Genomic DNA, 220,733 nt, shown 5'->3' on the forward strand with positions numbered 1-220,733 from the left:
CGGCGTCATCACCGGCGATAATGGCGCCTTTGCCGTTTCCGATACCCAGAAGCGCGGCGAAGGCCTCTTCGTTCATATGGGCACCGTCTCCAAGGGCGGCCTGAAAGTCGGCGATGCCGTTCAGCTGACGGTCGATCATGACCGTCGCTCGCGTCTGCGCGCCAATCACTCCGCCACCCACCTCCTGCATGAGGCGTTGCGTGAAGTGCTGGGCACCCACGTCGCCCAGAAGGGTTCGTTGGTCGCGCCCGAGCGCCTGCGCTTTGACGTTTCACATCCGAAGCCGATGTCGGCCGAGGAGCTGAAGGTCGTTGAAGAAATGGCCAACGAAATCGTGTTGCAGAACTCGCCTGTCGTCACCCGCCTGATGAGCGTCGATGACGCCATTGCCGAGGGCGCGATGGCGCTGTTCGGCGAGAAATACGGTGACGAGGTTCGTGTCGTCTCCATGGGCACCGGCTTGCATGGCTCGAAAGCCAACCGTCCTTATTCCGTCGAGCTTTGTGGCGGTACGCATGTGGGCGCCACCGGCCAGATCGGTCTCATCCGCATCCTCGGTGAAAGCGCCGTCGGTGCCGGTGTGCGCCGTCTCGAGGCCGTAACTGGCCAGGGCGCGCTTGCCTATCTCGCCGAACAGGACGAGCGGGTAAAGGCGCTCGCCTCGTCGCTAAAGGTTCAGCCGGGCGATGTCCTGTCGCGCGTTGAAGGCCTGCTGGACGAGCGCAAGAAGCTGGAGCGTGAGCTCGCCGATGCCCGCCGGAAGCTCGCCATGGGCGGCGGTTCGACGGATGCCGGGGCAAGCGACGTCAAGCAGGTTGCGGGCGTCAACTTCCTGGCAAAATCCCTTGCTGGTATCGATGCCAAGGATCTCAAGGGGCTTGCCGATGAGGCCAAGGCCAACCTTGGCTCCGGTGTTGTATTGCTGATCGCCGTTTCCGAGGATGGCAAGGCAAGCGCTGTCGCCGCCGTGACGGAAGATCTGACGTCCCGTTTCAGCGCCGTCGATATCGTCCGCACTGCTTCCGCCGCACTTGGCGGCAAGGGCGGCGGCGGCCGACCGGACATGGCGCAGGCAGGTGGTCCTGATGGCGCCAAGGCGCAGGAGGCCATCGAAGCGGTGGCAGCGGCTCTGGCGGCCTGATCGACAGAAAAGAGAAGGCGGGATTTTGGCCCGCCTTTTTCTTGTGAATTTCCGTTTGTGGATGGTTCAGGGACTATTCTGCGCTGGGCAGCGCCAAGCCTGCTGAAGCATTTCCAGCCGAAGCGTGTTCGCTTCGGCGTCGGACAATGCGGTAAAAACAAACACTAGAGCATTTCCGGTGATCCTGTGATCACCGGAAATGCTCTAGTCCGTCGCTTTCATATCCTTCGCCGCTTCCTCATCGAGCTGCGCGGCCCGCTTGAAGGCCGGGCGCTCGGTCAGATGCGCCAGGTAGTCGATGAAGGCCGGGCGTTTTTCAATCGTGCCGAATTGCAGGCCCCAGCCAACATGGGCGCCGACATAGACATCGGCGGCGGTAAAGAGATCGCCGGCGATGAAGCGGTTTTCGCTGACGGCCCGTTCCAGCGTGTTCATCACATCCGCATAGCTGCCGCAGCCGGCCATACGCAATTTTTCCTTCGGCACTTCAAAACCCATTGCCTTCATGCTCGCCGCCATTTCCAGCGGGCCTGCGGCAAAGAACATCCAGCGGTAATAGAGCCCGCGTGACTTGGGTGTGGGCGCCAGGTTCGCACCGGGAAAGGCGTCAGCCAGATAGGCGCAGATCGCGGCGGCCTCGGTGACGATGGTATCGCCATGTTTGACGGCGGGCACCTTGGCCATCGGATTGATCAGCCGATAGGCGGGCGATTTCATCGAGGTTTCGAAACGAAGTATCTCGGTTCGATAGGGAACGCCCACTTCCTCGAGCATCCACCGCGCGATACGCCCGCGCGACATGGGGTTGGTGTAAAAGATCAGTTCACTCATGCTCTTTTGCCTCCCCAAGCAAAATCGTCGAAACATCAGGCGAACCCAAAGGGCTTTCGGCCTGCGTTTCATATTTTTAAAGTCCGCAACATCCCTAGCGTCTTTCCAAGATCGCGTGGATGCTACGATGAACGTTTGACTGTGTCGGGCAAGTTGTGTGCAAGTAGATGCTGTTTAATCTTAGTCTTATTGTCCTGCTGGCCCTGGACACGCAGAATCAAATTCTGCGCTTAGTGCAACCGCTAATCAAGATGCCGTGAACAAAAAGAAATCTGCGTTGTGTCAGAGTTTTTTCTCTTGGCTCAACCAGCCGGCACGTAACGATATTTGTTCGCTATCTGGTTGTCCATTTCGGTTCTATTGAACGAATGCCTCATCTATACCGAGCAAATAAAAAACCCGGCACTGAGGCCGGGTTTTGACGTCTTGGGAAAGCAGGCTTAGGCAGCCATCGCCTTCTTGAGGTTTTCGTCGATCTTGTCGAGGAAGGCTGTGGTGGAGAGCCAGGGCTGGTCCGGGCCGATGAGGAGCGCGAGGTCCTTTGTCATGTAGCCGCTTTCGACGGTGTCGACGCAGACGGTCTCGAGCGTTGCCGCGAACTTTGCGAGTTCCGCATTGTCGTCCAGCTTGGCGCGGTGGGCGAGGCCACGGGTCCAGGCGAAGATGGAGGCGATCGAGTTGGTCGAGGTTTCCTGACCCTTCTGGTGCTGACGGTAGTGGCGCGTGACCGTGCCGTGCGCCGCTTCCGCTTCGACCGTGCGGCCATCGGGGGACAGAAGAACCGAGGTCATCAGGCCGAGCGAGCCGAAGCCCTGAGCAACCGTGTCCGACTGAACGTCGCCGTCATAGTTCTTGCAGGCCCAGATGTAGCCGCCAGACCACTTCAGCGCGGAAGCGACCATGTCGTCGATGAGGCGGTGCTCATAGGTGATGCCGATTTCGTCGAACTGCTTCTTGAATTCGGTCTGGTAGACTTCTTCGAAGATATCCTTGAAGCGGCCGTCATAGGCCTTGAGGATGGTGTTCTTCGTGGAGAGGTAAACCGGCCACTTGCGCATCAGGCCATAGTTCATGGAGGCGCGGGCGAATTCGCGGATGGATTCGTCAAGGTTGTACATGGCAAGAGCCACGCCGGCGCTCGGAGCGTCGAAAACGTCCTTTTCGATAACCTGGCCGTCTTCACCGACGAACTTGATCGTCAGCTTGCCCTTGCCGGGGAATTTGAAATCGGTTGCCTTGTACTGGTCACCGAAAGCGTGGCGGCCAACAACGATCGGCTTCGTCCAGCCCGGAACGAGGCGCGGAACGTTCTTGCAGATGATCGGCTCGCGGAAGATGACGCCGCCCAGAATGTTGCGGATGGTGCCGTTCGGGCTCTTCCACATCTGCTTCAGGCCGAATTCCTCGACGCGCTGCTCATCCGGGGTGATGGTGGCGCACTTGATGCCGACGCCGTGCTTCTTGATGGCGTGGGCCGCGTCAACCGTGACCTGGTCGTTGGTGGCGTCGCGGTTTTCAACCGAGAGGTCGTAATATTCGATGTCGAGATCGAGGTATGGCAGGATCAGCTTGTCCTTGATGAGCTGCCAGATGATACGGGTCATTTCGTCGCCGTCGAGATCGACCACTGGATTGGCTACCTTGATCTTTGCCATGAATTCCTCACCTTCGAAGCTGTGGCGCCTGTTGACGCCCATAGTCGGAAAAATATCCGGTGGGGCTATAGCATCGCACGCGCCTGAGGCAAAGCCATGGGGGGCGCTTTTTTGGCGCAGCGCAATAACGCTTTGCGCATTGCCAAACCATAATGCCGGAATACAGTCAGGCGAATCGCTTCGCCCGTCTCTGGGCCTCTACCGGGATCACACCATGCGGAAAATTCTGCTTCTGACTGCCGCCGTTCTTTTTTCCCACGCCGCCCTCGCGGCCGGTCCCGCCGATCCCGTCCAGAAGGTGATGGATATCACCGTCAAGAACTGGTCCGGCGATGCGGAAAACTGGAAATACATCTTTGACGAGGACATGCTGACGAGCCTCTTCAGCAAGGAGTTCGTCGCGCAATACCGTGAAGCCTCCAAGAAGCCGGCTTACGAGGCCGAAAGCGGCGAGAAGGGCGATCCATTCGGTTATGATGTCGTGACCAACTCGCAGGATGGCTGCCCGCTGCAGGATGTGTCCGTGACGGCGGGCGCGGTGAAGGATGGCGTGACTGACGTGACGGCCAAATTCAAGCTCTGGGCCTGCATGGATGAGGCGGAGATGAAGGCGACCGTGGACGAGGTGCATTTCGATGTGATCGAGGAGGAGGGCCGCCCTGTCATCAGCGACATTCACCGGGTTGGCGACGAAGGCCGGGACTCGCTGCGTGAGGAGATGGCGAACATCATCAAGGGGGAGTAATGGGTACGTTTGAGCCGGTGGAGAGTGATGCGAGGTTTTCGCCACACTCCCCGTCATCCTCGAGCTTGGCCAGAGGATCCATTGATTTCAACGGGTTGTGGATCCTCGGTTCAAGCCCGAGGATGACGGGGTAGCGGTGTTGCTCTCATCTCCAGCAACGCCGAGCGGGTGTGCGCTCTCTCCGACTTTGATTTTAACGGCAATCTGTGCCAGTGAAGCGCGCTTTACGGTATCGGCGTCAAAGTCTATGCCGCGCTTTTAAAAACAACGGACAAACAACGATGGCAGGCACAAACAGCGAGCTTGAACTTCTGGCGGAAGGCCCGGCGATCATTCTGGTCGAACCGCAGCTCGGCGAAAATATCGGCATGGTGGCGCGAGCGATGGCCAATTTCGGGCTTGCCGAGCTGCGCCTCGTCAACCCGCGTGATGGCTGGCCAAGCGAAAAGGCGCGCTCCGCCGCTTCCAAGGCCGATCACGTCATCGACGCGACGACGGTGTTCGATACCCTGGAAGAGGCGATCAAGGATCTCAATTTCGTTTATGCCACGACCGCGCGCGAGCGTTATGGGTTCAAGCCGGTACGATCGCCAGTCACTGCGGCCGATACGCTCCGGGCAAAATTCAAGGCGGGCGAAAAGACAGGCATCCTGTTTGGTCGTGAACGCTGGGGCCTGACCAATGAGGAAGTGGCGTTGGCCGATGAGATCGTGACATTTCCGGTCAACCCCGCCTTTGCATCGCTCAATATTGCGCAGGCCGTGCTCCTGATGTCCTATGAGTGGATGAAGTCAGGCATGGACGATCTGGGCGAGACGCTTTTCCAGTCCGTCGAGCAGCGGCCTTCGACCAAGGAGCAGGTTTTTGGCCTGTTTGAACATCTCGAGGAAGCGCTGGATGCGCGCGGTTATTTCCATCCCGCTGAAAAAAAGCCGAAAATGGTCGACAATCTGCGTGCCGTGCTGTCGAGACGCGGTTTTTCCGAGCAGGAAATCAGTGTTTTCCGCGGCGTGATCAATTCGCTCGACCGTTTTCCCCGGCAGTGGCCGAAGCAGGCCGGTCGGGCAACGGGGCCATCGGCCGAGGGAGCAGGGGAGAATGCTGAAGACGAGTGAGGCGGCCACCGACGTGCTGAAGCCGGTGCTGGTGTTCGATTCCGGCATTGGCGGGCTGACTGTGCTGCGCGAAGCGCGCGTGCTGATGCCCGAGCGCGGTTTCATCTATGTGGCCGACGACGCCGGTTTTCCCTATGGCGGCTGGGAGGAGGAGGCGCTCAGGGCGCGCATTCTCTCGCTTTTTGAAAAACTGCTGCAGGATTTCAGCCCGGAAGTCTGCGTCATTGCCTGCAATACCGCCTTCACGCTTGCCGGTGCCGATCTGCGTGCCCGGTTTCCGCAGATGACCTTTGTCGGAACAGTACCCGCCATCAAACCGGCGGCGGAGCGCACCCGTTCCGGCCTCGTCTCCGTTCTGGCGACGCCCGGCACCGTCAAGCGTGCCTATACGCGCGATCTCATCCAGTCCTTCGCGACGCAATGCCATGTCCGCCTTGTCGGCTCGGAAAACCTTGCGCGCATGGCCGAAAGCTGGATCAGGGGGGAGCCGGTGTCGGAAGAGGCGGTGCTTGCCGAAATCGAACCCTGTTTTATCGAAAGCGATGGAAAACGCACAGATATCGTCGTTCTCGCCTGCACCCACTATCCTTTCATGGCCAACGTGTTTCGCCGTCTGGCGCCCTGGCCGGTAGACTGGCTCGATCCCGCCGAGGCAATTGCAAGACGTGCCCGTCATCTGGTGCCGATGCCCCAGGATGCCGAACACCCCGATGGATTCGACTTCGCCGTCTTCACATCTGGCAAGCCGGACTTTGCCACGCGGCGGCTGATGCAGGGTTTTGGCCTCAGCGTCTCCGTGTCCTGATTTCCCTTCCATGAGTCTGTTGCATTTTTGCATCTTTTTTGCGACTCTTTACAATTCGAGATTGCGACCTCTTGTCGCGCCGGATTTCCTGTGTAAGGTGTTTCTCGTCTGTAACCGCTATAAATGGAGGCGTGGAATGACCAATGACATGAATATGCGCCTTAACGGCATGTCTGGCCTTTCCGGCATGAATATCGGCGGTTATGGGATGCGAGGCATCTCCCTCCGATAAGGCTTAGGCCTGATTTCCCTGCCGTTTGGCGTTTTCATTTCGTTCGACATGTGACCTGCGCGTTTGTGCGGCATCTTTGCTGCGCCCGTCGTTTCGTCCTGTCGTTTTTCATCGATAAAGGACCTGGCCGCTTTGCCGCGCCGGGATGGATTTCCCATGCAAAAAAATCAACCACTGGTAGCATATGCGCTGCCGGATGCGGTGGACCGTCTGTTCGTCACATTCGGCGTCTGGAAAACTCTCAAAGCGGTTCTCATTGCCGCTGTCGTGCCCCGCGCGCCACCAACTGACCCTGCCGATCTGCCGGAGCGCCTTCTGGTCGATATCGGCCTCGACCCTTCGCGCGTGAAGCGGCGGCGAGACTGGGAAACGCCCTACTGGGCGCCGCGGTTTTGACAATGGTGGCCTCTTCCGCACGCACATGCGGGAGAGGCCGGTCCCAGTTTGACCGCGGAATACGGAGAAACTCGTACCGGGACGTTTCCGGGGGCATCGGGAGAGAGCTGCACAGCTCGTACAATCCGGCTTGAAGCAAAACATTTTCCGTGGCTTGCTCAAGACTCGGGATAGAGGAGATTCATCATGCCATTGGAAAACTGGCTGGCCTTCGTGGCCGCGTCCGCCATCATGCTTGCCATTCCAGGACCGACGATCCTGCTGGTCATTTCTTATGCGCTGGGCCATGGCCGTAAGGCCAGCACCGCAACGGTGACAGGCGTGGCGCTCGGCGATTTCACCGCCATGACGGCCTCGATGTTGGGGCTTGGGGCGTTGCTCGCCACATCCGCAGCGCTTTTTACCGGGCTGAAATGGATCGGTGCGGCTTACCTCATCTATCTCGGCATCAAGCTGTGGCGTTCGCCGGTTGGTGGCGAAGGTACCGATGGAACCGGCGTGACGGGCCGGGAAAGACCGCTCAAAATCTTCCTGCATGCCTATATCGTTACCGCGCTTAACCCGAAGAGCATCGTGTTCTTCGTGGCCTTTTTGCCGCAGTTTCTGGTGCCGACATTGCCGTTCTGGCCGCAGGTGCTGATTTTCGAGGCGACGTTCCTTGTGCTTGCCACTGTCAACGCGGCGCTTTATGGACTTCTGGCAAGTGCCGCCCGTAATACGATCCGCAAGCCGAAGGTTCAGCGGATTGTCAACCGCACGGGCGGTGGCCTCCTGATCGGCGCTGGTCTCGTTGCCTTTGGCTGGAAGAGGGCGGCCAGCGTATGACGCCCTCCATCGACTGACATTCGGACATAATAAAATGGCATTGCCGCATATACTTCTGGCCCTGGTTACCGTGTTTTTGTGGGGCTTCAACTTCGTTGTCATCAAGATCGGCGTCAACGATATGCCGCCGCTGTTTTTGACGGGGGTTCGTTATCTCTTTGCGGCAGTGCCACTGGTGTTTTTCCTGCCCAGGCCCAATGTGCCCTGGCGGCATATGATCGTTTACGGCATGGCCATGGGTTTTGTGCAGTTCGGCCTGCTTTATCCGGCCATCAAGCTTGGGCTGCCAGCGGGGCTTGCTTCGCTCGTCATGCAGTCGCAGGCCTTTTTCACGCTGGCGCTTGCCGTGGTGTTCCTCGGGGAACGGCCGTTGCCGTCGCAAATCCTCGGTGCAATCATCGCTTTTGGCGGGCTTGCGGTCATCGGCGTCGAGCGCATGACGGCGGCGGCGCTAGTGCCGCTTCTGATGGGCGTCGGTTCCGCCATTGCCTGGGCCTGCGGTAACATCGTCAATCGCCGCATCGGCCAGGTCAATGCGGTCTCCTTCGTTGCCTGGACGAGCCTTGTGCCTGTTCTGCCGTTGATCCTGCTTTCGCTCGTGGTGGAGGGTCCTCAGGCGATAGCCGATGGGGTGGTCAATGCGACGCCGACCATGGCGTTCGTGGTGATCTATATGGCCTATGGTGCGACAATTGTCGGCGCTGGTATCTGGAGTTATCTGCTTCTGCGGTATCCGGCTGGAACGGTGGCGCCGTTTTCTCTACTGGTGCCCGTCGTTGGCTTCATCAGCGCCTATCTCGCTTTTGCGGAACATATCACAGTCTTCGAAGTGGCCGGCGCAGCGCTCGTGATTCTCGGGCTGGCGCTCAATGTCTTCGGGCGGCGTATTGCCTTTGCCCGCGCCTGGCGCCGTCCTGCTTAGGCCGGAACGCAAATGCCTGTGCATTACCGGCATAGGCGAGACGCAATCGACGATTTTTTGGTAAAGAGCATGTTCGGCCGCCGCGAGGGGAATCGGCCGGATCTGAGGCAGTACGAGGAACGGAACATTGCAGGTCGGCATCGACATGGGAACTCTATCGGGCGGGCAGCAGGCCAAGCTCGATATTGAAGAATTGCTTGCGACGCGTTTGCTGGTGCAGGGCAATTCCGGTTCCGGCAAGTCGCATCTGCTGCGCCGGCTGCTCGAGCAATCGGCGCCATGGGTGCAGCAGGTCATCATCGATCCCGAGGGTGATTTCGTTACGCTGTCCGATAAATTCGGCCATGTGGTCGTGGATGGCGAGCGCACGGAAGCCGAGCTCGCGGGCATCGCCAACCGCATTCGCCAGCATCGTGTTTCCTGCGTGCTGACGCTGGAAGGTCTCGATATCGAACAGCAGATGCGGGCGGCCGCTGCTTTCCTCAACGGCCTGTTCGATGCCGATCGCGAATTCTGGTATCCGGTGCTTGTGGTGGTGGATGAAGCGCAGATGTTTGCGCCGTCGGTTGCCGGTGAAGTGACGGAAGATGCCCGCAAGGCCTCGCTTGGCGCCATGACCAATCTGATGTGCCGTGGCCGTAAACGTGGTCTTGCCGGCGTCATCGCCACGCAGCGACTGGCCAAGCTTGCCAAGAACGTGGCCGCGGAAGCCTCCAACTTCCTGATGGGCCGTACCTTCCTCGATATCGATATGGCGCGCGCTGCCGATCTGCTCGGCATGGACCGGCGGCAGGCGGAAATGTTCCGCGATCTTCAGCGCGGCAATTTCGTGGCGCTCGGCCCGGCGCTTTCGCGCCGTCCGCTGCCCATCGTCATCGGGGCGGTGGAAACCTCGGCGCGCTCCTCTTCACCGAAGCTGATGCCGCTGCCGGATGCGCCGCAGGATGTTGAAGACCTGATCTTTACGCCGGACCCGGAAGAATTCACGCGTCCCGCAATTCGTCGCACACCGCCGGCTCCGCGTCCAACAACGGATATTCTGGCTGAATTGTCCCGGTCTACTCCCGCGGCCGTCGGTCCAGCGCCGGAGCAGTCGCCACGTGCGGGCCAGCCGGAAATAACGCCGGAAGAGCGCGAGGAAAAGATTTCAGCGGTTCTCGTTGAAATTCTCGATGACCCTCAATCCGCCTATCGTACCGACGCCGTGCTTTATCAGGATTTCCTGGTGCGCGCCCGCATGCGCCGCATTCCCGGCACGCCGATGACGCTGGCGGAATTCCGCCGGCAGGTGGCGATTGCCCGTTCAGGCGTTGATGCGGCTATGGCGGCAAGCGAAGGCTGGGAGAAGGCGCTGGAATTGTCGATGTCGGTTTCCGATGACCTGCAGGGCGTTTTTCTGCTGCTCGTCAAGGCAGCGCTCGGCGAGGAACCTTGCCCGTCCGATGCCCGAATTGCCCGCGCCTACGGCACCCATTCCGCCCGCCGCGCACGGCGTCTCCTTAGTTATTTCGAGGAGAAGGAGCTTGTGGTGGTGCATGCCGATTTCTCCGGCAAGCGTATCGTGGCATTTCCCGATCTCGACGCAAAAACCGCGCCCGGCGATGCGGATGCGGCTGAGGATGATGCAAGGCTGGCGGCGGAGTGAGGGTGCTGCGGGTTTGTTTGCGTCGATTTATTCCCCCGTCATGCCAAACTTGATCCGGCATCCAGCCACGGCGCGTCTGCGTCGTGAGAAGAGTCTATTGCGATCAAGGACTTGACCGCACTGGACCCCGGATCAAGTCTGGGGTGACGGCGTGTGAGGAGGCATTTCCGCCTCCTCATTGCTTGACCTTACTCGATGGCCTTCGCTTCCTTGCGTGTCGCGATCAGCGAACCGACGACGCCGGTGACGAGAATGGCGACGGTGACACCCAGCGAAACGGCCGGCGGGATCTTGGCGATGCCGAGCATGTCGGCCACGAAAATCTTGGAACCGACAAAGACCAGAACCGCAGCCAATGCATATTTCAGGTAGGCGAAGCGATGGATCAGGGCGGCAAGCGCAAAATAGAGGGCGCGCAGGCCGAGGATCGCGAAGATGTTCGAGGTATAGACGATAAACGGATCGGTGGTGATCGCGAAGATTGCGGGGATCGAATCGACGGCAAAGATGAGGTCGGCGATTTCGACCATGATGAGCGCCAGGAAGAGCGGCGTCACGAAGGTCTTCAGTTTTCCGGTTGTCTCATCGGTTTCCTTGACGAAGAACTTTTCGCCATGCAGCCTGTTTGTCACCGGCAGGTGACTGCGCAGGAATTTCAGGATGCGGTTGTTGCCGATGTCGTTCTCGTCATGGTCGGAGGAAAACAGCATCTTGAGGCCGGTAAAGACGAGGAAGGCCGCAAAGAGGTAAAGCACCCAGTGGAAGTTTTCGACGATGGCCGCGCCGCCGGCAATCATGATGCCGCGCAGGACGATAACGCCGAGGATACCCCAGAGCAGCACGCGGTGCTGGTATTGGCGCGGAATGGCAAAATAGGAGAAGATCATGGCGATGATGAAGATATTGTCCATCGCCAGGCTTTTTTCGACCACGAAGCCCGTGACATATTCCATGGCGGACTGCTGGCCGGACTGATACCAGATCCAGCCGCCAAAGGCGAGGCCGATGGCAATATAGAAGCCTGACATCAGCAGGCTTTCACGAACGCCGATTTCCTTGGAATTCTTATGAAGTACGCCGAGATCGAGCGCGAGCAGGCCAAGGACAAGAGAAATGAAGACACCCCACATCCAGGTGGGTGTGCCGAGAAAATCCGATAGAAGAAAGTCCATCAGTCAACCTTTAGCCGGACGAGGTTGGCTTTGCGGATGGGGAACGCGTGTCAAGAATATACGTGGGCCCCAACCTTAACAAACTCGACATCACGTGTTGTCCGGTAACACGCCAGAGGGGCCCGAGTTCTGATCACGATGGAGAGATGGGTGGGCGCTTTTGCTTTTCAAGAGGAGACTTCAGAAAAAAGCGAAAAGCCTTGTTTGACAAAACCGTGAAAGCTCTGTAGAAGCCGCCCCAACGCCGGGCAGTGATGTCCGGTGTGTTTTGTTGACTGCCCTGCAGTTTAAGAACTGACGTTCGGCGGTCAATATCACCGACATGTCCCGTGGTTTCTCCATTCGCATGTGAGAAGCCTGTCAGAGGCCCTGCAACGGGCCTCAGAGGAGGGCGTGTTTCCTTAACCCGGTTTGGCAACAAGCCGGTATAAACCTTTGAGAAGGAAATACGATGAGCAAGCGCGAATCGGCTAAGTACAAAATCGACCGCCGCATGGGCGAAAACATCTGGGGCCGTCCGAAGTCCCCGGTTAACCGCCGCGAATACGGCCCGGGCCAGCACGGCCAGCGCCGCAAGGGCAAGATGAGCGACTTCGGCACGCAGCTGCGCGCCAAGCAGAAGCTCAAGGGCTACTACGGCGAACTGCGCGAAAAGCAGTTCCGCGCTACCTTCGACGAAGCAAACCGTCGCAAGGGCGATACCTCTGAAAACCTGATCGGCCTGCTCGAGTCGCGTCTGGACGCCATCGTCTACCGCGCCAAGTTCGTTCCGACCGTTTTCGCGTCGCGCCAGTTCATCAACCATGGCCACGTCACGGTTAACGGCGTTCGCGTCAACATCGGTTCTTACCGTTGCAAGCCGGGCGACGTTATCGAAGTTCGCCAGAAGTCCAAGCAGCTCGTAACCGTTCTGGAAGCCGTTCAGCTCGCTGAACGCGACGTTCCTGACTACATCGAAGTTGACCACAACAAGATGGTTGCGACCTACGCTCGCGTTCCGTCGCTCTCCGACGTTCCTTACCCGGTCGTCATGGAACCGCATCTGGTCGTCGAATTCTACTCGCGTTAATCGACGCGTTTCAGTATTCAGGAAGCCGCCCTTCGGGGCGGCTTTTTTGTTTGCTGGGGAAGGCTTTGCATGCAGGACATTCAGAGTATCGTCGATTCCATCCATGACAGCATGCTGCCGAGGCTGGGCGAGGGGAAGGTTGCGGATTACATTCCCGAACTCGCCAAGGTCGATCCCAACCAGTTCGGCATCGCCATCACCACGGTCGATGGAACGACTTATACGGCTGGCAATGCGCTGACGCCGTTTTCGATCCAGAGCATTTCCAAGGTCTTCATGCTGACGCTGGCGCTCGGCAAGGCCGGTGAGACGGTATGGAACCGGGTGGGTCGCGAACCGTCGGGATCGTCCTTCAACTCCATAGTCCAGCTGGAGCACGAGCACGGAATTCCCCGCAACCCCTTCGTGAATGCCGGGGCGATCGTGGTGACCGATATCGTTTTGTCCGGCCATCAGCCGCGCGAGGCGATCGGCGAGCTCCTGCGGTTCGTGCGGTATCTCGCTGATGATGACACGATCAGCATCGACGATACGGTGGCGAAATCCGAGCAGGCGACGGGTTTCCGTAATTTCGCGCTCGCCAATTTCATGCGCTCCTTCGGCAATCTGCATCACCCCGTGGAATATACGCTCGGGGTCTATTTCCATCAGTGCGCGCTTTCCATGACCTGCGCGCAGCTATCCCGGGCTGGCCTGTTTCTGGCCAATCGCGGCCGCAACCCGCTGACGGGGCATACCGTCGTATCGGACCGCCGCGCAAGGCGCATCAATGCGCTGATGCTGACCTGCGGTCATTATGACGGGTCGGGCGATTTCGCCTATCATGTCGGCCTGCCGGGCAAGAGCGGCGTCGGCGGCGGCATCATGGCGGTGGCACCCGGCAAGGCATCGATCGCGGTCTGGTCGCCGGGCCTCAACAAGGTCGGCAACTCGGCGCTCGGGTCACATGCGCTGGAAATGCTGGCAACGAAAACAGGTTGGTCGGTATTCGGGGCTTGATCTTCCGGGCGGATGGGAGCATTGCCTGCATGGATAACGGCAGTCGTGCCGGAGCGAGCGGATGATGAATATTCTCACCAGGGTCGATGACATCGCGGAAAAGATCGTGGCAGATCAGGAATCGCCGGAAGAAGCTGGCAGTTCGCATCCGCTATTTGACAATGCACCGCGCTCCGTCTCCTTCAACAAGCTGCGCAAGCGGCTGCTGCGCAATGTGCGTCAGGCCTTTGAAGATTTCGACATGCTGAAAGGCCAGAAGCGCTGGCTGGTCGGCCTTTCCGGTGGCAAGGACAGCTACGGGCTTTTGGCGCTGCTGCTCGATCTCAAATGGCGCGGCCTGCTGCCCGTTGAACTGATCGCCTGCAATCTGGATCAGGGCCAGCCTAATTTCCCCAAGCATGTCTTACCGGAGTATCTGGCGAAGATCGGCGTTGCCCATCGCATCGAATATCGCGACACCTATTCGGTGGTGAAGGAGAAGGTGCCCGCCGGCGGCACTTACTGTTCGCTCTGTTCGCGGCTCAGGCGCGGCAATCTTTACCGCATCGCGCGGGAGGAGGGCTGCGACGCGCTGCTGCTCGGCCATCACCGTGAGGATATTCTCGAGACCTTCTTCATGAACTTCTTCCATGGCGGACGTCTGGCCGGCATGCCGGCAAAGCTTTTGAATGACGAGGGTGACCTGATGGTCATGCGCCCGCTTGCCTATTGCGCCGAAGAAGACATGGCGAAATTTGCGGCCGCAATGGAGTTTCCGATCATCCCCTGCGACCTTTGCGGCTCGCAGGACGGACTTCAGCGCAACGCCATGAAGGAAATGCTGGCGGATATCGAGCGGCGTATGCCCGGTCGGAAGGATGTGATGCTGCGGGCGCTGGCGCATGTGAACCCTTCCCATCTCCTCGACCCCAGACTTTTTGATTTTTCGGCGCTTTCTGTCACGGGGGCGTCATCTGAAGAGCCTAGGGAGGCCCACCCTCCCTTATGAAGAAGTGCCCCGCGCGATGACCCTTTCCGATAAAGATATCGATTTCCTCGTTGCCACCGTTGCCGCTGCCGGTACGGATGAGATCATGCCCCGCTTCAGGAACCTGAGCGCTGGCGCCATCTCCGAAAAGACATCCGCCGTCGATCTCGTCACCGAGGCGGATGTTCTGGCCGAAAAGCTGATAACCGCAGCGCTGCTCGAGCGGTTTCCAAAAGCGCATATTGTTGGCGAAGAGGCCTATGACGCGGATCATTCCGTCATTCCCGCCCTTGCCGACGCGCCGCTTGCCTTCGTGATCGATCCCATCGACGGCACCTTCAATTACGCTTCCGGCTTTCCCGCCTTCGGTACGCTGCTCGCGGTCACCGTCAAGGGTGAGACCGTGGCTGGACTTATCCACGATCCCGTCATGGGGGACACCGTCATTGGTCTGAAAGGCGAGGGCGCTTATCTCAACCGCAAGAACGGATCGCAGGCAAAGCTGAAGGTTGCCGATCCCGCGCCACTGTCCGACATGGTCGGCCTCTTTTCTTGGGGTCACAGCCATCCGGATCGCCGGCCGGTGATCGCCGCCAATATGGCGAAGATAAAGATGGCATTGTCGCTTAACTGCTCCGCACATGAATATTGGCTCGCTTCCGCCGGCAATCTCCATTTCATCGGCCATGAAAAGCTGATGCCATGGGATCACCTTGCAGGCGTGCTCATCCATCAGGAAGCGGGTGGCTACACGGCGCGTTTCGACAACACGCCCTATTGGCCCGGCCAGACGACCGGGGGCATACTTTCTGCTCCCGACAAGGAAAGCTGGAAGATGCTGCGGCGGGAAATCGTCGCCTTATAAGATTTATGCTCAAATGGAAGGATCTCGCCCATGGCTCTCGAACTCGACATCGCCTCTCTTGCCAATGCGCTTCAGGAGGCTGCTGCGGTTGAAATCCTGCCGAGGTTCCGCAATCTGGGCGATGGCGACGTCAGGATCAAGACCGAAGCGATCGACCTGGTTACCGAGGCTGACGAGGCCGCAGAGCGGTTGATCCGCGCCCGCGTGCAGGAGATCATGCCGGATGCTCTGTTCATCGGCGAGGAGGCTGTGGCGGCCGATGCTTCGCTGCTTGGCAAGCTTGCCGATGCCGATCTGGCTGTCGTGGTCGATCCGATCGATGGCACCTATAATTTTGCGTCCGGCCTGCCGCTTTTCGGCGTGATGATGAGCGTCATCTCCAAGGGCGAGACTGTCGCCGGCCTGATCTTCGATCCCATGGGCAATGACTGGGCCATTGCCGAAAAGGGCTCCGGCGCATGGCTGTGCAGCGCCGATGGCGCGCAGACGCAGATGTCGGTCGTGCCGGCGCCGGAACTGTCGCAGATGGTGGGTATCGCCAATACCGGTTATTTCGACGTGGAGACGCGCCGCAAGATTCTGGTGAACCTGGCCGATGTGCGGCTCTTCACCAGCTATCGCTGCGCCGCGCATGAGTATCGCCTGTTTTGCGGCGGCCACATGCATTTCCTGATGTATAACAAGCTGATGCCCTGGGACCACTTGGCCGGCACATTGATCTCGCAGGAATCGGGCGCCTATGCCGCCCGCCTTGATGGCTCGCCTTATCTGCCACGCCATGTGGATGGCGGGCTGCTGCTGGCGCCTAATCAGGAGACGTGGGAATTGCTGCGCGAGAAGATTTTCACGGTCTGAGGCTCCGGATTTGTGGGGTGCACAACCTTCACCGTCATGCCGGACTTGATCCGGCATCCAGCTGCGGCGCGTCTGCGCGGCGGAAGGACCTTTTTCAGCCCAAGGACTTGGGCTGGCTGAACCCCGGATCAGCTCCGGGGTAACGGCCGTCGGCGAGACCCACCAGCAAACAAAAAAGGGCGCGGAACAGAATTCCGCGCCCTTTTATTTTTCCACGTCCCTTAGCGGATCGGCTTGTTGTGGGCATGAAATAACACACCCTTTTCGCCGATCAGTACAAAGATCAGGCCGATGATGGAGACGACGAAGAAACCTGCCACCATTGGCAGTGCGGTACCATCGAAAGCCTGGCCGATGGCGGCGCCGATCAGCGAACCGCCAATGGTTCCCATGAAGCCAATCACCGAGGAGGCCGTGCCGGCGACATGGCCAAGCGGTTCCATGGCCAGCGAGTTGAAGTTCGAGCCGATCCAGCCGAACTGGAACATGGCAAGTGCGAAGAACACGATGAAGATGGCGAAAGGCATCGGATCCGGTCCCAGCACCTGCACCACAAGCCAGATGAAGGTGATGGCGATGAAGCCGAGCAGCGACCCGTGCGACAGCTTGCGCATGCCGAACCTTCCGACAAGCCTCGCATTGATGAAGGACGAAAAGGCCATGAACAGGGCGACGCCGGCAAATGCCGCCGCGAACCATGGACCAAGGCCGTAAATGCCCTTGTAGACCTGTTCAGCGGAATTGATAAAGCCGAACAGCGCACCGAAGATGAAGGTGCTGGAGAGCGTGTAGCAAAGCGCAATGCGGTTGGTGAGCACGATCTTGAAACCGCCGAGCACCGAACGGGCGGTGAAAGGGCGGACATCGTCCGGATGCAGGGTCTCAGGCAGGCGGAAATACATCCAGGCCGTTACCACGGCAGCGATGCCGGCCATGAAGGCAAAGATAAGGTGCCAGTTTCCGAAGAAGAGAACGATCTGACCGGTGCCGGGCGCGATGACCGGAACGACCATGAAAACCATCATGATCAGCGACATGACTTCAGCCATCTGGCGGCCGCCATAGATGTCGCGGACGATCGAGATGGTGATGACGCGTGTTGCCGCAGAACCGATGCCCTGAATGAAACGCAGGAGCAGCAGGCCGGAGAAGGACGGCACAAAAACAACCGCAAGCGCTGAAACGATGTAGATCGCAAGACCAAAGAGCATCGGCTTGCGGCGACCGAAACGGTCCGAGATCGGCCCATAGAGAAGCTGGGCGACGCCGAAACCGAGAAGGTAGGCCGAAATGACATATTGGCGATGGTTTTCATTCTCGACGCCCAGCGAGGCGCCGATTTCCTGAAGCCCGGGCAGCATGATATCGATGGCGAGCGCGTTCAACGCCATCAGCATTGCGGCCAGCGCAATGAATTCCGTACGCCCCATCGAGCCTGCGCGCGAAGCGGTGGATTGTGAAAGATTTGTCACAGGATTGCCCCAAAAAGAACGGCAAAGGCGTTGCATGAAGCAACGCCTGGCATAAATTTCTGACAATCAGGGTGGGCCGGATGAACCGGCCGAAATCAGGCCGCGCCGCGGACGCTGATACCCTGTTCTTGGAAGTGGCTCTGCAATTCGCCGGACTGGAACATCTCTCTCACGATGTCACAGCCGCCAACGAACTCACCCTTGACGTAGAGCTGCGGGATCGTCGGCCAGTTGGAATAGTCCTTGATGCCCTGACGGATGTCGGCATCGGCAAGCACATTGATGCCCTTGTAGTCGACGCCGAGATAATCGAGGATCTGTACCACCTGGCCGGAAAAACCGCATTGCGGGAATTGCGGGGTGCCCTTCATGAAAAGAACGATGTCGTTGCTCTTCACTTCGCTGTCGATCATGTCGTGAATGCCGCTCATAGGCCTATTCCTTTCACATGCGGTTCAAGGCCGCTGCTTTCTGTTAGCCTCTAAATAACATGTCGTGGCGCGATTTCCACCCGTCGGAAGGAAAAAATGCGTGCCTCCTGCAACGCATAACGCGCCAAAAAACGGTCTTCCGACGCCTAGCGATATCTCTGCCGGCTGCGCGCGGCGGCGGTGCGTCTTTTGCTGACCTGTTTTTTGGCCGGCTTCGGTTTGACTGCGGCCTTGATTGCGGCTTCCAGAACGGAGCCGACAATACCGCCGGCGAGAGAACCGGTGCTTTTCGTCCGGCGTGCGCGGCGCGTCTTGCGGATGCCGGTCTTGGTGAGGACTTCCGACAAAGCGCCCTTGACGACGCCGTTTATCAGTTGATCGACGATGCCAGACAAATTTTCTCCGCCTTTAAATAAATCATATTTCCGTCGCGATTTTTACTATACGTGCATCGCCCACTGTATCAAGCGATCCTTTCGGGTGCCTCCAGCCCGAAGGTTTATGCATGCCGACCGTCACGTCACGACTTGTCCTTTATTTCCCGGGTTTCGATCCGCTTGATGCCGCTGCCCATCATCTGCGTTATCAGCGTGCCGCCGCGCTGGCAGGAAAAACATGGGCCGTCGATTATGCAGTGGGGCCGCTGGAGAACAGGCCGGGCGGCGAAACATTCACCGTGGGAGCCTCGTCAGGCGATTGGCGGACGCGTTCGGACATCATCGTCTATGATCATAATGCCGTCATCTCACAATTGCGGAATGCGCCGGTCTGGCGGCAGGTCTGGCAGGGCTTCAAGGCGGGAGCGGGCATTATCGGTGAGGGGGGCGCGGCGCGCTACTTCCGCCATGCATGGCGTTTTGGGCTGTTCTTTATTTTTCCGTTCCTGCTGATGCTTGCCGGTGGCGTGCTTGCGGCGGTGATTGGCCTGTCGCCCTGGCTTTTCGCCTTACCGCTGTGGCTGCTGGTGGTCAGCCTTCCGGCTGCGGCCCTGTTTTTCACCAAGGCTTTCCTGCCGTTTGCCGAGCGCTTTCACACCCTGCATCTTTATGCGGACTGGCGGTTCGCACTCGCAGTCGGCCGCGACGAGCCGATTGCCCGAGGCTGGATCGAAGAGAAGGCAGCGCTTGTCCTGACGGCGCTGGAGCAGTCTTCGGATGAGGTTCTGGTGGTCTCGCACAGCATGGGCGCCAGCTTGGCCCTCGCGGTCATCGGCCGCGTGCTGGAGCTGAAGCCGGAGGCGCTGGATGGACGGAAGTTGTCTTTCGCAACGCTGGGTGGGGCGGCCCTGCAATGCGCGTTTCTGTCGAGCGCCGTGCGGCTTCGTCAGAGCATTGGCGTCATCGCACGTCACCCTGAGGTGACATGGTTCGATATCCAGTGTCTCACAGATCCGATCCATCTATATCGTTGCAACACGGTGGCGCTGACCGGTCATGGCGATGCGCCGCAACCGAAAATCGTGCCGATCCGCTTCAAGCATTCGCTTTCACCGGAGCGTTACAAGAAGAACAAGCGGAATTTCCTCAGAATGCACCGGCAATATGTTCTCGGGCCTGATCGCAGGTCCGGTTACGACTTTACCCTGCTGACGGCCGGGCCTCTGCCAGCCGCCTCATTTGCCGACCTCGAGTCACAAACGCCGCCTGCTCTTTAGAGGTTTCGATAACGTCGAATATGAAAAGGCCCGCGTGGGACTATCACGCGGGCCTTTCTTTATTCTTCAGCCGTCAGGTCTTTCAGCCGATGGGACAGAGACCGGTGATCTCAGTCATCATTCGGGCGCCGAGGTCTGCAGGGCAAGGGCATGCAGGACGCCGCCCATATTGCCCTTCAGCGCGTCATAGACCATCTGGTGCTGCTGCACGCGGGTCTTGCCCTTGAATGCATCTGCCACGACTTCCGCCGCGTAATGATCACCATCACCGGCCAGATCGCGGATCGTGACCTTTGCCCCGGGAATTCCCGCCTTAATCATGTCTTCAATGTCGCCGGGTTTCATGGGCATGATGTTTCTCCTTAATTCATTCTGCGGCGACTAGAGTTTCGCCGTCCATGAACTGAGGGAACCACGATTCATAGGCCGAGTGCAATTCTTTAATCTCGACGGCGCGCGCCGTGCCCAGCTTTACGGTGGAACCACCGGTGACGCCGATGTTGGCGCAGGAAACGCCGGCTGCCTTGGCAGCCGCCAGCACCTTGTCGAGATCACTCTTCTTCACGGTCAGGACGTAACGACCCTGATCTTCGCCATAGAAGGTGAGGACCGGGTTGTGGCCTTCGACCGCATCGATGGTCGCGCCGATTCCGGAGGAAATCGCCATTTCGGCAACCGCGAGCGCCAGACCTCCTGAGGAGCAATCGTGAACGGCGGTGGCGAGGCCATCCGTGATGATGCCACGCACGAAATCGCCGTTCTTCTTTTCGGCGGCGAGATCGACATGCGGGGCAGGGCCGTCGATACGGCCATGGATATCACGCATGTACACCGACTGCGCGATGTGGGTGCCGAGGCCGGCAGGTGCGCCGACAAGCAGCACCGCTTCGTCAGCGGCGGCGAAGCGAATGCGCGCCATGCGGCCCCAATCCTTCAGCAAGCCGACGCCGCCAATGGTGGGGGTTGGCAGGATCGCCTGGCCATTGGTCTCGTTGTAGAGCGAGACGTTGCCAGAAACGATCGGGAATTCCAACACGCGGCAGGCTTCGCCGATGCCCTTGATGGCATGAACCAGCTGACTCATGATTTCGGGCTTTTCCGGGTTGCCGAAATTCAGGTTGTCGGTGGCCGCGAGCGGCAGGGCGCCGGTTGCGGTAATGTTGCGCCAGCATTCGGCCACGGCCTGCTTGCCGCCTTCGAAGGGGTCAGCCTCGACGTAACGCGGGGTGACGTCGGAGGAGAAGGCGAGCGCCTTTTTGTCGTGGCCTTCGACGCGAACGACGCCGGCATCGCCGCCCGGAAGCTGCAGGGAATTGCCCTGGATCAGCGTGTCATATTGCTCGTAGACCCAGCGGCGCGAAGAATTGTTCGCCGAACCGACGAGCGATACCAGCGCATCGGCGATATCGGCAGCGGGGACGTCGTTTTCCGCAAGCGGGGCGGGCACCTTCGCGGGCGTCCACGGGCGGTCATATTCCGGAGCCTGATCGCCCAGTTCCTTGATCGGCAAGTTGGCGACTTCCTCGCCGTTGTGAATGACGCGGAAACGCAGGTCGTCGGTGGTCTTGCCGACGATCGCGAAGTCCAAGCCCCATTTCACGAAAATCGCCTTGGCGACTTCTTCCTTGGAGGGCTCGAGAACCATGAGCATGCGCTCCTGGCTTTCGGACAGCATCATTTCATAGGCAGTCATGCGCTCTTCGCGCACCGGCACGGCATTGAGGTCAAGCTCGATGCCGAGGTCGCCCTTGGCGCCCATTTCCACGGCCGAGCAGGTGAGGCCGGCCGCACCCATGTCCTGAATGGCGATGACCGCGCCGGTTTTCATCAGTTCGAGGCAGGCTTCCAGCAGGCACTTTTCGGTGAAGGGGTCGCCGACCTGAACGGTCGGGCGCTTTTCTTCGATGGACTCATCGAATTCGGCAGAGGCCATGGTCGCGCCGCCAACGCCATCGCGGCCGGTCTTTGCGCCGAGATAAACCACCGGCAGGCCCACACCCTTGGCTTCCGAAAGGAAGATCGCGTCGGACTTGGCAAGACCGGCGGCAAAGGCGTTGACGAGGATGTTGCCGTTATAACGTGGATCGAACTCCACTTCGCCGCCAACCGTCGGCACGCCAAAGGAGTTGCCGTAGCCGCCAACACCGGCAACGACGCCAGCCACCAGGTGGCGGGTCTTCGGGTGGTCGGGCGCGCCGAAACGCAGGGCGTTCATGGCGGCAATCGGGCGGGCGCCCATGGTGAAGACGTCACGCAGGATACCGCCGACGCCGGTCGCCGCACCCTGATAGGGCTCGATATAGGACGGGTGGTTGTGGCTCTCCATCTTGAAGACGACGCAATCGCCATCGTCGATATCCACAACGCCGGCATTTTCACCGGGGCCCTGGATGACGCGTGGTCCCTTGGTGGGCAGGGTCTTCAGCCACTTCTTGGACGACTTGTAGGAGCAGTGCTCGTTCCACATGGCCGAGAAGATGCCGAGCTCGGTAAAGCTGGGCTCCCGTCCGATCAGGTCGAGGATACGCTGGTATTCGTCGGGCTTCAGCCCGTGGGATGCAACGAGTTCCGGGGTGATCTTGATGGAGTTTGGAATCGACATAGGTCTCACGCGGTTCGAGCCGAGGGAAGTTTCCGGTTCTTTAGCGCAAGAGGCTCAAAGGTGCGACAGGAAAATGCGCGGTTTTATCCGCAAAACGCTGCTTTCTTGGCTTCTTCAGAACCTGTAGCCGACCATGAGGCCGACGCGGGTCAGTCCGTCATTGGGCCCATCGCACAGATTGGCATGTGATGCATGCTCGATCTGGGTCGAAATATTCCAGTTATTATCGAAACGATAGCCGATCGCCGCATATTCGTGGAAAAGCACCCGGCAGCCGAATTCCGCACCGGTTTCGCCGGCACTGTTTCTCAGCTTGCCATCGTGCCAGAGGCCGCCAAAACCGAAATCGAGAAAAATCTTCGGGTTGAGATCGAAGGTCCAGTTGACGCCGCCGTAAATGGTATTCGCCGAGCCCTCAGTGCCGATCTCGCCACCGATATGCAGCCGTGGGCGGGAGAGTTTTTGGCCGAGCGTTACCGCAGATGCACTGGCGAAGGGATCAAAATAGGCGGTGAAGGCCGGAAAGACGCCATCCTCACCGCCATTGTCGTGATTGGAGATCGAGGTGGTTGCGCCGAAGCGCAATTCGTCGAAGACGCTGCCTTCCGCAGCAGTGGCGGGCATGATGCCGATCAAGACACACGCCGCAAGAAGGATCGCCAGCGCAAAACACGCCCTCACACCTGTGGAATTGAATGCTGCCATCGAATCATTCCCCACCTCGAATTGCGGAAAGGATGGCAGGTTTGTCGGTTTGGTAAATGATAAGTTACTGAATTAGGCCGGGTGTTGCAGGAAAGACTCTCCGCCCTCTAGGCAACGCTTTCGTAACCGGCCGAGCCGTTGTCGAGCAGGTGGCGCAGGATGCCGAGGGCATGGGTCAACTCTTGCTGGTTCGATGGACCAGAAAGGCTGACACGCACCCGATGGAAAACCTTGTCGGTGCGGCCGGCCTTGAACTCATCCTCGTCATCTATCAGCACGCCTTCTTTCATCGCCGCGTTTCGGAACGTGCCGGAAAGCCAGGGTTCGGGCAGTCTCAGCCACAGGAAGGCGATATCGGGCAACGAATTGAAATCCAGCCCGGCAAAGGCCCGCCGGGCAATCGCCTCGCGCTGATTGATCTCGGCGATACAATCCTTGCGAATGTCGTCGGCGTCACCGCTGTTGACGAGGCGGGCATTCACTTCGGCCAGCATGAAGGGCAGACCGCCTGTCAGCATCGAGTGGGAAATGCGGATGCGCGACGAATATTGCGCCGGGCAGGCGACCCAGCCGCCACGAACGCCAGCGGCAACGGATTTCGACAGGCCGCCGACGACGAAGGTAATGTCGGGCGCAAATTCTGCGATCAGCGGGATCGCCTCACGCGTCATCGCGCCATAAAGATTGTCCTCTACGACCCAGACACCATACCGGCGTGCGATATCGGCTATCGCACGGCGACGCTCTTCTGTCAGCGTGGCGCAGGTCGGGTTCTGGCCGGCGGACATCAGGAAGATCATCTTGGGATGCTGCTGGGCGCAGACGCGCTCAAAATCGTCAGGGACAATGCCCTTTTCATCCGCCTCAACCAGCGTCACCCGCCGTCCGGCAAGTGTGGCGCTGCGGCTGATATGGGAATAGGTCACGGGTTCGAAGACGATACGGTCTCCCGGGGCGGTCATGGCCGTCACCACACTCATCACCGCCGCATGGGCGCCAAGCGTCGAGACGATGTTTTCCGGTTTTGGCGACCAGCCGTTCTGGGAAAGCCAGCGAGCGCCCGCCATGCACCAGTTGTCAGGAAAGGAACGGGCGTAATTGGTGACGTCGTAAGCATGTTCGCGGGCGACAGCCTCGATATGTCTGGCGATCAGCACGCTCTGGCCGACATCGGGTGCCGCCGTGGTGTTGAGCCGGAATTCGGCGCTGCTATCGACGGCGTGGCGTGTGCTACCGAAGGCTGCCGCCACCGTCTCCATGGGCGCTGAGGGGGCCGGGGTCTTGCGCTCATTGACATAGGTGCCACGGCCGACCTCGCCGCTGACCAGGCCGCGCTCGTGGATAAGCGCGTAGGCCCGGCTGATTGTACCTATTGTCACGCCGAGGTCATAAGCGAGGTTGCGCTGCGGCGGCAATTTCGAGCCCGCCTGCAGGGTGCCATCGGAAATTGCACCCTCGATACTGTCGGCGAGGCGCAGATAGATCGGGCCGTCGCCCACAGTGAGATCAGGAAGCCAATTTGTCATGGTGACAATTTATGCATTGTATCTCTTCGCAAGTCAATTGTATTTATTGTCTGCATTCAATGAAGACAAACGCACGGAGACAATAGGTGCAATATGCGCAAGATGGATCAATACCTTTCGACAGCGGATACGCTCTATCCTGATGGTTACGAACGGGAACGCGTGTTCCGCGATGTCGGCGACATGGTCGCACCGGCGCCTTTTCCGGCCAAGATCGCCAGCACGCCAATTGGTCGCCTGATTGCGGGCATGTTCAACTGGCACCGGAAGCGGCAGGGACGGCTCGCTTTGCGGGAACTGTCTGATGATCTTCTGGAAGATATCGGCGTAACGCGCGATGAAGCCCTGAAGGAAGCGGCGAAATCCCAGCTTCTTTCATGGCCAACACGGCCGCTTTAATTTTTTGCCGGAGAGCGGCGCCTTCTTTCCCCGGCGCCATCAAGCCGTGCGGCAGCCCGCCACGCCATTCCCAACCGGCGTTGGCGGGTTTTTTTATTTAGGCCCCTTAGAGCAGCTTCGGCAAATTGATAAACGGTACGTGGCAAGAGCTTCTTGTGCCGGCGTCTGCCTTTTGCCGAGCGTTCCCCTTTCCTCATTCCTGTGACAAGCACAGGAATGAGCGACGCGATACGTCTCGCCCGATATGCAGGGCTAGAATACTACGATGAGATCAGCAGCCCTTGCCGCCATTCGCCCAGCGCTTGACGTCGGTTGCGATGCGGCTGGAAATGGCCTCGTTCATCACCGGGCCAAAAGCGTCGAGCTTTGCCGGGTTGCCTTCGGCCTGAACGACCAGCATGGGCCGCGATTCCGGACTGTTGCGCGGCACGAGCAGGATGCGCGGACGGCCTGAGAAGGAATTGAGTTCAGGGGCCAGACGATAGGCCTTGAAAGCCGCATCCCCCGATTTGAACCAGCAGGCATTCGCGCCAAGCGCTATCCGTTCCATTGTGGGGAGAGCGGCGCGGGAGACCGAGGCTGTCGGCTGTGGTTTCGGCTGACAAGCAGCCAGGGTCGCCGCAGCTAGAAACAATCCGGTCGCCTTGAGGGTATTCGATCGACGGGCAAAAGACATCAGGTCATCCAGAAGAGAGGGCCAAAACGACGCCGTCAGCCGGCATCAAAAAAGGCGGGCTCAAAGCCCGCCCGTCTGTCAGGCTGCGATGACGCCAAGCGCCGAAGCGAAGAGGCCGCGGCCGTCATTGCCGCCATGGGCGGCTTCGATCAGGTTTTCCGGATGCGGCATCATGCCGAGAACGTTGCCCTTGGCATTGATGACGCCGGCAATGTCGTTCAGCGAGCCGTTCGGGTTGGTGCCTTCGGCATAACGGAACACGACCTGGCCGTTGCCCTCGACCGATTTCAACTCATCCGCATCGAGGAAGTAGTTGCCATCGTGATGGGCGACGGGGCAGCGCAGGATCTGGCCCTTGTCGTAAGCGCGGGTGAAATCGGTGTCGTTATTGGCGACTTCGAGCTTTACTTCGCGGCAGACGAATTTCAGCGAGGCGTTGCGCATCAGGGCGCCCGGCAGCATACCGGCTTCGACCAGAATCTGGAAGCCGTTGCAGACGCCGAGAACCTTCACGCCCTTTTCCGCCTTCTCGCGGATGGCCTGCATGACAGGCATGCGGGCGGCGATCGCGCCGCAGCGCAGATAGTCGCCATAAGAGAAGCCGCCGGGAATGACGATCAGATCGACATCGGGAATATCCGTCTCCGTCTGCCAGATAGTGACAGGCGCCTGACCGGAAATTTTCGTCAGAGCCGCGATCATGTCGCGGTCGCGGTTGAGGCCGGGAAGTTGGACGACAGCGGATTTCATGGACGGCGGCTCCTGGAGCTTAGAGAATGGCGATGGCGTAGTTTTCGATGACCGTGTTGGCCAAGAGCTTTTCGCACATTGCCTTCAGATCGGTTTCGGCCTTCGCCTTGTCGGCGCCTTCCAGTTCCAGATCGAAAACCTTGCCCTGACGGACATGGCCGACGCCACCAAAACCGAGGCTGCCAAGCGCGCCTTCGATTGCCTTGCCCTGCGGATCGAGAACGCCGTTCTTCAGCGTAACAGTCACCCGTGCCTTGATCACCTGATCTTCTCCTGATTTTACCCTACGAGGCCAATATTATTTCACGAGCCGATATTACTTTACCAGAACAGGACCGGTGCCGCGGATCGGTTCGTTTTCATTGATGATGCCGAGACGGCGCGCCACTTCGGAATAAGCTTCCAGAAGACCGCCCAGATCGCGTCGGAAGAGGTCCTTGTCCATCTTCTTCTGGGTCTCGATGTCCCAGAGGCGGCAGCTGTCGGGCGAAATCTCGTCGGCGAGGATGATGCGCATCATATCGCCTTCGAAGAGGCGGCCACATTCGATCTTGAAATCGACGAGCTGAATGCCGACGCCGAGGAACAGGCCGGAGAGGAAGTCGTTGACGCGGATGGCGAGCGCCATGATGTCGTCAAGCTCGGCGGGGTTGGCCCAGCCGAAAGCCGTGATGTGCTCTTCGGAGACCATCGGGTCTTCGAGCTCATCCGACTTGTAATAAAACTCGATGATCGAGCGTGGCAGCACCACGCCTTCCTCGATGCCGAGGCGCTTGGAAAGCGAGCCGGCGGCGACATTGCGCACGACGACCTCGAGCGGGATCATCTCCACTTCCTTGATCAGCTGCTCGCGCATGTTGAGGCGGCGGATGAAGTGGGTGGGAATGCCGATCTTGTTCAGATGCGTGAAGACGTATTCGCAGATACGGTTGTTCAGCACGCCCTTGCCGTCGATGACTTCATGCTTCTTCTTGTTGAAGGCGGTCGCATCGTCCTTGAAGAACTGGATAAGCGTGCCTGGCTCCGGACCCTCGTAAAGGATCTTGGCCTTGCCTTCGTAAATACGGCGGCGACGGTTCATAATTGCAGGTCTCTTGGTTGACGCCGATTCTGGTGGCGTTGCGTTTGGTCTTTGAAGCGGTCCCATAAAGGAAAAGAGTGCATTCTACAATGCGGCTGGCATATTTCCCTTCAATTCTTGTGACAGGGCCGCCGAACTGTTTCATCCGCAAAACCGGGCCGCGGCAGGGGCGGGCGGCGATGCGGATTTCAGTTGGCGGCTCTCGTCATGGCTCGACGCCTTTGAGGCGGCTCAGGAATTGCGCGAAGACCATGCCGCCCTCCGGCCACGGGCCGTGCCCGGACTCGGCATTGATGTGGCCGGACATGCCGGCATCGATCAAAAGCGAACCCCAGGCAGCAGCGATGTCGTCGGCGTGTTCATAAGAGCCGAAGGGATCGTTGCGGCTGGCGATGGTGATCGCCGGAAAGGGCAGCGGATCGCGCGGGTAAGGCCCGAAGGTCATGAGATGCTTCGGCCTGATTTCGGGATTGGCGACATCAGGCGGCGCAACGAGAAGCGCGCCGGATACCTTCTTGCCGATTTCAGGCAATGCGTGGATCACCGTTGGAACGCCAAGCGAATGGGCAACGAGGACGACGGGCCTGGTGGAGGCGTTGACCTCCTCTACCAGCCTGGCGACCCAATCTTCCTTCACCGGTTTCGACCATTCCGCCTGCTCGACACGGCGGGCGGTGGAGAGCTTGCGCTCCCAGCGGCTCTGCCAGTGGTCCGGGCCGGAATTGGTATAACCGGGGACGATCAGGATATCTGCTTCTGAAACTTTCATGCGCCATATCTGTGTTGTGATGCCGCCGCGATCAAGGTCGCGGCGGCATTAACGTCAAGCTCTCGGGTTCAGCTCAAGTCTCAGGCGTTGCCGAAGACGCGGGCGAAGATCGTATCGACATGCTTGGTGTGGTAACCGAGGTCGAATTTTTCGCGGATGACCTCTTCGGGGAGCGCAGCGCGCACTTCCTCGTCGCCCAGCAGTTCCTCAAGGAAGTCCGCACCCTGTTCCCAGACCTTCATGGCATTGCGCTGGACCAGACGATAGGCGTCTTCGCGCGATACGCCAGCCTGCGTCAGCGCCAGGAGAACGCGCTGCGAATGCACGAGACCACGGAACTTGTTCATGTTCTTCAGCATGTTGTCCGGGTAGATCACCAGCTTTTCGATGACGCCTGCCAGACGGTTCAATGCGAAGTCCAGAGTGACTGTCGTGTCGGGGCCGATGGCGCGCTCCACGGAGGAGTGGCTGATGTCGCGCTCGTGCCAGAGGGCAACGTTTTCCATGGCCGGGACGACCGACATGCGCACCAGACGGGCGAGGCCGGTGAGGTTTTCAGTGAGAACCGGGTTGCGCTTGTGCGGCATGGCCGACGAGCCCTTCTGGCCGGGAGAGAAGAACTCTTCCGCTTCCAGAACTTCGGTGCGCTGCATGTGGCGGATTTCGATGGCGACGTTTTCAATCGACGAGGCGATGACGCCAAGGGTGGCGAAGAACATGGCGTGACGGTCACGCGGGATGACCTGCGTGGAAACCGGCTCGGGGATGAGCCCGAGCTTTTCGCAGACATGTTCTTCGACGCGGGGGTCGATATTGGCGAAGGTGCCGACAGCGCCGGAGATTGCGCCGGTGGCGATTTCCGCACGGGCATTCACAAGGCGCTCACGGTTGCGATGCATCTCGGCGTAGAAGCGGGCGAAGGTGAGGCCCATCGTCGTCGGTTCGGCATGGATGCCGTGGCTGCGGCCGATGCGCACCGTGTTCTTGTGTTCGAAGGCCCGGGTCTTGAGAGCCGCGAGCACCCGGTCCATGTCGGCGAGCAGCAGATCGGCGGCGCGCACGAGCTGGATGTTGAGCGTGGTGTCGAGAACGTCGGAAGAGGTCATGCCCTGATGCACGAAACGGCTGTCGGGACCGACGAATTCTGCGAGATGGGTGAGGAAGGCGATGACGTCATGCTTGGTGACGGCCTCGATCTCATCGATGCGGGCGACGTCGAAGGTGGCGCTGCCGCCCTTTTCCCAGATGGTCTGGGCTGCTGACTTCGGGATCACGCCGAGCTCGGCCAGCGCGTCACAGGCATGCGCCTCGATCTCGAACCAGATGCGGAATTTTGTTTCCGGCGACCAGATGGCGACCATTTCCGGCCGGGAGTAACGAGGGATCATGACAATGACTTTCTTAGTAGAGGAAATTTGCTGCCCGTTTAGCAAAGTGTTCCGCTAATCTCAATCTATCAAGCTGCATGCCTACGCCGCTTGCGGTGCACGCCGGCAGAGCATTGCCCCTGCGGGCACGAGCGGAAGTGCGGCGAAGGGAAAATAAAGACCAAGTCCCAGAACGACGAACTGGTAGACTGCACCGAGCGACGTGAAAAGCTGCTGAAAAAACCAGATGCGGGAAAACGTTGGCGCATGCCATTGCGCATAAAAGATGCGGTACTCGAACGCGAACAATGCTGCCGCCACGGCGAGCGTGAAGAAAGCGATTGCGAGACATGCTGTCGCAAGACGCAATTGTTGGGATTTTAAGGCAGGGAGAACGCGCAATGCTGCCAGCGCCAGCAGCCAGCCGAAAAATCCGCCCGTGAAGAAAAGCGTGATGATATCGGCGACGTGATCGGTTTCCAGCCTGTTACGGGCATAGAGGCCGATGGCGGCCGACGCCGCTGAACAAACGCTCCAGCCAAGCGCGCCAAGCAGAATGAACAATGTTGGAAGAGCCCTGTCGCGGAAATTCCGCATGCCGCTTTCCATGACATTCCCCCCGACGCCTCGTTGTGCCGCATCCGGCTTTCCGTATTCGGCGGTGACGGATTACGCCCGTCCGGCTTCCGCAGCCGTGCGCAGGAGGGCGATCGTCTTGCGATAATCCTCCACGCCATCGCCTTTGAAGACTGCGGAGCCCGCTACCAGTGCATTGGCGCCGGCGGCGATGATATCGCCTGCGGTCTGCGCCGTGACGCCGCCATCCACTTCCAGTTCGATCGGCCGCTGACCGATCATCGCCTTGGCTGCGCGGATCTTGTCGAGCATGGCGGGAATGAATTTCTGGCCGCCGAAGCCGGGATTGACGCTCATGATCAGCACGAGGTCGACATCATCGAGCACGTTTTCGATAACGGAAAGCGGCGTTGCCGGGTTGAGCGTGACGCCAGCCTTCAGGCCCAGTCCGCGAATGGTCTGGAGAGAGCGGTGCAGGTGGGGGCCGGCCTCCGCATGCACCGTGATGCTGTCACAGCCGGCCTTGGCAAAGGCTTCGAGATAGGGATCGACGGGGGCGATCATCAAATGGCAATCGAAGAAGGCATTGCTGTGCGGCCGAAGCGCCTTGATGACATCAGGCCCGAAGGAAATGTTCGGCACGAAATGCCCGTCCATGACATCGAGATGAATCCAGTCCGCGCCGGCCTCGGTGACATCGGCGACTTCCTGTCCGAGCTTGGCGAAATTGGAAGCCAGGATCGACGGTGCTATCCGGATGGGCAGGGACATGGGCAAACTCCTCTCGACGCGTTGCGTAAGTTTGCCTTTAACACCATGCATCGGGGTTTGAAACGGTCAGCAGTGAGGTTGCTGATGGTTTTCCGCTGCCGCTCCGCGAATTTGTCCCGGTGCCGGCTTCAGCTACTGCCTTTCGGCTTTGTCCGCCGGTTCGAAGCGCTGGCCGTTCCAGCGCTGCAGGCGGTAGGGATTGTCCGAAAGCTCATGCGACGGGTTGAATGCGAGATCGCCAATCACGGTTTTGAAGGCCGTGCCGGACGCCAGTATCTCCGGCGCCGGTTTCGACTGCGCCTGGGCCGCTTCCGCCAGCGCCGCCGTCAGTTCGGTGGCGGCATAGGCTGGAAGGACGTAACCTTCGGGTTCGATGCCTGCGGCGCGCAGTTCGCCGGCCGCCGCCTGCGCCGAAGGCAGTGTGTCATAGGCCGGGCGCGTGATGGCCATCACGTTCGCAGCCAGCGCGAGGGGGGTGTTGGCGGCGTTCAGCGTATCGCCGCCCAGAATGGTGAGCAGAAAATTCTCTGAAGCGGCGTCCCGTGCTACGACGGCGATATCGTTTCGTTCCGCGCCGATGAAGACATGGGTAATGCCGGTGCGCGCCAGCCGGCGCACAAGCGCGACCTGCTGTTCCTGATTGGGTCGCATCGTATCGGCAAAGGTGGGCTTCAGCCCGTTTTCCTCCAGCGTAGAGCGGATACGGTCCACCAATTCGCGGCTGTAGATCGTGCCGTCATCCACGAGCCCGATCGGGTGGCCTTTCCAGTCGCGAAGAATGACTTCCGCAGCCCTTGCCGATTCGGCCCGATCCGATGGGGCGAGTCGAAAAAGCGGCCAGCCATATTTCAGCGCGTCCTCCATCAGGATGGGTGCGCGGCTGGAAAGCGTGATGGCCGGAATGGCCGCGGCCTTGAGCGGTGGCAGAACGTCCTGAAGCGTTTCCGTGCACAGGAAGCCGATTGCGGCGCTTACTTTCGCCGCCACGAGGCCATCGGCAATCGCGCCGCCACTGCCGTCTTCGCAGCTCTCGTGAATCTCCACGACATCCAGGCCGAGTTTTGCGGCTGCCGCCTTGGCGCCCTGCCGGACCTGTTGCCCGAGAAGCTCGTAGGGGCCGCTCTGCGGGGCAACGATCCCGATCGATGCCGCGCTTGCTGAACCCGCAAAGGCAAAACCGGCGATGATCGTTAGCAGGCGAAGTGAAAGCATGACGTGATCGAAATCCTGTTGTCCCGATCTGATGTTTATCGGCACCAATCGGTTTTCCAAAGGAAAAATCGCCGGTCGTCCATCATAATCGCACGCCGGCGCCTGGACTGCGGCAGCTTGGCTTCGATGTCGGGCGATCCGAATGCCGAGATGGACGCGGCATCTTGTGGTTGTTGCCGTCGGCCGATAATGGTGCCTCGCGGCATACCGCAGCGCTGCTCTTTTTCGCCCCGCTATCTTCTTTCTGTACCGCTTTACTGAAGAAGTATTTCATAAATCCGCCACGTGCCGTTTTACTTCATAAAACTATTACAAGTGGCGCGTATAAGCACACTCCAGCGAAGGCCTTGTTGCTGATTATGCCTTTTGCAGTGCACGTTATAAATCTGCACATTTTATTTTCATATCTGTAATTCATTGATATCTAAGTTTAATATAGAAACCTTCTAATTCCCCACCTCTTTTTCGCCATGTTTTTTTCGCATTTGCGAGAAGATTTGCTTGACGGAAAGTAAATGATTAGCTTAGATGGAATTGTTTCAGGGGACGACTGAAATTGGCTGTAAAAAGCCTCGGAAAGTGTTCCGATTATAAGCACTGCCAGACTATATTCGCTTCTATATTCTATTTTTTTTATTACGTATAAACCGCTTCAGGAAACTGGGGCGGTTTTTTACATAGCTCTAATTTAAGCAATTTAAAATTGAATTTGGAGAACTTTACGCAAAGCCGTTCTCTCGCGATAAGCGTTCCAGAAATGAAATGGCGTGGATTAAGCGTGCCGTTGTCCGAAGTTCTGGCTTCGACCCAATCTGATCCGCCGTTTTCGATTTTGAAAATTCCGCATCCGACGTCATTATTCGACGCCCGGGGCTGCCCCAGCATTATTTCAGGGCGGCCAGAGCGTCCTTTGCAAAGGCGGAGATCGGCTCAGGAAGTTTGTCGAGATCGAACCAGTCGATGGCGGAGAGCTTATCCGGCTCCGTAAGCGAAGGCTGACCCGTTGTGTCGCGGGTGACGAAGATCAGGGAGACCCAGTGATGGCGGTCCACTGCGTCGATAAATTCGCTATGGCAGAGAAATTCGACGTGGCCGATCGTCAGCCCGGTCTCTTCTTCGGCTTCGCGCCGCGCCGCGGCTAGCGACATTTCGAGATGATCGACTTTGCCGCCAGGGATGCTCCAATACCCGGCTTCCGGCGCTTTCATGCGCCGGCATAAAAGGAGGCGGCCTTCACGCAAAATGACAAGGCCCACGCCGACGCCCGGAAAATCGAGGCCCGGCTTGATGGTCGACGTCATCGTGTCCATTGCTGTGGTCAGGCCTTGGCGTTGGCCACGATCAGCATGAAGGCGGGAATGTCATCGCCGAAGCCAACCGGTGTGGGGCCATCGTCATGGTCGCGATAGTGGCGGCGACGGTCGCGGTTGTCGTCATTGGCGTGCAGCGGATTGCGACTGTTGCGGTCGGAATTGCGCGGGGCCTTTTCCTGCTTGCGTTCTGCTTTCACCTTGTCGTCTCCATGAGCCGCGATATCTGCGTCCGCAGCGGATTGTGCGCCCTGATTGATGTTTTCGACCGGTGCGGCGTCCCGGCGGTTACGGTCGCGGCCTCTGCCGCCCCGTTCCTTGCCCCGACGGCCAGAATTGCTTTCAAAGCTTTCCATCGGCGCGGGGAGGGTGGAGAGATCACCGTTCAGCCACTCTATCTTTTCGCCGATCAGCTTTTCGATGGCGTCGAGATATTTGGTGTCGCTTCTGGTGACGATGGTGAAAGCCTTGCCCGAGCGGCCGGCACGGCCGGTGCGGCCGATGCGGTGAACATAGTCTTCCGAATGAATGGGAATATCGAAGTTGAAGACGTGGCTGACATCGGGGATATCAAGCCCGCGTGCGGCGACGTCCGAGGCGACGAGCAGCTTCAGATTGCCGTCCTTGAAGTTCTGCAGCATTGTCGTGCGCGAACGCTGGTCCATGTCGCCATGCAGCGCGCCGACGGAAAAGCCGTGGCGGTCGAGCGAACGGAAAAGATCGGCCACATCCTTCTTGCGGTTGCAGAAGATGATGGCGTTCTTGAGTTCAGCCTCTTCGGCACGGACGAGATCGCGCAGGACGGCGCGCTTTTCGTAGTCCTTGTTATGGGCGGCGACGATGCGCTGGGCAACGGTCTTTGCAGTAGAGGAGGGCTTGGCGACCTCGACACGGACGGGGTTCTGCAGGAAGCGATCAGCCAGCTTCTGGATTTCCGGCGGCATGGTGGCCGAGAAGAACAGCGTCTGGCGGGTGAAGGGGATCATCTTGGCGATGCGCTCGATGTCAGGAATGAAGCCCATGTCGAGCATGCGGTCGGCTTCGTCGATGACAAGGATTTCCACGCCGGTCATCAGCAGCTTGCCGCGTTCGCAATGGTCAAGAAGGCGGCCAGGGGTGCAGATCAGCACATCGGCGCCACGTTCCAGCTTGCGGTCCTGGTCTTCGAAGGAAACACCGCCGATCAGGAGGGCGACGTTCAGCTTGTGATTCTTGCCGTATTTCTCGAAATTCTCCGCCACCTGTGCCGCAAGCTCGCGCGTCGGCTCGAGGATCAGCGTGCGCGGCATTCTGGCGCGTGCGCGGCCCTTCTCAAGCAGGGTCAGCATCGGCAAAACGAATGACGCGGTTTTGCCCGTGCCGGTCTGTGCGATACCGCAGATATCACGCTTTTCCAGCGCCGGCGGAATGGCGCCAGCCTGAATGGGTGTCGGCGTCGTGTAGCCGGCATCTGCAATAGCGGAAAGAACTTTTTGGCTCAGGCCAAGATCAGAGAATGTTGTCAAAGGAAGAACTTTTTCCGTTCTGGTTCGGTAAGAACACCTGCGTGCCGCGACGGCACTTGCAAAGACTTGGCGCGGGGATATGCCCAAATTGCCGGAAAGTCAAGGAAACAACGGGAAAAGCGCGTTAAACGTGCCGCTTGCGGCTGGGCTTTTAAGCCTCAGGCGTGGTTTTTCGGGATTTATCGTTAAAAGAGCAAAAAAAGCGTTAAAACCGGGACGCTATTTCAAATAGGTTTTAAGCTCTGCCCCGGCGATCAGAAACCGCATCGGATCCACGGGCGTATCGTTGCGGCGCACTTCATAATGCACGTGCGGACCGGTGGAACGGCCGGTGCTGCCGGCGCGGCCGATTACGTCGCCGGCTTCGACCCGGTCGCCGGCCTTGACCAGAATGGCGGAGAGATGGCCGAATCGGGTGGAGACGCCCTGGCCGTGATCGATCTCGACCATATTGCCGTAACCGCCGGAATTTTCCGCCACCGTCACTTTCCCCGCGCCGGTGGATTTGACGTCGGCGCCGGTCTCGGCACGAAAATCGATGCCGGTATGTAGCGCCGGGCGGCCGAGAAACGGATCCATCCGATTGCCGAATCGACTGGTGATCGCCCTGCCGGGTGCCGGGTTGCCGAAGGGCAGGGTCGTCGCCGTTTCCCTGACGACGTCCAGCCGGTTGAGAGCGGTGTCGAGATTGGTCAGCGACAGGCTGAAGGGATCGGTTTCGCCGCGCTCTGGTTCCGCATAGGGTCCGCCAATGTCGGCGGTGCCGCTCTCATCGATCTTGAGCCCGGCCTGGCGGATAATGTCCTGCATCGCGCTCGCCTTGTCTTCGGCGTCGCTCGTCAGTTGCGCTATCCGCGATATCTGCTGGCGCTCGATGTCCTTCAGCGACAGAGTTACCTTCGAAAATACGCGATCGGCGCGGTCCGAGGGCGTCTCGCCGCCTTCCGGCTGGTAAGCAGCCCGTCTGTCGTTCGCGGTGGGTTGTTCCGGCTGTGGTGCGCGCGGTGTCATCAGCTTTTCGATCGCCGAGAGACCGCCCGACAGATCGGCGCGTTTTTCCGGCGCCATCGCGTTTGAAAGGGACGAGGGTGCTGTCGGCGACGTCGCGACGCCGGAGTTTTCCGCGCGTTCCAGCAGTTCGCTCATGCGGCCGTGCCGCGAGCTCAGCGCCGCCTGCTGTTGCAGAAGCTTTTCCACTTTCTTTTCAACGACCTGCTGATCCAGCAACTGCCTGGAGGTGACGCGGTCCACCTGGGCTCTCAGGGCTGCGATGCGGTCTTCGTAATCGTTCTGAATGCGGGTCTGGCGCGCCATTGTCGCGCCGATCAGGTCGTCCCGCAGGATAAGGTAGCCGGTGGCGCCGAGATAACCGAGCGAAAAAAGGCCGATCGTGCAGCCGGCAAGCGCCGCCATCCACGGCCGGATGGTCATGTGCCGCACCTTGTCGCCGCGCGCGAGAATGAGCACGTGCGGCTCACGCTTTTTGCCAAATACCCGGTTTTCCGCCGTATCAGTCACAATCTCTCTCCGGACTGGCCGATTTCTTGAAGGAAATCATAATTCGTTAAGGTTAACGAAGTTTTGCCGGAGTGGCGTTTCGGCAGCGTCGGCTACTGGCTGACGGATGTGAGCGAGCGGTAAAAGGATGGCGTCAGGCCGGCCTCGGCGCGGGCAAGGTCATTAAAGGGCGGTTTCAAAGGGCCGCGGAAATTGGCGCGCACCAGTAGCCTGAAGGTCGCGGCCGGATCCTTCTTCTCACGGGCACAGAGGAACCGGAACCATTTTGCACCGATGGCGACGTGGCCCTTTTCGTCATTATAGATGACGTCCAGAACGGCAGCGCTTTCCAGATCGCCGGTTTCGCGCATCTTCGCCTGCAGGGAAGGGGTGACGTCCAGTCCGCGCGCTTCGAGGATGAGCGGCACGACGGCAAGCCGTGCGGTGAGATCGTTGCGGGTGGAATGCGCCGCCTGCCACAGCCCGTCATGGGCGGGCAGATCGCCATAGTCGGCACCGAGGCTTCTCAGCCGGTCGCGCACCAGCTGGAAATGTTTTGCCTCCTCGAAGGCGACCTGCATCCAGCCATCGAAAAAGGAGTGCGGCACCGGCTCGCTGGCATAACGGGCGACAATGTCGAGCGCGAGATCGACGGCGTTGAGTTCGATATGGGCAATGGCGTGCAGCAGCGCGATACGGCCCTTGACGCTGTGAAGCGAGCGGCGTTCCACTGCGGTCGGCGGAACGAGTTCCGGCTTTTCCGGCCTGCCCGGGCGCTCTGGCAGGGGCGGGTCCAGCGGAGAGCGCAGCGACAGGCGGCGCTCAAACCACCGTGTCGCCGTCTCCTGTGCGAGCGCGGTCTTCCTGTCGAGATCGGCGCTTGCGATAGCATCCGTCGCACCACCGCGCAGCGACATGATTTTGAACGGGGGCATCACAACGGGTTGGTCCCTCAGAGTTTCTTCGCTGCGTCGAGAACGGCTTGGGCATGGCCGGCGACCTTCACTTTGTTCCAGATCTCCGCGATCTTGCCGTCCGGTCCAACGAGGAATGTGGTGCGTTCGACACCCATGTATTTTTTCCCATACATGCTTTTTTCCTTCCAGACGCCATAGGCTTCCAGAACCTTCCTCTCTTCGTCAGACGCGAGCATGACGGAAAGCGAATGTTTTGCCGCAAACTTGTCGTGGCTTTTGACGCTGTCGGGCGAGATGCCGATGACAACCGTGTTGGCCGCTTCGAATTCGCCGCCCAGCGCGCTGAAATCGATCGCTTCGGCGGTGCAGCCGGACGTGTCGTCCTTGGGGTAGAAATAAAGAACGACGGCCTTGCCTTGGAGTTTGGACAATGTCACCGTCCCTTCACCGTTGCGGGGCAAAGTGAAATCGGGAGCCGAGCCGCCAATCGTCAAGTCTGTCATAATCTACCTTTCTTTCGCCGGGATGTTGAGTGAAAGTTGCCACATTCGATATATAGCGAAACCGCGCGTCGTCCAGATCACGATTGGGATTTCAGATCGTTTCGACCTCAAATCCCAATCGTGATCCGGGCTAAGGAATTTGAGCGGGATTCCAGACGAGGACCGCTTACACTTTTCGCCATCCCGCTCCGGTGTTGCGGCGAAACAAGAGCTATTCAGGGGCAAATACGGGCGTATGGCTGAAGTCAGGGGTGAAAAGGTCAAGTTCGGCAGGCGCGATATCGTTGCGCTGCACGATCTGCCTTCGGCTCAGGCCGAGGATCCCATCATCGTGCATTGTCCGCCGCCGCGTTCCATGGCGCGTGCTTTCCTCAAGGTTTTCGCGGCTCTTTTCGTGCTCGCCTTCCTCTCCCTCGGCGGCATCATTCTTTCCGTCGAGACCGGTTCGATTGACAATGCGCTGTCCAGCCAGGCGCAGCAGGCGCTGGAACGGGCGCTCGGACCGCATTACAGCGCGCGAATCGGATCATCGGCGATCAGATTCTCCACCGGACTGCGCCTTGCGCTGGTGGCGGAGGATGTGGATATCGTCGAGAAGGAATCCGGCCAGCATCTGAGCAGGGCGCGAGCGATCGGCATGGCGCTCGATCCCCTCGCGCTTCTGGCGGGTCGCGTGTCGGTGGAGAGCCTAGAAGCCGACGGGATGGAGCTGGATACGGCGCTTTTGCCCAAGGGCAACGGGTTCGATCTTGCCAGCGTCAAGCTCGACGCCGTGCCGCTGCAATTGCAGGAAGCCTTCGGGCAGCTCGACAAGCTGGCACAGGCTTTCCTGAGCAGCGGAACCGAGGAAATCGATATTTCCAGCGTCTCCGTTCATCTGCCACCGGGCGAACTGGGAAAGCCGCGCACCATCGAAGTGCGGGAACTGTCGCTGACGCCAGACCAGCAGGGCGGCTATTCGCTTGACGGGGAAACGCTGTTCAACGGCGAAATCGCCAGCGTGTCACTCAAGACCTCAGGTGCGGGCGGCGTGATCGACGGTTTCCAGGCCCGTATCGATGGCTTCGACATTGGCCCGTTTCTGGAAAAATACGATCCGGACGGAAACCTCCATGAGGGGCTGAATGTCAAGACGGGCATCAACATCGTTGCCCGCCGGGCCAAGGAGGGGCAGGAGCCGCGTCTCGACATCTCTCTCGGCCTCGGTAACGGCACGCTTCGGATCGGCGGCGAGGCCCAGCCCTTCACGGCCGGCACTGTGAACGCGCGCTACGATTTCGCAAAAAGCACGCTTGTCATCGACAACTCGCGGGTGGAACTTGGACGTACGATCATTCCGGTCGCCGGCGTAATCAGCGATACGGAGGAGGGTTTTGGTCTGTCCCTCCGCATCGACGATGCGGTTGCTTCGTCCGAAGCCTCGGGCGAGGCCCCGGTTCCTTTCAGCCTGAAGGCGGACGGTCACTTCACGGCTGCGACGAAGCAACTCGACGTTTCATCGCTTTATGTCACGAGCCCACTCGGAGACATGGCGGGATCGCTGAAAATGCGGTTCGGCGAAGGGTCGCCCGAAATCAGCTTCGGCGGACAGATACCGAAGATGGAGGCCACGGCAGTCAAGCAGCTCTGGCCTTTCTGGATGGCGCACAAGCCGCGCGACTGGGTGGTTTCCAATCTTTATGGCGGCACGGTCACCAATGGCTCCATCGCAATCTTCATCCCGCAGGGCCGGATGTGCGGTCCCGGTTGCCCGCTGGTGCTCGGCGAGAGCGAAATGCAGATTCGTTTCGACATTGACGATACGCGCCTCAACACCACCGGCGACATTCCGCCCCTGCGTGATGTCGATGCGCATTTCGATCTCGTAGGCGGGAAGATGGCCGTCGAAATCAAGCGGGCGACGTCCTATTTCCCGTCCAACCGTTCGCTGGCGCTTGAGAACAGCCGGTTCGTGATTTCCTCGGTTTATGACAAGCCTCTGCTTGGAAATCTCGAACTCAGCGTATCGGGCTCCGCAGATGCCGTAGCGGAGCTTGCGACACTGAAGCCGATCAATGCGCTCAAGGACACGCAGTTCAAGCCGGAGGATTTCGCCGGCGATGTGCAAGCCAATGCGAAACTGACCATCGGCCTGCTTTCCAGCCAGAACCCGCCTCCGCCGGTGTGGACGGCCGATCTCGATCTGAAAAACCTGTCGCTGACGAAACCCTTCGCCGGCCACAAGGTGACGGCGCTGGACGGCTTCATGACGTTGAACGACCGTCAGCTCCTGCTTCAGGGCAAAGGCCGCGTCGATGACGTGCCGATGGATATCGAGATGACGGAGCCCGTGCGCAAGAACAGCGGTGTGGCTCCCACCCTGTCCCTGAAGGCCACATTGACCGAGACACAGGTTGCCAAACTCGCGCCGGAGCTGTCCTCGGTTCTCGGTGGCACAACCGTTTTGGAGATCGACGGTGCCGATCCCAAACGCCAGGACGTAAGGCTCGATCTGACCAAGGCGTCGATCATTCTTCCGGGGCTTGGCTGGAGCAAGGGCATCGGCATTCCGGCAAAAGCCGCCTTTACCATGGAAGTGGCGGACGGTCGTACCGCAATCACGGATTTTTCCCTCGATGGCGATGGTTTCGGCGCCGCCGGCGACATTGCCTTCAACAAGAGCGGTCTGATCTCGGCCGATCTCAGCCGCGTGCAGCTTTCGCCCTCCGATAATTATGCCGTTTCGTTGGCTGCTTCGAAAAACGGCTATATTATCAATGCTTCCGGAAAATCCGCGGATCTAAGGCCTTTCCTGTCGAAGCTGCGCAGTCCCGCCGGCGGTGGCGATGGTACGTCTCGTTCGCAGCCATCTCTTTCCATCAAGGCGCAGTTTGACAAGGTCTACGGGTTCAACGATGAGATCCTTGCCAATGTCAATTCCGATGTCAGCGTGCGTGACGGCAAGGTGCGCTCCATCGATTTTCGCGGCGTGACCGGCAACGGACAGGCGGTGGTCGCGCAGACCACCAATCGCGGCGCGACGGGGACTGTGACATTGACCAGCAGCGATGCGGGTTCGCTCGCGCGGTTTGCCAATATCTACAGCCGCATTCGTGGCGGCCTTCTCAACCTAGCACTGACGACCGCCAATGGCAGCGACTGGAGCGGCTCGCTGGATCTGCGCAATTTCTCGGTGGTCAACGAGGCCAAGTTGCAGGACATCGTCGCAACGCCGACGGGCGAGGATGGCAGGAGCCTCAACAATGCGGTCCGCCGCAATATCGATGTCAGTTCGGAGAAATTCCAGCGGGGTTTTGCCCGCGTCGTTTATGTCAACGGTTCGATCGCGGTGGAAAACGGGGTTGTGCGCGGTGAACAGATCGGCGCAACGTTTCAGGGGCTGCTGAAGGATCAGAATGGCCGCATGGACATGACCGGCACCTTCATGCCCGCCTACGGGCTGAACCGGCTGTTCGGCGAGTTGCCCTTTATCGGCATCTTCCTCGGCAACGGCCGCGACCGCGGCCTGCTCGGCATTACCTTCAAGCTTTCCGGCCAGACGGACCAGCCGAAGCTGACGATCAACCCGCTGTCGCTGATTGCGCCCGGTGTTTTCAGGCAGATTTTCGAGTTCCAGTAACAAGGGCCGCTTTCGCGGCCCTCAATGACAGGTTCGGTGTGGGCGTCAGACCGGGCGAACCAGCACGTGCTTCTTCTTGCCTACCGACAGCTTGATGACGCCGTCGCCGGTCACTTCGCCGGTGCCGATCATCTGGCGCTCGTCGGAAACGCCCTGATCATTGATCTTCACCGCACCGCCCTGAACATGGCGGCGGGCCTCGCCATTCGAACCGGCGAGACCTGCACGGACGATGAGCGAGAGGACGCCGACGCCAGCTTCAAGTTCGGAGGCCGGAACCTCGATGGAAGGCAGGTTTTCGGCCAGCGCGCCTTCCTCGAAGGTCTTGCGCGCCGTTTCCGCGGCTTCTTCCGCAGCGGCACGGCCGTGCAGGATCGCGGTTACCTCGGTCGCCAGGATTTTCTTGGCCTCGTTGATTTCCGATCCACCGAGCGTAGCCAGACGGGCGATCTCTTCCATCGGCAGGGTCGTGAAGAGCTTGGCGAAGCGAACGACGTCGGCATCTTCGGTGTTGCGCCAGTATTGCCAGAAATCATAGACCGGCAGCAGGTCCTTGTTCAGCCACACGGCGCCCGAGGCCGACTTGCCCATCTTCGCACCCGAGGAGGTGGTCAGAAGCGGAGAGGTCAGCGCGTAAAGCTGCGGTGTCCCCATGCGGTGACCCAGGTCGATGCCGTTGATGATGTTGCCCCACTGGTCAGAGCCGCCCATCTGCAGGCGGCACCCCGTGCGCTGGTTCAGTTCCACGAAATCGTAGGCCTGCAGGATCATGTAGTTGAATTCGAGGAAGGACAGCGACTGCTCGCGGTCGAGGCGCGTCTTCACGCTGTCGAAGGACAGCATGCGGTTGACCGAGAAGTGGCGGCCGACATCGCGCAGGAATTCGAGGTAATTCAGACCACGCAGCCAGTCGGCGTTGTTGATCATCAGCGCCGGGTTCTCGGCGCGATCGTAATCGAGGTAATTGGCGAAGACATGCTTGAGCGAGGTGATGTTGTCCTCGATCATGTCGACCGTCATCAGCTTGCGCGCCTCTTCCTTGAAGGAGGGGTCACCCACCATGCCGGTGCCGCCGCCCATCAGCGAGATTGGCTGGTGGCCGGTCTTCTGCATCCAGTGCAGCATCATGATCTGTGTGAGGTGGCCGACATGCAGACTGGAAGCCGTCGGGTCATAGCCGATATAGGCGGTCACGGTTTCCTTGGCGAACAGTTCGTCGAGACCTGCCTCATCGGAGATCTGGTGAATGAAGCCGCGCTCATCGAGCGTACGGAGGAAATCGGACTTGAACCTGGACATAACCTTTTACTTTCTGGTTTGATCTGTGCGGCCATCGAAAACCGATGACCGTGGCGGCTTTATCATTGTTTTTTGAAATGTGCACCCGTTTCGGCCATGAATGTCGGGATTCGAGGCAAGAATGATTCGAGATTGCAGGGGAGCGGAAGGTGGGCGAGGTCAAAACGGCAATCGGACTGATGAGCGGCACATCGATGGACGGCATCGATATCGCGCTTCTGCGCACCGATGGCGAGAGCGTGGTGCGGCATGGGCCGAGCGGTTATTTTCCCTACGATCCCGGCCTGCGGGCCATCTGGCAGAAGGCGCTGACGACAGCCAAATCCATTCGCGAGCGTCGCGAGCGCCCCGGCGATCTTGATGAGGCCGAGCGCAAGCTGACGCTTGCCCATGCGGCGGCGGTGAAATCCTTTCTCCACCGTCACCGGCTTCAGTCCGGCGACATCGATGTCATCGGTTTTCATGGCCAGACGGTATTGCACCGGCCGGATGAGGCGCTGACGGTCCAGATCGGTGACGGACCTTTGCTGGCTGAAGAAACCGGTATCGATGTTGTTTACGATATGCGCGCCAACGATATGGTGCATGGCGGGCAGGGAGCGCCGCTCATTCCCGCCTATCACATGGCGCTGTCTGCCAATCTGCCTGACGGGTTCGAAACGCCTGCCGTTTTCGTCAATATCGGCGGCATTTCCAACCTGACATATATCGGCGAGGGCGGACAGCTTGCTGCTTTCGATAGTGGCCCCGGCAATATGCTGATTGATCAGTGGATCGAGGCGCATACCGGCAAGGCTTTCGACAAGGGCGGCAAGACGGCGGCGGGCGGCAGCGTCGTCGCGTCGCTGGTGGCGCGTTATATGGAAAGCCCGTTCTTTTCCGGTAATATTCGCCGTTCGCTGGATCGTGGCGATTTTGCGCCCCCGGAAAAGGGTGAGGTCTCGCTGGCCGATGGTGCACGGACTTTGGCGCATCTAACGGGGGCCGCCATTCTGAAGTCGGCAAGCTATCTGCCGGAGGCGGCGAAGACCTATGTGGTCTGTGGTGGCGGTCGGCTCAATCCGGTGATCATGGCGGAGTTTGCAGAACTTGCCGCCAAGGTCGGTGCGCGGGTGATTGCGGCTGAAGAGGCGGGGTTCGATGGCGGCGCGATGGAGGCGGAGGCCTGGGCCTATCTGGCCGTTCGGTCGCTGAAGGGGCTGCCGCTGACCTATCCCGGTACGACGGGGGTGAAGGAGCCGGTGACGGGTGGGGTTTTGGTGCGCTCGTGAAAGCTGGCGGGTGGGGCTTACCCCCCTCTGCCCTGCCGGGCATCTCCCCCACAAGGAGGGAGATCAGCTAGACGCCTGCTCCTCGCCTGAAACTCTACCGTTGAATACGGCCGAAAGGTCGCCGCGATTCGATCTCCCCACCTGTGGGGGAGATGCCCGGCAGGGCAGAGGGGGGTAAACCCCATCCGCCGTCTATAACGATATGACGCGTAATTAAACGCCCCAAATCACCGAATACGCTTGGCAGCCGGTTCCGGCACAAGCTCGCCGTTCAGGCGACGGTCGAGATAGTCCTCGCATTCGCCCATCAGCTCATCCACCTTGCCGTTGAAGAAGTGGTTGGCGCCGGGGACGGTGCGGTGGGTGATGAGAATGCCCTTCTGCGTCTTCAGCTTTTCGACCAGGCCGTTGACGTCCTTTTCGGGCGCGACCTTGTCGGAATCGCCGTTGATGATGAGGCCAGAAGACGGGCAGGGCGCAAGGAAGGAGAAGTCGTAGGTGTTCGGCTGCGGGGCAATCGACATGAAACCTTCGATTTCCGGGCGGCGCATCAGAAGCTGCATGCCGATCCAGGCGCCGAAGGAGTAACCCGCCACCCAACAGCTCTTGGAATCCGGATGCAGGCTCTGCACCCAGTCGAGCGCCGAGGCGGCATCGGAGAGCTCGCCCGCACCGTGGTCAAACTCGCCCTGGCTGCGGCCGATGGAGCGGAAGTTGAACCGGAGCGTCGTGAAGCCGCGCTTCTGGAAAAGATAGAAGAGCTGATAGACGATCTGGTTGTTCATCGTGCCGCCGAACTGCGGGTGCGGATGAAGGATGATCGCGATCGGCGCGCTCTTTTCCTTGGAGGGTTGATAACGGCCTTCGAGGCGACCCGCAGGGCCGTTAAAGATGACTTCGGGCATTGGTACTCCGGTCGTGTTTTTTCATTCTCCAACCGCATTCTTCCGATGAGAAGACTTGACGAACTCTGTCATCTTTTCTAGAACGCAGTTTAGAATAATTCGAAACTTTGCGTGTGCTAAAGCACTCGGGTGGTGTCATAAGGCAAGCGCAACTGTAATTTCAAGAAAAATGCGTTTTCGCGCATTGAAGATTGGATGAAGCCTTTCGGCGATGACGGTTTTGACGCGCACATATATGGACTGGAACGCCACGGCGCCGCTTCTGCCGGCCGTGCGGGAGGTGCTTGTGTCTGCGCTTGATCTTGCCGGCAATCCGTCTTCCGTCCACCGGGAAGGGCGTGCCGCCCGCGCGGCCGTCGAGACGGCTCGCCGGGAGGTTGCGGCGCTTGGCGGCGCTGAGCCGGCGCATGTGACCTTTACCAGCGGTGCGACGGAAGCGGCCAATCTGGTGCTTGCGCCGGAATTCAGGATGGGACGCAGCCCGGTTCGGGTAAGCCGGCTCTATGTTTCCGCCATCGAGCATCCCGCATTCCGCGAAGGTGGCCGTTTCGAAAAGAGTGACGTAACGGAAGTTCCCGTTACGTCAGCGGGTGTCCTTGATCTTGCCGCGCTTGAAGCGTTGCTGTCTTCGCATGACAGGTCGTCCGGGCTGCCGATGGTCGCCTGCATGCTGGTGAATAACGAGACCGGCATCCTTCAGCATGTGGCGGAAGCGGCGCGGCTGGTTCATGCGGCGGGCGGCCTGATGGTTGTCGACGCTGTTCAGGCTGCCGGCCGCGTGCCGCTCGATATCAACGCGCTCGATGCGGATTTCCTTGTGATTTCGTCTCACAAGCTCGGTGGCCCGAAGGGTGCCGGCGCTCTTATCTCGCGCGGCGAGGTGATGATGCCGAAGCCGCTGATCCATGGTGGCGGCCAGGAAAAGGGTCATCGTTCGGGTACGGAAAATACCCTGTCGGTCATCGGTTTCGGTGCCGCTGCGGCTTTTGCCTCCCGGAATGTCGAGGTTGAGGCGACGCGTCTTTCCGCGCTGCGGGCGCGGCTGGAAAACGGTATGCGCGTGAACGCGCCTGATGTAATCATCCACGGTGACGATGTCACGCGCGTCGCCAATACCACGTTTTTCACGCTTCCGGGCCTGAAGGCCGAGACCGGGCAGATCGCCTTCGATATAGAAGGTATCGCACTGTCGGCAGGGTCGGCCTGCTCATCGGGCAAGGTGGGCGAAAGCCATGTCTTGACCGCGATGGGGCGCGATCCCAAGCTCGGCGCGCTCCGGATTTCGATTGGCCACGCGACTGACGAGGCGGACATTGAACGGACGCTCGCGGCGTTTGCGAAAATTGCCGGACGGCGCAAGCTTTCCGGTCAGGCCGCGTAAAATGCGGCAAAGAATTGCGGATTAGCAATTTTCCGCTTGCCGGGATGTGTGAAAAGCGCCATCCCGCACCTACATGGGTATAAGCTCTGCCCCGGCTGACGGCTCGGAGCGATTTGCCCGAAGATGAATAAGGCGGCTTTCCGCCTTGATACGTTGACAAGCCACCGGACCTTGGCTCCGGCGAGATTGGAGAACGACATGGCAGCGGTTCAGGAAACGATCGATCAGGTCCGCCAGATCGATGTGGACCAGTATAAATACGGCTTCGAAACCAATATCGAAGTCGACAAGGCCCCGAAGGGTCTTTCGGAAGAGGTGATCCGTTTCATCTCGGCCAAGAAGCAGGAGCCGGAATGGATGCTGGAATGGCGTCTTGAGGCTTACAAGCGCTGGCTGACGATGGAAGAGCCGACCTGGGCGCGCGTCAGCTACCCCAAGATCGACTTCAACGATCTCTATTATTATGCCGCGCCGAAAAGCACCCCCGGCCCGAAGTCGCTCGATGAAGTCGACCCGGAGCTGCTGAAGGTCTATGAAAAGCTCGGCATTCCGCTGAAAGAACAGGAAATCCTCGCCGGCGTCGAAAAGCGTCAGGTCGCTGTTGATGCCGTGTTCGACAGTGTTTCGGTCGTCACCACCTTCAAGGCGGAACTGGCTAAGGCCGGCGTGATCTTCATGTCGATCTCGGAAGCCGTGCGCGAGCATCCGGAGCTGGTGAAGAAATATCTCGGCTCGGTCGTTCCGACGACGGACAATTTTTATGCGACGCTGAACTCCGCCGTCTTTACTGACGGTTCCTTCGTATTCGTGCCGAAGGGCGTTCGTTGCCCGATGGAGCTTTCGACCTATTTCCGCATCAACGAGAAGAACACCGGCCAGTTCGAGCGCACGCTGATCATCGCCGAAGAGGGTGCCTACGTCTCCTATCTGGAAGGCTGCACCGCTCCCCAGCGCGACGAGAACCAGCTTCACGCCGCCGTTGTTGAACTCGTGGCGCTCGATGATGCCGAAATCAAATATTCCACCGTCCAGAACTGGTATCCGGGCGACAAGGAAGGCAAGGGCGGCATCTACAACTTCGTGACCAAGCGCGGCGATTGCCGTGGCAACCGCTCGAAGATCTCGTGGACGCAGGTGGAGACCGGTTCGGCCATCACCTGGAAATACCCGTCCTGCATCCTGCGCGGCGATGACAGCCGTGGCGAGTTCTATTCGATCGCGGTCTCCAATGGTCACCAGCAGATCGACAGTGGCACAAAGATGATCCATCTCGGCAAGAACACGTCGAGCCGCATCATCGCCAAGGGCATCGCCGCCGGTTTCTCGGAAAACGTCTATCGCGGCCAGGTCTCGGCCCACCGCAAGGCGACCAACACGCGTAACTTCACGCAGTGCGACTCCCTGCTGATCGGCGACAAGTGCGGCGCTCATACCGTGCCTTACATCGAGGCGAAGAACTCCTCCGCGCACTTCGAGCACGAGGCGACGACGTCGAAGATTTCCGAAGACCAGCTGTTCTATTGCCTGCAGCGCGGCATTCCCGAGGAAGCGGCGATCGCGCTGATCGTCAACGGCTTCGTGAAGGAAGTCATTCAGGAACTGCCGATGGAATTTGCCGTGGAAGCGCAGAAGCTGATCGGCATTTCGCTGGAAGGCTCGGTCGGTTAACTCCTTGCTCGACATCATCCTCGGGCCTAACCCGAGGATCTACGGCCTTGGCCTGAGCAGAGACAACCCACTTCCCGGATCCTCGGGTCAAGCCCGAGGATGACAGATGAGAGATTTGAGACAAGCCCTGATGGGGCGCACGAGGCGGTCCTTGAAACCGCACCATGAACAGGAACAATACCATGCTTGAAATCATCGACCTGCACGCGAAGATCGCCGATACCGAAACCGAGATCATCAAGGGTCTCAACCTGAAGGTTGCCGCTGGTGAAGTTGCGGCCATCATGGGCCCGAACGGTTCCGGCAAGTCGACGCTGTCCTACATCCTGTCGGGCCGTGAGGACTATGAAGTCACCTCCGGTGACATTCTCTATAACGGCGAAAGCATTCTGGAGCTGGACGCTGCCGAGCGTGCGGCCAAGGGCATTTTCCTTGCCTTCCAGTATCCGGTCGAAATTCCGGGCGTCGCTACCATGCAGTTCCTGAAGGTTGCGATGAACGAGCAGCGCAAGGCGCGCGGCGAGTCCGAGCTGACGACGCCTGATTTCATCCGCCGCGTCAAGGAAGCGGCCGGCGATCTGAAGATCGACATGGAGATGCTGAAGCGTCCGCTCAACGTCGGTTTCTCCGGCGGTGAGAAGAAGCGTGCCGAAATCCTGCAGATGGCGCTTCTGGAGCCGAAGCTCTGCGTTCTCGACGAAACCGATAGCGGTCTCGACATCGACGCGCTGAAGATCGTGGCTGACGGCGTCAATGCGCTGAAGTCGCCGGATCGCGCCACCGTCGTCATCACCCACTATCAGCGCCTGCTCGATTACATCGTGCCTGACAGCGTTCACGTTCTCTACAAGGGCAAGATCATCCGCTCGGGTGACAAGGCTCTCGCGCTGGAACTGGAAAACAACGGTTACGCCGACATCATCGGTGAAGCGGCCTGATCGAAGGCCAGGAGGTGATGTCCATGAACATTCAAGCTACCAACCGGCTGACGCCAGCGGAAACCGCGCTGGTCGATGCCTACACCGCCAAGTTCAGCGAGCTGCCCGGCGACGGCGCCGTGGTTGCCGCGCGTGACGTGCTGTTCGACGATCTGAAGACCGGTGGTCTTCCGACACGCCGCATCGAGGCCTGGCACTATACCGATCTGAAGAGCCTGCTGCGCACGGTTCCGGAAGACCGGCCCGCGCCTGTCATCGAGAAGGCTGCGTCGATTATTGCCGGTTCGCCTGTGGCTTACATGCTGCATGGCACGGCCGATATCGGCAAGGTCGATGGTGTCAGCGTATCGCGCTTTGCCGACAGCCTGCTCGACGGCTCTGCCGCGGCTGGCCTTGCGGAAGCCAGCAAGGATGACACGATTGGCCGCATCAATGGCAGCTTTGTGCGTGACGGCCTCGTGGTCGAAATTCCCGCCGATGCTGAGCTCGACAAGCCGATCGAACTGCAGGCTATCCATGGCGCAGGCCAGGTTCACAGCCGCTTCCCGGTGCGCTTCGGCAAGGGTTCGAAAGCGACCGTCATTGAGCGTCACCTTTCGGTGACGCCCGATGCGGCGCTGGTCTCCTCGGTCAGCGATATCGTCGTTGAGGATGGCGCGGAAGCAACCTGGATCCTTTTGCAACAGCAGGGTGCCGCCGATATTCACCTTGGCCAGCTGCGCATCAAGCTTGGCGCGGAAGCCAAGTTGCGTCTCTTCCTGATCAATGCCGGCGGCAAGCTGGTGCGTCAGGAACTGCGCATCGATGTGGAAGGCGAGGGCACCGATCTCATCGTTCGCGGCGTCAACCTTTTGGGTGGCGAAACCCATACGGACGTGACGATGGTTCTTGGCCACAACGTACCGAACACGACCTCGACGGAAGTTTTCCGCAACGTGGTGTTCGACCGCGCGAAGGGCATTTTCCAGGGCATGATCCGGGTCGCACCGGATGCCCAGAAGACCGACGCGAAGATGGCGTGCAACACGCTGCTCATGTCTGACGATGGCGAGTTCTCGGCAAAGCCGGAACTGGAAATCTTCGCCGACGACGTTCAGTGCGGCCATGGCGCGACGGTTGCCGATATCAGCGACAACCATCTCTACTACCTGATGGCACGCGGCGTTCCGCGGGCAAAGGCACGGGCGATGCTCGTCAACGCTTTCGTTGCCGAGATCGTCGAGGAACTGGAAGAAGAAAATCTGGTAGAGGCGCTGGAGACGATCATTTCCGGCTGGCTGGAGCATCACGCTTAGCAACCTCTCCGTCGTCATCCTCGGGACGAGCCCGAGGGTGACGTGAAGCAGCGGTAACGGCTGCAAAACCCGGAGCTCTCCAGAAGAGCACCATGAAAGGGCCCGAGAAATGGACCAGACCGCAATGGCGGCCCCTTATGACATCGAAGCCGTGCGCCGGGATTTCCCGATCCTGTCGCGCGAGGTCTATGGCAAGCCGCTGGTCTATCTCGACAACGGCGCGTCCGCTCAAAAGCCGCAGGTGGTGATCGACGCCGTTTCGCATGCTTATGCAAATGAGTACGCAAACGTGCATCGCGGCCTGCATTTCCTCTCCAATGCCGCAACCGACGCCTATGAGGCGGCGCGCGAAAAAGTGCGCCGGTTCCTCAATGCCGGTTCGGTGGACGAGATCGTCTTCACCAAATCCTCCACCGAGGCGATCAATACGGTCGCTTACGGTTATGGCATGCCCAAGATCGGCGAGGGCGACGAGATCGTCATCTCGATCATGGAGCATCACTCCAATATCGTGCCATGGCATTTCATCCGCGAACGGCAGGGCGCCAAGCTCGTCTGGGTGCCGGTTGATGATGACGGCGCATTTCATATCGAGGCTTTCGAACAGAGCCTGACGGAGCGCACCAAGCTCGTTGCCATCACCCATATGTCGAATGCGCTCGGCACCATCGTGCCGGTCAAGGAAATTTGCCGCATCGCGCATGAACGTGGCATTCCGGTGCTGATCGATGGATCACAGGGCGCTGTTCATATGCCTGTTGATGTGCGCGATATCGATTGCGACTGGTATGTGATGACGGGCCACAAGCTTTACGGTCCCTCGGGCATCGGCGTGCTCTATGGCAAGGCCGACCGGCTGCGCGAGATGCGGCCGTTCCAGGGCGGCGGCGAGATGATCCTCGACGTCTCCGAAGACAATGTCACCTATAACGAGCCGCCGCATCGTTTCGAAGCGGGTACGCCGCCCATCGTGCAGGCGATCAGCCTCGGTTATGCGCTCGATTACATGGACAATCTCGGCCGTTCCGCGATTGCAGCACACGAGGCCGATCTTGCCGCTTATGCCGCCGAGCGGCTGCGCGAGATCAATTCGCTTCGCATCATCGGTAATGCACCTGATAAGGGTGGTATCTTCTCCTTCGAGCTTGAGGGCATTCACGCCCATGACGTCTCGATGGTGATCGACCGGCGCGGCGTTGCCGTGCGGGCCGGCACCCATTGCGCCATGCCGCTCTTGAAACGCTTCGGCGTTACCTCCACATGCCGGGCATCGTTCGGCCTTTACAATACCCGCGCCGAAGTAGACTCTCTTGTCGAGGCGCTGGAATATGCGCGCAAATTTTTCGCCTGATATCGCAGCTTGAAATCAGGATTGAGGTTTAAGACCATGACTGCCGATGCCACTGCAAAGACCCAGGATGCGACCGAAGCTCAGGAAAAGGTATCCACCATTCCGCCGGATGAGCTTGCACGCCTCAGCGACGATGTGATCGCGGCGCTGAAGACCGTTTATGACCCGGAAATTCCGGCCGACATCTTCGAACTCGGGCTGGTCTACAAGATCGATATCGAAGACGACCGGATGGTCAAGATCGTCATGACGCTGACGGCCCCCGGTTGCCCCGTCGCTGGCGAAATGCCGGGCTGGGTGGAGAACGCCGTTGGCGCCGTCGAAGGTGTTTCCGGTGTCACCGTCGAAATGACGTTCGATCCGCCGTGGACGCCGGACCGCATGTCGGAAGAAGCGCAGGTTGCCGTCGGCTGGTACTGATTTGATTTTGCCTGGTGTCATCCCTTGATGACATCGTCAGGCGCACTTAAATTGAATTCCATAAGCATCGAGCCTTGAACTCGATTGTCGAAGGAGAATGGGCCCATGGGCTTTGCAATCATGACCATGACCGGGGCTGCTGCCTCGCGCGTTAAAGCGATCGTCGAAAATTCCGGACCGGACGCCAAGGGCGTGCGCGTCGGCATCAAGAAGGGCGGTTGCGCGGGCATGGAATATACCATCGACCTCGTGACTGAGCCGGATGCGAAGGACGATCTGGTTGAATTCGAAGGCGCGAAAGTCTGGGTTCAGCCTTCCGCCGTGCTTTATCTGCTCGGCACGCAGATGGATTTCGAAGTGACCAAGATGCGCTCCGGTTTCACCTTCAACAATCCGAACCAGACCTCTGCCTGCGGCTGCGGTGAATCGGTTGAGCTGAAGCCTGCGGATCTCGCCGCGCTTGCGAAGCAGCGTGAGGCAGAAGCCAGCGTTTGATTGGTTACGCTATCTCTGCGATGGAGAGGTAGACATTCTTATGCACACAGCGCTCCCACAATCGCGACGTCATCCTCGGGCTTGACCCGAGGGTTCCATCCCCGTCAAATCGCTTGAGACGTTTGTAGATCCTCGGGTCAAGCCCGAGGATGACGGATGACAAGTTTCAGGTTTTTTCCGCAGACTGCGTCTCACGCAAAATCAGCTTTCCAAGGATCATGACTGCTGTTTGAAGGCTTCGATGAAATCGGCCAGTGGATGGATTGATGGCGTGGTCATCAATAGCGGTTCGAGAGCCGCGGCGATCTCCCGGCAATCTTCTGCAGTGAGTGGCCGCAGGCTTGACGTGATCCTGTTATAGTCAGGCGTCCCGCGCGATGCGAGCGAGCGATGGATCACAAACACTTCCGTCTGCCCGTCCTGTCGCTCCACAAAAAGGGCAAGCGATCCGCCGTCTGCAGCCGCAGCGCTATCGGATACGGATTTGAACATCGAGACTCCATGCGGTAGGTGTCCGGAGAGCCTATCCGATTGACGTCATGAAGCAAGATTGAATGCGGATGGTTTCAGTGAGGGGGGTAGCGTGGGGAATAGCAGCAGCTCGATTGATGTTTGGACACTTGGCCTCGTTGCTGCCGGCATTCTGGTCGGCCTGACGTTGGTTGTCGGTATTCTTTTCCTCTCCTTTTCTTGGGAGGCTAAAGCACGCAGGCGCGTGTCATCAGCCACCACGGAAGGCGTTCAGTTCGAACGAACTGAAGGCGGCGAGTGGCCAACGGTGCGTGGAGACGGGGGCGGAGGGGGCCATCATTGAACGGGCGGTTCACGTGTTGAGACCGGCAGGGGAGAGCACGGCCACGGCAAGGGCGGCGGTAAATGCTGCTTTCGCGCACGTCACCCTAGGCGGCGGTGTGGGTCTTCGTGAGGCCGCCGCGATTGATGATTACGCGAGCCATGATGTGCTTGCCGCCCGCCGCGCCGAGGATGAAAAGGACGACTGGTCTGCGATCTCGGTGGAGGACGTGAACCTCCACTCCGCCAGTCCTGCGTTTTTTGATGCCGAAGCAATGCGGTTTCATCTGCCCGCCTACATGATCGCCGATCTCGACGGTTGTTACCGGCACGAGTTCGTGCCCCATCTGCGCGGTCGCCCGGAGAAATTTGCGCTGTTGAACGACGCTCAAAGGCGGGCCGTTGAATTATATTTGCACGCCCTCCTGCAGCGAAACAACCCGCCGTCTTACCAGTCCGATGTAGAACAGGCGCTTGAGGAATGGTGGCAAGCCGCAGATCGTTAGGCCGGATTGATCACTCGTGTCTCAGGGCTTCGATCGGGCTGAGACTCGCCGCCCGCCGCGCGGGAAAATAGCCGAAAATCACGCCGATGGCGGCTGAAAAGGCGAAGGCGAGGAAGATGATCGATGGGCTGGTGACGAAAGGCACGTTGAGGAAGCTGACGACCGCGTAGGCGAGGCCGAGGCCGGTGAGGATGCCGACGATGCCGCCGAAGGCCGAGAGCATCACCGCTTCCACCAGAAACTGTGTCAGCACCTGTTTTTCCAATGCGCCGATGGCAAGCCGAATGCCGATCTCACGCGTGCGCTCCGTGACCGAGACCAGCATGATGTTCATGATGCCGATGCCGCCCACGAGAAGGCTGACGGCGGCGACCGCGCCGAGAAGCCCGGTGAGAAGCGTCGTCGTGCCGGTCATGGCGGAAGCGATCTGCGTCATGTCGTTGACAGTAAAATCATCCTCGCGGCCGATGTTGATGCGGCGGCGCTCGCGCAGCAGGTTTTGCAGGTCGCTCTGCACCTTGGCGGTGGAAACGCCATCCTGCGCCGAAACCATGATCGAGGAAATGGTGGTGGTGCCGCCAATGCGCCGCTGGTGGATTTTGAGCGGCATGATGATCGTGTCGTCCTGATCGTCGCCGAGGCCGGACTGGCCTTTGCGGGCGAGAACGCCGATGACGGGGCAGGAGATGTTGCTGACGCGGATCGTCTGTCCCACAGGGTTTTCCGCCCCGAACAGTTCCTGTCGCACGGTTTCGCCGATGATGCAGCCGATCTGGCCGCCGCGATCTTCGGCGGGCTGGAAATCTCGACCAAGTGCGATGGTCCAGTCCTGCGCGATCAGATAGTCGTTCGTGGTGCCGATGACGCTCGTCTGGTGGTTCTTGCCGCCGAAAATGACGGTTGCGGCGGAACTGCGGTTCTGCGGTGCGACGGCGCGGATGCCCGATATCTGGTTGCGGATCGCCTCGACATCGCGGTCATCGAAGCGCTTGGCCTCGGTGCTGGCGCGGCCGGGGCCAAACTGGCCGGGGCGCACGAACAGCATGTTGGTGCCGAGCCGTGACAGTTCCGATTTTACCTGCTCGGTCGTACCGTTGCCGATGGTGACCATGGCAATGACGGCGGCCACACCAATGACGACGCCGAGCACCGTGAGAAAGGAGCGCAACAGGTTGCGGCTGATGGCGCGCAACGCAAGACGCGATGTTTCAAAGAACATCCAATGTCTCCTTATGATCCGCGGCGCTATCGGAGGCGAGGTGGCCGTCGACAAAACGCAGCAGGCGCCCGGCATAAGCGGCGATATCCTCCTCATGGGTTACCATGACGACGGTAATGCCCTTGTCGCGATTGAGCGAGGTTATCAGTTCCATGATTTCGACGCTCGTCTTCGTATCGAGATTGCCGGTCGGCTCGTCGGCCAGAAGCAGCGCGGGGCGGGTGACGATGGCGCGGGCAATGGCCACACGCTGCTGCTGGCCGCCTGAAAGCTCCTGCGTGGTGTGATCTTCGCGGCCTTTGAGGCCCACCTGCGCCAGCGCCTCCATGGCGCGCTCACGCCGTTCCGAGGCCTTCATGCCCCGATAGATCAGCGGCAGTTCGACATTTTCCACCGCAGAGGTGCGGGAGAGAAGGTTAAAGCCCTGAAACACGAAACCGAGCATGTGCCGGCGCAAGAGCGTCAGATGTTCGTTATCGAAGTCGCTGGTCGCCACGCCCTGGAAGAGATATTCGCCAGCCGATGGGACGTCCAGACAGCCGATGATGTTCATCGAGGTGGATTTGCCCGATCCCGACGGTCCCATGATGGCGACGAATTCCTTCTCGCGGATCGACAGGCTGACGCCGTCGAGCGCGCGGATCGTCGCTTCGCCGCGACCATATTGCTTCACGACATCACGGAACTCGATGAGCGGCGGCTGTTGCATGCGCTTGTCCTCCGTCAGCCGGCGTTACGGGCCGTTGCGTCGGTAATTATCTGGTCATCGGCTTTCAGTTCGCCAGATTTCACCACGGTATGCTGGCCGTCGGTGGAGCCAGTTTCGATTGCGACGGAAACCGGATTGTTGTTGCGCAGCACCCAGACCGTCCTTTTACCCTGGGCGGCCTGGCCGGCATCGCGGTTTTGCGGGCGGCCCATGCGGGGCGGGCGGAACAGGCTCATCAACCCGCCCCCACGCGAAGCGGATTCGCGCGGCGGTGTATAACGAAGCGCGGAATTGGGTACCAGCAGGGCGTCCTTGATCTCTTCAACGATGATATTGGCGGTTGCCGTCATGCCGGGGCGAAGCAGCAGTTCTGCGTTGTCGACCGTCAATATGCCCTTATAGGTCACCACGTTGGATACGGTTTCCGAGGCGAAGCGCACGGTCTCGATCTCGGCCGGGAAGCTGCGATCGGGATAGGCATCGACGTTGAATGTGGCCTTCTGCCCGGTTTCCACCTTGCCGACATCAGCCTCATCCACCGAGACCTGCAGCTCCATGTGGCGCAGATCGCCGGCGATGGTGAAGAGAACAGGGGCATTGAGCGAGGAGGCGACCGTGGCGCCGGGATCGACGCTGCGGGTGAGGATAACGCCATCGATGGGCGAAACGATCTTGGCCTTGCCCAGATTGACCTCAGCGAGCCGCAGATCCGCTTCCGCCGACAGCACGGTCGCCTCATTAACCTCAAGCGTTGCGGCCGCCGCATCATGGGTGAACTGCGCGGCGTCCAGATCCTGCTGGCTGGACACTCGGTTCTTAACCAGGGATCGCAGGCGCTCCATGGATGTCTTTGCCGAGCCAAGGTCCGCGCGGGCCTTCAGCACATTGGCCTTGGCGGAAGCGAGCTTGGCGCGGGCGCTCTGCACGTCGGCTTCCAGCTTGTTGGTATCCAGCTCCGCCAGAACGTCTCCGGCCTTGACCGGGGTATTATAGGTGACGTTGACCTTGCGCACCGTGCCGGACAGTTCGCTCGATATATCAACCTGATCCGTCGGCTGAACCGAGCCGGTGGAGGTGACGATGACCGAGAGATCGCCCTGACGCGCTGCTTCCGTGGTGTAGCTATAAGCCACACCGCCTGCGCGTGACTGGTAATAATAACCAAGACCGCCGCCAATCAGCACAATGGCTGCTGCCACATAGAGGAACCGACGCGACTTTTTCTTGCGGCCGTTTCTGGTCGTCCCCAAAATCTCGCGCAGATCGGGCTGGCTGTTTTTGGTATCGCTGCCACTGGTATTGGCGTCATTCATTCTCGTCACCCGCAAAGTTCAAAATACTACAGAGAGTTGCCGCCGCTCTCCGGTTTGTTCGTCCGTCTGTCGCCGTTATATTCCTCTGATTGTGGGAAGTGACATAGCTTGCCCCAAGGGTGAAGTGAAAACTTGGTAATATTTATGATAGTTCTGGTCTGCTAGAGATAGGTATTCGAAAAGCCGATGCCACAGATGCGGCAGAGGTTTCAGCAGCGACATTCAGGACGATGATGAAATGAACGACAATGTGGTGAAGTTCCGCAAACCGGTGCCGCCGAAGAAGCCGCGCGAACCGCTCGGGCCAAAAGCGAAGAGGGCATTGACGATTGTGGCTGTCATATTGTTTTTCGCGGCCGCATGGGGCTATTTCACGCTGATGGGGCAGGGGTAGAGCAAAGTGCTGGCATAGGCGTTCTGCTTGGGAGCAGGATGGAAGTATGCAAGTCGGCTAAAGCGGTGGGCCTCCGCCGCTCATTCTGATCACGGGGATTGGCCAAGGCGGTTGTCGGGCGACTACCGTGTCGCCCGACAAGTTGCCCTTAGCCGACTAGCCGCAAACGGGCATTTTCGAACGGATAACCTTCATCATCAATCGCGCGACGGGAAAGCTCCTGAAAGCCGAGCGATCTATAGAAGCCCATCGCCTGCACGTTTTCAGTATAGGCTTCAAGCGAAAGCTCGCCCTTCAAATTCAGCGCGTGCGAAACGAGTTTACGCCCGATACCGAGGCCTTGATGGCACGGGGAAACAAATAAGCCGCCGATGAAAGTGTCGAGCAGGCTGATAAAGCCCGCAGCTTGGCCGTTTAATGTTGCGACCCACGTTTGGGCGCCAGGCAAATATTGTTCCTCAATAAGTGCCTTTTGCTCCATCAAACGACGCTCGCCGATAAACGGATGAGCAAGCAACGAGGCTTCGAGCCAGATGTTGGAGAGATTTACTGTGTCCGAGGCCTCGAAAGGCCGGATGATAACGTCCTCGAATTTCATGAGAACTCCGCAGAAAAGATATGCAAAAAGGTCCGGCTACCGATACTGGTGCCAGGTGAAGCCGCAAATTGCGGTCGAAATCACAAGCCTCTGCGCATAAATCTCCTCTGCTATTGGTCGGCTTTTAGGGGACAGCAAACAATTAATCAATGACCGCAATTGGCGCTTCTGCGCGATTATGGCCGTCGGCCCTAAGCGGACGGCAAAATTACGCCGGCGCGCGATTTCCATTCCGAAGCAAGAACCGCGTAAATATACTCGTCTCCCCAGACGTCTCGGAAGCGGTCGTTCTGGATCAAATGAGCTTCTCGACGCAGTCCAAGGCGCTCAACAACGCCGACCGAACCCTCATTCGCAGCGTCCAGCCGCGCGAAGATTCGATGAAATCCGATTGACGAGAAGCCTATGCTGACCATCGCGCCAACAGCCTCCGTTGCATACCCGTTCCCCGCGAATTCTGGATTGAAAATATATCCAACCTCTCCCTGCAGTGCATCAACACTTGCCAACTTCAACAGGACTTCACCGACCAGTGCGTTGTCAGCCTTTCGCTCGACGGCCAGTCGATAGGTGTCGCCATCCTTCTCAAATGGTGCCGCCAAAATCGCCGAGAACTGCTCTCGCAAAGCATCTCCAGTTGGAGGTGCAGCGTAAAGATACCGATAAACCTCCTGCAGAGAATGGTAGGCTGAATAGCCGGGGAAATCGCCTCTTGTGAATTCGCGCAGGACAAGGCGGTCCGTCGAAAGCGGTGCGCCTAATTTTTGAAGTTGCATCAAGTACCTGATTGATTTTTGCCCCTCCGGGAACTCCGGGGCGGCCTCGTTAAACTCGGCCTCTAGGTAGGTCGTCTTCCGTCGCTTACAATGGTACGACCCCTGCGCAATCCCGCCCGATAAATAACTTGCCGTGGCGGCTGCAAAAGGCGTTTGCCAACGGCATCATATCCAATACCTATCAACACGGCCAAGGGAGTGGATCGCATGAAAGGCTTTCGCGACAGTGTGTTGTTTCCGATCACCCTCTTGATCGGCGGCGTTATCGCGTTTTTTCTCTTTCTTTACGTGACTGGCCACGATCCGGACGAGCGACCTCTGACCTTGGTGGAATGGGTTATCGGCGGCACGCTGATCGGACCGGGTTTCGGGTATCTCATGAAATGGAGAAGAGCGAAGGATCGCCGGAGCGCAAATACGGAATGAAACCGTGTCTGCGATCGAACCCAAACCAGTCATTTGTGGGGGAATGCAAGAAAGCGGTGGCGACCCCTGCAGGACTCGAACCTGCGACCTACTGCTTAGAAGCTAGGTTTTTATGTAATGATTGCGAAATGCTGAGAACAAACTGCTTCTAATATCTGCTACCGAAAATCAATACGTTACATTTCGTTTGCAAACTGCTCTGCGTTTGTCTGACTGTATTTTTAAGATAGCGCGCCTCAACCTGCCGTGGCAAGCGCGGAATGAAAAAAGCCCGCATCAAGCGGGCTTCTTATTTGGCGTTGCACGATAATCTTCTAGCTTCCTTATGGCCTCCTCGGCGAGGGCGGCCTTGCCGCCAAGGTAGTGGGCATCGAGAATGCCCTCGACGTCTTTGAGGCTGTGGCCGGTGATTGCCGCGATCTGCGCCACTGAGCACCCTGCGATTGCCAGACGGGTGACCGCCGTACCACGGAGGTCGTGGAAAGTTAGGTCCGCGATACTGGCCTTGGCTTTTGCCTTCGTCCAGCTTGTGTTGAACCCGTCGGAGGTCCACGGCCGCTTGTCGCGTTTGTTGGTGAGGATGGTGGGCGAAATCCTCGGCATGCTATCCAGCAGCTGTCGAAGCTCGGTGCCAGCCGGTATCTTCACCCGGGCGCCGGTTTTTCCCTGCTTCACCTTGATGTGCGAGCCGTCGTAGTCGCTCCATGGAGCCTTGAGGATGTCTCCCTTGCGTTGGCCGGTCCACAGCGCCATGATCACTGCGGCTTTGATCTCGTCGGAAGCCACGGCGAAAAGGCGAGCCAAGGTTTCGTCGGTCCAGATGTTTTCGTTGCGGTCTACACTGTAGATGCGCCCGCCGCGTTCCGCCTGATTTATCGAGATCCGTCCACGGTCCTTTGCCACCGACAGAATGCGTGCAAGCACCATCCATGCGAAGTCGGCGCTGCGAGGCTTATCCGCCATGCCATCACGCCACTCCTTAAACTTGCCTCGCGCTCGCTTGTCCTGGATCGCGACGAGGCTCATCGTGCCGAATGCATCGCGCACCTTGTCGATGTAGCGACTGTATTCCTTCTGCGACTTCGGGGAGAGGCCGGTGAAGTCGGTGGACGATTTGTATTCGGTAATCAGCCGGTTCATGTTGTCGGTCTGGTCGACGAAGCGATCCTTCGTAGCTTCGACGAATGCCCGCATAAGCAGCGGATCGCCCGGTTGCAGCGGGCGGCCCGCCTTGTCTTTCAACAGCGGGCCGCCGCGCCAGGCGTAGCAGTATGTGATGGTCTTGCCGCTTGCTAGCCGCTTCTTGACCCTAGCTAGACCCTTGAGCTTTTCGCGCATTCTGCTCTCGCTCCCATCGTTCGAACTCGTCCTCGGTATTGTCGTTTGCGGGCTGCAGGACGCTTATCTCATCGAGCTTAGCGTCAATCGCGCGCTTGTCCCACTTGCGAGTGCCGGCAATAGCTGCCGGCATCTTGTGGGTCGATACCCACAGCGAGAAAGTCGACTGCCCTATGCCGAGATAAGCTGCGGCTTCTCTTCTGCCCATTAGGCGAGGGACGTTGTCATTTGCTGGTGACATGGCTGGCCTCCTGCTGGGAGGGTGCTGCGGGGAGAGACGGCAATGGCATCCAATGGGTCGGGTTGAACACGTAGTCTTTCTCATACCGGTCGCGCACGCCATTTATCCATCCTGGCTCGCCGGTTTCAGTTTCATTCCCATCGGGTTGCCAGTAAATGTCTCCGATAACATAAAGTTGGTCCGCTCCGATAACGCGCGTTCCATCTCTCGGCGCTGTCTCTATCGGCCGCCACCGCGCCACTTCCTGCACCTGTGCGGAAACCTTGCCGGTACCATCGCAGTTAGGGCATTCGGCTACTGCTTCGTCGCCAGCATCATTTTGATGCGGATGCCGATACCGCTCCCAATTGGTGACTATCTCACCATTGCCTTGGCACCGCTGGCAGGTTTCGGTTCGCTGTTCGTCGGCGTCCTGCACCTGTGCGGAGAGGGCGGCTTCAGTTATCGCTCGTCTGGCCACCTTTTCGACCTGATCGTCATTCCAGTGACCAATTGGATGCTCTTTGATCACGGACAACATTGCGCTCTTGACGCACTTCTCTACTATTTCACTCTGCATGGTGTTCGCCTCCTGTGCTGGCTAGGGCGGCCGCAGGCTGTTGCCAAACCCTGTTCACGGATTCCAAGAGAAGCTCTACACAAGAAACCTCCACGCTGACGTCGTGCTTGGTGCCGGAACTCATCTCGATGATGATCGAAGCTATATCGCTCGGACTATTCATAGGAGAGTAAAAGCGCAGCGACGCAGGGACGTATCGAATAGACGTGGCGGAAATCAGGTGAATGGGGACGCAAACCTTCCTTCCGAACGGAGAGGCCACCTCAAGAAAGTCATTGTATTTCCCCTTAACAACTCGGACCGGCGGCTCGTAGGATAGAGAGCGCTGCACGGCATCTGCATCTTCCTTCATCTTCTTTTTTTGCATCTCTTCGCGTTCTTCGCGCATGAGCTCATACTCTGACTTGAGGGTGATGGCGGACTTTTCGCGCTTCTTCCAAAACATCATCTTCTCCTCCCGTTATCATTAGCCGCTATGAGCTCACGCAGCTTGGAGGCGATGACGCGATTGCGGCCATCCTTGCGTCGCTCGTGCCATTTGGCGACTGCGACGAGAACGGCCGTCGGTGCGGTTCCGGATGAAAGGTTGGCTACGACTTCAAGACCGTCGCCGCCGTACGGGGCAGGGGTGTAGGTGGTGTCGCGTCTTCTCGACATGTTTGTTTCCTCGAGTGGTGGTGGTGGTGGTCAATAAGCCCACATCAGCACTGCGGTGATAAAGAGCAACAAAGCCAGAAAACTGGCTATGTCCTTCAACAGGTCGGCGTGCTCGGTGAGGATGATTTGCTTGACGGTCGGCTGTTCGATGACAGCCGCGCTCATTCGCCGGCCTCCAGCGCCTCGACACGGCCGACGCGAACAAACACCTCAAAGGTGCCGCCATGCTCTTTGTGAAGGCGTGCGGCTTCACCTAGCGCTGAATCGTAGGAGGGGTGCTCAAAAGGCCACATGCAGGGACGAATGCGTCCAGTGCTGTCGCCGCGGCGGAATACGAAGTGGCCACCGCCGACTTCCTCGCCGTTGCGGGGCTTCTTGGGGAAGCGGCGCATGTATTCGTATTTCGTCTTGGGCTTGCCGTGCTTCTTTGCCTTGTGGTCCGGGCGCTTCATTGGCTCGGCGGACTGGGCAATAGCGCCGTGTGCGGCAACGGCGATATCGTCGAATTCTTCGGGACGTGGTCTGTACATGGTTTATCTCCTCTTGTGGTGGCCAGCTTGGTTTGCCGGGACAAGAGGAGATATAGACCTACAAACTTATATCGTCAATCACAAAGTTTGTTATCTTGTGAATTTAGTATTTGCCGGCGAGAACGATCGGGTGAGTCGTTAGGACCTCATTGACGTCGAACTGGATTTCGATAGGAGGATTGTACTGCCGTAAAACTAGATTGTTCCCCTGCCGGCCAACGTACTCTTTGACGTATCCCCAAGGCGGAGAGCCGTCGTCCTCTATCGGTTTGAGCTGCACAATCACGTCGTCGCCTCGACGAGCGGGCTTGCCTGGGTGGACCCAAACGGTCTCGCCAGCTTTAAAGCGAGGATACATCGACTCCCCATCAATATAGACCGCATACGCTCCCGCTACGTTCTCTAGAGACGGAGGGCAGACCACATAGTCGATCACGCTGCCATTGAATATGTAACGCCCGTCCTCACCTCCAACGGCCATGCCCAGGACGGGGAGCATTTTGTTCGTTGTTACAATCTGTTGGCGGGGGGCAAGGGTGGCGTTAGGCGTTTGGCGAGTTGGTCGAAGCAAAGGAATTCGATCATCGAGATCAGGGACTTCTTCCTCAGTGCGTGGCATTTTTCGGAAGCCCAGATCTCGTACCCAAGCCTCCGCAGGAAGATCAGGTCCTGCGTCCCTCCTAACTGCTACCATAATTGAGTCGAGTTCTATTTCTCGCAGGCCAAGAGCACGCGCCGCAGCTTTCCAATAAGAAGGCTTGATAACATCCCCATTCAGCCAGTTACTGATGTTTTGCTGACTAGTGCCTACGACCCGAGCGAGCTCGCTTGCATTGCCGTCAAACTTTTCACGAAGCTTTTCGTTGAGAAGACGTGTAAGGGCCGTTTCCATCGCATTATCCTTAGTTTCCACAATGATTTAGCAAAAATAACGCATTTACACAAACAAACTTATTGACCTAAAAATTGTTTGTGTTAGTTTGTGAATCAACAGCGGCCAAACAAGAAGCCGACAGGGCAACAGACCCCAAGACGAACCTGCAGCATGAAAGGGAATGCGCATGTTTAAGGATTGCGAAAGAAGACGATCGACGACCCAAGCGCCGATCGGCATGAGCGCCATGACGGCGAGAAGAAGATGGGAGCATGAAGCTCCCGACCGCAGAAGAAGATGGCGGCCAGTGACCGGGCCGCCGTGAACGCCAGCAACCAACTGGCGATAACAAAACCAATAATGCCAGAAGGGGAGACGACTATGAGAAAGACAGCAAACAATGACTTCGAAAAATCAGCGCCGGTGGAGCATGAAGCTCTGCCGGCGTTGTCGTGCATGCAGCAAAAAACGAAAAGGGGCGTAATGAGCCGGCACCACCCGTAACTCCGCCCCTTCTCCGTACTAACACGCCGAGGAGACCTTCGCCGTAAGGCGGGATCAAAGCGCGTATTCCATATCCGCCACCACAGCGGACAATCAACCTCCTACACAAATTTGTAGGAATTGTCAAGCGGCATTCCGAGCCACCACCTCGCTATGCTGTAACCACCCGCTCCGAAAGGACGATGACATGAACAGCTTCCACGTTCTTCACTTCAAGCTGCGATCCGTCGTAGCGGCCAAGCTGCACGGCGCCGTTGCTCATTCCTTCGAAGCGCCCAATCCAAGCGAATCCGCCGGAATGGGCCAGAACGTCGTCACCGGCTGCGGGCCAGCGGGAAGGGTCGAGCCAAGCCTTTACGCCGACGTGGAAGACTGGCTCCATCACTTTCGTGTCGATGATGATCGCGTACCTGCCTTCAGGAATACGTTTGCGGCCGTCGTTGATGGGCTCGAATTTGAATTTACCGGCCTTGCGGTCGGAGATTTTGCCGTAGGTGCGGGCAACCGTGATCGGAGTGATGGAAGGGGAGGTTTCGGCCGCCTCGCGAGCCATCTCCGCCACATCTTCTTCGGAGACGCCGAGGAAGGCGGCAATCGCCGGGAATTGTCTTGGTCTCGGTATGACACCAGCTTTCCAGGTGCTGAAGGTCTGCTGAGGCACGCCTAACTCTTCGTAGACAGCGCGATCCTTAACGGCTCTCCGCTTCTGTTCTTTCAGTATCGACTGCAGGAGGCGCGACTTAACTTCAGGCATGCATCCACCTTGGTGAAATCTTGACAAATTTGTAAAAATAGTTTAGTTTCATAACCCTGTCGCTTTGTCAACCACAAGGCGGCCACCACCCAGAGGAGACGACATGACGCTTATCACCAGCACTATGCTGGCGGATATGCACGCGCGCCGTGAAAACGGTGAGAGCGTCGCAGATATCGCCGCCAGATACAACGTCAAGCCAATGGCAGCATACCAGCGGCTTCGGCGCACGTACGGCCTGCACAAGCAGCGCGCCTTCATTCCAGCCAATGACAACAATCCCGACCGCACGACGCACCTGTCGCCACACAACGGCGGATGCTCTACGCTTTCCGGCCTTATGCCGGTTTCGCTCCCGCGCGTTCTTGCCGCCGCAAACGACAATGATGAAGATCTGGCGGCCGGGCAGGCGGTCAACGACTACGCGCTGCGTGGGGTGGCGGCATGACCCGGCAAGAGGATTGCACGTACCTGTATTTCAAGGGGAGCGGGAAGTGGAAATACGAAGGCCGCGGGTTCTTTCCGACGGCTGACGTTTTCACCATCCAGCGCGAGCACATTGTCGCTGAAAACGGCGGCATGCCAGGCATCAGCACTCTCGGTGATGACCTGTTTGTAATCATCATCCCTGACGACAATTGCGCTCATCCCTTCGCATATCCACGGATGATTAAGCCGGAGGGTTTCGAATGACCTGCGACTGCGAATTTTTCAATTTCGGCGATCCGGTCCGCAACAGACAAAACCCTCATCTCACTGGCGTCGTCATCGGCGATCGCAACTGGGGTAGCGAGTACCAGGTGCGCCTCGCTGACGGCGCCTCGACGATCTGGTGGCACGGCTTCGAGATCGAGCACGATCCGGACGGTGAGCCGCCGGCGAAGGAAAACGACGACACCAACGTCGTCAAGGTCGACTTCACACAACGGCGCGTGATTACGCCAGATACAGAAACCGGGGGAGCGGCATAGCCGCAATCCCGCATCCACGCGCCAATCACGCTGTGTAACCCAGGAAGGAGTTGCGCGTTGGGTTTCGATAGCGGCTGGCTACCAACCAGCCGCACTTCACCACATCATTGAGGAGATATCCATGAGACAGGCGCACCTTGCGCATCAGACCGGGCTCACGCGCACCGGCAAGATCAACATGCTCAACCGCAAGCCTTATCGCACCGCTGCGCAGAAGGCCGAGGCACGTCGCACGGCTGAAAAGATCGGCGGCACATACGTCAGCAACGCACCTGTGAGCTATCACCGTGCGGTTCGGGCGAGGGCGGAGGGATGAAGATAAAAACCGAAGTCATCGTCATCCATGAAACCGTCCTTCAATCTTATCTCGTCGATAGTAGCACCTTCCTACTTTTCGCCGCGCTGATCGGACTCGGCGTCTATTTGGATAGTTCTGCCATGCAATGGGTCGGCGCGATCATCGGATTTCTAACGATGGCTGGGCGCATCAGTCGCCTCAACCGCTTAACGATCGATCAAGCGCGTAAGCGTCTTGATGCGTTGGGGGCGGGTGAATGACCAACCAAAAATCACCATGGCACACCGAATCCATCACGGCACCACCGCTCGACCACGTCCCTGTCACTCCGACGCCGCGCAAGTACGTTCGCCGTGGCTTAAAGCGCGCCGCTTTGGCCGGAGTAAGCGCAGCAGCGTCGATCGGCCTCATCATGCTGTTTCCGTTTGCGGTCGTCGCAATCGCCGTCCTCGGCGCATTCTGGTGGCTGAAATGCCTCCTTTACGCTCGCTGATCGCAAACTGGCAGTGGCTGATCGTCTTTGCAGCCGCTGCCTACATCGCAGCCATCATATTTACCGCACCACCACACTGAGGAGGCCATATGGCTATTTCACTTTCGTCCCTGAAGTCGACGAAGAGAGCAGACCCGCCTGTCATTCTGCTTTACGGCGTCGACGGCATAGGCAAGACCAGCCTAGCTGCTGAATTCCCTGACGCGCTTTATTTGCCAACAGAAGGCGAGCGCACACCGTCCGACGTTGAACTCGTCACGCCTGGCACCATTGAAAGCTTCGACGAACTGCTGGACGTTTTCGGCGAACTGCTCACCGAGGAACACGACCGCAAGACGGTTATTGTCGACAGCCTCGACGGTCTGGAGCCGCTTGTATGGGAAGCTACCTGCCGCCGCATCGGCGTGGCCTCAATCGAGGAGGCTGGGTTCGGCAAAGGTTACGTGGAAGCCGATAGCGAATGGAACGAGCTTATGGCGGCGGTCTCCGCCCTCGCTCAGCGTGGCATCTGCGTAGTGATGCTTGCGCACCCCGAGATCGTCCGCTTCGACAGCCCTGTCACAGACCCCTATAGCCGCTATCAGCCGAAGCTGCACAAGCGCGCCAATGCGCTGGTCCGCGAGAAGTCCGACATCGTCGCCTTCATGAACTACCGCGTCTCCATCAAGGAGAAGGAAGTCGCGCGACAAACGAAGGTCGCTCACGCTGAGGGTGGAAAGGAGCGGCAGATTCACCTCGTCGAGGGCGCCGGCTTCAACGCCAAGAATCGTTACTCGATGCCGGACGCAGTGCCTTATCGAAAAGGGCAGGGCTACGCAGAGTTGGCGAAGCACTTCCCGGCGCCCACGGGAGTGGCGGCCTAGCTGTGAAAGCCGACAACGACAACGAACAGCTTCCGCGTACTCGCGCGGAAGCGGCAAGTCTCGGGATAAAGCACTACTTCACAGGCCAGCCTTGCAAGCGCGGGCACATGGAGAAACGGCTAACCAGCAGCGGGCAATGCAAAGAGTGCGCCCGAACGTTGCAGCGTGCCGCATACCCAAGAAGGATTGAGAAAATCCTGTCTTATCAGTCGGAGTATAGGGACAGGAACAGGGAAAAGATTCGTGCTTACGCAAAGGAATGGAGGAAAAAAAATCCAGAGAAGTTTCTGATCGCCATAGATAGATGGAGGGACGAAAATCCAGATTATCGTAGCAGCAATCTGGAGCACTTCAGAAAGAAAGACAAAGAGTATCAGGCGAGAAGGCGCTCCACCCCAAAGGGGAGAATAGATGACGCAATCTCAGCAGGAATTAGAGATACTCTGAAAAGGGGACAAAAACGCGGCACAAGATGGGAAATGCTTGTCGGCTACAGCGTCGACGAACTCATGATGCATCTTGAGAAACGTTTTGAGCCAGGGATGAGTTGGGACAATTACGGTGAATGGCACATGGATCACCGTATACCCAAGACCGCATTCAACTATGAGACAGTAGACGACATCGATTTCAAGAGATGTTGGGCGCTAGAAAACCTGCGCCCAATGTGGGCGAAGGAAAACATGCGCAAAGGGGCAAAACTGGATGCTCCATTCCAACCAAGCTTGTTGATCGCAACCAACGACAACAAGAAAAACACCACACCACAGGAGACCACGAATGGCTAATCTTGGAACTAAGTTCAATGCGCAGGATCACGACACAGAACAACGCGACTACGAGGAGCTCCCGAATGGAATCTACTCCTTGGAGATTGAGGCGAGCGATGTAGCGCCCAACAAAGCTGGCACTGGTACCGTCCTGAAAACCACGATGACAGTGATTGAGCCCGAACCCTACAAAGGGCGCAAGTTGTTCACCCAATTCAACATTGAACACAACAATCCCCAGGTTCAGGAGATCGCGCAAAGACAATTCGCTAGCCTTTGCCGCGCAATGTCCGTGGACAGCGTAGAAGATTCTGAACAGCTTCATTTCCTCGCGTTTACCGCCAAGGTCGGACTTGGGAAGCCGTCCAAAGACGGCCAATATCCAGCTCGTGCAGAAATTCGGCGTTATTACTTTCCCGATGAAGGAAACGTCCCAGCCCCGGCTATCGACGCCAACCAGCCTGCGCCACAGCCAGCGGCCGCTAACGACAACCGCCGCACCGCAGCCAGCAACGACAACAAGCCTGCCGCTGCGGCTGCCGCTGGAACGACGCGCCGGCCTTGGGGGGGCAAGTAACCATCAGCGCGGGCTGCCTCACCAGCGGCCCGCTATTTCACCACATCACCGAGGAGACACCCATGCACCTTGTCATCCACAAGGAAGACCTGACGCGTGCGCTTGCCGCCACGACGAAGGTCGTCGAAGCAAGATCCACCATCCCCATCCTGTCGAGTGCCCAGCTTGCTGCCGCAGGCGACGGGCTTGCGATAACGGCGACCGACCTCGACATCAGCGCCACTGCAGGCGTGCCGGCGGAGGTCGCCAAGCCCGGCAACATCTGCGTTAGCGCCAAGCTGCTCAACGACATCGCCCGCAAGGCGACCGGCGACATTACTATGTCTCTGGAGGGTGACAAACTTTCGGTCAAATCCGGCCGCTCGCGTTTTTCGCTTTCGACGCTGTCGGCAGAAGACTTCCCGACGCTTGGCGAAGACAAGTTCGACGCTGAATTCGAGATCGATCTGGCCGCACTGTTTGCACCGGTGTCGTTCGCGATCTCGACAGAGGAAACGCGCTATTATCTGAACGGCGTGTTCTTCAAGGGCGGCAGCAAGTCGGAAGCAGTTGCCACCGACGGCCATCGTCTCGGACGTAACATCGGCCCTGAGTTGCCAACCTTCGATGGCGTCATCGTACCCCGTAAGACCGTCGGCCTGCTTCCGAAGGGCAAGGTGCAGGTGGCCGTCAGCCAGCAGAAAATCCGCATCGTGTCGGACGACGTGCGCATCACGTCGAAGCTGATCGACGGCACATTTCCTGACTACGAGCGCGTCATTCCTACGAGCAACGAACGTGTCATCACCGTTGATCGTGACGCGCTGATGAAGGCGTCTGACCGGGTTTCGACCGTGTCGTCTGAACGCGGCCGCGCCGTGAAGTTCAGCATCGCGCCAGGCAGCATCGCGCTTGCTGTCGCGGCGGGCGAGGCGTCGGCAAATGACGAAGTCGAGGCAGAATACAGCGGAGAGCCGATGGATATCGGTTTCAACGCGGCTTACGTCCGCGACGTGCTCAACGTGTTGCCGACCGGTCCGGTCAAGCTGGCCTTGCAGGATGGCGGCACGCCGGGGCTGATCACGTCCGATGGCTTTGAGGGGCTGACGCTCGTTTGCATGCCGATGAGGGTGTAGACGATGGTAGCCGTTTTTATTTTCGCTTCTGGGGTGGGGTCATAATGGCCCCATTACCCAAGCCGGAATCCAACACTGTCAGAGCTATATACCAAGCCTACGAAGCCGCAGCCTCATCATGGGACAGCCTCGGCATATCCGTCGGCGAGGCCAACAACCCATGTGATCGCGCCCTTTGGTACAGCTTCCGCTGGGCATCACCGCTTGAAAAGCATCACGGCCGTCAGCTGCGATTGTTCGAAACCGGGAATCTTGAGGAATCGCGATTGGTCGAAGACCTCGAACGCGTCGGCGTCGATGTCTATGGCCAGCAGGACAAGATCAGGCTGGTGCAGGGCCACGTCCGCGGCAAGTGCGACGGCAAGGCCATGGGCGTCGTCGAGGCGCCTAAGACCGAGCATTTGCTCGAATTCAAGTCCAGCAATGCGAAGGGCATGAAGGAGATAGTCAAGAAAGGATGCAAGGAAGCGAAACCGCTCCACTACGGCCAGTGCCAGCTCGGCATGCATGCCTTTGGTCTGTCTCGCTGCCTCTATCTCGTCAGCTGCAAGGATGACGACACGCTATACGCTGAACGCATCGAATACGATCCGGAGTTCTGCTTGCGCCTGCTGGCGCGGTTAGAACGCATCATTAATTCGCCTGAGCCGCCGTCGCGCATCAACCATGCCCCGGACTGGTTTGAGTGCGCCTTCTGCAAACACAAGCCTGTGTGCAAGGAGAGTGCATGGCCACGCGTCACCTGTCGATCCTGCATTCACTCGTCGCCAGAAATGGGCGGCGACGGTCATTGGTCCTGCGCACGCTGGGCAAAGCCGATTTCATTCGACGAGCAAAAGGAAGGCTGCCCCACGCATCTCACCATCCCGGCTCTTGTGCCAGGCGAACAAACGGATTGCGACGAGGAAGCTGAGACGATCACGTACGTGCTGCGAGACGGCACGACATGGATTGATGGCGCCACCAACGCCTAACACCACATGAGGAGACCACCATGCCGCTTGTTGCACGCACGCCGCTTGTAGCTGCCAATGATAACAATCTGCGCAGTCCCGAGTTCGACCGCAAGCTTCTGGCCTACGAGCCGGCTTTACGAAGACTGGCGCGAAAGATCACAAAGAACGAAGACGCGGCCGACGAACTGTTTCAGTCGGCGATGGTCGTCATGTTGCGCCGTCATCGGGAATGCCGGCTTGAGACCTTTTGGACATGGGCCGTCCTCTGTGTTCGGGGTACGGCCCAGGAATTCGTTCGCACAAATTCCACCAAGTCGCGGTCCGCTGAGGTCTGCAGTCTCTCGGCCTTTGAGGAACTGCCGGGTTCCACTGATCCGCACCAGGAGGAGGGCACCGACCTGTCTCGCGTTGTTTCCCTGCTGGAAGGCCGCAATGGCACGATGCTGATGCGCCGGGCGATGGGCGAGACGCTGGAAGCTATCGGCAACGACCACGGCCTCACCAAGGAGCGCGTGCGCCAGATCGTCATCAAGGAGCGGGCGAGGGTGCTTGGGCTGCTGCGGGAGGCGGGTTAGTCCAAAACGTCGAATCCTGTCGAGGCAAACGCAACTCGAACCTGCTTCGATCCGTGCATACGGTAATGGACGATGAAGCCCAGTACAAAACCGCCCTGCTGATTCTGGTCGAGAAATCTTACGTTGAAAACGCTCGTGGATACTGCAGGCATATCACTCGAGAAGCGCCCAGCGAGACGGAAAGGAACGTCAAATACGTGCTCACGCTTTTTCTCGATTACTACGTCGTAAAGTGCGGCAACAAGATCGCGAACTTCTTCCGCTCCACGGTGAATAAGCACCCAGTCAGGGTACTCCAACCTGATGCTTTGGACATAGAGCGGTAGCCGATTGTGGTTGACTATCTCGATGGCGACCCTGTGGCGGTAGTTTTTCCCATCGTCTGGTAGCTGATAGGCGCTGAATACAGGCTCTACGTCTCCGAGAACCGCGTCCGCTTGTCTTTTGGCTTGGCGCGCCGACGAAAAAGCAAAAGCAGCCGCGAGAATTGCGGCGAGCGCAGATAACCCTGCAATCCAATCGTTTATCTCAAGGTCTGGAATCTCGTATGCTCCAACTTCGCCACTACCAAGAAGAAGCAGAAAACGCCGTTTTCGACTACTGGTCAACGACGGCTGGCAATCCGCTTGTGGATCTCGCGACAGGCTGCGGGAAGTCGCTGCTGATGGCTTCGCTCATCAAGAGGCTGGTTGAAGGATGGCCGGACATGCGCATCCTTGTCGCTACCCACGTCGCCGAGCTGATCGAGCAGAATTACCTTGAGCTGCTTGGCATCTGGCCTTTCGCGCCGGCGGGGATTTTCTCTGCTGGTCTCGGCCGCCGTGACGCGCGTAGCCAAATCATCTTCGCCGGCATCCAGACCGTGCACAGTAAAGCTGAACTCATCGGGCATATCGACGTGCTGATGGTAGACGAGTGCCATCTGATCCCCGCCAACAGCAACACGATGTACGGCCGTTTCATCGCGGCCCTGCGAGCGATCAATCCGGATATGAAAATCCTGGGGCTCACCGCCACGCCTTACCGGCTGGACACAGGCCGGTTGGATGAGGGCGATGATCGGCTGTTCGACCAGATCGTCTATACCTACGGCATCGCCGATGGTGTTGCTGACGGCTATCTCGCACCGCTTTCGTCCAAGGCTACTGCCACGACGTTCGACATGAAGGGCGTCGGAAGGCAGGGCGGCGACTATAAGCAATCCGCGTTGCAGGCTGCCGTGGACAAGATGGACGTCACGCGTTCCGCCGTGGACGAGATCGTCGCAAAGGGCGCCGACCGCAAGTCCTGGCTTTGCTTCTGCTCCGGCGTCGAACACGCCGAGCACGTGCGTGACGAAATCCGTTCGCGCGGCATCTCCTGCGAGATGATTAGCGGCGAAACGCCGAAGGATGAGCGCCGGCGCATCATCGAGGACTTCAAGTCCTACAAGATCCGCGCGCTGACCAACAACTCGGTTCTGACCACCGGCTTCAATCACAAGGGTGTCGACCTTATCGCGGCATTGCGCCCGACGTTGTCAGTTTCGCTGTACGTGCAGATGATGGGCCGCGGCACTCGCGTCATATACGCGCCTGGCATGCCTCTCGACACGCCTCAGGAGCGCATTGCTGCAATCAAAGCTGGCCCGAAACCTTCGTGCCTTGTGCTGGACTTCGCCGGTCTCGTCGACAAGCACGGACCGGTCGACATGGTGCAGCCAAAGACGCCCAACAAGGGCGACGGCGAAGCGCCAGTGAAGGTTTGCCCGTTCGACGTCGAGGACAAGAATGGTCGCTTCGGCTGTGGCGAGAAGGTGCATGCCTCAGCGCGCACGTGCTCATGCTGCGGCTATGAGTTTGATATCGATGACAGCCCGAAGATTACGGCGACGGCTGCTGATACGCCGATCATGTCGACGGCAGAACCAGAACCCCGCACCGTCACATCGCGCAGCTTCTACTACCACGAAGGGAAGGGCGATAAGCCGCCGTCGGTGAAGGTCAGCTACATGGTCGGCATGACGGCGATCAACGAGTGGGTTTGTCCGCAGCATAGCGGGTTCCCGAAGTCAAAGGCCGATCGATACTGGCGAGCGCATGGCGGTAAGATGCCGTTCCCCAAGACCGTGTTGGAATGGATCGAGCGGCAGGCAGAACTTGCCGACATCGTCGAGATCACGGTTAAGCCGCGCCAGAAGTACTGGGACGTTGTCGGTCATGTGGTCGGCGCGGCCAATGACAATCGAGTGTCACCGGCGAATGACAACGCGCCGGAAGAAGAGGATTGGCGGGTGTTGATGGATGATGACGTGCCGTTCTAATCTTGACAAATTTGTAAAAACGGTATAGCTTCAAACTCTACGCCACACCAATGGCGTCACCACAGTGAGGAGATAGATATGAGCAGAACAACGTACAGGCGTGCCTGCGCTCTGGCTGAGCATTACTTGGCGATTGACCAGCGCGAGATATGGCTCGACGAGAATGACCCACACCTTCCATGGGATAAGGTGACGAGCGTAAAGGCTGGCGGTGGGTATCGTCTCAATGGTCCAACCGGCGTTCGCATCGAAGCCAACGACCCAGCCGGCCTGTCATTCTTGTGGCTCGTGGATTTTGAGTCCCGCGACGCAAATGGGTCCAGCATCAACCAATTTGATCGTGTCGCAATGCTGAACATGGCCAGAAGACTTCCGCCGCATGTCCGCGAGAAGTTTGCACAATTTCTGACCGACGAAGTTCTGCCGGCTGTTCAGCAGCGGACTGCTGAGTTTGAGGAACAGATGAAGAAGCAGCGAGATAGTCTCGAAATCCTGCAGTCGATCATCCTCAACGTCGGAGCCGCAGCATGACCAAACCAGCCAACGACAACTATTTGGCGGCCGACGTCGCCAACCTCGAAGCGCTTTTCGCCGACATGCTGGCCGCATATCCCGAGCTCGAAGCTGACGAAGAGCTTCGCGCTGATATGCTGGAAGGCGAGACCAACTTCCACGCCGTCCTGACGCGCCTCGTAAACGGCGAGCGTGACGCCGACAGTCTGGCCAAAGCCGTGGCCGGTCGCATCTCCGATCTACAGGCGCGCAAGTCACGCGCTGAGCGCCGCAAGGAGGCCATGCGCAGCCTGATGTTCAAGTTGCTGAAGGCTGCCGGCGTGCCGCGCGTGCCGCTGGCAGAAGCAACGATATCCATCGGCAAGAAGGCTGCGTCGGTTGAGATCGTCGACGAGGCCGCGTTGCCCAAGGCCTACGTGCGCGTTTCGACATCGCCCGACAAGACTGCCATTAAGGAAGCGTTGCAGGCTGGGGCGTCTGTTCCAGGGGCGAAGATGGGCGAGGCGGGTGAGCAATTGTCGGTGAGGGTGGCTTGACAATCCACTATCACGGAACGCCGCTCACGCCGCGCTCCGAGTTACTCAAGATGGCAGGCAAACACTTCTGTGTCTCTTATGCCAATCCAGGTGATGCGGAGTGGTGTCTTCAAAACGGCCAGTCGGTGATGTGGGACAACGGCGCCTTCACCTTTTACAGAGGCGGCAAAAAAACAGACTGGACGAAGTACTACAGCTGGCTGGAAAGCAAGCTCGGTCATCCGCATTGGGCAGTAGTGCCGGACGTGATCGATGGAACGGTAGAGGAGCAGCGGGAGCTTGTAGCGCAATGGCCCTTCCCGAAAACGCTTTCCGCTCCTGTTTGGCACACCGGTCTATCGATCGACTACCTTCTTGAGCTCGCCGAAAACTGGCCGAGGATCTGTTTCGGCTCTTCTGGTGCATACTGGCAGGTTGGCTCAGCAGCTTGGGAGAGAAGAACCGACGAGGCATTCAATGCGCTCGAGAAGCGAGGTATTCGTCCTTGGGTACATATGCTTCGCGGCTTGGCGATGTGTGGGGATAGATGGCCATTCGCCAGCGCCGACAGCGTTAACGTGGCGCGAAACTTCAAAGACACACCAATCTGTCCGGAGCGAATGGCGCGACGGATTGATGCCGTGCAGTGCCCCTTTAAGTGGACGCTGAAGACTACCACCAACCACCACAGAGGAGACTTATTCAATGACATCGCGTGCTAACACTGGCGGCTACGAGCCGCGCTTCCAAATCGAACGCACAGACGGACAGCCGATTGCATCTGAACGCCGCTACATGGTTCTATCGTTCGACGGCAGCGATCCTGATGCGGTCGAAGCGCTGCTGCATTATGCTGCCCTAAAAGACTCCGCAAATCCGACTTTGGCTGCAGACCTTCGCGCCCACATCGCCGATCCAGCTAACGCACCGGCCCAGCACCGCTATGCGTAAGTTGGCTCTTTTGGTGGCGGCTTTTGCCGCTACCGTCCCAGCCGCCAATTGGATGATCGGCAACGTTGGGACGGTTTGCTTACCTGGCGGTCCTTGCTTAATTCCTGTTGGCTTTGGGCTAACTGCGCCGTCTGGCGTCCTTCTGGTGGGTGTTGCTTTGGTGCTCCGGGACATGGTGCATGAGGCAGGGGGAGCAAAGGCAGCGATCGCCGCGATTTTTATCGGTGGCGTTCTGTCGGCGTTGTTCGCACCGGCCGCACTCGTTGTCGCTTCTGTGCTGGCCTTTGTTCTGGCTGAACTGGCGGACATGTTCGTCTACGCCCCACTGCGGGAAAAGCGATTAGGGTTGGCGGTTTTTGCGAGTGGCGCCGTAGGCGCAATAGTAGACAGCGTTGTTTTCTTGGCGCTGGCCTTTGGTTCGCTGGAGTATGTAGAGGGGCAAGTGCTTGGCAAGTTGTGGATGAGCCTATTAGCTTTCGCGTTCATCGCAAGCCGCCGGCGCTGGGTGCAGGCATGACCAAAATCCCAACAACCCCGAGACAACACACGCCCACAGTCGACGCCGACCACAACCCGACGACCTGCTTTGTCTGCGGCATGCACGCCTTCGGTATCGGCGTGAACGCCAACGGCCGAGACAAAGACCCTCACTACATCTGCCGGAGGTGCGCCGTGGGCATCGATAATTACAAGAAAATCGATCGCCTCGACGACTACGAGCTGCGTGCCCTGGATGCCGGCGTTGATGCCGTCGGCGAATACATCGCCGAGCACGGCGTGACGGACTTAGCGCATTTCGACGAACTCATGCAGCGCATGATGGTGAAGGCGGCGTGGGAAGGCTGTGCTCGGGGGCTGCGGGCGGCGCTGAGCGAGGCGCCGTTTTGATTGCAATGGTCCCAAAACCTCGCGTATTACTAGTCTTTGATTCTGGGGGAGGGACAATGAAGAGAATTGCTTTTTTGTTGATAATTGGAGCTATCGCATTACCAACTGCCGGCTCCGCAGAGGTCTGGAAATACAAAAACGGAACGAAGATCTCCAACGATGGTGTTTTTGCCGCCTGTGAAACGCCCGATAGTCTCGATGAATTCATGGCGATGATGAAGCTTCAGGCCTATGAATCTATGGCAACGTATTCGCGCTGCATCGTCGTTTCCGACGGACAGTACGAAGGTATTTCATTGGGGGGATACGGGGATTATCTCAAAGTCACGGCGAAAGACCCCGCTGGCAAAGCAATGACTTTTTGGACCCGACGAGGCTATTTTCGATCTGAGAAAGACTGGAAAGTCGATAGATGCGTCGATAACGCAGAAAATAAAAAAGTATCCCCTACGCACTGCTACGAGATGTCCGACAGAGATTCGTGGGATGAATAATGGAGCGGCGCCTCAGACAGCGCCTCTCTTCATCACTTGATTTACATACAGCGTCGACCACCAATCGGCGCTCCCTTACCACCACAGGGGAGACAGATTTGAAAAATGTTGAGTCTGCGAATGGCACCAGCGTGGGCGACGCCTTTTTGATCCGGCTAACTGAGCACGCCCAGCTCGATAGTCTTCATCTTCTCAAGAAGCGTCCCGTTGTAATCGGCGCCATCACTTCCAGAATGAACGCGTCGATGACAGTTGGGGCAGAGGGCGATCACGAATCTCGGGTCGTCTGGCCCACCGTCGGTAAGGCGGCGGATGTGATGGGGCTCGAGGTAGGGCACACCATTCGGTCGGGTAAAGGGAGCGTCGTTCCCACAGCCCTCACATTTGCCGAGAGATCGCGCAACCACGTAATCTCGCACGTCGCGACTTCTGTCAAAGACGCTCGTAGTCACCTGATTTTTTGCCGGTTTCTGGACAGATGCGGCAAAGGCACGCTTTTTGAGCTCATCCAAGGACTTGGCTGTCTGCGGCGAAGCGACCGGCACACTTTCGACGTGATCGAACACCGTGTCGATCGGTCGAAGGGTGAACACTATGGCGTCACGCATATTTCCCAGACGGTCGGGAGCTCTGACGATCTTATGGCCCTCATAAACCATCTCGCTTTCGAACCTTAGGCCTGCCTTTAGTTTAGTGAAGAGCAAGAGGCTTTTGCCGCGGGCCGAATGGCTGGCAATGCCGAGATTGCCCTTCTCCATCTTCATGTCGCCGACTTGGCCCTCGCCAAAGTAATCGAACCTACCATCTGTGGACCACGTGTCATTGTAGCCATGCTCGTGACCTTCTTCGCCTGTGACGATGATCACCAGATTATGTTTCTTCGGGGTGATGATGCCGCCCTGCTGCTGACCGCCGAACGGCGCGTGAATGCTCGCGCGTCTGTTGTAAATGCGACCTTTATCGAATCCCCAGGACATAGCCACCCCTAGCCAAAGTGCGTGTCTGCGTTGTGTAGCAGCCGCCGGCTCGCCTTATCAAGCCAAGGAGACCCCCATTGCAAACGCCGCTTGAACTAGCGCAACATTATGTCGCTCAAGGCTGGCCCGTGTTTCCCTGCCGCTCACGCGCCGAGGAGTATGTCGACCAGGCAACCGGCGAGATCATCACGCTTGGCGAAAAGACGCCTTTGACGCCCAACGGCTTCAAGGGCGCAACGCGCTTTCCGCGCATCATCGAGAGATGGTGGTCGGACTGGCCTGACGCAGCTGTTGGCCTGCCGACGGGCGAGAAGACCGGCTTCTTTGCGCTGGACATCGATAACAAGCCAGGCGGCGCCAACGGCTTTGACTGGCTGACTGAGATGGAAGCCGAGCATGGGCCGCTGCCCGACACGGCACGCGTGAAGAGCCCCAACGGCGGGCTGCACATCTACTTCAAGTACGTCGTCGGCACGCGCAACCGCGGCGCTCTTGGCGCTGGCGTCGATATCCGGTCGGAGGGTGGCTACGTGCTGGCCGCTGGCAGCACGATGGCGAATGGGCGCTCCTACAAGTGGGATACGGACACGTGCGAGATCGCCGACGCTCCTGCGTGGTTGCTCGACCTGCTGTTGCCGAAGTCGGCGCCCGCTCACACGCAATACAGCCTGTCGGCTGCGACCAACAATGCTTATGTTGATGCGGCCGTCGACCGTGAACTGGCGGACCTTGCTGGCGCTCCCATGGGCACGCGCAACAATGCGCTCAACGACGCTGCGTTCTCGATCGGCACTATCGTCGGCGCCGGTGCGATTGGCGAGGCCGAGGCACGTGCGCTGTTGCAGGACGTAGCTCGCGGCTGGGGCAGGGACTGGTCGCGCTGCTGCAAGACGATTGAGAACGGCCTAAAGGCTGGCATCCAGAACCCGCGCCATATTCCGGAGCCTGACTTCCCGGCGCACGACAACACGCGTCTCGTGGACATCACGCGGATGATCCAACGTGGCCTTGAAAAGGGTAGGCTGCGCGAGCAGGCGGCTGCGGTAGAAGCGGATGTCGTGGCGGAAGCAGTGCCGCAGGCAGAAGAGTCGCCGGTCGGGGACATTGATCCCGCCAACGACAACGCGCCTCCGTCCTCACCAATCACCGCCACCGCGTTCAAATGGATCGACCCCAAGACCCTGCCGCGGCGAGAGTTTGCTTATGGCTCGCACTTCATCCGCAAGTACGTGTCCGTCACGGTGTCGCCGGGCGGTCTGGGCAAGACGTCGAGCAGCATCGCCGAAGCGCTCGCTATGGTGTCTGGCAGGGCGCTGCTTGGCACAAAGCCGCCGAAGCGTCTGCGCACCTGGATATTCAACGCCGAGGATCCGCGTGACGAAATGGAGCGGCGCATCATGGCAGCGTGCATCCATTACAAGCTGAAGCCTGCCGACCTAGAAGGGAATCTGTTCCTGGACAGCGGACGCGAGCAGGAGCTGTGCGTCGCTATCGAAGACAAGAAGGCCGGCGTGCGCATCCAGCAGCCGATCGTCGAAGCCGTGGTCGAGCAGATCGAGCACAACGGCATCGACGTGATGATTGTCGACCCGTTTGTGTCCACGCACGGCGTCAACGAGAACGACAACGGCGCGATCGACAAGGTGGCGAAGCTGTGGGCCCAAATTGCTGACTACACCAACTGCTCGATCGACATCGTGCACCATCTGCGCAAGGTGGCCGACCGGGAGGCAACGGTTGAAGATGCACGCGGTGCTGTGTCACTGATCGGTGCGGCGCGTTCGGTGCGCGTTCTCAACCGCATGTCCGAAGAGCAGGCAGGAGAGGCTGGAATCGATAAGGCTGACCGCTTCGGCTACTTCTACACCACCTATGGCAAGTCGAACCTGACGCCGCTTTCGCACAAGGCCGAGTGGCGCCATCTCGTCTCGACGCCGCTTGGAAACGGGACCGGTCTTGCTCAGCCGCAGGACTTTGCACCTGTCGTGACCGAGTGGCATTGGCCGAGCGCCGAGGAAGTGGCGGGAGACCTGACAGAAGACCAGCGCGCGTCCATTTTGGCGGCCGTGAGCGCGTCCGACTACAAGAAGTCGCCAAAGGCCAAGAACTGGGTCGGAGGCGCTGTAGCGTACGCTGTGGGGCTGGATTTGGACGATAACACGCAGCGCAAGCGTGCGGCCAGCCTTGTGACTGCTCTGATTCGTGAAGGCGCGCTTGTCGAGCGGGAGGAACGGGATCCGGTTAGGCGCGAGTTGGCGGTGTTTGTGAGGGCGGCTTAGGCCGCCCAACAGCTCATCTGTATTCGGGTCCGTGAGAACGTGCGCATCCTTTTGGAATCCCACGCGTTGTTCTCGTTCAACGTGAGCGAGGAGAATTTCATGTCCAAGAGAGAGCTAATCGATACCGGCACTGACAAGCGCTACGTCCGTCGCGATGAAAAAGGTCAGTTCAAGGAGAGCGTCGACGTTGGCCGGTCTCTGTCTGCGGACAAGCGGCACAAGGCAAAGCATGACGCCAAGCCCGGCGAGGGCGATCGCGGCGACCACAAAAAGCACTGAGGCTGTCTATGCAGGATGAGATCAGAATTGAACTCGAGCAGCTCGCCGATAGGTTTGTTCAGAAAGGCCACACGGCCCCAGATGTCCTTGCCGCAATGAAGCAAGCTCTTGATGAATTGACGACTTCGTATGAGGAAGATCCCGATCCCTCAGACGACCCGAAGCAAATAGACGAGCCGGCCAACGATTGGCCGGGCGCCTGACGGGAACCAAAGGCGATGTCGAGAGTTATGTGGCCAGACAGCTTGCGCACTGACCACGGATGTACTGGCAGAACGCGACGAGCGACAGGAAGGCTGGGGCAGTGATGCACCGGCCTTTTTTGTTACGCAAGCGCGGTTTTTACGAGCTGGACCCAGTCGCCGTTGAGCGTAGAGTACGCGCCTCCAACGATGCAGAGCGATGACAACACGCCTAAGATCAAAGCCGCCCAATAGCAGAAGTTCACACCCCAAGTGTGGACGTTCTGACCCGCCCATTGATCTGGGTCCCACAACATTGCCTTGTTCGCCCACGCCTCGTAATTGTTGCTGTGCATCGACCAATTCAACCAAGTGAACAAGCCTGCAAAAAGCGTGAGCATCAGTCCTGAGACGAACCACCACACCGTCCACTGGTAGCGCGCCAGCGCATCTGGTTTGTCCGCAAGTTCACTGAGGAATGTGAAGAGACCAAACAACGCGCCGCCATGGATCAATAGCAAGCTTGCGAGCAACCACCTTCCTAACTGGCTAGCGATATCAAAGGTCGCTCTCTGCATCTCCTTGTAGTCTTTATAGACGATCTCAGCAACTTCAGCTCGCCCCTTCATGAACTGCTTCGGCTCGACAGGAGGTGTGTTGGCGTTAGCTTCGGTCATAATCGCTCTAATGTTTTGGAATGTGTCGGAGTTAGATGTTGCGCGTTTGAAGTAGGCTAGGTTCTCCTCATCGCCTAGTAAGATCTCGATAATGCCGAGGAGCATCTTTGAAGCTAGAGCACCAGAATGGCCGCTGAACTGCCCATCTCGTTTCAGTGCGCAAGCCATTTCTAGCTGATTAAACAACTCAGATAATGCCGCTTCCCGATCTTTGGCTTCTTTTCCATCAAGATCGTTTATTGCCTTGATAATCGAATTGTATGCAGCTCCAACTGCGTTGGCTGAGCTAGCTAAACCGTCCTTTTTCAGTTGCCTCAACACAAACCACAGAGCGATCAGTGAGATTGGCAGGCCCGCAGACGACGCGTAGTCGGCAAGATTGCCAGGCCAAAAGGAAGTTGCGTCACCTACCAAGGCTTAGCTCTGTCCGGTTTTATTATCGGGTCGAGGTTTCGACGCGACCTTATCTCTCAGGTGTTCAAGAGTCAGATTCTTCTGTTCATTGATTTGCCTACTGCCGTGTTCAGATGAGCCTTTACGGCTATCTTTTCCGACATTATTTTTTGGATCTTTGTCATTAGACATTTGGGCGCCCCGAGGAGAAGAATCTAACGCGTATACAACCAAATTCTAATCTGTAATTCAACTTCTAATACCGCCCGGATAGCCCATTTTTTATCCGTGCAGTGTCTGTGCACATCCGGGCGGAGACACCTGCACAGCGCTGCCCGGTTAGTGCACGTTTAGTAGGGTATATATTTATATATACCCCTACACGTGCAACCGTGCAGGGCGGTGTGCCGCGCGCACGGTTCTCAAGATGATTTATTCGGGCAACGTGCACCGGGCAGAAGGGCGGTCAGGGTGCAACCTGATGCTCACCCAAAAATATTTTGAAATTCGACTACCCGTTTTCGGCCAGTTCTCGGAAAGTAAGTGTGTCGCCACCACGACACCGCACCACGAGGAGACGCCCATGGGCAGAGCCACAAGCCAAACCACCCGCATCAATGGCAAGCGCGTCGTCATCCGTACTTCGCCCAAAGGCAAGGTCACTGTCGAAGACGCACCCATCAAGGAAAGCGAAGGGCAGGCGGCCCAGGTTCGCGCCCTGCGGTCGCTGCCGGAGTACGGCCGCCAGTTCCTGCTGGCAGGCGACATGAACAGCGCGAAGCGCGGTCCACGTGCCCAGGCAGACGCAATCGCAACCGGCATGACGCCGGGCGAAGCTGACCTGCGGATCTATCTCAGAGGCGGCGTGCTGAGGATGATCGAGAACAAGGTCGGCAAGGGGCGGCTCTCACCGGCCCAGGTTGAGCGTCACGCGTCTCTGGCGCGGCTCGGGCATGCAGTGGAGGTGGTGCGGTTCACATCAACCACGGAAGCGGCCAGCAAGGCGGTGGCACTCGTCAAAGGATGGCTGGCCGATAACGACAATCACCCAACGTAAGCGCAGCAGCAGTAACACCACAGGGGAGACGATATGGCCAGACATGGATCACTTGCAGAGCAGTTGGCGGCGGTGCGACGCTTCGCCACCGAGCCCGACCATCAGCCCGAGCCGCTACAGACAAATTGGTCTGTCGTGCCAGCCAACGACAACAACCCGGATGAAATCGAAGACCTGAAGCACGATCGCAAAAGGCTGGTTACCCCATCGGTCGCCGAGATCATGAAGAACGCGGAAACAGGCGAGGTTGAGCGCAACGAAGCGGGGCAGGTGGTACGTATCGGACGGCTGCGGTTTAGCGATGGCACCCAGACGGAGAAAGCGTACCGTCTCACCATCGACGGTGGCGTTGAGGAATACGCGGCAAGGATGCCGGCCGGTGCCATGCTTGGATCTCGCGACAAGGTGGATGTTGCGTTAGGCGGAGACGACAATCCGCAAGAGGTCACCGACAGCAACCAATACTTCGCCGACATGCTCGACACGAAGAAGGCCAGATACCTTACCGGCAAAAAGCACAAAGGCCCACGTGTGAGGATGACGGCGGACGAGGCGCGAGCGGAGCTAGCCAAGGCTTACGCCAACACCGACATGAGCAAGGTTACGTTCACCCGCTGTCCCGATGGTCTTCCGTGTGGCTCAGCCAGGATCGCAGATAGCTTTCTGGGAATGCAAAAGACCACATGCGCTGGCGGCGGCTCAATGATGTGGCAGGACATCGTCACTGCGATGGCTGATCGCAAGGAGTGGTTCGATGCGGTTGACGAGCTGAAGAACGAAGACAGGGCGACCCTGGAAGCGGCAAGGACTGCGAGAAACATGGCTGATATCGGCATGAAGGCTGGCCACCAAGGCAAGCAAGCGGAACGGCAAGGGAAGCGCCGACTGATGGCCGCAAACGATAATCTGGTGGCGGCACTACGAAAGGCGGCTTCGTAACGTCCCTTTCTGCGATCTCGGAGAGAGTAATGTGAAGGGGTGGCGCAACGTAGTTGCGAACCCCACCACACTCCGAGCGCTCTAAGCGTCGGACCCATCGCCATGCTGCACTTGTTGCAGCCTCTGAGCTTTGGGTAACTATCACGTGGAGTAGAGCAGTCCGGTAGCTCGCCAGCCTCATAAGCTGGAGGCCGTGAGTTCAAATCTCACCTCCGCAACCAATCCCATGCGCGTTCTCCTCCGCTTGCATGGTGATCGTGCGGCCCGTTCCCTTGGTTGGTTGAGCGGGCCGCTTTTGTTTTGTTCGCGAGTTTCACTCGTCGTCTAAATGCGGACGGCTACAGATCGCGAAGTTCTCGAACTATCTTTCGTCCTAGAACAGCTGTTTCGAGCCAAAGGTCGATCTCCCCTCTTATAACGTTTGCTACACCTTGCGCGCCGAGAGCATCATATGAACCAATTTGCATATCTGCGATTGTGGATCTGATTCCGATGACTCGCGTGTAGAATTTGGCAAGTGATCCCGTGATCGGCCCAAGTGTTCCTATGTTTCCCATATTCGCAGAAAATATTGGGAAAGGATCTTTTGCTTGATCTTGCTCTGACAGCCACCCTTCAACTTTAGGTATCTGGCCATTTTGAGCTTGTGTGAAAAGCATCTCAGCGATGGGAACCCAGCCTCGATGATCTATGATATCGATGTACGCTTCTATCTCCGCAGCAATAGCAAACGCGATTGATTGCTTCTTCTGTTGGCGGTCATAGGTACGCTGCCAGTGCTGGCCAATTAGTGAAATACCAGAGCCAGCTAGAACGCCAACAAAGCCGGTCACAGCAGGCAAGACCTGCAGCCACAAACTCATCTCATCCCCCATATTGCAAGTGCATAACCGTAAGAGTGCACGTCATAAGGGTGTAGCGCAATGCCCAAACCCCACGGCCGCTCAGCGGAAGCCGCGCTTTACCGTCGCCATTATCGCACAGCACGCTGGCAGCGCCTCCGCGAGGCGCAGCTTGCTGCCGAGCCCTTGTGTAGGTTCTGCTTGGCCATCGAGGACGTTACCGAGGCAACGGTGTGCGACCACGTCAAACCGCACAAGGGCGACGAGGCTTTGTTCTACGACCCGGACAACCTGCAATCACTGTGTGCTCCATGCCACGACAAGCTGAAGGCTCGCATCGAGCGAGGCCAGCGGGCCGTGGTCATTGGTGTCGATGGATATCCGGTCGAGGTTGGTGGGTAGGGGGTGCCTCGAAAGTGGCCGACCGCCCACCGCAGGACCGCCGGGGTAACGCAATTCAAATGCAAACACAGATTTTTGCCTAGCGTGCGCGCAAGCGCGCGTGCGCGAGGGGATTCCGCATGTCTGAGAAGAAAAGCCGCGTCGACAGCGTTGATGAGGCCATAAGGATTGCCTCTGCGGCATCTGAGGAGATCCAGTTTCCCGAAAACGTGCCGCTCGACGACGGTGACGTCCCGTTTTTCAAGAACGTCATCGCGGAATACGCCCGCGCCGATTGGTCGGCGCACCAGCTTGAGATTGCCGCGATGCTTGCTCGCACGATGGCCGACCTTGTGAGGGAGCAGGATCTGCTACGCACAGAGGGTTCGGTCGCCGTCACCGAAAAAGGCACTCCGGTCGCGAACCCCCGCAAGTCCGTGGTCCAGATGCATGCTTCTTCCATTCTTTCGTTCCGCCGATCGCTGGCGCTGCATGCGCGCGCCGTACAGGGCGAGGCGAGGGACGCAGCCAAGCGGCGCGACCATGCCAAGGAGATTGAGGCGGGCGCGAGCGTGGATGACGAACTCCTAGCCTAATCGAGGTTGTGAATGCTTTCTGAGGCCGTGGTCGGCGCCATCAAGTGCGGCCCGATCCCGGTTCTGCGCGACTGGCGCGGACTGCCGACGTCGGAGCTCACCCGCGGCGAGAAGATGTGCCGCTTTATCGAAGAGTATTTGGTCGTACCAGAGGGTGCGCTGGTTGGGCAGCCGATCAGGCTGCTGGACTTCCAGGTGGCCTTCATCCTGTCGGTCTATGACAACCCGAACGGCACGTCGCGAGCGTATTTGTCGATCGCGCGAAAGAACTCCAAGACGGCCACTATCGCCTGCCTCTTGCTCGGCCACGTTATTGGCCCTGAGGCGTTTCCAAACAGCCGCATCATGTCGGGCGCGCGTTCTCGCGACCAGGCTGCGGAAGTTTTCAACTACGCCAGCAAGATGTTGATGATGTCGCCGCGCCTGAAAGGGCTGTATCGCATCGTCCCGTCCGGCAAGATGATTGTCGGTCTGCGCAAGAACGTCGTTTACCGCGCCAGCTCAGCGGAAGCCAAGAGCGCGCACGGCGGTTCGCCACTGGTCGCCATCCTCGATGAGGTCGGCCAGATCAAAGGCCCGCATGACGACTTCGTCGAAGCGATCGTGACGTCGCAAGGCGCTTACGGCGACAAGGCGATGATCTTCGCTATCTCGACGCAGGCGGCGACTGACGGCGACCTCTTCTCGCGATGGCTGGACGATGCCGAGACATCAAAAGCACTACGAACGGTTTCGCACCTCTACACGGCTCCGGCTGATTGCGACGTCCTCGACGAGGAAGCGTGGAAAGCCGCGAACCCCGCGCTTGGTAAGTTCAAATCCGTTTCGTCGATTCGCGATGACGCGGAGCGTGCGGCACGTATGCCGACCGAGGAGGCCAGCTTTCGCTGGCTACATCTCAACCAAAGGATCGATGCCAATGCTCCGTTTGTGTCGCCGGCTATTTGGCGAGCGTGTAACGCTCGAGTTGTGGACTTTGATGGTCTCCCTGTCTTTGGTGGGCTCGACCTTTCTGAGGTGAGCGACCTGACTGCTCTGGTGCTCATGGCGCCGAAGGAGCAGGAAGGCAAAACCATCTGGCACGTTAAACCGACGTTCTGGCTGCCCGGCGACGGCATACGAGCGAAAGCTAAGGCCGACCGTGTGCCTTACGATGTCTGGCATAAGGATGGACATCTCGAAGCAGCTCCAGGCAGAACCGTCGACTACGAGTTTGTTGCGCATTATCTGCGCGACCAGTTCGAAGAGATGGATATCCGCAAGATCGCGTTCGACCGGTGGAATTTCCGACATCTGAAGCCATGGCTGCAAAAGGCTGGCTTCACCGACGATCAGCTAGAAGGCGACGACGCTGTTTTCCAGCCTTTCGGGCAGGGCTTCCAGTCGATGTCTCCGGCACTTCGCGAGCTTGAGAGCATCATCCTGAACGGCAATCTGGCCCACGGCGACCATCCAGTTCTGACTATGTGCATGATGAACGCCACCGTTAAAGCGGATCCAGCCGGCAATCGCAAGCTCGTCAAACATAACCGCGAGCGCCGTATCGATGGCGCAGTCGCCTTGGCAATGGCAACGGCGATGGCCGGAACCTACGAGGGCTCCTCTGCAGCCTATTCACCTTGGGACGACCCAGATTTTTCCATCACAAAGGCGGCATAAATGGCTGTAAAAGACTGGTTTAGCCGCCGCGCAGCGGAAAAACCTGCGGAAAACCGCGCAAATATCGAAAGCCCGTCTGTGCCGGTGAGTGCCGAGAACTTTATGGCGTTCTTTGGCGTGCAGCAGGCCAGTCTGCCACGCGTAACGATCGATGCAGCTTTGACGGTCCCTGCGGTTCTTGCGGCGGTCGCCTTCATGTCAAGGACGCTTGCCGCTATCCCGCGGCACGCGTATCGAGACACGAAGGACGGCGCCAAACGCGTCGGAGGCAGGCTTGAGGTTGTCGTCAACCGGGCGCCAAACGAGACAATGGGCTCGTTTGCTTTCTGGCAGTGGTTTTGGCAGCAGGTTTTCACAGGTGGCCGCGGACTAGCCTACATCGAGCGCACGGCGCAGGGCGTGGATTCGCTCTGGCCTATGGATCCGTCGAAGACGGTCATCAAGCGCACTGGTTTTAAGACGGTCTATCAGTTTGACGGCAGGGATTACCCCGCCGAGGACGTGATTGACGTTCCGTTTATGCTTCACTCCGACGGCGTCAAGCATTACGGCCCGGTACAGCGCGCAACCAAGGCAATCCAGCTCGCGATTGCCATGAACGACTACGGCTCGAATTTCTTCGCTGGTGGCGGCGTTCCTCCGCTTTCGCTGGAAGGACCGCTTCCGGCTGGCGCCGAAGCGATGAAGCGAGCGCAGGCAGACATCAAGCGGTCTGTCGATGCTGCCAAGGATGCAAGCGAGCCGATCTTCCCGATCCCGGCCGGCTACAAATTGCAGCCAGTCGGAATTGACCCGGCCAAAGGCCAGATGGTCGAGGCCCGACGATTCCAAGTCGAGGAAATCGCGCGTGCATGGCAGCTTCCGCCTGTGTTTCTGCAGGACCTCTCCCGTGCGACGTTTAGCAACGCCGAGCAGCAGGACTTGCACCTCGTAAAGCACCTGATCGGCCAGTGGACCAAGGCGCTTGAGGATGAAATTAACCTCAAGTTTTTTGGTCGCTCCGGCAATGGTCGATATGTCGAGCACAATCTCGATGGGCTGATGCGTGGCGACTTCAAGAGCCGCATCGAAGGCTTGGCGCGAGCAATCCAGACGGCGCAAATTACGCCTAACGAGGCACGCGCGCTCGAGAACAGGCCGGCGATGAAGGATGGCAACGATTTGCTTGTCCAAGGGGCAACCGTGCCGCTTGGACAGCAGCCACTCGACGCTGGGCAAGGTGGGGATTCTCCACAGGCCAACGATAATCAAGACAGCGAGGCGGAAGCCGCATGATCAAAGATATTGAAAAGCGTGGTGGCACGCTTGGCGTTGAAATTCGCGCCGAATCCGACAAGCGAACGCTCGTGGGCTATGCCGTTGTCTGGGATAGTGACACAACGATCGGCGACTACTTTGTCGAGCGCATTGCCAAGGGCGCTTTTACTCGCGCCCTCGGCGGTGACGTGCTTGCGCTAGTCAACCATGACTGGGGTCGCGTTATCGGCCGCACGAAGAGCAAGACGCTCAGGCTGCAGGAAGATGAGCGCGGCCTCAAGGTCGAGATCGATGTTCCGAACACGACAGACGGCAACGACCTATGGGAGCTTGTCGAGCGCGGAGACGTGAGCGGGATGTCATTCGCGTTTCGCGCAACAAAACAGGAGTGGGACGACACTGGCGAATTGCCGAGCCGAACCATTCTTGAGGCGGAGCTTTACGAAGTCACAGCCACGCCAATTCCCGCGTACGAGGACACCACGCTCGCCAAGAGGTCGCTTGAGGTCATGAGGGCCGAGGCAGAGGCAGCGAAGTCTGACGAGCAGCGTAGGGCCGAGAACAAGGCCGCCGCTGCGCGCCGCGTTGCCGAGCGCAAAGCGCGGCACGAGCAAGTAATTCGAGGCATCCGGCAGGACGCTTCGTAGTCACCCGGCAGAGCCGGAGGGCATGGACGACGTCCTGCCATTTCTCAACAACTTCCAAGATTGGAGACAGCATGTCCGTTACGGAACTGCAGGAAAAGCGCGGGCGCCTTGTAACTCAGGCCCGCGAAGCCCTGGATGAAATCACCAAGAATACCGACGAAGCCCGCTCTGCGGAGCTCGACAAGCGCCATGACGACATTATGGCCGAGTTCGACAAGGTCGAAAAGCAGATCGAACGCGAAGAGCGTCAGGCCGCCATTGAGGCTCGCTTCGAAGAACGCGCCCGCAAGGATCGCGAGAACAAGCGCCCTGGCAACGACGGTGAAGCCCGTGGCCAGGATAAGGGTGAAGAGCTCGAGTACCGCTCGGTATTCTACAAGTTCCTCGCTTCTGGCGCCGACCTCGGCGAACTTGATGCCGAAGAGCGCTCTGTGCTCAAGGCTGGCGTACAGTCCACCAAGGAATTCCGCATGCAGACGACCGGCACGAATACCGCCGGCGGCTATACCGTCCCAGTCGAGCTTGCGAACTTCATCGTCAAGACGATGAAGGACTGGGGTCCGATGTACAACGAGGACATCGCGACCGTCATTTCCACCACGTCCGGCAACATCATCAACATTCCCACTGTTGACGACACCGCCGTAACTGCTGAGAAGCACACTGAAGGCACCGCGCTGACGGATGACGGCGGCAAGGACGCCACCTTCGGCCAGAAGCAGCTCGGCGCATACGTTTACGACACCGAGTTCGTGAAGTTTTCCATGGAGCTTGCTGCCGACAGCATCTTCAACATGGAATCGCTTCTGGGCGCTCTGCTCGGCGAACGTCTGGGCCGCATCGCCAATCGCGAACTCACCATCGGTGACGGCACTGGCGACCCGAATGGCGTTGTGACTGCGTCCACCCTCGGCAAGACGGCTACGGCAGCCGCTGCTATCGCGTCCGACGAACTCATCGACCTCCTGCACTCGGTTAATGCGGCTTATCGCCGTTCTCCGAAGGCCCGCTGGCAGTTCGCCGACCTCACGCTGGCTGCCATTCGCAAACTGAAGGACGGCCAGGGCAACTACCTCTGGCAGATGGGCGACATCACCAAGGAGCAGCCAGGCACGCTGCTGGGTTACCGCTACGAGATCAACGACGACGTGCCGCTGATTGCAGCTGGCGCGAAGCCCGTTATCTTCGGCGACTTCTCCAAGTACTTCGTCCGCAAGGTCGGTTCTCCGGTCATCGGTGTACTGCGTGAGCGCTTCTGGCCTGATCTGGGTATCGCTGGTCTCATCCGTTTCGATGGCGAGCTCGGCGATTCTGCGGCGATCAAGCACCTTGTCATGGCTGCTTCCTAATTGAGGATGGCGGGCTTCGGCCCGCCTCCAACTCAAGGAGAAAAGCATGAAACTGAAGCTTTTGATTGGCCTGTCAGGCAATGAATATTCACTGTCACCCGGCGACGAACGCGACTTTGAAGGCGACGAGGCAGAGCGCCTTATCGCCGCCGGCTACGCCGTTAAGGTCGATGAGTCGGGCGACACAGTAACAACCACCAGGCGGAGAGGTAAGGCGAATGTGGTATCCTCCGAAGGTGACGGCACGAACGACTGAACCGGTCTCTCTGGAAGAGGCCAAGAGACAGTTGAGCGTGTTTCATGACGATGACGACACGTTGATTGAGGCGATCGTCGCATCGGCCGTGGATCACGTCGAGAAATACACCGCAACAGCAGTTGCTGTGCAGACGATAGAGGCCAAGTGCGACAGCTTCGCTGATTTCGCGCATGTGCCTGTCGCCCCGCTTACCAGCGTTGCGATTTCGTACGTGGATACTGACGGCGAAAGCCGAACCATCGCCGAAGCAGACTATGAGCTTCGCTCCGATGGCCTTCACGTTTCTATCGTGCCAGCATACGGCAAGCAGTGGCCCGCCCAAAGGCTTGGCTCTCGCATCACTGTGACCTCGCAGGCCGGTTACGAAACGACGCCGCCGGCAATCAAGCACGCTATCCTGCTGTGGGTGGCCGATGCCTACGAGCGACGCGAGAACAGTGTGGATGAGGGCTTCTCGGCGTTCGACGCCTTGCTCTGCAACTTCAGGCGCAATCTCTGATGTGGCTCCGCTTCCATGAACCGTTCGACTGGCGCCAGCCGGGTTTCACGATCGCCTATCCAGTCGGCCTCTACAACGTCACGCGCAAGTGCGCCGCGGCTGCAATAGCGGCTAAGGCTGCCGAACCCACCAAGGATCGACCGAATGCCAAAACGCAAGAGGACGGGCGCAGGCTCGCTGAGTGAGCGCATCGGCTTTGAGGCCGAGGTTGAGGGCGATGATGGGTATGGCGGCGTTGTGGTCGGCTTTGCTGAGCAATTTGTCGAACCGGCCAGACTTGAACCGCGAGTCGGATCGGAAACGGTTATCGCCAGCCGGCTCCAGGGATTGCAGCCCTTCACCATGACTGTCCGCAGCAACGAGCGCACACGCACCGTCACGCCAGCGTGGCGGGCGCGTAACAAGCGCACCGGTGTCGTCTACGCAATCAAGGCTGCGGTTAACATCGACGAACGCAACCAGTGGATCGAGCTGCTTGTGGTGCAGGGGGAGGCGTCGTGATTAAGGCAAAAGTCCTAGGCCGCGAAGCGCTGACGAAGAAGCTCAATCAGGTCGCTCCGCTCGCCAACAAGTACGCCGCCGAAGCGAAGCTACAGATCGCTACCGAAGCCGCCGATAAAATCTCCGACCGAGCGCCGATAAGCAACAGCGCAACGGCCGGCGACTACGCTGCCTCTATACAGGGCGCCAAGATTTCTGACAGACCGACTGCGAAAGCGCTCGTCGGTGCATCGGCCAGCAAGGATCCGGATGCGACTGGCGTTTTCGCCGCTTGGATTTGGCATTTTTTGGAGTTCGGCACACGGCCGCATAACGTTGCGAAGGGTGGCGGTACGGTTGCCGGCAAGAAGCAGGCGGCCGGCGCAAAGATGCATCCTGGCACGCGGGCGCAACCGCATATTTTCCCGACGTGGCGAGCATTTAGGGCCAAAGCGAAGAAGCGCATCAACGACGCCGTCTGGCGTGGCGTAAGGGAGGCCATGAAAAAGTAATGGCTAACCCCGATCTCGAATTACAGGGCGCCATCGTTGCGAGGCTAAAGGCGCGAGCAGGGTTGACGGCGAAGGTGGCGCAAAGAATTTATGACAGACCGCCGACTAACGCACCGTTCCCATACGTCGAATACGGCGAAAGCCAAGTCATCAGGGATGATGTCGGCTGTTTAAAGTCGAACCTCATCTACGTGACGATCCACGTTTGGTCGCAATACTCCGGAGGCTTTAAGGAGCTAAAGGAAATCATTCACGAGGTCGTCGAGGCTCTGGATGAAGCGCCATTAGTGCTGCCCTCACATCGATTGATATCGATCACGCGGCAAGACACCCGTCATTTCAAAGACCCGGACGAAGTCACGACCCACGGTGTCGTCGAGTTTGTCGCGCGCGTCGAGACACCGGCCTGATTGGCCACCAACCCCTACTTTTTGAGGTTTACAAATGGCCGACGGTCAACAGATTGGTCGTACGCTGCTCATCCAGATCGGTGACGGCGAAACTCCCGAAGTCTTTTCGAACCTGTGCGGTCTCACGACCCGCAGTTTCAATATGTCCGCCAATGAGGTCGACACGACCATCACGGACTGCGTCAATCCAGAGAATACGCCGCAGAAAACAGCAGAGCCGGGCATCAAGAATCGCACGTTCTCTGGTTCAGGCAAGTTCGTTAAGAGCGCTTCGAACACCGCGTTCATGACGCACGTCAACGACGCGACCAAATTCAATGCCAAGGTGATCGTTCCTGGCCTGGGTACTTACACCGGCCCTTGGTTCGTTTCTGAATTCGAGTTCAGCGGCGAGATGGAGGGCAACATGGAATTCACGGCCACGTTCGTTGCTGCCGGCGTTCTGACGTTCGTTGCGGAGGTGTAATTTGGCCAATGCTGAAAAGCCGTTCCCGCTTGAAGTGAATGGTGCGCGGGGCGAAGTCGGCCTGTTCGTTGGCAAGGTGCCGCTGGTTATCGTTGCCGAGATGGGCGGTCTTGCCGCTGTGTCTTCGCGCCTTTCCTGCAAGAGCATGTCTGATCTGTTTCTTCGCCTTTCAGGCGTCGAGCCGGCCGCTACTGTGGCCGCACTCGACCTGCTTACCGTGCTCGGCGACAAAGTCGCGGCAATTGGTACGCTGAAGCTGAAACACTTCGGTGCCGTCGCCAAGGCTATTTCCGAGGCGCTGTCTCATCATTTCGATGAGGACGACGAGGGAAACGGGGAAGCCGCTCAAAAGGCGGCTTAGAAGAACCTTTCCCTTGGCGCGACTGGCAAAAGATCGCATTCGGCGGCCTCGGCTGGACCCCAGGAATATTCTGGGCGTCTAGCTTGACGGAGTTCACCCTTGCGGTGAAGGGGAAGGCCGAAGCGAACGGAGCCAAAAAGTCCGTGGCGCCACCGTCCGACGAAGAAATGGATGAATTGATCAAGAAGTACGGTGGTTAGGCTAAGCCGGGTTCGGCTTAGCTGAGCAGTCGACCGCGGCGAAGGTCGTGTTCTCATGATTCTTCACGCTTTCGCGGTACACGCTGCATCCGGTAGCTTTTTCGATCGCTTTAGTGTTCCTAACCCAAACCATGGGATCAAGCATCAGGAATGACTGGTCTTTTGGATTGTTCGGCATCGCCTTGTAAGAGCCAGCCTTGTTGCCCATTGGAGAGACGGAAAATTCAATACCGTCGATCTCAACGACTTGCCCGTTTGGATAGTACTGCTCCATTTTGGTGCAGCTCGTAAGGGCTGCGGCCATTGAAGCCGCCATTGCCACCGCTATTTTCATGGTACCCCCCAAAAGATATTATGCTGGCTTCAGCTTGACCGCTGTACCCGTGGCGGCGACGAAAAGGATGCCACCGGTGCTGCCCGTAGCAAGTTGGTTGTAATCTAGGTCGACGGATATCACGGCGTCAGCCCCTACCGCGTAGGCCTCTGACCTGAGGCCATCCAAACACGCGAGACGTGCCTCCTTGAGCGAGGCTTGAGATGAATTTGCCCGACCACCAACGAAATCGCGCCAATTGTTGGACACGTCTTTGAAAATGTTCATGCCGAGGGCAGCTTCGGACGCGACGATCGATATGACGCTATCTACTTCACGGTTGGGCACGCCAATCGAGGTCGTCATGATGATCGACTGCTTTTTGGCGTCGCCGTCGCTTTTCGCGACCGCTTCTTCACAGTCAACGCAGTGGCCGTCTTTCCCGCCCAGATAATAGTCCGTCCCGCATCGTTTGCACTTGGGCATATCCATCCTTCTCGGCTCGCCATTGGCGGGCTTTTTCACGTTAGGACACCGACTTGGCCGGCAACAACAGTGATGATCTGATTATCTCAATCAGCACCGACCTTGCAACCGTAAAGCGTGCGCTAAATCGGCTGGTGTCGGATGTGGGCGCGGCATCTAACGGCATTGAGAAACGTTTTGCCGCTACCGGCAAGTCGATCAACAACTCGCTCACCACCTCGATGCAGGATCGCATCAACAGCATGGTGGGCATCGGTACGACGGCAGCAAAAGAATGGAACGGGGTTCTCGCTGATCAGCAGAAAGAGCTTGATCGCCTCCGCGCCAAATACAGCCCGTTGTTCGCAACAATTTCGAATTATAAGAACGCGGTCGCCGAAATTCGGCAGGCCCATGCCGCCGGCGCAATTTCTGCCAACGAGATGGCGTCTGCGATTCAGAGAGAGCGACAGGCGGCACTTGCGTCGACCGCGGCCATTAAGGGTCGCAACGCCGCGCTAAAGGCTACGGTCACTACAAGTAGCGGCAACAGCTTCAATACCGCAAACATTGCCGCCCAGTTCCAGGACATCGGCGTTACCGCAGCGATGGGGATGTCTCCCATCCAGATCGCCCTTCAGCAGGGCACCCAGCTTTCGGCCGTACTGCAGCAGATAAAGGATAGCGGGCAGGGTGTCGGCCAAGGTCTTGCGGCTGCTTTCGCGTCGGTGATTTCTCCGTTGTCGCTGGTAACGATTGGCGTCATCGCCGCAGGCACAGCGGCATTTCAGTACTTTTCGACGATTATGAGCGAAGGCGATAAGTCCGCCGAAGTGCTCAAACAGCAGGCTGCGCTGATTGCTGCGGTCGCCGAACGCTGGGGCGATGCCGTTCCCGCTTTGCGCGACTACGCCGACCAGCTGAAACGAGCGCAGGATAATGCCGACCTCACCAAGGGCGCCGACATTGTAAATACCAATACGCTCGCTGACGTTCGCAAAGAGGTCGAAAGTACGCGCGCCACCATTGCCGATCTGGTTTCGCAACTTCAGTCTGCAGGTGAAGAAGCTGACGTTATCAAGAACCTCCAGTCAGCATTCAATGACTTCGCGAAGGCTGCCGAAGAAGGCAAGGCACAGACTGAAGATGTCGACCGTGTGCAGGCTGCTCTAAGTGCGGCGATCAACAGCACTGGTATTCCTGCACTCGCTGAGTTCGCCAAATACTTCTCCACACTCTCAGCGGCAGCGCTGACTGCAGCGGATAGCGTCCAAAAGGTCAATGAGGTCACCTCTGTTGCGACCTCCAGGATCAATGACCCGAGGACGTGGCGCGGTGCAGGCCAGCAGGATTCCCAATTCGGCGCAGACGCCACAATCCAAGGAACGCAGTTTCCACTACCGGACAACGGCCCCACACCAGAACGCCGCCCATCCGATCTGGACACAGACAAAAACAGAGGTTTCGGCACGCCGAAGCGGGCAAGGGCTCCAAAGAAGACGGCCTCTGACCGCTTCGCAGAAGATCTTCAGGCTGTTCGAGATAGGACTGAGGCGTTGCGCCAGGAAATGAACCTTATTGGCTTGTCCAATGAGGCTCAAGTTAAGCGCCGCACCGCCCTAGATTTAGAGCAAAAGGCGCTGGCTGACCTTCGCGAAGAGGCGCGCAAGAAGGGCGAAAAAGACCTCGAAAGCATCAAGCTTTCGCCCGACAAGATTGCTGCAATCGAGCAGGAGTCTGCTGCATATGCTCGGCAATCCGAGGCGCTTAGAAAAGCGCAAGAGGAACAGCAAAAGCTGAACGAGTGGAACAACGTCGCGAGAGACGCAACGCGCGGCTTTATCGACGATTTGATCCATGGCGAGAGTGCCGCGGATGCATTTGCTGGCGCGCTCAGCCGCATTGCGGACGCGCTCCTGGACGATGTGCTCAACAGCATCTTCAAAGTGAACAGCGCGGCTGGCGGCAGTGGCGGGCTTCTGGGAGGACTGCTTGATCTATTCGGCGGTGGTGCGTCTCGTTACGCCGGCCTGTCAGGTGGGCTTTTCTCAGAGGGCGGATTCACTGGTCCGGGCGGCAAATACCAGCCTGCAGGCATCGTGCACAAAGGCGAGGTCGTGTGGTCCCAAGCCGATGTGGCGCGGGCCGGTGGAGTAGGGGCAGTTGAAGCACTCCGTAAAGGCTACGCCAACGGTGGCGCAGTAGGCGTGTCTGTCCCGACAATTCCCTCACTAAGGCCAGCCAACGACAACGCAGTGAAGGTCAACTACGCACCCGTCATCGACGCGCGTGGTGCTGATGCTGCCGCTGTGGCCAGGCTGGAAAAGGTTGTCGCAAAGCAGGGTGCAGAAATGCAAGGCCGCGTCGAAGCCGCCGTTCGATCGGCTCAGAAGCGAAACGTGAAGTTGGGGTAAGGCATGACAATCACATATCCGCTCCCAACTTCGTTTTTCGATGAGTTCCCCGGCTGGTCGACTGAGTTCAACCTGCTCTGGCGACAGGAGCAGTCGCGCACAGCAGGAGGCCGAACTGTCGTTAAGGACATGGGCTCGCCGCTCTGGCAGATGACGGCACAATCGCGATCGATGAAGCCGAACGAGTTGGATTACTGGCGCGCGCGGCTCACCAGCTTGGAGAACGGGCTGAAGACGTTCCGCGCATTCCCGAAGTCGCGCTGCTTCCCGGTGGCTTATCCGAATGGCAGTTGGCCAACCGGGAGCGCATTTGCCGGGGTAGGGCAGGTGGCTACGATTGCGAGTAACCGCAAGGCAATCTCGCTGTCGGGTCTTCCCGCTGGCTACAAGGTCTCGGTAGGCGATTACGTCCAGATTGGCGACAAAGACCTGCATATGGTGATGGAGCCTATGACGGCCAGCGCAGGCGGAGTGACAACGCAGTTTGAGGTTCGTCCGCATCTATGGCCCGGTGTCACGGCGCCTGTGGCGGCGACGCTGGTAAAGCCTTCCTGCATCATGGCGATCGTGCCCGGCTCAATCTCGACAACAGCCGACATGGCCACCGGTCGCGGCACGGTCACGTTTCAGGCGATCGAAGCCCGCTAAGAGAAATCAATGAGAAACATCTCAGCAGAAAACCTTGCTGCGCTTGAGGCGCGGCAACTGGTGGCGCGTGACTTCCTCTGGTTCGTTGCGCGCGATCGGACGACTGGTGCGCCGGTTACCGACGGCATGTGGTCGGACGTTGGAAACGTGTCAGCCGCCGTCGTGCATCCGGACACAGGACTGCCGGTTACGCGTGACTGGTATGGCTCCGGCACGCTGGTGCAGATCGATGACATTCCGCTCGTTGCCAATCTCTCGGTACAGAACGTCAACATTCGCCTGTCTCAGGTAAGCGAGCACGTGCAGACGCTGGTGCGGCAGTATGATTGCCGTCAGGCCCGCGTCGAGATCTACCGAGGCTTGTTCGATCCGGATAGCCGCCAGATGGTCGCACCGGCTGAATGCCGCTTCGTTGGCTTCGTCGATACCATCACGATCAACACGCCTTCCGAAAATGAGGAAGGCAGCGTGACGATGGTTTGCGCTAGCCACACGCAGGAAATGACGCGGTCCAATCCGTCGACGCGCAGCCATGCCACGCAGGTGCTGCGACAGGCCGGTGATGCTTTCTACACCGACGCTGACACCTCGTCCGAATGGGAATTCTTCTGGGGCTCCGAAAAAGGCAAGGTCGCCACTCAAAAGAAGCGCAAGAAGCTGTTCGGTATATTCTGATGGATATCCGGTTCGCAAAGCGCAAGGACCGTGACCGCATTGTGGCACTTCTTCGGGAAAGCCATGAAGCCGCCGGGTTCACCTTCCCGTTCCAAGCTTCTTACGCCGATCGACTGTTTCAACAGCATCTGGCCTCGGACAAGGCCTGCGTTCTTGTCGCAGGCGAGCGCCCGCAAGGTGTGTTGATGGCCTGTGCTTTCGAGCACCCATTCGGCGCCGGTCGCATTGCCAAGGAAACGGTCTGGTACGTCACTCCATCGGCACGCGGTCGGGGAGCGATCAAGATGCTTGATGCTTACGAGGCGTGGGCGCGATCAGTCGGCTGTGTCTCTGCCGGCATGGCTTCGCTGGCAACCAATGACGTCTCCAGCCTTTACGAGCGGTGCGGCTACAGCGCTGTCGAAACACACTTCATGAAGCCGCTATAGCGGCATTCCTTCGGCGCCATCCGCGCCCCGCGCGCATCGCGCATCCCAAGGAAAATCGATGGCTATTTTCACGGCTATTGCATCCGTTTTTACGGCTGTGGGCAGTTTTATTGGCGGCCTTGGCGCAGTCGGCGCGTTCCTTTTGAAAACTGCCGTTGGCCTCGGCGTCAGCCTTCTCGCGCAGTCTCTCGCTGGCAAGCCAAAAGACCCGACGTTCTCCATAAACGGCACACTGCAGGGCGGCGGCGATGTTGCTCGCTCGTTCATCATGGGCCGCACTGCTACCGCTGGTTCGCTGGTGTTCGTTAATACCTGGGGGCAGGACGGCGACACACCGAACGCCTACCTCACGCAGGTTATTGCCCTGTCGGATTTGCCCGTGCGCGGCCTTGCCGAGGTCTGGGTCAATGGCGAGCTCGTAACGTTCGGCGGGCTGACGGATCGCGGCTATGCGGTCAACGAGTATCCGGACAGCCTCTGGGTCAAGTTCTACGACGGCACCCAGACGACTGCCGATAGCTTCCTGTTTACGTCGGTTTCCAACGGCAACAGGTGGTGGAACCCGGATCGCATCGGGCGCGGCGTTGCTTATGCGATCGTAACGGCTCGCGTCTCGAAGAACATGTTTTCGGGCGTGCCGTCCTTCAAGTTCGTGCTCGAAGGGCTGCGCCTATACGACATCTCGCGTGACAGCACGCAAGGCGGTGTCGGTCCGCAGCGATTTGCAGATCCAGCGACATGGGGCGGGGACGGTGACTTCCTGCCTGCAGTGCAGATCTACAATCTGCTGCGCGGCATCACCTATAACGGCCAGTGGTTCTATGGTCTCCAAAACCTCTCCTCTTCACGCCTGCCTGCCGCAGCGTGGATTGCGCAGATCGAGAAGCATCGCGCCGGTACGCTGGAATCGACGGGATGGGTTAACACCTACCGCAGTGGTGGCGAGATCCAGGTTGACGCACCTCTGACCTCCGCCGTCGAAGCGTTGCTGACGGCTTGCCAAGGCAGGATTTCGGAAGTCGGTGGCGTCTACTATCTCCACTCCGGTGCACCTGACGCTCCCGTTATCGCCTTCACGGACGACGATATCCTGTCGACGGAAGAGCAGGAGTTCACGCCGTTCCTCGGACTGGCTGACACCATCAACGGGGTTTCGGCAAACTATCCGTCGCCGGCAGATGGCTGGGTCGCCAAGACCGCACCGCCGCTCTATCGAACGGACCTTGAAGCGATCGACGGCAATCGCCGACTGATGGCCGACGTCGACCTGAACTTCGTTCCTTATCCGGAGCAGGTTCAGCGCTTGATGAAGTCGGCGCTTGAGGAGGCGCGACGCTTCCGCAGGCATACGGTCGTCTTGCCGCCGAAGTTCTGGGCCTACGCAACACCGGGAACGGTGTTTTCGTGGACGTCGGAACGCAACGGCTACATCGCCAAGCTGGTGCGGATCGACGGCGTTGCTGATCGTGCGAACCTCGACGTGATGATCGACATCACTGAGGTGGATCCGGCTGACTACGATTGGAGCAGCGATACCGAGTTCAAGCCGCCTGTTGACGGCCAGCTTGGTGTCATTCGTCCGACGCCACAGCCGATTGTCGACTGGTTCGCAGAACCGGCCACGGTCAAGGATAGCTCCGGAGAGGATCGCCGGCCGGCTATTCGGCTGACCTGGGACAACAGCGATGGGCGGCTAGATGACGTCATCGGCATCGAATATGAGGTGAGACTACAGGCCACGCTGGAGAAAATCTCCGAAGGCCGCACAGACCAGCCCCAGGTTGGCTCTATGCTTATCTCGCAAAGCCTCCTTCCGGCCGAAAGCTACGTTGTCCGCGGTCGATACATTCCTGGCGGCGACAGGCCGGTGTTGTGGTCTGGGTTTATTCCCGTCATCACGCCGAACATCCTGCTCTCTGACAAGGATGTGTTCGTTGATATCGATCTGACGGGTGTTGAGGAAGCGCTCGGCTGGCTCCGCAATAGCACGCGAACAGCGCAGGATGCCATCGACGGCCTCATCGCCGTGCAGATGGAACTGGCAACGGTCGCGTACAAAGACACGCGGAAGCTTGCCAGAGAACTTTCTGTCGAGCTTGGCGCGGCCCGCGCTGAATATCGTGAGGATATCCAGCTTGCTGTCAACGAAACCATGGCCGTCGCGGGCAAGGTCGAAACGCTAACGGCAGCACTGGGCGGCAGCTCGGCGTTCGTCAATGTGGCTTGGGCTGCTATCGCTGCTCCATCAGGATACGCAGCGCGGTATGGCGTGACGGCCGCTGTCAATGACGGCGCATATCGTGCCGCGTCGTTGCTGTTGGATGTCCCCGCCAACCCGGCTTTGCCTACGCGCGTCATTGTTCAGGCTGGTCAGTTTGTTGTCGCGAGCGACGACGGGGCGACTATCAAGCGGCCCTTCACGGTGCAGGATGGCGTCCTCTACGCGAATGACATCAAGGCTAACACCCTTTCTGCGTTCTCGGCCGTTCTTGGCAATGTCGATATTTCCAGTGCTTACATCGGCACGCTGACTGTCGGTACGTCGAATATCGATCCTGGGGCAGTCACTCGTTATGACTACACAAGTGTTGAGAGCGCTGACGTTGCTAACTCGTTCTCGACGGTCATGTCGTTCACGAGTTTTCACGGAGCTGGCTCACCTTTGGTCGAGGTGACGTTCAACGGCTCTGTTGGTGCGGTTGCCGGGGCAGAAGCTGAATATCGCATCATTGTTGCTGATGATGGTTCGAACCTGAGGCAGCGAATTGTTCCCGGCGGCACAGAACCGTCTCGCACGATCCCGTCGACAGAAGTCGTAGTTATGATCCCGCCGAGCGGGCGAACACAGACGACGTTCCAACTTCAGCTACGCTCCACGACGACAGCAACCGCAGGCATCCGCCGCGGATACATGCGCGCCTTTGTCATGAAGCGCTAACTTCTAAACAGGTGAAAAATGACAGCCGGAAATCAGATGCAGGTAGACGCCCTCGTCGCCCTGCAGGAAGCAGAAGTGCGAGAAGAATTCCTGAAGCAGCGGACCTTGCTGCTCGGTCAGCATCTCGTGATGCAGAAGCAAGAAAACAAAACCCTTCTCGACAAGATCAACGGCCTTGAAGCCGACCTGCGCCTTGCGCGCGGTGAAGCTGACGTCAGCGACGGAGCATCCGAATAATGGCTAACACCACATGGTACGGCGACGGTACGGCTACCGTCGCTGTCGGCTCTCGCACTGTGACCGGCACGGATACCGGCTGGCTAACGGTAGTCGCTGGCCTGACGCCAATCAAGGTCGGCGACAAGTTCGGCATTCACGTTGGCCGCCCGATCGTCATCGAGCAGATCATCAGCGATACGGAACTGCTGCTTGCTGATGATTGGCCCGGGCCCGCTCAAACTGATGCGCCTTACAAGGTCGAGCTGACTTCGCCAACCATTGCCGCAGTCGAGGCGATGCGACGGCTGCTTGCTTCGCTGTCGAATGGCAACCTAGACAGCCTGGCAGACCTTACCATTGGTGTTGACGATGTTCCTATTGGCATCGGTCCGGGCGTGTTTGGAACCGTCAAGAAATCAGACATTGGGGGAGGGGTCGGATCCTCGGGATATATCTCTCCTGGGGCCAACCTCGCCAACAATGCGACTGACCCCACTAACGATTTGGACTTCCCCACTTGCGTAGTCGCGAGCAGCGCCGCTTCGCCTATTATGATGTCGCACGCAGCCGGCACTGCGCAGCTCGACGTTGCCTATGGCACTGGAAACGGCGGCAGGTTCGACGCCACAATCAGCGATGGTTACTGGCATTGCTTTGTTATCAGCGATGGCACTCAGGTTTCCCGCGGCCTGTCGAAATCCCTGAACCCGACGTCACAGCCGAACTATCCAGCCGGCTTCAATCATTACCGGCGAATCGGGTCATGGCTTAGAAGGTCGGCGGCGCTTTATCCAATGATACAGAACGAAGATGATTTTTTCTTTGTGACCCCGATTTTGGAAAGGCAGAGCCAAGCTCAGCAAACGGACACGCTGCTTGCGATCAACTGCCCAATTGGAATCCGCACGAGACCAAAGTTGAACTCGTACCAGTCGCAAAATGCTGCGGGGAATATCCAAACGCAGATATCAACGCCCGGAACCGATTTGATATCGTTTGTTTACACTTCGCTCGCGGGAGAACGTGACGGGTCTTTTATCAACGGTGAGGTCATGACCGATACATCGGCGCGCATTCGCTATGCTGCGATGATCTACTCCGGAACGCTGACCAACAATTCACTCAGTCTATATGGCTTTATTGATACGCGAGGGAGGGCGTAATGCCTTACGTTCAGAGGGACGTTGATGGAAGCATCATCGGTATCTATTCGATTTTCCAACCGAGTATCGCCGAAGAAGAAATATCGGATGACGACCCGGAGGTTATCGCGTTCCTGAACCCGGTCACCATCGCCGCCTACGAGAACGCCATCCAGAACGTTGTCGATAGCACGGCGCGCGAGAAGCAGTTCCGCGACGGGGTGACGCTCGCATCGTACACCTCATCGACAAAGCCAAACTGGGCGTCGGAAGCGCAGGCGTTCGTTGCTTGGCGGGATAACGTGTGGTCCTACGCTTACGGTGAACTGGCAAAAGTGCAGGCTGGCCAGCGCGAACAGCCGACCGTAGAGCAGTTCCTTACGGAAATCACTCCCATCGCTTGGCCGGTAGCGTAACCCGGCACCCATAACCCTCGAAAACAAAAGAGGCCCGTCGCTCCGCCAAGCGCCGAGGCCTCAATGCCGCAGCCTGTTTCAGGGGACATGCGGCGCTTATCCCATATCTGCAAGTACCGGCTGTATCAATAGCAGCAAAAGACCCGCGCAGCGGGGGGATGTGTGCGCGGATCTTTAGGCCATGGAGTTGGGGACATGGCGACGGCTTCAACGCGAAGGCCGCCTTAATGTTCCCAGCGCTCCCTTAAAAAGGAAAATCAATGCCAATCACCAAAATCTCCACACAGGGGAGGGCTTTCGTGCGCCTGCATGAGGGCAATCCGCTTACCGCCTATCTCGATCCTGTCGGTGTTCCGACGATCGGAACCGGCTTTACGATGCGCAGCGATTCCGTGCGCCGTGAGCTGGCCAAGATCGGCATCACCAAGCTCGTGCCAGGCAAGACCAAGATCACGGCCGCACAGAGCGACGCCATCCTCGATGCAGTACTTGCCGCTGAATACGTGCCCGCTGTCGTTGCTGGCTCTCCGTCCGACCGCAAGCAGCACGAGCTCGATGCCGCTACTTCTGTCACCTTTAATCTCGGCGTCGACGCCATGAACTGGACATGGGCCGACTACTGGCGCAAAGGCCAGATCATGAAGGCCGCCGCTCATCTCGCCGCCAACTACAACACGGCGAAAGGTAAGAAGCTGCCGGGTCTCGTGCGCCGCCGCAAGGAAGAGGCTCTGCTCTTCGAAAAGGGCATCTACTCCGGCGTAGCGAGCGCAACGAAGGAAGCCACTGTCGAGCCGCCCGCCCAGCCTGATCCGGTTGTAAAGGAAGCGCAGGAGCTGCTGACTGCGGCTGGCCTCAATCCTGGTGCCATCGACGGATGGATGGGCGAGAAGACCAAGGCAGCGGTGATTGCCTACCAGAAGGCGCACCCACACCTGATCGCGGATGGCATCATCGGTCCCGCTACGCTCGCTCAGCTGCGGCGCGACGCATCGGCAGCAAGGGAAGCCGTCACAAAGGGTGTCGGCTCAGCTGCAAGCTCAGGCTTGCTCGCTTTTGTGGCTGGCCTTCCTTGGGGCTGGATTGTGGCCGGTGTCGCTGTCGCTGCTGTTGCCTATGTCGCCTATCGCAATCGCGATGTCATCGCTCGCCGCTGGAATAGCTGGCGCGGGAAGGAGGTGGTGGTTTGATCCTCTTGTGGACAAAACTCAAAGGCTATCTAGCCGCAATCGGTACGGCGCTCGCGATCCTCGCGGGCGTCTTTTTGTATGGCCAGAGGGCAGGGCGCTCCGCGGCGAAAGACGAACAGGCCGCAGCGAATGCCAAGGCCATCAAGAAGGCCGGGGATGTCGAAAATGAAATCAGGAATCTGGATGACGCTGGCGTTGATGACGCTCTTGGCAAGTGGATGCGCGACAAGCGGTAGCTACTGCGATATCGCTCGGCCAGTAAGGCCATCTGTCGATGACCAGATGACGCCGGAAACGAAGCGGCAGATCCTCACTGAAAACGAGAAGCTGCAGAAGCTGTGCGGGGTGAAGCCATGACTGGCGCCGAAATCATGGCTGTTGGCGGCTTCTTCGTTCTGCTGTTCGGCTTCTTCTTCGGCCTGTGGAAGTACGTTGACGCGAAGATCGGCGCAGCAAAGACGGAGGCATCTGCGGCGGCGTCGGCGGCCTCAGCCATGGCTTCGCTTGCAAGGGAAGAACTTGCCGCCCATAGGCTCCACGTGGCCGAAACGTATGTCTCCAAATCAGGCCTGCGGGAGCAGACGGAGCAGATCATGGGCGCGATCGGCGCCGTGAAGGATGCGGTCGACAAAATGACTATGCGCGTCGACAGGATCGTTGAAAATCAGTCGAAGCCAAGGACGACAAGGTCGGGATAGCTCATCGAACATTTTGTAAACGGTTCGTCGGTAGGCTGTCCTCATGAAGAAGCCGAAAACCTCCAAGCCTCTTCTGAGGCACGACGAACCCCTCCGCTCTCGGCCACGACGTCGTCGGGACCCTGCTCAGCCGGCGTTGCCACTGGAGCCAATGCCGGCGCGCATTGAACCTGCCCTTGCGCTGCTGGAACAAAAGCCGCCTTCAGGCGACAAATGGGGATGGGAAATCAAGTGGGACGGCTACCGGCTCGCGATCCACGCCGACGCAAGCGGCGTCCGAATATTGACACGAGGCGGCTACGACTGGGCAGCGCGCTTTCCCGCCATAGAGCAAGCGGCTAGAGCCCTTGGCCCGGCATCATTCATAATCGATGGCGAGGCGGTTGTCCTGGACGAACAAGGGCGCTCCGACTTCAATGCGCTCCAGAATAGTCTGGGTGCCGTTGGCGCTCGCAGCGGCAAGAAAGTAGCCGGGGACGCCATCCTCTACGCATTCGACCTTCTGTATCTCGATGGTCGCGATCTCCGCGAACTGCCGTACCGCAGCCGCCGGCACTTGCTTGAAGAAATGCTGACCGGCGTCGATGGCGCCATCCGACTATCGGAAGAGGTAGAGACCGACAATCCCGGCCTGATGCTGGAGCACGCCTGTCGCCTCGGGTTGGAAGGTATCGTTGGCAAGGACCGAAACAGCCCCTACCGGAGCGGTAGAACTGGCGACTGGATCAAGGTCAAGTGCGTCCAGTCCGAACCGTTCATGATCGTGGGGTATGAGCCCTCCATGTCGGCAAGCGGCGGCTTTGCCTCGCTCTTGCTGGCCGCCTATGAAGGCGACGAGCTGCGCTACGTTGGAAGCGTCGGCACGGGCTTTAAGGAGAGGACGGCAAACGAACTCCGTCGCATGCTCGACAAGCTGCCGTGGCGGAAGAAAAAGCCGCCTGTGGCCTATTCTGGTCGGCGCGAGGTCGTTTGGGTGCAACCGACGCTTATCGCGGAGATCGAGTTTCGCCAGATGACACCGGACAGCAAACTGCGACATGCGGCCTACAAGGGGTTGAGAGAGCGGCAGGATAACGCGGATGTGTACCGGCTTGATTAGTAGTCCTCGGTTTTCGTGTAAATTCGCCCCATGAGCGAATTCAGAATAGAGCCGATCACGATCAATTGGGGTAATTTCGAAACCCTTGAAACCGTCACCGACCTCGCGAGGGTTCTCCTTCACAGATGGCCCGGAAGCACAGAAGCGCAGGCGTACGTTACCGCTCTCATGGTTTGCTCTGCTGTCCTCGAAAATGGCTTGGATGATCGACCTGAAGACGCGCGTCTCGCTTTTGTCGACGCGGCTCGCGAGGCAGGGATGTCGGTTTCTCCGGATGATGATGGACTCGATTGGTGACGGGAGAATGGGATTTCCCCTGTCGCGACGCCTCGCTTCAAACCACTTCGAGCACCGCGCCATCTATAGTTTCGTCTCTCATGCAGACGCGTTCATCATCCGGACTCATCGGAATCGCGGAGAACTCTGGTTCTTTGGTCCAAAACCGTACAGAATGTTCCTCAACGGCATGGAGAGCTGACAGGCTGGCGGCTCAATCTCGCTCAGTTCATATGGCGGGGTTATGACAAAGGAGGACGTTTCCGTGTTACGAGCGCTTAGAGGCAAAAAGCTCGTTATCGTAGAGCAACATCTTATGCTGACTTCGGCGTGTCGATCGCTGATGGTGGGCGCGGGGGCTATTGTAGGGCCGGCCGTCCGCTCTACAGGAGAGGTGCTGGACGTGCTGATGGAAGGGGGTGTTGACGCAGTAATCGTCGATATCGAGATAGACAATGAAACGCTGCTGTCTTTGGCGGCAATTCTAGAAGAGGCCGCCGTACCGTTCATATTTGCATCGCGTGCAAGATCTGACCGTGGGGGATATTGCATGAACGGCGACGTGGGCGAACTTCGGAAAGCGGCGGATGCGCTTTTCGGCGTTCCGGGAATTTCAACAACCCTTCACTGATCTTCGCTGACGTTTGAAGCTTTCTCGGGCGAGGCGCGTCCACTAGGGGCATCAAACAGAATGCCAAATTCCTGAAGGGCAAGCCGTCGCATTGTCGCGAGATGCTGGACGTCAATTGCAAAATCGTCAGCTGCCTCTGGGAACTCCGCGACAATTTCGAGGATCGTTCTTTCCACGAGGTCGCGCTGAATCTGTTCGAACGACGTGAATCGCTTAGCCCAGCGAAAAAGCAGGCGTCGAAGCAGTTCGTGATCGAAGTCAGACCGAAGGGACAAGACTCGTCCTCCACACGAGATAGGCGGGAGCACGTAGTAACCCTCAGTCGTCACCGCCTATGAATTCGGTTGGCGACGATGAAGGCAGGGTACCACCTTCTGACAGGGAGTCGAGAAATCAAATGTGACGGGTGCGAAATTGCATCCGACTGTTGCGATCGTCGGGTTCTTCAATTGTAGGCTTTGAACATATCCCGCTGCGGATAATGCTCCCAGCAATGCCAGTATGACTTCTCAACTTTATTTCGGCTAAAGCCGAAGCCACCCCACTTACGACAGCCCGGATGCTCGCACCAGTGGTTCTCGTGAATGCCGTCGCCGGCCTTGTTGGTCTGGTCGCTCATTGTTGGGTGTCTCCGATTATGTCGACCGGGCCTTTCGATGTTTCCATCAGCGGCCAACGAACTTTCTTCATCCATTTGGTCAATGCGTCGTTGGGCGAGTTGCAAAACACCCACTCAATGAAAGCATCGGATATTTTCGGATGGTCGTAGAGGACGGCGGCGATGCCTTTCCGTTCACTGAACAACACCTCGATCTTCGCGCCCGTCGGTATGTCGTCGTCATCGGCCCACAGTTCCATCGCGACGTATCCGGAGTAGGCAGTCAGGTCAGACTCCCGATCTACCTCAGCGATCAGCCGTTGGTCGAGATTATCGTGAGTGGTTTTCCGCACGCCGAAGAATTGACCGTCCTCCAGAAATCTCTTGGGATAGACACCATGATTTTCGAGAATGTAAGGGCGAATATGCATCTTCCTCCTCCTCTATCCGAATAGTGGGTTTACTCTCCTTATCAACATGCATTCATCTGGCGGCGGCCGCCGGTTATAAAAGGCTTCCTTGCTCGACTGGCTCGCGAGACATGCTCACCTCGGCATCTTGGCTATGGTGATTTTCACGTCACCCTTCACGCTGCATCGTTTGCATTTCAGTCGCCTGGCAATTTCGTCCACCGTAGTGTCCGTCTTCGCTGCGCGGTTCAGTTGCCAGTGCGGGATATTTGAAACGTGGCCGCAGTAGTTGCACTTGGCCACGACAATCTCCCAATTTCGAATTTCCTTCACTCTAACGGCCGGCGGCGTCGCTTGTTTCAATGCATCGATCTGACTGCCGGCGCGCGCGTGGTAATGAAGCATGCAGCGGCCTGAAAAGCCTTCCATCGGCCTGGCGCATTTGATCACTTCTTGGGAAATGTGTCGCAGCATCGTCGGCATCGACAGATCGCCAAATTCGATCATGAGCTCGGCCGAACTAATGAATTTCAGGAGCTCGCATTCCTCACATATGACGCCGACAGGCTCGCCGCCGTAGTCCGAAAGCAGATAAGCTCCTTCACCTGGCATTTCTGTCGGCGTCCGGCTTCCATCCTCTCGTGAAGCCGGTTCCCATCGCTGCGGTCGCCAGCGCAAGCTGCAGCCGCAAGTGCTGGATGTCTTCCATCAGCGTCTCGATAGCGGCACGGCTATCGCCGTCATGCCATGCAATGATGTGGTCAACCGGATCGGCTTGCGGTTCTCTTGAATTTGGGCGCACAGGACTATCCTCTGGTGGTGTCTGCTAGTCGTTCAAGCTTCCAGCCGCATGCAGGCGGGCTAGCGAAAAGCTTCGCTGCCCGCTGATCCAGCTTTGCTGCAGCGGCGATTTTAGCGTGGGCAAAGGTCGGCGCGCGCACTGTTACGATCCAGCGCCCAGCCTGAAATCTGTACTGTTTCATTGCTTGTGTTTGCATCTTGTGGGACATGATGTTCTTATTATGTTCTCATATTCGAAAGAGTCAATTGGGATTCTGAGTCGGTCGCAGATCTTGACAAATTTGTAAAAACAGTATAGCTTGATTGTCGGCCTCACCAGCCGCTCGGCAACCAACCGAGACCACCACATTGGCGCACGGTCGCCAGAAAGAGGGGATAATCATGCTTAGACGATTCCTGCGGCGTATTGTGTCGCCAAGCGCATTCCTCGTTGCTTTATTCCTCGTCATCGCCGCGACCTCTGCGGCCGCCTACGCGCTCCTTCCTCCACCAACTTCTACCGCAACCGAAACGGCCACCGTTAAGATCCAACTCGAAAACGGACACGGTTCCGGAGTTCATATCGGCGACGGCTTCATAGTCACTGCTGCGCACGTCGTCGGCGACGCGAAGGAAGTCCAGTTGAAAGCGAAGGGTGGCGCTCTTCGCAAAGCCGATGTCCTTTGGGTCAACAAGGCCAATGACATTGCACTGCTGCGCACGTCGTCGGACGGTCTCGGTATCGCAAAATTGGCCTGTCACAGTGTGAAGGTTGGCGATCCTATCGCTGCTTACGGCAATCCCCTGAAAATCGAGTTCGTTGCCGCCTACGGGAAGATCGCCGGAGAGCCACGCGAAACAGGTCCGTGGAAATCGGTCTATGTGACAGACATAACAACTGTGATGGGCCAATCAGGCGGGCCTGTCTATGGCGACAACGGCGACTTGATCGGCATCACCGTCGGCGTCATGGCCGCACCTATTGGCTTCTCAGGCTCGCTGGTTGGCTATGGCTATGTCGTGCCTTCGACTGCGGTTTGTGAATTGTTGGCGCGTAAGTGAAATCATCAGGCCGCCCACCAAGCGGCCTTCACCACCACATCGAGGAGACTGCATGCCTCTACCCATAGAAGAACTACGCCGGAGAGCCGATGCCTACAAAGAGCACGGCACGCTCGTGAAGGCTGCCGCCGTGCTTGGCATCGGCAAGTCCGCTCTTGCCGAGAGCATCAAACGCGCCGCCGAAGCTGGCCTTCTTGGCACGGAGCCTGTCCTTCCTGGCTTTCGCATAAGCCGTATCAGCAACACTCCGAGCGGCACGTTCATCCAGCAGACGCCGGAACGGGGCGAGAAGTTCGCGGTGCCGACTGGCCACGTCGTCAAAGGTGTGTCTGCCCTCGTTGATGCTGAGGGGCGCGTTATCCAGCAGTGGCAGAAGACGGCGGTGGAGCGCTCACCAGTCGATATCGCCGCCGTCCTCAAAGAAGCGTTCCGTGATGTTCAGCCCGCCGAACCTATCACCGCGCCGACGCACGTCTATGACGATCTGCTGACGCTGACGCCTCTTGCGGACTGGCATATCGGTCTTTTCTCGTGGCATCGCGAGACTGATACCAATTGGGATCTGAAAATTGCGGAGAGCGTCATCGGCTCCGCGATTGAAGACTTAATCGCGCGCTCACTCCCGTCAGGTAATGCAATTGTGCTGGGCGGTGGTGATCTGCTCCATTCGGACAATAACGAGAACAAGACGGCGCGATCTGGAAACGTCCTACAGGTCGACGGGCGTTACCAGAAGGTGCTGATGACTGCGTGCCGTCTGGTCGTACGCTCGATAGATGCCAGCCTTAAACGGCACGGCCATGTCACTGTGCGCATCTTGCCTGGCAACCATGATGAGCATGCGTCCGTTGCGGTCGCATACTTTCTGCTTGCTTGGTATCGCAATGAGCCGAGAGTAACCGTTGACGTAGATCCGTCGCTGTTCTTCTGGTTTCGTTTCGGCAAGGTGATGATCGGCGCCACGCATGGCCACACGGTCAAGCTAAAGGACATGGCAAGCATTATGGCTCACCGTCGCGCCGAAGACTGGGGCGCAACTCGCCATCGCTTCGTCCACGGCTTCCACATTCATCACTCGAGCAAGTTTGCGTCCGAGGGCGGCGGGGTTATTTCGGAATCGCACCAAACACCAACGCCCCAGGATGCTTGGCATTTCGGTTCTGGCTTCCTGTCCGGCCGGTCTATGCAGTCGATCAGCTACCACAAGGAGTACGGCGAAGTATCACGCGTTCGCGTGGCGATGATGGATGCAGCCAACGACAATGAGCCAGCGAGAGCGGCGGCTTAGTCCCAATATTTTGGCGTCGGCGCTAGCAATTCACCATCATGCAAAAACCACTGCGCAGGGTAACTTACCGTTCCTCGTAAATGCAGATTGTGGTCGAAGCACTGCGCATATCCAAGGATGGACGCCATCTGATTAATCCTACCCTCCTCTGAATATAGACCGGCTGTCCTGCCGGTCGGGTAGAAGCCAGGCCGTAGGACGGACGTGTCGTCGGTAAAGATGACGTCCTTAAAGTGTGCGTGTCGATACTCTTGCAAAACTACTTCCTTTGTTAGCGATTCAGTATCGAAACGTTATCACATAACGATACCCTAGTAAAATCAACCCCGCCAGGCACCAACTGGCGGTCAACCACCACACCACTGAGGAGATAGAAATGAGCACCAGAGACAACATCTCTCAAATGTACCGCAATCCCGCCGTCCGTGAGGCAATGCTTGCTGAGGCCAACGACAACAAGCCTCATGCTCATGCCGCAGCCATCAACCTCTTCGCCGCCGACTGCCACGCAGCAAGCCGGAGAGCAGGCTGGTACACGGACCTCGCCACAGGCAAGGCGCTGGACCGCAACGTGCCTGAAATGCTTTGCCTGATCCACAGCGAGATCAGTGAAGCGATGGAAGGCTACCGTAAGTCAAAGCCAGGCAAGGTGCTGATGGACGACAAGCTGCCGCACCGGCCTATGGCTGAAGTTGAGCTGGCCGACGCCATGATCCGGATCGGCGATCTGGCGGCATTCCTCGGCTTCGATCTCGGCGGTGCCATCGTCGAGAAGATGTCATTCAATGCCAACCGCCCTGACCACAAGATTGAGAACCGGCTTAAAGCTGGCGGGAAGGCGTTTTGATGTTGATGCGAAGAGAACAAGCCGTACCGGCAGAACTCGCCACCACCACCTTCGGCTCGCTCGAAAAGTACATTGCGGCCAATGACAACGTGCCACCAACGATAGCTGGCGTCCGCGTTACCAATGAGGGACGACGATCTGCCGTATTCTCTGACGGGACGGAAAGATATGCGGATGGCGGATACGTCAAGCCATCCGATATTCGACCAATCGTCAACCGCGACTATGTGATTTCTCGTGACGATTTGGATCGGCTTAATTCTGCTGCCCGTCCTCTGTCCTCAGACAACGGACAGTACATCGGACTTACCCGCAACCAGCCTGCCGAAGTGGACCGCACCGGCGACTTCATGCAGACCTTCACCGGCCGCAAATACTGGACGATGGACCCGAGACCGCACGAAGTCCACATCGAGGACATCGCGCATTCGCTTGGCCTGCAATGCCGATACGCTGGTCACTGCATCAAGTTCTACAGCGTCGCCGAACATTCAGTTCTGATTGCCCGTCACCTTGCAGCCAAGCACGCGCCGGAGGTGGCTTTGGCTGGCCTTCTGCACGATGCCCCTGAAGCATACTGCGTGGACATCCCGCGCCCACTCAAGCCGTACCTGACGAACTACCGTGCGATCGAGCAAGACAACTGGCTGGCTATCGCGGCGCGGTTTGGTTTGCCGAAAGAGTTGCCGCGCGAGGTTCACGACGCCGATAACAGCATCATCGCCGACGAGCTGGTCAACCTGCGTGAGATGCCGTGGCACGCGCGGTACGCCGGAAAAGAGTTGGGCGTGAAGCTGCGGTATTGGTCGCCGGAGGAAGCGGAGCTCGAATTCTTGGCGACGTTTGATGCGCTGATGGCTGGGAGGGCGGCGTGAAGATTAAGCAGATCGCATCCAGCCTCGCCGTCGCCGTCATCATCCCGGCCATCTGGTTCGGCCCGACTGCTCTCGTGGCTTGGGAGCTAAACAACCAAGCCGAGTTCTGGCGGGTCAACTACGAGTACCGCAAGGACAAGTACGACTACTATTTCGACGGGGCCAATTCGAGAGGCCTCCTAGATATCTGCCCGAACGAGGACGGCAAGCCGGACGTGCGGTTCAAGGAGGACTGCCGATGACCCAGTATGTTCTGTTGAAACGAGACCTCTACGAGTGCCCAGGCCATCAAGGCTACACCGGCATTCGAGACAAGGCGGGCCGGTGGCTCGCCGAGGAGTTCGCAGGCCACAGCATTCCTATCAAGGAGAAGTACACGCCGAAGGAACGCGAGCACTATGCCATTCCGCTCGATGCGGCGCCCGAGTTCACCAATGAGTGCTTCCACGATCTTTCTCTCGCGCACCTGCGGGGGAAGGTCGAGCGATTGCAGGAGGCGCTTACGCCGAGCGGAGCGACCAAAGCCGCGTACATCGGAGAGTTCAGTTTTGGCATCGATGACCGCGACGAGGACGGCGATGAGTGTACCCGCACGGTCGTCGTGCCGTGGACGACCGTAAAGGAGATCATGAGCGCGATTCGTGAGCGGGCGGAAATGAAGGAGGCGGCGTGACTATAGCGACAGATATTGAGCGAACAGCAACAGATGATTTGGATGCAGACATCGAGCGAGCTTTGTGTGTGCGCGACAACGCAACATACGTGATCAAGAATATGTTGCGCAGCAAGCACGAGGGTATCACGACGGCTACCGTTCGACGCCGCCTTATAGCTTTGGTGAAGAAAGGAACTGTGGTGAGGAAAGACAATCCTTATAGCGACAAGCACCACCACTGGGGCCTTGCATGACCATCCAACCCGGCGACGAAGTCGTCTGCATCGACGACACCACCCTTCCAGAGCAATACCTCGGCATTCGTGCCGGGGAAGTATACACGGCAACGTGGGTTGGCATGTGCCGCACGTATATCGGTGGCGACTACGCTGGCATCAGGCTGGCAGGCGTGAACCGCGGAGTGTGCCCGCAGTTCGGCGACGAGGATCCACCGTTTGCGCTGCGCCGGTTCAAGCCGGTTGTGAATCCTTCGGTCGATGGCAAGAAGAAGATTGAGGAGACGGTATGAGCGACCTAGATACAGCGATCAAATTCGCAGTTGACGCCCATGAGGGGCAGACTGACAAGGCAGGGCAGCCATACATCCTGCATCCGCTGCGCGTCATGCTCGCGCAAGATAATGAGCTAGCTCGCATCGTCGGGGTTCTGCATGACGTCGTTGAGGACAGTGGCGTAGGCCATGGCGATATCTTGGCGATCTTCGGCGAAGAGGTGCATGCGGCGGTTTACGCGATCTCTCGTCAGGAAGGTGAGGACTACTTCGATTTCGTGCGGCGCGCGATCTCAAACCCGATCGCGCGACAGGTGAAGATTGCGGACCTGCGCGACAACATGGATGTTTCGCGCGCGCTGCCCGACGACGAGAAGAACCGGGCGCGCCTTGAGAAATACCGCAAGGCTATGGCGATCATCGAGGAGGCTGGCGAATGACAATCACATCCAAAGACACCGGCTGCCTCACAGCCGTACCGGCGAATGACAACGCCATGGTGCCGGCAGAGCTTGTGCCGCTGGCTGAAGCCATAGGCAAGCTGCCATCATCCAATCCAAAGCGCGCTTTTGGTGTGAAGAAGCCGTCGGCTCAGTTCATCCCGCCTGTCGCCGTCATCGAAGAAAGCGTCGTCATGGCGCTCGGTGCTACAAAATACGGTGCGTTCAACTGGCAAGATGATCCCGTGGACGCCACCACCTACTACAGCGCAGCGATTCGCCACTTGCTGCAATGGTTCTCGGGAGAAGATATCGACCCAGAGAGCGGCGCTTCTCACCTGGCGCACGTTCGCGCCTGCATGGGCATTCTGATTGATGCCAAGGCGGCAGGAACGCTGATCGATGACCGGCCAAAGTGTGCGTCGGCGAGTGAGGCTGTCGAGCGATTGAAGGTGGCGGCGTGATCGACTTGGACGAAGAGCGCCGGATGGTGAAGGGGTGGCGAGGCCGCAGGTTTATGGCTTGCCGTGCGGCCGACACACTAGACCGCATCATCGAAAACATCGGCATAGACAATGGAGCCGATCTTCCGCCCGAACGCGGATTGCCGCACATGTCAGAGGGCCTGCGCAACGAACTACATAATCAGGCCGCCGTTCTGCTTCGTACGATCTTGGCCCTGAACGATGGCAATACGTCAGGCACCCGCCTGCAGCGTTGGTGACACAAAAATCCCGCCACTAACCACGGCGGGATTTTTCTATGCTCCGCATAAGTTGCACCACCAGAACGCCCGCAGAACGAATTCTGCAAACTGCACCAGAAAACTGCAAACTGGTGATTCAGGAAACGCCGCTAAGCGCTTGAAAATATTGGCGACCCCTGCAGGACTCGAACCTGCGACCTACTGCTTAGAAGGCAGTTGCTCTATCCAGTTGAGCTAAGGGGCCGTCATGCCGGGCAATCGATGCTCCGGCAAAAACTTTGGTCGTCGTGTTTCAGTGCGTCCAGGGCTGGGTGCGGTTGAAACGGAAATTGTCGGTGTAGGAAACCACCTTGCGGGTCGCTTCTTTCGGCTGGATCACGCGATATTCGATGCCCTTGCGCTGGGCATAGGCTTCGGCCTGTTCCTGTGTCTCGAATGTCAGCTTGACCTGCTGCTTCATGTCGGAACTGGAGGTGTAGCCCATGATCGGATCGATCTTGCGCGGAACCTCGGCGTCGAATTCCAGAACCCAGACATTGGTCTTCGCCTTGCCGGATTGCATGGCGGTTTTTGCAGGGCGGTAAATCTTCGCAGACATGTCGAAACTGCTCCGGTTGGACAGCGGGGTGAAACCCCGGATTATTCATCACGTACCTGAATAGAATAACCAAATCGTGTCAGGAACGTTGAATTTGAAATGGACCGAGTTCAAGTGAGAGTCAAGACGATTATCCCCTTGCTGTCAGTTCATGCGCTGCCCGCTCGACCTTAGGTTTTGCTCAACGGTGTCGCGGCTGAACAAAGATGAATTTCCCTGTTGCGGACTGCGTATGAACCGTGTATTCCCCAGCCATCGCCTCGGCGGAGTGTAGCGCAGTCTGGTAGCGCATCTGGTTTGGGACCAGAGGGTCGGGAGTTCGAATCTCTCCACTCCGACCATTTTAAGGCAAAGCATCAGCTTTCCGGCGTAACCTCTTCCCATAAATTGTCATTATTCCGCTGGCGGGCCGGCCAAAGTGCTTTCCGCCGTACCGATTGTCATGACATTGCCGCGCCATGCCACTGCGCTGCCAATCCAGCTTCTCGTCCAGATGACGGGCATGATGATGTCCCGTGCGATCATGGCCGGCAGGGTATGGAGCGATATTGGCCACCCGTTGAGGGCGGTCAGGGCCAATTCGGGGCCGTATATGAGGACGAGGACGGCGAGGGCGGTCGCTAAGAGGTTCACGTCCATCATGGCCGCCGCGGTGAGTGCGAACAGAAGCGGGGGAAGTGCGCCCGTCAGGATTTCCGGCGCGAAATATTGCGGGAAGGTCACGCGCCTTAGCCGCGCCCAGCGGGCCTGGCGTGACCAGATCTCGCCGGCGTGACGCTGGCCGAGCGGTTGCTCGAAAGGGGCGGAGACAAGATGCACCCTGCGGCCAGCGTTCCGCACCAGCTTCGTCGAGGCGGCGTCTTCGGCGATTTCGGCGGCGAGGGCGCGGATACCCCCATGGTCTTCGAGGAACGGTTTGTTCCACAACATGGATTTGCCCTGCGCGAATCCCATTCCGATGGCTTCTGCCGCATATTGCCAGCGGCCCTGCGCGCCGTTGAGGAAGGCACATTCCACATGCGCCCAGAAACCCGTCGGCCGCGAGCCCAGCGGCGGGGAGCACACGAGGCCGCTGTCTTTCCGCCAGGCCGACATCATGCGCGTCACGTAGGATTTCGGCATCAATACGTTCGAATCGGCGAGGATGACCCATTCATGCCGGGCGGCCAGCCAGCCCTTGACGCAATTGTTCAGTTTTGGATTGGCACTGATCCGGTCGTCGCCGATGAGCAATTGCGCCGAAACGGAAGGAAAGGCGCTCTGGGCTTTGCGCACTTGCGCAATGACGGGGTCGAATTCATCTGCAACGCAGAAAAGCAGTTCGTAATCCGGCCAATCGAGCTCGAAGGCGCGTGACAGCGTAAGAGGGGTGAAACTTTCCACACCGCGCAGTGGCACAACGATCGAGACAGGCGGTTTTTGCCGCGCAAGGGAATTTTCCGGGTCGCGCCGCTTTAGCCGCCACCCGGCAAGGCAGATACCGAGAAGGTTGAAAGCGACGAGCAGAATTGCGCAAAGGGCAAAGACGGTTTCCATGCTGGCCAGGTCCACTCCCGAGCTTCCGGCGGTTTGTCCGCCCGGTGATTCCACGGAATTTGTCTCTGCCGATTATAACGTTTGCGTGACAGTTACATGTCACCGGCGGCAGGCGGGAGTTTTCCGCGCGCGACCTCGTGCCTGAAACAGTGAACGCCAAAAGAAAAGCCCTTCGCGGAGAAGGGCCAGTCATCAACGCGGATAATGAACGTCAGTGCATGTTGAGAATATGAGCGTGACTGCTTGCGATGAGAAACGACTCCCGCGCTTTTTCGATGTCGCATCGTCCGGCGATGGCATCGAGGCAGTTTCTGCGTGCTTCTTCATATTCCGGGCCGTGTTCTTCCGGCCAGCGGTACATCAGCATGTCCAGTGCTACCAGCGGGCTATAGATTTCCACTGCTGCGGACAGGGGCAGGTGGATCGCCACCGGCTTCATCCACGAGGCGTGGTGACACGGCTCCGTTCTGTTGATCAGCATGTCATTCTCCTCCTGTTTCACGCGCCTTCATGGCGGTTTTCACTCTCTTTTCACTCCCATGCGCGAAATGCCCGCCTCACGAAATGGTTCCCGATCACCTAAAATGTGATCGATTGGGGGGTTCCAATTTTTCAAGATGAATGGAAGATGAACAAATAGATGAACCGGAGATGAACAAAACCGCCACCAAAGGCGTTGTAATGTCCATAAGAAGGAGAACACATATGTTCAATCTGTCAGGTATTCAGGAAAGCTTCTTTGGTGACCGCATGGCAGGCGTATGCCAGGCCATTACCTCGGCACTGGCCTTCGAATCAGGTCTCGAAAAGTCGCGCATTTCCGCCACTGTCGAAAATGACGTGATCTATCTGGAAGGCACGGCTGATTCGGTCGAGGCGATCGACATCGCCATCAACCTTGCCGCTTCCATTTCCAACTGCAGGATTCTGAGCCATATAGAGCCGGTCTATTGAACATTGCGCCAGCCGGGCGAAACATCGTCCGGCTCATTCAGACGCAATAACGCGGCAACGTCACTTCCGGTTGCCAATTTGCGCGTTGCGCACAATATCGCCAGGCTTGATGCCGTAACGTTTGGCAGCGCCGCCATTCAGTTCAAGCACGAATTTCACTGGCCCGCGGGAGCTGATGATGGCTTCCGAATGTGGAACCGCGTTTTCGTGGATGTGGGTGATGCGGCCGTCACGGCCAATGAAAAGCATGTCGAGCGGAATAAGCGTGTTCCGCATCCACATGGCGACATCACGCGGTTCACCGAAATTGAACAACATGCCGTTTTCTGGTGGCATGCTCTTGCGGAACATCAGGCCCTGTTCGCGCTGGGCATTGTTCAGCGCCAGTTCCACAGTGAAATCGTGGCTTTTTCCCCCGGCCGTTTCAATCTGCAGCGGTTCGGAGGTGAATGTCTGCTGTTGCTGCGCCTGGGCGGCGCTGGCCAGCGTGAAAAAAAGAAGCGCCATAACGGCGCTCTTCACCATATCGGGCAGGGCGGACATCAATGCGACATCCCGATCGAAACCGGGTTGTCCGGATGGATTTCCGCGGCCATCAGGCCTTTGTCGCCATCGCCATAACGCACCAGCACAACCTGCCCGGGGCGAAGTTCGGTCAGGCCGAAACGGCGCAGTGTCTCCATATGCACGAAAATGTCTTCCGTTCCTTCGCCACGCGTCAGGAAACCGAAACCCTTGGTGCGGTTGAACCACTTGACGATGGCGCGCTCCAGTCCGCTGGACGGCGTCACCTGCACATGGGTGCGCACCGGCGGCAACTGCGAGGGGTGGACGGCGGTGGACTGATCCATGGAGAGAATGCGAAATGCCTGAAAGCCACGGTCGCGCCGCTGGATAAGGGCGACAATGCGCGTGCCTTCAAGGATCGTCTGGTAACCGTCGCGACGCAGGCAGGAAACATGCAGCAGCACATCCTGTGTGCCGTTGTCGGGCACGATGAAGCCGAAACCCTTGGCGACATCGAACCACTTCACGACGCCGGTGATCTCGGTCAGGTCCACGGCATCGCCCGAAAGGTCCTCGACATCGACTATCGTTTTCGATGACATCCTATCAGCCATATCCTGCCAACCCCTCGATTACGCGCCATACACCGGTCAACTGATTCCTGTGCGCCAGATTAACATCTTGGTAACGGTTTCACGCAAGCCCTAGTTTTTGATTTACGCAGCTGCTTTTATGTCGCCGTCCTTGTCCGGGGCTTGCGATCATGCGTTTAACGGCTTCGGACCCGTGTAATGGAGAGGAATAAAATGCGGTATCTGCACACGATGGTTCGCGTCAAAGACCTTGGCGAATCACTTAAATTCTATGTCGACCTGCTCGGCCTTGCCGAAATACGCCGAATCGAGAACGAAAAAGGCCGCTTCACTCTGGTGTTTCTTGCAGCTCGCGACGACGTTGCTGCGGCGAAGGAAAACAAGGCGCCGTGCCTCGAACTCACCTATAACTGGGATAGCGAAGATTATACCGGCGGCCGCAATTTCGGTCACCTCGCTTATGAGGTCGATAATATCTACGACTTCTGCGCGCATCTGCAACAGAACGGCATCATCATCAACCGGCCACCGCGAGACGGGCATATGGCCTTCGTACGTTCACCGGATGGTATTTCTTTCGAAATTTTGCAGAAAGGCGAAAGCCTCGCACCAGCCGAACCGTGGATATCTATGCAGAATACCGGTTCCTGGTAGGGATTTTCCGGTGAGCAGCAGCGTTTTCGGGCGCTCTTGCCTTGTCCTGAGGGGATGAGGCATAGTCCGCGAATCGAAACGGCCAGTCCCGTTTTGGGGGAAGCACACGATTCCGTTCCCGTGCTGCTGTTGGAAATAAAAGATACGGAGGCCACCCATGAAAACTGTCGAGGGCGCAAAGGGACGCGTTTCTTGTCGGCGTCTCGTCATCGCGGTTTCGTTGCTGGGGCTTTCCGGATGCGTTTCGGCGGTGACTGACGAGGAGATGGCCGCCACTGCCAAAAAGCCGGAAGTTGCCGGACAGCAGAAGCAGCAGACGGCCGCAACTGCTGCACCCGCGGCCGGTGCGCAGCAGGGGCACTATGTGGATCCCGCCGTGGCGTCAGCGGCTGGCGCGACCACGGCTCCGGCGCAGCATCAGGCAGCGGGCGGTCCGGCACAGGGTTACGGCGCTGCCGCCGATATCGCCGGACTGACGACGCAGCCAACGGGTATTTCCGCTGGAACATCAAGCATCTATTCCACCGCATCCGCAGCGCCTTCCCTGGCCGCCACGGCGTCCGGCGCGGCCGCGGCGGGCGTGCCTTCCCAGAAAATCACACCTGCGCTCAGCAGCGTTTACTCCGCCCCTGTGCAGGTGGCGCAACCGCAGCCGGTATCCGCGCCTGTTGCTGTGCCGTCAGCCGCGCAGGTACCGGAGCAGCACAGCGAGAACCGCCAGCCCGCTGCCGTGCCGGTGCCACAAACCGCATCGGAACAGCTTGCTTCGGTGCAGCCCGCGACCAGTGCCGCCATGGGCGACGAGAAGCAGGAAGGCGAAGGCAAGGGCGTCACGCTTGCAGCATTTTTCGCCGGTGCAGCCAAGAAGCGCCTGCCGAAAATGATCGAAAGCGGTTCGGCAGGTGGCACGCAGGTGGCCGCACTTCCGGGAGCGGCGGACAAGACGATGGGTATTGCGCTCTCCGGTCGCTCGATGATGTCCGACGAATTCGACGACGCTCATCTCGATGAAGAGGACGATGAACCCACCGGGCTGATGAAGCTTGCCTCGCTCTCCGGCCTGACCCGCGTCGCGCCGAACGGGCTTTTCCTGCAGACAGATCGCGTTGAAGTCGGTTGTTTCAAGCCGGAGCTCATCAGCATGATCAAGGATGTGGAGCGACACTATAACAGCCCGGCCATTGTCACCTCGGGCTACCGTCCGCCAAAGGGAATAAGGCAGGGTTCAAAACATTATACCTGCGATGCGGCTGACATACAGATCAAGGGTGTCTCCAAGTGGGAACTCGCAACCTATCTGCGTTCCCTGCCGAACCGCGGGGGTGTCGGCACCTATTGCCATACCGAATCGGTCCATATGGACACCGGTGAACCGAGAGACTGGAACTGGCGCTGCCGCCGTACCGCCGCGCGGAAGTGATTGCGACCATTCCTTGCCGGCTTACAGCCACCGCACTCCTGACGATGGTCAGTGGAGCGTGACCGTGGACGCAACGTTCCCATTATTGTAGGACGCGGCAGTTCATTGTTTCCCGCTTATGGTGCCTTGCGAAATGCAGCCTGTGTCCAATTTGCCCGTCTACATCATTTCGATTGCCCGTGCGCGGGCGCGACTGGAAAAAATGCTCGAAGGGGCCGCGGGTCTTGATCTTGATTTGCGGCCGGTGGAGGGAATTGATGGAAAGACCGTCCTCCCTGAAAACTGGCGCGATTTCGACCGACGCCGCTTCGAACTGCGCAACGGGCGCCACGCGCTGCCGGGAGAATATGGCTGTTATGCCAGCCATATTAAAGCGCTTGAGATCTTTCTTTCAACCAATGCCCCTGTCGCGGTGATTGTTGAAGACGACGTGGCGTTCACGCCGGATTTTTCGGAGCGGGTGAGGGCCATGGTGGCGATCATGCCTGACGATGCAGTCGTGAAATTGACCAATCATCGCCGCAAGGGTTTCAAAGGCCGCAGAACGAGTGCATTTGGGGATACGTTTGGCCGCTGCATCTATGGGCCTCAAGGTTCATCTGCGTGCTACATCGTTTCGCGCAGCGCCGCTGAGCGTTTCCTGAAGACGGCGCGTGTGATGACGCTACCTTTCGACCGCGCCCTGGAGTGCGGTTGGGGATATGGCACCAACGTTTACGTCTCCGACAGGGACTTTCTGCCCTTTGGCGACCCGAATACGCTCGTCGGAACGCGCGAGGAATATAAAGGCAGCAAGTTCACCCGACTGAGGCGACTGCCAGCTTATCTTTCCAGCTTTTATGACAATATAGCACGTTACATCTACGCGTACCGCTAGGCGTCCGTGGTGGCGACGCTTTTGTTTCCTGTATTGATGTTGGAAACGCTTTGAGCACCCGGCGGGATCATTGCCTGCCGGTTGGGTAAGTCCATGGAAATAAATACGAAAAATATTGTGAGGTGGTGAGAGCGCAGGGATTCGAACCCTGGACCTACTGATTAAAAGTCAGTTGCTCTACCGGCTGAGCTACGCTCTCCCGTGGCGGGCTTGGCTGCCCTTCGGAAGTGCGCGGAACATATGTAGAGCGATCCGTTCGGTCAACCCAAAAAAAGCGCTTTCGGCGATCAATCCGGTTTTTTTTGTCGCACCCCCGAAAAGGTGATTGGAGAGAGGGGGCGGCCGGGGATAAAACCGGCGTCAAGTGTGTCTGCCTGGCGGCTGAAATCGTTTTGCGGCAATGACATGCGTGAAAATGAAGCGTGAAGCGGTGGCGGCTCTCAAGAATCGCGGCGGCTTTGCGGGATGCGGAGTTTCTCTTGTCGATTGCCGATATTTCCCTGTTCAGCGCGCTTTTGGCTGGCGCTCTTTCGTTTCTGTCGCCCTGCGTTCTGCCGCTGGTGCCGCCTTATCTCTGTTATATGGCGGGTGTGTCGGTCGAGCAGTTCAGGACGGAAGACGCGGCACCACGGCCCGAGATTCGCAGGGCCGTTCTGTTTTCGGCCTTCTTTTTCACACTCGGTTTTGCCACCGTCTTCGTGGCGCTGGGCGCGGGCGCCTCGACGATAGGCACGCTTCTGCGCCAGAATCTCGACATTCTCGCCAAGATCGGCGGTTTCATCATCATCCTGATGGGCCTGAATTTCCTGGGCGTGTTCCGTATCGGCCTTTTTTCACGCGAGGCCCGGTTTCAGGGCGCGGGCAAGCCGGCGACGCTGTCCGGAGCCTATATCATGGGACTCGCCTTCGCCTTTGGCTGGACGCCCTGCATCGGCCCGGTTCTTGGCGCGATTCTCGGCGTTGCTGCTTCACGCGACACGGTCGGCGACGGCGCAATGTTGCTTGCGGTTTATTCCCTTGGCCTTGCGGTACCGTTCTGGATCGCGGCGGCGTTTTCCGGCTCCTTCATGCGTTTCCTCGTCCGCTTCCGTCGCCATCTCGGCCTCGTGGAAAAGCTGCTCGGCGTGTTGCTGGTGCTGACCGGCCTCGCTTTCATATCCGGTTTTATCACCAATGTGGCGATCTGGTTCCAGGAGACCTTTCCGATCCTGATGCAAATCGGCTAAGCCTCCCGCTGGAGTTGCTTGCGGGGGAGACACAGTGACTGACATCGTGGGATTGCTGTTGCCGTTTTTCGGCCTCATCTTGATCGGCTACGGCGCTGCGCGCATCACGAAACAGCCGGTCGAGGCGATGGGCTGGCTGAACACCTTCATCATCTACGCGGCGCTGCCGGCGCTGTTTTTCAAGCTGGTGTCGAAAACGCCGGTGGAAGAACTGGCGCGGATGGATTTCGTTGCCGCCAGCCTCGTCTGTACCTATGGCATTTTCTTGGTTGTGTTCCTGATCGGTCGTTTTGTCCGGAAAAACAGCCTCGCGGAAACGACGATCCAAAGTTTTGCGGCAAGTTACGGCAATATCGGCTATATGGGCCCGGGCATTGCGCTTCTGGCGCTCGGCGAAAAGGCGGCGGTGCCTGTGGCGCTCATCGTCTGCCTCGAAAACGCCGCGCATTTCATTGTCGCGCCGGCGATGATGGCCGTTGCAGGCGGCGACAAGCGTTCCCCGGCGAAGCTTGCGCTGGATGTGGCCCGCAAGGTCATCACCCATCCCTTCATCGTATCCGTCATCGCCGGTTTCCTGGCCGCTTCGCTGTCATGGCAACCGCCGGAGGCGGTGCAGCGGCTGGTGGATTATCTGGCGCAATCAGCCGCCCTGTGCGCTGTTTGCAATGGGCGTGACGCTGGCACTTCGGCCGATGAAGCGGGTGCCGGTGGAGATCAGCTACATCGTGCCGGCAAAACTCATCCTGCATCCGCTCGCCGTTTATCTCGTGCTGTCGTCGCTCGGGCGATTCGAGCCGGTGTGGATCTATTCCGCCGTGCTGCTGGCTGCTTTGCCGACCGCGACGAATGTCTTCGTCATCGGCCAGCAATATCATGTGTGGCAGGAGCGGGCGTCGGCGACGATCCTGATTTCGACGGTGCTGTCGGTTCTCACGCTGACGGGCGTGGTTTATTTCATCCAGCCTTTTTGAAGCTGCCGAACAGCAGTGAGGGCAGGGCCTTCAGGCCCCGGCCGGGTTCGATGCCTTCGCGCATGACAATGCTTCGGAGCGTACCGATGCCGGAAAGCACGTGCAGGCCGGCTGCGCGCGCCATCTGGATGGGCAGGAAATCCGAAAGCAGCGAGCGGTTCAGGAGATCGACGCTCAGTGTGCGGCTATAGACATCCGCCCGCCTCCTGCGGTCGAAGCTGCTGCCGGCATCGGCCGCAATGGGGCGGTCGGAAACGGCGCTCAGCAATTCCGTCAGTGAGATGATGTCGCGCAGGCTGAGGTTCAGTCCCTGTGCGCCGATGGGCGGAAAACCATGTGCCGCCTCGCCGATCAGGGCGACGCGGCCCTTGCCGAAGCGATGGGCGGTCATGGAAGAGAGCGGCCATGCCTGGACGCTATCCTCGACGGTAACGGCGCCCAGCATGGACTGCATGCGTTCCTCGACCCGAAGGCTCAGCGCTTCCAGTGGCAGGGCAGTCAGTTCTTCCGCCTGTTGCGGGGTGACGACCCAGACGAGGCTGGAGCGGTTGCCGGGAAGGGGAACCTGCGTGAAAGGGCCGGTGGGCGTGTGGAATTCCGTCGAAACATTTCCATGCTGTCGGCTGTGGCCGAAGTTCAAAACGACGGCGGTCTGCGGATAGGACCAGGATTTCACGCCGATGCCGGCTGCATCCCGGACCATCGACTTCCTGCCATCTGCCCCGATGAGGAAATCGGCAGAGAGCGTTTCGCCATCCGCAAGGGTCACCGTCGCGCGGTCGTCGCCGAGATCGATCGTCTCGGCGAAGGTGTCGAGGCGGGTAATATTGTGTTCCTGCTCCACCGCTTCGCTGAGAACACCGAGCAAGGCCTCGTTGGGGATGTTCCAGCCAAATGCATCCAGGCCGATTTCGGAGGAACGGAACTGCACTGTCGGTGCTCGCAACAGACGGTCGGTTCCGTCTATGATCTGCATGGTGGAAAGGCGGGCGGCCGAAGGCGCGATGCGTGACCACAGGCCGAGACGGTCCAGGAAGCGGATAGACTGGTCCATCAGCGCCGTGGTGCGCCGGTCCTTTCTGTCGGTGGAAGGTGCTACGAGCGCCACGTGGCGACCCGCCCGTGCCAGTGCGATGGCCGCGATCTGACCCGCAAGTCCTGCACCTGTTATGGCGATATCGAAGTGTCTCATGGTCCTGATCCGTTATTATTTCCAGAGCATCATAAAGGCTTTGCATCGGCAAATCCACTTCCGGCCGGGAACATCCGGTTGTGAAGATTCATTGGGTCTGCCGCCACATTAGTCTTAGGATAAGCCGACTGAGCCGGTTGCAAAGCGTGGTGAATGGCCGCATACCGGAATAAGCAGGGCGGATGAAAAGCGGGGCGCAGACGCTGACCATGAAAATTTTCAACTACAAGCGTGTTCCCTATGCGGAAATCCGCGCCTTTTCCGTTCATATTCTAACGGCGTCCGGTTCCTTTCTTGCCTTCCTTGGCGTCGTTGCTGCTTCCGAGCACCGTTTTGTCGATATGTTCTGGTGGCTTGGTCTTGCGCTGCTGGTGGATGGGATAGACGGCCCTATCGCCCGGAAGGTCCGGGTCAAGGAAGTGCTGCCAAACTGGTCGGGCGATACGCTCGACAACATCATCGATTACGTGACCTATGTGCTTCTGCCTGCCTTCGCGCTCTATCAGAGCGGCATGATTGGAGAGCCATGGTCCTTTGTGGCGGCGGGCATGATCGTGGTGTCCAGTGCTATCTACTATGCCGATATGGGGATGAAGACCGACGAATATTTCTTCTCGGGCTTCCCCGTGGTGTGGAACATGGTGATCTTCACGCTCTTCGTGATGGATGCCAGCGCCACCACCGCCATGACAGTCGTGACTGTTTCGGTGTTCCTGACATTTCTGCCGATCAATTTCCTGCATCCCGTGCGGGTGAAGCGGCTGCGGTCCCTTAATCTTCTTGTCGTGGCCATCTGGTGCGCCCTTGGTGGTTATGCGCTGCTGATGCATTTCCAGACGCCGACATGGGCGGTGGTGGGGTTCGTGGCGAGCGGCATCTACCTGTATTGCATCGGAGGAATTTTACAGTTTATCCCAACGCTCGGCGCGAAATGATGAAGAGGTAAAGCCGTTTATTGCTTGTGCAAATTGCATTTAAGCAGCTTCTTTTTCAGTTGTGCGCAGCAGCAAAACCGTTATCAATAAGTTCTGATCACGTATCATTGCATACTTTTTGGTGCGGGATTGGGAACAATGACCGCGACCGTCTGAAACGCCTCGAAGAAGGCATGGACGGTTGGTGAGAGAGGGAACTCGTGACTGGAACTTTGGCGCCGGAGGCCGTGCCTCTCCTGTCCGTTCGCAAGCTGACCAAGCTGTTCGGCAATTTCGCCGCCTGCAACGGTATCGATCTCGATATTGCGCCGGGTGAAATCCATGCGCTCCTGGGTGAAAACGGCGCGGGTAAATCCACGCTCGTCAAGATGCTGTTCGGCGTTCTCGCACCGACTGAGGGCGAAATCATCTGGCAGGGTGAGCCGGTTTCGGTGGGTTCGCCAAGCGAAGCCCGCAGGCTCGGCATCGGCATGGTGTTCCAGCATTTTTCGCTGTTCGAGGCGTTGACGGTTGCCGAGAACATTGCCCTGTCGCTCGATCCGAAAATTTCATTGAAGGAAATCGCCAGGGAAGCGGAGACCCTGTCGCGCGCCTATGGCCTGCCGCTCGACCCCAATGCGCATGTGGCCGATCTTTCGGTCGGCGAGCGCCAGCGCATCGAAATTGTCCGTGCTCTGCTGCAGAACCCGCGGCTTATCATTCTTGACGAGCCGACCTCGGTTCTGACGCCGCAGGAGGCCGACAAGCTTTTCGAGACGCTGGAGAAGCTGAAGGCCGAAGGCCGTTCCGTGCTTTATATCAGCCATCGTCTCGAAGAGGTTCAACGCATCTGCGACCGCGCCACGGTTCTGCGCCATGGCAAGGTGACCGGTGCCTGCGATCCGCGCCGGGAGACGCCGGCATCGCTGGCGCGCATGATGGTGGGCAGCGATGTCGCCAGTGTGTCGCGCGCGACGGGCGAAGCGCTGGGTGCGCCGCAGATCGAAGTCATGGGGCTTTCGGTCGCGCCGCGCACGCCGTTCGCCGTGGCATTGAAATCGATTTCGATGACCGTGCGCGCCGGGGAGGTGCTGGCGATTGCCGGGGTCGCGGGAAACGGGCAGGGTGAGCTGTTCAACGCGCTTTCGGGGGAATACCCGGTTTATAATAACGATGCGATCCATCTCCGCGGCAAGCCGGTCGGCCGGATCGGCATCAACGGTCGCCGGCTGATGGGGGCGGGTTTCGTACCGGAAGAGCGCCATGGCCACGCCGCCGTTCCCGGAATGAGCCTCTCCGACAATCTGTTGCTCGCGCGGGCCCGCTCCGATCGCAAGGCGTTCCTGACCGGCGGTTTCCTGCGTATTGTCAGGGGGTCGGCCATCAGGGCAGCGGCGCGGCGCATATCGGAAACCATGGATGTGCGCAAAAGCGGGGCCGATCCGCTGGCAGGCTCGCTCTCAGGCGGCAATCTGCAGAAGTTCATCGTGGGACGTGAGCTCGACCGCCAGCCGGCCGTGCTTGTCGTCAACCAGCCGACGTGGGGCGTGGATGCGGGTGCTGCAAGCCGCATCCGTCAGGCACTTGTCGATCTTGCCAAGTCGGGCTCGGCGGTCATCGTCATCAGTCAGGACCTGGATGAAATCTTTGAAGTCGCCACCAATATCGCGGTCATCTCCGACGGCAAGCTTTCCGAGGCCCGTCCGGTGGAGGAAATGACGCTCGAAAAGATCGGCCTGTTGATGGGCGGCATTCACACGACACATTCGGGAGCCGCCCAGCATGCGCATTGAGCTTGAAAAACGCGCAGGGGTTTCCCGGCTTTTTACATTTCTTTCGCCGCTTCTGGCGCTGGTGCTGACCCTGCTGGTCGGTGCTGTCATGTTCGCCATGCTCGGGAAGAACCCGGCCCATGCGCTTTATGCCTTCTTCGTGGAGCCGTTGCTCGAAGTCTGGTCCCTGCACGAGCTGGCGATCAAGGCCGCGCCGCTGATCCTGATCGGTGTCGGCCTGTCGATCTGTTATCGCTCCAATAACTGGAACATCGGAGCGGAAGGGCAATTCACCATCGGTGCGATTACTGGCTCCATACTGCCGGTTCTTTATCCGGACTGGCATTCGCCGCTGCTTCTGCCGCTCATGCTGGTGATGGGAGCTCTCGGCGGGGCGCTCTATGCGGGTATTCCCGCTCTCCTGAAGACGAAGTTCAATACCAACGAAATCCTCGTCAGCCTGATGCTGGTCTACGTTGCACAGCTTTTCCTCGACTGGCTGACGCGCGGAATCTGGCGTGATCCGGGCGGTTATAATTTCCCGCAGACCAAGCCGTTCAACGATAGCGCCGTGTTGCCGGAGATGCTGGCATCGGGCCGGGCGCACTGGGGCTTCGTTTTCGCCATCGTCGCGGCGATCGCGCTGTGGTTCATGATGCGCCACATGCTGAAGGGCTTCGAAGTCACCGTGCTTGGCCAGTCGGCCCGGGCAGGGCGATTTGCCGGTTTCTCGTCGAGCCGCATGGTGTGGTTTTCGCTGCTGCTATCGGGCGCGCTGGCCGGTCTTGCGGGCATTTCGGAAGCCTCCGGCTCCATCGGCCACCTCCAGCCCAGCATTTCGCCGGGCTATGGTTTTACAGCCATCATCGTCGCGTTTCTCGGCCGTCTTAACCCGCTTGGCATTATCCTGTCGGGGCTGGTGCTGGCGCTGACCTATCTCGGCGGCGAGGCGGCGCAGCTTTCGATCGGTGTATCGGACAAGGTCACGCGCGTGTTCCAGGGGCTGATGCTGTTCTTCGTGCTCTCCTGCGATACGCTCATCTTCTATCGCATCAAGGTCGTTTTTGCCGGCAAGGCGCATCACAAGCAGGGAGCGGCATGATGGACATGCTTCAGGCCATTCTCCTCACCGTCATCACCGCCGCGACGCCGCTCGTCATAGCCGCCTCCGGTGAACTGGTGGTGGAGCGATCCGGTGTGCTCAATCTCGGCGTCGAAGGCATGATGATCATGGGTGCGGTCTGCGCTTTCGCGACCGCCCATATGACGGGTTCGCCCTATCTCGGCATTCTGGCCGGCATTGCTTCGGGTGCGGTTTTTTCGCTTCTGTTCGGTTTTCTGACATTGACGCTGGTCACCAATCAGGTGGCGACGGGTCTTGCGCTCACCATTCTGGGCCTGGGCGTATCCGGTATGCTGGGCGAAAGCTTCGTTGGCCTGCCAGGCGTCAAGCTGCAGCCGATCGTCTTTCCCGTTCTGTCGGACATACCCTTCATCGGCCCGCTGCTCTTCCGGCAGGATCTGATCTTCTACCTTTCCATAGGGCTGGTGGCCGGCATAGGCTGGTTCCTGTTCAAAAGCCGGGCGGGCCTGAAGATGCGCGCCATCGGCGATAGTCATGCCTCGGCCCATGCGCTCGGGATCAACGTCATCCGCACACGCTATCTGACTGTCATGTTCGGCGGTGCCTGTGCCGGTCTCGCTGGCGCGCAGCTTTCGCTGGTTTATACGCCGCAATGGGTGGAAAACATGTCGGCCGGGCGTGGCTGGATTGCGCTGGCGCTCGTTGTCTTCGCGTCCTGGCGTCCATGGCGGGTGCTCGCCGGCGGTTATCTGTTCGGCGCCGTCACCATCGGGCAATTGCACGCGCAGGCCTTCGGCATCGGGGTGCCGTCGCAGCTTTTGTCGGCGCTACCTTACCTTGCAACTATTGTCGTGCTGGTCATCATCTCGCATAATCGCCGCACGACGTTGATCAATACACCGGCATCGCTGGGCAAGTCCTTCGTGCCGGACAGGTAAAGCATTCTCACGTCTCCAAACCAACAGGGGTAAAAATGAAAAAACTGGTCATCGCACTTGCCGCTTCCATCGCGGCGCTGGGAGGCGTTGTTTCCTCCGCTGAAGCCGCCGACGCCAAGAAGGTCTGCTTCATCTATGTCGGTAGCCGCACCGATGGCGGCTGGACGCAGGCGCATGATATCGGCCGCGAAGAGCTGCAGAAGCACTTCGGCGACAAGATCGAAACGCCGTTCCTCGAAAGCGTTCCGGAAGGCCCGGATGCTGAACGCGCCATCGAGCGCATGGCCCGCTCCGGCTGCGAACTGGTGTTCACCACCTCCTTCGGCTTCATGGATGCGACCGTGAAGGTTGCCCAGAAATTCCCTAAGGTGAAGTTCGAGCACGCAACCGGCTTCAAGACGGCTGAAAACGTCGCGACCTACAATTCGCGTTTCTATGAAGGCCGTTACATTCAGGGCCAGATCGCCGCGAAAATGTCGAAAAAAGGCGTTGCCGGTTACATCGCGTCCTTCCCGATCCCGGAAGTGGTGATGGGCATCGACGCCTTCGTTCTCGGCGCGCAGTCCGTTAATCCCGAATTCAAGGTCAAGGTCGTCTGGGCAAACACCTGGTTCGACCCCGGCAAGGAAGCCGATGCCGCCAAGGCGCTGATCGACCAGGGCGTCGATATCCTGACGCAGCACACCGACACGACGGCACCGATGCAGGTTGCAGCCGAGCGCGGCATCAAGGCATTCGGCCAGGCCTCCGACATGATCAAGGCCGGTCCTGAGACGCAGCTGACCGCGATCAAGGATACCTGGGGCGCTTATTACATCAAGCGCACGCAGGCTCTTCTCGATGGCACCTGGAAGTCGGAATCGGTCTGGGACGGCCTGAAGGACGGTATCCTGACCATGGCGCCCTACACCAACATGCCTGACGACGTGAAGAAGATGGCCGAGGACACCGAAGCCAAGATCAAGTCCGGCGAACTGCACCCCTTCACCGGCCCGGTGAAGAAGCAGGACGGCTCGGAATGGCTGAAGGCTGGTGAAAAGGCTGAGGATAAGGTCCTGCTCGGCCTCAACTTCTACGTTGCCGGCGTGGACGACAAGCTGCCGCAATAATCTGCGTTGTGGGACAGGGTATCATCCTCGGCCTTGACCCGGATGATACTCGCCATGTCTATGGATCCTCGCCTGAAGGGCGAGGATGACGTGGGAAATTGAGTTCGCAAAGATCGGGGCTGTACATCGACGCATGTGCAGCCTTGCTTATTTTCATGGGTTTTATTGCGTAGATGAAGTTTGCCTTTGCTTTTCCGGCAACTTGATGTCTTTCACTATATTCTGACTGAAGATACACGTCTGGCGCGATTTTTAAAATCGCCAACCGAACGGAAGGACATGGCACTTGCAGCGCGGAATGCTCGATGCGGCGATCGGTCTACGAAAGCTGCGGACAAATCATGCACAGGTCGTTCACAAGCTCGGTCTCGACATCGTGTCCGGCAACTTCAGGACCGGCGACATCCTGCCAGGCGATGCGGAGCTGATGGAGCGGCTTAAAGTTTCGCGCACCGTATTGCGCGAAGCGATGAAGACGCTGACGGCCAAGGGCATGATTTCCCCCAAGGCGCGGATTGGTACGCGGGTGACGGAGCGCGAAAGCTGGAACATGTTCGACAGCGAAGTGCTGCTATGGCACTTCGAGGCCGGCGTCAGCGATGAGTTCCTGCTGCATCTCTACGACATCCGCAAAGCCTTCGAACCCTATGGCGCCGGGCTTGCCGCCATCAGGGCAAAGGATGCGGATATCGCAAAGCTTGCCGCCTATGCCAATGAGATGGGCAATACTGCTTATTCGAAAGAAAAGCGCGCGCTTGCGGACATGAATTTCCATGTCCTCATCACCGAAATGTCGGGCAACCCGTTCATGCGCACCGTTGGTTCGCTGATAAAGGCGGCTCTGGCGGGCATCTTCCGGATGAGCAATCCGGACACCGATCCCAATGAAATTTCCGATGTTTCAGCTTCGCACCTGAAGCTCGTGGAAGCCTTTCGTCTGCATGACGAGGCCGCCGCGCGTCGCGAGATGGAAAGATTGATTGAGAACGGTCGCCAGCAGGTACTGGAATTCACTGCCCGCAACTCCCGGCGATAAATCAGACGGTGGGAGCAGGATGTGATCCCGCTCCAATCACGTTTGATGAAAACCGGTGCGGAAATTTGGTGCAGATTTGCATGGTTTCTTAAGTGGGCCGCCGTTATAGCAATCCGGAATGAAATTACCGATGCGCCCGTTCGTTTTGCCGGACGGCGCAAAGTCAAACATGTGCCGCTGTATCGGCTGCCAGGCAGTCGCCGACGGGGTGTTGGAGGTCTTATGGAGCGCAGCTCTCTAGCCGTTATTCTCGCAGCGGGCGACAGCACGCGCATGAAGTCGTCGAAATCCAAGGTGCTGCATCCGGTCGCCGGCCGTCCGATGATTGCGCATGTGGTCGAGGCGGTGGCTGGATCGGGCGTGGGCACGGTGGCGCTCGTCGTCGGACGTGACGCCGACAATGTTGCCACGGCGGCGAGCCTGCCGGGACTTCAGGTTGAGACTTTTCTTCAGACGGAACGCAAAGGTACCGGCCATGCCGTGCTTGCCGCACGTGCGGCAATCGAACGCGGCTTCGACGATCTCATCATCGCTTATGGCGACGTGCCGCTCATTACCTCCGCCACGCTCGACCGGGCCCGCGAGGCCATTGCTTCCGGCGCCGATGTCGCGGTGATCGGTTTTCATACCGATCGGCCCACGGGTTATGGCCGGTTGCTGGTCGAGAATGGCGAGCTGGTGGCGATCCGCGAGGAAAAGGATGCGACCGACGAAGAGCGCAGGGTGACCTGGTGCAATAGTGGACTGATGGCGATCAATGGCCGCAATGCCCTTGATCTGCTCGACCGGATCGGCAACGGCAATGTGAAGGGCGAATATTATCTGACGGACGTGGTCGAAATTGCCCGGTCGCTCGGCCGCCGCGCCGTCGCCATCGATGCACCGGAAACAGAACTGGTCGGCTGCAACAACCGCGCCGAACTGGCCTTTATCGAAAAGCTCTGGCAGGAGCGCCGCCGCCATGAATTGATGGTCGACGGCGTATCGATGATCGCGCCTGAAACTGTCTTCCTCTCCTTCGATACGGTGATCGGTCAAGATGCGCTGATCGAGCCCAATGTCGTTTTTGGTCCGGGCGTGACGGTCGAACCGGGTGCTGTGATCCATGCCTTCTCGCACCTCGAAGGCGCGCATGTCGCGGAAGGTGCCACTGTTGGTCCCTATGCCCGGCTGCGACCGGGGGCCAACCTGCACGCCAACTCCAAGGTGGGTAATTTCTGCGAGGTCAAGAAGGCCGAGATCGGCGAGGGGGCCAAGGTCAATCATCTCACCTATATCGGCGACGCCTTCGTTGGCGCGGGCAGCAATGTCGGTGCCGGCACCATCACCTGCAATTATGACGGTTACAACAAGGCTGAGACGCGGATCGGCGCGAACAGCTTCGTTGGTTCCAACTCGTCGCTGGTTGCTCCCGTGACGATTGGCAAGGGGGCCTACATCGCCTCCGGCAGCGTCATCACCGATGACGTGCCCGATGATGCGCTGGCTTTTGGGCGTGCGCGCCAGGAGGTGAAGCCGGGCCGCGCAACCGTGGTGCGCGAGCGGGCGAAGGCGCTGAAGGAAGCGAAGAAAAAGTCGTCTTGAAGGACGTTACGAAGCGATACCGAAAGTGACCGGCGCCATAATTGCGGATTGCACGGGAAAGATTAGAAGTTTCGGCGAAAAGATCGCCGTCTGGAGATATATATGTGCGGAATTGTCGGAATTGTCGGAACTGAGCCCGTTACCGAACGGCTTGTCGATGCACTGAAGCGTCTCGAATATCGTGGCTATGATTCAGCCGGCGTTGCAACGATCGACAATGGCGCGATGGATCGCCGCCGTGCCGAGGGCAAGCTCTTCAATCTTGAAAAGCTGGTGTCCGAAAAGCCGCTGCCGGGCGTGGTCGGCATCGCGCATACACGCTGGGCGACCCACGGCGTGCCGAACGAAACCAATGCTCACCCGCACTTCGTCGATGGCGTGGCCGTCGTCCATAACGGCATCATCGAAAACTTCGCCGAATTGCGCGAAGAACTGACCGCCGAGGGCGCGACCTTCACCACCCAGACCGACACCGAGGTGGTGGCGCAGCTTCTGGCGAAATATACCCGCGAGGGTCTTGGTCATCGTGAGGCTATGCTGAAGATGCTGAACCGCGTGACCGGCGCTTATGCGCTGGTGGTGATGTTCAAGGACGATCCCGGCACGCTGCTTTCGGCGCGCTCCGGCCCGCCGCTTGCCGTCGGTTATGGCCGCGGAGAAATGTTCCTGGGTTCCGACGCCATTGCGCTTTCGCCCTTCACCAACGAGATCACCTATCTGGTGGATGGCGACTGCGCCATCGTGACCCGGCAGGGTGCTGAGATCATCGATTTCTCCGGCAAGCCGGTGAAGCGCGAGCGGCAGATATCGCAGGCGACGGCCTATGTGGTCGACAAGGGCAACCATCGCCACTTCATGGAAAAGGAAATCTACGAGCAGCCGGAAGTCATTTCCCATGCGCTCAGCCATTATGTGGATTTCGCCTCCAAGACCGTGAAGGAAGCCGATAAGGCCATCGATTTCGCCAAGCTTTCCGGACTTGCGATCTCCGCCTGCGGCACGGCTTATCTGTCCGGCCTGATCGGCAAATACTGGTTCGAGCGTTATGCGCGCCTGCCGGTGGAGATCGATGTGGCCTCCGAGTTCCGCTATCGTGAAATGCCACTTCAGCCAACGCAGGCGGCGCTCTTCATCTCGCAATCGGGTGAGACAGCCGATACGCTGGCATCGCTGCGCTATTGCAAGGAAAGCGATCTCAAGATCGGCGCCATCGTCAATGTGCGGGAATCGACCATTGCCCGGGAATCGGACGCCATCTTCCCGATCCTTGCCGGACCGGAAATCGGCGTCGCCTCCACCAAGGCCTTCACCTGCCAGCTTGCGGTGCTTGCTTCGCTCGCCATCGCCGCCGGCAAGGCGCGCGGCACGCTGAAGCCTGGTCAGGAAAAGGAACTTGTGCAACATCTGATCGAGATGCCGCGCATCATGAGCCAGGTGCTCAACATCATCCAGCCGCAAATAGAGGGCCTGTCGCGCGATCTGTCGCGCTTCAAGGACGTGCTTTATCTCGGCCGGGGCACCAGCTTCCCGCTGGCGCTGGAAGGCGCGCTGAAGCTCAAGGAAATTTCCTATATTCACGCCGAAGGTTATGCTGCCGGCGAGCTGAAGCACGGCCCCATCGCGCTGATCGACGAGAACATGCCTGTCATCGTCATCGCCCCGCATGATCGCTTTTTCGAAAAGACCGTTTCGAACATGCAGGAGGTCGCAGCCCGCGGCGGCCGTATCATCTTCATCACGGATGAGAAGGGAGCTGCCGCTTCCAAGCTCGACACCATGGCGACGATCACGCTGCCGACCGTCGACGAACTGATCGCACCGATGGTCTTCTCGCTGCCCATTCAGCTGCTGGCCTATCACACCGCCGTTTTCATGGGTACGGATGTCGACCAGCCGCGCAACCTTGCAAAATCGGTCACGGTGGAATGATCATCCGGCCGGAGCGCCAGGGTGACGAAGAGGCGATTGCCCGCGTTACGGAAGAAGCCTTCCGTAACGTCGAGCATAGCGACAAGACCGAACATCTGATCGTGGCGCGGCTGCGGGAGGCCGATGCGCTCACGGTTTCGCTCGTGGCCGAAGACAGCGAAGGGATCGTCGGCCATATCGGCTTTTCGCCCGTGACACTTTCAAGCGGCGACAGCGGCTGGTTTTGCCTTGCGCCTCTTTCGGTGACGCCGGAACGGCAGGGCGAGGGTATCGGCTCCCGGCTGGTGCGTGAAGGGCTTGGTGCGCTTGATCGGCTGAGCGCATCGGGATGTGTCGTTGCCGGCGATCCCGATTATTATGGACGCTTCGGTTTTCAAGCCGTCGAGGGCCTGAGCGCTGTGGGGATTCCTGGCGAATATTTCACAGTTCTTCGCTTGCATGGGGGAACGCCATCCGGCATTGTCAGTTTTCATCCGGGTTTCGATAGCGACAGCGCTTAACGCGAACGGTAAATGACCGACATTCCTCCCAAAATTTCCTTTGCGACACGGTTGCGCAACAGCTTCCTTACGGGCGTTCTGATCCTCGCACCCGTCACCATTACCATGTGGCTTGTGTGGAGCTTCCTGCAATGGGCGGATAGCTGGGTGAAGCCCTATATTCCCGCCCGTTACGATCCCGAGCAATATTTCGATGTGGCCATTCCCGGCTTCGGCCTGCTGATCGCTGTCATCGGCATCACCCTCATCGGCTTTCTCGGCAATAACCTGATCGGGAAATGGATTGTCGGCGTCGGTGAATCCATCCTCAACCGCATGCCGTTGGTGCGGCCGATCTATAAAAGCATCAAACAGCTTTTCGAATCCGTCCTGAAGGAGCACTCGAACTCCTTCAAGAAGGTTGGCCTGATCGAGTTCCCGTCGTCAGGCACATGGGCGATGGTGTTTGTGGCTTCCGAGGCAAAGGGCGAACTCGCCCATCGCTTCAACGAGATGGGCCAGCAGATGGTCGCCGTCTTCCTGCCGCCCACACCGGTGCCGACGGCGGGCTTCCTGCTGTTCGTGCCCAAGGACAAGATCGTGATGCTGGACATGACCCCGGAGGATGCGGCGAAGCTGCTGATCTCGGGTGGTCTTGTGGCGCCGGATTTCACGCCGCCGAAGATGATCGCGCCGGTCTAATCTAGAGAACGCCCGGGATGTCCGTCTGCGAAAAGTCGTTACCGACATAAAGCAAACGGCAACCCTCTGTTTTCGCCAGCTCGTAGGCAAAGCAGTCGCCGAAATTTAGTCCGGCAGGATGAACGCCCTTGCCCCAAATGCGATAAGCTTCCGAAACGCCATGCGCCGATTTGGGGGTGACGGGCTTGATTTCGGCGCCCAGACCTTCGATCAGCATCTCTAGTTCCCGGCTACGGTCGCGCCGCTGCGCCACGATCATGGCCTCCGCAAGCGTCCCCGCTGAAATGAGCAGAGGTTCATCAGTTTCGAGCGCTGAGGCGCAGGCATCCGCTTTGGGTTCATCGAGCAGGATCGTCATCAGAGCCGACGTATCGATAACGATCATTTCGGAAGGCCGTGCTCGTCATAGAGAAAATCCTGACTATGCGCGGCATTCGGGCCATTATCGCCTTTGTTGGCGACAGTCGCGCGCACTTTTGCGAGCGCGGCGCTACGGGATGTTTTATCCGCCACGACGGTGACCGGAACCAGCCGCACGGCTGCGTGGCCATGACGGGTGAGAATGACCTCATCACCGGCTTCGGCGCGGCGCACCAGTTCGGTAAGCTGACTTTTTGCATCAGTCACGGATATCTGCACGGCTAACCTCGGGCGTTAAAGTTAGCGTTATATTAGTCCATTCAATGGACCATATCAATCCTCGTCGTCCAGATCATCCACGTCTGTTCCTGTAGTCGTGGCGTGGAACACCGGCACGAAGAGCCGCATATAGACCAGCCTCACGCTCCAGCCTTCTTCCAGCGCCCTGCTCCATGCCTTTTTGCGGCCGGGCTTCTTGAACGCCTTGCCAATCGCCTTCTTCTCGCTCTTCGCAAATGTTTCGGGTTGGAGGATGTTCTGGGGCGAGCAGAGCGCGTAGCCCTTGCGGAAGGCGGGTGGTGGGCGGCGCGGGTCGATCATGTTCATGGGTGTTCTCTTTCAGCCGGCGTGCAGGAAACGAATCGCTTCGTCGCGGCGGTGCAGATAGAGCAAGGTGCGTAGCGCATCGCCGCGTGGACCTATCAGTTCCGGGTCGCGCTCGATGACGTAGGCTGCGTCCTTGCGGGCAATTTCGAGAAGATCGGCGTGGGCCTCAAGGCTGGCGATGCGGAAGCCAGGCGTGCCTGATTGACGCGTGCCGAGCAACTCGCCTTCGCCGCGCAGCTTCAAATCTTCTTCGGCGATCAGGAAGCCGTCCTCGCTATCGCGCAGGATGGAGAGCCGGGCGCGGCCGTTTTCGCTGAGCGGGCCCTTGTAGAGCAGGATACAAGTGGAGGCCTCGTCGCCGCGTCCGACGCGGCCTCGCAGCTGGTGCAGCTGGGCGAGGCCGAAACGTTCGGCGTGTTCGATGACCATGATCGTCGCGTCAGGCACATCGACGCCGACCTCGACCACCGTAGTTGCCACCAGCAGGCGGGTTTCGCCGTTCTTGAAGGCGAGCATGGCGGCGTCCTTCTCCGGGCCGCTCATACGCCCGTGAATGAGGCCGATGTTGGCGCCGAGCATCTGCGAGAGAACCGCGTGGCGCTCCTCCGCCGACATCAGGTCGGACTCCTCCGTCTCCTCCACCAGCGGGCAAATCCAGTAGGCTTTTTTGCCGTCCTTCAGCGCTGCGCGCAGCCGCTCAACAATATCGCCAATGCGTTCGGTGGGGATCGTCACCGTCTGGATGGGTTTGCGGCCCGCCGGTTTTTCGGTGAGCTTGGAGACATCCATGTCCCCGAAGGCGGCCAGTACCAGCGTGCGTGGAATGGGCGTGGCGGTCATGACAAGCATATGCGGCGTGATGCCCTTGGCGGTGAGCCGCAGGCGCTGATGCACGCCGAAACGGTGTTGTTCATCCACCACGGCCAGCACAAGGTTCTTATAGGTGACGCTGTCCTGGAACAGCGCATGGGTGCCGATGACGATCTGCGCTTCGCCCGAGGCCACGCGCTCCTCGATCTCGCGGCGCTCCTTGCCCTTGGTGCGGCCGGTCAGCACTTCCACCGTGAGGCCCACGGCCTGCGCGAGTTTGGAAATGGTGGCGTAATGCTGACGGGCGAGGATTTCGGTCGGCGCCATCAGCACCGCCTGTCCGCCGGCCTCCACCGCCGTCGCCATGGCCATCAGCGCCACCAGCGTCTTGCCGGCGCCGACATCGCCCTGCAACAGCCGCAACATGCGGTCTTCGCCGGCCATGTCGGTCAGGATATCCTTGACGGCGGCGCTCTGGCTTGCCGTCAGCGAGAAGGGCAGTTGCGCGAGGATTTTGGCGGCGATATCGCCCTTGGCGCGGATTGGCTGGCCCGCCACCTTGCGCAGCCGCTGGCGCACCAGCGCCAGTGAGAGCTGTCCGGCGAGGAATTCGTCGTAGGCGAGCCGTCGGCGCGCCGGGGCTTGCGGTTCGATATCGGCACTGTCGCGCGGGTTGTGGAGCTCGCGGAAGCTGGATGCCACGTCACCGAAGCCCTGCCGGGTCTTGAGCGTCTCATCGATCCATTCCGGGAAAACCGGCAGCTTCGAGAGCCCGCCTTCGATCGCCTTGCGCAACACCTTGGCGGAAAGGCCGGCGGTCATGGGATAGACGGCTTCCACAAGCGGCAGATTTTCCGCCTCGGAAAGCTTCACCATGAAATCCGGGTGCACCATGGAGGCTCGACCGTTGAACCAGTCCACCTTGCCGCTGACAAGAACCTCTTCATTGACGGGCAGGGCCTTGGACAGCCAGTCGCCCTTGGCGCGGAAGAAGGTCAGCGCCAGTTCGCCGGTCTCGTCATGCAGGAAGACGCGATAGGGCGCGGAGCGGTTACCCGGCGGTGGCGGCTGATGGCGGTCGATACGTCCCTGAATGGTGACAATGGCGCCGGGTGCTGCAAGCGCGATGCCGGGACGGTTGCGGCGGTCGATGACGTTGGAGGGCGCATGGAACAAAAGGTCGATAACGCGGGTATCGTCCGCACTTTCCCGTCCCAGAAGTTTTGCCAGGAGATCGGCAAGCTTCGGCCCCACGCCGGCAAGCGTGGAGACGGAGGCAAACAGCGGATCGAGAATGGCCGGGCGCATGGCAGCAAAATCGGGGAAGGGGACGGCTTATGCAAGACTTCGCAGGTCACAAAGCCGGGTTATCACCGGCAGATTTTCGTGGCGGTGGTATTATTTCGATAAAAACCGGTTCCCAAGCGTTCGCCTCCTGTTCTATAGGAGGTCGCGATCAACATGCTGTTGAATGGTCAACCGAAAGGTGAATGCGATGACTGGACTGGTGCGCACGAGTGCCGACCTCGATCCGAGACGCCGGCGGATACTTTACCGCTGCTGGCACCGCGGCATTCGCGAGATGGACCTCGTTCTCGGGCAATTCGCGGAAGACAATATCGCGCTGCTTTCCGATGACCAGCTCGATGAGCTCGAAGTCATCATGGCGGAAGAGGATAACGACCTCGTCAAGATGGTGACGGGGGCGCTTGCCATTCCTGAAAAGTTCCAGACCCCCCTGTTCATGAAGATCGCATCCTATCGTCCCGATTTCGATCTCGTCACCGCAGACAATGTGAAAGCCTGAAACCATGATAGCCGGATTCGATGCAAAGCTGGTGTCGTCGGCCGATACGCCGCTGACCATCGGAAACGTGCCGGCAGGCATGGAGGCGCTGCTGCTTGCCGAGATGGCGCGCGCAGGCACCTCGGTTGCCTATGTGATGTCGGATGGCCAGCGCATCGCCGATCTCGAACAAATTCTCGGCTTTGTTGCGCCCGATATTCCGGTCATGACGCTGCCGGCCTGGGACTGCCTCCCCTATGACCGCGTGTCACCAAGCGCAGACACGTCGGCGCGTCGCCTGGCGGCGCTTGCCGGTCTCATCAGCCACGCGAAGAAACCGCATCCGGCCATCGTGCTTGTCACCGTCAACGCCATGCTGCAGAAGATGGCGCCGCGCGACATCATCGAAAGCCTTGGTTTCTCTGCCAGACCCGGCAACCAAATCCGCATGGAGGATATTGCCGCGCGGTTGGAGCGCAACGGTTTCGACCGGGTTGCGACGGTGCGCGAAGTGGGCGAGTTCGCCGTGCGCGGCGGTATTCTCGATGTTTTCGTGCCGGGCACCGAGGAGCCTGTGCGGCTCGATTTCTTCGGCGATACGCTGGAGAGCATCCGTACCTTCGATCCGGCCAGCCAGCGGACCATCGGCCAGGCGCGCTCGCTCGATCTGAACCCGATGAGTGAAGTGACGCTGACGCCCGATACGATCAGCCGGTTTCGTAAGAATTACCTCTCGCTGTTCGGTGCGGCGACGCGTGACGATGCGCTTTATCAGGCCGTTTCCGAGGGGCGCCGTTATGCCGGCATGGAGCACTGGCTGCCGCTGTTTTACGAGACGCTGGAGACCGCCTTCGATTACCTGAAGGGTTTCCGCATCGTCACCGATCACACGGCACGCGAGGCGGCCAAGGAGCGGTCCAAGCTGGTGCTCGATTATTACGAGGCGCGGCGGGCTTCCGGCGAGACGAAGGGATCGACGCAGGGTGCGCCCTACAAGCCCGTGTCTCCCGGTCAGCTTTATCTCAACGGCAAGGATTTCGACACGGCCCTGTCTGCCGTCAATGCGGTGCGTCTGACGCCCTTCAATGAGCAGGATAGCGAGGGGAGACCCGTCGCCACGCTGGACGCGCATGTCGGCCCGCGCTGGGCGCGGCAGCCAACCGAAGGCGAAAGCGAAGAGCGGGTCAATGTCTTTGCCCTGGCTGTGAAACACATAGCCGAGCGCCGCGCCAAGGGCTGGAAGGTGCTGATAACAGGCTGGTCGGAAGGCTCGCTCGACCGGTTGCTGCAGGTGCTGAACGAACACGGGCTTGAGAAGATCAAGCCGGTTACCTCGCTAAAAGAGGTGGAGAAGCTTGGCAAAGGCGAGGCGGCCTCGGCGGTGCTGAGCCTTGAAGCCGGTTTCGAAACCGGAAATCTTGCCGTTATCGGCGAGCAGGACATTCTCGGCGACCGCATGGTGCGGCGTTCCAAGCGTCGCAAGCGCGGTGCGGATTTCATTTCGGAAGTGGCTGGTCTGGACGAGGGCTCGCTCGTCGTTCATGCCGAACACGGCATTGGTCGTTTTGTCGGCCTGCAGACCATCGAGGCGGCGGGCGCACCGCGCGCCTGTCTCGAACTGCACTATGCCGATGACGCCAAGCTGTTTCTGCCGGTTGAAAACATCGATCTCCTCTCGCGGTACGGCTCGGACGCGGCGGAGGCAACGCTCGACAAGCTCGGCGGCGGCGCATGGCAGATGCGCAAGGCCAAGCTCAAGAAGCGCCTGCTCGACATGGCCGATGAGCTTATCCGCATCGCAGCGGCGCGTCTCGTGCGCCATGCGCCGGAGCTTGTCGCGCCCGATGGGCTCTATGATGAGTTTGCTGCCCGTTTCCCCTATGATGAAACCGAGGACCAGCTGAACGCCATCGAGGCGGTGCGGGAGGATCTCGCGGCCGGCCGGCCGATGGACCGTCTCATCTGCGGCGACGTTGGCTTCGGCAAGACCGAAGTGGCGCTACGCGCCGCCTTCCTTGCCGCCATGAATGGCGTGCAGGTGGCGGTCGTGGTGCCGACCACGCTGCTCGCCCGCCAGCATTTCCGGACTTTCTCGGAGCGTTTCCGCGGGTTGCCCATCCGCGTGCAGCAGGCTTCCCGTCTCGTCGGCTCCAAGGAACTGGCGCTGACCAAAAAGGAAGTCGCCGATGGCAAGACCGATATCGTCGTCGGCACGCATGCGCTGCTCGGTGCGGGCATCAGCTTTGCCAATCTCGGCCTGCTCATCATCGATGAGGAGCAGCATTTCGGCGTCAAGCACAAGGAGCGGCTGAAGGAGCTGAAAAGCGACGTGCACGTGCTGACGCTATCGGCGACGCCCATTCCGCGCACCTTGCAGCTCGCCATGACCGGGGTTCGCGAACTGTCGCTCATCACCACCCCGCCTGTCGACCGCATGGCGGTGCGCACTTTCATCTCGCCGTTTGACCCGCTCGTCATTCGTGAGACGCTGATGCGTGAGCATTATCGTGGCGGCCAGAGTTTCTACGTTTGTCCGCGGCTTGCCGATCTCGCCGATATCCATGCCTTCCTGCAATCGGATGTGCCGGAACTGAAGGTGGCGGTGGCGCATGGGCAGATGGCGGCGGGCGAGCTGGAAGACATCATGAACGCCTTCTACGACGGCAAATATGATGTTCTGCTGTCGACCACCATCGTCGAATCCGGCCTTGACGTTCCAACCGCCAATACGCTGATCGTGCATCGCGCCGATATGTTCGGTCTTGCCCAGCTTTACCAGCTGCGTGGCCGTGTCGGCCGCTCCAAGGTGCGCGCCTTCGCGCTCTTCACCCTGCCGGTCAACAAGGTGCTGACCACGACTGCCGAGCGCCGGCTGAAGGTGCTGCAATCGCTCGATACGCTCGGCGCCGGTTTCCAGCTGGCGAGCCACGACCTTGATATTCGCGGTGCGGGCAATCTGCTCGGGGAAGAACAGTCCGGCCATATCAAGGAAGTCGGTTTCGAGCTTTATCAGCAGATGCTGGAAGAGGCGGTGGCCGAAGTGAAGGGTGACGAGCAGGTGCAGGATAGCGGTTGGTCGCCGCAGATTTCGGTCGGCACATCCGTCATGATCCCGGAAGATTACGTTCCCGATCTGCATCTTCGCATGGGCCTTTACCGCCGGCTTGGCGAGCTTGCCGATATCAGCGAGATCGACGGTTTCGGCGCTGAAATGATCGACCGTTTCGGCCCGCTGCCGAAAGAAGTGCAGCATCTTCTCAAGATCGTCTACATCAAGTCGCTCTGCCGCATTGCCAATGTCGAGAAGCTGGATGCCGGGCCGAAGGGCGTTGTCGTTCAATTCCGCAACAAGGAATTCCCGAACCCGGCGGCGCTTGTCGGTTACATTGGCAAGCAGGGATCGATGGCGAAGATCCGTCCGGATCACAGCCTGTTCCTCAACCGCGATCTGCCGACGCCGGAAAAGCGGCTGACGGGTGCGGCGATGATCATGACGCAGCTGGCGGAGCTGGCGCGGTCGTAGATTTGAGCCTTTGGGGGGTGTCGGTGGGTGTGGCTTTACCCCCCTCTGCCCTGCCGGGCATCTCCCCCACAGGTGGGGAGATCGATATGCGGCAAGGTTTTGCCAATATCAACGTTAGAGAATGAAGTGGTGACAGTGCGCCTTGCCGATCTCCCTCCTTGAGGGGGAGATGCCCGGCAGGGCAGAGGGGGGTAAACCACACCCATGTTTGGCTCATTATCCATTAGCCAATCCCTCGAAAACTCCACTCACTGCCTTCAGCGAAAATTACCGCAATGTAACGAACCGGACATCTACCGGTATTCTTCGCAGGCGTAATCTCATCCTCATACCCGGTGCGGCGGATGAGTGGATGCCGCCGGGTGATGAAGGAGCAGGACGATGTGGACCAATATCAACAGGTTTGCCACCGCTGGTCTGGTTGCCTTGACAATTGCGGGCACCACAATTGCCACCACCAGTCAGGCGGAAGCGCGCAATAATTTCGGCCGCGGCCTTGCCGCCGGTATTGCCGGCACGATCATTGGCGGAGCGCTGATTGCGGGTGCAAGACACCCGGGCTATGCCTACGGCCCCGCCTATTACGCGCCTGCTTACGGTCCGCCCGTCTATGCTGCGCCGGCTTATGGCCCGCCGGTCGTTTATGAACCCGTCTATCCCCGCTGCCATGTAGCCTGGAGGCAGAACGCCTGGGGCGACATGTATCGGGTCAGGGTTTGCGATTGATTGAACGCCGGACCGGCGGTGCCTGAAGCGCCGCCGGTTTTTTCGCTCTCTGGGGCTAGTGACTGTCTTCCGGCGTAATACCGACAGCCACGTTCTGGTCTGTCGCGGCGATGGAGGCGGGCAATGGCACCTTTCTCTGTTTCTCGCGGAGCAGTGTCAGCAGGCCGGAGCCGACGATGAGGGCGATGCCGATCAACATCCAGCCGTCGATACGATCGCCAAAAATCAGATAACCGAACAGGATGGCCCAGAGCATCTGGCTATATTGTGTCGGGCCGATCATGGCGGCGGGCGCATATTGGGCGGCGTACATGACCAGAATGTTGCCAAGCGCGCCGAGCAGGCCGTATCCTGCCAGCAGCAGCCATTGTTCGCCACCCGGCATGACGAAGCTCGGCACCATGGCAACGCCGCTGATGACGAGACAGCCCAGCACGCCCGCACCGTAAAGCGAAACATTCTTTTCCGATGGGCCCATGGCGCGGAAGATCACGATGCTGAGCGCGCCGCTGAAGCCGGCGATGATGGCGCCCAGATGGCCTATGCCCAGTTCACGGAATCCGGGCCGCAGGATGATGAGCACACCCAGAAAACCGATGATGACGGCCGACCAGCGGCGAATGCCCACCTGTTCCTTGAGAAACATCACCGACATGATGGTGACGAAGGACGGAAGCAGGAAGATCAGCGCGAAAGCTTCCGCCATGGAAAGATGGGTAAAGGCAGTCACGCTGCCGACAGCGCCGGTGCCGGCCGAAAAAAAGCGGATGATCCAGAGCGGCCGGTTGGTTGTTTTCACCACATCCAGCCAGCTGTCATTGCGTTTGCGGATGAAGGGCAGGGCGACGAGGCCGAACAGGGCTCCGAAGAAGGCCGATTCGATCGGCGAAATCTGGCCTTCAATGAGTTTAACGCTGGCATCGCTCCAGGCATAGGCAGCGAAGGCTGCAAAGGCGAGCAGAATGCCTTTCAGGGTCTGGTCGGACACGGAAACACCGGCAAAATGAAGTTGTTGAAAACCGCCGGTGATTTGACCGTCAGTTCATCGATCTATGCTCGTCCGCCTTGATTTTTGCAATATCCCGCAATGCAGCAATCAGGACATCGGGTGTTTGTGCACCGCTTATGGCGTATTTCTGGTCGATGATGAAAAAGGGCACGCCGGCGACACCCATCTGCTGGGCGGCATCGATTTCAGCGACGACCGTATCCTTGTCCGCGTCCGAAGCCAGCAGCCGCTCGACGACTTTCGCATCCATGCCGGCCTTTGCGGCAACGTCGATCAGCACGGTGTGATCACCGATATTGCGGCCTTCCTCGAAATTGGCCTTGAACAGGCCGGTCACGACGCGTTCCTGGACGTCGCGGCCTTCGGAATGGGCCCAGAGCGACAGGCGATGGGCATCGAGCGTGTTCGGCCCGATCTTGATCGCGTCGAAATCGTAGGTAACGCCGACTTCCCTGCCGAGCTGAACCAACGTGGCATGGGCCTGTTCCAGACGCTCCTTGCCGAGCTTTTCCTCGAGAGCGGCTTTCTGGTCGACTCCTTCCGGCGGATAGTCCGGGTTGAGGCGGTAGGGACGCCAGTTCACGTCGACGCTGATTTCATCCTGCACCTCGGCAATGGCGAGATCGAGCCGGGCCTTGCCGAGATAACACCACGGGCAGACCATGTCCGATACGACGTCAACAACGATGCGTTCCATGGCTGATGTTCCTTATATGATAGACATGACGGTGGCAGGTTATTGCGCCCGCGCGTCCCACCAGGTCTGTTTCTGATTGCCCTGTATTGGAGTGATATCCGGGCGGTCGATATATTTCCAGCGGGCGACCCATTGGGCGCCGATGTAATAGAGCGGAATGATATAATGTCCCGCCACAAGCAGGCGGTCATAAGCGCGCACGGCCGCCTGGAAATCTTCCGTCGAGCGGGCCTGCAACAGCGCCTCTATCATCCGGTCTATATCGGGATTGGCAACACCTGCATAGTTGAAGCTGCCCTGCGCATCACGCGAGAGCGAGTTCCAGCGGTTCAGCTGCTCCATGCCGGGCGAAAGCGACGAGGGCAGGGAGCGGATGATCATGTCGTAATCGAAGCTGTTCGAGCGCGATTGGTATTGCCCGTCATCAACCGAGCGAATGCCCATGGCGACGCCGATCAGGTTCAGCGAACGCTGATAGGCGAGCGCGATACGCTCCTGCGCCGGGTTCTGCGTCATGATTTCGAAAGCGAGCTGGCGGCCATTGGCATCGGACATCCTGCCGTTCTTGATGCTGTAGCCAGCCTCTTTCAGCTTGTCGACGGCCATTTTCAGAACCTTGCGGTCGGCGCCCGTGCCGTCCGTGGTCGGCAGCGCATAGGTGCCGGCCAGAAGCTCCGGCGGCATGGACTTTGCCGCGTCACCGAGCAGCGCCAGCTCGCGCGCGTCGGCGGCGTTGCCATAGGCGCCGAGCGGCGAGTTCTGCCAGTAGCTCTGCGTCCGCTTGAAGGAGCCGCCGAGGATGTTTTTGTTCATCCACTCGAAATCGAAGGCATAGGTAAGGCCTTCGCGTACCTTTTCGTCAGCGAAGACGGCACGGCGGGTGTTGAAGACGAGACCGAACATGCCGGTCGGCAGGCGCGGCTGGAACACGTCCTTGACGATATCGCCGCGATGCACGGCGGGGAAATTATAGGCCTGCCCCCAGTGGGAGGTATCGGAGGTGCCATTGATGGCATCGCCTTCCGGGTAGATGTCGATATCACCCTTCTTGAAGGCCTCGAACATGGTCGTGACCTGGAGGAAATAGGTGATGCTGATCTCGTCGTAATTATCGAAACCGACTTTGCCGGGAATGTCCTTGCCCCAGTAGTCGGGGTTTCTCTCCCAGATGATTCGTTCACCCGGGCGCAGCGTCTTGATTCGGTAAGGGCCGGAGCCGACAACCGCACCGAGGCCCGCCTGCTCGAATTTTTCCGGATCGGTCGCGTGTTTCGGCAGGATCGGCGTTGAAGAGGCGAGGATGAGAGGCGTTTCGCGATTCGCCTTTTCGTTGAAGGTGAAGCGCACGCTGTGTTCGCCGGTCTTCTCCATCTTGGCTACGCCGTCGAGACGGCTGTTGAACGGCGGGCGGCCCTTTTCCTTCAGGAGATTGAAGGTGAAGATCACGTCATCAGGCGTTACCGGCTCGCCATCAGACCATTTCGCCTTGGGGTTGATGTTGAACTGAACGAAGCTGCGCTCGTCGTCCCACTCCACGGTTTCGGCGAGCAGCCCATAGAGGCTGAAGGGCTCGTCGCTGGAGCGAGACATCAGAGGCTCGTAAAGAAGATTGCCGAATTCCGGATCCCAAACACCACGGGCGGTGGTGCGCATTCCCTTGAGAACGAAGGGGTTCAGGCTGTCGAAGGTGCCGATCACGCCATAAGAAATGCGGCCGCCTTTCTTCACGTCCGGATTGACATAAGGCAGGTGTTGGTAATCTGCGGGAAGCGCTGGCGTGCCATGCATCGAGATGGCGTGCAGCGGTTGCGCTACCGCACTCCCGCCGGGAAGCAGGGATGATCCCAAAAGAAACAATGCGGGGATGAGGGCCGCAAGGTTGCGCATGTCACTGTCCTGTCTCAACTGTCCGTCCGATGTGCGTCAGGACCGTTTATCGTCATGATTCTGGCAGATATGTAGCACACGGACATTGCATGACCCATGCAAGCGCGGGAAATCTTGGCTCCGCTCAAGAAAAAGTTAAAGAAGTGCTGGATATCGCCGCGAACGGCATGTAACAGGGGGACCGGAAGAGACGGGTCACGCATTTGCCTCATTTAAACGACAGTTGAACGGGCAGAAGGATACCGCCATCGACGAACAGGACCTTGAGCGGTTCTGTTCTGGCAGACATTCAGGAGACGGAACTCTTATGATGCACAAGGCAAACACATTCACCCGGACGGCTCTGTCCGCTCTGGTCCTCTCTCTCGGCGCTGTGTCCGCTCCGGCCATCTCGCAGGCGCAGGATGCTGCTCCGGCTGCTCAGGGCGCTGGCGCTCCGCCGCTCGGCTGGTTCAAGACCTGCTCCAAGCAGGAAGACAACGATGTCTGCGTTGTGCAGAACGTGGTTCTCGCCCAGAACGGCCAGATGATCACGGCCGTTGGCCTCATCACCGTTGAAGGCAAGGTCAACCGCAAGCTGCTGCAGGTTTCCGTTCCGACCGCGCGTCTCATTCCTCCGGGTGTGATGATGCAGATCGATGGCGGCAAGGGTCAGAAGCTCGATTACGCCGTTTGCCTTCCCGACAAGTGCACGGCTGAAGTGCCGCTGACGGACGCCATGATCGCTTCGCTGAAGAAGGGTAGCGAGGTGGTCTTCACCTCCATCAACTTCCGCCGCGCGCCGAACCCCATCAAGATCGCGCTTTCCGGTTTCACCGGCGCTTATGACGGCCCGGCAATCACCCAGTCGCAGCTGGCCGAAAGCCAGCGCAGCCTGCAGGAAGGCATGCAGAAGAAGGCGGAAGAAGCTCGCAAGAAGCTCGAAGCTGCTCAGGACGCTGCCAAGGGCGCGCCGAAGCCCTGATTGCCGCGCAAGCTTGAAAAAACAGAAAACCGGTCTGGCGACAGACCGGTTTTTTTATGCGTGCTCGATATCCCCGGGAGGAGGGAGATGCTTGGCGGGCGTCAGTGCGCCGTGGACATTTTCGGGCGCCATTCGCCGTTCGGCGCCTTGTCAAAGATGCGGCCGATATTGGGATTTCGAAGCGGCGTCTCGTTTTCGTCGTGGACGAGGTTCTGTTCGGAAACATAGGCGACATATTCCGTCTCCTCGTTTTCGGCGAGAAGATGATAGAAGGGCTGGTCGCGTTCCGGCCTGATTTCCGCGGGAATGGCGTTCCACCATTCCTCGGTATTGGCATATTCCGGGTCCACGTCGATTACCACACCGCGGAACGGAAACACCTTGTGGCGAACGATCTCGCCAAGCGTGAATTTTGCGTTTCTTTGTTTCATGGCATGTACTTCCTTTCCCAATACTAGTTGGTATCGGAACGCGAAATATCAAGACCTAGCGCTTTGACGCCGCTCTGCCGTTCGTGTTCAGCGCCCTTTGCCGATTGGCGCGGTGGCGATGATGACGCCGCCGGTGACCAATACGATGCCGATGGCATGATAGGTCTCGAAGGATTCGCCGAGAAACACCGTCGCCATGAGGATCGAGACCGGCGGCATCATGTACAGCGTAATTCCCGCCGTGGCGGGACCGAAAACGCGTACCGTGTGGGTAAAGCAATAAAAGGCCAGAAGTGAGGCGAACAGGATGATGCCGCCGATCTTCGCCCATGCAACGGGCGTGGCAGGCAGCATGCCGCCCTGTGCCAGTTCCAGTGCTGCCGGTGGCAGAAGGACAAGCGCGCCGGAAAAAGCAATCAGTCCGAAAAGACTGAAGGACGCCATCTGCCGCGCCGCCGGATCGCGCAGCAGCACGGAATAGATCGCAAAGGCAATGGCCGCGGTCAAAATTGCAAAGTCGCCGATGTTGAAATTCATGTGCCGGAGAGCGGCGATATCGCCCTTGAGCACGATGGCGGCGACGCCGGCGAAGGCGATAATCATGCCCGCCACTTCAAGCTTGCGGATCGGCCGGCCCTGAAAGATGCGCTGGAACAGGATGATGAACAGCGAGGAGGTGGTGTAGATCAGCGTGCCGTTGGCGGCCGTGGTCATGGTGAGGCCCCAATAGACCACGCCGCCGCAGATGCCCATGCCGAGAATGCCGAGGACGAGCCAGAGCAGCGTCTTGTGCCGCACGAAAGCAAGGCAGTTGCGCCAGTCGGCGATCATGAAGGGCGCGATGATGAGCGTCGAGCCCATCCAGCGGATGAAGGCGGCGATGAAAGGCGAGACCTCACCGACGACGCCGCGGCCGAAAATGACGTTGCTCGCGAAAAAGAAGGGAACGGCCAGAAAGATGAGCCAGTCCGTGAGGCGGGTTTGCTGCGTGGCTGGCGTGTTCGGCATACTTCACGGTCAGGGTTGAACTTCAAAAGAAAACGGCGGCTTTCCGGGGAAAACCGCCGCGATGAATGGAGCGCCCCAGTGGAGCGCCCGCAGGGCCGATCAGGCCGAGTAGTACATGTCGAATTCGACCGGGTGAGGGGTCATTTCGAAACGCATGACTTCCTGCATCTTCAGTTCGATGAAGCTATCGATCTGGTCGTCGTCAAACACGCCGCCGGCGGTCAGGAACTTGCGGTCCTTGTCGAGGCTTTCCAGCGCTTCACGCAGCGAACCGCAGACGGTCGGGATCTTCTTCAGTTCCTTGGCAGGAAGGTCGTAAAGGTCCTTGTCCATCGGCTTGCCGGGATGGATCTTGTTCTTGATGCCGTCGAGGCCGGCCATCAGCATGGCCGCAAAACCGAGATAGGGGTTCTGGGTCGGGTCCGGGAAGCGGACTTCGACGCGCTTTGCCTTCGGGTTGGAGCCGAAGGGGATACGGCAGGAGGCGGAACGGTTGCGCGCGGAGTAAGCGAGCAGAACCGGCGCTTCATAACCCGGGACCAGACGCTTGTAGGAGTTGGTGGTGGGGTTGGTGAAGGCGTTGATCGCCTTGGCATGCTTGATGATGCCGCCGATGTAGTACAGGCAGGTTTCGGAAAGACCGGCATATTCATCGCCTGCGAAGGTCGGCTTGCCGCCCTTCCAGATCGACTGGTGAACGTGCATGCCCGAGCCGTTGTCGCCGAAGATCGGCTTCGGCATGAAGGTTGCCGTCTTGCCATAGGCATTGGCGACCTGGTGCACAACGTACTTGTAGATCTGCATCTTGTCGGCGCTGGAGACCAGCGTGTCGAACTTCACGCCCAGCTCGTGCTGTGCGGCAGCCACTTCGTGGTGATGCTTTTCAACGACGACGCCCATTTCGGCGAGAACCGTCAGCATTTCGGAGCGCATGTCCTGCAGGCTGTCGATCGGCGGAACCGGGAAATAACCGCCCTTGACGCGCGGACGGTGGCCGAGGTTGCCGGTCTCGTAGTCGGTGTCGTCATTGGACGGCAGTTCGGACGAATCGAGCTTGAAGCCGGTGTTGTAGGGATCTGCCTTGTATTTCACATCGTCGAAGACGAAGAATTCAGGCTCGGGACCGACGAAAACCGTGTCGCCGATACCTGATGCCTTGAGGTAGGCTTCGGCCTTCTTGGCGGTGCCGCGCGGGTCGCGGTTATAGGCTTCGCCCGAGACCGGGTCGAGAATATCGCAAAGGACGACCAGGGTGGACTGGGCGAAGAACGGGTCGACATGGGCGGTGGCCGGATCTGGCATCAGCACCATGTCGGACTCGTTGATGGCCTTCCAGCCGGCGATCGAGGAGCCGTCGAACATGACGCCGTCGGCGAACATGTCTTCGTCGACGCATACCACGTCCATGGTGACGTGCTGCAGCTTGCCCTTGGGGTCGGTAAAGCGCAGGTCCACGAACTTGATGTCGTTATCCTTGATCTGCTTCAAGATATCGTTTGCGGTCGTCATTTAAACTTTTCCTTGAGTGTGATGATGACGAGGTGAAAACCCAAGCCTCCCCGGCTCGGGACTTTTTTAATTATATGGCGTCGACGCCTGTTTCACCGGTACGGATGCGGATGACTTCCTCGACATTGGAAACGAAAATCTTTCCGTCGCCGATGCGTCCGGTCTGCGCCGCATTGCGGATCGCCTCGATGACGGCTTCCGCATTCTCATCCGCCAGTACGACTTCGACTTTGACTTTCGGCAAAAAGTCCACGACGTACTCTGCACCGCGGTAGAGTTCCGTGTGGCCTTTCTGACGACCAAAGCCTTTTGCTTCCGTGACCGTGATTCCCTGAAGTCCGACTTCCTGAAGGGCTTCCTTCACTTCGTCGAGCTTGAAAGGCTTAATGATCGCTTCGATCTTTTTCATGAGAAAATATCTCTCCGCTTCTCCCGTTAAAGCAGGTAACTCCCGCTCTGCCACAAGAATGCACGTATTGTGCCAGATCGGAAGCGGGCTTGAAGAAAAAACTTCGCCCCGCGGCCTTTCCCGCACAAAATGCATTCGCTTTTCGCGGTTCTACCGGCAATTCGTCACTAGAATCCGAAAAATCCATCAGCATTTCTGCGGTTTTCTTTAATATTAGAAATTTTTAAAATTCGATTATGCTGTGGTCGCGGGTTGAGCTATTGCACATATTATATGCATTTGAGTATTTTTTGGTCTCCGAATTTTGCTTATTTTTGTATCGATTGCCTTTCCTGCGTTTTGAAGGAATGATGTGGCATGACCTCCATTTCCGAGTTCCTCCTTATCGACCCGGCTGTGATGGCGCGCATCGATGCGGCAGCCGGCCAATCCGGCATCCCGCTTTACGATTTGATGGAGCGTGCGGGGCAGGCGGTGGCTGCTTCGGCGCTTCGGCATTACCCGCAGGCGCTGCGCTTCGTCGTCCTGTGCGGCAGCGGGAATAACGGAGGTGACGGTTATGTTGCGGCGCGGGCGCTGGCGCAAAGCGGCGCTAAAGTCGTTGTCCATCACCTCGGCGATATCGGCCTTCTCAAGGGGGATGCACGCGTGGCCTTGGAGCGGAGCGGCGTGACGCCGCTGCCGCTTGATGCCTATACACCTCTTTCCGGCGACGTGGTGATCGACGCCGTGTTCGGAGCCGGGCTGTCCCGCGATGTTCCGCCGGAGTTAGTCCGGCTGATCGAGGCGGTCATGCAGGCGAAGGTGCCGGTTCTTGCCGTGGATCTGCCCTCGGGGCTTTGCGGCCGGCGTGGCGTGGCGCTTGGCGCATCGTTCAGGGCGGAGCGCACGATCACCTTCATGGCGCGCAAGCCGGGTCATCTGCTGATGCCGGGGCGGGAGCTTTGCGGAGCGCTGGAGGTTTTCGATATCGGCATACCGTTGCGTATCCTCGATGCTCATAGGGGATCGGTGGCGGAAAATAATCCGTTTGTCTGGCGGGATGCCTTGCCGCGCGCCGGTATGGAGACCCATAAATTCCGCAGGGGGCACCTGACGGTCTTCTCGGGCCCCGCCCATGCGACGGGTGCTAGCCGCATGACCGCGCTTTCAGCGCTGAAGGCGGGGGCGGGGATCGTTACTGTCGCAGCGCTGAAAGCGGCGCTCGACGTGCTGTCTGTCACATTGACGGCCGTGATGAACGTTCCGATGGACAATGCCGACGATCTACGCGTGTGGCTTGACGATGAGCGTCACGGCGCCTTCGTTCTCGGCCCGGGCTTCGGCGATCTCGAAAAGGCGCGGCAATTCGTGTCGCTGCTTGGCGACAAGTCGGTGGTGCTGGATGCCGATGCGATCACGGCCTTCAGGGATGATACGGATGTCCTGTTCGAGCGTATCACTTCCGGTGCGGGCAAATTCGTGCTGACACCGCATGAGGGCGAGTTCGCCCGGCTGTTTGCCGATCTGGCGGCCGATGGGAGGCTGAGCAAGATCGAGAAGGCGCAGGTCGCTGCGGCGCGCAGCGGCGCGGTTCTGGTCTATAAGGGTGCGGACACGGTGATCGCTTCGCCCGATGGCCGGGCGCTGGTCAATACGAACGCCCCGGCGAGCCTTGCGACGGCGGGATCGGGTGACGTTCTGGCCGGTATCATCGGCGCGCTATTGGCGCAGGGCGCACCTGCCTTCGACGCGGCTGCAGCCGGGGTCTGGCTGCATGGCGAGGCGGGCGACAGAGCGGGCGCCGGCATGACGGCGGAGGACCTCGCCCATGCGGTTCGGCCGTTTGGGTGAATTGGTCTGATTTGCTGGCTGCTCACTGAACCTGCGATCTTACCACAGTTCCATCATCCGCACTTCGTCACCCGGGACTGGATACGGGGGCCAGCGCGATCAGGTCCTTGATCGCGAATACTCTTCTCACGGCGCAGACACGCCGTGAATAGATGCCGGATCTAGTCCGGCATGACGGAGGACAGGTTTTTGCTCTGAGACAAGTCCTGTCGCGCTCGGGACCGTCAACTCCGCCTTCAATGGGCGGCCTTGCCTGCCTGGCTCGCCATTGCCATGCGCGAAGCACTGATCAGCAGCTTGCGCTCGGCGCGCTCCTGCTGCGGGGTGCGATTGTAGATTTCGCGATAACACTTCGAGAAATGCGACGCTGACACGAACCCGCAGGCGACGGCGACTTCCACCACCGGCATGGCCGATTGCACCAGCAGGTGACGGGCGCGGTCAAGGCGGATTTCAAGGTAATAGCGGGCGGGCGAGCGGCCCATTTCCTGGCGGAAGAGGCGTTCCACCTGCCGGCGCGACAGATCGGCGGCGTCGGCGATATCGAGCAGCGACAGCGGCTCGGCAAGATTGCCTTCCATCAATTCGATGATCGACAGAACCTTGCTGTTCTGCACGCCAAGGCGGGCGCGCAGCGGCAGGCGCTGGCGGTCGTTGGGGCTGCGCACGCGGTCGGTCAATTGCTGTTCGCAGACGCGGTTGACGAGGTTCTCGCCGAAATCCTGGCCGATCAGGCTCAGCATCATGTCGAGCGAGGCCGTGCCGCCGGCGCAGGTATAGATGTTGCTGTCGACTTCGAAGAGATCTGCGTAGACTTCCACCTGCGGGAAGGCTTCGGAAAAGCCGGGCAGGTTTTCCCAGTGGATCGCGCAACGTTTGCCGTTGAGGAGGCCAGCCTGCGCAAGGATATGGGCGGCGGTACAAAGGCTGCCGATGGCGATACCACGATTATAGGCTTCGCGCAGCCAGGCGTTGACCGATTTGTTGATGTGTTGATCCACATCGATGCCCGAACAGATGATTGCCATTTCCGGGCGGTTTTCGCCGCTGACATAACGCCGCTCATCTGCAAGACAGGTATCGGCCTCAAGACAGATGCCGCTCGATGACATGACCTTCTGGCCATCGAGCGAGGCGATGCGCCATTCATAGGCCTGGTAGCCCAACATTCGGTTGGCGATGCGAAGCGTTTCAACCGCTGCGGCGAAGGGCAGCATGGTAAATTGCGGAATGAGAAAAAAGACGATTGAGCGCTTCTTCTGGGAGTTTCTGCTCATTTGCCCGTGCTCCGTTGCGAATACGCAATTCCTCCCTTGGAATTGGTCTTCTGGATGTCCTGTATGCGACATCTTTAACGAAAAATACGCCGTGGAATCGGGGCTGTCAAAAAATAGCTTTTGAAATATGCAAATTTTGCGACAAGCCTTTTTAAAGGGCGTCGCGTCGCATGTAAAACAGGCAGGCCAATTTACGCCCGGGGGCCGCCATTTACCCGCAGAGGGCGATGGCTCGCGGGCGTAAGAAAGGCTGCGAGCCATCGGCCGGCGGTCATTTGCGAATGACGCTTCTGCAGTAGTTGTCGGTTGTGGGCCATCCGATATCCTTCAATGTTTCAGGCGGGAGCGCTTCCAGCGCGCGGAGCATCCTCGCACGGCGCCATGACGCATAATGGGAGGCGATATTGCCTGACAGGCGCTGCAGCCAGCCGGCGGATGACGGGCGATGCGGGGAGCGGTTCGCCGCGGGCAGGTAATGTATCATGGTCATGTCTTCATCCTTTCCTGAACCACGATTGATGTGAGGATGGTGCGCCGTTGTTGACATTCAATCAAACGAAATGATATCCATCTATAAATCAAAATATTTGAAGGTGCGTGCCATGACCGTGACTTTCCGCCAACCGCTGCCGTTGCTGGATAACGACATATTGAGGACCTTCGTCGCCATTGCGGAAACGGGAAACTTCTCGACCGCCGCCGAAGTCGTGTTCAGAACACCATCGGCCGTTTCGATGCAGATCAAGAAGCTAGAAGAGCAGCTGAAAACGACGCTGTTCCTGCGCGATGCGCGTTCGGTGACATTGACGGCGCATGGGGAGACGCTTCTGACTTATGCGCGCCGCATGATTGCCTTGTCCAACGAGGCCGTGTCGCGTTTCGTCATGCCCGAATTGTCCGGTGTGGTGCGTCTCGGCGCACCGGAGGATATTGGCGAGCGCGGGCTGCTGCCGGGCATTCTCAAGCGTTTCGCCGAGGCTTTCCCCGGCATCATGATCGACGTCACAATCGATGCCAGCTCCAATCTCTATAAGCGGATGGACGAGCAGCGTCTTGATCTCGCCCTCGTCAACTGTGCTTCACATCCGCTGAGGGATACCGGCGAGGTGCTGATGCGCGAACGGCTCGTCTGGGCGGGTGCGAAATGCGGCACGGCCTATCTGCGCGATCCGCTGCCGATCTCGATATGGGAAGAGGGCTGCATCTGGCGTTCAGAGGCGATTCATTCGCTGGAAAAACGTGGGCGCAATTTCCGCGTGGCCTATCTCAGCGGCCACACGATGGCACAGCGTGCGGCGATTGCCGCAGATCTCGCCATCGCGCCGCTGCCACGATCCTATGTGCTGAACGACATGGTCATTCTGGGTGAGAAGGAAGGCCTGCCGGAACTCGGCTATTTCGATATCCGGCTGATTATGGGCGACAAGGCGTCGCGGCCGGTGCTCGCAGTGGCGGAAAGCATTCGCAATGCCTTCGTCGAGGTTGCGAAGGCGGCATGAGGCGAAGGAACGCATCACGGCCATCATGCGCCGTCGACGCGCCGCTTAGATCGCCACCGAACCCGTGGCTGCGGCGTGATCCGCGTTTTCGGTCCGCCAGCTGCCACGACTGACCAGCCAGTCTGACGACGCCTGCAGCCCGCCGAAGGGAAAGACATGGATCTGCCGGATCGGTCCTTGCGGATTGTCCCGCCAGTGCCGTTCGATCGGCCCGACGATGCTTTCCGGTGAATGGCCCCTGGCAAGCGTCGTCAGGGAAAGCGCGTTTTTCTTGAGATAGGCAATGGAATTGCCGACACCGCAGAGCGCTGCGTATTTCAGGAGCGTGGTGATCTTGGCCGGGCCGGAAACGCCGATATGCACCGGCAGATCGATACCGGATGCGGCAAGCCCCTCTGCCCAGGCGATGAAGCGGGCGGAATCAAAACCGAACTGGGTGACGATGCGCATGGCGGCGTCGGTTCTTTCGCCAAAATCGCGTTTCAGCCGCAACGCGGCCGTCGCCGTTTCGTCGTTGAAATCGGGGCTGCCTTCCGGATGACCGGCAATTGCGATATGCCTGATGCCGCAACGGTCGAAAATGCCCGTGGAAAGCATGTCGATGGTAGACGTGAACGGGCCCTCTGGCTTCTCGACGCCACCGCCGACCGCCAGCACGTCGGTCACGCCGGCGTCGCCGGCAAGCCGCTTCACCTGTTCCTCGAAATCGATGCGAGAGGCGATACGGCGGGCCGCAAGGTGCGGAACGGGCTCATAACCGAGATCACGCAGATGCTTTGCGGCATCGACCAGCTTCACCTGCGAGGCGGCTCCGGTATCTGTCAGATAAACGCGCACGCCCTGCGGAAAAAGACCGGCAAGACTTGCCGGGCCAAGCACCTGCGCGGGTGAGGCCTCGATGGAGGCAGGGATGACGGAAGTGGCGGAGATATCGGGCAATGTGTGCATGATCCTTTTGATTATCATGCACCGTTTTTGAGGCCAAGTCTGTGCCTGTTGCGGCAAGACAGCCCTGCATCTGCGACGAAGCTTGAGCCGAGCGCGGTGCCGGCGGCGCTACCAGACCCGTTTCGTCAGACCGTTCCATAGCCATGTCCAGATCGTTGGTGGAAAGCGGAGCACCGACTTTCCGGGCGAGGGCGGCTGCGGCGCAAGGCTGCCGGACAAGGCGTCTTCGATGGCATTGATGGCGATATCGACCGAGGCTGCTGTCAAGAGAAGGGGATAGGTGGCGATGGTGTCGGAAGGTGAGGGTTTCAGCCGTTTTTCGTAAAGTGTGGCGCCGGTATCCACACCCTTGTCAACGAGATGCACGGTTGCGCCGAAATTGCCCCGGTCCTTTTCCACCAGCGCCCAGTATCCACCCATCTGGCCGCGATAGGCCGGGTTGATGCCGGCGTGAAAATTGATGATGGGGCAGTGCAGGTCCCTGAGCGTCGCCGGCGTCAGCAGACGGCAGGAAATGGTGAAGATGACAGCCGGTTTCAGGAGATTGGCGGCCTTGCGACATTCTTCATCGTTCAGCGAGGCGAAATGCGTGACTGGAATGGTGCCGCCCAGATCAGGCAGGAGACCATGCTCCGCAATGATCTCTTTGCTTCTTCGTACCGTGAAGCGTTTTCCCAGCCGCGATGCGACCATCGTCGCCAGCTGGCCCACTGCGACAATCCAGCCGAGGCGTCTTGCCCGGCGCTTGAGGATGGCCGATTTGCTTTCGGGCTGTTCCATGAACACATGGATGTCGGGAAATCGCGCTGCCAGCGCATTGATCATGACGTTAGGGTTCACGCCGCCCGCCGTCATCACCAGAAGCCGATTATTGATGTCAGTCATGTCACCCACTGGATTTCTCAAGCCACGATCCACGCGCAGTTTCCCTCGCGAAGCTCAAAACCATGTTAATTTTCATCGACAGGATTTTTTGAAACGCCGCTGGAACCGAATTTTGGGACTCACGTTATTGTGACGCATATCACATCGGCGCTTGCCTCGGACGGCAAGTCATAGGGGAGTAGTTTCAAATGATCACACGCATTCTTTCGACCGTTTTCGTGGCTCTGCTGACCGTCGTGACGCTCAGCTCTTGCGGCAACACCATTCGCGGCATGGGCCGGGATACGGCGAACGCCGTGGATGCGACCCAGGATGCCGGCCGTAGCGTCGACCGCGCCGCCCGTCGCTGACGACATCTCCCCTTCTGAAAGTCCGGCGTCTCCCTGAAGCCAGGGTGACGCCTTTTCTTTGACCGAATTTCCCTGCGAATGTTCCCCTGAAGAGAATCACGGGGTGGGCATGAACAGATCGATGAAAAGACTGGCGAAGCTGCTGTTGCCGTTGCTGCTGCCATTTTCGGCCGAAGCGGGCGGGCAGGTGGATTTCTGCAGAATCGTGGATCATGCGGGCGGCCGCTATACCGTCTGCAGTTTCGATCCGGCGAAAAGCACCATCCGGATTTACGACCGCGACCATGTCTCAGGACAGGGATATCGTTCTTTCGCCGATCTATCCTCCGCGCTCTGGCGTCAGCACATGTTCAGTGTCTTCGCCATGAATGGCGGCATGTATCATTCCGATTATTCCCCGGTCGGGCTGTTTATCGAAAACGGCGTGGAACGTTCGCCACTCAGCACCCGCGGTGGGTGGGGCAATTTCCATCTTCTTCCGAATGGCGTGTTTTACCTGAAGGATCACAGGGCGGGCGTGCTGGCGACCGAAGCGTATCTGACGGCCGACCCGAAGCCCGATTTTGCCACCCAGTCCGGGCCGATGCTTGTTATCGACGGCGGACTGCATCCGCGTTTTCTGCCCGACAGCGACAGCTTGAAGCGCCGCAACGGCGTCGGAGTCTCTCGCGATGGCATGGTACATTTTGCCATTTCGGACAATACCGTGCGCTTTTACGATTTCGCCACCCTGTTCAGGGATGTGCTGGATTCACCGAATGCGCTCTATCTCGACGGCACCATTTCCAGCGTCGATATTCCCGCGATGAAGAGGCGAGATTCACTGTTCCCCATGGGGCCGATCATCGCCGTGGTCGACAGGGTGCCGGATTAGTCGAGCCGATCAGATCGGCGCCTTGGGATAGGCTTTTTCAAGGCCGGCGGAAGCCGTCAGCCCCTTACGGAAGGCGAGATAAGCAGGATGCTGGCTTGCCTTCGCAATTTCCGCGAGGCGGATTTGCAGGCGGGCAGGGGCGTGGCCACCCAGCCATTCACCGGTGGCTTCAAGCTTCAGGCTATTAAGAAAACGAGCGCCGGCCTGCTGGTCGAGATAAAGGTTAAGGCCTGCCAGCAGGTTCTCGTCCTGCAGCGCGTTCTCCATCAGCAACGACACCCATGCCTTATCCTCACTCGCAAGCGAGGTCAGTTTCGAAGCAACAGTTTCACGGTCGGGGAAAGAGGATGTCTGCATGTGGGACTCGCATCGTTGCTGTTTGACCATGGTCGATAAAGCAGCGGTCGCAGCCATTCAAGATGGCTTTCAGCGGAAGAATTGCGACAGCAACGTGCCCGCGTCCGCCGTTTTCAACAGGTGTTTGTATGAAAGCTTTAAAAAACGGTTACACTTTAGCCTAAATTGCGGCGAGGACAGAAATGGCACTGTTTTCAGCGTCGCGCTAACGCTTTGTTTTTTAACATACCTATGCAAAGCGCGAATGGCAGCCCGTCGAAAACGCCTTCATTTAGCCGCTTTTTGCATTTGCCTTCCGCGCCGGATTTTAATAAATGCTTCCTCCACGGGCCGGGTCTTGAAGATCCCCCGGAGAGTGAATAGCTGGAGTAATCATGGAAGAAACCGCTCAGAAATCCTGCTGGGGCGTCACGTTGCGCGCACTCGCAGGCTTTGCCGCTTTTCTCGCATTGACGTACATTTTTGGCAGCCCATAAGCATCTCTCCTGATTGACGGGTTTTGAAACGGCGCGGTTTTCCTCTGGAAACCGTGCTGTTTTCGTTTCCGGGAGGCCCATGTCGCAGCTGCAAAAGCCGGTGCCGCTCTTTTGTGGCGATAAGTTCCAGCTTTGGATATGATGTGACGGAATCCATTACGCAGGAAAAACTCAATGTTTCTTTCGGTCTTTGACGTCTTCAAGATCGGTATCGGTCCTTCCAGTTCGCATACGATGGGACCGATGACGGCGGCCAACCGCTTTCTGGCGCTGATCCTCAGCGACGAGTGGCCGCGCCCCGCCGGTGCCGCCGTTGCGCGCCTGAAGGTCAGCCTGCACGGGTCTCTCGCCTTCACCGGCATTGGTCATGGCACCGGCCGGGCAGTCATTCTCGGCCTGACCGGCGAGCGGCCGGACCTTGTCGATCCCGACGCGATGGACGCCATCATAGAGGCGGTGGAGAAGGCCGGTACGGTTACGCCGCCCGGCCATCCGACCTACGAGTTCAGGACGGCCGAAGATCTCGTCTTCGACAAGAAGAACCCGCTGCCGGGCCATGCGAACGGCATGACCTTCTCCGCTTTCGATAACCAGGGCAGGCTGCTGGTCAAGCGCATCTATTATTCCGTCGGCGGTGGCTTTGTCGTCACCGACACGGAACTGGAGGCGATCAAGCAGCGCGGAAAGACCATCGATAACGGCCCGCGCGTGCCCTATCCTTTCGCCACGGCGAAGGAAATGCTGGAAATGGCCGCGCGGTCCGGCCGCACCATCGCCCAGATGAAACGGGCGAACGAGGAGACGGTTGTTTCGCGCGAAGAGCTGAATGAACGGCTGGACCAGATTTGGGACGCGATGAACGGATGTATCGAGCGCGGGCTGAAGGTGGACGGCATCATGCCCGGCGGCCTCAAGGTGCGTCGCCGTGCCCGTTCGATCTATGAAAAACTGAATGCGGAATGGCGTAGCAACCGGTTGAATCCCGTCATGGCGAATGACTGGTTGAGCGTCTATGCCATGGCCGTGAACGAAGAAAACGCGGCCGGCGGCCGTGTCGTCACCGCGCCCACCAATGGCGCTGCGGGCGTGGTGCCGGCGACAGTGCGGTATTTCCGGCATTTCCATGAGGATGCCACCGTCGACGACGTGCGGGACTTCCTCCTCACGGCGGCAGCGATTGGCGGCATCATCAAGCATAACGCGTCGATTTCCGGCGCGGAGGTGGGCTGTCAGGGGGAAGTGGGATCGGCTGCGGCCATGGCGGCTGCAGGTCTTGCGGCGGTGATGGGCGGATCGCCCGAGCAGATCGAGAATGCGGCGGAAATCGCGCTCGAACATCATCTCGGCATGACCTGCGACCCGATCGCCGGATTGGTGCAGGTGCCCTGCATCGAACGCAACGCACTAGGCGCGGTCAAGGCGGTCACGGCGGCGTCGCTGGCGCTGAAAGGCGACGGCCAGCACTTCGTGCCGCTGGATGCCTGTATCGAAACCATGCGCCAGACCGGCAACGACATGAGCGAGAAATACAAGGAAACCTCAACCGGCGGCCTTGCCGTCAACGTTGTGGAGTGTTGAGCGGGCTGGGCGCCCGGCATGTCCGGCATGCTTGACGCCCGCCGCAAAAAGGCATTGATAGAGACATGCCTCTACATCTCATCAAACTTTGCGTCGGCGCGGATTCACTCCAGGACCTGAGGGATTGGGTCGCGCAGCGCTCGCTCACCGCCATGGCTGCGGGCCTTGAGCCGCACAGCGTCCACACCACCCGCATGATCCCCAAACGGGTAGAGGAACTGCTTGAAGGCGGCTCACTCTACTGGGTCATCAAGGGGCAGGTGCAGGCTCGACAGAAGCTGCTCGATATCCGTTCTTTCAAGGGAGACGACGGTATTTCGCGCTGCGATCTCGTTCTCGGACCGGAGGTGATCGAGACCTCACCTGCGCCGAAGCGGCCCTTTCAGGGCTGGCGCTACCTGAAGGATGACGAGGCGCCGCGCGATCTCGGGGGTGGAGGAGGCGGCGAGGACATGCCTTCCGATCTCAGGCGCGAACTGGCCGAACTTGGTCTGCTCTGACGCATGATGGATGAAAATGAAAAAGCCGGCACCTTTTTGGTGGCCGGCTTTTTTATTCGGGGAGACGGGTTGGTCAGTTGATGCCGCCGACTGCATTGGTGGCGCGGCCATCCTGAATTTTTACCCAGCGACCCGGGTTGGCGGTGTCCTGACGCTTCAGATAGGTATATTCGGTTTCCGACCAGTTCATGACCTTGTTGCGCATATTGTCGAGAACGAAGTCGCCACGGTCGGTGCGAACGGTCAGAACGGCATGGCCTTCGCCATTCGGCTGCAGAACGACGGTGATCAGCAGGTTGGAGGCGGAGAAACCCTTGTTCATCAGCATCTTGCGCTTCAACAATACGAAATCTTCGCAATCGCCGACGGTGGTAGGATAGGCCCAGCGTTCTTCGACGCCGTAGATTTCCATGTCGGTCATCGGCGTGATCGTGGTGTTGACGGTGTAGTTGACGTCAAGCATCGTCTTCCAGCGCTCTTCCGTCAGCTTCATCGGGCCATTGTCCAGCGAAGTCGGCTGGCACTCGCTCTGATAGGTCTGGCAGAATTCATAATGACCGATCGGTGGATTGGCCTTGCCGATGACGCGCATGACGGCTGCCGGCGATGCGCTGGCCTGCTGTGCGAAGGCGCCGACGATGAACGCGATCAGGATGAAAACGATACGGTTGTTGTTCATTGCTTGTCTCCCCGTGTTGAGGAGACATTCGCAGGTATTTTTTGACCCGGCGGAAATTTGCGTGGCGCAATTTGAGCTTAAATTTCAGCAAATTAGCCGATGTTTTGAACTGAATTTGAAGTGTTTTTTACACGTGTTTGAAGCAAATTTTATTAGAATTTTACGCATTCCGGCTTTAGGTTTTTGGTAGCCATTTATGCCGCTGTATCGACAGCGATTTTTCGTTCGCAGGTGTTTTCATACCCATGTTCATCGCCGTAGCGGAAGCGGGCGATGTAGGGGATTTCCCGTTTTGGGATGGGTGTTCCTTGCTGGCACGCGTCGAAAAAGCGCCGAAAAAAACTTCAGGAAAACTGCTTTTTTCTCGAAAAAAGTTCGGACGGCGTGTTGCAGGCTATGTCCGTGTCCCGGTCGTGCCGCAAATTACCAAGGTGAGCGTTCCTGTCGGGACGTTGTTTGGGCGACAGGTCGAAAGCGGCAAACTGCGTCCGCGGACTTGTTTTTGAACGGGATATCCGCGTCGCGAACACACGCCGACCGGATTTTCGGGCAGGGACGAGGGGGCGAGGCTGCGGTAAAGGTGCGTTGAAAAAGCCGCCCGGTCCCGACTGCCCATCACGGTGCGATGGACTGACTGCAGCCTTGTCCGCTGCCTGACTTCACGCTTTGCGGGGAATGGCGTCGGGCCGTGCGGGGCCTTTTTAAAGAAACTCGATCAATGCGTCGGGTGACTGGACACGATCGAATTCAACGGCGACGCCTTCCATGAAGTGACGCACGATCTTGCCACTCATGTTTTTGCCGAGCTGGACGCGGCTTCCGAGCGGCGGCCGGTGTTCGATCTCGATTGCTGCGCCCGAGAGCGACAGGTCGATCAGGCGGCAGGCGACGAGCATGCCGTCTTCGAGAACCAGCTGCGCCCTGGCATTGCGCGGCGTCAGGCGGTCGTGGCGACGGTCTTCCGGCAGGCCCAGCAACTGACGCTTGGCGATCCATGCGAGCTGGGCGGCGAGCTTTTCGCGTTTGCGCTCGGGCGCATTGATGGCGATGAGGAAACCGGATGCCGTCAGCGACGTCACCGTGCCTTCGATCCGGCCGATATGCTGGAGATAGGCGATGACGCGATCGCCATTACGGGCGACACCCGGGCAGGTGAATTGTGCTCTCTCGGCGGTCATCTCGGTGGCGGTGCAATCATATTCTTCGTGATCGGGCAACATGAGCCGGCCATTGAAGGACACACGCACGGCGTCGTCGAGTCGAACTTCCTCAACCGGGCGCAGAATTTGGGCGGTGTTGACCGAACGGGACGAAAACATGGGCAGCGCAAATTGTAATGAATGATGATCGTCCGTTTCTACCCTGTGCGAGTTAACAGACTGTATTACCTAATCTCTACAATTTTTCTAATCGACCAAATCGTTACGTTTCGTTGCCCCGCGCTCGGTGCGGCCATGGGCTTTCAGCATCGCTTCGTCGATCCTGGACGCCTCAGCATCTACCCGTTCGTAACGCGGCTGCGGCATTGGCCGAATATCCGGCCGGGTTGATGTCCATACGCAGCAGCCGGCTGCTTTTCATCGACAGACGGTGTATCGGCACCATCAATGTGTGGTGCCGTGGCTGCTGTGGAAGCAGCGCGCCGAGGAGCCGCGGGGCGACACCTGCTTCCGTGCGCAGTGGCAGCAGCAGCATTTCGAACGCCAGGGGCGCGTCGCCGTAGCCGTCGTCAGCATCGATGTCGAAGACCACGGGCAATTGATGTTGCAGGATGCCGAGCGCCACGCGACAGGGAAAGGACGCGCCGGCCGCCGGCCAGAGTTCTGAAAACGGGCGGTCCCGCAATTCGCGGCCGAACAGGTCGCAAAGACGGGTGCCGGCAAGACGGAAGAAGGGTGTTTCCTCTCCTTTGTCTGTCAGGATGAAAAGGTCGCCGAGATGAGTCTTGAGCTTCGAGGGTTCAATGTCCTCGCGGCGTGGAGCGGCGCTCTTGCCGCGCAATTCATCCCAATAGGCATATATCTCCAGTCCGGCCATGCTCTTCATAGCATCTCTCCATGTTCGTTTTTGGGACATCATGTCCATCCGAACGTCTGTATCTGGAGGTGTAGCGATTTTCGTGCCAACTGGATTTGTTAAGGTTAACAAAGGGTTGATATTGCCTGACGGCATTTGTCGTGGCATCGGTGCGGCCCTGTCGGGGAAAGCTCCTTCAGCACGATTTAATGGCCCCGCCCGTTCTTTTACGGTGGGCCTGCAAGCCGGACCGTTTTTGGCCCGGCGCCTTTTCCGGTTACGGTTCCGGCGTCGCGCGCTTCGAAGGCGGGACGGCTTTTTTTTCTTTCAGGCTTCCTATATTGCTCGGGAAACGCAAAATTCGACCAAGACAGGGATGAACCATGTCCTACGAGGACGGCGAACAGCCGCCGGTTTCGGAAACGCCGGAGCCGAAAGACGATGCGAACAATCCCGTCTTCAATCTGCCATCGCTGCTGGTGGGCATCTTGGTCGTGCTGATCGTTGCTTATGTCGTTCCCGCCTATCTTCTGTCGGAGGAAGGCAATGGCTGGTTCATCTTCACCTTCGGCTTCATTCCGCTGCGTTATGCGGTGCCGTTTTCCCAGCAGGGGCTGGAATGGCTGTGGACGCCGGTGACCTATTCTTTCCTGCATGGCGGTATCGAGCATATCCTCTTTAACGGATTGTGGCTGATGGCCTTCGGCGCGCCGGTTCTGCGCCGGATCGGAACAGTGCGTTTCGTGCTGTTATGGTGCATTTCCGCCGCCGTTTCGGCCTTTGGCCACGCCGTTCTGAACTGGGGGGACGTGACGGTGCTGATCGGAGCGTCCGGTGTCGTTTCGGCGCTGATGGGAGCGGCCTGCCGGTTTGCCTTTCCGGCGCGGGGCGGATATAGCGCGTCTTTCGGCCATCTGATGCCGCGGCAGAGCATTCTTGCGGCGCTCTCCAACCGTACGGTGCTGATCTTCACGCTGATGTGGCTGTTCGGCAATGTGCTGATTGCGGTCGGCGTGCCGCTGTTCGGCGACGTCGGCGGTCAGATCGCCTGGGATGCCCATGTTTTCGGGTTTCTGCTCGGCTTCCTGTTCTTCGGCCTTTTCGATCGCCCGTTACGCTAGGCCGATCACGCTCCTTGTCGGGCGTGGCGCAAATTTGCTTTCGGGCGTCCCATCCGGGATTGCATTCACGCGGGCCTCAGCGCACCATACCTCATGATTTGCAACCGCCGGGGGAGACTGCGGCACTGCGGATCGCTGCAAAGAGGAGGAAGGCATGCCAACATTCGTAAAGGATCTTCTCGACCGCAAGGGCCGGGACGTCGTGACTGTCAATCCTGAGGTCAGCATCGGTGAGGCGGCGGCCACGCTGCACGCGCATAAGATCGGTTCCGTCGTCGTGACCGATGGCGATGGTGTCGTTCTCGGCATCTTCACGGAACGCGATCTCGTAAAGGCCGTGGCGGGCCAGGGTGCCGCTTCCCTCCAGCAATCCGTTTCAGTGGCCATGACCAAAAATGTCATCCGCTGTCACCACGATTCCACCACCGATGAGCTGATGGAAATCATGACGGGCGGGCGCTTCAGGCATGTGCCGGTCGAAGAGAATGGCCGCCTTGCCGGCATCATCTCCATCGGCGACGTGGTGAAGGCGCGGATCGGCGAAATCGAGGCCGAAGCGGAGCATATCAAGGCTTATATTGCCGGGTGAGTTAGTGTCCTCTTCCTCATTCCTGTGCTCGTCACAGGAATCTAGTCAGCCCAAGTCCTTGGGCTGAAAGGAGTTCCTACCGCCACGCAGACGCGCATCGGCTGGATTCCCGCGACAAGCACAGGAATGAGCGAGCTTCTCGCCTCACCGCCGGAACGCCTGCTGCATGCGCTCCAGTTCCGGAATGCGCGCGCGCGTTTCCTGATATCCCCTATCGATGGCTTCACTGGCGCGATGGAATTCCGACAGGCCGATATCGTTGATGCGGGGATGAAGCATCAGATCGGGCGGATCACCTGCAAGACGCGAGCGCGATATCCTGTCCTGGATGATGTTGAAGGCCTGCACCATGACGCCCGGCAGGCCGGGGCGCGGCGCGCTGTCGTGCGGTGCGCCGCCGGGAGGTGCAGCGGCGTGCTTGACGACGGCGGAGCGGCCGAAGAGATCGTAATTGAGGTTTACCGCCACGACCAGCGCCTGCTCATAGGCCCGGCAGACCGAAACCGGCACGGGATTGACGAGGGCGCCATCGATGAGGGTGCGGCCGTTGCATTGCACGGGTTCGAAGATGCCGGGCAGCGCATAGGATGAACGCAAGGCGGTCACGAGATCACCCTGATGAATCCAGACTTCATGACCCGTGCGCAACTCCGTCGCGACGGCGATGAAGGGATGATCGAGGCTTTCGACGCGCAGCCCTTCCAGATGCTCCTGCATGCGTTTTGTGAGCCGCATTCCGCCGAAGAGCCCGCCGCCGCCGATCGTGAGATCCAGCAGGCCGGCAATGCGGCGCATCGTCAGCGAACGGGCGAATTCCTCAAGCTCATCGAGCTTGCCGGCGAGATAACATCCGCCAACCAGCGCGCCGATCGAAGTGCCGGCGATCATGCCGATCTTGACGCCCGCTTCATCGAGGGCCCGCAGGACACCGATATGGGCCCAGCCGCGGGCTGCGCCACCGCCAAGCGCGAGCGCTATCCGGTGTTTATCGACGATCTGTGTAACGGGCGGTTCATTGCCGATGACGTCGGGATTACCCGCCGCAAGGTGGTTCTGACGATTTCCCCATCCCAACATGACCGCACTCCCTGCCAGTTCTTCGGGTTCCGCCCTTGGCCCCGGAACCCGCTATATTGGTAGCAAATTGGTGCGGCCGATGGAAGGCGGCGGTTTATGTGCCTGAATAGGTCGTCGCCGGATCGAAATGGCGCGTATCGTCGGTGATTTTCGTCACCGCCTGGCCATCAGCCAGTTCGACCGTGCGGTAGAAGCAGGAGCGGCGGCCGGTGTGGCAGGTGGCATCGTGGCCGGCGACCGAGACCTTCAGCCACACGGCGTCCTGATCGCAATCGGTGCGGAATTCCTTCACGGTCTGCAGGTTGCCCGACGTTTCGCCCTTCTTCCAGATCTTGTCGCGCGAACGGCTGTAATAGTGGGCGATGCCGGTCTCAAGCGTCAGCGACACCGCCTGTGCATTCATATGGGCGACCATCAGCAGTTCGCCATCGCGCGCGTCGGTGACTACGGCTGTGACGAGGCCGTGGGCGTCGAATTTCGGCGAAAAGAGACCTGCGTTTTCAAGCGCTTCCTTGTCCGCGGGCGCGGACGGAAAGGGAATGGACATGGCAACCTCGGAAAATCATCTGGCGGAACGATGAGAGGGGCGGATGAAACGGACGAGTGCCCGCCACTCTGAATTTTCTTGCGCATCGGATTTTCCGAAAGCCGCATTACGGCTTTCGGGCCGGTGCTTAACGGTTCCGCACCATGGTCATGAAGCGCACCTGTTCGGCCGGGTCGTTCTTGAACGTGCCGGTAAAGGAGGTGGTGAGGGTGGTCGACCCCTGCTTGTTGACGCCGCGCATGGACATGCACATATGTTCGGCATCGATCATGACGGCCACGCCGCGCGGTTTCAGGGTTTCCTCAATCGATCTTGCGATCTGCGCGGTCATGTTTTCCTGCGTCTGCAGGCGGCGGCCGAAGATTTCGACAACGCGGGCGATCTTCGACAGGCCAAGCACGCGACCGGCCGGAAGATAGGCGACATGCGCCTTGCCGACGATCGGCACCATATGGTGTTCGCAATGGGAGAAGAACGGAATGTCGCGCACCAGCACCACATCGTCATAACCGCCGACTTCCTCGAAGGTCGTGCCGAGCACGTCCTGAACATTCAGCTCGTAACCGGCAAAAAGCTCGCGATAGGCCTTGGCGACGCGCTTCGGCGTATCCAGAAGTCCTTCGCGGGCGGGATTTTCTCCAGCCCAGCGCAAGAGAACGCGCACTGCTTCTTCCGCTTCAGCCTGGCTCGGGCGAGCTTCAGCCACGTCGGGTTTTGCGCCAGCGCCGGGGAAATTCTTCACGATCGCATCCATTCCGTCTCTCCCGATGCGGGTAAAGGCCGCACCTGAATTCGTTTTACATCGCGAACCCATGTTCGCAGTTGCTGCTATCTGGTTGTTTTATAGCATTTTGGCAAGGCCGATGCTGTTTTTTCGGTATCGGAGCCGTTAATTTGATCACGGCTTGATGTCCAGAAAGCTCGTTAGCATATAATGAGAATGAAGGGCAGGAAAGCTTCACTGCGACAAACGCTGTGTTAGAAAAATTTGACCTGTCCTGTTTTGGGCATTCTTGAGCGCGCCGGGCACCAATGATGGACGATATCTACAATAATCGCATTCTGGACTTTGCCGGGAATATCCCGCTCATCGGCGTTCTTGAGGATGCTGACGCCAGCGCCGAGAAACACTCCCGGCTGTGCGGTTCGAAGCTGAAGGTCTATCTGAAAGTCGAAGACGGTATCGTAACGGCGTTTTCGCACGAGGTTCGTGCCTGTGCGCTCGGCCAGGCCTCCGCCTCCATCATGGCGCACCACATCGTCGGGGCCTCCAGCGGCGAAGTCCGGCAGGCGCGGGAAGACATGCTTGCCATGTTGAAACAGGGTGGCGATGGCCCGACGGGCCGTTTCGAGGATATGCGCGTTCTGTCGCCGGTCAGGGATTTCAAGGCCCGCCACGCCTCCACCATGCTGACCTTCGAAGCCGTGGTCGATGCGCTCGACCAGATCGAAGGCCGGCAGGCTCTCGACGCCGCGGGTTAGGCCATGTGCGGCGAACCGGGCTGCCGGCACCAGCAGACCGAGGTGAAATCCGGGCGATCACGTAACTGGACGGGCAGCTTTGCCAGGACGCCAGGACGGCTTTTCGGTATCGGCTTTATCAGGCTTTATCAATTGACGCTTTCCGGCTTCATCGGAAACTCCTGCCGCCATATCCCCACCTGTTCGGAATATGGCTACGAGGCGATTGCCCGCCACGGGCTTTGGGCCGGCGGCTGGATGACGCTGTTTCGTGTGGCGCGCTGCGGACCGGGCGGCACAAGCGGTCTGGATCCGGTGCCGGAAGTACTTGATGGAAGCAGGCGCTGGTGGATGCCGTGGCGCTACTGGAGCCGACATCGATGAATCACTATGTGGCCCTGCTGCACAGCATCGTTCTCGGCGCGGGCAAGCGGCTTGTCATGGCCGATCTCAGGGCCTTGGCGGAAGAGCTGGGATTTACCGACTGCAGGACGCTTGTCGCGACCGGAAATCTTGTTTTTCGCGCTGAAGTGGCACCTGTCCGCGAGATAGAGGACAGGCTGGAGCGCGCCTTCGAAGATCGCTTCGGCAAACATGTCGATATTCTCGTTCGTTCCGGCGGCGACTGGCTGAAGCTGGCGGCGGACAATCCCTTCGCCAAGGGCAATCCGCCGGATGTCTGCGTGCGGGTGATGCGTGAACCGCTTGGCGAAGGTATCCTTGGATTTCTCGATAAGTACCGCCGACAGGAGACGATCGCCGTAATCGGCGGTGACTTGTGGATCGATTTCAAGGGCAAACCGAGCGAGAGCAGGCTGCTGTCTGCGCTGACCACAAGAAGGCTCGGTATAGGCACGACCCGCAACGCGAACACGGTCAATGGTCTCGCGGAAATGCTTCGCTGAGCGGCCTTCACCTTTGACTGCAATGGCAAAAGCCTTTATCAGCCTGCGTGCCCGCCTGTCGCGGGCAAATCATTATTCCAACACCACCCGCATTCGTTGGCGGGACTGGACAGGAGCACTAGACGATGTCTGAAGCCGTTTCCCTTACATTTCCCGATGGTTCCGTCCGCAGCTACGCCCCCGGCACGACCGGCCGCGAGGTTGCCGAATCCATCTCCAAATCGCTCGCCAAGAAAGCCGTCGCCATAACGCTTGATGGCACCCTGCGCGATTTGTCCGACACCATCACCGATGGCAAGATCGAGATCGTCACGCGCGAAGACAAGCGTGCACTTGAGCTCATCCGCCACGATGCCGCCCACGTCATGGCCGAGGCCGTGCAGGAACTGTGGCCCGGCACGCAGGTGACGATCGGCCCTGTTATCGAGAACGGCTTTTATTACGACTTCGCCAAGAACGAGCCCTTCACGCCGGAAGATCTGCCGAAGATCGAAAAGCGCATGAAGGAAATCATTCAGCGCAACAAGCCGTTTACCCGTGAAGTCTGGTCGCGTGAAAAGGCCAAGGAAGTCTTCGCCGCCAAGGGCGAGAATTACAAGGTCGAGCTGGTCGATGCGATTCCTGAAGGTCAGGACCTGAAGATCTATTATCAGGGCGACTGGTTCGATCTTTGCCGTGGCCCGCATATGGCTTCCACCGGCCAGATCGGCACTGCCTTCAAACTGATGAAGGTGGCCGGCGCCTATTGGCGCGGCGACAGCAACAATGCAATGCTGTCACGCATCTATGGCACCGCCTGGGCGACGCAGGAGGAGCTCGATAATTACCTTCACGTTCTGGCCGAAGCCGAAAAACGCGACCACCGCCGTCTCGGCCGCGAAATGGACCTGTTCCATTTCCAGGAAGAAGGTCCGGGCGTCGTGTTCTGGCACGGCAAGGGCTGGCGCATGTTCCAGACGCTGACGGCCTATATGCGCCGGCGGCTCGCCAACACCTATCAGGAAGTCAACGCGCCGCAGGTGCTCGACAAGTCGCTGTGGGAAACCTCCGGTCACTGGGGCTGGTATCAGGAAAACATGTTCGCGGTGAAATCCGCCCATGCCTTTACCCATCCCGATGACGAGGAAGCCGATCAGCGCGTCTTTGCGCTCAAGCCGATGAACTGCCCCGGTCACGTGCAGATTTTCAAGCATGGCTTAAAGTCTTACCGCGAAATGCCGGTTCGTCTTGCTGAATTCGGCAATGTGCACCGTTATGAAGCGTCCGGCGCTTTGCACGGCCTGATGCGTGTTCGTGGCTTCACGCAGGATGATGCGCACGTCTTCTGCACGGAAGAGCAGATGGCGGCGGAATGCCTGCGGATCAACGATCTGATCCTTTCCGTCTACGAAGATTTCGGCTTCAGCGAAATTGTCGTCAAGCTCTCCACGCGCCCGGAAAAGCGCGTTGGTTCCGACGATCTGTGGGATCGCGCCGAAAGCGTGATGATGGAGGTTCTGAAGACCATCGAGGAGCAGTCGGAAGGACGCATCAAGACCGGCATCCTGCCGGGTGAGGGTGCCTTCTACGGACCGAAGTTCGAATATACCCTGAAGGACGCCATCGGCCGCGAATGGCAGTGCGGCACGACGCAGGTGGACTTCAACCTGCCTGAGCGTTTCGGCGCCTTCTATATCGACCAGAACTCGGAAAAGACGCAGCCGGTGATGATCCATCGCGCCATATGCGGCTCGATGGAGCGCTTCCTGGGGATCCTGATCGAGAACTTCGCCGGTCACATGCCGCTGTGGTTCGCACCGCTCCAGGTCGTGGTCGCGACGATCACCTCTGATGCGGATGATTATGGTCGTGAGGTTGCGGAAGCGCTGCGCGAAGCGGGCATGGCGGTCGAGACCGACTTCCGCAACGAAAAGATCAACTACAAGATCCGCGAGCACTCGGTGACCAAGGTTCCTGTCATCATCGTCTGCGGCCGCAAGGAAGCGGAAGAGCGCACCGTCAACATCCGCCGTCTCGGCTCGCAGAACCAGACATCGATGTCGCTTGAGGAGGCAATCACCAGCCTCGTGGACGAAGCGACGCCGCCGGATGTGAAGCGCAAGCTTGCGGCGAAGAAGCAGGTTGCCTAATAACAGTTACGGCCCCTTCGGGGGCCGTTTTGTTTGTGGGGATGTGCGGGTAATTTCACTGCCAAAGGCGACGCATTCACCTCCGTCACCCTGGACTAGATCCGGGGTCCAGCACGATCAAGTCCTTGATCGCGAAAGACTCTCTTCACGACGCAGACGCGTCGTCGCTGGATACCGGATCAAGTCCGGCATGACGGATGGATGTGGGTGACGCCTACTCGAAATCCCCGGACATCTCTTCCGGCGCCTGATCCTTCATCAGCACTTCCACATCCGAATCCCGGCCGGCGGTTACCTTGAAGTTGCGCTGGTAGACCTTGTCCTTGTTGCGGGCGATGGCGGTATATTCGCCTTCGGCCAGCACCATGGTCGAAAAGGCGCTGACGCTTTCATTGACAACGTCACCGCCGCCGTTCAGCACCGACCAGGCCGTATCGGCAATGGCTTCGCCGCCCGCTTCGGATACCAGCTTGAGAGTGATCTGTGCCGCCCGGTGCTGAAGGGTCGCTTCGGTAAGCTTGCCGGCTTCCACCTGGATATCGGCGCGCACGGAGGCGTTGGCGTTACCGTATTGGGAAACGACGTGATATGTGCCGGCATTGAGGCGCACGATGGTGTTCGGTTTAATGTCTTCCATAACCAGCCCGCGTTCGCCATCCGGACGGGCGTCGGAGGAATAGATAGAGAATTTCAGCTGGTTGGCGGAAATCTGCTTGTCGGACCCTGCAACGGCGTTCAGCACGAAACCACCGGCATCGAGAATCAGCACCTGTTTCTGGACGCTGCCGGAGGCAGGCACGTTGAGCTTCTTGGTGACACCTGCGCGGCCGAAAGCGACGTTGACGAAATATTCGCCCGGCACCAGATGGAATTCCGCCGAGCCGCCCTCTGAGCTTGCCAGCATCGGCAATTTACCGTCGGTGCCGGGGATGGGGCTGAATACGCGCCAGGACAGGCCTTCCTTCACCGCTTCGCCTTCGCCGGTCAGCTTGGCTTCCATGACTATGTCGCGGGCGGTGCTAGTCGGCGCGTTGGGGGCGGAGGGAGCGGTGAAAGCATTGAGTTTCGGCATTTTCGGCGTGCCGCCGAGTTGCTTGAAGTCCTTGAAGGCGTCCTGCGAAAAAGCAGCTTGCGATAACAGGCCAAGCGCGGCACATGCAATGCTCAGACGCGCCGCGATTTTGATTGCCGACATTTTCGATACCGATTGACTTCTTGATTTTCCCGGATCACTTCAAAACCAATGCCGTGGCTATTTCAAGGCCCATGTTTTTGCGATGACAGCAGAATGGAAGATTATTGATCATGACAAGTGATATCAAGCTCCTCGATTACCTCAGGGTTCGCCGTTCCACGCCGGCCCTGCAACTTGCCGAGCCGGGACCTTCGAAGGCGGAAATTGAAGATATCCTGCGGCTCGCCGTGCGCGTGCCTGACCATGGTAAGCTTGCGCCGTGGCGTTTCGTGGTTTTCCGCGGCGAGGAGCGCGTACGTCTCGGTGAAACGGCGCTTCGGATCGCACTCGAAAAGAACCCGGACCTCGACCTGCAGCAGCAGGAAGCCGAGCGCACCCGCTTCACCCGCGCACCCGTCGTCATTGCCGTCATCAGCACTGCAAAGCCGCATTTCAAGATTCCGGAGTGGGAACAGATCATGTCGGCCGGCGCGGTGTGCCTCAATCTCATCTTCGCAGCCAATGCCAGCGGTTTCGCAGCGAACTGGCTGACGGAATGGCTCGCTTTCGATCCGGCCTTTCTCGCGGAAATCGACGTCGATGCGGCGGAGAAGGTCGCCGGGTTCATTCATGTCGGTTCGACGACATTCCCGCCGGTGGAACGGCCTCGGCCGGAGCTTGCCGATGTCGTCACCTGGGTCGGGGACGTCTGATGTTCTACACCACGGACACCAACCAGCACGGCCTGCCGCATGATCCGTTCAAGGCCATCGTCGCGCCGCGCCCGATCGGCTGGATCGGCTCGAAGGGCAGGGAAGGTTCCCTCAACCTCTCGCCCTATTCCTTCTTCAACGCGATTTCGGACCGGCCGAAGCTCGTGATGTTCTCCTCCAGCGGCAGGAAGGACAGTCTGCGCAATGTCGAGGAGACCGGCGTCTTTACCGCCAATCTCGTCAGCCGCCATCTGGTAGACCGGATGAATGCGTCTTCTGCACCCGTCGCTTATGATGTCGATGAATTCGCCCTTGCCGGTCTTACCGCTGTCGATGGCCGCGTGGTGGATGCGCCTTTTGTGGGTGAGGCACTGGCGGTTCTCGAATGCCGGGTAACCCAGATTCAGCAGCTCAGGGACATTGACGGCGAGCCAGCGGATTCCTGGATGGTCATCGGTCAGGTCATGGCGATCCACATCGACGAAACGATCATTCGCGACGGGCGCATCGACATGGGACTTGCCCGTCCCGTGGCGCGCATGGGCTATATGGATTACTGCGATGGCGGCAGCGATGTATTCCAGCTGCAGCGCCCCTCTACTGCGCCGTAAATATAGGCCTTCTTCGGCGAGGGTTAATTTTTATGGTGAACCAAACGTAAACCATTTGCGCCTAGAGTTTTATACATGGTGGCGGCGATGATGCCGCCATCCATTGTATGAATGTGTTTCGAGGCTCAGGTGATCGTACAGGCATTTCTTCGCTGGTCTGAAAAGGCTGGATCGACCGAGCGGGCGAATGCCGCCAATGCTCTCGGCCGTGCCTATCTGCATTCCGGCATGGCGCGCGAAAACCGCGATGCCGCCTATATGGCGATGACCTATCTTCTCGACGATCCTTCGCCGCGCGTGCGGCTGGCGCTTGCCGAAGCGCTTGCGGACGCCCATGATGCGCCGCGTGCCATTATCGTTTCCCTTGCCGAAGACCAGCCGGAAATCGCCTGCACGGTAATCGCCCGTTCGCCGGTTCTGGCCGAGGCCGATCTGGTCGATCTGGCGGGGCGTGGTGAAAGCTTGACCCGCGCGCTCATCGCCGCCAGGCCCGGCCTGCCGCGCGGGGTCTGCGCCGCACTTGCGGAAGTTGGCGATCTGCCCGAAACCACCATCCTGCTAGAAAATGACGAAGCCTTCATCACACCGTTTTCGCTCCGGCGCATCGCCGAACGTCACGGTTGCGACGCCGATATCCGTGATCTCCTGCTCCGCCGCGAGGCCTTGCCTGCCGATGCGCGTCATCTGCTCGTGGGCCGCGTGAGCGAGGCTCTTGCGGATTCCGCGCTGGTTCATGCGCTGATCACGCGCAACCGCGCCGACAGTCTTTTCCGCGAAGCGGAAGATTCCGCCACCATCCTGATCGCATCGAGCGTTTCCTCGCCGGAACTGCCGGCACTGGTGGAGCATCTGCGCCAGAGGCTGGAGCTGACGCCCGCATTGCTCATCCATGCCGTCTGTTCGGGCCGGCTTGAGTTCTTCACGGCGGCCATGGTCAATCTCTCCGGTCTTGATGACCGCAAGGTGCGCGCCATTCTGGCCACGGGCCGGCCGCATGCGCTGAAGGCGCTGTTCCAGTCCATTGGTCTGTCGGGCGACGTCGTTGACGTCTTCAGCGAAGCGACGCTGATGTGGCGCCGTGCCGCCCGCTCGCAGCTTCCTGAGGCGGCCGCCTCCGTCTCCGCCGAACTGCTGTCGCATTTCCGTGACGTGAGCGGTTCTGAAACGCTGTTCGAACTGTTGCACGCGGTGCGCAAGCTGAGCATTGCGGAAGAACGGCAGAAGGCGAGATATTATGCGCAGGCGCTGGCGGTGGAGGCGGCGTGAGGTCGGGTTAATTTTCGGCTGATACAAATCGCATGAGTATCATAATTTTCCCGGAGGGGGCATCCTCTCATCCTCATCCCCGTGCTTGTCACAGGAATCCAGTCAGCCCAAGTCCTTGGGCTGGAGGGACTCTCTCCGCCGCGGAGACGCGCGTCGCTGGATTCCTGTGACAAGCACAGGAATGAGGGAAGATCGATTGCCCGCAATCACTTATCGAACCGTTTGGCAATCCATGAATAGCTGTTTTCGACCATCCTCACAGGCGTTCCAAGGAAGTGCTTTATGCCTTCGGTGGAAGGAAGGACGCGGCTGACGCGGCCGATCGCCTGTTTGGTGAGACTTTCCTCTTCTTTCGGCGTCACTTCCGCCGTGGCCTGCTGGGCATCGGCCGGTGCTGGAGTGCCGGACTGCGTGCCGGCCGTTTGCGGGCTCTGTTCACCCGGTGTCTGGCACACGGCCACGACCACCGGATAGGACGCGTTCGCAAAACGCTCCAGCTCCTTTTCCGACACAGCGTCGCACAGTTCGATGCTCGTCCACCGCTGTTGCGAGGTGGCGAGGTAATGGCAATCGGTGGCGCTGTCGTCGCAACCGAGAAAGGTCATGAGAACGAGGGCTGTTTTCATGGTGTGTGTTGCCTCTGTCGGGAATTATGCTCTAGAAACTCATCTATCCCGATTGCAGTGACATTACGACGAAATACGCATTTTTTTGAGAGAAGGCAGGCATCGCATTGGCCATCGAAATCAAGCTTGAGACACCCCGTCAGGACGCGGTTCTGCGCCTCATCGACCTTTCCAATTCCTATATGGCGTCGCTTTACCCCGCAGAAAGCAATCATCTGGTCGATATCGGCGCGCTTGAGAAGGATAATGTCTCTTTTTTCGTGGTGCGGCAGGGTAGCCGCGTGGTCGGCTGCGGGGCGCTGGTGGAAGCGGGCGATGGCACGGCTGAGGTCAAGCGCATGTTCGTCGATCCGGAGGCGCGGGGTCTGCGCATCGGCAAGCTGATCATGGATACGCTCATCGCGCGTGGTGAGGAGCTTGGCCTTTCTGCCATTCGTCTCGAGACCGGCATCAGCCAGCCGGAGGCGATAGGGCTTTACCGCAAGGCGGGTTTCGTGGAGATCGAGGCTTTTGCGCCCTATAAGCCTGATCCGCTCAGCCTCTTCATGGAGAAGGTGCTTTAAGTCGGCGGCACAGGTTCGCGGCCGCTTTGCGGTGTCCAAACCGAAGGAATTCACGCGACATGAAACGCAGCGCGAGCGACGGATCGCGCCAAACACCCAACGTCATCCTCGGTGTGTCACGAGGATCTGCATCCGAGTGATTTATCTGACGTGATTAGAACCTTGGCACAAGGTGAGGGTGACGGCGATGGTGCATTTCCCGCTCTTCATCCGTTTCAGACCTGAATGAAAACTTAGAACTAAGAATGATCGCAACGCGCCGAGGATCAGGTCCCGTACCGGAGAAGCGATAGTTGCGGATGCGCAACGAGGCCGAGCATGGGCGGATGCGAGGTTCGCGGATATCTGTCGTTACCGGAGCTGCGGCGTCTGGCGCAGGCTTCAATCAGAAAGCGGCCTTTCGAAACGCCTTGGTCTCCTCGCTATTGTCCTCGAGCACGGCGACCTCGTCCAGGGCGTCACCCTGCGCAGGAGGCGGTGTCGGAGCTTCGGCGGCCGCGGAAAGTTCGACCTCACGCACCCATTCGCGCCAGATCGCAACCAGAAGCGCCATCAGCACCGGGCCGATGAAGAGGCCGAGGAAACCCATGGTCTTGACGCCGCCGACGAGGCCGAAAAACGTCGGCAGGAATGGCAGCTTGATGGGCCCGCCGACGAGTTTCGGGCGGATGGTCTTGTCAACGATGAAGAGTTCCACCGAACCCCAGACAAACAGGGCCAACCCGTGGGCGGGCGAGCCGCTGGCGACCAGATAGATCGACACCAGCGTGAAGGACAGAGGTGCACCGCCCGGAATGAGGGCCATGACGCCTGTCAGCACGCCGAGCGTGACGGGCGAGGGGACACCGGCGATCCAGTAGGCGATGCCGAGGATGATGCCTTCGCCGATGGCGATCAGCGTCATGCCGGTGACCGTGGAGCTGATGGTGGCGGGCACGACGCGGGAAATGCGTTCCCACCGCGTCGGCAGGATACGCTCACCGACCAGATCGACCTGACGGGTGAAGCCGGCCCCGTTACGATAGACGAAGAACAGCGCGATCAGCATGAACAGCAACGTCAGCACCAGATGGAACGCGCCATTGCCGGCGGCGAGGATCGCCCTGTAGATATTGCCGATATTGGCGCCGCTGACGAGCTGGATCACCTCACCGATGGCGCCCGGCGTGCCGATATATTTCACCCATTGTTCGCCAAGCCATGGGCCGACGGCGGGAAGGGCGGCGATCCAGTCCGGCACGGGGGCGCCGGTCTTGTTGACATGCACTGCCCAGCCGAACCATTCGCGGATTTCGCTGGCCGTGTAGGAAGCGGCGATGAAGATCGGGACGACAAGGAAGGCGAGGATGAGAATGATGGCGATGGTGGCGCCGAGCGTGGTGTTGCCGCCAACCTGCCGAAGAAGCCGTGTATAGACCGGCCAGCTGGCGAAACCGATGACGAGGGCGGCGAGAACCGGAACCAGGAAGCCGTGGAAGAAGTAGATGCCGGCCAGGGCAACGAGAACGAGCAGCCAGCGTGCAGCCGAAATGGGCGGGATCAGGGCGATCCGCGTCGGGCTGGCCGGACCAAGCCATCTCGGTTCGCCACTCTGCTTACGGCTGTCATTCTTACTCACGGCAGGCTCTTTCTCGCATTCTCCCCGAAGGGTGCATTCACTCTGTCACACCGATACATATAAGTGCAATATAATCGGATCACATTACCGTTGTGTGTTTATTGCTGAACCTATTGAACGATTTTGGTAAAAATAGAACATCGGTCTTGGCGCGCGCATTGAAATATGACAATTGAACTCCGTTTTTCTTGCGGCGTAAGGTTGCCGCGCCCGATCTCCAGGTCACGCCATGCTCCGCCGCTTCTTCGCCTATTATCGCCCCTATCGCGGTCTGTTCATTCTCGATTTTTCCTGCGCTGTCTTGTCGGGCGTACTGGAACTCGGCTTTCCGATGGCGGTGAAGGCCTTTGTCGACGTGCTGCTGCCGGGCGGTGAATGGGCGATCATCCTTGCGGCCTCTGTCGGGCTTCTGCTCATCTATGTGCTGAATACCGGGCTGATGGCGACTGTCACCTACTGGGGACACATGCTTGGGATCAATATCGAAACCGACATGCGCCGTCTGGCCTTCGATCATCTGCAAAAGCTTTCCTTCCGGTATTTCGACAACCAGAAGACCGGCCATCTGGTCGGGCGGCTGACCAAGGATCTGGAAGAGATCGGCGAGGTGGCCCACCATGGGCCCGAAGACCTGTTCATCGCCATCATGACCTTTATCGGCGCGTTCCTGCTGATGCTGTCGGTCAATGTGCCGCTGGCGCTCATCACCGCCGCCGTCGTGCCCGTCACCGCCTGGGTCACCAGCCGGTATGGCGGTCGCATGACGCAGAATTTTCGCGCGCTATACGGCCGTGTGGGGGATTTCAACGCCCGTATCGAGGAAAATGTCGGCGGCATGCGAGTGGTGCAGGCCTTTGCCAATGAGGATCACGAGAGGGCGCTGTTCGAAAAAGACAACCAGAAATACCGCCGCACCAAGCTTGACGCCTACAAGATCATGGCGGCCAGCACCTCGCTGAGCTACATGAGCATGCGGCTGACACAGATGATCGTGATGATCTGCGGCGCCTGGTTCGTTCTGAATGGCGACCTGACGGAAGGTGGCTTCGTCGGCTTCCTGCTGCTGGTCGGCGTGTTTTTCCGCCCGGTGGAAAAAATCAATTCGGTCATTGAGACCTATCCCAAGGGCATTGCCGGTTTCCGCCGGTTCACCGAGCTTCTCGACACCGCGCCCGATATTGTCGATGCGCCCGATGCGGTGGAAGCGCCGTTGCTGCGCGGCGATATCGAATACCGCCATGTGGGCTTCGGTTACGCCGAGGGCAAGCAGGTTCTGAGCAATATCGACCTGAAGATCAGCGCCGGCGAGACCGTGGCTTTCGTTGGCCCGTCGGGTGCGGGCAAGACGACGCTCTGCTCGCTGCTGCCGCGCTTTTATGACGTCACCAGCGGTGCGATCACCATTGACGGCATCGATATCAGAAAGATGAAGCTCGCCTCGCTGCGCAATCAGATCGGCATCGTGCAGCAGGATGTCTTCCTGTTCGGCGGCACGATCCGTGAGAACATCGAATATGGACGGCTTGGCGCTTCGGATGCGGAGATCATGGAGGCGGCGCGGCGCGCGCGGCTGGACGGCGTCATTGAGGCCATGCCGCTCGGGCTCGATACCGTCATTGGCGAACGTGGCGTCAAATTGTCCGGTGGGCAGAAGCAGCGTCTTGCGATTGCCCGCATGTTCCTGAAAAATCCGCCGATCCTCATTCTCGATGAGGCCACCTCGGCGCTCGACACGGAAACCGAGCGGGCCATCCAGCAATCGCTGACCGAGCTTGCCAAAGGCCGCACCACCCTCGTCATCGCCCATCGGCTGGCGACGATCCGCGATGCCTCGCGCATCGTGGTGGTCGACCAGAGCGGCATCGCCGAAACCGGCGCTCATGCCGAACTCCTGGCTGCCAAAGGCCATTACAGCCGTCTGCACGAGGCGCAGTTCAGCGGTCATCTCGCGGGCCTCAGCTGACTGGCCCGCACGTCGCTCAGCCTTCTGCTGCCTGTTCTTCGACGATGCCGGGGTTTGCCTCCGGCTTGCCGGGATGGCTGCTGACGAGGTAACCCATGGCGACGGCGGCCGCGACGACGAAGAGCAGCAGGACACCGCTGATCGTCATCAGCCATTCGCGGGGCTTTCTGTGCCCCATGATATAGTTCGGCCACCGGCCTGGATGGTTCACCACGTCGTTATTCCGGTGCTGTCGCATGAACTTCCCCAGATTTAAGCGTTTTGGTGAAAGATCAACGCCAGCGCTACCGGGACTGTTCCGTTTGTGTGGCGAACAGGTGATGACAAGGACGTGAGTCTGGTCACTCTGTCTTGGGAAGGCCGATCAGGCGGATTGAATGGCGATGCGGTTTCCCTCGCTATCGGAAATCTCCGCGACGAAGAGCGCATCATTCACCGCCGTTTTGGGAAATAGGAGCTCGCTTCCACCGGCAAGAGCTCTGGCAATAACATCATCCACATCAGCGACACTGAAATAGACGATCGCTCCGTCTCGCGTCGGCACATAAGCCGAGCCTTCGGCAAGCGCGGCACTGGCGCCATTGCTGTTTTCGTCAAAAGGGAAATAGGCCATTCTGCTATCGTGGATCGCGACGATTTCGGCAAAGGGCACATCAAAAACCGCGCGATAGAAGCGGATCGCCCGATCAAGGTCGGTCACGGGAATTTCGACATGGGCGACAATATTCATACGCTTCTCCTCAGCTAGACTGACGCTTTTTCCAATTTCTGATGGCACCGATCTTTTTAGCGATGGCTGACATGGCGAGGCAATGGCGCGCGGTGTCGGGTAACCACATTGTCAATCGTCCAGCACCCGCGTGACCGGTCGCAGTGCCGGGAGAGGGCGCTAGGCACCACAAGCGGCAACAAAAGTCAGCTTGCGTCCTGCGTCCCTTTATGCGAATGATTTGCAATTGCACTAAACAGATTTCCGTTCAGAAAGCGCATAGTATGGAGAAGCCAGTCTTTGGATGGCGACGAAACGGCGACGATCTCTCGTTGTCCGATGTTCACTCCTCGATTCGGATCAAGCCGAATGCCGGCACGTTTCGCCGGGCCATGGCTTTTTTCGGCCCCGGCTATCTCGTTGCCGTCGGTTATATGGATCCCGGGAACTGGGCGACGTCGCTCGCCGGCGGCTCCAGGTTCGGCTATACGCTGCTGACGGTTGCGCTGGTCTCGAACATCATGGCGATCGTGCTGCAATCGCTCTGCGCCCGTCTTGCGATTGCCTCCGGCCGCGATCTCGCCCAGGCCTGCCGTGACGCCTATCCGAAGCCGGTGGCCATGCTGCTGTGGTTGCTCGCCGAGATCGCCATCATCGCCACCGATATTGCCGAGGTGATCGGCACGGCCATCGGCCTCAACCTCATCTTCGGCATTCCGCTCGAAATCGGCGTTCTCATCACCGCGCTCGATGTCTTTCTGATCCTTTATCTGCAGAGGCTCGGTTTCCGCTGGGTGGAGGCGCTGGTCATCACGCTGCTTGGCGTCATTGCCTTGTGTTTCGCCATTCAGGTAGCGCTCGCCGACCCTGACTGGGGGCAGGTGATCCTTGGTTTTGCGCCGACGACAGAAATCGTCACCAATCCTGACATGCTCTATCTGGCGCTCGGCATTCTCGGCGCGACCGTCATGCCGCATAATCTCTATCTGCATTCGGGCATCGTGCAGACCCGCGAAATCGGCGAGACAATTGCCGAAAAGCGCGAGGCGCTGAAATTCGCGACCCTCGATTCCACCATTGCCCTGATGTTCGCGCTTCTCATCAACGCATCGATCCTCATTCTGGCGGCGGCGACCTTCAACAAGGCGGGGCAGACTAATGTCGCCGAACTCGGCGAGGCGCATAATCTGCTGGCGCCGCTGCTCGGCCTTGCGATTGCGCCGACGCTGTTCGGCGTGGCGCTTTTGTGCTGCGGCATCAATTCCACTGTCACGGCAACGCTTGCCGGCCAGATCGTGATGGAAGGGTTCCTCAAGATGCGGCTCGCCCCCTGGCTGCGCCGCCTCATCACCCGCGCCATCGCCATCATCCCCGCCGCCGGCGTGACCATCCTTTACGGAGACAGCGGCACGGGCGAACTGCTGATCCTGACGCAGGTGGTCTTGAGCCTGCAACTCTCCTTCGCCGTCTTCCCGCTGGTGATGTTCACCGGTGACAAGGCCAAGATGGGCGAGCTGCGCTCACCGCTCTGGCTCTCAGGCTTCGCATGGCTGATCGCGGTGGTGATTGCGGCGTTGAATGTGAAGCTGCTGGTGGATTTTATCGGGTGAGGCGGGTCAGGCCGCGCCTTTACGAAGCGCGGCGGCCGTGCCCTCCGGGTCGACGGCGATGACCTTGAGATAAGCGCGGGCCGGCTGGTCCGGCTCGCTACGTCCCTGTTCCCAATCACGCAGGGTACCGAGCGGAATATGATAACGCGCGGAAAACTCTTCCTGCGTCAGCTTCAGGGCCCGGCGAATGATCTTGATGCGCGGCATTCTGGGAGCCGCAGCAAGTTGCTCGGCAGAAAGCGGCGGATTGTCGGGGTCGGCAAGCGCATTCGCCTCCGCCTCTTCATCGGTCATGGCGTGAAGGCGGGCCCAGTCTGTTTGATCGATTTTACCAGCCATTGTCGTCGTATTCCTTGCGCTCCGCGCGTGTCGCCTTTCGTGCCGAGATGATGCGGATCACTTCGCTGCGTTCGGTATAGATCACAGTCAGAACCAATCCGTTGCCCAACCCCACTATACGTCGTCGGACTTCGCCGTAATTAGCCGAACGATCCTCGATATCCACGGCAAATGGATCCTCAAAAACCTTGCGGGCCGTTTCAAAGCTGACGCCATGTTTGGCGAGATTGGTTAAAGCTTTTCGGTCATTCCACTCGAAAGATAACATTGTGGACTACGGGTTTCCAGTAGTGAAAGGGATAAAATATCAAAAGAAGAAGGGCTCTTTCATATCTGAAAGAGCCCTCAAGACTAGTCGTTTTTTGGTGGTGTCTAAGCTAACGCTCAGCTGCAACCGCTCGTCGCACCACAAGTATCGCACTTCTCGCAAGTGCCGTTCCGCACCATCGTGAAGTTCTGGCATTCCGAGCACATGTTGCCCGTATACCCCTGAGCGATCGAGCGCATGCGGCGTTCGTTTTCGACCTTCTTGGCTTCCGTCTTGGCCGAAGCGGCGTCTGCGGCGGCCTTATCGGAGAAGAGGGCGGTTGCCGTCTGCTGGGCTTCCTGGACGACCTCGTCGATCACTTCTTCGGCGATTTCTTCGGCCAGTTCCTTGGCGCGCTCTTCATAGTCCCGCTTGAAGGAGACGATTTCGGAGGTTGCGATGGCGACTGTCGGTTCCAGCTTGCGGGCGGCAGAGCCTGCAAACGAGGTCACGTTGGCCGAGGCGCGGGCAGGGGCTGCCGTTGCCGAACCCTTGGGCTCGGAAGCGGTGCGTTCGCCGTCATTGCGAGACACGATGGTCGGCTTGTAACCGCGGGTCCAGCCGGTGGAAACGAGGTTGGTCTTGCCTTCCTGGATACCCTTGCCGAGCGCCGTGTTGGAGAAGTCGGACGTATCGACATGGGCGAGATCGTGGCGGCCGAGATAGGAGACGGCGAGTTCGCGGAACACGTAGTCGAGGATCGACGTGGCGTTCTTGATCGCGTCGTTGCCCTGCACCATGCCGGCCGGTTCGAACTTGGTGAAGGTGAAGGCCTCCACATATTCTTCCAGCGGCACGCCGTATTGCAGGCCGAGCGAAATGGCGATGGCAAAGTTGTTCATCATTGCGCGGAAGGCAGCGCCTTCCTTGTGCATGTCGATGAAGATTTCGCCGATGCGGCCATCACCGAATTCACCGGTGCGCAGATAGACCTTGTGACCGCCCACAGTTGCCTTCTGGGTGTAACCCTGACGGCGGTTCGGCAGCTTTTCACGCTCGCGTGAGACACGCTCGATGACGCGTTCGACGATCTTTTCGGTGATCGTCACGGCCTGCTGTGCGGCGGGCTGCTGGATCAGGTCTTCGATCAGGTCTTCGTCGTCCTCGTCTTCCACCAGCGACGCATTGAGCGGCTGGGAAAGCTTGGAACCATCACGGTAAAGGGCGTTGGCCTTCAGCGCCAGCTTCCAGGAGAGCATGTAGGCTGCGCCGCAATCCTCAACCGTCGCATCGTTCGGCATGTTGATCGTCTTGGAGATCGCGCCGGAGATGAAGGGCTGTGCCGCCGCCATCATGCGGATATGCGATTCGACGGAGAGGTAACGCTTGCCGATCTTGCCGCAGGGGTTGGCGCAATCGAAGACGGGCAGATGCTCGTTCTTCAGGAACGGTGCGCCTTCCAGCGTCATCGCGCCGCAGACGTGAACGTTGGCCGCTTCGATGTCCTTCTTGCCGAAGCCGAGGTGCTCGAGCAGGTTGAAGCTCATGTCGGAGAGCTGCTCGTCGGAAACCTTCAGCGTTTCCTTGAGGAAGTCGGCGCCGAGCGTCCACTGGTTGAAGACGAACTTGATGTCGAAGGCGCTTTTCAGCGCGCCGTTGACGGCCTCGATCTTCTCATCGGTGAAGCCCTTGGCCTTCAGCGTCGAGGGGTTGATGCCGGGAGCCTGGTTGAGATTGCCATGGCCGACGGCATAGGCCTCGATCTCGGCGATCTGGCTTTCGGAGTAACCGAGCGAACGCAGCGCATCCGGAACGGCGCGGTTGATGATCTTGAAGTAACCGCCACCGGCGAGCTTCTTGAACTTCACCAGCGCGAAATCGGGCTCGATACCGGTCGTGTCGCAATCCATCACGAGGCCGATCGTGCCTGTGGGTGCGATAACGGTGGTCTGGGCGTTGCGGTAGCCGTGCTTTTCGCCAAGTTCCAGCGCCTTGTCCCAGGCGGCCGTTGCGTGGGCGATCAGGTCCTGATCCGGGCAGTCGCCATGGACGAGTGCGACCGGGTTGACCGACAGGCCCTCATAACCTTCCAACTGGCCAAGGGCGGCGCGGCGGTGGTTGCGGATGACGCGCAGCATGTTTTCGCGGTTGGGCGCAAAGCCCGGGAAGGGGCCAAGCTCACCGGCCATTTCGGCCGAGGTGGCATAGGACACGCCGGTCATGATGGCGGTGAGCGCACCGGCAATGGCGCGGCCTTCGGCGCTGTCATAGGGAATGCCCGAGGACATCAGGAGGCCGCCGATATTGGCGTAACCGAGGCCAAGCGTGCGGTACTCATAGGAGAGTTCGGCGATCTGGCGCGAGGGGAACTGCGCCATCATGACGGACACTTCGAGCACGACGGTCCAGAGGCGAACGGCGTGTTCATAATCGGCGATATCGATGCGCTTCGTCGCCTGATCCTTGAACTGCAGAAGGTTCAGCGAGGCGAGGTTGCAGGCCGTGTCGTCGAGGAACATGTATTCCGAGCACGGGTTGGAAGCGCGGATCGGACCGGCCGCCGGCGAGGTGTGCCAGTCGTTCATCGTCGTGTTGAAGTGCAGACCCGGATCGGCAGACGCCCAGGCGGCGTGGGAAATCTTTTCCCAGAGGTCGCGGGCCTTCAGCGTCTTCATGACCTTGCCGTCCTTGCGGGCGGTCAGGTTCCAGTCACCGTCATTTTCGACAGCGCGCAGGAAATCGTCCTTCAGCGAGACGGAGTTGTTGGAGTTCTGGCCCGACACCGTGAGGTAGGCTTCCGAATCCCAGTCCGTGTCATAGGTCTTGAACTGGATGTCCTTGTAACCCTGTTCGGCGAACTGGATGACGCGCTTGACGTAGTTTTCCGGCACCATGTCCTTCTTGGCGGCGCGGATTTCGCGCTTCAGGGCAGGGTTCTTGGCCGGGTCGAAGCAATCGCCGTTGTCAGCTTCGCAGTTGACGCAGGCCTTCATGATTGCCTTCAGGTGCTTGGCGACGATCTTGGAACCGGTGACGAGAGCGGCAACCTTCTGCTCTTCGTTCACCTTCCAGTCGATATAGGCTTCGATATCCGGGTGGTCGGCATCAACGACGACCATCTTCGCTGCGCGGCGGGTCGTGCCGCCGGACTTGATGGCGCCGGCTGCGCGGTCGCCGATCTTGAGGAAGCTCATCAGGCCTGACGATTTGCCGCCGCCGGAGAGTTTTTCGCCCTCGCCACGCAGATAGGAGAAGTTCGAGCCGGTGCCGGAGCCGTATTTGAACAGGCGCGCTTCACGCACCCACAGGTCCATGATGCCGCCTTCATTAACGAGGTCGTCCTCAACGGACTGGATGAAGCAGGCATGCGGCTGCGGATGTTCGTAAGCCGACTTGGACTTGGTCAGCTTGCCGGTGAAGGGGTCGACATAGAAGTGGCCCTGCCCGGGACCATCAATGCCATAGGCCCAGTGCAGGCCGGTGTTGAACCATTGCGGGGAGTTGGGGGCAACACGCTGAGTGGCGAGCATATAGGCAAGCTCGTCGCGGAAGGCGAGGGCATCTTCTTCGGACGAGAAATATTTGCCCTTCCAGCCCCAATAGGCCCAGGTGCCTGCCAGGCGATCGAAAACCTGGCGTGCATCGGTCTCGGAGCCGTAGCGCTCGGCTTCCGGAACATCCTTCAGCGCCTTTTCATCGGGCACGGAGCGCCAGAGGAAGGAAGGAACGTCATTTTCCTCAACCTTCTTCAGGAACTTCGGCACGCCGGCCTTGCGGAAATATTTCTGCGCCAGAACGTCGGTGGCAACCTGGCTGAACTGCGCGGGAACGTCGATGTCAGCCAGACGGAACACGATGGATCCATCCGGGTTCTTGATTTCACTGACGGCCTTGCGGAAGTCGATCTCCGCATAAGGCGATTGGCCGGGCTTCGTGAAGCGGCGTTCAATGCGCATGGTTTCTGTCCTCGTCCATTGGGCGCCCGGTGAAGGGCGCAAAAATTCGTTCCAGCCGTGCGATGCCTTCGCGCAGCCGGTTGTTGCCGATCTGATGGGATGTTCATCCTTGGATGTCATCCCTGTATCTCGTGTTTAAGATGGCTGCAAGCCTACTATATATAGTGTTAACACATTCTTGCTGCCAGTCCCCGCGTAATGTTTTTGGCGGTTCCGAAGGCGCAGAAAAGCCATCGGCGAACCGCCCCCTCATGGCCGGGACGCCGTTTGGACATGCGCGCTAAAGATGGAGAAGAACCGGCCTCGTTACTTTCCGGTTCGTTGCCGCCGCAACATATTTGTCACTTTCCTCTCGCGGCACAGATTCGTCAAGCCATAGATTGAAACCCATTTTTAACCACAAGATATTGTGTGGAGTGCCTGTGGAAAACGGGGATAGGGAAAGCTCTCAGAAAAATCAGTGACTTGGCGGAAAAATTTGAAGCTTGCGCCAGGCTGGTTTCCGCAACGGAAAGGCAAAACCCCGCATTTCCGGGGTGAGGCATAATGGCGACACTGCGGTTTTTCCGTGTTTTTCACTGTGGGCAAAAAGGCCTTTTCACACAAAAAAGCCGCCCCCGGGTGGGACGGCGAAAGAGTGTATATTGCTGGGGGAAGTCTTGCGCGGTTGGTGCATCCGCACTCCGTCACCCCGGACTTGATCCGGGGTCCAGCGCGATCAAGTCCTTGATCGCGAGAGACTCACGGCGCAGACGCGCCGTGGCTGGATTCCGGCTCAAGGCCGGAATGACGGATGAGAAAAAATGAGTCCCTTGTGGGCACTCAGCCGCGCGATCCCTTGGCGATCGGCTCCTGATAGGTGAAGCCCATGTCCCAGGGGAAATAGATCCAGGTGTCCTGGCTCACTTCGGTGACGAAAGTATCGATGGTCGGCACCCCCTTCGGTTTGGCGTAAACGCAGGCAAAATGCGCCTTCGGCAGCATCTCGCGCACTTCCAGCGCCGTCTTGCCGGTATCGGTCAGATCGTCGACGACAAGCACGCCTTCGCCGGCATCAACAGTCAGCTCGGGGGCTACGCCTTTCAACAGGACCGTATCACCCTGGTTGACGTAGTCATGGCGGGTGGCGATGCAGACCGTGTCGATCATGCGGATGTTCAGTTCGCGGGAAATGATCGCCGCCGGAACGAGGCCGCCGCGGGTGATGCAGACGATTGCCCGGAACTCTTTGTCGAGACCGGCAAGACGCCAGGCAAGCGCACGGGCGTCGCGGTGAAACTGGTCCCAGGAAACGGGAAAGGCTTTATCGGGAAGGGACATGTCGTCTACCATCTGGTCAAAATTGTCGATGGCTTTGGCTAATAGCCGCAAGACCGGCAAAAAGGCAAGCTTTGCGCTTATCCGGCGTGATTTTGGCTGAGAGAATGCCGCTTGTTTCTTCTCCCCTGGGTGGAGAAGGTGGCCCGAAGGGTCGGATGAGGGGCTGGCTCTCGGTCTATCTCTACCCTCGCCCCCTCATCCCGCTGCCGCGGACTTCTCCCCGGCGGGGAGAAGAAACCAGTGGCGGACGCTCCTTTCGAGCGAGATCGCGGGGGCTGGCGGCGCCATTTGCGCCGCATCCATATTCAACGCGACAGCAGCGTCATCGCCGTCATGGAATCGAGCAGCGTGCGGGTAACGCCGCCGAACAGCAGTTCCCACCAGCGGGAATGGCCGTAAGCGCCCATGACCAGAAGGTCGATGCTGTTATCGGAAAGGCGATTTTCGATGGCCGCCTGCGGCGAAAGGCCAGCAATCTTTTCCTGTGAGGTCACCGTCACGTTCACGCCGTGGCGGGCGAGCGTGGCGGCCAGTTCCGTACCGGCAAAACCGGAGGACTGCGTTTCGCTTTCTGCCTGGTCGACGGAGAATATCTCGACGCTGTCGGCGGCTTTCAGAAAGGGCAGGGCGTCGAAAGTGGCGCGCGTCGCCTCGCGAGAGCCATTCCAGGCGATCAGGACGCGTTTGATCGGTTTGGCGACGGTGAGCACATGCGGGACGAGGAGAACGGGACGGCCGCTTTCATAGAGAAAGCTGTCAATATCGGTGCGGCTGTCCGACAAAGCCGAGGAACTGCTCTGGCGGGCGACGACGAGATCGGCGCAACGGGCGCTGTCGATGGCAGAGGCGGAGGCGTAACCCACCGAGGTAACGAAGCTTCGCCATTCATGCGAGATGCCGTTGGCCGATAGCGTACGCTCGAAAAGCGTGCCGACATCGGTGGTTTCCTTGTGTGCCACATCCTGCAGGGCCTGCACGGTGGCGGGATCGGGAATTTCCATCGGCGCGACGAGGGGAACGGCGGCCAGCGTTTCCATGTGCAGGCCGATGACATGCGAGGAAAACTGGTCTGCAAGGCTCACCACGAATTCGCCGAGCTTCTGTGTGTTCGAAACATTGTCGACCACTGCCAATATCGTTTTGTAACCCATTTATCTCTCCTCGGTGACATCTAATTTCTGTGGGGAGAGTGGCCGCCTTTACAGGCCGCCACCTTGATTTTGGTCAAAGCCCGTTCGTCAAAGGCCCTTTCTCGCTCAAGCCGTTGCGTCGCCCTTGCCTGCCGCCAGTCTTTTCTCCTGTCCGATGGCTTCGATCATGGCCGCGACCGCATCCGCCGCGGCCTTCAGCACGCCTGCATCCCGGGCGCGCACCACGATTTCCGTCGAAAAGCGTTGCCCGTCATATTTCGGATAGGAACCGATGCTGGTTTCGGGATGGGCTTTCTGGATGGCCGTCAGCGGCGTGCCGATATCGCCTTCGCCATACGGTGAGCGTACGGCCTGCGACATCACCTTGGCGCCGGTGCGGAGCGTCGGCATGACGTTGTCGAGCATCGCCTGGAACACCTGCGGCACGCCGGCCATGACATAGACATTGCCGATGATGAAGCCGGGGGCGACGGAAACGGGGTTGGCGATGTGGGCAGCACCTTTCGGCATGCGCGCCATGCGCTTGCGCGCATCGGTGAATTCCATCTCACGGGTACGATACATGTCGCCAAGTATCCGCAAGGCTTCGGCATCGTGCTCGCAGGGAAGGCCAAACGCCACGGAAACCGCATCCGCGGTGATGTCGTCATGGGTCGGGCCTATGCCGCCCGAGGTGAAGACATAATCATAGCGGCTGCGTAGCGCATTCAGCGCTTCGACGATCGCGTCCTCCTCATCGGCAACGATACGCACTTCCTTGAGGTCGATGCCGGACATGGTCAGCACGTCCGCGAGGTGGCCGATATTCTTGTCCTTGGTACGGCCCGAAAGCAACTCGTCGCCAATGGCGAGCATGGCGGCGGTCACGACGGATTGAGCGGAAGAGGGGTTGGACATGGGTGTACTCGTCATCTGTTTTATCAGACGTTAGCCCCGCGCCCGATGATTGCAAAGCGGTTTTGAAAAAATGTATTTCGGCAAATAGTTGACGTCTCGCTTTTCCGTTCACTTATGGTGAACAGTGCGTATGCCGATAGGCCGCTGGCGTGGAAGGAGCCTGTGAGCTAGATTTTCATCACATGCTTGTAACGGGTCGCCGCTAATGATCATCACGTTTTTGAAAAGGCTTCTGGCCGGGACGCCGGAAACGATAAACCCAAAGGAAACAAAGAAAATGACGAAAGTTCTGGTGCTCTATTACTCTTCCTACGGTCACATCGAAACGATGGCCTATGCTGTTGCCGAGGGTGCAAAATCGGCGGGCGCAGACGTCGTCGTCAAGCGCGTTCCGGAACTGGTGCCCGAAGCGGTCGCCAAGTCTTCGCATTTCAAGCTCGACCAGGCGGCGCCGATCGCCACCGTGGACGAACTGGCTGAATACGATGCCATCATCGTCGGCGCCGGCACCCGCTTCGGCACGGTCGCTTCGCAGATGCGCAATTTCTGGGACCAGACGGGCGGCCTGTGGTTCGGCGGCAAGCTCGTCGGCAAGGTAGGTTCCGCCTTCACCTCTTCCGCCACCCAGCATGGCGGCCAGGAATCAACTATTCTCGGTTTCCTGCCGACCTTCCTGCACCACGGCATGGCCGTCGTCGGTCTGCCCTATGCCTTCCAGGGCCAGATGGGTGTCGATGAAATCAAGGGCGGCTCCCCTTACGGCGCCTCCACCATTACCGATGGCGACGGCTCCCGCCAGCCCTCCGAAGTCGAACTTGAAGGCGCGCGCTTCCAGGGCGCGCATGTGGCGAAAATCGCCGCCAAGCTTTCTGCCTGATCCTGAAAGTCCAGTGAAAAAGAAATGCGGCCCAAAAGGCCGCATTTTCTTTGCCGGTGGCATCATCACCAGCTATACCGCGATGCACTCCTGCGAAGCTCGTTCCCCGATCAGATCGGCAGGTTCACCATGAAGAGGCAGCTTGCAACCACGAAGCCGATCATCGAAATTTCAAGAAAACCGTTCAGTCCGTCACGCATTTCAATCCTCCTTGTTCGATCGAAAAGAGAACGGAAAAAGTTTAACGCGGTTCCATAACAGCAGAATGAAATTTAGGGATTCTTAACGCCTGATTTACGGCGTGTCAGCCGGTGACGACGAACGCCACGACGAGGTGGCCGAGAAGGCCGATCGCCAGGCAGGAGAGAAGAAAGATGAACAGGGCTTTTTTCATATATCCGGACGCTTTCCTCTGTATCGATCCATCGAACCATGAACTTGACGTTAGCGTCCCTGGCGCCTCCGTTGCGACGCGTGCCTGGGCCGTTACGCCTTGATGTCGAGCCCCGCTTCGATCGCGGCGGCGATGAAGGCCTTGCGCGCGTCTTCAGGCTTTTTCCTGCCGGCATCCACGGCGGCGCAGACCAGCAGCGCCTTGTCTAGTGCCTCGCCATCCTCCACCGGCCAGTCCTCGATCAGGGCCCAGGAGGCGGCCTGGGTTGTTTCGATGCTTGTATAATCACCCGGCGTTTCGAAGGCGATCAGGACGGGTTTCTGCCAGCGCGTGTTCATCGCTCATCCATGTTGGTTTAGCGCCCGGCTCTAAACGAAGCAGGCGGGATGCGCAATCCGTTTCGGAGCCGACCGGTGCGGTCAGTCGTCGCGTCCGAACAGCCATTCGCGAAGGATGCGCCGGTCAATGAGTTCCAGTGAGCGATCCGGCGCGATGCGATAGGTTTCCACCGCCCTTGTGCTGCTGTCTATGCGGAACTCATGGGTGAAGGTGCTGCCGATCGGTGACTTCGTCAGCTTCGTGCGCGGCTGGCCTTTATAGATGATGCTCCCGGGAATGGGCTCCACATAGGGTGCCGGACCTGCGGTCGTGCATCCCGCAAGCGCGAGCGAAAGGGCTATTGCGGCCGATGATGCGAGCGTTTTCATCCTGTCCTCCGAGGTCCATCTGCAAAAACTATATGGAGGCGCGGAGGTTCCCGGAAGCGGCGGATGCGGCAGTATTATTCCTTCCGACTACTTGCGCTTTGGGTTCTGAATGTCGCGCGCGACCCAGCGAAAGAAAAAATAGACGAGGAAGCCAAAGATGAAAAGCGGGATGAGGTTCGCAAAACCGGACATATGATTCTCGTTTCTCCCTCCCGTTACGGGGGTCTATCCGGAGAGGCTGAGACGAGGCAAGGGGTAGCACGCATGGTCGTCGGTAACATGTACGTGTGCCGACCTGCCTGCGGCAGGAGTGGGACGGAGCGAGGGAGGGGGCGGGAGAGATCCGGCGCACTGCCAGCGAAGCCGGATCTCTCCGTCTCCCGCCGGTTTCAGGGTACGGGGGACTGTCTTCAATATGGCGGACAACCGAAAATAGACATAGAGCGAGAAATTACCTCGAATAAATTGCAGCGATCCAGAACTCGCGATGGATGCGACGCGCGAGACTATGCACAGTTCCTCATCTTCACTGTCCGGGACATTGATCCGCCAGGCGCGGGGGACGGCACGCCCCTTCCGGCCGGACCAGCATGTCTGTGCAAAAGCGGTGTAACCTGTTGAAACGGCACGTCTGCCGTCATTCTTTCAGCCTGCTGGAGAGGCCGGAAGAGGGAACTTTTCACGCGCTGCGTCATTGAAGCAGTCGGACACATGCCAATAGTGGAGGGTTAAACATGCTCGGCACCATCCTTGTCATCCTGCTCATTCTGTTCCTCATCGGCGCGCTGCCAAGCTGGGGTTATCATAATTACGGTTACGGCCCTTCGGGCGGTCTCGGACTGGTGCTGGTCATCGTGCTGATCCTGGTTCTGATGGGACGGATTTGATCGACCGTTCCTGAAAATGCACAGGTTGCCCGCAGTCGAAAACGCTTCGGCTGCGGGCAATTTTTCGTCCGGAGCAGCGGGATGACGCGAAAAGCCATGTCATCTTAGTGACTTAGACAAGGTGGGCGGTTGAACTCCACGTACCCGGCTGAAAAAACACGACATTCGGAACGATCCCTCTTGCGCCCCAAATGGATTCGTTCTAAATGCCCGCCATCGCTCCATTGATGAGCGTGTGAGGCCTCGTGGCGGAGTGGTGACGCAGAGGACTGCAAATCCTTGTACCCCGGTTCAATTCCGGGCGAGGCCTCCAAAATTCTCCCACGGTACGATGATTTTTCCTGTTCCGCGTCACGATTGGCGACGTCTCGCCGTTTGTTCCGCGAAGAAAACCACTGCCATTCTGCTTTTTACCCCACATCCGTCTTACCGCGCTTGAAAGCGCGCTCTTGGCCAATTATGAGATTACTCAAAGGCGAGGGGAGGCCCGCGCCGTTTTGAGCTTTTGGAGCCGGGACTTCCCGACCGGCATCCGTGAAATTGAGGCGATAACGACATGATGGATTTCGAAACCGCGCGCGCCAATATGGTCGACAGCCAGCTGCGTACGACCGACGTGACTTCGCATTCGGTGCTGAAGGCGTTTCTGAGTGTGCCGCGCGAGGCATTCGTGCCGACGGGTGCACGGCAGATTGCCTATGTGGATGAGGATTTGCAGATCTGTCCCGCCCGGGATGGCCGCCTGGCCCGTTATGTCATGAAGGCCTCGCCGCTCGCGAAGCTGCTGCAGCTCGCGGCCGTTTCGAGGGAGGACGTGGTCCTGGAAGTCGGCGGTGGTTCCGGTTATGCGGCCGCCATCCTGTCCCAGCTTGCCGGCTCCGTCGTTTCGCTCGAATGCGATGAAGCGCTGGCCGCACAGGCGACCGAAACGCTCGCTTCGCTTGGCTATGACAATGTTGCTGTCGTCACAGGCGATCTCGAAAAGGGTTATGCGAGCGAAGCGCCTTACGATCTGATTTTCGTGAACGGCGCTGTCGAGGAAGTGCCGGCGGCACTTACCGAACAGTTGCGCGATGGCGGGCGTCTCGTCGTCGTTGTCGGATACGGCAATGCCGCAAAGGCCACCGTCTATCGCCGCGATGGCGCCAGCACGTCGGCCGCGACCTTCTTCAATGCTTCGGTCAAGCCGCTGCCGGGTTTCGCCAAGGCGGCCGAATTCGTTTTCTGATCACCGTACCATCATTCTGTTCTTGACGCCGGGGTGGAATTTCCACCCCGGCGTTTTTGTGAAGATTGGAAATTCATCCCGTGTGCGTCTTCGAGAACATCGCGCCCACAAAGCTGTGTATCATCACGAAACTTGTCGAATCAGTGATTTAGTTCGTGGCTATGCTACCCTAAACTAAGGTGATTCGGGGTGTGCGTATTTCTGCCCCGCATGACCCCTGCAGCGGGTTGCGAAGATGCGGAGCGTCTTTCTCAGGCCTGTTGCAGACTGTCGGCGCGGCGGTTGTTTTCGGCTGCCGCTGCCGTGATGTGCAGATTGAACAGGTGCGAAGTGCCCCTGGCATCCGAAGGGATGCGAGGCTGGGTGCTAGAGAGTGGAAACCGGGGATTGATATGGCTCAGCCAAGCGTAGCGCGTGAACCGTCCATGGAAGAGATTCTGGCGTCGATACGCCGGATCATCGAAAGCAACGAGCCAGGGCCCGCCGGCGCATTTTCCGGCCAGTTACCGCCGGTTTATGACGATGAGGACGAGGCGGCAGGCGACGCAACTTACATGACGGAGCCAGCCAGCCCGCCAGCCCGCGTCCCTCCGCCGGCAAACCAGGCCTTTGGCGCACGGCCTGCACAGGATTTTTCACCGGCTTATGAACAATCCCTGGCCGAGCCCCAGGAAATCCCCGTCGAAAAGACGATGTCGCTCGCCGATGTCGCCGCGCGGGTTCGCGCTGCCGCAGACCGCAACGCCGCCATGGGGCCGCAGGCCTTCGCCTCGCAGGGCCAGCGCGCGGCGATGCAGGCTTCTCCAGCTTCCTCTTCTCCCGCCGTGGCGCAGACCGAACGGGCCGCCCCACAGCGTCCGACGGATGTACGGCCGCTGATGGTGGCGGCTGCGGCAACTGCTGCGGAACAGCAGGCGCCCGCCGCTTCCGAGGACCGGGCCGCTGCCGCTGCCATTGAAAGCGCGCCTGTACCGGAAAACCATTTTGATCATATGGCGCTGCGCGGTGCGATTGAAACCGCCGTCGCCGAGGAAGTTTTCGACATCGACGTGCCGGAACCCATTGCCGAGGCGCCGTCACTCGATCTGGTTGCGCCGCAGCCGGAAGACAAAGCACAGGCCGGCTCCGACCTGTCGCTCAACCTCATCTCGGCCGCCGCGGGCGCGCAGATCGCGCGTTCCTTCAGTGAGCTGGCCGAGGTTTTCGACGGCGTCGAACGTCGTTCGATCGAGGACATGGCGGCCGAGATGCTGCGTCCGATGCTGCAGGAATGGCTGGAAGACAATCTGCCAACCCTGGTTGAGCGTCTCGTGCGCGAAGAAATCGAGCGCGTGGCGCGCGGCTCGCGCCGCTGATTTTACGCTGGCCGCAGGGCCGGGTGCTTCCCGCCCGCCTCGGGAGACGTGGCATTGGCGTTAAACAGGGGCCGCCCGGCACAGGGGCGGCTTTTTTATTGAAGATGAAAGCGTTATCGGGGCATAGTCGGCCATCGGGTCGCTCACGGAGCGTCCTGAGGGTCGGTTTCTGTTGACTCTCGACTGTCCATCCTTATTTAAAAAATCCACACAAGAACTCTAAAATTCAGGTCAGGAAATGCTCGAAAAGACCTACGATTCCGCCACCGTCGAACCGAAGATCGCCAAAGCCTGGGACGAGGCTAACGCTTTTCGTGCCGGCGCCAACGCCAAGCCGGGCGCGGAAACCTTCACCATCGTCATCCCGCCGCCGAATGTGACGGGGTCCCTGCACATGGGCCATGCGCTCAACAACACGCTGCAGGATATTCTGGTCCGCTTCGAGCGCATGCGCGGCAAGGATGTGCTGTGGCAGCCGGGCATGGATCATGCCGGCATCGCCACGCAGATGGTCGTCGAGCGCAAGCTGATGGAGCAGCAGCTTCCAGGCCGTCGCGACATGGGCCGCGAGGCCTTCGTGGAGAAGGTGTGGGAATGGAAGGCCGAATCCGGCGGCCTGATCTTCAACCAGCTGAAACGTCTCGGCGCGTCCTGCGACTGGTCGCGCGAACGCTTCACCATGGATGAAGGTCTCTCCGAGGCTGTTCTCGAAGTTTTCGTCACGCTCTACAAGCAGGGCCTGATCTACAAGGACAAGCGCCTCGTCAACTGGGATCCCAAGCTGCTGACTGCGATTTCCGACATGGAAGTCGAGCAGATCGAGGTCAAGGGTAATCTCTGGCACCTGCGCTATCCGCTCGAAAAGGGCGTTACCTATCAGTACCCGACCGCATTCGACGAGGAGGGCAAGCCCACCGAGTTCGAGACCCGCGACTATATCGTTGTCGCCACGACGCGTCCGGAAACCATGCTTGGCGATACCGGTATTGCCGTGAACCCGGAAGACGAACGGTACAAGGGCATCGTCGGCAAACACGTCATCCTGCCCATTGTCGGTCGCAGGATTCCCATCGTCGCCGATGATTACGCCGACCCGACCGCCGGTACGGGTGCGGTCAAGATCACGCCCGCGCATGATTTCAACGACTTCGAAGTCGGCAAGCGCTGTGGCCTGCGCGCCATCAATGTCATGAATATCGATGGTACCATCTCCATCAAGGAGAATGAGGATTTCCTCGAAGGCCTCGACCATCCGGCGGCGCTGCACGGCGCATGGGACCGGCTGGAAGGTCAGGACCGTTTTGCCGCCCGCAAGATCATCGTCGAAATTTTTGAGGAAGCCGGCCTGCTCGACAGGATCGAGCCGCACAAGCATGTGGTGCCGCATGGCGACCGCGGCGGCGTGCCGATCGAGCCGCGCCTGACGGACCAGTGGTGGGTCGACAACAAGACGCTGGCGCAGCCGGCGATTGCCTCGGTTCGCGAAGGCCGCACCAATTTCGTGCCGAAGAACTGGGAAAACACCTATTTCCAATGGATGGAGAACATCCAGCCCTGGTGCATCTCGCGGCAATTGTGGTGGGGACACCAGATTCCGGCATGGTACGGCCCGGACGGGCAGGTGTTCGTCGAGAAGACCGAGGAAGAGGCGCTGCAGGCGGCCATCCAGCATTACATCGCCCATGAAGGCCCGTGGAAGGCCTGGGTCGAGGAAAAGCTTGAGAACTTTGCTCCGGGCGAAATCCTGACGCGCGACGAAGATGTGCTCGACACCTGGTTCTCTTCCGCGCTCTGGCCGTTTTCGACGCTCGGATGGCCGGAACAGACGCCGGAACTGGCGCGCTATTATCCGACAAAGGTGCTTGTCACCGGCTTCGACATCATCCCCTTCTGGGTGGTGCGGATGATGCAGATGGGCCTGCATTTCATGAAGGACGACGCCGGTAACCCGGTTGAGCCGTTCAGCACGGTCTATATTCATGCGCTGGTTCGCGACAAGAACGGCCAGAAGATGTCGAAATCCAAGGGCAACGTCATCGACCCGCTGGAACTGATCGATGAATATGGTGCCGATGCGCTGCGTTTCACGCTTGCCATCATGGCGGCGCAGGGTCGCGACGTGAAACTCGATCCGGCACGTATTGCGGGTTACCGCAATTTCGGCACGAAGCTCTGGAATGCGACGCGCTTTGCCGAGATGAATGGCGTGAAGCGTGACCCGCATTTCCTGCCGGAAACCGCCTCGCTGACGATCAACCGCTGGATCCTGACCGAGCTTGCCAACACGGCCCGCGATGTGACGGCGGCACTTGAGAACTTCCGCTTCAACGATGCGTCAGGCATTCTCTACCGTTTCGTCTGGAACCAGTTCTGCGACTGGTATCTGGAACTGCTGAAGCCGGTCTTCGGCGGCGACGATGAAAAGGCCAAGTCGGAATCGCAGGCCTGCGCGGCTTATGTTCTGGATGAGATCTACAAGCTGCTGCATCCTTTCATGCCGTTCATGACGGAAGAGCTTTGGGCGCATACGGCCGGTGAGGGCAAGGAGCGCGACGATCTGCTTTGCCTTACCGACTGGCCGGAGCCGGAGTTCCGCGACGACGCCGCGGCTGCGGAAATCAACTGGCTGATCGATCTCGTGTCCGGCATTCGTTCGACGCGCGCCGAGATGAACGTGCCGCCGGGTGCCACTGCCTCGCTGGTGGTCGTTGGCGCCAATACCTCCACGGAAGCACGGCTCGATCGCCACGCCGCCGCTATCCGCCGTCTGGCGCGGGCCGATGAAATCCGTGCCGCCGATGTCGCGCCGAAGGGATCGGCCCAGATCATCGTCGGTGAGGCGACCATCTGCCTGCCGCTTGGCAATCTGGTCGATCTTGCGGCCGAAAAGGCTCGTCTCGAGAAGGCGATCGGCAAGGTGGACGCGGAAATGGAACGCATCGACAAGAAGTTGTCGAACGAGAAATTCGTGGCCAATGCCGATCCGGAAGTCGTTGCCGCCGAACGCGAGCGCAAGGCTGAGCTTGAAATTCAGCTCACAAGCCTGAGAACGGCGCTCACGCGGGTAAGCGAAGCGGGGTAACATGCCGCTTGCGGCTTTGCATGAACAAAAACGCCCCGCTAAAAACGGGGCGTTTTTGCTATGGAGCGACAGGTCGCCGTCTATCGATTGCTGCGTTGCAACGACGAATCATGTTGCTCGCTGGAGGGCGATCATTTCTCGCCATCTCGCGCTCGAAAATCTCCCGATCAGTCAAAAAAGCCAACAAAAACGGCGTGATAAGCGGCTTTCTTCGGGAAACGCGCGTGTGTGGTTATTTGGCGACAATTCCCGTCACGCGTGGGAAATTGTTTCATTTTGTGTCGTGTCGCTTCCGTTTAATTAGAAAAATAACCTAAAATGATTATGCAAGGGGATGGACATGAAATTCTTACGTAAAAAATGGAGAAGTGTCGCAGAACTGTGCCAGTGTGCGGCAGATTGTCATTTTCCGCGAAGCGCTTCACTCTTTTGATGATCACATTGCCTTGATTGGGGAGAGAGATGGCAAAAACTGCAATTTTTCGCGGCGCGGTATGTTTCGCAGTCAGCATCGCGGCGGTAACGCCTTCACTGGCCGGCGGTCTCGAGCGCGGCGGTTATAATATCGATCTGTTGTTCGATCCGTCCGATTACGTTCTCGACAGCTCCGCGACCTTCGTCGCACCGCAGCGCAAGGTAGAGAATGCGCGGGACAATCCGCTGAAAAGTGGTCCCTTGCCTGCATCCTGGTCCAGGACGGCAGATGATTCCGAAAACTTCTGGTCGACCCGCATCGGGGCCAAGGCATCGATCGGCGATTTCGGCGACTGCATGTTCGACTATTCACAGCCCTGGGGCGCGCATCTCAATCCCGGTATCTGGCAGGGATCGAGCTACAATATCGAAACCAAGGTCAAGTCGCACAATTACGCGACCACCTGCCGGGTGAAGTTCGATCTTGGCAAGGGTGACTTCTCGATTATCGGCGGCGGCTTCTATCAGGAATTGAGCGGCTATAAGTATCGTCAGGTTCTCGGGCCGGCCGTTCTGGGCCTCAATCCGGCCTGGTCCAGCTTCAGCGGCGTCGGCAAACTTGAGATGGAAGGTGACGGCTGGGGCTGGCGCGCCGGCATGGCCTACGAGATTCCCGAGATCGCGTTCCGCGCCAGCCTTGTTTATAACAGCGCTGTCGATCACGATTTGACCGGCTTCGCCGATGTTAGAGGGATCCCACAGACACCGCCATCCATATCTCCGACGCTTGCAAAATATGGCGGCAAGCTCGTGCCGATCTATGGCTCTGTTTCCATGCCAGACAGCATCGAACTAAAAGTTCAATCCGGCATAGCGCCCGACTGGCTTGCTTTCGGTTCCGTGAAGTGGACAGACTGGAGCCAGATTCAGGTCATTCCTTTCTGCGCGGTCGGCACATCTCCCTGCGTCCCAAGTGGCGCAGACACCCTGAACACGCTTGACCTGTTCTATCGCGACGGCTGGACGATCTCCGGCGGCGTTGGTCACAAGTTCAACGAACAGTGGAGCGGAGCCGTCAGCCTGACCTGGGATCGCGGTACGTCCACGGTCATCGGCACCCAGACAGATACGTGGACGCTCGGCACGCAGATTGTCTATTCGCCCAACAAGAACATCGAGTTCAAGATTGCCGGCGCTCTCGGCCTCCTGACCTCGGGTAGCTCCTCCATCAATGGCGGACCCTGCGGCGCTGGTTTCACCTGCGGCAACGAGGCAGGCTACGATTTCGGCAACGACCTCGTGGCAGCCATCTCGACGGGTGTGAAGGTCAAGTTCTGATCTGATCCTTTCGCCGATGCTAAAATAAAGGTCCGGTTTACCAACCGGGCCTTTTTTCATGTCCGACTATGATTCCTTCTCGACAAAATTTTCTGGCCCGAAAGTTTTGTGACGATTTGGCAACACTTTTCTGCAAGCGTGGGGTCGCGTTGGAATGTGAGCATATCTGTCCATTTCCCGCCACAAACAGGGTGCTTGGCTTATGTTTAGGGCAGCGGGATCGGAAGAACATGCAGGCGTTTGATGTGGGCCCGCGGGGTTGCAGAAAGTGAAAACAGGTTTGGATTCAGGGTTTAAGCAAGTAATACGGGAATTTCATCCGGATTTCTTGTTTGGCGCTGACCGGTGGATGGCGGAACGCCGTTATATTGCCGGAAATTATGCCTATATCTGTCTAACTGGAAAATTTGGGCAATTGCCGCAGGAGACCACCGGTGGTGCGCTGGAAAGTGCTGCCGGAAAGACGCAGTGTGTTCGAAAAATCGCGACCCGGCGGGGTTCGGCTTTGCAGTATTCCGCAAGTATTGGCTATATGCCGGGAAGAGTGAGAGAAGTTCGCTGAAATGCTGAAATGTGAAGCCAACGTTTTAAAGCCGCTCCTCATGGGCATGTTGCTTGCGTCGCTCGCAATGCCTGCCGCGGCTTTTGACATCAATGCGGGCGTGACCAAGGAATCCGGCCCCTTCGACCTGTTCAAGTTCGGCTTCAAGGCCTACAAGAACGGAAACAAGGGTGAAGCTGTCGAGGCCTATCGCTACGCGGCCGAAAAGGGCCATACAGGCTCGCGCTGGGCGCTTGCCAACATGTATGCCTATGGCGATGGCGTCGCCAAGAACGACTTCGAAGCTTTCAAGATCTACAGCGAAATCGCCAATCAGGGTGTCGAACCGGGCTCGGAGGATACGGGCTTTTTCGTCAATGCGCTGCTGTCTCTCGCTGATTATTACCGCCACGGCATTCCCGGAAGCCCCGTCAAAATGGACCTTTCACAGGCCCGACAGCTTTATTTCCAGGTTGCTTCCACCTTCGGTGTGGCTGAGGCCCAGTTCCGTCTGGCAGAGATGATTCTTGCCGGCGAGGGTGGCCGCGCGGATGTGCAGCAGGCAAAGAAATGGCTCAACCAGGCCCGCAAACACGGCCATGCCGGCGCCATGTCGATTTTCGGCAACCTGATCTTCCAGGAAGGCCAGACGACGCAGGGCCTCGCCTTCATGACGGCGGCGCTGGATAAATGCACGGCGGCGGACTGCACCTGGATTCAGAACCTGCAGGAGCAGGCCTTTTCGCTGGCGGGTGAGAACGATCGCCGCGCGGCAATCGCAATGGCGCAGACCATGCGGATTGACGATCCGGATTGAAAATTGCCGCGCCAGAGCTCGGTAAAGATGGCCTGTCAGCCAGCGGGGCTGAAATCGAAGTAACCGCAGACCGGCACGTGGTCGGATGGTTTTTCCCACGCACGCACATGTTTTTCGATGCTGACCGATTCCAGCCTGTCGGCTGCTTCGGCTGACAGCATCAGATGGTCGATGCGGATGCCGTTATTTTTCGGCCATGCGCGGGCCTGATAATCCCAGAAGGAATATAGTCCTGCTTCATCCGTCGTCGCACGTGCGGCATCGGTAAAGCCAAGGTTCTCCAGCTTGCGGAAGGCTGCGCGGGTCTTCGGCAGAAACAGCGCGTCACCTTCCCACACGCGGGGGTCGTGACAATCGAACGGTTCCGGAATGACGTTGTAGTCCCCCGCGAGGATCAGCGGCTCCTCGAACGCGAGGCGATCTTCGGCAAAGCGCCGCAGCCGCTCCATCCAGGCGAGCTTGTAGGGATATTTGACCGGATCGTCAGGCGGATTGCCGTTCGGCAGGTAAAGCGAGCAGACGCGGATGGCGCCACCGTCGACGGAAAACACGCCTTCGATGAAACGCGCCTGCTCGTCGGCATCATCACCCGGCAGGCCACGATTGACCTCATCGGGCTTCACCTTGGAGAGCAGGGCAACGCCGTTGAAGCCCTTCTGGCCGTGGGTCTCGACGTGATAACCAAGCGCCTCAATCTCCAGCCGCGGAAACCCCTCATCGACCGACTTGATCTCCTGAAGGCAGACGATATCAGGCGAAGAATCCTTCAGCCACTGGCAGAGGTTTTCGATGCGCGCCTTGACGCCGTTGATGTTCCAGGTGGCAATCTTCATCGGAGTTTCCCTTTTGTGAGGGTACTTTTACCCGATGCAAAAGCGATTGCCACCGTTTTTGGAAGGTGAAGGCGAGGATGTGGTGGATAGAGGGGAGGTTGGTAGAGTGAACTAGGCCGCGAAGTCAGCGTCATGTCTCTACCCCCTCATTCCTGTGCTTGTTACAGGAATCCAGCCGACGCGCGTCTGCGCGGCGGGGAGACAGGGATGAGGCAGGAGAGGGACGCGGATCACCTCAAAGCTGAGAGCATTGAGGCAGAGCCGCGGACCGTTTCACTCAGATCGAGAAGCTGGTGCCGCAGCCGCAGCTTGCCACGGCATTTGGGTTCTTGATCTGGAAGGACTGGCCGAGCAGATTATCGACGAAGTCGATTTCAGAGCCCGCCATATAGACGACCGAAAGGCTGTCGATCAGCACCTTGGCATCACCGCGCGCAATCACGATGTCGTCATCGGCGGGGTCTTCGGCCAGATCGAACTTGTAGGAGAAGCCCGAGCAGCCGCCGCCTTCGACGGAGACGCGCAGCGCCTGTTTGCCGGCATCCGCTGCAACGATCTGGGCGATTCGCTTCGCTGCTGCTTCCGAAAGGGTAATGTCGCTGTTTTCCATGTCGTTCCTCCTGCCGGGGTCAAGAACCGGAGAGCAATAATCTCGTTGTCACTATTATAAACCGGTCAAATTAACGGTCTATAGCCTGTGTGAGGGCGTCTGCGCGGCGATGATGCTTTGCGCTGACCTCTGCGATAGGTATGAAGGGTGAATGAAAAGGTCAATGGCCGAGACCAAAAGGAAGTCTCGGCCTTAAGAAGTCAACAGGTGGATGCATGATCATAGACCAGCGCGCATTGGGTTTCGGAAGTGGGGAGAGGGCGGTTTTCGCCTCGGATCCATGGACGACGCGCGGGCGTCTTTTTCCGGAAGAAGGAAGCCTGACGCGTTCCGAATTCCAGCGTGACCGGGACCGCATCGTCCACACGACAGCCTTTCGTCGCCTGAAGCACAAGACGCAGGTCTTCATCAGCCCCGACGGAGACCATTACCGCACGCGGCTTACCCACACCATTGAGGTGGCGCAGATCGCCCGCGCTCTGGCCCGCGCGCTGAAGCTGGACGAGGATCTGGCTGAAGGCGTGGCGCTGGTGCATGATTTCGGCCACACGCCTTTCGGCCATACCGGCGAAGACGCGCTGGATGCGGTGCTGTTGCCCTATGGCGGGTTTGACCACAATGCACAGTCCCTGCGTATCGTCACCAAGCTGGAGCGCCGTTATGCCGAATATGACGGCATCAACCTGACCTGGGAAACGCTGGAAGGTCTCGTCAAGCATAATGGCCCGCTGGTGAACGCGAAGGGTGAGGGGATCAAGGGGCCGGTTCCGCTGCCCATCCTCGAATATTGTGAGTTGCAGGATCTCGAGATCGGCAGCTATGCCAGCCTTGAGGCGCAGGTGGCGGCGATTGCCGATGACATCGCCTACAATACCCACGATATCGATGACGGTCTGCGCGCCGGTTATCTCACCTTCGAGATGCTGGAGGAGGTGCCATTCCTCAGCGGCCTGATGGCGCAGGTGCGGGCGAAATATCCCGTGCTCGACAAGGAACGTTTCGCCAATGAGATCATGCGCCGCCAGATCACTCACATGGTTGAGGATGTGATCGGCGTGGCGCAGCAAAATCTTGCCCGGCTGAAGCCGCACCGGGCTGCCGACATCAGGGCCGCCGATTTTACCGTCGCCACCTTTTCGCCCGAGATGGCCGAGACTGACAGGCAGATCAAGAAGCTGCTGTTTGCCCATATCTATCGGCACCCGGACATCATGCGCATTCGCGCCGGCGCGACGCAGATCGTCACCGATCTTTTCCACCGATATATGGAAACGCCGGCGGAAATGCAGAGCCACTACTGGGTGGACAGCATTTCCGGCATGAGCGTGGCCGCAAAAGCCCGGCATGTGGGCGACTATCTGGCCGGCATGACCGATAGTTATGCACTGCGCGCCCACCAGCGGCTGTTTGACCACACCCCCGATTTGAGATAGGGCAGCGGGCGATCGCGAAGCCGACCGGCTAAAATACCGGACATGAACAGAAGCCCTTCGCGCAGGTTGGAACGATGAACATTTTTGCCGATTTCGATACCAGGATCAAAAACGCGCTCGAGACGCTCGACCTCGTGAAAGAGAACCGCGAAAAGGTCGATTTCAGTCGAATTACCGTCGAATCCCCGCGTGATCTCAGCCACGGCGATGTTGCAACCAATGCCGCCATGGTGCTGGCGAAACCGCTCGGCACCAATCCGCGCGCCCTGGCCGAACTCATCGTGCCGGCGCTTCAGGCGGATGGCGATGTCGATAGCGTCAATGTCGCGGGTCCCGGCTTTATCAATCTCAAGGTGTCGGTTGGTTACTGGCAGCGTCTGCTGGCAGATATGATCAACCAGGGTATCGATTTCGGCCGCTCCACCATCGGTGCGGGCCAGAAGATCAACGTCGAATATGTCTCGGCCAACCCGACCGGCCCGATGCATGTCGGCCATTGCCGTGGCGCCGTGGTCGGCGACACGTTGGCGAACCTGCTCGCATTTGCTGGTTACGGCGTCACAAAGGAATATTACATCAACGATGCCGGCTCGCAGATCGATGTGCTGGCACGTTCGGTGTTCCTGCGGTATCGCGAGGCGCTCGGCGAAGATATCGGCACCATCCCGTCCGGTCTCTATCCCGGTGATTACCTCGTTCCCGTCGGCCAGGCGCTGGCCGATGAATATGGCATCAAGCTGCGCGCCATGCCTGAAGAAAAGTGGATGCCTATCGTCAAGGACAAGGCGATCGACGCGATGATGGCGATGATCCGCGAGGATTTGGCGCTTCTCAACGTCCGGCACGACGTGTTCTTTTCGGAGCGCACGCTGCATGAGGGCAATGGCGGGCCGATCCTGTCGGCCATCAACGACCTCACCTTCAAGGGCCATGTCTACAAGGGCACGCTGCCGCCGCCGAAGGGCGAATTGCCTGATGACTGGGAAGACCGCGAACAGACGCTGTTCCGCTCCACCGAAGTGGGCGACGATATGGACCGCGCGCTGATGAAGTCGGACGGTTCCTACACCTATTTCGCCGCCGACGTCGCCTATTTCAAGAACAAGTTCGACCGTGGTTTTTCCGAGATGATCTATGTGCTCGGCGCCGACCATGGCGGTTACGTCAAGCGTCTTGAAGCCGTCGCGCGCGCCGTCTCCGAGGGCAAGTCGAAGCTGACGGTTCTTCTGTGCCAGCTCGTCAAGCTGTTCCGCGACGGTGAGCCGGTGAAGATGTCGAAGCGCTCCGGCGACTTCGTGACCCTGCGCGACGTTGTCGACGAAGTGGGTCGCGATCCGGTGCGATTCATGATGCTTTATCGGAAGAATTCCGAGCCGCTGGACTTCGATTTTGCAAAAGTGACCGAACAATCGAAGGATAATCCGGTCTTTTACGTGCAATATGCGCATGCCCGCTCAATGTCGATCTTCCGGCAGGCGCAGGAAGCGTTTCCGGGCCTTTCTCCTTCGGCTGAGGAGATGGCGGCATCTGTATCTTTGATCAGCGATATCAATGAGTTGCAGCTGGTTGCAAAACTCGCGGAATATCCGCGCCTGATCGAATCCGCGGCCCTTTCGCATGAGCCGCACCGGCTTGCTTTTTACCTCTATGATCTCGCCAGTTCCTTCCATGGACACTGGAACAAGGGTAAAGACCATCAGGAATTACGTTTTATTAACGATAAAAACCGAGAATTGAGCATTGCCAGACTTGGGCTGGTGAATGCTGTCGCGAATGTTCTGAGGTCTGGACTGACGCTTTTAGGAGCGGACGCACCTGACGAAATGCGATAACATCTCACCATTATTTGCTCACAATACGCTGGCAAGAGCTGCAATGCGTAGATGGTGGAACACGTAATGGTCGAAAAAAATGTCGCGTATAACCGGGACGCCCGGTCCGAAGGCTTCGCTGACAACGATCCTCTGGCAGAACTGGCGCGTATCGTCGGCTTCGAAGATCGTCCTTCGCATGCGGGTTCCGAAGCTGCGCCACGCGCTGCCTCACCGGTTGCCCGCCGCGAACCCGAATTTAATCTCGAGGACGAGCTGCTTCGGGAATTCGAGGTTTACGATGCGCCGCATGCCGATCCGATCGTTCTTGATCCGGCAAACGATGTTCGTGCAGGCATCCATCCAAGCGATTTCATGCAGCGGGTCGAATCCGTTTTCGCTCGCCGCGAGCCCGAACTTGCGCCGGCAGCTGAACCGGAACCCGAGGTGACATTCGCTCCCGAAGCAGCGGAAGAGCTGCTTCCAGAGGTCAATGAGGCCTATATCCACAATTACGTCGAAACCCCCACGCAGGATATCCGGGCGGATTTCCGCGATGATGCCGGCGCGGTGGCTGAAGTTTTCGATGTGCATTCGCGCCAGGCGCGTCCTGCCGAGCCGATGGTCTACGAGCAGGCTGCCTCACAGGTGGCATGGGAAGAGCCGCAGGCCGCGGAACCCGTCCAGCCGGAATGGCACGCCATGCCGGAGCTTCCGGCAGATGTCTCCAGCAATATTGCTGCCGCCGCTTATGCTGCTACACCGGAGTCCCAGAGCCTCGATCTCGCCGATGAAGTGGAAATCGCCGTGGCCGAACAGGCGCCTGCTCCGATTTCCGTTCGTCCGCCATCGCATGGCGGCCGGTCTTCGCTGGAATTTTCGAGCCTGCGGTTGCCGCTTGCCAATTTCGGCGCCCGCCGCGATGTTTCGGCTGCCGACCCGAAGCGGGTTGAGCCGCGCTCCGAACGGCAGCCTGCCGCGGCCCGGGTAGAGCCGCAGGTCGAAGTCGCTCCCGTGCCTGCCGTCGTCCAGGCGGAAGAGACCGCGCCATCCTTCACGCCTTCGGTCGCCGAGGTCTTTACGCCTGCCGCAGAGCCTCTGACGTTTGAGGCTGCCGAGAAGCCGGCGGCGAAACATCTCTCGCCGATGGATGAGTTGATTTACGACGTCGCGAAATATTCCATTCCCGGTCGCGGTGAAGCGCCGCTCGTGCAGGCGGTCCCCGCAGCGCAGGCTGCCAAGGTTGAACCGCCCGTGGTTACTGCCGCTCCGGTGAAGGCAGCGCCGGTTGCCGATGCAGCGCCCGCAGCACCCCCGGAGGAGCTTGATTTCGCCGGCTTCAACGATGATGATTTCGAGCTTGCGCTTGACGATCTCGATCTCGATCTGGATCTGTCCGACATCGCTGAAGCGGAGGTCGCGCCAGCGCCTGCACCGCAGCCGGTCCGCCAGCAGCCGGCCGCGCCGGTGGCCGTTCAGGCACCCGCACCGCAGCCGGTGAAGGTGCAGCCCGCACCGCAGCCCCGGCCTGCGCCCGTTGTCGCACCTGTTGCTGCCGTTGCCGCCGCACCTGTTGCTGCCGCTCCGGTTCAGCCGCGCCCGGCCGCTCCCCAGCCTGTCGCGCCACAGACGCTGGAAAGCCTGCCTTTCGATCCCTCGCAGATCGGTGAGACGGAAGAGCATCCGGAAACCATCGTCGAGATGGATGTACCGGAACTGCCGGTTGGCGTTTTTGAGCCGAAGCCGGCTCCCCGCCGCCATGAGGAAGACCTCGACATCGACACCGAGCTTGCGACGCTGTTTGCTCCTGCTGTTGCCGGTGGTCTCGACCGCCACAAGCACGCGGAAAACCGCGGAGCTGCCCAGGCTCGTCCTGTTCAGGCTCCGGAAGAGGCCGACGAGTTCGAACGGGCGCTGGAAGAGGATTTCCGCCGCTCCATGCAGGAGGCTGCCGCTTCCCGTGGTAATGCGCCTCGTGAGCCCGAAAATACGTACGTCGACAATCAGGCTGCTTATCGTGACGAGGATGAACGCGGCGGTCGCCGCTGGATCATGCCGGTTGCGGCTGCCATCGGCGTGGTGCTGATCGGCGGCGGTGTTTACGCGCTGGTCTCCGGCGGTTCGTCGAGCACCGGTTCCAACGGCGCGCCGGTCATCATCTCCGCCGATAACGACCCGATGAAGGTCGTGCCGGAAAATCCGGGCGGTCGTGTCGTGCCGAACCAGGACAAGGCGGTTTATGATCGCGTTGCCGGCGGCAGCGCTGCCGATCCGAAGCAGCCGGCGCTGATTTCAAGCAACGAACAGCCCGTGGACGTGGTTCAGCGGACTCTGATCCCCGAACAATTGCCGCTGGAAGGCGAAAACGACGCCGATATGGAAGCCGCTGGCACGCCGGTTGGCGAGACCGAGGATCCGCGCCTGCTTTCGCCGGAAGAAAAGGCCGCACAGAACGAAGGTTCGGCCGCGACCGGCGTTTCCCCGCGCAAGGTCCGCACCATGATCGTCAAGCCTGACGGCACGCTTGTCGCACAGGAAGTCGAGGTGCCGGCAGCCCAGCCGCCGAAGGCTGACAAGGTCGAGGAACTTGCTGCGCCGCAGACCGCCAAGCCGGGTGAGGGCGCTCCCGCCGTCATCGCCGCATCGCGGGTTCCGGTCGCGCCGGAACAGGCTCAGCCGCAGGCCAACACGCCTGCCGCCACCAAGCCGGCTGCGCAGTCCGCCGCGCCGCTTCCGGCAACACGTCCGTCCTCGCAGCCCGCAAACGTCGTGGCGACGGTGACCAATCAGGGCAATGTTCGTCCGACCACGACTGCGCCTGCTCAGCCGCAGGCCGCGCAGCAGCAGACCGCAGCCGCTACGCCGGCTGCGACCAGCACGCCGTCCGCCGGTGGCTACTATATCCAGATCGCGTCGCTGCCGAGCCAGGCGGAAGCGCAGAAGTCCTACCAGAACATGTCGGCCAAGTTCGGCTCGGTCATCGGTGGACGCGGCGTCGACATCAAGGCTGCCGAAATCGCCGGCAAGGGCACCTTCTACCGCGTCCGTATCCCGGCCGGTGACAAGAACGAAGCCGTGGCGCTGTGCGAAAAGTTCCGTTCGGCCGGTGGCAGCTGCCTGGTGGCGCGGTGATAGAGATGCGCCGGGGGTAGTACCCCGGCGCTGATTGTCTAACGACAGTGACGGAGCAGCCAACCTCCGTCATGCCGGACTTGATCCGGCATCCAGCCACGGCGCGTCTGCGCCGTGAAACGAGTCTTACGCGATCAACGACTTGATCGCGCTGGACCCCGGCTCGGAGGCCGGGGTGACGGACGGTAAACGTCGCTGCCCCGGCATTGGCCGAGGAGCAGGCAAAGTTCTTCCCATCTATTCTGTAACAGGCGTGACACCATGACCGATTGCAAAGCTATGATCCTCGGATGCAGCGGGCTTTCGCTGACTGCCGACGAGATTGCCCTTTACCGCGATGAGCAGCCCTGGGGTTTCATCCTGTTCGGGCGCAATATTGGCGAGCCGCAGCAGATCACCGATCTCGTCGCCGCCATGCGCGATGCCGTCGGGCGGGCAGATGCGCCGGTGCTGATCGATCAGGAGGGCGGACGGGTTCAGCGTATCAAGCCGCCGATCCTGCAGGCTTATCCGAATGCCCGCATTCTCGGTGAAATCTATGAGCGCGACCGGGGTGCCGGTCTGCGTGCCGCCTGGCTGATGTCGCGACTGCACGCGTTCGACCTGATGAAATTCGGCATCAATGTCGATTGCCTGCCGGTGCTCGACGTGCCGGTGGAAGGCGCCAGCAATGTCATCGGCAACCGTGCCTATGGCTATACGCCGACCATGGTGGCCGAGATGGGGCAGGCGGCGGCCGACGGGCTGAAGGCGGGCGGCATGCTGCCTGTCATGAAACATATGCCGGGTCATGGTCGCGGCATGGTGGATTCGCATCATGAACTGCCTGTGGTCGACGTGCCGCTCGATGAGCTGGATGCGCATGACTTCGTGCCCTTCCGGGCACTGAACCGCGAATTGATGGCGATGAGCGCGCATCTGGTGTTCAACGCTGTCGACCGCGAACGGCCGGCGACGACTTCACCGAAGGTGATCGAGGAGATTATTCGCGGGCGGATCGGATTTGACGGCCTGCTGATGTCCGACGACAGTTCGATGAACGCGTTGAAGGGCACGCTGGGTGAAAGAGCTGCGAATATTGTTGCTGGTGGCTGCGATATAGTCTTGCATTGCAACGGCGTGATGGGTGAAATGCTCGAGGTTGTGAAAGAGGTTCCCGTTCTTTCCGGCCGGTCGCTGGAGCGGGTGCGGGCAGTTGAAGCGGGTTTCCCGACTGCGGACCCATCCGACGAAGCGGAACTGAGAGCCGAATTCAACGCCATGTGGGCCGTTTCCTGACAGTCGGGCGGCCGCTTACTCGGGATCAAGGCCGGAAGCTCCGGCGGATGGAACGATGGCCGCAGACAAATCTCGCAATTCGACACCGATGGACAAGCTCTGGCAGGATGTGACGCCGGAGCGGCTGACGGGCGAGGCCGGACTGGTCATCGATGTCGCGGGTTTCGAAGGCCCGCTCGATCTGCTGTTGCATCTTGCCCGCACGCAGAAGGTGGACCTGTCGCGCATTTCAGTGCTGGCGCTTGCCGAGCAATATCTGCAATTCGTTGAAAGCGCGCGGCGCGTGCGCATCGAGTTGGCGGCCGATTATCTGGTCATGGCGGCGTGGCTCGCCTTCCTCAAGTCCAAGCTTCTCATTCCGCAGCAATCGAAGGATGACGGCCCCTCGGGTGAGGAAATGGCCGCGACGCTGGCCTTTCGGCTCAAACGCCTGGAAGCGATGCGCGAGGCGGCGGAACGCCTCGTCAACCGCGCCCAGCTCGGCCGCGATGTGTTTGCCCGTGGTGCGCCGGAGCATATTCCGCACATCAACCGCTCTGCCTATGAGGCGAGCCTTTATGACCTGCTCAGCGCCTACGCCAATCTGCGGCAGAGACAGGCGATCACCCAGGTCACCATTGAAAAACGGCAGGTCTGGTCGCTGGTCGAGGCGCGGGAGCTTTTAACCGGTCTCCTCGGCGATGTCGGAGAATGGACCGCGCTCGATCAATATCTGCTGCAATATGTCCCCGATCCCGCGATGCGGGTGACGGCGATCGCCAGCGCCTTTGCCGCGTCACTGGAACTTGTGCGCGAGGGTACGCTGCAAATCCGGCAGGAGGGCGCTTTCCAGCCCATCTATATGCGCCGTGGCACGAGGGATGATCGTGCGGCGGTCGCCGAGAGGACTGACAATGACTGACAATGATGAGACGGCCGAGGCGACGATCGCGACGGATGGGGTGGGACTAGAACCCACGGTATTTTCCGAGCGCCAGTTGAAAGAGGCCGAGCGGATCGCCGAGGCTTTGGTTTTCGCCTCGGCCGAGCCGGTCTCTCCGGGTTTCATTGCGGAGCGCCTGCCGCGCGGCATGGATGTCGACGCCGTTCTTCAGCGTCTGAAAGCCGCTTATGCGGGCCGGGGCGTCAATCTCGTGCAGGTGGGCGGGCAATGGGCCTTCCGCACTGCCGGCGATCTTTCCTTCGTCATCCGCGCCGAGGAAAAGGAACCGAAGAAGCTCTCTCGCGCGGCGCTGGAAGTCCTGGCGATTATCGCATATCATCAGCCGGTGACACGCGCTGAAATCGAGGAAATCCGCGGTGTTCAGACCTCGCGCGGCACGCTTGACGTATTGATGGAGGCGGGCTGGGTCCGGTTTCGTGGCCGCCGTCGCACCCCCGGCCGGCCGGTGACGATCGGTACCACGGTTGAGTTTCTCGACCATTTCGGCCTCGAGGAGTTGCGCGACCTGCCGGGGCTTGAGGAGCTGAAGGGAGCAGGGCTACTTTCCGGCCGCATACCTTCCAATTTCGGCGTGCCCCTGCCGATGATGAGCGACGAATTGCGTGAGGATGAAGACCCGATCACGCAACTTGATCTGGAAGAGCTGGGCCTGCTTGCGCCTGGTGGTGGCGACGGCGACGATTGAGATCGTTATCGCGCGGGCGACACGACGCAAAAACTTTATGCTCACACCCTGTTGAAGCGGCAATTTGTTGTTTGAAAAAGCCTTTCAAACGTCTTACATCGTCTGAAAGCGAAATTCAGGAGTTTCAGTTATGGGTTCTTTTAGTGTGTGGCATTGGCTCATCGTGCTGGTGATTGTTCTCGTCCTTTTCGGACGCGGCAAGATCCCGGAATTGATGGGCGATGTCGCCAAGGGCATCAAGAGCTTCAAGAAGGGCATGGCTGACGAAGACCAGACGCCGCCGCCGGCCGATGCCAACACGAAGACCGTCGACCACAAGGCTGACGAGATCAAGTAAGCGGCCCTGCCGTTTGGTTTGAGACTGACGCGCGTTAGGGTCTCGGGAGCATATTGATGTTTGATATCGGCTGGAGCGAGCTGCTGGTGATTGCGGTCGTACTGATCGTGGTTGTCGGGCCGAAAGACTTGCCGCCCATGATCCGCGCCTTTGGCAAGACCATGGCTGGCCTTCGCAAGATGGCGGGGGATTTCCGTACCCAGTTCGATGAGGCCCTCAAAGAGGCCGACATGGACGATGTGCGCCAGACCATATCGGATGTCCGCAATCTCAACCCGACCAACTCGCTGCGTGATGCGATGAACCCGCTTCGCCAGCTCGGCAACGAGATCAAGTCCGATCTTCAGAAGGCGACCACGCCGCCTGAGGGCCTGTCATCCTCGCCTGCTACGTCGACCGCAGCACCGGCGACCAGTGAGCCGGTTGCACCGCTCGTCAGCATTCCCGAGCCTGAGATGAAGCTGCCGGATACCCCGCCCGTGACTGCCAGCGCCCCCGTTGCGGCACCGGTCGTACCGGCGGAAAAGCCGAAGCGTGCCCGGGCTAAATCGATTGCGACCGTCGAGGCGGAAGCGGTTGCCGCCAAGCCGAAACGCGCCAGCCGCGCCAAAGCGGTCGCGGCGTCCGAACCCGTTGCTGTCAATTCCACGGAGACTTCAGCAGCAAAGCCGACCGTAAAAGCCGTCGCGAGAAAAGCGGCCGCCAGGAAGGTCGCGGCTGAAAAGCCTGTCGTGGCCGCCGATGCCAAGCCGGTGAAGCCGGCGAGAACCAAGGCTGCAAAGCCCAAAAAGGATGAAGCATGAGCGGGGACATCGAGGACAAGCCGCAGCCGCTTATCGAACATCTGATGGAACTGCGCACACGGCTGATTTGGTCGCTGGGTGCGTTCTTCGTTGCCTTCATCGCCTGTTTTGCCGTTGCCAAGCATCTCTTCAACCTGCTTGTCATTCCCTATAAGTGGGCGGTTCTCTGGGCTGGCCTTGATGTGACGAAGTCGTCGCTGATCTATACCGCGCCGCAGGAATTCTTCTTCACGCAGATCAAGGTCGCCATGTTCGGCGCGATGGTCATCTCCTTTCCGGTGATCGCCTCGCAGCTTTATAAATTCGTGGCGCCCGGCCTCTACAAGAACGAGCGCGCCGCTTTCCTGCCGTTCCTCGTCGCATCGCCGATCCTGTTCCTCATCGGAGCGGCGCTCGTCTATTTCTTCTTCACGCCCATGGTCATGTGGTTCTTCCTCGCCATGCAGCAATTGCCAGAAGATGGCGAGGTTGCGATTTCGCTGATGCCGAAGGTGTCGGAATATCTGAGCCTCATCATGACGCTGGTGCTGTCCTTCGGTCTGGTGTTCCAGCTGCCCGTGGTTACGACGCTTCTGGCGCGCGTGGGCCTTCTGACCAGCGACTGGCTGCGTGAGAAGCGCAAGTTCGCGATTGTCATGGCCTTTGTGGTCGCGGCCGTGCTGACCCCGCCGGACCCGATGTCCCAGATCGGTCTTGCACTGCCTGCGATCATTCTCTACGAGATTTCCATCTACATGGCTCGACTCGTGGAGAGGAAGCGCGCTGCGGAATCCGCAAGCACGGAGCTGGAGGAGACCTGAGTTTTCGAAGGTCTCGCCGCTCAAGACATCTCCTCGCGCCGGGCTTCTGCCCGGCGTTTTGCTGTAAAACATCGGTGATGCAACAACGGTCTGGAACGACGATGCACGACATTAAATGGATACGTGAAAACCCCGAAGCTTTTGACGCGGCGCTCGCACGCCGTGGCGCGGAGCCTGCGGCCGCAGGTCTGATCGCGCTCGATGAAAAGCGCCGTTCCGTCATCCAGTCCCTGCAGGACATGCAGTCCCGCCGCAATGCCGCCTCCAAGGAAATCGGCGCCGCCATGGCGCAGAAGAACATGGAGCTTGCCGAAAAACTCAAAGCCGAGGTCGCCGACCTCAAGGACAAGATGCCGCGTGCCGAGGAGGAGGACCGCCAGGTCACCGCCGAGTTGAACGACGCCCTGTCGCGCCTGCCGAACATGCCCTTCGACGATGTGCCCGATGGCAAGGACGAGCATGACAATGTGGTGACCCGCGTCGTCGGCCAGAAGCCCGGCTGGAACCACGAGGCCAGGGAACATTTCGAAATCGGCGAAGCGCTTGGTTATATGGATTTCGAGCGGGCCGCCAAACTTTCGGGTTCGCGTTTCACCGTTCTCACCAGCCAGCTCGCGCGGCTGGAGCGGGCGCTCGGCCAGTTCATGATCGACCTGCACACCTCGGAACATGGCTATACCGAAGTTTCCTCGCCGCTGATGGTGCGCGACGAGGCGATGTTCGGCACGGGGCAATTGCCGAAATTCTCCGAGGACCTGTTCAAGACCACCGATGGCCGCTGGTTGATCCCGACGGCGGAGGTGACCCTGACCAACCTCGTGGCCGGCGAAATCCTCGAGCAGGAAAAGCTGCCCCTGCGTTTCACCGCACTCACACCGTCCTTCCGCTCGGAAGCGGGTTCGGCAGGCCGTGACACGCGCGGCATGCTGCGCCAGCACCAGTTCTGGAAGTGCGAGCTCGTCTCCATCACCGACGCGGAAAGCGCTGTCGCCGAGCATGAGCGCATGACGGCCTGCGCCGAGGAAGTGCTGAAGCGGCTGGGCCTGCATTTCCGCACCATGACGCTCTGCACCGGTGACATGGGCTTTGGCGCGCGCAAGACCTACGATCTGGAAGTGTGGCTGCCCGGTCAGAATACCTATCGCGAAATCTCGTCCTGCTCGGTCTGCGGCGATTTCCAGGCGCGCCGCATGAATGCGCGCTATCGCGGCAAGGACGACAAGGCGACGAAGTTCGTGCATACGCTGAACGGTTCCGGCACGGCTGTCGGCCGCTGCCTGATCGCCGTTCTCGAAAATTACCTGAACGACGATGGCTCTGTCACAATTCCTGATGTGCTGCTGCCCTATATGGGCGGTCTGACGCGGATCGAAAAGGCGGCTTGATTTCAAAGATGCCGACATGCCGGACTTGATCCGGCATCCATCCAGCCCAAGTCGTTGGGCTGAAAAGGACTATTCCCGTGGCGCAGACGCGCGTCGACTGGATCCCGGCTCAAGGCCGGGATGACGGTTCGGGAAGTGTTCTGCCTGAGCAAAATGAAGAGCGGGAGGAAAACATGCGGATTTTGCTGACGAATGACGACGGTATTCACGCCGAGGGCCTGGCCGTGCTGGAGCGTATCGCTCGCACGCTCTCCGACGACGTCTGGATCGTTGCGCCGGAGACAGACCAGAGCGGGCTTGCTCACTCCCTGACGCTGTCCGAGCCGTTGCGTCTTCGCAAGGTTTCCGACAAGCATTTCGCTCTGCGCGGCACGCCGACTGATTGCGTTATCATGGGCATTCGCGAGGTTCTGCCGGAAAAGCCAGATCTCGTCCTGTCAGGTGTCAATGCCGGCGCCAACATGGCCGATGATGTGACCTATTCCGGTACGATTGCCGGGGCCATTGAAGGCACGCTGCAGGGCGTGCGGTCTTTTGCGCTCAGCCAGGCCTTCAGCCATGCCGAAGGCCGCGTCGTGCCGTGGGAGGTGGCCGAGACCTATGCGCCCGATCTCATTCGCAAGCTCATCGATGTCGATCTGCCTGACGGCACCTTCCTCAATCTCAATTTTCCCAATTGCGCGCCAAAGGATGTGCAGGGCGTGTCCGTCACGGGGCAGGGCAAGCTCGATTTCGGCCTGACGGTGGAAGAACGCCAGGATGGCCGCGGTTTTCCCTATTACTGGCTGCGTTTCGGCGAACGCATGGGCACCTTCCGCGAAGGCACCGATATCCACGCCTTAAAGCATGGCAAGATTTCCGTCACGCCGCTGAAGCTTGACCTGACGGATTACACGGTGAAGGATCGGGTTGCGCAAGCGCTTGGATTCGGAGTCGCCGATTGAAATCTGCCATGGTCGAAAAGGAAGGTTTTGCAGCTCTCGTTCTGCGCTTGCGGGGCGAGGGGATTTCCGATCTCGACCTGCTGACGGCGGTTGAGCAGACGCCACGATCCAAATTCGTACCGCCGCAATTTGCCGCCGACGCCTATTCCAGCCGCACCATCCCGATAGACTGCGGTTCCTTCATGGAAGGGGCCGACATGGCGGTGAAAATCCTCGCCCGCCTGCAGCTGAAACCCGGCCAGCGCGTGCTGGAAATCGGTACCGGCAGCGGTTTCATGACGGCGATCATTGCCCGCCGGGTGGAGCGCGTCTTTTCGCTGGAGCGGTACAAGACGCTGGTGCAGCAGGCGCAGAACTGTCTCGATGATCTTGCAATCCGCAACGTCGTCATCCGCCAGGCGGATGGCAGCAACGGCCTGGTGGGTGAGGGCACTTTTGACCGAATCGTTTCCACGGCGGCCTTCACCACCATGCCCCGTTTCTTTGCCGAGCAGATCGTTTCCGGCGGTATGATGATCGCGCCGATCATCGTTGAAGGTGATCGCTGCGTGATGACGCGCTTTTCCAAGACCGGCAGCCGCTTCGAGAAGGAAGGACTGTTCGAGGCGCCCTACCTGCCGCTCAGCACCCATATTGCGCGTCATTTGTGACAAAATGAAAATTTTGGAGACATTGTATTTTGGTCTCCTAATGTGCGGAATTTTCGTAAGCATCTGATTTTAAGAGATTTTATTGTTTCATCATGGCGCATCCTGTCTTCGTCATGGTTATCGAAGTGTCAAAAAAGCGCCAAACGGCTTAACGTTTTAACGGCGTGGTAACACTAACGCGCTTTAATCATAAACATCGACGCATGGTTTTCCCCACCTCGGGAAATGGGCCTTGCAAGAATTGAAATTTGTGCCGGATCGATCTCGATGCGGCGGGTTGGCGTCAGT

Annotated in this window: 244 protein-coding genes, 5 tRNA genes and 2 pseudogenes (1 of these 251 running past the window's edge); 154 read left to right on the plus strand and 97 right to left on the minus strand. The window is 59.1% G+C overall.

Annotated elements, in window-relative coordinates:
* Positions 1–1,141, plus strand: the 3' portion of a protein-coding gene (gene alaS, locus BLU28_RS06820; protein WP_077986224.1) for an alanine--tRNA ligase. 1,523 nt of this gene lie to the left of the window's left edge; the window shows 1,141 of its 2,664 coding nt (coding positions 1,524–2,664); its start codon lies off the left edge, out of view; it ends in the stop codon at positions 1,139–1,141.
* 204 nt (positions 1,142–1,345) lie between these two features.
* Here alaS and BLU28_RS06825 read toward each other — a convergent pair whose 3' ends face one another.
* A complete protein-coding gene (locus tag BLU28_RS06825; RefSeq protein ID WP_077986223.1) occupies positions 1,346–1,972 on the minus strand; it encodes a glutathione S-transferase family protein in 627 nt (208 codons plus the stop codon).
* 440 nt (positions 1,973–2,412) lie between these two features.
* Positions 2,413–3,627: an NADP-dependent isocitrate dehydrogenase gene (locus BLU28_RS06830; protein ID WP_035210117.1), complete on the minus strand. Its 1,215-nt coding sequence runs from the start codon at positions 3,625–3,627 to the stop codon at positions 2,413–2,415.
* Between the two features lie 214 nt (positions 3,628–3,841).
* Here BLU28_RS06830 and BLU28_RS06835 point away from each other — a divergent pair, with 214 nt between their 5' ends.
* The 7 genes from BLU28_RS06835 to BLU28_RS06870 all read left to right on the plus strand — a co-directional run bounded on the left by BLU28_RS06835 (position 3,842) and on the right by BLU28_RS06870 (position 10,312).
* Positions 3,842–4,372 carry a hypothetical protein gene (locus BLU28_RS06835; RefSeq protein ID WP_022556500.1) on the plus strand — a complete coding sequence of 177 codons (531 nt, stop codon included), beginning with the start codon at positions 3,842–3,844 and terminating at the stop codon, positions 4,370–4,372.
* Between the two features lie 281 nt (positions 4,373–4,653).
* Entirely contained in the window at positions 4,654–5,487 is an 834-nt protein-coding gene (locus BLU28_RS06840; protein ID WP_004442488.1) for an RNA methyltransferase, read from the plus strand.
* Complete coding sequence (gene murI, locus BLU28_RS06845; RefSeq protein WP_004442486.1) at positions 5,471–6,292, plus strand: glutamate racemase; 822 nt, start codon at positions 5,471–5,473, stop codon at positions 6,290–6,292. Before BLU28_RS06840 ends, murI begins: the two co-directional genes overlap by 17 nt.
* Positions 6,293–6,680: 388 nt before the next feature.
* Positions 6,681–6,920: a hypothetical protein gene (locus BLU28_RS06855; RefSeq protein WP_006698773.1), complete on the plus strand. Its 240-nt coding sequence runs from the start codon at positions 6,681–6,683 to the stop codon at positions 6,918–6,920.
* 186 nt (positions 6,921–7,106) lie between these two features.
* On the plus strand, positions 7,107–7,745 hold the full coding sequence (locus tag BLU28_RS06860; RefSeq protein ID WP_004442479.1) for a LysE family translocator: 639 nt from the start codon (positions 7,107–7,109) through the stop codon (positions 7,743–7,745).
* Between the two features lie 34 nt (positions 7,746–7,779).
* Positions 7,780–8,667, plus strand: a complete 888-nt coding sequence (locus BLU28_RS06865; RefSeq protein WP_006698774.1) for an O-acetylserine/cysteine exporter — start codon at positions 7,780–7,782, stop codon at positions 8,665–8,667.
* Positions 8,668–8,794: 127 nt separating this feature from the next.
* On the plus strand, positions 8,795–10,312 hold the full coding sequence (locus tag BLU28_RS06870; RefSeq protein WP_092651255.1) for a helicase HerA domain-containing protein: 1,518 nt from the start codon (positions 8,795–8,797) through the stop codon (positions 10,310–10,312).
* 188 nt (positions 10,313–10,500) lie between these two features.
* Here the strand turns inward: BLU28_RS06870 and BLU28_RS06875 are convergent, their stop codons facing one another.
* Complete coding sequence (locus tag BLU28_RS06875; protein WP_004442467.1) at positions 10,501–11,484, minus strand: TerC family protein; 984 nt, start codon at positions 11,482–11,484, stop codon at positions 10,501–10,503.
* Between the two features lie 451 nt (positions 11,485–11,935).
* On the opposite strand from BLU28_RS06875, the gene rpsD reads away from it, so the two are divergent.
* The 5 genes from rpsD (at position 11,936) to BLU28_RS06900 (ending at position 16,239) form a co-directional block, all read left to right on the plus strand.
* Positions 11,936–12,553, plus strand: a complete 618-nt coding sequence (gene rpsD, locus BLU28_RS06880) for a 30S ribosomal protein S4 (RefSeq protein WP_004442465.1) — start codon at positions 11,936–11,938, stop codon at positions 12,551–12,553.
* 69 nt (positions 12,554–12,622) lie between these two features.
* Positions 12,623–13,552, plus strand: coding sequence for a glutaminase (locus BLU28_RS06885; RefSeq protein ID WP_077986221.1), 930 nt, complete (start codon positions 12,623–12,625; stop codon positions 13,550–13,552).
* A gap of 61 nt (positions 13,553–13,613) precedes the next feature.
* Positions 13,614–14,540, plus strand: a complete 927-nt coding sequence (gene ttcA, locus BLU28_RS06890) for a tRNA 2-thiocytidine(32) synthetase TtcA (protein ID WP_162699432.1) — start codon at positions 13,614–13,616, stop codon at positions 14,538–14,540.
* Positions 14,541–14,556: 16 nt separating this feature from the next.
* Positions 14,557–15,384, plus strand: coding sequence for an inositol monophosphatase family protein (locus BLU28_RS06895; protein ID WP_077986220.1), 828 nt, complete (start codon positions 14,557–14,559; stop codon positions 15,382–15,384).
* Between the two features lie 30 nt (positions 15,385–15,414).
* Positions 15,415–16,239 (plus strand): inositol monophosphatase family protein, encoded by an 825-nt coding sequence (locus tag BLU28_RS06900; protein WP_006698779.1) that lies wholly within the window; start codon positions 15,415–15,417, stop codon positions 16,237–16,239.
* Positions 16,240–16,460: 221 nt separating this feature from the next.
* On the opposite strand, the gene BLU28_RS06905 is transcribed toward BLU28_RS06900, so the two are convergent.
* The 3 genes from BLU28_RS06905 to BLU28_RS06915 all read right to left on the minus strand — a co-directional run bounded on the left by BLU28_RS06905 (position 16,461) and on the right by BLU28_RS06915 (position 18,537).
* Positions 16,461–17,669, minus strand: coding sequence for a multidrug effflux MFS transporter (locus BLU28_RS06905; RefSeq protein ID WP_006698780.1), 1,209 nt, complete (start codon positions 17,667–17,669; stop codon positions 16,461–16,463).
* A 137-nt stretch (positions 17,670–17,806) separates the two neighbouring features.
* On the minus strand, positions 17,807–18,142 hold the full coding sequence (gene grxD, locus BLU28_RS06910; protein ID WP_004442454.1) for a Grx4 family monothiol glutaredoxin: 336 nt from the start codon (positions 18,140–18,142) through the stop codon (positions 17,807–17,809).
* Positions 18,143–18,288: 146 nt separating this feature from the next.
* Positions 18,289–18,537, minus strand: coding sequence for a hypothetical protein (locus BLU28_RS06915; protein WP_004442452.1), 249 nt, complete (start codon positions 18,535–18,537; stop codon positions 18,289–18,291).
* A 110-nt stretch (positions 18,538–18,647) separates the two neighbouring features.
* Here BLU28_RS06915 and BLU28_RS06920 point away from each other — a divergent pair, with 110 nt between their 5' ends.
* A complete protein-coding gene (locus tag BLU28_RS06920; RefSeq protein WP_077986219.1) occupies positions 18,648–19,796 on the plus strand; it encodes a hypothetical protein in 1,149 nt (382 codons plus the stop codon).
* A gap of 117 nt (positions 19,797–19,913) precedes the next feature.
* On the opposite strand, the gene BLU28_RS06925 is transcribed toward BLU28_RS06920, so the two are convergent.
* The 4 genes from BLU28_RS06925 to BLU28_RS06940 all read right to left on the minus strand — a co-directional run bounded on the left by BLU28_RS06925 (position 19,914) and on the right by BLU28_RS06940 (position 24,629).
* Positions 19,914–20,147: a BolA family protein gene (locus tag BLU28_RS06925; RefSeq protein ID WP_003516012.1), complete on the minus strand. Its 234-nt coding sequence runs from the start codon at positions 20,145–20,147 to the stop codon at positions 19,914–19,916.
* 16 nt (positions 20,148–20,163) lie between these two features.
* A complete protein-coding gene (gene purL, locus BLU28_RS06930) occupies positions 20,164–22,398 on the minus strand; it encodes a phosphoribosylformylglycinamidine synthase subunit PurL (RefSeq protein ID WP_072494580.1) in 2,235 nt (744 codons plus the stop codon).
* 114 nt (positions 22,399–22,512) lie between these two features.
* Positions 22,513–23,103, minus strand: a complete 591-nt coding sequence (locus tag BLU28_RS06935) for an acyloxyacyl hydrolase (RefSeq protein ID WP_077986218.1) — start codon at positions 23,101–23,103, stop codon at positions 22,513–22,515.
* A gap of 107 nt (positions 23,104–23,210) precedes the next feature.
* The gene (locus BLU28_RS06940) at positions 23,211–24,629 is read right to left on the minus strand and encodes an aminotransferase-like domain-containing protein (RefSeq protein WP_077986217.1); all 1,419 of its coding nucleotides are present in this window, start codon (positions 24,627–24,629) and stop codon (positions 23,211–23,213) included.
* Positions 24,630–24,722: 93 nt separating this feature from the next.
* Between BLU28_RS06940 and BLU28_RS06945 the strand changes: the two genes are divergently transcribed.
* Complete coding sequence (locus BLU28_RS06945; protein ID WP_035209980.1) at positions 24,723–25,028, plus strand: DUF1127 domain-containing protein; 306 nt, start codon at positions 24,723–24,725, stop codon at positions 25,026–25,028.
* Positions 25,029–25,299: 271 nt separating this feature from the next.
* Here the strand turns inward: BLU28_RS06945 and BLU28_RS06950 are convergent, their stop codons facing one another.
* The 14 genes from BLU28_RS06950 to bcp form a co-directional block, all read right to left on the minus strand.
* The gene (locus BLU28_RS06950) at positions 25,300–25,704 is read right to left on the minus strand and encodes a hypothetical protein (RefSeq protein ID WP_004442434.1); all 405 of its coding nucleotides are present in this window, start codon (positions 25,702–25,704) and stop codon (positions 25,300–25,302) included.
* Positions 25,705–25,782: 78 nt separating this feature from the next.
* Complete coding sequence (gene purQ / locus BLU28_RS06955; RefSeq protein WP_004442432.1) at positions 25,783–26,454, minus strand: phosphoribosylformylglycinamidine synthase subunit PurQ; 672 nt, start codon at positions 26,452–26,454, stop codon at positions 25,783–25,785.
* Positions 26,455–26,473: 19 nt separating this feature from the next.
* Entirely contained in the window at positions 26,474–26,716 is a 243-nt protein-coding gene (gene purS, locus BLU28_RS06960; RefSeq protein WP_003507918.1) for a phosphoribosylformylglycinamidine synthase subunit PurS, read from the minus strand.
* Between the two features lie 54 nt (positions 26,717–26,770).
* The gene (purC, locus tag BLU28_RS06965) at positions 26,771–27,535 is read right to left on the minus strand and encodes a phosphoribosylaminoimidazolesuccinocarboxamide synthase (protein WP_004442430.1); all 765 of its coding nucleotides are present in this window, start codon (positions 27,533–27,535) and stop codon (positions 26,771–26,773) included.
* Positions 27,536–27,740: 205 nt separating this feature from the next.
* The gene (locus BLU28_RS06970) at positions 27,741–28,304 is read right to left on the minus strand and encodes an alpha/beta hydrolase (RefSeq protein ID WP_004442428.1); all 564 of its coding nucleotides are present in this window, start codon (positions 28,302–28,304) and stop codon (positions 27,741–27,743) included.
* An 80-nt stretch (positions 28,305–28,384) separates the two neighbouring features.
* Positions 28,385–29,692, minus strand: coding sequence for an adenylosuccinate lyase (gene purB, locus BLU28_RS06975; RefSeq protein WP_004442427.1), 1,308 nt, complete (start codon positions 29,690–29,692; stop codon positions 28,385–28,387).
* Between the two features lie 81 nt (positions 29,693–29,773).
* On the minus strand, positions 29,774–30,280 hold the full coding sequence (locus BLU28_RS06980) for a hypothetical protein (RefSeq protein ID WP_077986216.1): 507 nt from the start codon (positions 30,278–30,280) through the stop codon (positions 29,774–29,776).
* 60 nt (positions 30,281–30,340) lie between these two features.
* A complete protein-coding gene (rpe, locus tag BLU28_RS06985; RefSeq protein ID WP_004442425.1) occupies positions 30,341–31,018 on the minus strand; it encodes a ribulose-phosphate 3-epimerase in 678 nt (225 codons plus the stop codon).
* A 132-nt stretch (positions 31,019–31,150) separates the two neighbouring features.
* Positions 31,151–32,230, minus strand: a complete 1,080-nt coding sequence (locus tag BLU28_RS06990; RefSeq protein ID WP_077986238.1) for an ABC transporter substrate-binding protein — start codon at positions 32,228–32,230, stop codon at positions 31,151–31,153.
* 884 nt (positions 32,231–33,114) lie between these two features.
* Positions 33,115–33,540: an NUDIX domain-containing protein gene (locus tag BLU28_RS06995; RefSeq protein ID WP_077986215.1), complete on the minus strand. Its 426-nt coding sequence runs from the start codon at positions 33,538–33,540 to the stop codon at positions 33,115–33,117.
* An 8-nt stretch (positions 33,541–33,548) separates the two neighbouring features.
* Complete coding sequence (locus tag BLU28_RS07000; RefSeq protein ID WP_006698787.1) at positions 33,549–35,045, minus strand: DEAD/DEAH box helicase; 1,497 nt, start codon at positions 35,043–35,045, stop codon at positions 33,549–33,551.
* 219 nt (positions 35,046–35,264) lie between these two features.
* Positions 35,265–36,563: a M23 family metallopeptidase gene (locus BLU28_RS07005; RefSeq protein WP_077986214.1), complete on the minus strand. Its 1,299-nt coding sequence runs from the start codon at positions 36,561–36,563 to the stop codon at positions 35,265–35,267.
* Between the two features lie 92 nt (positions 36,564–36,655).
* A complete protein-coding gene (locus BLU28_RS07010) occupies positions 36,656–37,477 on the minus strand; it encodes a ferritin-like domain-containing protein (RefSeq protein WP_077986213.1) in 822 nt (273 codons plus the stop codon).
* Between the two features lie 17 nt (positions 37,478–37,494).
* The gene (gene bcp / locus BLU28_RS07015) at positions 37,495–37,962 is read right to left on the minus strand and encodes a thioredoxin-dependent thiol peroxidase (protein ID WP_022556473.1); all 468 of its coding nucleotides are present in this window, start codon (positions 37,960–37,962) and stop codon (positions 37,495–37,497) included.
* Between the two features lie 235 nt (positions 37,963–38,197).
* Between bcp and BLU28_RS07020 the strand changes: the two genes are divergently transcribed.
* Positions 38,198–41,581: a YhdP family protein gene (locus BLU28_RS07020; protein ID WP_077986212.1), complete on the plus strand. Its 3,384-nt coding sequence runs from the start codon at positions 38,198–38,200 to the stop codon at positions 41,579–41,581.
* Between the two features lie 45 nt (positions 41,582–41,626).
* Here BLU28_RS07020 and tyrS read toward each other — a convergent pair whose 3' ends face one another.
* Positions 41,627–42,880: a tyrosine--tRNA ligase gene (gene tyrS / locus BLU28_RS07025; RefSeq protein WP_077986211.1), complete on the minus strand. Its 1,254-nt coding sequence runs from the start codon at positions 42,878–42,880 to the stop codon at positions 41,627–41,629.
* Positions 42,881–43,029: 149 nt separating this feature from the next.
* On the opposite strand from tyrS, the gene BLU28_RS07030 reads away from it, so the two are divergent.
* Complete coding sequence (locus tag BLU28_RS07030) at positions 43,030–44,151, plus strand: anhydro-N-acetylmuramic acid kinase (RefSeq protein ID WP_077986210.1); 1,122 nt, start codon at positions 43,030–43,032, stop codon at positions 44,149–44,151.
* Positions 44,152–44,378: 227 nt separating this feature from the next.
* Here the strand turns inward: BLU28_RS07030 and BLU28_RS07035 are convergent, their stop codons facing one another.
* On the minus strand, positions 44,379–45,056 hold the full coding sequence (locus BLU28_RS07035; RefSeq protein ID WP_003522662.1) for an alpha/beta hydrolase: 678 nt from the start codon (positions 45,054–45,056) through the stop codon (positions 44,379–44,381).
* 211 nt (positions 45,057–45,267) lie between these two features.
* Between BLU28_RS07035 and BLU28_RS07040 the strand changes: the two genes are divergently transcribed.
* From BLU28_RS07040 to sufA, 7 genes are all read left to right on the plus strand, one after another.
* Entirely contained in the window at positions 45,268–46,437 is a 1,170-nt protein-coding gene (locus tag BLU28_RS07040) for a cysteine desulfurase family protein (RefSeq protein ID WP_077986209.1), read from the plus strand.
* A gap of 198 nt (positions 46,438–46,635) precedes the next feature.
* Complete coding sequence (gene sufB, locus BLU28_RS07050) at positions 46,636–48,105, plus strand: Fe-S cluster assembly protein SufB (protein ID WP_006698793.1); 1,470 nt, start codon at positions 46,636–46,638, stop codon at positions 48,103–48,105.
* A 182-nt stretch (positions 48,106–48,287) separates the two neighbouring features.
* Positions 48,288–49,043, plus strand: coding sequence for a Fe-S cluster assembly ATPase SufC (gene sufC / locus BLU28_RS07055; protein ID WP_003522658.1), 756 nt, complete (start codon positions 48,288–48,290; stop codon positions 49,041–49,043).
* A 23-nt stretch (positions 49,044–49,066) separates the two neighbouring features.
* Positions 49,067–50,338: a Fe-S cluster assembly protein SufD gene (sufD, locus tag BLU28_RS07060; protein WP_035210122.1), complete on the plus strand. Its 1,272-nt coding sequence runs from the start codon at positions 49,067–49,069 to the stop codon at positions 50,336–50,338.
* Positions 50,339–50,447: 109 nt separating this feature from the next.
* Positions 50,448–51,689, plus strand: coding sequence for a cysteine desulfurase (locus BLU28_RS07065; protein ID WP_077986208.1), 1,242 nt, complete (start codon positions 50,448–50,450; stop codon positions 51,687–51,689).
* A gap of 36 nt (positions 51,690–51,725) precedes the next feature.
* A complete protein-coding gene (locus BLU28_RS07070; protein WP_004442386.1) occupies positions 51,726–52,109 on the plus strand; it encodes an SUF system Fe-S cluster assembly protein in 384 nt (127 codons plus the stop codon).
* 105 nt (positions 52,110–52,214) lie between these two features.
* Positions 52,215–52,604, plus strand: a complete 390-nt coding sequence (gene sufA / locus BLU28_RS07075) for a Fe-S cluster assembly scaffold SufA (RefSeq protein ID WP_004442383.1) — start codon at positions 52,215–52,217, stop codon at positions 52,602–52,604.
* A 216-nt stretch (positions 52,605–52,820) separates the two neighbouring features.
* Here sufA and BLU28_RS07080 read toward each other — a convergent pair whose 3' ends face one another.
* A complete protein-coding gene (locus BLU28_RS07080) occupies positions 52,821–53,096 on the minus strand; it encodes a hypothetical protein (protein WP_077986207.1) in 276 nt (91 codons plus the stop codon).
* Between the two features lie 335 nt (positions 53,097–53,431).
* Here BLU28_RS07080 and BLU28_RS07090 point away from each other — a divergent pair, with 335 nt between their 5' ends.
* Positions 53,432–53,902 carry a DUF6714 family protein gene (locus BLU28_RS07090; RefSeq protein ID WP_234794376.1) on the plus strand — a complete coding sequence of 157 codons (471 nt, stop codon included), beginning with the start codon at positions 53,432–53,434 and terminating at the stop codon, positions 53,900–53,902.
* Positions 53,903–53,912: 10 nt separating this feature from the next.
* Here the strand turns inward: BLU28_RS07090 and BLU28_RS07095 are convergent, their stop codons facing one another.
* From BLU28_RS07095 to BLU28_RS07105, 3 genes are read right to left on the minus strand one after another with little or no spacing between them, the layout of a single operon-like run.
* Positions 53,913–55,121, minus strand: coding sequence for an ABC transporter permease (locus tag BLU28_RS07095; RefSeq protein WP_004442376.1), 1,209 nt, complete (start codon positions 55,119–55,121; stop codon positions 53,913–53,915).
* Positions 55,111–55,830, minus strand: coding sequence for an ABC transporter ATP-binding protein (locus BLU28_RS07100; RefSeq protein WP_060942378.1), 720 nt, complete (start codon positions 55,828–55,830; stop codon positions 55,111–55,113). The genes BLU28_RS07095 and BLU28_RS07100 overlap by 11 nt, the downstream gene beginning before the upstream one ends.
* Positions 55,831–55,844: 14 nt before the next feature.
* Entirely contained in the window at positions 55,845–57,143 is a 1,299-nt protein-coding gene (locus BLU28_RS07105; RefSeq protein WP_077986206.1) for an efflux RND transporter periplasmic adaptor subunit, read from the minus strand.
* A gap of 238 nt (positions 57,144–57,381) precedes the next feature.
* On the opposite strand from BLU28_RS07105, the gene BLU28_RS07110 reads away from it, so the two are divergent.
* Positions 57,382–57,537, plus strand: coding sequence for a hypothetical protein (locus BLU28_RS07110; RefSeq protein ID WP_077986205.1), 156 nt, complete (start codon positions 57,382–57,384; stop codon positions 57,535–57,537).
* Positions 57,538–57,685: 148 nt separating this feature from the next.
* Here BLU28_RS07110 and BLU28_RS07115 read toward each other — a convergent pair whose 3' ends face one another.
* Both BLU28_RS07115 and BLU28_RS07120 read right to left on the minus strand, forming a co-directional pair.
* On the minus strand, positions 57,686–58,135 hold the full coding sequence (locus tag BLU28_RS07115) for a GNAT family N-acetyltransferase (RefSeq protein ID WP_004442365.1): 450 nt from the start codon (positions 58,133–58,135) through the stop codon (positions 57,686–57,688).
* Between the two features lie 191 nt (positions 58,136–58,326).
* Positions 58,327–58,911, minus strand: a complete 585-nt coding sequence (locus tag BLU28_RS07120) for a GNAT family N-acetyltransferase (RefSeq protein ID WP_006698802.1) — start codon at positions 58,909–58,911, stop codon at positions 58,327–58,329.
* Between the two features lie 207 nt (positions 58,912–59,118).
* Between BLU28_RS07120 and BLU28_RS07130 the strand changes: the two genes are divergently transcribed.
* The gene (locus BLU28_RS07130) at positions 59,119–59,337 is read left to right on the plus strand and encodes a hypothetical protein (RefSeq protein ID WP_077986204.1); all 219 of its coding nucleotides are present in this window, start codon (positions 59,119–59,121) and stop codon (positions 59,335–59,337) included.
* A 276-nt stretch (positions 59,338–59,613) separates the two neighbouring features.
* Here BLU28_RS07130 and BLU28_RS07135 read toward each other — a convergent pair whose 3' ends face one another.
* The 9 genes from BLU28_RS07135 to BLU28_RS07175 all read right to left on the minus strand — a co-directional run bounded on the left by BLU28_RS07135 (position 59,614) and on the right by BLU28_RS07175 (position 64,794).
* Positions 59,614–60,675: a tyrosine-type recombinase/integrase gene (locus BLU28_RS07135; protein WP_077986203.1), complete on the minus strand. Its 1,062-nt coding sequence runs from the start codon at positions 60,673–60,675 to the stop codon at positions 59,614–59,616.
* On the minus strand, positions 60,647–60,916 hold the full coding sequence (locus tag BLU28_RS07140) for a helix-turn-helix transcriptional regulator (RefSeq protein ID WP_077986202.1): 270 nt from the start codon (positions 60,914–60,916) through the stop codon (positions 60,647–60,649). The genes BLU28_RS07135 and BLU28_RS07140 overlap by 29 nt, the downstream gene beginning before the upstream one ends.
* Positions 60,900–61,475: a DUF551 domain-containing protein gene (locus BLU28_RS07145; protein WP_077986201.1), complete on the minus strand. Its 576-nt coding sequence runs from the start codon at positions 61,473–61,475 to the stop codon at positions 60,900–60,902. The genes BLU28_RS07140 and BLU28_RS07145 overlap by 17 nt, the downstream gene beginning before the upstream one ends.
* Positions 61,465–61,920 carry a hypothetical protein gene (locus tag BLU28_RS07150; protein WP_077986200.1) on the minus strand — a complete coding sequence of 152 codons (456 nt, stop codon included), beginning with the start codon at positions 61,918–61,920 and terminating at the stop codon, positions 61,465–61,467. Before BLU28_RS07150 ends, BLU28_RS07145 begins: the two co-directional genes overlap by 11 nt.
* Positions 61,920–62,132, minus strand: a complete 213-nt coding sequence (locus BLU28_RS07155) for a hypothetical protein (protein WP_077986199.1) — start codon at positions 62,130–62,132, stop codon at positions 61,920–61,922. The genes BLU28_RS07150 and BLU28_RS07155 overlap by 1 nt, the downstream gene beginning before the upstream one ends.
* A gap of 30 nt (positions 62,133–62,162) precedes the next feature.
* Positions 62,163–62,297, minus strand: coding sequence for a hypothetical protein (locus BLU28_RS26770; protein WP_267889668.1), 135 nt, complete (start codon positions 62,295–62,297; stop codon positions 62,163–62,165).
* A complete protein-coding gene (locus BLU28_RS07160) occupies positions 62,294–62,662 on the minus strand; it encodes a hypothetical protein (protein WP_077986198.1) in 369 nt (122 codons plus the stop codon). The genes BLU28_RS26770 and BLU28_RS07160 overlap by 4 nt, the downstream gene beginning before the upstream one ends.
* A 103-nt stretch (positions 62,663–62,765) precedes the next feature.
* Complete coding sequence (locus BLU28_RS07165) at positions 62,766–63,554, minus strand: LexA family transcriptional regulator (RefSeq protein WP_077986197.1); 789 nt, start codon at positions 63,552–63,554, stop codon at positions 62,766–62,768.
* Positions 63,555–64,191: 637 nt separating this feature from the next.
* Positions 64,192–64,794: a hypothetical protein gene (locus BLU28_RS07175; RefSeq protein ID WP_234794377.1), complete on the minus strand. Its 603-nt coding sequence runs from the start codon at positions 64,792–64,794 to the stop codon at positions 64,192–64,194.
* Positions 64,795–64,897: 103 nt separating this feature from the next.
* On the opposite strand from BLU28_RS07175, the gene BLU28_RS07180 reads away from it, so the two are divergent.
* The 12 genes from BLU28_RS07180 to BLU28_RS07235 all read left to right on the plus strand — a co-directional run bounded on the left by BLU28_RS07180 (position 64,898) and on the right by BLU28_RS07235 (position 71,412).
* Positions 64,898–65,242, plus strand: a complete 345-nt coding sequence (locus BLU28_RS07180; RefSeq protein WP_077986195.1) for a hypothetical protein — start codon at positions 64,898–64,900, stop codon at positions 65,240–65,242.
* Positions 65,239–65,487 (plus strand): hypothetical protein, encoded by a 249-nt coding sequence (locus tag BLU28_RS07185; protein ID WP_077986194.1) that lies wholly within the window; start codon positions 65,239–65,241, stop codon positions 65,485–65,487. The genes BLU28_RS07180 and BLU28_RS07185 overlap by 4 nt, the downstream gene beginning before the upstream one ends.
* Complete coding sequence (locus BLU28_RS07190; protein ID WP_077986193.1) at positions 65,484–65,765, plus strand: hypothetical protein; 282 nt, start codon at positions 65,484–65,486, stop codon at positions 65,763–65,765. Before BLU28_RS07185 ends, BLU28_RS07190 begins: the two co-directional genes overlap by 4 nt.
* A gap of 121 nt (positions 65,766–65,886) precedes the next feature.
* The gene (locus BLU28_RS07195; RefSeq protein WP_077986192.1) at positions 65,887–66,081 is read left to right on the plus strand and encodes a hypothetical protein; all 195 of its coding nucleotides are present in this window, start codon (positions 65,887–65,889) and stop codon (positions 66,079–66,081) included.
* Positions 66,078–66,323 (plus strand): hypothetical protein, encoded by a 246-nt coding sequence (locus BLU28_RS07200; RefSeq protein WP_077986191.1) that lies wholly within the window; start codon positions 66,078–66,080, stop codon positions 66,321–66,323. Before BLU28_RS07195 ends, BLU28_RS07200 begins: the two co-directional genes overlap by 4 nt.
* Complete coding sequence (locus BLU28_RS07205; RefSeq protein WP_077986190.1) at positions 66,320–66,556, plus strand: hypothetical protein; 237 nt, start codon at positions 66,320–66,322, stop codon at positions 66,554–66,556. Before BLU28_RS07200 ends, BLU28_RS07205 begins: the two co-directional genes overlap by 4 nt.
* A gap of 89 nt (positions 66,557–66,645) precedes the next feature.
* Positions 66,646–67,419, plus strand: coding sequence for an ATP-binding protein (locus tag BLU28_RS07210; protein ID WP_077986189.1), 774 nt, complete (start codon positions 66,646–66,648; stop codon positions 67,417–67,419).
* Positions 67,420–67,577: 158 nt separating this feature from the next.
* A complete protein-coding gene (locus tag BLU28_RS07215) occupies positions 67,578–68,207 on the plus strand; it encodes a hypothetical protein (RefSeq protein WP_139362642.1) in 630 nt (209 codons plus the stop codon).
* A complete protein-coding gene (locus BLU28_RS07220; RefSeq protein ID WP_077986187.1) occupies positions 68,200–68,766 on the plus strand; it encodes a DUF669 domain-containing protein in 567 nt (188 codons plus the stop codon). The genes BLU28_RS07215 and BLU28_RS07220 overlap by 8 nt, the downstream gene beginning before the upstream one ends.
* A 62-nt stretch (positions 68,767–68,828) precedes the next feature.
* Positions 68,829–69,881: a DNA polymerase III subunit beta gene (gene dnaN, locus BLU28_RS07225; protein ID WP_077986186.1), complete on the plus strand. Its 1,053-nt coding sequence runs from the start codon at positions 68,829–68,831 to the stop codon at positions 69,879–69,881.
* Between the two features lie 44 nt (positions 69,882–69,925).
* The gene (locus tag BLU28_RS07230) at positions 69,926–70,855 is read left to right on the plus strand and encodes a PDDEXK family nuclease (protein WP_077986234.1); all 930 of its coding nucleotides are present in this window, start codon (positions 69,926–69,928) and stop codon (positions 70,853–70,855) included.
* Positions 70,856–70,875: 20 nt separating this feature from the next.
* Positions 70,876–71,412 (plus strand): sigma-70 family RNA polymerase sigma factor, encoded by a 537-nt coding sequence (locus BLU28_RS07235; RefSeq protein ID WP_077986185.1) that lies wholly within the window; start codon positions 70,876–70,878, stop codon positions 71,410–71,412.
* Here the strand turns inward: BLU28_RS07235 and BLU28_RS26265 are convergent.
* Positions 71,409–72,020 carry a hypothetical protein gene (locus tag BLU28_RS26265; RefSeq protein WP_175477666.1) on the minus strand — a complete coding sequence of 204 codons (612 nt, stop codon included), beginning with the start codon at positions 72,018–72,020 and terminating at the stop codon, positions 71,409–71,411. The genes BLU28_RS07235 and BLU28_RS26265 overlap by 4 nt on opposite strands.
* Here BLU28_RS26265 and BLU28_RS07245 point away from each other — a divergent pair.
* The 8 genes from BLU28_RS07245 (at position 71,960) to BLU28_RS07280 (ending at position 77,075) form a co-directional block, all read left to right on the plus strand.
* On the plus strand, positions 71,960–73,714 hold the full coding sequence (locus BLU28_RS07245; protein ID WP_077986183.1) for a DEAD/DEAH box helicase: 1,755 nt from the start codon (positions 71,960–71,962) through the stop codon (positions 73,712–73,714). The two genes, BLU28_RS26265 and BLU28_RS07245, sit on opposite strands and share 61 nt — an antisense overlap.
* A gap of 78 nt (positions 73,715–73,792) precedes the next feature.
* Positions 73,793–74,245, plus strand: coding sequence for a hypothetical protein (locus BLU28_RS07250; RefSeq protein WP_077986182.1), 453 nt, complete (start codon positions 73,793–73,795; stop codon positions 74,243–74,245).
* On the plus strand, positions 74,242–74,763 hold the full coding sequence (locus tag BLU28_RS07255; protein WP_077986181.1) for a siphovirus Gp157 family protein: 522 nt from the start codon (positions 74,242–74,244) through the stop codon (positions 74,761–74,763). Before BLU28_RS07250 ends, BLU28_RS07255 begins: the two co-directional genes overlap by 4 nt.
* Complete coding sequence (locus BLU28_RS07260) at positions 74,760–75,464, plus strand: hypothetical protein (protein ID WP_077986180.1); 705 nt, start codon at positions 74,760–74,762, stop codon at positions 75,462–75,464. Before BLU28_RS07255 ends, BLU28_RS07260 begins: the two co-directional genes overlap by 4 nt.
* Positions 75,448–75,693 carry a hypothetical protein gene (locus BLU28_RS07265; RefSeq protein WP_077986179.1) on the plus strand — a complete coding sequence of 82 codons (246 nt, stop codon included), beginning with the start codon at positions 75,448–75,450 and terminating at the stop codon, positions 75,691–75,693. The genes BLU28_RS07260 and BLU28_RS07265 overlap by 17 nt, the downstream gene beginning before the upstream one ends.
* Positions 75,694–75,865: 172 nt before the next feature.
* Positions 75,866–76,210, plus strand: coding sequence for a VUT family protein (locus tag BLU28_RS07270; RefSeq protein WP_234794378.1), 345 nt, complete (start codon positions 75,866–75,868; stop codon positions 76,208–76,210).
* Positions 76,207–76,581 carry a DUF6511 domain-containing protein gene (locus tag BLU28_RS07275; protein ID WP_077986177.1) on the plus strand — a complete coding sequence of 125 codons (375 nt, stop codon included), beginning with the start codon at positions 76,207–76,209 and terminating at the stop codon, positions 76,579–76,581. The genes BLU28_RS07270 and BLU28_RS07275 overlap by 4 nt, the downstream gene beginning before the upstream one ends.
* 56 nt (positions 76,582–76,637) lie before the next feature.
* Positions 76,638–77,075, plus strand: coding sequence for a hypothetical protein (locus BLU28_RS07280; RefSeq protein WP_077986176.1), 438 nt, complete (start codon positions 76,638–76,640; stop codon positions 77,073–77,075).
* Between the two features lie 155 nt (positions 77,076–77,230).
* Here the strand turns inward: BLU28_RS07280 and BLU28_RS07285 are convergent, their stop codons facing one another.
* On the minus strand, positions 77,231–78,052 hold the full coding sequence (locus BLU28_RS07285; RefSeq protein ID WP_077986175.1) for an HNH endonuclease: 822 nt from the start codon (positions 78,050–78,052) through the stop codon (positions 77,231–77,233).
* 77 nt (positions 78,053–78,129) lie between these two features.
* Between BLU28_RS07285 and BLU28_RS07290 the strand changes: the two genes are divergently transcribed.
* From BLU28_RS07290 to BLU28_RS07300, 3 genes are all read left to right on the plus strand, one after another.
* Positions 78,130–80,331: a bifunctional DNA primase/polymerase gene (locus BLU28_RS07290; protein ID WP_077986174.1), complete on the plus strand. Its 2,202-nt coding sequence runs from the start codon at positions 78,130–78,132 to the stop codon at positions 80,329–80,331.
* 99 nt (positions 80,332–80,430) lie between these two features.
* Positions 80,431–80,610 carry a hypothetical protein gene (locus BLU28_RS07295; protein WP_006697472.1) on the plus strand — a complete coding sequence of 60 codons (180 nt, stop codon included), beginning with the start codon at positions 80,431–80,433 and terminating at the stop codon, positions 80,608–80,610.
* 8 nt (positions 80,611–80,618) lie between these two features.
* Positions 80,619–80,813, plus strand: a complete 195-nt coding sequence (locus tag BLU28_RS07300) for a hypothetical protein (RefSeq protein ID WP_077986173.1) — start codon at positions 80,619–80,621, stop codon at positions 80,811–80,813.
* A gap of 122 nt (positions 80,814–80,935) precedes the next feature.
* Here the strand turns inward: BLU28_RS07300 and BLU28_RS07305 are convergent, their stop codons facing one another.
* A complete protein-coding gene (locus BLU28_RS07305) occupies positions 80,936–81,883 on the minus strand; it encodes a hypothetical protein (RefSeq protein WP_077986172.1) in 948 nt (315 codons plus the stop codon).
* A 562-nt stretch (positions 81,884–82,445) separates the two neighbouring features.
* Here BLU28_RS07305 and BLU28_RS07310 point away from each other — a divergent pair.
* The 3 genes from BLU28_RS07310 to BLU28_RS07320 all read left to right on the plus strand — a co-directional run bounded on the left by BLU28_RS07310 (position 82,446) and on the right by BLU28_RS07320 (position 84,079).
* On the plus strand, positions 82,446–82,919 hold the full coding sequence (locus BLU28_RS07310; RefSeq protein ID WP_077986171.1) for a VRR-NUC domain-containing protein: 474 nt from the start codon (positions 82,446–82,448) through the stop codon (positions 82,917–82,919).
* Positions 82,920–82,952: 33 nt separating this feature from the next.
* Entirely contained in the window at positions 82,953–83,858 is a 906-nt protein-coding gene (locus tag BLU28_RS07315; protein WP_077986170.1) for a hypothetical protein, read from the plus strand.
* Between the two features lie 144 nt (positions 83,859–84,002).
* Positions 84,003–84,079, plus strand: a tRNA-Met gene (locus tag BLU28_RS07320).
* Between the two features lie 117 nt (positions 84,080–84,196).
* Here the strand turns inward: BLU28_RS07320 and BLU28_RS07325 are convergent.
* A complete protein-coding gene (locus BLU28_RS07325) occupies positions 84,197–84,721 on the minus strand; it encodes a hypothetical protein (RefSeq protein WP_139190396.1) in 525 nt (174 codons plus the stop codon).
* 60 nt (positions 84,722–84,781) lie between these two features.
* On the opposite strand from BLU28_RS07325, the gene BLU28_RS07330 reads away from it, so the two are divergent.
* The 15 genes and pseudogenes from BLU28_RS07330 to BLU28_RS26850 form a co-directional block, all read left to right on the plus strand.
* Entirely contained in the window at positions 84,782–85,102 is a 321-nt protein-coding gene (locus BLU28_RS07330) for an HNH endonuclease (protein ID WP_077986168.1), read from the plus strand.
* 119 nt (positions 85,103–85,221) lie between these two features.
* Positions 85,222–85,677, plus strand: coding sequence for a hypothetical protein (locus BLU28_RS07335; protein WP_022556422.1), 456 nt, complete (start codon positions 85,222–85,224; stop codon positions 85,675–85,677).
* Between the two features lie 12 nt (positions 85,678–85,689).
* Positions 85,690–87,336: a terminase large subunit gene (locus tag BLU28_RS07340; RefSeq protein ID WP_077986167.1), complete on the plus strand. Its 1,647-nt coding sequence runs from the start codon at positions 85,690–85,692 to the stop codon at positions 87,334–87,336.
* A complete protein-coding gene (locus tag BLU28_RS07345) occupies positions 87,337–88,611 on the plus strand; it encodes a phage portal protein (protein ID WP_077986166.1) in 1,275 nt (424 codons plus the stop codon).
* Positions 88,608–89,240 (plus strand): HK97 family phage prohead protease, encoded by a 633-nt coding sequence (locus tag BLU28_RS07350; protein WP_077986165.1) that lies wholly within the window; start codon positions 88,608–88,610, stop codon positions 89,238–89,240. The genes BLU28_RS07345 and BLU28_RS07350 overlap by 4 nt, the downstream gene beginning before the upstream one ends.
* 71 nt (positions 89,241–89,311) lie before the next feature.
* Positions 89,312–90,589 carry a phage major capsid protein gene (locus BLU28_RS07355; RefSeq protein WP_077986164.1) on the plus strand — a complete coding sequence of 426 codons (1,278 nt, stop codon included), beginning with the start codon at positions 89,312–89,314 and terminating at the stop codon, positions 90,587–90,589.
* A 46-nt stretch (positions 90,590–90,635) separates the two neighbouring features.
* Positions 90,636–90,845, plus strand: a complete 210-nt coding sequence (locus BLU28_RS07360) for a hypothetical protein (RefSeq protein WP_077986163.1) — start codon at positions 90,636–90,638, stop codon at positions 90,843–90,845.
* Entirely contained in the window at positions 90,808–91,347 is a 540-nt protein-coding gene (locus tag BLU28_RS07365; RefSeq protein WP_077986162.1) for a head-tail connector protein, read from the plus strand. Before BLU28_RS07360 ends, BLU28_RS07365 begins: the two co-directional genes overlap by 38 nt.
* Positions 91,347–91,532 carry a hypothetical protein gene (locus BLU28_RS26495; RefSeq protein WP_077986161.1) on the plus strand — a complete coding sequence of 62 codons (186 nt, stop codon included), beginning with the start codon at positions 91,347–91,349 and terminating at the stop codon, positions 91,530–91,532. The genes BLU28_RS07365 and BLU28_RS26495 overlap by 1 nt, the downstream gene beginning before the upstream one ends.
* Entirely contained in the window at positions 91,492–91,848 is a 357-nt protein-coding gene (locus BLU28_RS07375) for a head-tail adaptor protein (protein WP_077986160.1), read from the plus strand. The genes BLU28_RS26495 and BLU28_RS07375 overlap by 41 nt, the downstream gene beginning before the upstream one ends.
* Positions 91,809–92,339, plus strand: a complete 531-nt coding sequence (locus BLU28_RS07380) for an HK97 gp10 family phage protein (protein ID WP_234794379.1) — start codon at positions 91,809–91,811, stop codon at positions 92,337–92,339. Before BLU28_RS07375 ends, BLU28_RS07380 begins: the two co-directional genes overlap by 40 nt.
* Complete coding sequence (locus tag BLU28_RS07385) at positions 92,339–92,749, plus strand: DUF3168 domain-containing protein (protein WP_077986159.1); 411 nt, start codon at positions 92,339–92,341, stop codon at positions 92,747–92,749. The genes BLU28_RS07380 and BLU28_RS07385 overlap by 1 nt, the downstream gene beginning before the upstream one ends.
* 34 nt (positions 92,750–92,783) lie before the next feature.
* Positions 92,784–93,215: a phage tail tube protein gene (locus BLU28_RS07390; RefSeq protein ID WP_013636135.1), complete on the plus strand. Its 432-nt coding sequence runs from the start codon at positions 92,784–92,786 to the stop codon at positions 93,213–93,215.
* Position 93,216: 1 nt separating this feature from the next.
* Positions 93,217–93,576 (plus strand): hypothetical protein, encoded by a 360-nt coding sequence (locus BLU28_RS07395; RefSeq protein ID WP_077986158.1) that lies wholly within the window; start codon positions 93,217–93,219, stop codon positions 93,574–93,576.
* A gap of 20 nt (positions 93,577–93,596) precedes the next feature.
* Positions 93,597–93,776: pseudogene (locus BLU28_RS26850) on the plus strand (phage tail assembly chaperone); the annotation flags it as partial.
* A gap of 1 nt (position 93,777) precedes the next feature.
* On the opposite strand, the gene BLU28_RS07405 reads toward BLU28_RS26850, so the two are convergent.
* Complete coding sequence (locus tag BLU28_RS07405; RefSeq protein WP_234794380.1) at positions 93,778–94,110, minus strand: hypothetical protein; 333 nt, start codon at positions 94,108–94,110, stop codon at positions 93,778–93,780.
* An 18-nt stretch (positions 94,111–94,128) separates the two neighbouring features.
* Positions 94,129–94,614 carry a YbjQ family protein gene (locus BLU28_RS07410; RefSeq protein WP_234794381.1) on the minus strand — a complete coding sequence of 162 codons (486 nt, stop codon included), beginning with the start codon at positions 94,612–94,614 and terminating at the stop codon, positions 94,129–94,131.
* Positions 94,615–94,628: 14 nt separating this feature from the next.
* Between BLU28_RS07410 and BLU28_RS07415 the strand changes: the two genes are divergently transcribed.
* The 14 genes from BLU28_RS07415 (at position 94,629) to BLU28_RS07480 (ending at position 107,325) form a co-directional block, all read left to right on the plus strand.
* Positions 94,629–96,968, plus strand: coding sequence for a phage tail length tape measure family protein (locus BLU28_RS07415; protein WP_077986155.1), 2,340 nt, complete (start codon positions 94,629–94,631; stop codon positions 96,966–96,968).
* A gap of 3 nt (positions 96,969–96,971) precedes the next feature.
* The gene (locus BLU28_RS07420; RefSeq protein ID WP_077986154.1) at positions 96,972–97,616 is read left to right on the plus strand and encodes a hypothetical protein; all 645 of its coding nucleotides are present in this window, start codon (positions 96,972–96,974) and stop codon (positions 97,614–97,616) included.
* A gap of 9 nt (positions 97,617–97,625) precedes the next feature.
* Positions 97,626–98,291, plus strand: a complete 666-nt coding sequence (locus tag BLU28_RS07425; RefSeq protein WP_077986153.1) for a hypothetical protein — start codon at positions 97,626–97,628, stop codon at positions 98,289–98,291.
* Entirely contained in the window at positions 98,291–98,719 is a 429-nt protein-coding gene (locus BLU28_RS07430; RefSeq protein WP_077986152.1) for a GNAT family N-acetyltransferase, read from the plus strand. Before BLU28_RS07425 ends, BLU28_RS07430 begins: the two co-directional genes overlap by 1 nt.
* A gap of 58 nt (positions 98,720–98,777) precedes the next feature.
* Positions 98,778–101,657, plus strand: a complete 2,880-nt coding sequence (locus BLU28_RS07435; RefSeq protein WP_234794382.1) for a phage tail protein — start codon at positions 98,778–98,780, stop codon at positions 101,655–101,657.
* 36 nt (positions 101,658–101,693) lie between these two features.
* Positions 101,694–101,894, plus strand: a complete 201-nt coding sequence (locus tag BLU28_RS07440) for a hypothetical protein (protein WP_234794383.1) — start codon at positions 101,694–101,696, stop codon at positions 101,892–101,894.
* The gene (locus BLU28_RS07445) at positions 101,894–103,039 is read left to right on the plus strand and encodes a hypothetical protein (protein ID WP_077986150.1); all 1,146 of its coding nucleotides are present in this window, start codon (positions 101,894–101,896) and stop codon (positions 103,037–103,039) included. The genes BLU28_RS07440 and BLU28_RS07445 overlap by 1 nt, the downstream gene beginning before the upstream one ends.
* Positions 103,039–103,434, plus strand: a complete 396-nt coding sequence (locus BLU28_RS07450; RefSeq protein WP_077986149.1) for a hypothetical protein — start codon at positions 103,039–103,041, stop codon at positions 103,432–103,434. The genes BLU28_RS07445 and BLU28_RS07450 overlap by 1 nt, the downstream gene beginning before the upstream one ends.
* A gap of 260 nt (positions 103,435–103,694) precedes the next feature.
* The gene (locus BLU28_RS07455; RefSeq protein WP_092651260.1) at positions 103,695–104,621 is read left to right on the plus strand and encodes a glycoside hydrolase family protein; all 927 of its coding nucleotides are present in this window, start codon (positions 103,695–103,697) and stop codon (positions 104,619–104,621) included.
* The gene (locus BLU28_RS07460; protein WP_077985938.1) at positions 104,618–104,857 is read left to right on the plus strand and encodes a hypothetical protein; all 240 of its coding nucleotides are present in this window, start codon (positions 104,618–104,620) and stop codon (positions 104,855–104,857) included. The genes BLU28_RS07455 and BLU28_RS07460 overlap by 4 nt, the downstream gene beginning before the upstream one ends.
* A 117-nt stretch (positions 104,858–104,974) precedes the next feature.
* On the plus strand, positions 104,975–105,319 hold the full coding sequence (locus BLU28_RS07465; RefSeq protein WP_077985939.1) for a hypothetical protein: 345 nt from the start codon (positions 104,975–104,977) through the stop codon (positions 105,317–105,319).
* A 43-nt stretch (positions 105,320–105,362) separates the two neighbouring features.
* Positions 105,363–106,418 carry a non-homologous end-joining DNA ligase gene (gene ligD / locus BLU28_RS07470; protein WP_077985940.1) on the plus strand — a complete coding sequence of 352 codons (1,056 nt, stop codon included), beginning with the start codon at positions 105,363–105,365 and terminating at the stop codon, positions 106,416–106,418.
* Between the two features lie 30 nt (positions 106,419–106,448).
* Positions 106,449–106,715, plus strand: coding sequence for a DUF982 domain-containing protein (locus tag BLU28_RS07475; protein WP_077985941.1), 267 nt, complete (start codon positions 106,449–106,451; stop codon positions 106,713–106,715).
* A gap of 223 nt (positions 106,716–106,938) precedes the next feature.
* A complete protein-coding gene (locus tag BLU28_RS07480) occupies positions 106,939–107,325 on the plus strand; it encodes a response regulator (RefSeq protein WP_234794384.1) in 387 nt (128 codons plus the stop codon).
* On the opposite strand, the gene BLU28_RS26270 is transcribed toward BLU28_RS07480, so the two are convergent.
* From BLU28_RS26270 to BLU28_RS07500, 5 genes are all read right to left on the minus strand, one after another.
* Positions 107,319–107,600, minus strand: coding sequence for a hypothetical protein (locus BLU28_RS26270; protein ID WP_077985942.1), 282 nt, complete (start codon positions 107,598–107,600; stop codon positions 107,319–107,321). The genes BLU28_RS07480 and BLU28_RS26270 overlap by 7 nt on opposite strands.
* 170 nt (positions 107,601–107,770) lie before the next feature.
* The gene (locus BLU28_RS26275; RefSeq protein WP_175477671.1) at positions 107,771–107,944 is read right to left on the minus strand and encodes a hypothetical protein; all 174 of its coding nucleotides are present in this window, start codon (positions 107,942–107,944) and stop codon (positions 107,771–107,773) included.
* Positions 107,941–108,354 carry a hypothetical protein gene (locus BLU28_RS07490; RefSeq protein WP_077985943.1) on the minus strand — a complete coding sequence of 138 codons (414 nt, stop codon included), beginning with the start codon at positions 108,352–108,354 and terminating at the stop codon, positions 107,941–107,943. The genes BLU28_RS26275 and BLU28_RS07490 overlap by 4 nt, the downstream gene beginning before the upstream one ends.
* A 114-nt stretch (positions 108,355–108,468) precedes the next feature.
* A complete protein-coding gene (locus tag BLU28_RS07495; protein WP_077985944.1) occupies positions 108,469–108,945 on the minus strand; it encodes a hypothetical protein in 477 nt (158 codons plus the stop codon).
* Positions 108,935–109,135, minus strand: coding sequence for a hypothetical protein (locus tag BLU28_RS07500; RefSeq protein ID WP_022556386.1), 201 nt, complete (start codon positions 109,133–109,135; stop codon positions 108,935–108,937). The genes BLU28_RS07495 and BLU28_RS07500 overlap by 11 nt, the downstream gene beginning before the upstream one ends.
* Before the next feature lie 380 nt (positions 109,136–109,515).
* Between BLU28_RS07500 and BLU28_RS07510 the strand changes: the two genes are divergently transcribed.
* The 11 genes from BLU28_RS07510 (at position 109,516) to BLU28_RS07565 (ending at position 115,515) form a co-directional block, all read left to right on the plus strand.
* Positions 109,516–110,175: a S1C family serine protease gene (locus BLU28_RS07510; RefSeq protein WP_077985946.1), complete on the plus strand. Its 660-nt coding sequence runs from the start codon at positions 109,516–109,518 to the stop codon at positions 110,173–110,175.
* A 52-nt stretch (positions 110,176–110,227) separates the two neighbouring features.
* The gene (locus tag BLU28_RS07515) at positions 110,228–111,463 is read left to right on the plus strand and encodes a metallophosphoesterase family protein (protein WP_234794385.1); all 1,236 of its coding nucleotides are present in this window, start codon (positions 110,228–110,230) and stop codon (positions 111,461–111,463) included.
* Positions 111,464–111,839: 376 nt separating this feature from the next.
* On the plus strand, positions 111,840–112,310 hold the full coding sequence (locus tag BLU28_RS07525) for a nucleoside triphosphate pyrophosphohydrolase family protein (protein WP_234794386.1): 471 nt from the start codon (positions 111,840–111,842) through the stop codon (positions 112,308–112,310).
* Positions 112,310–113,185 (plus strand): hypothetical protein, encoded by an 876-nt coding sequence (locus tag BLU28_RS07530; RefSeq protein WP_175477672.1) that lies wholly within the window; start codon positions 112,310–112,312, stop codon positions 113,183–113,185. The genes BLU28_RS07525 and BLU28_RS07530 overlap by 1 nt, the downstream gene beginning before the upstream one ends.
* Positions 113,182–113,427, plus strand: a complete 246-nt coding sequence (locus BLU28_RS07535) for a hypothetical protein (RefSeq protein ID WP_077985948.1) — start codon at positions 113,182–113,184, stop codon at positions 113,425–113,427. Before BLU28_RS07530 ends, BLU28_RS07535 begins: the two co-directional genes overlap by 4 nt.
* Entirely contained in the window at positions 113,424–113,858 is a 435-nt protein-coding gene (locus BLU28_RS07540; protein WP_077985949.1) for a hypothetical protein, read from the plus strand. The genes BLU28_RS07535 and BLU28_RS07540 overlap by 4 nt, the downstream gene beginning before the upstream one ends.
* Positions 113,855–114,094 (plus strand): hypothetical protein, encoded by a 240-nt coding sequence (locus BLU28_RS07545; protein WP_077985950.1) that lies wholly within the window; start codon positions 113,855–113,857, stop codon positions 114,092–114,094. The genes BLU28_RS07540 and BLU28_RS07545 overlap by 4 nt, the downstream gene beginning before the upstream one ends.
* Positions 114,091–114,369 carry a hypothetical protein gene (locus BLU28_RS07550; RefSeq protein WP_077985951.1) on the plus strand — a complete coding sequence of 93 codons (279 nt, stop codon included), beginning with the start codon at positions 114,091–114,093 and terminating at the stop codon, positions 114,367–114,369. The genes BLU28_RS07545 and BLU28_RS07550 overlap by 4 nt, the downstream gene beginning before the upstream one ends.
* Complete coding sequence (locus BLU28_RS07555) at positions 114,366–114,791, plus strand: HD domain-containing protein (RefSeq protein WP_077985952.1); 426 nt, start codon at positions 114,366–114,368, stop codon at positions 114,789–114,791. The genes BLU28_RS07550 and BLU28_RS07555 overlap by 4 nt, the downstream gene beginning before the upstream one ends.
* Positions 114,788–115,255, plus strand: a complete 468-nt coding sequence (locus BLU28_RS26280) for a dATP/dGTP diphosphohydrolase domain-containing protein (RefSeq protein WP_077985953.1) — start codon at positions 114,788–114,790, stop codon at positions 115,253–115,255. The genes BLU28_RS07555 and BLU28_RS26280 overlap by 4 nt, the downstream gene beginning before the upstream one ends.
* Positions 115,252–115,515, plus strand: coding sequence for a hypothetical protein (locus tag BLU28_RS07565; protein WP_139190397.1), 264 nt, complete (start codon positions 115,252–115,254; stop codon positions 115,513–115,515). The genes BLU28_RS26280 and BLU28_RS07565 overlap by 4 nt, the downstream gene beginning before the upstream one ends.
* Positions 115,516–115,664: 149 nt before the next feature.
* Here the strand turns inward: BLU28_RS07565 and BLU28_RS07570 are convergent.
* Positions 115,665–115,741: transfer RNA gene (locus BLU28_RS07570), tRNA-Arg, on the minus strand.
* Between the two features lie 48 nt (positions 115,742–115,789).
* On the minus strand, positions 115,790–116,095 hold the full coding sequence (locus BLU28_RS07575; protein ID WP_004442361.1) for an ETC complex I subunit: 306 nt from the start codon (positions 116,093–116,095) through the stop codon (positions 115,790–115,792).
* Positions 116,096–116,359: 264 nt separating this feature from the next.
* On the opposite strand from BLU28_RS07575, the gene BLU28_RS07580 reads away from it, so the two are divergent.
* Positions 116,360–116,436: transfer RNA gene (locus tag BLU28_RS07580), tRNA-Pro, on the plus strand.
* 52 nt (positions 116,437–116,488) lie between these two features.
* On the opposite strand, the gene BLU28_RS07585 is transcribed toward BLU28_RS07580, so the two are convergent.
* Positions 116,489–117,631, minus strand: coding sequence for a ceramide glucosyltransferase (locus tag BLU28_RS07585; protein WP_004442359.1), 1,143 nt, complete (start codon positions 117,629–117,631; stop codon positions 116,489–116,491).
* Between the two features lie 211 nt (positions 117,632–117,842).
* Positions 117,843–118,112, minus strand: coding sequence for a DUF982 domain-containing protein (locus BLU28_RS07590; RefSeq protein ID WP_004442357.1), 270 nt, complete (start codon positions 118,110–118,112; stop codon positions 117,843–117,845).
* Between the two features lie 224 nt (positions 118,113–118,336).
* Here BLU28_RS07590 and BLU28_RS07595 point away from each other — a divergent pair, with 224 nt between their 5' ends.
* A complete protein-coding gene (locus BLU28_RS07595) occupies positions 118,337–118,585 on the plus strand; it encodes a BON domain-containing protein (RefSeq protein ID WP_003522642.1) in 249 nt (82 codons plus the stop codon).
* 60 nt (positions 118,586–118,645) lie between these two features.
* Here BLU28_RS07595 and BLU28_RS07600 read toward each other — a convergent pair whose 3' ends face one another.
* Positions 118,646–119,128 (minus strand): DUF192 domain-containing protein, encoded by a 483-nt coding sequence (locus BLU28_RS07600; RefSeq protein WP_168247051.1) that lies wholly within the window; start codon positions 119,126–119,128, stop codon positions 118,646–118,648.
* A complete protein-coding gene (locus BLU28_RS07605) occupies positions 119,128–119,706 on the minus strand; it encodes a cold-shock protein (protein ID WP_004442353.1) in 579 nt (192 codons plus the stop codon). The genes BLU28_RS07600 and BLU28_RS07605 overlap by 1 nt, the downstream gene beginning before the upstream one ends.
* A gap of 192 nt (positions 119,707–119,898) precedes the next feature.
* Between BLU28_RS07605 and BLU28_RS07610 the strand changes: the two genes are divergently transcribed.
* The 3 genes from BLU28_RS07610 to BLU28_RS07625 all read left to right on the plus strand — a co-directional run bounded on the left by BLU28_RS07610 (position 119,899) and on the right by BLU28_RS07625 (position 122,636).
* Positions 119,899–120,339 carry a VOC family protein gene (locus BLU28_RS07610; protein WP_045533768.1) on the plus strand — a complete coding sequence of 147 codons (441 nt, stop codon included), beginning with the start codon at positions 119,899–119,901 and terminating at the stop codon, positions 120,337–120,339.
* A gap of 157 nt (positions 120,340–120,496) precedes the next feature.
* Complete coding sequence (locus BLU28_RS07620; RefSeq protein WP_168247052.1) at positions 120,497–121,759, plus strand: D-Ala-D-Ala carboxypeptidase family metallohydrolase; 1,263 nt, start codon at positions 120,497–120,499, stop codon at positions 121,757–121,759.
* Positions 121,760–121,892: 133 nt separating this feature from the next.
* Complete coding sequence (locus tag BLU28_RS07625; protein WP_072494471.1) at positions 121,893–122,636, plus strand: glycosyltransferase family 25 protein; 744 nt, start codon at positions 121,893–121,895, stop codon at positions 122,634–122,636.
* Between the two features lie 123 nt (positions 122,637–122,759).
* Here BLU28_RS07625 and BLU28_RS07630 read toward each other — a convergent pair.
* Positions 122,760–122,835: transfer RNA gene (locus tag BLU28_RS07630), tRNA-Lys, on the minus strand.
* Between the two features lie 280 nt (positions 122,836–123,115).
* On the opposite strand from BLU28_RS07630, the gene BLU28_RS07635 reads away from it, so the two are divergent.
* The gene (locus tag BLU28_RS07635) at positions 123,116–123,862 is read left to right on the plus strand and encodes a cytochrome c biogenesis CcdA family protein (RefSeq protein ID WP_022556323.1); all 747 of its coding nucleotides are present in this window, start codon (positions 123,116–123,118) and stop codon (positions 123,860–123,862) included.
* 34 nt (positions 123,863–123,896) lie between these two features.
* Positions 123,897–124,833 (plus strand): annotated as a pseudogene (locus tag BLU28_RS07640) (AEC family transporter).
* Here the strand turns inward: BLU28_RS07640 and BLU28_RS07645 are convergent.
* Entirely contained in the window at positions 124,817–126,025 is a 1,209-nt protein-coding gene (locus BLU28_RS07645; protein ID WP_004442345.1) for a UbiH/UbiF family hydroxylase, read from the minus strand. The pseudogene BLU28_RS07640 and the gene BLU28_RS07645 overlap by 17 nt on opposite strands.
* A 209-nt stretch (positions 126,026–126,234) precedes the next feature.
* On the opposite strand from BLU28_RS07645, the gene pcsA reads away from it, so the two are divergent.
* The 10 genes from pcsA (at position 126,235) to BLU28_RS07695 (ending at position 137,572) form a co-directional block, all read left to right on the plus strand.
* The gene (gene pcsA, locus BLU28_RS07650; RefSeq protein ID WP_077986348.1) at positions 126,235–126,960 is read left to right on the plus strand and encodes a phosphatidylcholine synthase; all 726 of its coding nucleotides are present in this window, start codon (positions 126,235–126,237) and stop codon (positions 126,958–126,960) included.
* Between the two features lie 212 nt (positions 126,961–127,172).
* A complete protein-coding gene (locus BLU28_RS07655; RefSeq protein WP_168247061.1) occupies positions 127,173–128,732 on the plus strand; it encodes an ABC transporter ATP-binding protein in 1,560 nt (519 codons plus the stop codon).
* Positions 128,722–129,813, plus strand: a complete 1,092-nt coding sequence (locus tag BLU28_RS07660) for an ABC transporter permease (protein ID WP_035210760.1) — start codon at positions 128,722–128,724, stop codon at positions 129,811–129,813. The genes BLU28_RS07655 and BLU28_RS07660 overlap by 11 nt, the downstream gene beginning before the upstream one ends.
* Positions 129,813–130,733, plus strand: a complete 921-nt coding sequence (locus BLU28_RS07665) for an ABC transporter permease (RefSeq protein WP_035210758.1) — start codon at positions 129,813–129,815, stop codon at positions 130,731–130,733. The genes BLU28_RS07660 and BLU28_RS07665 overlap by 1 nt, the downstream gene beginning before the upstream one ends.
* Positions 130,734–130,768: 35 nt before the next feature.
* A complete protein-coding gene (locus BLU28_RS07670) occupies positions 130,769–131,842 on the plus strand; it encodes a BMP family ABC transporter substrate-binding protein (RefSeq protein WP_004442334.1) in 1,074 nt (357 codons plus the stop codon).
* 298 nt (positions 131,843–132,140) lie between these two features.
* Positions 132,141–132,878 (plus strand): FadR/GntR family transcriptional regulator, encoded by a 738-nt coding sequence (locus tag BLU28_RS07675; RefSeq protein WP_006698813.1) that lies wholly within the window; start codon positions 132,141–132,143, stop codon positions 132,876–132,878.
* 222 nt (positions 132,879–133,100) lie between these two features.
* Positions 133,101–134,462 (plus strand): bifunctional UDP-N-acetylglucosamine diphosphorylase/glucosamine-1-phosphate N-acetyltransferase GlmU, encoded by a 1,362-nt coding sequence (gene glmU, locus BLU28_RS07680; RefSeq protein ID WP_077986325.1) that lies wholly within the window; start codon positions 133,101–133,103, stop codon positions 134,460–134,462.
* Between the two features lie 102 nt (positions 134,463–134,564).
* The gene (glmS, locus tag BLU28_RS07685) at positions 134,565–136,391 is read left to right on the plus strand and encodes a glutamine--fructose-6-phosphate transaminase (isomerizing) (RefSeq protein WP_077986324.1); all 1,827 of its coding nucleotides are present in this window, start codon (positions 134,565–134,567) and stop codon (positions 136,389–136,391) included.
* Positions 136,388–136,891, plus strand: a complete 504-nt coding sequence (locus tag BLU28_RS07690) for a GNAT family N-acetyltransferase (protein WP_077986323.1) — start codon at positions 136,388–136,390, stop codon at positions 136,889–136,891. The genes glmS and BLU28_RS07690 overlap by 4 nt, the downstream gene beginning before the upstream one ends.
* 12 nt (positions 136,892–136,903) lie before the next feature.
* Positions 136,904–137,572: a DUF502 domain-containing protein gene (locus BLU28_RS07695; protein ID WP_063948789.1), complete on the plus strand. Its 669-nt coding sequence runs from the start codon at positions 136,904–136,906 to the stop codon at positions 137,570–137,572.
* Between the two features lies 1 nt (position 137,573).
* Here BLU28_RS07695 and BLU28_RS07700 read toward each other — a convergent pair whose 3' ends face one another.
* Genes BLU28_RS07700 through recG form a run of 4 tightly spaced genes read right to left on the minus strand, consistent with a single transcriptional unit; the run spans position 137,574 to position 140,656 of the window.
* The gene (locus tag BLU28_RS07700) at positions 137,574–137,957 is read right to left on the minus strand and encodes a type II toxin-antitoxin system VapC family toxin (RefSeq protein WP_035210753.1); all 384 of its coding nucleotides are present in this window, start codon (positions 137,955–137,957) and stop codon (positions 137,574–137,576) included.
* Positions 137,954–138,211, minus strand: coding sequence for a type II toxin-antitoxin system Phd/YefM family antitoxin (locus BLU28_RS07705; RefSeq protein WP_006698818.1), 258 nt, complete (start codon positions 138,209–138,211; stop codon positions 137,954–137,956). Before BLU28_RS07705 ends, BLU28_RS07700 begins: the two co-directional genes overlap by 4 nt.
* 54 nt (positions 138,212–138,265) lie before the next feature.
* Positions 138,266–138,538, minus strand: a complete 273-nt coding sequence (locus tag BLU28_RS07710) for a hypothetical protein (RefSeq protein WP_004442322.1) — start codon at positions 138,536–138,538, stop codon at positions 138,266–138,268.
* Positions 138,539–138,550: 12 nt separating this feature from the next.
* A complete protein-coding gene (recG, locus tag BLU28_RS07715; protein WP_077986322.1) occupies positions 138,551–140,656 on the minus strand; it encodes an ATP-dependent DNA helicase RecG in 2,106 nt (701 codons plus the stop codon).
* Positions 140,657–140,843: 187 nt separating this feature from the next.
* On the opposite strand from recG, the gene BLU28_RS07720 reads away from it, so the two are divergent.
* The 3 genes from BLU28_RS07720 (at position 140,844) to BLU28_RS07730 (ending at position 145,383) form a co-directional block, all read left to right on the plus strand.
* Positions 140,844–141,155, plus strand: coding sequence for an FAD assembly factor SdhE (locus BLU28_RS07720; RefSeq protein WP_037092537.1), 312 nt, complete (start codon positions 140,844–140,846; stop codon positions 141,153–141,155).
* A gap of 4 nt (positions 141,156–141,159) precedes the next feature.
* Positions 141,160–144,657, plus strand: coding sequence for a transcription-repair coupling factor (gene mfd / locus BLU28_RS07725; RefSeq protein ID WP_077986321.1), 3,498 nt, complete (start codon positions 141,160–141,162; stop codon positions 144,655–144,657).
* 381 nt (positions 144,658–145,038) lie between these two features.
* On the plus strand, positions 145,039–145,383 hold the full coding sequence (locus BLU28_RS07730; RefSeq protein ID WP_004442315.1) for a hypothetical protein: 345 nt from the start codon (positions 145,039–145,041) through the stop codon (positions 145,381–145,383).
* A gap of 55 nt (positions 145,384–145,438) precedes the next feature.
* Here BLU28_RS07730 and BLU28_RS07735 read toward each other — a convergent pair whose 3' ends face one another.
* Genes BLU28_RS07735 through BLU28_RS07745 form a run of 3 tightly spaced genes read right to left on the minus strand, consistent with a single transcriptional unit; the run spans position 145,439 to position 148,976 of the window.
* Positions 145,439–146,371: a DMT family transporter gene (locus tag BLU28_RS07735; RefSeq protein ID WP_004442314.1), complete on the minus strand. Its 933-nt coding sequence runs from the start codon at positions 146,369–146,371 to the stop codon at positions 145,439–145,441.
* 49 nt (positions 146,372–146,420) lie between these two features.
* Positions 146,421–147,089: a DsbA family oxidoreductase gene (locus BLU28_RS07740; protein WP_035210745.1), complete on the minus strand. Its 669-nt coding sequence runs from the start codon at positions 147,087–147,089 to the stop codon at positions 146,421–146,423.
* Between the two features lie 39 nt (positions 147,090–147,128).
* Positions 147,129–148,976, minus strand: coding sequence for an extracellular solute-binding protein (locus BLU28_RS07745; RefSeq protein ID WP_077986320.1), 1,848 nt, complete (start codon positions 148,974–148,976; stop codon positions 147,129–147,131).
* A 307-nt stretch (positions 148,977–149,283) separates the two neighbouring features.
* Here BLU28_RS07745 and BLU28_RS07750 point away from each other — a divergent pair, with 307 nt between their 5' ends.
* Positions 149,284–149,940, plus strand: a complete 657-nt coding sequence (locus BLU28_RS07750) for an invasion associated locus B family protein (protein WP_004442311.1) — start codon at positions 149,284–149,286, stop codon at positions 149,938–149,940.
* A 101-nt stretch (positions 149,941–150,041) separates the two neighbouring features.
* Here the strand turns inward: BLU28_RS07750 and hspQ are convergent, their stop codons facing one another.
* The 4 genes from hspQ to BLU28_RS07770 all read right to left on the minus strand — a co-directional run bounded on the left by hspQ (position 150,042) and on the right by BLU28_RS07770 (position 153,297).
* Positions 150,042–150,371: a heat shock protein HspQ gene (gene hspQ, locus BLU28_RS07755; RefSeq protein ID WP_004442310.1), complete on the minus strand. Its 330-nt coding sequence runs from the start codon at positions 150,369–150,371 to the stop codon at positions 150,042–150,044.
* A gap of 87 nt (positions 150,372–150,458) precedes the next feature.
* Positions 150,459–151,379 carry a DMT family transporter gene (locus BLU28_RS07760; RefSeq protein ID WP_077986319.1) on the minus strand — a complete coding sequence of 307 codons (921 nt, stop codon included), beginning with the start codon at positions 151,377–151,379 and terminating at the stop codon, positions 150,459–150,461.
* Positions 151,380–151,478: 99 nt separating this feature from the next.
* Positions 151,479–152,888 carry a type I glutamate--ammonia ligase gene (glnA, locus tag BLU28_RS07765; RefSeq protein ID WP_004442307.1) on the minus strand — a complete coding sequence of 470 codons (1,410 nt, stop codon included), beginning with the start codon at positions 152,886–152,888 and terminating at the stop codon, positions 151,479–151,481.
* 70 nt (positions 152,889–152,958) lie between these two features.
* Positions 152,959–153,297, minus strand: a complete 339-nt coding sequence (locus BLU28_RS07770; RefSeq protein ID WP_003515720.1) for a P-II family nitrogen regulator — start codon at positions 153,295–153,297, stop codon at positions 152,959–152,961.
* 357 nt (positions 153,298–153,654) lie between these two features.
* Here BLU28_RS07770 and BLU28_RS07775 point away from each other — a divergent pair, with 357 nt between their 5' ends.
* Positions 153,655–155,130, plus strand: coding sequence for an NAD(P)H-hydrate dehydratase (locus BLU28_RS07775; RefSeq protein WP_077986318.1), 1,476 nt, complete (start codon positions 153,655–153,657; stop codon positions 155,128–155,130).
* A gap of 236 nt (positions 155,131–155,366) precedes the next feature.
* On the opposite strand, the gene BLU28_RS26855 is transcribed toward BLU28_RS07775, so the two are convergent.
* Together BLU28_RS26855 and BLU28_RS07785 are read right to left on the minus strand one after the other, a co-directional pair.
* On the minus strand, positions 155,367–156,407 hold the full coding sequence (locus BLU28_RS26855; protein ID WP_004442297.1) for a GlxA family transcriptional regulator: 1,041 nt from the start codon (positions 156,405–156,407) through the stop codon (positions 155,367–155,369).
* Between the two features lie 271 nt (positions 156,408–156,678).
* Positions 156,679–156,897: a DUF1127 domain-containing protein gene (locus BLU28_RS07785; RefSeq protein ID WP_077986317.1), complete on the minus strand. Its 219-nt coding sequence runs from the start codon at positions 156,895–156,897 to the stop codon at positions 156,679–156,681.
* Between the two features lie 70 nt (positions 156,898–156,967).
* Between BLU28_RS07785 and BLU28_RS07790 the strand changes: the two genes are divergently transcribed.
* Complete coding sequence (locus BLU28_RS07790; RefSeq protein ID WP_169692031.1) at positions 156,968–157,906, plus strand: LysR family transcriptional regulator; 939 nt, start codon at positions 156,968–156,970, stop codon at positions 157,904–157,906.
* Positions 157,907–157,951: 45 nt separating this feature from the next.
* Here BLU28_RS07790 and BLU28_RS07795 read toward each other — a convergent pair whose 3' ends face one another.
* Positions 157,952–158,872 carry a methylenetetrahydrofolate reductase gene (locus BLU28_RS07795; protein ID WP_034498988.1) on the minus strand — a complete coding sequence of 307 codons (921 nt, stop codon included), beginning with the start codon at positions 158,870–158,872 and terminating at the stop codon, positions 157,952–157,954.
* 90 nt (positions 158,873–158,962) lie between these two features.
* A complete protein-coding gene (locus tag BLU28_RS07800; protein ID WP_034498985.1) occupies positions 158,963–159,739 on the minus strand; it encodes a formyl transferase in 777 nt (258 codons plus the stop codon).
* A 188-nt stretch (positions 159,740–159,927) separates the two neighbouring features.
* Here BLU28_RS07800 and BLU28_RS07805 point away from each other — a divergent pair, with 188 nt between their 5' ends.
* Positions 159,928–160,089 (plus strand): entericidin domain-containing protein, encoded by a 162-nt coding sequence (locus BLU28_RS07805; protein ID WP_004442283.1) that lies wholly within the window; start codon positions 159,928–159,930, stop codon positions 160,087–160,089.
* Positions 160,090–160,198: 109 nt separating this feature from the next.
* Positions 160,199–160,963 (plus strand): phosphodiester glycosidase family protein, encoded by a 765-nt coding sequence (locus BLU28_RS07810; RefSeq protein WP_077986316.1) that lies wholly within the window; start codon positions 160,199–160,201, stop codon positions 160,961–160,963.
* Between the two features lie 9 nt (positions 160,964–160,972).
* Here the strand turns inward: BLU28_RS07810 and BLU28_RS07815 are convergent, their stop codons facing one another.
* Entirely contained in the window at positions 160,973–161,320 is a 348-nt protein-coding gene (locus BLU28_RS07815) for a hypothetical protein (protein WP_004442278.1), read from the minus strand.
* Between the two features lie 650 nt (positions 161,321–161,970).
* Here BLU28_RS07815 and BLU28_RS07825 point away from each other — a divergent pair.
* Together BLU28_RS07825 and BLU28_RS07830 are read left to right on the plus strand one after the other, a co-directional pair.
* On the plus strand, positions 161,971–163,374 hold the full coding sequence (locus tag BLU28_RS07825) for an L-serine ammonia-lyase (RefSeq protein WP_037092522.1): 1,404 nt from the start codon (positions 161,971–161,973) through the stop codon (positions 163,372–163,374).
* 65 nt (positions 163,375–163,439) lie between these two features.
* Positions 163,440–163,874: a DUF1489 family protein gene (locus BLU28_RS07830; protein WP_004442274.1), complete on the plus strand. Its 435-nt coding sequence runs from the start codon at positions 163,440–163,442 to the stop codon at positions 163,872–163,874.
* Between the two features lie 73 nt (positions 163,875–163,947).
* Here BLU28_RS07830 and BLU28_RS07835 read toward each other — a convergent pair whose 3' ends face one another.
* A complete protein-coding gene (locus BLU28_RS07835) occupies positions 163,948–164,553 on the minus strand; it encodes a transglutaminase-like cysteine peptidase (protein ID WP_004442271.1) in 606 nt (201 codons plus the stop codon).
* A gap of 245 nt (positions 164,554–164,798) precedes the next feature.
* Between BLU28_RS07835 and BLU28_RS25925 the strand changes: the two genes are divergently transcribed.
* Positions 164,799–165,059: a hypothetical protein gene (locus BLU28_RS25925; protein WP_135855982.1), complete on the plus strand. Its 261-nt coding sequence runs from the start codon at positions 164,799–164,801 to the stop codon at positions 165,057–165,059.
* A 195-nt stretch (positions 165,060–165,254) separates the two neighbouring features.
* Here BLU28_RS25925 and BLU28_RS07840 read toward each other — a convergent pair whose 3' ends face one another.
* Positions 165,255–165,872 carry a PilZ domain-containing protein gene (locus BLU28_RS07840; protein ID WP_022556297.1) on the minus strand — a complete coding sequence of 206 codons (618 nt, stop codon included), beginning with the start codon at positions 165,870–165,872 and terminating at the stop codon, positions 165,255–165,257.
* A 172-nt stretch (positions 165,873–166,044) separates the two neighbouring features.
* Positions 166,045–166,599, minus strand: a complete 555-nt coding sequence (locus BLU28_RS07845; protein WP_167497153.1) for a PAS domain-containing protein — start codon at positions 166,597–166,599, stop codon at positions 166,045–166,047.
* A 353-nt stretch (positions 166,600–166,952) separates the two neighbouring features.
* Here BLU28_RS07845 and BLU28_RS07850 point away from each other — a divergent pair, with 353 nt between their 5' ends.
* Positions 166,953–167,690 (plus strand): rhomboid family intramembrane serine protease, encoded by a 738-nt coding sequence (locus BLU28_RS07850; RefSeq protein WP_035210731.1) that lies wholly within the window; start codon positions 166,953–166,955, stop codon positions 167,688–167,690.
* A 154-nt stretch (positions 167,691–167,844) separates the two neighbouring features.
* Positions 167,845–168,279 (plus strand): CBS domain-containing protein, encoded by a 435-nt coding sequence (locus BLU28_RS07855; protein ID WP_006698832.1) that lies wholly within the window; start codon positions 167,845–167,847, stop codon positions 168,277–168,279.
* A 144-nt stretch (positions 168,280–168,423) separates the two neighbouring features.
* Here the strand turns inward: BLU28_RS07855 and BLU28_RS07860 are convergent, their stop codons facing one another.
* From BLU28_RS07860 to folE, 3 genes are all read right to left on the minus strand, one after another.
* Positions 168,424–169,356, minus strand: a complete 933-nt coding sequence (locus BLU28_RS07860; RefSeq protein WP_006698833.1) for a patatin-like phospholipase family protein — start codon at positions 169,354–169,356, stop codon at positions 168,424–168,426.
* Positions 169,357–169,450: 94 nt separating this feature from the next.
* Entirely contained in the window at positions 169,451–169,903 is a 453-nt protein-coding gene (gene hisI / locus BLU28_RS07865; protein WP_022556294.1) for a phosphoribosyl-AMP cyclohydrolase, read from the minus strand.
* Between the two features lie 127 nt (positions 169,904–170,030).
* Positions 170,031–170,657, minus strand: a complete 627-nt coding sequence (gene folE / locus BLU28_RS07870) for a GTP cyclohydrolase I FolE (protein WP_003495569.1) — start codon at positions 170,655–170,657, stop codon at positions 170,031–170,033.
* Between the two features lie 281 nt (positions 170,658–170,938).
* On the opposite strand from folE, the gene BLU28_RS07875 reads away from it, so the two are divergent.
* The 4 genes from BLU28_RS07875 (at position 170,939) to thrS (ending at position 174,398) form a co-directional block, all read left to right on the plus strand.
* Positions 170,939–171,385, plus strand: a complete 447-nt coding sequence (locus BLU28_RS07875) for an iron-sulfur cluster assembly scaffold protein (protein ID WP_035210771.1) — start codon at positions 170,939–170,941, stop codon at positions 171,383–171,385.
* Between the two features lie 3 nt (positions 171,386–171,388).
* A complete protein-coding gene (yidD, locus tag BLU28_RS07880; RefSeq protein WP_077986314.1) occupies positions 171,389–171,748 on the plus strand; it encodes a membrane protein insertion efficiency factor YidD in 360 nt (119 codons plus the stop codon).
* Positions 171,745–172,269, plus strand: coding sequence for a DUF1697 domain-containing protein (locus BLU28_RS07885; protein WP_077986313.1), 525 nt, complete (start codon positions 171,745–171,747; stop codon positions 172,267–172,269). Before yidD ends, BLU28_RS07885 begins: the two co-directional genes overlap by 4 nt.
* Positions 172,270–172,394: 125 nt before the next feature.
* Positions 172,395–174,398 (plus strand): threonine--tRNA ligase, encoded by a 2,004-nt coding sequence (gene thrS / locus BLU28_RS07890; RefSeq protein WP_004442234.1) that lies wholly within the window; start codon positions 172,395–172,397, stop codon positions 174,396–174,398.
* A gap of 214 nt (positions 174,399–174,612) precedes the next feature.
* Here the strand turns inward: thrS and BLU28_RS07895 are convergent, their stop codons facing one another.
* Positions 174,613–175,593, minus strand: coding sequence for a hypothetical protein (locus BLU28_RS07895; RefSeq protein WP_077986312.1), 981 nt, complete (start codon positions 175,591–175,593; stop codon positions 174,613–174,615).
* Between the two features lie 110 nt (positions 175,594–175,703).
* Between BLU28_RS07895 and BLU28_RS07900 the strand changes: the two genes are divergently transcribed.
* From BLU28_RS07900 to BLU28_RS07910, 3 genes are all read left to right on the plus strand, one after another.
* Complete coding sequence (locus BLU28_RS07900; RefSeq protein ID WP_006698838.1) at positions 175,704–176,285, plus strand: nitroreductase family protein; 582 nt, start codon at positions 175,704–175,706, stop codon at positions 176,283–176,285.
* Positions 176,285–176,896 carry a flavin reductase family protein gene (locus tag BLU28_RS07905; RefSeq protein WP_037093665.1) on the plus strand — a complete coding sequence of 204 codons (612 nt, stop codon included), beginning with the start codon at positions 176,285–176,287 and terminating at the stop codon, positions 176,894–176,896. Before BLU28_RS07900 ends, BLU28_RS07905 begins: the two co-directional genes overlap by 1 nt.
* A gap of 111 nt (positions 176,897–177,007) precedes the next feature.
* Positions 177,008–178,162: a DUF2336 domain-containing protein gene (locus tag BLU28_RS07910; protein WP_037093663.1), complete on the plus strand. Its 1,155-nt coding sequence runs from the start codon at positions 177,008–177,010 to the stop codon at positions 178,160–178,162.
* A gap of 206 nt (positions 178,163–178,368) precedes the next feature.
* Here the strand turns inward: BLU28_RS07910 and BLU28_RS07920 are convergent, their stop codons facing one another.
* Complete coding sequence (locus BLU28_RS07920) at positions 178,369–178,788, minus strand: hypothetical protein (RefSeq protein ID WP_004442223.1); 420 nt, start codon at positions 178,786–178,788, stop codon at positions 178,369–178,371.
* A 107-nt stretch (positions 178,789–178,895) separates the two neighbouring features.
* Here BLU28_RS07920 and BLU28_RS07925 point away from each other — a divergent pair, with 107 nt between their 5' ends.
* Complete coding sequence (locus BLU28_RS07925) at positions 178,896–179,351, plus strand: GNAT family N-acetyltransferase (protein WP_035210724.1); 456 nt, start codon at positions 178,896–178,898, stop codon at positions 179,349–179,351.
* A 385-nt stretch (positions 179,352–179,736) separates the two neighbouring features.
* On the opposite strand, the gene BLU28_RS07930 is transcribed toward BLU28_RS07925, so the two are convergent.
* Positions 179,737–180,969 (minus strand): AI-2E family transporter, encoded by a 1,233-nt coding sequence (locus BLU28_RS07930; RefSeq protein ID WP_035210723.1) that lies wholly within the window; start codon positions 180,967–180,969, stop codon positions 179,737–179,739.
* A gap of 229 nt (positions 180,970–181,198) precedes the next feature.
* Between BLU28_RS07930 and BLU28_RS07935 the strand changes: the two genes are divergently transcribed.
* A complete protein-coding gene (locus BLU28_RS07935) occupies positions 181,199–182,932 on the plus strand; it encodes an ABC transporter ATP-binding protein (protein WP_004442215.1) in 1,734 nt (577 codons plus the stop codon).
* A 16-nt stretch (positions 182,933–182,948) separates the two neighbouring features.
* Here the strand turns inward: BLU28_RS07935 and BLU28_RS07940 are convergent, their stop codons facing one another.
* Together BLU28_RS07940 and BLU28_RS07945 are read right to left on the minus strand one after the other, a co-directional pair.
* Positions 182,949–183,170: a hypothetical protein gene (locus BLU28_RS07940; RefSeq protein ID WP_022556285.1), complete on the minus strand. Its 222-nt coding sequence runs from the start codon at positions 183,168–183,170 to the stop codon at positions 182,949–182,951.
* A gap of 126 nt (positions 183,171–183,296) precedes the next feature.
* A complete protein-coding gene (locus BLU28_RS07945; protein ID WP_035210722.1) occupies positions 183,297–183,662 on the minus strand; it encodes a VOC family protein in 366 nt (121 codons plus the stop codon).
* 263 nt (positions 183,663–183,925) lie between these two features.
* On the opposite strand from BLU28_RS07945, the gene BLU28_RS07950 reads away from it, so the two are divergent.
* Entirely contained in the window at positions 183,926–185,251 is a 1,326-nt protein-coding gene (locus BLU28_RS07950) for an Nramp family divalent metal transporter (protein ID WP_175477673.1), read from the plus strand.
* Between the two features lie 6 nt (positions 185,252–185,257).
* Here BLU28_RS07950 and BLU28_RS07955 read toward each other — a convergent pair whose 3' ends face one another.
* From BLU28_RS07955 to BLU28_RS07985, 6 genes are all read right to left on the minus strand, one after another.
* Positions 185,258–185,590 carry a helix-turn-helix domain-containing protein gene (locus BLU28_RS07955; RefSeq protein ID WP_006698844.1) on the minus strand — a complete coding sequence of 111 codons (333 nt, stop codon included), beginning with the start codon at positions 185,588–185,590 and terminating at the stop codon, positions 185,258–185,260.
* A complete protein-coding gene (locus BLU28_RS07960; protein WP_004442197.1) occupies positions 185,580–185,858 on the minus strand; it encodes a BrnT family toxin in 279 nt (92 codons plus the stop codon). Before BLU28_RS07960 ends, BLU28_RS07955 begins: the two co-directional genes overlap by 11 nt.
* 116 nt (positions 185,859–185,974) lie before the next feature.
* Entirely contained in the window at positions 185,975–189,793 is a 3,819-nt protein-coding gene (locus BLU28_RS07965; RefSeq protein ID WP_077986310.1) for a vitamin B12-dependent ribonucleotide reductase, read from the minus strand.
* Positions 189,794–190,615: 822 nt separating this feature from the next.
* Positions 190,616–191,113, minus strand: coding sequence for a xanthine phosphoribosyltransferase (gene gpt, locus BLU28_RS07975; protein ID WP_006698845.1), 498 nt, complete (start codon positions 191,111–191,113; stop codon positions 190,616–190,618).
* Positions 191,114–191,418: 305 nt separating this feature from the next.
* A complete protein-coding gene (locus BLU28_RS07980; RefSeq protein ID WP_004442189.1) occupies positions 191,419–192,264 on the minus strand; it encodes a universal stress protein in 846 nt (281 codons plus the stop codon).
* 105 nt (positions 192,265–192,369) lie between these two features.
* Entirely contained in the window at positions 192,370–193,161 is a 792-nt protein-coding gene (locus tag BLU28_RS07985) for a competence/damage-inducible protein A (RefSeq protein WP_077986308.1), read from the minus strand.
* 277 nt (positions 193,162–193,438) lie between these two features.
* On the opposite strand from BLU28_RS07985, the gene wrbA reads away from it, so the two are divergent.
* On the plus strand, positions 193,439–194,038 hold the full coding sequence (gene wrbA / locus BLU28_RS07990) for an NAD(P)H:quinone oxidoreductase type IV (protein ID WP_004442185.1): 600 nt from the start codon (positions 193,439–193,441) through the stop codon (positions 194,036–194,038).
* A gap of 486 nt (positions 194,039–194,524) precedes the next feature.
* Here wrbA and BLU28_RS07995 read toward each other — a convergent pair whose 3' ends face one another.
* A complete protein-coding gene (locus tag BLU28_RS07995) occupies positions 194,525–194,770 on the minus strand; it encodes a DUF982 domain-containing protein (RefSeq protein ID WP_004442183.1) in 246 nt (81 codons plus the stop codon).
* 81 nt (positions 194,771–194,851) lie between these two features.
* Positions 194,852–195,139 (minus strand): hypothetical protein, encoded by a 288-nt coding sequence (locus tag BLU28_RS08000; RefSeq protein WP_004442182.1) that lies wholly within the window; start codon positions 195,137–195,139, stop codon positions 194,852–194,854.
* 734 nt (positions 195,140–195,873) lie between these two features.
* Between BLU28_RS08000 and BLU28_RS08010 the strand changes: the two genes are divergently transcribed.
* The 8 genes from BLU28_RS08010 to exoR all read left to right on the plus strand — a co-directional run bounded on the left by BLU28_RS08010 (position 195,874) and on the right by exoR (position 204,801).
* On the plus strand, positions 195,874–196,026 hold the full coding sequence (locus tag BLU28_RS08010; RefSeq protein ID WP_004442177.1) for a DUF3309 family protein: 153 nt from the start codon (positions 195,874–195,876) through the stop codon (positions 196,024–196,026).
* 239 nt (positions 196,027–196,265) lie between these two features.
* Positions 196,266–196,339: transfer RNA gene (locus BLU28_RS08015), tRNA-Cys, on the plus strand.
* 243 nt (positions 196,340–196,582) lie between these two features.
* Positions 196,583–197,254 carry a protein-L-isoaspartate O-methyltransferase family protein gene (locus BLU28_RS08020; RefSeq protein WP_077986307.1) on the plus strand — a complete coding sequence of 224 codons (672 nt, stop codon included), beginning with the start codon at positions 196,583–196,585 and terminating at the stop codon, positions 197,252–197,254.
* Between the two features lie 392 nt (positions 197,255–197,646).
* Positions 197,647–198,609, plus strand: a complete 963-nt coding sequence (popZ, locus tag BLU28_RS08025) for a cell division protein PopZ (RefSeq protein ID WP_077986306.1) — start codon at positions 197,647–197,649, stop codon at positions 198,607–198,609.
* Between the two features lie 238 nt (positions 198,610–198,847).
* Complete coding sequence (locus BLU28_RS08030; RefSeq protein WP_077986305.1) at positions 198,848–201,691, plus strand: valine--tRNA ligase; 2,844 nt, start codon at positions 198,848–198,850, stop codon at positions 201,689–201,691.
* A 462-nt stretch (positions 201,692–202,153) separates the two neighbouring features.
* Complete coding sequence (locus tag BLU28_RS08035) at positions 202,154–203,443, plus strand: outer membrane protein transport protein (RefSeq protein WP_004442167.1); 1,290 nt, start codon at positions 202,154–202,156, stop codon at positions 203,441–203,443.
* A gap of 268 nt (positions 203,444–203,711) precedes the next feature.
* Positions 203,712–204,005 carry a hypothetical protein gene (locus tag BLU28_RS08040; RefSeq protein ID WP_234704062.1) on the plus strand — a complete coding sequence of 98 codons (294 nt, stop codon included), beginning with the start codon at positions 203,712–203,714 and terminating at the stop codon, positions 204,003–204,005.
* A 1-nt stretch (position 204,006) separates the two neighbouring features.
* The gene (gene exoR / locus BLU28_RS08045; protein ID WP_004442165.1) at positions 204,007–204,801 is read left to right on the plus strand and encodes an exopolysaccharide production regulator ExoR; all 795 of its coding nucleotides are present in this window, start codon (positions 204,007–204,009) and stop codon (positions 204,799–204,801) included.
* A gap of 35 nt (positions 204,802–204,836) precedes the next feature.
* Here the strand turns inward: exoR and xth are convergent, their stop codons facing one another.
* Both xth and erpA read right to left on the minus strand, forming a co-directional pair.
* Positions 204,837–205,634 carry an exodeoxyribonuclease III gene (xth, locus tag BLU28_RS08050; RefSeq protein ID WP_077986304.1) on the minus strand — a complete coding sequence of 266 codons (798 nt, stop codon included), beginning with the start codon at positions 205,632–205,634 and terminating at the stop codon, positions 204,837–204,839.
* 277 nt (positions 205,635–205,911) lie between these two features.
* Positions 205,912–206,244: an iron-sulfur cluster insertion protein ErpA gene (gene erpA / locus BLU28_RS08055; protein ID WP_003515615.1), complete on the minus strand. Its 333-nt coding sequence runs from the start codon at positions 206,242–206,244 to the stop codon at positions 205,912–205,914.
* A gap of 215 nt (positions 206,245–206,459) precedes the next feature.
* Between erpA and BLU28_RS08060 the strand changes: the two genes are divergently transcribed.
* The 12 genes from BLU28_RS08060 (at position 206,460) to BLU28_RS08115 (ending at position 220,445) form a co-directional block, all read left to right on the plus strand.
* Entirely contained in the window at positions 206,460–207,677 is a 1,218-nt protein-coding gene (locus BLU28_RS08060) for a deoxyguanosinetriphosphate triphosphohydrolase (RefSeq protein WP_077986303.1), read from the plus strand.
* A gap of 74 nt (positions 207,678–207,751) precedes the next feature.
* Positions 207,752–209,509: an arginine--tRNA ligase gene (gene argS, locus BLU28_RS08065; RefSeq protein ID WP_004442158.1), complete on the plus strand. Its 1,758-nt coding sequence runs from the start codon at positions 207,752–207,754 to the stop codon at positions 209,507–209,509.
* A gap of 66 nt (positions 209,510–209,575) precedes the next feature.
* A complete protein-coding gene (locus BLU28_RS08070) occupies positions 209,576–212,620 on the plus strand; it encodes an SPOR domain-containing protein (protein ID WP_077986302.1) in 3,045 nt (1,014 codons plus the stop codon).
* A 261-nt stretch (positions 212,621–212,881) separates the two neighbouring features.
* Positions 212,882–213,898: a beta-N-acetylhexosaminidase gene (nagZ, locus tag BLU28_RS08075; RefSeq protein WP_022556274.1), complete on the plus strand. Its 1,017-nt coding sequence runs from the start codon at positions 212,882–212,884 to the stop codon at positions 213,896–213,898.
* 55 nt (positions 213,899–213,953) lie between these two features.
* Positions 213,954–214,799, plus strand: coding sequence for a segregation and condensation protein A (locus BLU28_RS08080; RefSeq protein WP_034498970.1), 846 nt, complete (start codon positions 213,954–213,956; stop codon positions 214,797–214,799).
* Positions 214,792–215,526, plus strand: a complete 735-nt coding sequence (scpB, locus tag BLU28_RS08085; protein WP_035211997.1) for an SMC-Scp complex subunit ScpB — start codon at positions 214,792–214,794, stop codon at positions 215,524–215,526. Before BLU28_RS08080 ends, scpB begins: the two co-directional genes overlap by 8 nt.
* 130 nt (positions 215,527–215,656) lie before the next feature.
* A complete protein-coding gene (locus BLU28_RS08090; RefSeq protein ID WP_003509722.1) occupies positions 215,657–215,863 on the plus strand; it encodes a twin-arginine translocase TatA/TatE family subunit in 207 nt (68 codons plus the stop codon).
* 56 nt (positions 215,864–215,919) lie between these two features.
* On the plus strand, positions 215,920–216,666 hold the full coding sequence (gene tatB, locus BLU28_RS08095) for a Sec-independent protein translocase protein TatB (RefSeq protein ID WP_035211999.1): 747 nt from the start codon (positions 215,920–215,922) through the stop codon (positions 216,664–216,666).
* On the plus strand, positions 216,663–217,466 hold the full coding sequence (gene tatC / locus BLU28_RS08100; protein ID WP_022556270.1) for a twin-arginine translocase subunit TatC: 804 nt from the start codon (positions 216,663–216,665) through the stop codon (positions 217,464–217,466). Before tatB ends, tatC begins: the two co-directional genes overlap by 4 nt.
* 101 nt (positions 217,467–217,567) lie before the next feature.
* Positions 217,568–218,851 (plus strand): serine--tRNA ligase, encoded by a 1,284-nt coding sequence (gene serS / locus BLU28_RS08105; RefSeq protein ID WP_004442134.1) that lies wholly within the window; start codon positions 217,568–217,570, stop codon positions 218,849–218,851.
* 173 nt (positions 218,852–219,024) lie between these two features.
* Positions 219,025–219,795: a 5'/3'-nucleotidase SurE gene (gene surE / locus BLU28_RS08110; RefSeq protein WP_004442133.1), complete on the plus strand. Its 771-nt coding sequence runs from the start codon at positions 219,025–219,027 to the stop codon at positions 219,793–219,795.
* The gene (locus tag BLU28_RS08115; RefSeq protein ID WP_004442132.1) at positions 219,792–220,445 is read left to right on the plus strand and encodes a protein-L-isoaspartate(D-aspartate) O-methyltransferase; all 654 of its coding nucleotides are present in this window, start codon (positions 219,792–219,794) and stop codon (positions 220,443–220,445) included. The genes surE and BLU28_RS08115 overlap by 4 nt, the downstream gene beginning before the upstream one ends.
* Positions 220,446–220,733: the final 288 nt, after the last annotated feature.

It is taken from the genome of Agrobacterium pusense, from assembly GCF_900102105.1.
Taxonomy (GTDB): domain Bacteria; phylum Pseudomonadota; class Alphaproteobacteria; order Rhizobiales; family Rhizobiaceae; genus Agrobacterium; species Agrobacterium pusense.

Coding starts and splice junctions, on each gene's coding strand:
- BLU28_RS06825 (WP_077986223.1), bottom strand. CDS start 1,972: ATGAGTGAACTGATCTTTTACACCAACCCCATGTCGCGCGGGCGTATC.
- BLU28_RS06830 (WP_035210117.1), bottom strand. CDS start 3,627: ATGGCAAAGATCAAGGTAGCCAATCCAGTGGTCGATCTCGACGGCGAC.
- BLU28_RS06835 (WP_022556500.1), top strand. CDS start 3,842: ATGCGGAAAATTCTGCTTCTGACTGCCGCCGTTCTTTTTTCCCACGCC.
- BLU28_RS06840 (WP_004442488.1), top strand. CDS start 4,654: ATGGCAGGCACAAACAGCGAGCTTGAACTTCTGGCGGAAGGCCCGGCG.
- murI (WP_004442486.1), top strand. CDS start 5,471: ATGCTGAAGACGAGTGAGGCGGCCACCGACGTGCTGAAGCCGGTGCTG.
- BLU28_RS06855 (WP_006698773.1), top strand. CDS start 6,681: ATGCAAAAAAATCAACCACTGGTAGCATATGCGCTGCCGGATGCGGTG.
- BLU28_RS06860 (WP_004442479.1), top strand. CDS start 7,107: ATGCCATTGGAAAACTGGCTGGCCTTCGTGGCCGCGTCCGCCATCATG.
- BLU28_RS06865 (WP_006698774.1), top strand. CDS start 7,780: ATGGCATTGCCGCATATACTTCTGGCCCTGGTTACCGTGTTTTTGTGG.
- BLU28_RS06875 (WP_004442467.1), bottom strand. CDS start 11,484: ATGGACTTTCTTCTATCGGATTTTCTCGGCACACCCACCTGGATGTGG.
- rpsD (WP_004442465.1), top strand. CDS start 11,936: ATGAGCAAGCGCGAATCGGCTAAGTACAAAATCGACCGCCGCATGGGC.
- BLU28_RS06885 (WP_077986221.1), top strand. CDS start 12,623: ATGCAGGACATTCAGAGTATCGTCGATTCCATCCATGACAGCATGCTG.
- ttcA (WP_162699432.1), top strand. CDS start 13,614: ATGATGAATATTCTCACCAGGGTCGATGACATCGCGGAAAAGATCGTG.
- BLU28_RS06895 (WP_077986220.1), top strand. CDS start 14,557: ATGACCCTTTCCGATAAAGATATCGATTTCCTCGTTGCCACCGTTGCC.
- BLU28_RS06900 (WP_006698779.1), top strand. CDS start 15,415: ATGGCTCTCGAACTCGACATCGCCTCTCTTGCCAATGCGCTTCAGGAG.
- BLU28_RS06905 (WP_006698780.1), bottom strand. CDS start 17,669: ATGGGGCGTACGGAATTCATTGCGCTGGCCGCAATGCTGATGGCGTTG.
- grxD (WP_004442454.1), bottom strand. CDS start 18,142: ATGAGCGGCATTCACGACATGATCGACAGCGAAGTGAAGAGCAACGAC.
- BLU28_RS06920 (WP_077986219.1), top strand. CDS start 18,648: ATGCCGACCGTCACGTCACGACTTGTCCTTTATTTCCCGGGTTTCGAT.
- BLU28_RS06925 (WP_003516012.1), bottom strand. CDS start 20,147: ATGCCCATGAAACCCGGCGACATTGAAGACATGATTAAGGCGGGAATT.
- purL (WP_072494580.1), bottom strand. CDS start 22,398: ATGTCGATTCCAAACTCCATCAAGATCACCCCGGAACTCGTTGCATCC.
- BLU28_RS06935 (WP_077986218.1), bottom strand. CDS start 23,103: ATGGCAGCATTCAATTCCACAGGTGTGAGGGCGTGTTTTGCGCTGGCG.
- BLU28_RS06940 (WP_077986217.1), bottom strand. CDS start 24,629: ATGACAAATTGGCTTCCTGATCTCACTGTGGGCGACGGCCCGATCTAT.
- BLU28_RS06945 (WP_035209980.1), top strand. CDS start 24,723: ATGCGCAAGATGGATCAATACCTTTCGACAGCGGATACGCTCTATCCT.
- BLU28_RS06950 (WP_004442434.1), bottom strand. CDS start 25,704: ATGTCTTTTGCCCGTCGATCGAATACCCTCAAGGCGACCGGATTGTTT.
- purQ (WP_004442432.1), bottom strand. CDS start 26,454: ATGAAATCCGCTGTCGTCCAACTTCCCGGCCTCAACCGCGACCGCGAC.
- purC (WP_004442430.1), bottom strand. CDS start 27,535: ATGAACCGTCGCCGCCGTATTTACGAAGGCAAGGCCAAGATCCTTTAC.
- BLU28_RS06970 (WP_004442428.1), bottom strand. CDS start 28,304: ATGAAAGTTTCAGAAGCAGATATCCTGATCGTCCCCGGTTATACCAAT.
- purB (WP_004442427.1), bottom strand. CDS start 29,692: ATGATCCCTCGTTACTCCCGGCCGGAAATGGTCGCCATCTGGTCGCCG.
- BLU28_RS06980 (WP_077986216.1), bottom strand. CDS start 30,280: ATGGAAAGCGGCATGCGGAATTTCCGCGACAGGGCTCTTCCAACATTG.
- rpe (WP_004442425.1), bottom strand. CDS start 31,018: ATGTCCCTGCCCATCCGGATAGCACCGTCGATCCTGGCTTCCAATTTC.
- BLU28_RS06990 (WP_077986238.1), bottom strand. CDS start 32,230: ATGCTTTCACTTCGCCTGCTAACGATCATCGCCGGTTTTGCCTTTGCG.
- BLU28_RS06995 (WP_077986215.1), bottom strand. CDS start 33,540: ATGGACACGATGACGTCGACCATCAAGCCGGGCCTCGATTTTCCGGGC.
- BLU28_RS07010 (WP_077986213.1), bottom strand. CDS start 37,477: ATGCCCCCGTTCAAAATCATGTCGCTGCGCGGTGGTGCGACGGATGCT.
- bcp (WP_022556473.1), bottom strand. CDS start 37,962: ATGACAGACTTGACGATTGGCGGCTCGGCTCCCGATTTCACTTTGCCC.
- BLU28_RS07020 (WP_077986212.1), top strand. CDS start 38,198: ATGGCTGAAGTCAGGGGTGAAAAGGTCAAGTTCGGCAGGCGCGATATC.
- tyrS (WP_077986211.1), bottom strand. CDS start 42,880: ATGTCCAGGTTCAAGTCCGATTTCCTCCGTACGCTCGATGAGCGCGGC.
- BLU28_RS07035 (WP_003522662.1), bottom strand. CDS start 45,056: ATGCCCGAAGTCATCTTTAACGGCCCTGCGGGTCGCCTCGAAGGCCGT.
- BLU28_RS07040 (WP_077986209.1), top strand. CDS start 45,268: ATGACGGTTTTGACGCGCACATATATGGACTGGAACGCCACGGCGCCG.
- sufB (WP_006698793.1), top strand. CDS start 46,636: ATGGCAGCGGTTCAGGAAACGATCGATCAGGTCCGCCAGATCGATGTG.
- sufC (WP_003522658.1), top strand. CDS start 48,288: ATGCTTGAAATCATCGACCTGCACGCGAAGATCGCCGATACCGAAACC.
- sufD (WP_035210122.1), top strand. CDS start 49,067: ATGAACATTCAAGCTACCAACCGGCTGACGCCAGCGGAAACCGCGCTG.
- BLU28_RS07065 (WP_077986208.1), top strand. CDS start 50,448: ATGGACCAGACCGCAATGGCGGCCCCTTATGACATCGAAGCCGTGCGC.
- BLU28_RS07070 (WP_004442386.1), top strand. CDS start 51,726: ATGACTGCCGATGCCACTGCAAAGACCCAGGATGCGACCGAAGCTCAG.
- sufA (WP_004442383.1), top strand. CDS start 52,215: ATGGGCTTTGCAATCATGACCATGACCGGGGCTGCTGCCTCGCGCGTT.
- BLU28_RS07080 (WP_077986207.1), bottom strand. CDS start 53,096: ATGTTCAAATCCGTATCCGATAGCGCTGCGGCTGCAGACGGCGGATCG.
- BLU28_RS07095 (WP_004442376.1), bottom strand. CDS start 55,121: ATGTTCTTTGAAACATCGCGTCTTGCGTTGCGCGCCATCAGCCGCAAC.
- BLU28_RS07100 (WP_060942378.1), bottom strand. CDS start 55,830: ATGCAACAGCCGCCGCTCATCGAGTTCCGTGATGTCGTGAAGCAATAT.
- BLU28_RS07105 (WP_077986206.1), bottom strand. CDS start 57,143: ATGAATGACGCCAATACCAGTGGCAGCGATACCAAAAACAGCCAGCCC.
- BLU28_RS07110 (WP_077986205.1), top strand. CDS start 57,382: ATGAACGACAATGTGGTGAAGTTCCGCAAACCGGTGCCGCCGAAGAAG.
- BLU28_RS07115 (WP_004442365.1), bottom strand. CDS start 58,135: ATGAAATTCGAGGACGTTATCATCCGGCCTTTCGAGGCCTCGGACACA.
- BLU28_RS07120 (WP_006698802.1), bottom strand. CDS start 58,911: ATGCAACTTCAAAAATTAGGCGCACCGCTTTCGACGGACCGCCTTGTC.
- BLU28_RS07130 (WP_077986204.1), top strand. CDS start 59,119: ATGAAAGGCTTTCGCGACAGTGTGTTGTTTCCGATCACCCTCTTGATC.
- BLU28_RS07135 (WP_077986203.1), bottom strand. CDS start 60,675: ATGCGCGAAAAGCTCAAGGGTCTAGCTAGGGTCAAGAAGCGGCTAGCA.
- BLU28_RS07140 (WP_077986202.1), bottom strand. CDS start 60,916: ATGTCACCAGCAAATGACAACGTCCCTCGCCTAATGGGCAGAAGAGAA.
- BLU28_RS07145 (WP_077986201.1), bottom strand. CDS start 61,475: ATGCAGAGTGAAATAGTAGAGAAGTGCGTCAAGAGCGCAATGTTGTCC.
- BLU28_RS07150 (WP_077986200.1), bottom strand. CDS start 61,920: ATGTTTTGGAAGAAGCGCGAAAAGTCCGCCATCACCCTCAAGTCAGAG.
- BLU28_RS07155 (WP_077986199.1), bottom strand. CDS start 62,132: ATGTCGAGAAGACGCGACACCACCTACACCCCTGCCCCGTACGGCGGC.
- BLU28_RS26770 (WP_267889668.1), bottom strand. CDS start 62,297: ATGAGCGCGGCTGTCATCGAACAGCCGACCGTCAAGCAAATCATCCTC.
- BLU28_RS07160 (WP_077986198.1), bottom strand. CDS start 62,662: ATGTACAGACCACGTCCCGAAGAATTCGACGATATCGCCGTTGCCGCA.
- BLU28_RS07165 (WP_077986197.1), bottom strand. CDS start 63,554: ATGGAAACGGCCCTTACACGTCTTCTCAACGAAAAGCTTCGTGAAAAG.
- BLU28_RS07175 (WP_234794377.1), bottom strand. CDS start 64,794: ATGCCTGAAGTTAAGTCGCGCCTCCTGCAGTCGATACTGAAAGAACAG.
- BLU28_RS07180 (WP_077986195.1), top strand. CDS start 64,898: ATGACGCTTATCACCAGCACTATGCTGGCGGATATGCACGCGCGCCGT.
- BLU28_RS07185 (WP_077986194.1), top strand. CDS start 65,239: ATGACCCGGCAAGAGGATTGCACGTACCTGTATTTCAAGGGGAGCGGG.
- BLU28_RS07190 (WP_077986193.1), top strand. CDS start 65,484: ATGACCTGCGACTGCGAATTTTTCAATTTCGGCGATCCGGTCCGCAAC.
- BLU28_RS07195 (WP_077986192.1), top strand. CDS start 65,887: ATGAGACAGGCGCACCTTGCGCATCAGACCGGGCTCACGCGCACCGGC.
- BLU28_RS07200 (WP_077986191.1), top strand. CDS start 66,078: ATGAAGATAAAAACCGAAGTCATCGTCATCCATGAAACCGTCCTTCAA.
- BLU28_RS07205 (WP_077986190.1), top strand. CDS start 66,320: ATGACCAACCAAAAATCACCATGGCACACCGAATCCATCACGGCACCA.
- BLU28_RS07210 (WP_077986189.1), top strand. CDS start 66,646: ATGGCTATTTCACTTTCGTCCCTGAAGTCGACGAAGAGAGCAGACCCG.
- BLU28_RS07220 (WP_077986187.1), top strand. CDS start 68,200: ATGGCTAATCTTGGAACTAAGTTCAATGCGCAGGATCACGACACAGAA.
- dnaN (WP_077986186.1), top strand. CDS start 68,829: ATGCACCTTGTCATCCACAAGGAAGACCTGACGCGTGCGCTTGCCGCC.
- BLU28_RS07230 (WP_077986234.1), top strand. CDS start 69,926: ATGGCCCCATTACCCAAGCCGGAATCCAACACTGTCAGAGCTATATAC.
- BLU28_RS07235 (WP_077986185.1), top strand. CDS start 70,876: ATGCCGCTTGTTGCACGCACGCCGCTTGTAGCTGCCAATGATAACAAT.
- BLU28_RS07245 (WP_077986183.1), top strand. CDS start 71,960: ATGCTCCAACTTCGCCACTACCAAGAAGAAGCAGAAAACGCCGTTTTC.
- BLU28_RS07250 (WP_077986182.1), top strand. CDS start 73,793: ATGAGCAGAACAACGTACAGGCGTGCCTGCGCTCTGGCTGAGCATTAC.
- BLU28_RS07255 (WP_077986181.1), top strand. CDS start 74,242: ATGACCAAACCAGCCAACGACAACTATTTGGCGGCCGACGTCGCCAAC.
- BLU28_RS07265 (WP_077986179.1), top strand. CDS start 75,448: ATGACATCGCGTGCTAACACTGGCGGCTACGAGCCGCGCTTCCAAATC.
- BLU28_RS07270 (WP_234794378.1), top strand. CDS start 75,866: ATGGTGCATGAGGCAGGGGGAGCAAAGGCAGCGATCGCCGCGATTTTT.
- BLU28_RS07275 (WP_077986177.1), top strand. CDS start 76,207: ATGACCAAAATCCCAACAACCCCGAGACAACACACGCCCACAGTCGAC.
- BLU28_RS07280 (WP_077986176.1), top strand. CDS start 76,638: ATGAAGAGAATTGCTTTTTTGTTGATAATTGGAGCTATCGCATTACCA.
- BLU28_RS07285 (WP_077986175.1), bottom strand. CDS start 78,052: ATGTCCTGGGGATTCGATAAAGGTCGCATTTACAACAGACGCGCGAGC.
- BLU28_RS07295 (WP_006697472.1), top strand. CDS start 80,431: ATGTCCAAGAGAGAGCTAATCGATACCGGCACTGACAAGCGCTACGTC.
- BLU28_RS07300 (WP_077986173.1), top strand. CDS start 80,619: ATGCAGGATGAGATCAGAATTGAACTCGAGCAGCTCGCCGATAGGTTT.
- BLU28_RS07310 (WP_077986171.1), top strand. CDS start 82,446: ATGGGCAGAGCCACAAGCCAAACCACCCGCATCAATGGCAAGCGCGTC.
- BLU28_RS07315 (WP_077986170.1), top strand. CDS start 82,953: ATGGCCAGACATGGATCACTTGCAGAGCAGTTGGCGGCGGTGCGACGC.
- BLU28_RS07325 (WP_139190396.1), bottom strand. CDS start 84,721: ATGAGTTTGTGGCTGCAGGTCTTGCCTGCTGTGACCGGCTTTGTTGGC.
- BLU28_RS07330 (WP_077986168.1), top strand. CDS start 84,782: ATGCCCAAACCCCACGGCCGCTCAGCGGAAGCCGCGCTTTACCGTCGC.
- BLU28_RS07335 (WP_022556422.1), top strand. CDS start 85,222: ATGTCTGAGAAGAAAAGCCGCGTCGACAGCGTTGATGAGGCCATAAGG.
- BLU28_RS07340 (WP_077986167.1), top strand. CDS start 85,690: ATGCTTTCTGAGGCCGTGGTCGGCGCCATCAAGTGCGGCCCGATCCCG.
- BLU28_RS07345 (WP_077986166.1), top strand. CDS start 87,337: ATGGCTGTAAAAGACTGGTTTAGCCGCCGCGCAGCGGAAAAACCTGCG.
- BLU28_RS07350 (WP_077986165.1), top strand. CDS start 88,608: ATGATCAAAGATATTGAAAAGCGTGGTGGCACGCTTGGCGTTGAAATT.
- BLU28_RS07355 (WP_077986164.1), top strand. CDS start 89,312: ATGTCCGTTACGGAACTGCAGGAAAAGCGCGGGCGCCTTGTAACTCAG.
- BLU28_RS07360 (WP_077986163.1), top strand. CDS start 90,636: ATGAAACTGAAGCTTTTGATTGGCCTGTCAGGCAATGAATATTCACTG.
- BLU28_RS07365 (WP_077986162.1), top strand. CDS start 90,808: ATGTGGTATCCTCCGAAGGTGACGGCACGAACGACTGAACCGGTCTCT.
- BLU28_RS26495 (WP_077986161.1), top strand. CDS start 91,347: ATGTGGCTCCGCTTCCATGAACCGTTCGACTGGCGCCAGCCGGGTTTC.
- BLU28_RS07375 (WP_077986160.1), top strand. CDS start 91,492: ATGCCAAAACGCAAGAGGACGGGCGCAGGCTCGCTGAGTGAGCGCATC.
- BLU28_RS07385 (WP_077986159.1), top strand. CDS start 92,339: ATGGCTAACCCCGATCTCGAATTACAGGGCGCCATCGTTGCGAGGCTA.
- BLU28_RS07390 (WP_013636135.1), top strand. CDS start 92,784: ATGGCCGACGGTCAACAGATTGGTCGTACGCTGCTCATCCAGATCGGT.
- BLU28_RS07405 (WP_234794380.1), bottom strand. CDS start 94,110: ATGAAAATAGCGGTGGCAATGGCGGCTTCAATGGCCGCAGCCCTTACG.
- BLU28_RS07420 (WP_077986154.1), top strand. CDS start 96,972: ATGACAATCACATATCCGCTCCCAACTTCGTTTTTCGATGAGTTCCCC.
- BLU28_RS07425 (WP_077986153.1), top strand. CDS start 97,626: ATGAGAAACATCTCAGCAGAAAACCTTGCTGCGCTTGAGGCGCGGCAA.
- BLU28_RS07430 (WP_077986152.1), top strand. CDS start 98,291: ATGGATATCCGGTTCGCAAAGCGCAAGGACCGTGACCGCATTGTGGCA.
- BLU28_RS07435 (WP_234794382.1), top strand. CDS start 98,778: ATGGCTATTTTCACGGCTATTGCATCCGTTTTTACGGCTGTGGGCAGT.
- BLU28_RS07440 (WP_234794383.1), top strand. CDS start 101,694: ATGCAGGTAGACGCCCTCGTCGCCCTGCAGGAAGCAGAAGTGCGAGAA.
- BLU28_RS07445 (WP_077986150.1), top strand. CDS start 101,894: ATGGCTAACACCACATGGTACGGCGACGGTACGGCTACCGTCGCTGTC.
- BLU28_RS07450 (WP_077986149.1), top strand. CDS start 103,039: ATGCCTTACGTTCAGAGGGACGTTGATGGAAGCATCATCGGTATCTAT.
- BLU28_RS07455 (WP_092651260.1), top strand. CDS start 103,695: ATGCCAATCACCAAAATCTCCACACAGGGGAGGGCTTTCGTGCGCCTG.
- BLU28_RS07465 (WP_077985939.1), top strand. CDS start 104,975: ATGACTGGCGCCGAAATCATGGCTGTTGGCGGCTTCTTCGTTCTGCTG.
- ligD (WP_077985940.1), top strand. CDS start 105,363: ATGAAGAAGCCGAAAACCTCCAAGCCTCTTCTGAGGCACGACGAACCC.
- BLU28_RS07475 (WP_077985941.1), top strand. CDS start 106,449: ATGAGCGAATTCAGAATAGAGCCGATCACGATCAATTGGGGTAATTTC.
- BLU28_RS07480 (WP_234794384.1), top strand. CDS start 106,939: ATGACAAAGGAGGACGTTTCCGTGTTACGAGCGCTTAGAGGCAAAAAG.
- BLU28_RS26275 (WP_175477671.1), bottom strand. CDS start 107,944: ATGAGCGACCAGACCAACAAGGCCGGCGACGGCATTCACGAGAACCAC.
- BLU28_RS07490 (WP_077985943.1), bottom strand. CDS start 108,354: ATGCATATTCGCCCTTACATTCTCGAAAATCATGGTGTCTATCCCAAG.
- BLU28_RS07495 (WP_077985944.1), bottom strand. CDS start 108,945: ATGCCAGGTGAAGGAGCTTATCTGCTTTCGGACTACGGCGGCGAGCCT.
- BLU28_RS07510 (WP_077985946.1), top strand. CDS start 109,516: ATGCTTAGACGATTCCTGCGGCGTATTGTGTCGCCAAGCGCATTCCTC.
- BLU28_RS07515 (WP_234794385.1), top strand. CDS start 110,228: ATGCCTCTACCCATAGAAGAACTACGCCGGAGAGCCGATGCCTACAAA.
- BLU28_RS07525 (WP_234794386.1), top strand. CDS start 111,840: ATGAGCACCAGAGACAACATCTCTCAAATGTACCGCAATCCCGCCGTC.
- BLU28_RS07530 (WP_175477672.1), top strand. CDS start 112,310: ATGTTGATGCGAAGAGAACAAGCCGTACCGGCAGAACTCGCCACCACC.
- BLU28_RS07540 (WP_077985949.1), top strand. CDS start 113,424: ATGACCCAGTATGTTCTGTTGAAACGAGACCTCTACGAGTGCCCAGGC.
- BLU28_RS07550 (WP_077985951.1), top strand. CDS start 114,091: ATGACCATCCAACCCGGCGACGAAGTCGTCTGCATCGACGACACCACC.
- BLU28_RS07555 (WP_077985952.1), top strand. CDS start 114,366: ATGAGCGACCTAGATACAGCGATCAAATTCGCAGTTGACGCCCATGAG.
- BLU28_RS26280 (WP_077985953.1), top strand. CDS start 114,788: ATGACAATCACATCCAAAGACACCGGCTGCCTCACAGCCGTACCGGCG.
- BLU28_RS07575 (WP_004442361.1), bottom strand. CDS start 116,095: ATGTCTGCGAAGATTTACCGCCCTGCAAAAACCGCCATGCAATCCGGC.
- BLU28_RS07585 (WP_004442359.1), bottom strand. CDS start 117,631: ATGGAAACCGTCTTTGCCCTTTGCGCAATTCTGCTCGTCGCTTTCAAC.
- BLU28_RS07590 (WP_004442357.1), bottom strand. CDS start 118,112: ATGCTGATCAACAGAACGGAGCCGTGTCACCACGCCTCGTGGATGAAG.
- BLU28_RS07595 (WP_003522642.1), top strand. CDS start 118,337: ATGTTCAATCTGTCAGGTATTCAGGAAAGCTTCTTTGGTGACCGCATG.
- BLU28_RS07600 (WP_168247051.1), bottom strand. CDS start 119,128: ATGTCCGCCCTGCCCGATATGGTGAAGAGCGCCGTTATGGCGCTTCTT.
- BLU28_RS07605 (WP_004442353.1), bottom strand. CDS start 119,706: ATGGCTGATAGGATGTCATCGAAAACGATAGTCGATGTCGAGGACCTT.
- BLU28_RS07610 (WP_045533768.1), top strand. CDS start 119,899: ATGCGGTATCTGCACACGATGGTTCGCGTCAAAGACCTTGGCGAATCA.
- BLU28_RS07620 (WP_168247052.1), top strand. CDS start 120,497: ATGAAAACTGTCGAGGGCGCAAAGGGACGCGTTTCTTGTCGGCGTCTC.
- BLU28_RS07625 (WP_072494471.1), top strand. CDS start 121,893: ATGCAGCCTGTGTCCAATTTGCCCGTCTACATCATTTCGATTGCCCGT.
- BLU28_RS07645 (WP_004442345.1), bottom strand. CDS start 126,025: ATGAGACACTTCGATATCGCCATAACAGGTGCAGGACTTGCGGGTCAG.
- pcsA (WP_077986348.1), top strand. CDS start 126,235: ATGAAAATTTTCAACTACAAGCGTGTTCCCTATGCGGAAATCCGCGCC.
- BLU28_RS07660 (WP_035210760.1), top strand. CDS start 128,722: ATGCGCATTGAGCTTGAAAAACGCGCAGGGGTTTCCCGGCTTTTTACA.
- BLU28_RS07665 (WP_035210758.1), top strand. CDS start 129,813: ATGGACATGCTTCAGGCCATTCTCCTCACCGTCATCACCGCCGCGACG.
- BLU28_RS07670 (WP_004442334.1), top strand. CDS start 130,769: ATGAAAAAACTGGTCATCGCACTTGCCGCTTCCATCGCGGCGCTGGGA.
- BLU28_RS07675 (WP_006698813.1), top strand. CDS start 132,141: ATGCTCGATGCGGCGATCGGTCTACGAAAGCTGCGGACAAATCATGCA.
- glmU (WP_077986325.1), top strand. CDS start 133,101: ATGGAGCGCAGCTCTCTAGCCGTTATTCTCGCAGCGGGCGACAGCACG.
- glmS (WP_077986324.1), top strand. CDS start 134,565: ATGTGCGGAATTGTCGGAATTGTCGGAACTGAGCCCGTTACCGAACGG.
- BLU28_RS07690 (WP_077986323.1), top strand. CDS start 136,388: ATGATCATCCGGCCGGAGCGCCAGGGTGACGAAGAGGCGATTGCCCGC.
- BLU28_RS07695 (WP_063948789.1), top strand. CDS start 136,904: ATGACCGACATTCCTCCCAAAATTTCCTTTGCGACACGGTTGCGCAAC.
- BLU28_RS07700 (WP_035210753.1), bottom strand. CDS start 137,957: ATGATCGTTATCGATACGTCGGCTCTGATGACGATCCTGCTCGATGAA.
- BLU28_RS07710 (WP_004442322.1), bottom strand. CDS start 138,538: ATGAACATGATCGACCCGCGCCGCCCACCACCCGCCTTCCGCAAGGGC.
- recG (WP_077986322.1), bottom strand. CDS start 140,656: ATGCGCCCGGCCATTCTCGATCCGCTGTTTGCCTCCGTCTCCACGCTT.
- BLU28_RS07720 (WP_037092537.1), top strand. CDS start 140,844: ATGACTGGACTGGTGCGCACGAGTGCCGACCTCGATCCGAGACGCCGG.
- mfd (WP_077986321.1), top strand. CDS start 141,160: ATGATAGCCGGATTCGATGCAAAGCTGGTGTCGTCGGCCGATACGCCG.
- BLU28_RS07730 (WP_004442315.1), top strand. CDS start 145,039: ATGTGGACCAATATCAACAGGTTTGCCACCGCTGGTCTGGTTGCCTTG.
- BLU28_RS07740 (WP_035210745.1), bottom strand. CDS start 147,089: ATGGAACGCATCGTTGTTGACGTCGTATCGGACATGGTCTGCCCGTGG.
- BLU28_RS07745 (WP_077986320.1), bottom strand. CDS start 148,976: ATGCGCAACCTTGCGGCCCTCATCCCCGCATTGTTTCTTTTGGGATCA.
- BLU28_RS07750 (WP_004442311.1), top strand. CDS start 149,284: ATGATGCACAAGGCAAACACATTCACCCGGACGGCTCTGTCCGCTCTG.
- hspQ (WP_004442310.1), bottom strand. CDS start 150,371: ATGAAACAAAGAAACGCAAAATTCACGCTTGGCGAGATCGTTCGCCAC.
- BLU28_RS07760 (WP_077986319.1), bottom strand. CDS start 151,379: ATGCCGAACACGCCAGCCACGCAGCAAACCCGCCTCACGGACTGGCTC.
- glnA (WP_004442307.1), bottom strand. CDS start 152,888: ATGACGACCGCAAACGATATCTTGAAGCAGATCAAGGATAACGACATC.
- BLU28_RS07770 (WP_003515720.1), bottom strand. CDS start 153,297: ATGAAAAAGATCGAAGCGATCATTAAGCCTTTCAAGCTCGACGAAGTG.
- BLU28_RS07775 (WP_077986318.1), top strand. CDS start 153,655: ATGACCTCCATTTCCGAGTTCCTCCTTATCGACCCGGCTGTGATGGCG.
- BLU28_RS26855 (WP_004442297.1), bottom strand. CDS start 156,407: ATGAGCAGAAACTCCCAGAAGAAGCGCTCAATCGTCTTTTTTCTCATT.
- BLU28_RS07785 (WP_077986317.1), bottom strand. CDS start 156,897: ATGACCATGATACATTACCTGCCCGCGGCGAACCGCTCCCCGCATCGC.
- BLU28_RS07790 (WP_169692031.1), top strand. CDS start 156,968: ATGATATCCATCTATAAATCAAAATATTTGAAGGTGCGTGCCATGACC.
- BLU28_RS07795 (WP_034498988.1), bottom strand. CDS start 158,872: ATGATAATCAAAAGGATCATGCACACATTGCCCGATATCTCCGCCACT.
- BLU28_RS07800 (WP_034498985.1), bottom strand. CDS start 159,739: ATGACTGACATCAATAATCGGCTTCTGGTGATGACGGCGGGCGGCGTG.
- BLU28_RS07805 (WP_004442283.1), top strand. CDS start 159,928: ATGATCACACGCATTCTTTCGACCGTTTTCGTGGCTCTGCTGACCGTC.
- BLU28_RS07810 (WP_077986316.1), top strand. CDS start 160,199: ATGAACAGATCGATGAAAAGACTGGCGAAGCTGCTGTTGCCGTTGCTG.
- BLU28_RS07815 (WP_004442278.1), bottom strand. CDS start 161,320: ATGCAGACATCCTCTTTCCCCGACCGTGAAACTGTTGCTTCGAAACTG.
- BLU28_RS07825 (WP_037092522.1), top strand. CDS start 161,971: ATGTTTCTTTCGGTCTTTGACGTCTTCAAGATCGGTATCGGTCCTTCC.
- BLU28_RS07830 (WP_004442274.1), top strand. CDS start 163,440: ATGCCTCTACATCTCATCAAACTTTGCGTCGGCGCGGATTCACTCCAG.
- BLU28_RS07835 (WP_004442271.1), bottom strand. CDS start 164,553: ATGAACAACAACCGTATCGTTTTCATCCTGATCGCGTTCATCGTCGGC.
- BLU28_RS25925 (WP_135855982.1), top strand. CDS start 164,799: ATGTTCATCGCCGTAGCGGAAGCGGGCGATGTAGGGGATTTCCCGTTT.
- BLU28_RS07840 (WP_022556297.1), bottom strand. CDS start 165,872: ATGTTTTCGTCCCGTTCGGTCAACACCGCCCAAATTCTGCGCCCGGTT.
- BLU28_RS07845 (WP_167497153.1), bottom strand. CDS start 166,599: ATGAAGAGCATGGCCGGACTGGAGATATATGCCTATTGGGATGAATTG.
- BLU28_RS07850 (WP_035210731.1), top strand. CDS start 166,953: ATGTCCTACGAGGACGGCGAACAGCCGCCGGTTTCGGAAACGCCGGAG.
- BLU28_RS07855 (WP_006698832.1), top strand. CDS start 167,845: ATGCCAACATTCGTAAAGGATCTTCTCGACCGCAAGGGCCGGGACGTC.
- BLU28_RS07860 (WP_006698833.1), bottom strand. CDS start 169,356: ATGTTGGGATGGGGAAATCGTCAGAACCACCTTGCGGCGGGTAATCCC.
- hisI (WP_022556294.1), bottom strand. CDS start 169,903: ATGTCCATTCCCTTTCCGTCCGCGCCCGCGGACAAGGAAGCGCTTGAA.
- folE (WP_003495569.1), bottom strand. CDS start 170,657: ATGGATGCGATCGTGAAGAATTTCCCCGGCGCTGGCGCAAAACCCGAC.
- BLU28_RS07875 (WP_035210771.1), top strand. CDS start 170,939: ATGGACGATATCTACAATAATCGCATTCTGGACTTTGCCGGGAATATC.
- yidD (WP_077986314.1), top strand. CDS start 171,389: ATGTGCGGCGAACCGGGCTGCCGGCACCAGCAGACCGAGGTGAAATCC.
- BLU28_RS07885 (WP_077986313.1), top strand. CDS start 171,745: ATGAATCACTATGTGGCCCTGCTGCACAGCATCGTTCTCGGCGCGGGC.
- thrS (WP_004442234.1), top strand. CDS start 172,395: ATGTCTGAAGCCGTTTCCCTTACATTTCCCGATGGTTCCGTCCGCAGC.
- BLU28_RS07895 (WP_077986312.1), bottom strand. CDS start 175,593: ATGTCGGCAATCAAAATCGCGGCGCGTCTGAGCATTGCATGTGCCGCG.
- BLU28_RS07900 (WP_006698838.1), top strand. CDS start 175,704: ATGACAAGTGATATCAAGCTCCTCGATTACCTCAGGGTTCGCCGTTCC.
- BLU28_RS07905 (WP_037093665.1), top strand. CDS start 176,285: ATGTTCTACACCACGGACACCAACCAGCACGGCCTGCCGCATGATCCG.
- BLU28_RS07910 (WP_037093663.1), top strand. CDS start 177,008: ATGTGTTTCGAGGCTCAGGTGATCGTACAGGCATTTCTTCGCTGGTCT.
- BLU28_RS07920 (WP_004442223.1), bottom strand. CDS start 178,788: ATGAAAACAGCCCTCGTTCTCATGACCTTTCTCGGTTGCGACGACAGC.
- BLU28_RS07935 (WP_004442215.1), top strand. CDS start 181,199: ATGCTCCGCCGCTTCTTCGCCTATTATCGCCCCTATCGCGGTCTGTTC.
- BLU28_RS07940 (WP_022556285.1), bottom strand. CDS start 183,170: ATGCGACAGCACCGGAATAACGACGTGGTGAACCATCCAGGCCGGTGG.
- BLU28_RS07945 (WP_035210722.1), bottom strand. CDS start 183,662: ATGAATATTGTCGCCCATGTCGAAATTCCCGTGACCGACCTTGATCGG.
- BLU28_RS07950 (WP_175477673.1), top strand. CDS start 183,926: ATGGAGAAGCCAGTCTTTGGATGGCGACGAAACGGCGACGATCTCTCG.
- BLU28_RS07955 (WP_006698844.1), bottom strand. CDS start 185,590: ATGGCTGGTAAAATCGATCAAACAGACTGGGCCCGCCTTCACGCCATG.
- BLU28_RS07960 (WP_004442197.1), bottom strand. CDS start 185,858: ATGTTATCTTTCGAGTGGAATGACCGAAAAGCTTTAACCAATCTCGCC.
- BLU28_RS07965 (WP_077986310.1), bottom strand. CDS start 189,793: ATGCGCATTGAACGCCGCTTCACGAAGCCCGGCCAATCGCCTTATGCG.
- gpt (WP_006698845.1), bottom strand. CDS start 191,113: ATGTCCCTTCCCGATAAAGCCTTTCCCGTTTCCTGGGACCAGTTTCAC.
- BLU28_RS07980 (WP_004442189.1), bottom strand. CDS start 192,264: ATGGGTTACAAAACGATATTGGCAGTGGTCGACAATGTTTCGAACACA.
- BLU28_RS07985 (WP_077986308.1), bottom strand. CDS start 193,161: ATGTCCAACCCCTCTTCCGCTCAATCCGTCGTGACCGCCGCCATGCTC.
- wrbA (WP_004442185.1), top strand. CDS start 193,439: ATGACGAAAGTTCTGGTGCTCTATTACTCTTCCTACGGTCACATCGAA.
- BLU28_RS07995 (WP_004442183.1), bottom strand. CDS start 194,770: ATGAACACGCGCTGGCAGAAACCCGTCCTGATCGCCTTCGAAACGCCG.
- BLU28_RS08000 (WP_004442182.1), bottom strand. CDS start 195,139: ATGAAAACGCTCGCATCATCGGCCGCAATAGCCCTTTCGCTCGCGCTT.
- BLU28_RS08010 (WP_004442177.1), top strand. CDS start 195,874: ATGCTCGGCACCATCCTTGTCATCCTGCTCATTCTGTTCCTCATCGGC.
- BLU28_RS08020 (WP_077986307.1), top strand. CDS start 196,583: ATGATGGATTTCGAAACCGCGCGCGCCAATATGGTCGACAGCCAGCTG.
- popZ (WP_077986306.1), top strand. CDS start 197,647: ATGGCTCAGCCAAGCGTAGCGCGTGAACCGTCCATGGAAGAGATTCTG.
- BLU28_RS08030 (WP_077986305.1), top strand. CDS start 198,848: ATGCTCGAAAAGACCTACGATTCCGCCACCGTCGAACCGAAGATCGCC.
- BLU28_RS08035 (WP_004442167.1), top strand. CDS start 202,154: ATGGCAAAAACTGCAATTTTTCGCGGCGCGGTATGTTTCGCAGTCAGC.
- exoR (WP_004442165.1), top strand. CDS start 204,007: ATGCTGAAATGTGAAGCCAACGTTTTAAAGCCGCTCCTCATGGGCATG.
- xth (WP_077986304.1), bottom strand. CDS start 205,634: ATGAAGATTGCCACCTGGAACATCAACGGCGTCAAGGCGCGCATCGAA.
- erpA (WP_003515615.1), bottom strand. CDS start 206,244: ATGGAAAACAGCGACATTACCCTTTCGGAAGCAGCAGCGAAGCGAATC.
- BLU28_RS08060 (WP_077986303.1), top strand. CDS start 206,460: ATGATCATAGACCAGCGCGCATTGGGTTTCGGAAGTGGGGAGAGGGCG.
- argS (WP_004442158.1), top strand. CDS start 207,752: ATGAACATTTTTGCCGATTTCGATACCAGGATCAAAAACGCGCTCGAG.
- BLU28_RS08070 (WP_077986302.1), top strand. CDS start 209,576: ATGGTCGAAAAAAATGTCGCGTATAACCGGGACGCCCGGTCCGAAGGC.
- nagZ (WP_022556274.1), top strand. CDS start 212,882: ATGACCGATTGCAAAGCTATGATCCTCGGATGCAGCGGGCTTTCGCTG.
- BLU28_RS08080 (WP_034498970.1), top strand. CDS start 213,954: ATGGCCGCAGACAAATCTCGCAATTCGACACCGATGGACAAGCTCTGG.
- scpB (WP_035211997.1), top strand. CDS start 214,792: ATGACTGACAATGATGAGACGGCCGAGGCGACGATCGCGACGGATGGG.
- BLU28_RS08090 (WP_003509722.1), top strand. CDS start 215,657: ATGGGTTCTTTTAGTGTGTGGCATTGGCTCATCGTGCTGGTGATTGTT.
- tatB (WP_035211999.1), top strand. CDS start 215,920: ATGTTTGATATCGGCTGGAGCGAGCTGCTGGTGATTGCGGTCGTACTG.
- tatC (WP_022556270.1), top strand. CDS start 216,663: ATGAGCGGGGACATCGAGGACAAGCCGCAGCCGCTTATCGAACATCTG.
- serS (WP_004442134.1), top strand. CDS start 217,568: ATGCACGACATTAAATGGATACGTGAAAACCCCGAAGCTTTTGACGCG.
- surE (WP_004442133.1), top strand. CDS start 219,025: ATGCGGATTTTGCTGACGAATGACGACGGTATTCACGCCGAGGGCCTG.